This is a genomic window from Curtobacterium salicis, from assembly GCF_011759505.1.
GTDB classification, from domain to species: domain Bacteria; phylum Actinomycetota; class Actinomycetes; order Actinomycetales; family Microbacteriaceae; genus Curtobacterium; species Curtobacterium salicis.
The window spans coordinates 1-228,276 of the sequence record NZ_JAAOYO010000005.1 but is presented as its reverse complement, the minus strand read 5'-3'; the positions used below and the strand labels follow the sequence as shown (position 1 = coordinate 228,276).

The following is a 228,276-nucleotide window of genomic DNA, read 5'->3' as shown; positions in this document are numbered from 1 at the left end:
GTGTTGCCAGCGCATGGCAAGATCGGCCGGAACGCATTCGTCGGTGTTCGCACGAGAGCGACGATGCGGGACGCAGCAGCCTGGCGCCGAGGTCATCACGCTGCGGTGCTCCCGACCTGCGTTGCTGCCGGTGGTGTGATCGTTCTCGGGATCACCGCAGCGGCGACGGGGCGCACGAACGACGCGTCCGCGGTGATCCTGTGCGCTGCTGTGCTGCTTGCCGGCGGGTTGTGGAGCGCGGTCGCTGCGGGTCGAGCGGTCCGGTAGACACCCGAGGCCTCGCGCGACCGCACTGTTGCGCCAGCCTCAGCGGCCGCGCGAGTGCGCAGGAATTCGAATGTGCTCTTCTGTACCTCCAGGCTGGCGGCACCACGGAGAAGAGGAATGTCATCGGGGAGGAGCGAGCTTCTTTCGTGCGACGACCGACGCAGCCTCGCTGATCGTGGCGCCGGGGTGCTCTTCCCGGTACCGCCGAACGACTTCAGGGTCGACCGGCTTCGTCACCAAAATGGTGGTGTTCCCGATGACGCTCGTACCGAAAGCGGCGAAGCAGAGAGTCGCGAGTGCGACGATTCCTGCGTAAACAGGCCCGAAGAGCGCGAACGCGAGGATCGCTGCTGCGAGGCCGCCGAGTGTCATCAGCGCCGATGTACGCCGGTTCATGAGAAGCACTTCTGCTGCACGGCAGCGATCCCGAGCAGCTCGGCCCCGAGAGCCGCTGCTGCACCACCGAGGGCCTGGATCTTCTCCCACTTGAAGGACGCTCCCCAGAACAGCTGGACAGCCTTTGCAACGCCTCCGAGCCCGTTGATGAGCCTCTTGATCTTCAGGACCTTCGCTGCCGGGATCGCAGTAGAGGCGATCAGCCACGCGATGGCGCCAGCGCAGCCGACGATGTCCGCGCGCGTGCCTCGGATGAGGTCCGGGTGGTTCCCGGCCATCCAGCTCTGGACGGCCGCATCGCCAGCCAGGAGAACAGAATCCGGGATCTCGCTGATCAGCTCGAGCCCCTGTTCGAGGTCGGCGGACTGGAGGCCGAGGCTCTGGGCAGCTGTACGAATGTCAGCGACAGGCGCATTGGACGCGGCCTGCGCCGGCGTGACGGTCAACATCGATGCGCAGAGCGCTGTGGTGATGGCGGCGACGGTCGCCGTCTTGGTGGGCGTGATCGAAGTGAACGACTTCATCGTGATCTCCTTTGAACACCAGCCGCGTTGCTGGACGACACGATCCTTCCGCCCATCATGTGAAATATGCAACGTGACACAACATCCGGGCGTGTCGCGTCTCGCACGCCCCTCCCGCCTCCGGCTACCGCTGAATTTCCGCCCCCGCTTCAGCACCGACGCTGCCTGCCGGACGGACTGCAGCCGCGCCTCCAGACCGGATCGAGAGCCGCGTACGCGGCGGACGCAACACGAAGGGCGGCTCTCCTCGTTCCGGAGGAGAGCCGCCCTGCTGCTGACAGCGCCTAGCGCCCCGACGGGACCGCCGTACCGACGAGCTCAGCCCGCACGATGTCCGCCCCCGCAGACAGCGCGCCGAGCTTGTCCAGGGCGGCACCCCGGGCGAGGGGAGCCATCCCGCAGTTGGAGCTCGGGATGAGTTTGTCGGCATCGACGAACTCGAGCGCCCGACGAAGGACCTCTGCGACCTCCTCCGGGGTCTCCACGGTCTCGGTCGCGACGTCGATGGCGCCGAGCATGACCTTCTTCCCGCGGATGAGTTCGACGAGCTCGAGCGGGACGTGGGAGTGGATGCACTCCAGGGAGACGATGTCGATGGACGACTGCTGGAGGAGCGGGAACGACTGCTCGTACTGGCGCCACTCCGCCCCGAGCGTCTCCTTCCACTTGTTGTTCGCCTCGATGCCGTAGCCGTAACAGATGTGCACGGCCGTCTCGGCACGGAGACCCTCGGCTGCACGCTCGAGTGCGGCGACGCCCCAGTCCTGCACCTCGTCGTGGAAGACGGTGAAGGCGGGCTCGTCGAACTGGATGATGTCGACGCCGGCGTCCTGGAGCTCGCGTGCCTCCTGGTTGAGGATCGTGGCGAACTCCCACGCCAGCTTCTCGCGGCTCTTGTAGTGCTGGTCGGAGAGGGTGTCGATCATCGTCATCGGGCCGGGGAGCGCCCACTTGATCGGGCGGTCGGTCTGGGTGCGCAGGAAGCGAGCGTCGTCCACGAAGACGGGCGCCCGGCGGCTCACGGCACCGACGACGGTGGGGACGGCGGCGTCGTACCGGTCACGGATCCGGACGGTCTCCTTGCGCTCGAGGTCGACGCCGTCCAGGTGCTCGATGAACGTCGTGACGAAGTGCTGGCGGGTCTGCTCGCCGTCGCTGACGATGTCGATGCCGCGGCGCTCCTGCTCGTGGACGGCGGACCGGAGTGCGTCCTGCTTGCCCTCGGTCAGTGCCTCGCCCTGCAACTGCCAGGGGGACCAGAGCCGCTCGGGCTCGGCGAGCCAGGAGGGTTTCGGCAGGCTGCCGACGATCGAGGTGGGCAGAAGGGTGCTCATGCTCGTGGAGATCCTGTCAGTCAGTGGGTGAGAGCGGCGGGGCTGATGGCCCACTGCTCGAGGAGTGCTCGGTGCGGCTTGACGAGGTGCTCCTCGGTGTAGCGGCCCTGGGTGATCGCGAGGCGGCTCCGTTCCTCCCGGTCGTAGGAGACGGGCGGCACCGAGTAGTCCGTGTGCGCGAGGCTCGGGCGGTAGGTGCTCGGCGCGGCCGTGTTCGCGTTGTAGATCTCCGGGCGGTAGATCTTCTGGAACGTCTCCATGGTGCTGATCGTGCCGATGAGCTGCAGGTCCGAGTAGTCGTTCGCCACGTCGCCGCGGGAGTAGAACGCGAGCGGCGCCTTCCCGCCTGCGGGTAGGAAGTAGCGGACCTGCATGCCCATCCGACCGAAGTAGTCGTCGGTGAGCGAGGAGTGCTCGTGCTCGTACTCGGCGCCGAGGACGGGGTGGACGTACTCCGTCTGTCGGTAGGTCTGGCTCGTGGAGACGCTGATGCAGACCACCGGCTCGGCGTCGAACTGCGACCGGAAGGCGTCCGACTCCAGGAAGCGCTGGAAGAGCTGCCCGTGGAGCTCGCCGAAGTCGGACGGGAGGCCGGCTTCCTTGTCGAGCGACGGCAGCAGGACGGCGAAGTCGTAGTCGCGGAGGTACGAGGAGAAGTTGTTGCCGAGGATCCCCTGGTGGCGCTCGCCGGTGTGCTGGTCGACGATCGCGACGTCGAGCATCTCGAGCAGGGGGAACTCCCCGGCAGAACCCTGGTCGACGAAGTGCGCGGTGACCGAGACGATGTCGAGCTCGACGCGGTACCGATCCCCGTCCGATCCGGCTGAGCCGGACGGATTGCCCGACGCGAGCTCGTTGCACCGTCGGTCGATCATGGCGAGCGCGCTGCGGAGGTTCTGCTGGCGGTGCTCGCCGCGCGCGAGGTTGGCGAAGTTCGTCGTCAGCCGGGAGCTGTCCGCGGGGGAGTAGTCCTCGTCGAACCGCGTCCGCGTGATGCTGAAGGTCAGGTCATTCGCCATCCCCCGAGCATGACGGGAGGCGCGGGTCATCAGGTAATACCGAGACGCTATGCGGCGGTATAGCCTGCGCCTATGGCCCGCGTTCCGAACGACATCACACTGCAGCAGCTGCGGTACTTCATCGAGGTCGCGACCGAGGGCTCGATCAGCGCAGCAGCCGATCTGCTCTACGTCTCGCAGCCGACCCTGTCCGCGGCGATGAAGGACCTCGAGACGCGGATCGGGCGCGCGCTGTTCGTCCGTTCGGCCCGCGGGGTCGTGCTCACCCTCGACGGTGTCGAGTTCCTCGGCTACGCCCGGCAGGTCGTCGAGCAGGTGTCCCTCCTCGAGCAGCGGTACGTCGGCGGGCAGCCGTCACGTCGGCTGCTCGGGGTGTCCGCGCAGCACTACTCGTTCGCCGTGGAGGCCTTCGTCCGGATGGTCGAAGCAGCAGCCGCGGACGAGTACGAGTTCTCCCTCCGCGAGACACGCACGTGGGACATCATCGAGGACGTCCGCACGCTGCGCAGCGAAGTCGGCATCCTGTACCGCAACGACTTCAACCGGCAGGTCCTCGGCAAGCTGCTGCGCGACGCCGGCGTCGTGTTCACCCCGCTGTTCATCGCCCAGCCGCACATCTTCGTGGCCCGGCGGAACCCGCTCGCCTCACGGGAGCGCGCGACCCTCGCCGACCTGGCGGACCTTCCTCGGCTGACGTTCGACCAGGGCGCGAACAACTCCTTCTACCTGGCGGAGGAGATCCTGTCGACGATGTCGAGCAAGCGGGAGATCCGCGTCTCGGACCGGGCGACGATCTTCAACCTCATGATCGGCCTCGGTGGGTACACGATCTCGACCGGCCTCATCAGCGACGACCTCGACCCCGAGATCGTCGCCATCCCGCTCGACGTCGACGAACGCATCGAGATCGGGTGGATCGCCCACGCCTCGGTCCCCTTGACCGTGCAGGCGCAGGCGTACCTGGACGAGCTGCGGGCAGTGGTCATCGGCTACGGCGTCGAGCCGCTCGGGTAGGCGGGCCGCTCCTCCGCCGGGACGGGCAGGATCCGCCGTCGCCCGAGGTCGTCGAGGAGCTCCACGAGCCGGTCGGCCGAGTCGTGGCACTCCGAGAACCCCGCCTGCCGGATCTTGATCAGCGACGAGACGTTGTCCCACGTCGAGTTGAGGATCATGTCGGCGAAGCGCCAGTCGACGAGGTCGGCGTACGGGGTGTCGACCAGCCCGTGCCGGTCGACCATCCGCTGCCACAGGTCCTCCCGGGAGGGCATGACCTGCGCGAGCTCCATCGACTGGGGTTCGGCGAGGTCGAGGTCGTAGTGGTCGGCGAGGCGCTCGAACAGGTGGCTCCAGCGGACGACGTCGCCGTTCGTGACGTTGAACGCCGCTCCGGCCGCGGCGGGGGCCGTCCCCGCCCAGTCGGTGGCACGGGCCAGGAGCTCGGCGTCCGTCATCTGGTAGAAGACGCCGTCGTACGTGGTGCGGGCGCCGGGGAACCGCAGCGGCAGCCCGAGCTCCTTCGTCATGCTCACGTACGTCCCGATCGCCATGAGCAGGTTCATCGGCGTGCCCTGCGCGTACCCGATGACGGCCTCCGGGCGGAGCACGGTGAGTGCGAAGCCCCGCGATGCTGCGCGCTCGCGGAGCAGGTCCTCCTGGTCGTAGTAGAAGTTCGGCACCATGAGGCGCGGGTCGTCCTCCTTCGCGGGCGTCCGGAACCGGCCGAGGTGTGCGCCGTAGTACTTCATGCCCTGGTACAGGGTGACGTGCCGGAGCGGAGCACCGAGCCGGTCGAGGGCGTCGAGCGTGTTCTCGAGGAGGGCGACGTTCGGGGCGATCTGCTCGGCGAGGTCCGCGTGCTCCACGTACGCGGCGAACGCGAGGCGGGTCGTGTCGGCGGCCGGGCGCAACCCGTCGACGGCGGCGTCGGCGTCGGACAGGTCGACCGGCAGGTGGTCCCACCCGGACACCGGTCCCTGCGGAGTGCGACGACTGGCGCCGCGGGTCCGGACCCCTCGGCGGGCGAAGTGCTCGACGACGCTCCGGCCGACGACACCACCGGCTCCGACGACGAGGACCGCGTCGCTGTCGTCGGCGGACGTCTCGACTGCGGGGGATGCGTCGTTCACGGTGTCGGTCCTGTCGGGTCGGCGAACACGGGGTGGCACCTGGTGGCCGGTTCCGATCCTGCCCCGCGGACCCCTGACGGGTTCGGAGATCGCGGGTTCGGAGATCGCGGGCCCGAAGATCACGCGTTCGCGCGTCAACGGGCCGCGCCTCAGCGGGCCACCGTCAGCGGGCCGCGGTCTCGATCATCGCGACCACGTGCGGGGCGCTCCAGTGCAGGAGGCGGTCGGAGGGTGGGTCGTCGAGGTCCTCGCCCCAGATCGCCACGGCCGCGCCGGACATCGGAGCAGGCAGGAGCGCCCCCGAGTCGCCGTCCCACGTCCGGAGTGACCAGTGCCTCCGGAGATCGGCCACGGTGTACGTGCTGTCCGCCGGGTCGAGGTCGCTCGGCACCTCGTAGAGGTAGTACGAGTTGTAGTTGAGCAGGTCGATCCCCGCCGCGTACAGGTCGCGCGCGCTCGCCCGTCGCTGCCGGCGTTCGACACGCTCGGCCGGGTCCTCGGTGTCGCCGTCGAAGCTCCAGTACGTGACGTGGATGCGTGGGTCCAACCGCGTGACCGCAGCCCGGTCGATGCCGTCGTTCCATGCCCACACCGCACGGTCGTCGACGGCGGCAGCCATCGCGTTCAGCCATCCGACGCGTTCGTCGGCGGTGACGTCGCCTCCCCATTCGTCGCCGCCGATGTGGACCGTGCGGCTGGACGGGAAGGTCCGGGTCACCTCCGCGGTCAGCTCGGAGGCGAGCGCGAGACTCTCCGGTGCTGACGTGTCGAGCTCGTTCGGCCCCGAGCGGATGCGATCGACCCAGGCTGTGCCGTGCTTCGCCTCGAGCAGGGCGAACGCGGCCGCCATGTGACCGGGGGTGTCGATCTCGGGCACGATCGTGATCCCGCGCTCGGCCGCGTCCGCGGAGATCGTGTGGGCCTGGGCGACGCTCAGGAACGGACGACCGGTCACCCGGCTCGTGTACACGCCGTCGTGGAGATCCGCGTTCGCGACGGTCTGTCCGAGGACGTCGCTCTCGATCCCGACGTTCTGGTCATCGGTGAGGTGCAGGTGCAGGAAGCGGCCGCCGTGGTCGGCGAGGAGGTCGATGTACTCCTCGATCAGCGCCACCGGGTAGGAGGCGCGGGCGACGTCGAGCATCACACCCGTCTCGGGACGGTCGCGGGTCATCCGCTGGGTCGTGATGGTCGCGGCGGACATGCGGCAGTCCTGCGCGGAGTACACGCCGATGCAGCCGAGGACCGAGAACCTCCCGACCGGCGCACGGCGTGGTGTCCGGTGGATCGCGCTGACCCTCGTGCTCGCTCCCGCGGCGAGTGACGGCACGGTGACCTGGCCGAGCGTGTACCGCCGGCTGCCCGCGGCCAGCGAGAGCCAGGCGTGGACGGCTGGTGTCCGCACCGAGGTCGCGTTCCGCACCGCCAGGGTGGTGCGCACGGCCGGGCCGGTCGAGGTGGTGGTGCCGGTCGGGGTGACCGTCGAGACCGTCACCGAGGCCCTCGGGCTCCGGGCGACGGCGCTCGCGGAGCGGGTCGGCGGAGCGGGTTCCGCTGATCCGGGGACCGCATCGAGGCCGATCAGCGCTGCCGCCGACGTCGCGATCGCCAGGACCGCGGCGATGATCCGTCCGCCCTGTCGTCGCCCGGAGTGTCGTCGCCCGCGCGCTCCGGGCGTCGTGGGCAGGGTCCGCTGCACCGTCAACCAGCGGGGAGGACTGCTGCCTCGTCCGCCGCGACGTCCTTCTGCACCGCGAACTGGGTCCGGTGCAGTTCCTCGTACCGGCCGCCCGCGGCGATGAGTTCGTCGTGCGTCCCGCGTTCCACGATCGAGCCGTCCTCGACCACGAGGATCATGTCCGCGCTGCGGATGGTGGAGAGCCGGTGCGCGATGACCATCGCCGTCCGTCCCTCCAGCGCTTCGCTCAGCGCCGCCTGCACGGCGGCCTCCGACGTCGAGTCCAGCGCGGCCGTCGCCTCGTCGAGGATGACGACGCGCGGCTGCGCGAGCAGGAGGCGCGCGATGGTCATCCGCTGACGCTCACCGCCCGACAGGCGGTAGCCACGCTCACCGACCATGGTGTCCAGCTGGTCCGGCAGGGACCGGAGGAGCGGTTCCAGCCGCGCACGGCGGACGGCGTCCCAGACCTCGTCCTCGGTCGCCTCGGGCCGCGCCAGGCGCAGGTTCGACAGGATCGTCTCGTGGAACAGGTGACCGTCCTGCGTCACCATGCCCAGGGTGTGCCGCATGGAGGCGAAGGTCACGTCGCGGACGTCGGTGCCGGCCAGGCGGACGGCACCGCTGTCGACGTCGTACAGGCGCGAGAGGAGCTGCGCGATCGTGGACTTGCCGGCACCGGAGGTGCCGACGAGGGCGACGGTCTGCCCTGGCTCGATCCGGAAGGAGACACCGTGCAGGACCTCTTCCCCGCCCCGGGTGTCGAGCGTGGCGACCTCTTCGAGCGAGGCGAGGGACACCTTGTCCGCGGACGGGTAGGCGAAGCGGACGTCGTCGAACTCGACGGCGACCGGGCCGTCGGGGACGGTGACGGCGTCGGGCTTCTCCTGGATGAGCGGCTTCAGGTCCAGCACCTCGAACACGCGCTCGAAGCTGACGACGGCGCTCATGATCTCCACCCGGGCGTTCGCGAGGCTGGTCAACGGTGCGTAGAGGCGGGTGAGCAGCAGGGCCAGCGTCACCACGTCGCCGGTGTTCAGCTGGCCACCGAGTGCGAGGGAACCGCCGACCCCGTAGACGAGTGCGAGTGCGAGTGCGGAGACCAGGGTGAGCGCGGTGACGAAGACGAACTGCAGCAGTGCGCTCCGGACCCCGATGTCGCGGACGCGGGCGGCGCGGACGCGGAACTCCTCGGCCTCCTCGTCGGGACGGCCGAAGAGCTTGACGAGGGTGGCGCCGGGCGCCGAGAACCGCTCGGTCATCTGCGTGCTCATCGCGGAGTTGTGGTCGGCGGCCTCACGGCGGAGCGCGGCGAGGCGACTGCCCATCCGGCGCGCGGGGATGAGGAAGACCGGGAGCATGACGACCGCGAGGACCGTCACGAGCCAGGAGGTGCTGAGCATGACGGCCAGGGTGAGGACCAGCGCCACGACGTTCGTGACGACGCCGGACAGCGTGCCGCTGAAGGCCTGCTGCGCGCCGATGACGTCGTTGTTGAGACGGCTGACGAGCGCGCCCGTCCGCGTGCGGGTGAAGAAGGCGATCGGCATCTTCTGCACGTGGTTGAAGACAGCGGTGCGGAGGTCCAGGATCACGCCCTCACCGATCCGCGCCGAGTACCAGCGGGTCACCAGCGACGCGGCGGCGTCGGCGACGGCGACCAGGGCGATGACGACGGCGAGCCAGACGATCGTGGAGACCGCGCCCCGGGCGGCGATGACGTCGACGACCTGCCCGGCGAGCACCGGGGTCGCGACCGCGAGGAACGCGCCCACGACGGAGAGGACGATGAAGACCACGAGCTTGGACCGGTAGGGCACCGCGAACGTCATGATGCGCCGGACCGATTCACGGGAGATGCCGTGCTTGCCGTCCCGGGCGGTGGAGATCTTGTAGAGCGAGCTCCAGGCCACGCCTTCCATGCTCATGGGGGTTCCTTCCGCGGGTGACCGGGCCCGACTGAGATGGCGGGGTGCCCCGACTCGGGGCCTCAGCGGCGGCGGTGACCGGGAGTCAGACTACGGGCCTGCGCTCGGATCGTCGCGATCTCCGACTCGTACAGCACGTCCGCGCCGATGCCCATCGACCCGAGGTGTCCGCCGATCTCCAGGCTGATGATCCCGTGCAGCCGCGTCCACGTCAGGAGCGCGAGGGCGAGCACGTCGACACCGACGTCGGCCAGCCCGGAGCGGTCCGCCCACGCACCGACCGACGCCCGGACGGTGTCGGTCACCTCGGAGGAGCCGGCCTGCGCCGATGCCCCGCTGCCGGCCGCCACTGCGCCGAGTGCCTCGACGATCACGGCCATGCTCCGCGAGGCCGCCGGGATCGTCCGCTCCGGTGCGAGTTCCTGCCCCGACCCGATGCTCGTCTGGAACACCAGGCGGTAGGCGTTGGGGTGGTCGAGCGCCCAGGAGCGGGTGGCGCGGAGGACCACGTCGAGGTGCTCCTCCGCGGTGCCCGGTCCCCATTCGAGCGCGACGAGGGTGTCGGCCAGCTCGTCGTACGCGTCCACGACCAGGTCGGCCAGCAGTGCGTCCCGGTTCGCGAAGTACCGGTACACCGCAGCGGGGGACATCGACATCTCGCGCACGATGCCGCTCAGCGAGACGGCGTCCGGGCCGTCCGCCGCGATCTGGGCCATGGCGAGGTCCTTGATCTCCTGCACGGTCTGCCGTCGACGTTCTTCGCGCCGCGTCGGCTTCGGCGTGCTGGGCCCCGCTACTCCTGTGGTCACCTTGACACTGTAACAGCCATTCACTAGCGTGAAGGGTGTTCACAAAGCGACGGACAGTCGCAACGCATCGGGAACCTCCGAGACGTGCCCGCCCCGCACCACGAGCAGCACCGCACACGACGCACCGGAGGAACCACCATGACCGACGCAACCGCACCGTCCACCGCCACGACGACCCGGGTCGTCCTCCCCGGACTCGTGGAGCCCGCCGGTCTCCGGATCGCGACCGGGCCGACCCCCGCCCCTGGCCCTCGGCAGCTGCTCCTCCGCATGGAGGCCACCGGCATCGCCTTCGCGGAACAGGCCATGCGCCGTGGCCGGTACTACGGCCAGCCGCCGTTCCCGTTCACCCCCGGCTACGACCTGGTCGGACGTGTCATCGCGGTGGGGCCCGGTGCGGACCCGGAGATGCTCGGCGAACGGGTCGCGACGATGACCAAGACCGGGGGATGGGCGACGCACGTCGTGGTCGAGGCGCGGGACAGCGTCGTGGTGCCGGACGGGATCACGTCCGAGGATGCCGAGACCGTCGTGGTCAACGGCGTCACCGCCTGGCAGATGCTGCACCGCTCCGCGAAGGTGCGCCCGGGCCAGACGATCCTGGTCTTCGGCGCGAACGGCGGGGTCGGCGGCATCCTCATCCAGCTCGCCCAGCACCACGGCGTCACCGTCATCGGCGCAGCGTCGCCCCGGCACCACGACGCGCTCCGCGCTGCGGGCGTGATCCCGGTCGACTACGCCGACCCGGACCTCCCGGCCCTCGTCCGCCGGCACGCGCCCGCCGGAGTGGCCGCCGTCTTCGACAACATCGGCGGGGACAACGCGAAGCGGTCGTTCGCGCTCCTCGGCAGGGGCGGGGTCCTGGTGGGCTACGCCATCGTCCAGGCGGTCAGCGGCACCGGCTCGCTCCTCATGCCGTTCCTCACGGCGATCGGCCAGGCCCTGCTCTGGAGTGCGCTGCCGAACGGCAGGCGGGCGACGTTCTACGACCTCTGGTCCGGCCACTCCCTCCGCCCGGCGCGTTTCCGCCGCCGACTGGAGGCTGACCTCGGCCGGGTCTTCGGCCTCCTGTCCGACGGCACGATCTCCGCGAACATCGCCGCGCGTTTCCCCCTGGGTGACGCGGCAGCGGCGCTCGCGCTGGCAGAGTCGCGGACCCTCAACGGCAAGGTCGTCCTGCTGCCCTGACGGCGGCGGCGGCGGCGGTGCCGCGCGAGCGCGGCGGAGGGCCCCGGGACCGGACCGCGCTCCCGACGCGATCGAGCGCTGCGTCAGTGCCCGTGCAGGGCTCGGTCGAGGCGCGGGGTCGCGATGCCGGAGGCGCGAGCGGTCCGTGTGACGTCGCGGAGCACTGCCCGCGGTTCCGCGGCGTGCGGGTCACCGTGTGCGGCGAGGGTCGCCCGGGCCATCGGGACGACGACGGTGGCGAGTCCCAGGGCGGCACCCGTCACTCCCGGGAACCGGGTCGGCATCACCGCGGTGCGATGGCGAGCGAGGTCGACGCCCCGTGCCTCGATGACCGGCAACAGCTCCCGCGCCGTGCGGAAGGCCTCGCGGAGCGCGCGACGGTCGCCGACCATGTTCATCAACCCGCCGGTCGCCAGCGCCTGGGAGAACATGCCGGCATCCAGCACGAAGTGCAGGAGGAGCCACCCTCGGATGTCCCCTTCGTCGCGGAGGGTGAACCCGGCCTGACGGAAGGCGGCTCGGGCCTCCGCGCCACGTCGATCGGACGGCGTCACCGCCGCGCCGAGCGTGATCGAGCGGAGGACGGCTCCGTGGAGCGTCCCGTCCGCGCCGAAGCCGCCACCGGCGCCGGGGAACCCGAACACCACCTGCTCCACCGGGATGGGGGCGACTGCCGTGGCGAGTTCGTCCCACACGTTGCCGAGGACCACCACGGTCGCGTCGCCGATGCGCGGTGCCAGGAAGGCCGCGGCTTCCTGCAGCTGGTGGTGGCCGACGCTGAGGACGACCAGGTCGACGCCGTCATCGGGCTCGGACGTCTCGCGGAGGCGGGGGCGGTACGTGGTGCAGGTCCGTCGGCCGACCGGTCCGCGCCGTCCGTCGAGGACGTCCATCGCGAGGGGCTCGCGGTACTCGGCGGTCCTGCCCGGACGGACGTGGTGGACGACGTCGTGACCGGCCTGCTCGAACGCCTGTCCGTAGACCGACGCGATGACACCGCGACCCAACATGAGGATCCGCAACACGCACCTCCTGGTTATTCTGGAGGCTGTCTCCGGTTGCGACGATACGGAGACGATCTCCACTTGTCAACGTCCGTGATCCTCGAGGGGGCCCTGTGCGCGCCGACGCCCGCCGCAACCGGGACGCGATCATCGCTGCCGCCCGGGACGTGTTCGAGCGCGACGAGCATCTCCGGTTCGACGACTTCGCGGAACGCGCCGGCGTCGGCGTCGGCACGCTGTACCGGCACTTCCCGACGCGGGAGGCCCTGGCAGCAGCGGTCTACCAGGGCGAGGTCGAGACGCTCTGCGACCAGGCCCGGGACTCGACGCGACCGGCGGACGAGAGCCTCAGCGCCTTCGTCCACGCGTTCGTCGACCACGTCGTCGAGCACGCGGCACTCGCACGGACCCTCGCCGCCGTGGTCGATCCGGCGACGCAGGCCGACGGCGGGGGCGAACTGGAACGCACGCTCACCGACCTCATGGACCGTGCGGTCGCTGACGGGGCCGTCCGCGACGACGTCACCGCCGGAGCCGTGCTGGTCGCCCTGCACGGCATCGGGTCCGCCACCGACCGGCCCGAGTGGGCGTCCGAGGCGCGGGTGCTCGCCGACGTCGTGCTGCGCGGCCTCGCGGCGAGCTGAGGCTCCCGCAGAAGCGCTCACTGCCCGGCCTGCACTCACTGCCCGGGGATGGCCACCACTCGCTCGTGGTCCCACGGCTCCGTCCACCCGACGCGGTCGAACAGCCCGTCGAGCAGCGTCGCGGTGAAGCCCCACACGACGTACGACCCGGAGTCCGCCCGGACGGTGAACGCCGGCCCGCGCCAGGTCCGGCCCTCCCGACGGAACTCCGTGACGCCGCGGTTCGCCGGATCGAGCAGGTCGGCGACCTGGGTCCGGAAGACGGCTGCCGACTCCGCCTCGTCCACCACCCGGATCGGTGACGGCGCTCGCCACCAGCCGAGGACCGGCGTGACCAGGTGTCGTGAATGGGCGAGCGGTACCGGGGTCGCGGAGCCGAGCACGTCGACGCCCGAGACGTCCAGGCCGGTCTCCTCACGCGCCTCCCGGAGTGCGGCGGCGACCACGTCGGCGTCACCGGGGTCGACGCGTCCTCCGGGGAAGGCGACCTCGCCGGCGTGGGAGCGCAGGGTGCTGGCGCGGGCGAGCAGGAGCACGTCCAGGTCGCGTGGGACGTCGGTGGAGCGTGCCGGACGGCCGCTCGGCACGTGGTCGAGCGCGCCGAAGAGCATGAGGACCGCCGCCTGCCGTGGTGACGGTGCCGACGGCATGCCGCTCACGAGTGGTGCGGCACCCGGGGCGACGGCCGCCGCGAGCTGTTCCCGCGCGGTCACGGCGCGTGCCGGTCGGGGCGGACGGACGACGGACAGGGCAGGACCACCCCGCCAGCCTAGGCACGTCGCCCGTTGCCGACAGCGGGGTCGGTGCACGAGACTCGCGTCATGGGGAACGAGGGAACAGACCGATCCGAGGTCGTGGCCGTCAGCCGGGACCGCGACCACCGGTTCAGCAAGCCCGTGGTGGACGAGGTGACACTCGTCGAGGGGTGGGGAATCGAGGGCGATGCGCACGCCGGCACGACCGTGCAGCACCGCTCGCGCGTCGCGCGGGACCCGTCGCAGCCGAACCTGCGGCAGGTGCACCTCATCCACGCGGAGCTGTTCGACGAGCTCGATGCCACTGGGTACACGGTCGAGCCGGGTCAGCTCGGCGAGAACGTGACCACGCGCGGCGTCGACCTGCTCGGGCTGCCCACCGGGGCGCTGCTCCACCTGGGTGACGACGCGTGCGTGCGGGTGACGGGCCTCCGGAACCCGTGCCAGCAGATCAACGGGTTCGAGCCGGGGCTCCTCCGCCAGGTCCTCGGCCGCGCCGAGGACGGGACGGTCTCGCGGAAGGGCGGCGTGATGGGCGTCGTCGTGGCCGGGGGAGTCGTCCGGCCGGGCGACGGTGTGCGGGTCGAGCTGCCGGAAGGTGTCCTCGAGCCGCTCAGCCCGGTGTGACCGACGCACCGATCCGACCGAGGCGTCGTTCCGACCGGCGCATCGATCCGTCCGACGCTCCTGTGCGGTTCCTCACACTGCCGTGCGGGGACGGGAGGATCGTGACCGGCCCCGGGGGTCGGCGAGCCTAGCGTGAAGTGGCCATGACAGCTGAACACCGCAGACCCGTCGAGCCCGATGCGGCTCCCACCGTCGCGCACCACCCGGCCCACCACGTCGAGACCGCCGACAGCCCGTCGACGCCGACGACGGCCGCGCAGCCGCAACCGGCAGCGAAGTCCGACGGGGACCAGCCGGACCCGAACCGCTGGAAGGCCCTCGTCATCTGCCTGCTCGGCGGTGGCATCGTGCTGCTCGACGTGTCGATCGTCAACGTCGCGCTGCAGTCGATCTCGACCGGCCTGCCCGGCACGACGCCCGAGGCGGTCCAGTGGATCCTCTCCGGGTACGCGCTGTCCTTCGGGCTGCTGCTCGTCCCCGGCGGGCGCCTCGGGGACGCGACCGGACGCCGCCGGATGTTCGTCATCGGTGTCGGCCTGTTCACCCTCGCCAGCGCCCTCTGCGGCTTCGCCCCGAACGGCATCGTCCTGGTGATCGCCCGTCTGGTGCAGGGTCTCGCCGGCGGTCTGCTCACCCCGCAGGTCACCGCGCTCATCCAGCAGCTCTTCCGCGGCAAGGAGCGCGGCAAGGCGTTCGGCCTGTTCGGCGCCACCGTCGGCATCGCGACCGCCATCGGCCCGCTGATCGGCGGCCTGCTCATCACGGCCTTCGGCACCGAGAACGGGTGGCGGTTCGTCTTCTTCGTGAACCTGCCCGTGGGACTCGTCACGATCCTCCTGGCCTTCCGCTACCTGCCGGCGCCCTCGGGCGCGGAGCGGGGCAAGAAGCACGACTTCGACCCGGTGGGCATCGTGCTCCTGGGCGCCGCCGTCGTCGCCCTGCTGCTGCCGTTCGTGCAGTCGCAGGTGTGGAAGGGCAGCACGAAGTGGTGGCTCATCGTCGTCGCCGTCGTGTTCGCTGTCCTGTTCGTGCTGTGGGAGCGCGGGTACCAGCGGACGAAGGAGCCCGTGGTCGACCTGCGGCTGTTCCGCCGCCGGTCGTTCTCGCTCGGCGTCGGCCTGGCCACGGTCTACTTCGCCGGCTTCACCCCGCTGTTCTTCGTCCTGACCCTCGCCCTGCAGTCCGGGCTGCACTACTCGGCGCTGACCGCGGGCCTGGCGACCGTGCCGTTCGCGATCGGGTCCGGCGTGGCCTCCACCTTGGGCGGCCGCATCGTGCACCGCTTCGGCCGGCAGCTCATCGTCATCGGCACGATCCTGGTGCTCATCGGCCTGGGCGTCGTCGTCTGGGTCGTCGCGAACCACTTCGAGCAGGACCTGGGCTGGTGGCTCGTCCTGCCGTTGCTCGTCAGCGGCATCGGATCCGGCCTGACGATCTCGCCGAACCAGACCCTCACGCTGTCCGAGGTGCCCGTCGAACAGGGCGGCTCGGCCGGTGGGCTCATCCAGGTCGGCGCGCGCGTCGGCTCGGCGGTCGGGATCGCGGCGGTCGGCAGTGTCTTCTACTCGACGCTCGCCAGCTCCCGCGGTGACTACGCACAGGGGCTGCCGCTCGGGTTGGGCGTGTCCCTCGCGTTCGTCGGCGCCGCACTGCTCGCCGCGATCATCGACGTCGTCGTCGGCAAGGTGCGGCACACCGAAGCCTCGGTCTGACACCTCGCCCACCGCGAACACCCGTCCGCGCGGCCCGGCCACGGCGTTGGCTGGGACGCGGCAACCACAGGAGGACACATGAGCAAGACCTGGTTCATCACCGGAGCATCCAAGGGCTTCGGCCGCGAGTGGGCGGAAGCCGCACTCGAACGCGGTGACTCCGTCGCCGGCACCGCCCGCAACACCGACGACGTCCAGGACCTCGTCGACCGGTACCCGGACACGTTCCTCGGGCTCCGGCTCGACGTCACCGACCGGACCGCCGACTTCGCCGCCGTCCAGCGGGCAGCGGAGCACTTCGGCTCGCTCGACGTCGTCGTCAACAACGCCGGCTTCGGACACTTCGGCATGGTCGAGGAACTCACCGAGGACGAACTCCGCGCGCAGCTCGAGACGAACCTGTTCGGCGCCGTCTGGGTGACCCAGGCCGCGCTGCCGATCATGCGCGAGCAGGGCTCCGGCCACGTCATCCAGGTGTCGAGCATCGGCGGCATCAGCGCGTTCCCGACCGTCGGCGCCTACCACGCGTCGAAGTGGGCGCTCGAGGGGCTGTCGCAGTCGCTCGCGCAGGAGGTCGCCGGCTTCGGCATCCACGTCACCCTGGTCGAGCCCGGCGGGTTCTCCACCGACTGGTCCGGCCCGTCCTCGAAGCACAGCGACGAGCTGCCGGCGTACGCCGACGTCCGCGAGGCCGCGTCGAAGCGTCCCTCCGCAGCCGACCCCGGCAAGCCGGAGGCGACCCGGAGTGCGATCCTCACGGTCGTCGACGCCGACCAGCCGCCGCTGCGCGTCTTCTTCGGCAAGGCACCGCTCGGCATCGCGGAGAAGGACTACGAGTCCCGTCTCGCCACGTGGCGCGAGTGGCAGCCCGTGGCCGAAGCGGCACACGGCGCGTAGTCGTCGCCCGAGCAGACGGACGGGAGGCGCGGTGCCAGCTGGCACCGCGCCTCCCGTCTTCCCGTGCCCGGCGGTGTCAGAACCGGGTCGTGCCCCGTGACCCCCGCGGCCGCCCGTCGGGGTCGACGGCGAGCTTGGCCGCCGGCGCCGCCCACAGCCGTTGGAGGACCGACACCGGCTCCGGCTCGTGCTGACGGATCCGACCCGGCGGCCGCGCCCCGGGCCGGCCGTCCTCGTGCCAGTGGTCGAGTGCCCGGGCGTGCGCGCGCCACAGGGCGAGGAGTTCGGCGCCCGAGCCGTCGAGCCGCGGGTCGTCGGGCGTCGTCGCGAGGTGCTCCGCCCACAGCTCGTGTCGCAGGTCACGGGCGAGCGAGCCGTCGGCGGTGTCGACGACCGCGCAGGTCAGCTCGCTGTCCGTCGTCCACGAGCGGCGGTTGAAGTTGTCCGACCCGATCGTGAACCACTCGTCGTCGACGATGCAGACCTTCGCGTGGATGTAGATCGGCCGGCCGGACTCGTGCTCCAGGTCGAAGACGCCGACGCGGTCCGGGGCCGTCCGGCGGAGGGTGGTCATCGCGTCGATCTGCCCCAGGCGACTCGGGGGACCGCTCAGCACCCCGTCGGAGTTCGGGTACCGGGGCACCAGGATGATCACCCGCAGCTCGGGGTTCCGTTCCAGGGCCTCGGCGATGCCCGTCGCGACCTCGCGGGACCACAGGTACTGGTCCTCGATGCAGATCAGGGACCGCGCCGTGCGGAAGGCCTTGCCGTACGCCCGCGCGATGCTCCGCTCGCCCTCCGGCGCGAACGGGAACGGCGGGTGCTTCACCCCGTACGTGCGGAGGAGCTGGACCGCGTGCTCGCCGGCGGCCGGCGGCGGGGGCGTGCGCTCCGGCAGCGGCTCCGGGTGCCGGGGCATCCGGACCAGGCGCTGCAGCAGCATCCGGTACGGCAGGCTGCGGTCCAGCGGGTGCGGGTCGTCCCAGCGCTCGGCGAACACGGCGAGGACGTCGGCGACGACCGGACCGCGCAGCTCCATCGACGCGTCGTGCCACGCCGGGTGCTCGCCGTACCGGGAGTCCATCGAGATCGCCTGCGGATCGCCCTCGTGCCGGGCGTCGTCACGGCGGCTGTGGCACAGGTCGATGCCGCCGACGAACGCGACGTCCCGCGACGGGTCGTCGCGGTGCTGGATGACGAAGAACTTCTGGTGGTGCGAACCGAAGAACCGGACGCGCTGGTCGAGGAGGACCTCACCCCCGGCGTCGTTGATCTTCCGCCCGAGCAGCTCGTTCGCCTTCGCGCTGAGCGACGCCGAGATGCGCTCGCCGTGCGAGCGCCAGATGAGCCCGCGGACCTCCACCCCGGCGCGCGCCCGGTCCGCCAGCAGGTCGCCGATCGTCGGGCCGTCCGGCAGCAGGCGCTCGTCGGCGTCACCGCGCCAGTCGGTGAACCAGACGCGGTCGCCGGGCTGCAGTGCCGACAACTCCGCCTCGACACGTGCGAAGTACGGTGCGCCGTGCACCAGCGGGCGGACGAGGTTGCCCTCGGACCACGCCGGGCTGTCGTCGGCGCCGGCGTGCACCTCGGTCGCGGTGTTGCCGCGTTCGTCGCGGGTGAGGAACCAGTGACGCGCATCAGTGGGCACGGTCGAAGGATACGGGCCACGCCCGTCCTCGGTGCGGCCCGCCCCGCCGACGGCTGAGCAGGTCTTCACCGCCGCCGGACGGGAGGCGCGTGGCGGGGCGGCACCGCGCCTCCCGTCCGGCGGTGGCGGGGCTGCGGCCGGACCGATCGCGGTTCCCGGAGGAACTGTGCGGTCCGTCTGAGGCGTGGGCCAGGATGGCTGTGCGAGAGGAGCAACCCAGATGAAGACCATCCGGTACGACAGCAGTGTGATCCTGACGAGCGACGACGTGGCCGACGCCGTCATCGAGTACGCGGCGGCGCTCTCCGGTGGCGACCGGGCCGACACCGTGGCCGTGCCCGCCGTCGCCGAGGACGGCACGATGACCACGACGAAGATCCTCATCGGGCCGTCGAGCGAGGTCGTCGTGGAGGACGCCGAAGAGGACGAACTCGAGCTCGAGAACGACGAGTTCGTCGCCCGGCTCCGTGCCGCCGCCCGCACGTTCGGGCACGACACCGTCATCCACGCGGACACCCGGTCGGACCTGACCGAGGGCGACGACGAGAACGAGCCTGCGGCGGCTGGCTGAGCCCAGCGGGGCGGGCGCTTGCCGGGCGTGCCGGCTCGTCGAGCGCCGTCGCGCGCGGTCTCGTCCGTCAGGAGGCGGTGGCCGCCGCCCGGAGGGTCCGCTCCGCGTCGTCGAGGTAGACGGCCAGCAGAGCCGAGGCACCGTCCTGGTCGCCGGACCGCAGCGCCGCGACGATCGCCTCGTTGCGGTCGACGAACGCGCCGTGGAACGCACCCGGGTCCGCCGTGGTGAGGAAGGCGAGCCGCATCTCGGCGAGCAGGGAGTCCATCAGGCCGTGCAGCCGCGCGCTCGGGACGGCGCGGACGAGTTCGGCGTGGAAGCGGATGTCGGCGGTCCCGACCGCGCGCCAGTCGTGGCCGGCCGCGGCGGCCCGTGCTTCCGCGACCGCGGCCGAAGCGGCGGCGAGGGCGGCGGAGTCCGGCGTGGCGGCACGGACGCCGGCTTCCTCGAGGACCCGTCGGGCGGCGTAGAGGTCCGTGACGTCCTCGGCCGACAGCCGCCGCACGAAGACGCCGCGGTTGAAGACGTGCTCGACGAGGCGGTCCCGGGCGAGCAGCCGGAAGGCCTCGCGCAGGGTGTTGCGGGAGACGCCGAGCTGGTCGCTCAGACGTTCCTCGGAGAGCTGCGTCCCCGGCATGAAGCCGCCGTCCGCGATCGAGGACCGCAGACGTGCCGCGGTGGACTCTGCGCCGCTGACGGTTCGGGTCATGGCCTGATCCTCGCAGAGCCCGACAGCGCGGCTCGTGTGACCGCCGTGTTACAGATCCCGGCAGCCTCTTGAGATTGTTGAACAATGCGGGCCAGACTGTCCCGCATGTTCGTCCTCATCGGCGTCGCCGTCGTGATCATCGGCTTCGCGTTGCGCATCAACGCGCTGCTCGTCGTCACGGTCGCGGGCATCGTCACCGCAGCCATCGGCGGGATCGATCCCGTCGGCATCCTCACCGCGTTCGGCAGTGGCTTCGCGTCCAGTCGCAGCGTCACGACCTTCGCGCTCGTGCTGCCGGTCATCGGCCTCATCGAGCGCTACGGCCTGCAGGACCAGGCGAAGCGGCTCATCGCGAAGCTCGACAAGCTCACGACCGGCCGCATCCTCGCCGGGTACCTGGCGGTGCGTCAGATCACCGCCGCGGTCGGACTGACGAGCATCGGTGGCCCTGCGCAGACGGTCCGCCCGCTCGTGCACCCGATGGCCGAGGGCGCGGCCACGAAGAAGTACGGCCGGATCGACGAGCGGATGCGCGAGAAGATCAAGGGCTTCTCGGCGTCGTCGGACACGGTCGGGGTGTTCTTCGGCGAGGACGTCTTCGTCGCGGTCGGGTCGATCCTGCTCATCACGACGTTCGTCGACACCACCTACGGGCTGGCGCTCGAACCGATCGACCTGGCGCTGTGGGCGATCCCCACCGGCATCGCCGCACTGCTCGTGCACGGCACGAGGCTGCTGCTGCTCGACCGCAAGCTCGACAAGATGGCGGCCGACGTCCGCCAGACCGAGGGGGTCGCAGCATGATCACCAGCGAATGGCTCTACTGGCTCATCGGCGCGTTCTTCATCGCCGTGTCCGTCTTCATCGTCACCGACCGCACGCACGCCAAGCGCGTCGGCAACGCGGCGTTCTGGGGCATCCTCGGACTCTCCTTCTTCGCCGGCACCTTCGTCGTGTCCGGTGCGATCCCCGCCTGGGCGCTCGGCATCGCGGTCCTGGTGATGGTGGCGCTCGCCGGCCTCGGGTTCACCGGCACCACGAGCCGCACCCGCGTCGCGAGCGTCCCCGGTGCCGGCGTCGGTTCGGCGACCGGACCGGCCGAGCCGACCGCGGTGACCACCCGGCCGAGTTCGAGCACGAGCGTCCTCGCGACCACCAGCCCGGACGAGCGCGCGGGCTTCGCGCAGCGGTTCGGCAACCGGCTGTTCATCCCCGCGCTGGTGATCCCCGTCGTCGCGGTGCTCGTCGCCACCCTCGGCCCGCTCGTCCACATCGGCGGCGAACCCCTGCTCGCCGAGGGCAGCGCGACCCTCACCGGGCTCGGCATCGGCTCGGTGCTCGCCGTCGTCGTCGCCGTGCTCGTGCTCCGCCCGCCGCGGCTCGACACCCCGGTCCGCGAGGGCGCCCGCCTGCTGCAGGCGATCGGCTGGGCTGCGCTCCTGCCGCAGATGCTCTCCACCCTCGGCATCGTCTTCACCCAGGCCGGCGTCGGTTCGGCCGTGGGCACGATCATCAAGGCCGTCCTGCCCGACGGCTCGCTGTTCGCCGCCGTGGTCGTCTACTGCCTCGGCATGGCGCTGTTCACGGTGATCATGGGGAACGCCTTCGCCGCGTTCCCGATCATGACCGCGGCGATCGGCTGGCCCGTCCTGGTGCAGGGCTTCGACGGCAACCCCGCCGCGGTCTTCGCGATCGGCATGCTGGCCGGCTTCTGCGGCACGCTGGTCACCCCGATGGCCGCGAACTTCAACCTCGTGCCCGCTGCCCTGCTCGAGATGCGGGACAAGTACGGGCCGATCAAGGCGCAGATCCCGACCGCCGGGATCCTGCTCGTCGTCAACATGGGAGTGATGTACCTTGTCGCATTCTGACCCCGCCCCCGTCGGGTCGCCGTCCGTGTCGGCCTCGTCCGCGACGGACCTCGGCCGTGCCGCCTGGGCACCGGGCTTCGCGGCCGTCGCGCTCGAGAACGTCACCCGCGAGTACCCGTACGCCGCGCACCACGCCACGTCGGGCCCGGACGATCGAGCGCTGCCCGTCGAACTGCATCCCGCCTTCGCCACGTCGTACGACTGGCACTCGTCGGTGCACATGCACTGGCTCGCCGCCCGCCTGGTCGCGTTCGGGGTGCCGGCCGACCTGGAGGCACGGATCACCTCCGTCCTGCAGGCCCACCTGTCGACGGAGCACCTGGCCACCGAGGCCGCGTACCTCCGCGAGACGCCGCACTACGAGCGCCCGTACGGCTGGGCGTGGCTGATGCGTCTCGCGGCCGAGGTGTCCGCGTCCGAGGTCCCCGCGATCCGTGCACTCGCACCCGGGTTCGCGCCGGTCGTCCAGGTGCTCGAGGACCTCGTCACCCGCTGGGTCGACGGCGCCGCCCACCCGGTCCGGCACGGCGCGCACGCGAACTCGGCGTTCGGGCTGCTGCTCGTGCTCGAGGGTGCCCGGTCGCTCGGGCGGGACGACCTCGCCGCGACCGTGTCCCGCGCTGCCCGTGAGTGGTTCGGCGACGACGCCGGGTGGCCCTTCGCGTGGGAACGCAGCGGGCACGACTTCCTGTCCGCCGGGCTCGCCGAGGCCGACCTGATGCGTGCGGTGCTGCCGGCGTCCGAGTTCGGTCCCTGGGCGCGTGCGTTCTTCGCCGAGGTCTCGGCCGGCGACGCGGTCCTCACCTCGACGACCGTCCGTGACGAGAACGACCCGCAGCAGGTGCACCTCTTCGGGCTCGACCTGTCGCGGGCCGGTTCGGCGCGGCGCGTCGCGGACGCCCTGCGTGCTTCTGACCCCGAGGACACCGCACTCGCGGACTTGCTCGACGGCGCGGCCGACCGGCTGCTCGCCTCGGGTCTCGCGGCCAGTGTCGGCCAGGAGTACTACTCCACCCACTGGCTGGCGAGCTTCGCCTGGGACGCCATGGAGTCACGCGAGCACGCCTGAACCTCCCGCAAAACGCAACGTCGGCGGTTCCTCGCAGCGGTATTCCGCTGCGCAGCGCCGCCGACGTTGCGTTCCGCGGGGGCTACGCCAGGGAGATCGTGCGGCCGAAGGTCTTCGTGACGGGCGGGGCGGCGAGGACGGCGCCGAGCGCTTCCGCGGCACCCTCGGGGGTGGCGCGCCACGCGACGTAGGCGTCGTGGTCCTCGGCGGTGGTCCAGCGCTCGAGGACGACCATGCGCGTCGGGTCCTCGTCGTCGACCAGGACCTCGAGCGACTCGTTGCCCTGCCGTGCTGCGGTCTGGGCCAGGGTCTCGCGGATCGCGGCCTCGACCGTGTCTGCTGCGACGTCGTCACGGATCTGGACTTCGAGGAAGACGGTCATCGTCATGGTGTGCACCTTTCGTCATCGGACCCCGTCCACTGACGGTGCCCGGTGACACAACCACGGCCGTCGGGTCGTTGTTCCGGCTGCGTGTCCAGCGCGTTCAGCGAGCGGTGCGGAAGCGCAGCGTGTCACCCGGGCGGAGCTGTGCTGCACGGTCGACCGACTCGGGCGTGAGCACCGCGACGACCGGGTAGCCGCCGGTGACCGGGTGGTCCGCCAGGAACAGCACCGGGAACCCGGCCGGCGGCACCTGCAGCGACCCGGTCTCGACGCCCTCGCTGGGGAGCTCTCGGGAGACCGCCCGGACCAGGGGAGTGGTCGCGGTGGTGCGGACCCCGACACGGTCGCTGTCCGGGCTGACGTGGAACTCCTGGCCGGTCAGGGTCGCCCGCCAGTCCGGGGTGAACCAGTCGTCGCGGGGTCCGGGCAGCACCTCGAGCTCCACCGGTTCCCCGGGCCACGGCGGGAGCGGCGGCGGCACGGCATCGACCACCGGCCAGGAACCGGCACCGACCCCGTCGGAGGACGGCCCGATCGGCAGGACGTCCCCGACCGACAGCGGGGCGGGTCCGAGCTGCGCGAGCGAGTCCCACGACCGGCTGCCCAGCACGGGTTCGACCGCGACGCCTCCGCGCACGGCGACGTAGGCGCGGAGCCGGTCCGCGGGCAGTCCGACCCGTAGCGTGTCGCCCGGTCCGAGCAGGAGCACCTCGTACGCGGCAGCCCCACGCACCCGGCCGTCGGCCCGTTCGACCGTCACCGGGCAGGGCGCACCGGTGACGGCGGCGACCGTGTGTGCGTCGGTGCGGAGCGTGACGGAGCCGAGGAGGGCCTCGAGGACGGCCGCGTCGGGACGGTTGCCGACCATCCGGTTCGCCAGCGCGGCCGAGGCCCGGTCCGCAGCCCCGGCGGCACCGAGCCCCATGTCGCTGAGGCCCGGTCGGCCGAGGTCCTGCGTGGTCACGCCGTACCCGACCTGCGTGACGGTCAGGGTGCTCACGACAGGGCCTCGGCGTCGACGAAGCGCAGTCGGACGCCGGCCGGGGCGAGGGCCGGCGGGGTGCGGTCGAGCGACCACATCGGCACCTCGGTCCGACCGATGAGCTGCCAGCCGCCGGGCGACGTCCGCGGGTAGACGGCACTGAACTCACCGGCGAGGGCGACGGCGCCGCTCGGGACCGCGGTGCGCGAGGTGTCGCGGCGGGGCAGGTCGAGCGACGGCGCGGTGCCGGTCAGGTAGCTGAAGCCGGGGGCGAAGCCGCAGAACGCGCTCGTCCACACCTGTCCGGTGTGCCACGCGACGAGGTCGTCGCGGGACATGCCGGTCAGGGCGCCGACGGCGTCGAGGTCCGCGCCGTCGTACGTGACCGGGACGACGACGGGCGCGCGATCCGGGTGGTCGTCGGCAGGACGGGAGGGGCGGACCTCGGACAGCAGGGAGCGGACCCGTCCGGCGTCGGTCACGGCAGGGTCGAAGCGGAACAGCAGCGTGCGGGCGCCGGAGACGACCTCGGTCACGCCCGCCGGCGGATCGTCCGCCAGTCCGGCGCGGAACGCCACGACCTCGGCCAGGGAGTCGAACGTCGCCAGCACCGCGGCGGCGCCGGCCGCCCGGACCTCGAGGCTCATGACGACGAAGCCGACGACGACGACGACGACGACGACGCCGGAGCCGACGCCGGAGCCGACGCGAACGCCCTGACCGCGATGCCCTGCTCGGTCAGCAGCGTGCGGATCGCCCGGGCCATCGCGACCGCGTCGGGGGAGTCCCCGTGCACGCACACCGAGTCGGCACGGACGCTGATGTCGGTGCCGTCGACCGCGGTGGCGACGCCCTCGGTCACCATCCGGAGCACCCGGGCCGCGACCTCGTCGGGGTCGTGCAGGACGGAGCCGGGCCGACTGCGGGAGACCAGGGAGCCGTTCGGTTCGTAGGCACGGTCGGCGAACGACTCGCTCACCGCACGGAGTCCGTGTCGTCCGGCGGCGAGGAGCAGCTCCGACCCGGGCAGCGCCAGGACCGCCAGCGAGGGGTCGACGTCCGCCACCGCACGGACGACCGCCTCGGCCTGCACCGGGTCGGCGCAAGCGGTGTTGTAGAGCGCCCCGTGCGGCTTGACGTAGGTGACCCGGCTGCCGGCCACGTGCGCGGCGGCGGTCAGCGCACCGAGCTGGTGGACGACGTCGGCGTGGAGCTCGTCCGGGGTGACGTGCACCGGCCGGCGGCCGAAGCCGACGAGGTCCCGGTAGGCGACGTGTGCCCCGATCGCGACACCCCGCTCCGCTGCGGCCCGGCAGGTGTCGAGCATGATCGTCGGGTCACCGGCATGGGCACCGCAGGCGATGTTCGCGCTGGACACCAGGTCGAGCATCGCGCGGTCGTCGCCCGCGGTCCAGGCGCCGAAGCCCTCGCCGAGGTCGCTGTTCAGGTCGATCGTGGGCATGCGGACCTCCTGTCGGGATTGTTCAACAACCTAGCGCGCACCGCCGACCGTGTCACCGTCCGGCGTCCACTCCGCCGTAGGGTCGGGAGATGGACGAGCTGACGATCCGGACCACGACCGAGGACGACTGGCGGGAGGTCCGCGCCCTCCGCCTCGCGATGCTCGAGGACACGCCGATCGCGTACGGCGAGCACCGCGCGGACGCCGAGCGGTACGACGAGGCCGAGTGGCGCTCGCGGGGTCGTCGCGGCCAGACCCCGGGCAGCACCTCGCTCGTCGCGATCGACGCGCAGGGCGAATGGGTCGGGATGATGAACGGCTACGTCCCGGACGCGGCGACCGGCCCGTTGCTGGTCGGCGTCTACGTCTCGCCCATGCACCGCGGTCGGGACGCGGGAGTGGCGGACGCGCTGCTCGACGCTGTCGAACGGTGGGCCGCGAGTACGGGACGACCCTGCGGCTGCACGTGCACGAGGACAACGCCCGTGCCCTCGCCTTCTACGAGCGCCGCGGCTTCCGGCGGACCGGCCACACCGAACCGTACGAGCTCGACCCGAGGCGGGCCGAGATCGAGATGGTCGAGCAGCTCGACGGCGCGACGCCGGCCTGACCCGCCGGCCTGAGGCGCCGGCTTGACCCGCCGGGGCGCGCCGCCTGCGAGACGGGAGGCCCGTGGCCAGGCCGCCACGCGCCTCCCGTCCCGCGCGGCTCCGGCTGCGTCGGGGCTACCCGGCGACCGAGGCGGACGGCAGCGTGAGCACCTCGGCCCCGTCCTCGGTGATCGCGATGGTGTGCTCGCTGTGCGCGGTCCGGCACCCCGTCGCGCTTCGCAGCGTCCAGCCGTCCGGGTCGGTGACGAGCTCGTCGGTGTCGACCATGACCCACGGCTCGAGGGTCAGGAGCAGCCCCGGCCGGAGGGCGTACCCGCGCCCCGGGCGTCCGTCGTTCGCCACGTGCGGGTCCTGGTGCATCGTGGAGCCGATGCCGTGGCCGCCGAACTCGAGGTTGATCGGGTAGCCCGCTTCGGTGAGCACCGTGCCGATCGCGTGCGACAGGTCGCCGAGTCGCGCACCCGGCCGGGCCGCCGCGATGCCGGCGGCGAGGGCGCGCTCGGTCGTCTCGATGAGGGCGACGCTCTCGGCCGGTCGGCTCGTGCCGACGACGAAGCTGATCGCCGAGTCCGCCGCGTACCCGTGGTGCACGACGGCGAGGTCGAGGGTGAGCAGGTCGCCGTCGGCCAGGACGCGGTCGTGCGCCAGGCCGTGCAGGACGGCGTCGTTCACGGCGGTGCAGATGTGGTGGCCGAACGGCCCGCGGCCGAAGGAGGGTGCGTAGTCGACGTAGCAGGAGGTCGCCCCGGCGGCGCGGATCATCTCCGCCGCCCAGCGGTCGAGGTCGAGCAGGTTGGTGCCGACCGTCGTCCGGCCGCGGAGGGTGTGCAGGATGTCGGCGACGAGCGTGCCGGCAGCGCGCGCCCGGGGCAGCTCGGCGGGGGTGAGGATCTCGATCATGCGGACGCTTCTTCCGTCGGGATAGTTGTACCGGTATTACTATCAGACCATGGTCCGTCTCCCGCTCACGCCGCTCGACCTCCGACGCGGACTCCGTCTCGGTCGTGTGCTCCGCTCGGCTCGGGGCGATCGGTCGATGCTCGACGTGGCGCTCGCCGCCGGGTTGTCGCCCGAGACGCTGCGGAAGATCGAGACGGGTCGCATCGCCACTCCCGCGTTCTCCACCGTGGCGGCGCTCGCCGGGGTGCTCGGCCTGTCGCTCGACGCGGTGTGGACCGAGGTCAGTGCCGTGGGTGATGACGAGATCGGTGCCGGGGCCCCGGGATCCGATCCCCGACACGACCCCGCGTCTGGTATCGTTATGGTTTCAGAACCAAGGGGGCTGCCCGTCGCGTGAGGTCGGCGGACGGCTCGTGTACCGCTCAGAGCCGGTGCCACCCCCGCGTCCTTCGGTTCGCACCCCTCGTGCCCCTCGCCGCACGGCCCAGCCGTCGGAGCACGATCCGTGTCGTCCGAAGGAGCTCCCCGTGGGCACAGCCATGCCCGGAACCCGCCGCACCCTGCGCGGCAACCCGATCGCCACCCTCGTCGCCGTCTGCTTCGGCCTGTTCATGGTCGGCCTCGACGCCACCGTGGTCTCGATCGCGAACCCCGCCATCGCCGCCGACCTCGGCACCACGTTCACCCAGCTGCAGTGGATCACCAACGCCTACCTGCTGGCCCTCGCCGTCTTCCTGATCCTCGGCGGCAAGCTCGGGGACCGCTTCGGCCGGCGCCGGATGTACCTGATCGGGGTCGTCGCGTTCGCGCTGTCGTCGGTCGCCATCGGCCTGGTCGGCACCGCCACCGGCGTGATCGTGTTCCGCGCCGTGCAGGGCCTCAGCGCCGCACTGCTCATGCCGCAGACCCTGGCGCTGCTCCGTGCGACCTTCCCGAAGGAGAAGTTCGGCGTCGCCGTCGGCGTCTGGGGCGGGGCGTCCTCCGTGGCCATCGCCGCCGGACCGATCGTCGCCGGGGTGCTCGTCGCCTCGCTCGGCTGGGAGTCGGTGTTCTTCGTGAACGCGCCGATCGCCGTCATCGGCCTGGTCTTCGGCGGACTGGTGCTCCGCGAGTCCACCGCCCCGCACCGCGGACGCTTCGACGTCCCCGGCGTGGTGCTGCTCGCCCTCGGCCTGTTCGGCATCGTGCTCGCCGTCGTGCAGTCCGAGTCGTGGGGCTGGACGAGCCCGCTGACCCTCGGCGTGCTGCTCGCCGGCGTCGTGCTCCTCGTGGTGTTCGTCGTCGTCGAACTGCGCGTCACCGACCCGCTGCTGCCGATGTCGCTCTTCCGGTCGTCGTCGCTGTCCATCGGTGGGCTGGCCGTCGGCGCGAACTTCTTCGCGATGCTCGGCGTGACCTTCTTCCTGTCCCTCTACATGCTCAACCTCCGCGGGGTGACGGGGCTGCAGGCGGGGCTCATGCAGCTGCCGCTGAGCGGGGTCTCGATCATCGCGTCGCCGATCGGTGCCGCACTGGTCGCCAAACTCGGCATCCGGCGCACCCTGACCATCGGCCTGCTCATGGTCGGCGTCGCCCTGTTCCTGCTCACCGGCACGACCCAGGACTCGCCCTACATCGGCATGGCGGTCCCGTTCGTGGTCTTCGCCCTCGGCGCGGGCTTCACGATGACCGCCGGCGCGGAGGCCGTCGTCGGTGGCGCCCCGGTCCAGCTCGCCGGCGTCGCCGGCGGGTTCCAGGCGACGGCGCTCCAGCTCGGCGGTGCGCTCGGCACGTCGGTCCTGTCGGCGGTCGTCAGCGCCCGGGTGCTCTCGGGCACGACGGACCTCGGGCTCGGCACGGCCGCCCGCCAGGGGCTGGCGCAGGGGATCGTGCCGGACGGACTCGGTGCAGCAGCGTCCGCCGTCGCCCGGGATGCCTTCCTCGGCGGCATGCACGCCGCCTTCGTCGTGGCCGGTGTGGTCGCGGTCGTCGTGGCCGTCCTCGCGGCCGTCTTCGTCCGGACGCGGTCGTCGCACGGACCGTCGGAGGTGCTCGAGGAGACCGTCGAGGCGTCGGCAGGGCACGCCTGAGCGGACGCCGGTCGCGGTGGCGACCGGGTGACGGACGGGAGGCACGTGGCGGACCCGCCACGTGCCTCCCGTCCGTCGTGTCGGATGCGGCGACGGCACAGGCCGGTCCTGGCCACTCGGCGCGGTGCGCCCGGACGGGGGCTGGCGGCGCGGGCCGAGCGCGGGTGAACCTGTCCCTCCGTGCGGAACCACCGCACGCGATGGAGGAACCGTGCCGCACGACGACCAGCAGCAGACCGACCACCCGCACGGCGGGGCGGGCGCGATCGACCGACGACGGCTGCTGGCGCTCGGCCTCGGGGCCGCCGCGGCGGTCGGCACGGCCGGGGCGCTCGGGCTGCGTCCCGAGGCGGCCAGCGCGGCGACCACGCCGACCCTCCTGGCCGCCGACGAGTTCGACGGCCCCGCCGGCAGCGCGCCGAACCCGGGCATCTGGCGGTACGACCTGGGCGGTGGCGGGTGGGGCAACGGCGAGCTCGAGGTGTACACGGACTCACGGCGGAACTCGGCGCTCGACGGCAACGGCAACCTCGTGATCACCGCACGGCGCGAAGCCGACGGCTCGTACACGTCCGCGCGACTCACCTCGCAGGGGACCTACACCGCGCAGTACGGCCGCATCGAAGCGCGCATCAGGATCCCGCGCGGACAGGGCATCTGGCCGGCGTTCTGGATGCTCGGCGCGGACCTGCCGCAGGTCGGGTGGCCGGCGTGCGGCGAGATCGACGTGATGGAGAACATCGGACGCGAGCCCGGATCGGTCCACGGCACGGTGCACGGCCCCGGGTACTCCGGCGCGGAGGGGATCAGCGGCACGGCGACGCTGCCGAGCGGCGCCTTCGCCGACGACTTCCACGTGTACGGGGTCGACTGGCGGCCGGGCTCGATCAGCTGGACGGTCGACGGCGCCGTGTACCGGACCGTCACGCCCGCCGACCTGGGCGGCGACCGGTGGGTGTTCGACAAGCCGTTCTTCGTCATCTTGAACCTGGCGGTCGGCGGTGGCTGGCCCGGGTCGCCGGACTCGTCGACGCGGTTCCCACAGCAGATGACCGTCGACTGGCTGCGGGTCTGGCAGAACGCCTGAGACCACCGGCCGACGCAACGAGGACGGGCCCCCGGCGATCGCCGGGGGCCCGTCTCGTCGTGCGGTGGTGCTACTTGACCGTCGCGGAGATGGTCGCGCTGGTGCTCGTGTTGATCATCGCGGTGGGCGAGAACACGGCGTGCAGCTTGTGCGTGCCCTTCGCGAGCGGGAAGGTCGTGGTGGCCTTGCCGTTCACGATCGAGACGGTCTTGAGCTTCTTCGAGCCCTCGTAGACCTTCGCGGTGCCGTTCACGGTGACGCCGGGGACCTTCACGGTCACGGTCGTCTTGCCGTTGCTGAAGGAGATGCCCGTGGTGGACGTCGCCTTCGTGACCGTGACGGTGGTGCTGCCCGTGGTCGACGAGTCCGCGCCGGACCAGTCGGAGCCGCTGGCGAAGGACGCGGTGATCTCGTGCTTGCCCATCGCGAACTTGCTCGGCAGCGTGATGCTCGCCGTGCCCTTCGCGACCGTGGCGGTGCCGAGGACCGTGTCGCCGTCCGAGAACGTGACCGTTCCGGACTGCTCACCGATGCCGCCGCCGACCGTCGCCGTGACCGTCACCGGGGTGGCGGTCGCGTACTTCTGCGTGGCAGCGGAGGCCTCGAGGGTGGTGGTCGTCGCCGGGGTGGAGGCGTCCAGGGTGAACTGGTCCACCGCCGAGCCGATCGGCGCCGGGTCGGCCGAGGCCGTCGGCTGGAGGGTCACGCCGCAGCTGTCGACCTTGCCGTGCTGGACGGCCGAGTTGAGCGTGGTGCAGTCGCCGGCGCGGACCGTGGTGACGGCGAGGTTGTCGTCCGAGACGCCGACCTTGACGTAGGTACGGACGTGCTCCTGGTTCTCCACCGAGTTGGCGAAGTGACGCTGACCGGTCGGGTCGAGCGGGTCGGCGCCGTAGCCCTGGGTGGCGTCCGGGGTGGTGAGGTCGTAGTACTTCGAGCCCGACGCGGAGTTGGCGGTCAGGTAGATGACGCCACCGGGGCCGGCGAAGACCTCGTCAGCACCCGGCTGCTCGTCCGGGTTGGCCTTCTTGCCGTTCTTGATCGCGTAGCTGCGCGAGTACGAGTGGTCGTGACCCTGCAGGACGAGGTCGACACCCATGTCGGAGAACGCACGCGTGAAGTCGAACCGGCGCTGCTGGTTGTCCTTGTCGTTCGCGTGGTCGGCCGGCGAGTAGATCGAGTGGTGGTAGACCAGCGCGGTCCACTTCGCGTCGTCACCGTGGCGGGTGATCACGTCGCGGACGTAGTTCACGTGCGCTGCGTCCGAACCGCCGGCGTAGGCGTTCGAGTTGATGTCGATGAACAGGACGCCCTTGTACATGTACCAGTAGTCGCCACCCGAGTTGGCGGTCGTGTTGCCGCCCGGGTAGAAGTCCGGCACCTTGAGCGAGTTCGGCAGCTGGTTGTGCTGCTCGTACGACTTGCCACCGACGTCGTGGTTGCCGATGGTCGAGGCCCACGGGTAGCGCTTGAGGACGTCGCTGCTGTCGGCGAACGCACCCCACTGGTACTCGTTGTTGGCGTTCTCGACCTGGTCGCCACCGGAGACGAGGAGCTCGGCGTCCTTCTCCTTGGTCGTGGCGTACTTCAGGGTGTCGGCCCAGCCGGCACCGTCGTCGTCGACGAAGCCCGACGACCCGATCTGCGGGTCACCGAAGAACAGGAAGTCGAAGTCGCCGGTGAAGCTCTTCGTGGTGAAGGTGTAGGCCGTCGACCAGGCCGAACCGTCCGCCGCACCGACGTGGTAGGTGTACGTGGTGTCCGGCTCGAGGCCGTCGATGACCGCGTGCGCGTTGACGTAGCCGGCCTCGTTGGTGATGCCCGCGATCGCCTTGGTGCTGCTGTCGGTCGTGCTCGTGTCGGCAGCGGTGTTCGCGGCGGTGTTCGCGCCGATGGTCTTCTTCGCGTCGGTGAAGACGCCACCGGTCATGGTGTCGGTCTTCTGGATCTCGACGGACTGCGCGACGTTCTTCGGGAAGTACCAGGACGCGATGCGCTGGCTCTCGGTCGCGCCGACGCCGAGCAGGATGTGGATCGGCGTCCCGGACGAGATGTTCGTCGTCGGGGTGTTCGTGGCCGCACTCGCGGAGCCGGTGCCGACGAGGCAGGCGCCGGCGATGAGCGCCGCGCCGATGACGGCTCCGCCGAGGCGGAGGGTGGTGGTTCTGCGCCGGGAAGGGGCGCCGGACAGGAGACTCATGTGTTTCCGTTCTCAGTGAGAGGGATGGTGCAGCAGAGCGACTCTGCATCCCCCTGGTAGATCGTGAGTAAACGCTGTGTGTCCATACGGATTGCAGTCAGCAGGCACGAGTGCTCGTGACGCTCAGCGGACAGGGACGGCGGCGGGTCAGCCCTCGACGAGCCGCTGGACGAACCAGATCATCCCCATCACGAAGACCCCCGCGGTGACGATGCCCGTCACCCAGAGCGACACCCGGTGGGCCTTCCGACGGAGCAGGGACAGCGGCGGGAACACGATCACGATGATCGCCAGCTGCACGGCCTCGATGCCGACGTTGAAGATGAGGAGCGACACGAGCAACTGCCAGGAGAACGCCTCGTGGATGCCGAGCGCCCCGGCGAACCCGAGCCCGTGGATGAGCCCGAACGCGAAGACCACGGCCAGACGGGACCACCCCGACCGGTCGAGCGCGAACCGACCCTGATCGGTCAGCACGAGCTCGTCCGCCCGTGCCCGTCGTGTCGCCAGTCGCCACAGGTACCACCCGGCGACCGCGGCGATGGACAGCGCGATGAGCGGCTCGACGACGATCGACGGCGGACTGACGACCCCGAGCGCCGCCAGGATGAACGTGATCGAGTGCGCGATGGTGAACGCCGACGCCGTGTACACGACCTCGCGCAGTCGTCGGGAACCGGCGATCAGCGCGATGAGGAACAGGATGTGGTCGATCCCGCCGAGCAGGTGCTCCGCGCCGAGGGTGAAGAACTCCCAGAACCGCTGGCCGGCCGACTGCTCCGTCGAGAAGGTCGGCTGGGACGCGTCGAGCGTCGCCGTGCCCTGCTTGCCGTCGACCTCGTACGTGACGATCGTCTTCGTGTCCTTCACGAACGTCTCGCTGTCCGGGAAGAGGGTCGACTCGACCACGTGCCCGGAGGTGGTCCGTCCGGGCGTCGGGCAGGCGAAGTCGGCGACGACCTCGGCGTAGGGGACCTCGTCCTGCACGTCGACCGTCACCGAGTCGTCGAGCGTGCCGGTGCACTCCCGCCCACCGGAGGTCACCGAGAACCGGCCGAACAGGTACTTGCTGATCGAGTCGTGGTGGGCTTCCGCCGCCCGGACCATGCCGGGGTAGTCGCCGTCGTCCCACGCCGCCTGGCCCTGTCGGTAGAGCCGGTCGTCGTGCTCGCTGGTGCCCACCGACACGAGCATGAGGTCGTACTCCAGGCCCAGCCGCGCGCGCACGACCTCGGACCCCTTCCCGCTGACGTCCGCGTAGACGACGGAGCTGAAGCCGTGGGCGCTCGCCGCGGACACCCCGGTGAGCAGGCTCACGGCGACGGTGCCCACGAGCACCAGGACGGCGACCAGCCGCGCGACGAGCCGGGGGAGGAGGGACGGGGTGGAGAGGGGGAGCCCGGTGCGAGCGGGACGGGTGGTTCGGTGCTTCACCGGCCGACCATCGCGGCCGAGAGCGACGCGCAGGGAAACAACGGGTGACCAACGTCTGGACGGGCTCTGGACAGCGGCTCGCACCGGACCGTCGCGGCGTGCGGCTGTGCTTGCATGACATCTCGTGATCCGTCTGACTCGTCGCGCCTCCGCCGTCCTCGCCGCTGCTGCCCTGGTGGCCGCCGGCTCGGTCCTCGTCGCCGGGTGCTCGACGGGTGCCGACCGCACCGGCGGGACGTCCGACGCCGAGCAGGCCACGGGCCTCCGGACCGGTGCCGCCAGCAGCAGTGCTCCGACCGGCGCACCGACCCCGGTCCGCGGCACCGGCACACTCGGCACCGGCTTCGTCGACCCGAGCGAGCCGCCCGCTCCGGAGGCCACCGTGAGCCCGGCCCCCGGCTCGTGGGAGGACGTGGCGCCGCCGTCCGGGTACCGCGTGGTGCTGCTGTCACCGGGGGAGCCGAACGCGCAGACCGAGACCCTCGTCGACGCCGTCGACACCTGGGCCGAGGCCGAGGACGTCACGGTCGTCCCCGTCGTCGCGGACACCGCCGACGACCGCCTGCCGTCCGTCGCCGCGGCGATCGGCAAGCGCGCGGACCTGGTCATCAGCGTCGGTGACGCCATGGTCGACCCGATCGCAGCGGTCTCGCCGTCCGCGTTGCACCAGCAGTTCCTCGTGCTCGGCGCCGAGATCGCCGAGCCGACCTCGAACGTCACGGCAGCGGACTGGACCGGCGCGGGGTTCCGCGGTGAGGGCCTCGGCGCATCGAGCCACCACGACCCGTCCACGTTCACCGACGAGCGTGCCGGACGGGCCCTGCGCGCGGGCCTGGCCGCGCTGCTGAACGGGTACAACGGCATCGTCGTCTGGGTCGCCTGAGCCGTGCACCCGGTCCGCCGTCACGCAATGGGGATCGTCCGAGAGCCGTCCCGACGGGAGCGACGTATCCTCGACGACGGAAGCAACGTCGATTCCGGCCAAGCCTCGTGCGTCTCACCCACGCCGAGACGTCACTCGCGACCCTGAGCTCCTCGTGACTGAACACATCATCGAATTCGTCGCCCGCGACCGCACGGGCATCACCACCGTGGTGACCGCCAACGGCGTCACCGACGCGGACACCGTCATCCAGGCGATCACGGCCGGCCACTCCGGGTACGCGGTCGCCGCCTCCGGCACGCGTCCGGCACCGGTCCGCAGCCTGATGGCGCTCGGCACGCCGTACCTGTTCGCGAACTGGGACGGCTCGAAGCGCAACAACCTGCACGACCTGGCGTTCACGGCGCCGATCCGGACGATGCCGCCGGCTCCGCCCGCAGGGGTCCGACTCCGGATGGCGATCGTCGCGTCGCTCGCGTCGCTCTTCGGTCGGAGCCACCACCGCGCCTGACCGCGCTGGCGGCCGGGAGGCACGGCCCGGGCTCGCGTCAGCGGTCCCGGCCCGAGACGCCGCGGTCAGGCTGGGACGCCGCGGGCAGGCTGGGACGCCGCGGTCATGCCGCGACACCGCGGAGCGGCCGAGACGCCGCGGATCCCCGCGGCGTCTCGCGTGTTCCGCGGCGTCTCGACGACACGCGCCGGGTCATGCGGTCAGCGCGTGACCTCGTCGAAGTCGTCGACACCGGCGGCGACCGCGGCGGCGCGGCGTGCGCGCATCGAGGGTGCCGCGAGTGCCGCGACGACCGCGAGGACGGCCACTGCCGTGCAGGCCCAGAAGCCGATCGTGAAGGCGTCGTCGGTCGGCAGGCCCTGCGGCGTGCTGTGCGAGGTGATGAGGGCGGCGATCACGGCGGTGCCGACGCTCGACCCGATGGTCCGGACGACGGTGTTCGCGCTGATCGCCTCACCGGTCTGGTTCGCCGGGACGCTCTCGATGATCGCGTTCGAGCAGGCGGCCAGCGCCATGCCGATCCCGACGCCGGTGAGGAGACCGGACACGACGATCTCGGCGATCGCGGCGTGCGAGACGGCCGGGATCAGGAACGCGGCGACGATCGCGACCCCGCCGATGAGCATCGGCGGCTTCGGCCCGACCCTGCGGACCAGGATGCCGGCGATCGGGCCGGCGATGACCATCATCACGACGGTCGGCAGCAGGAACAGGCCCGCCTGGGTGACGTCCTTGCCGAAGCCGTAGCCGAGCGCGGAGGGCAGCTGCAGGATCGTCGGGACGAGGACGAACGTGCCGAACATCGCGAACCCGAAGACGAGCGCGACGACGTGGGCGGTCCAGACGCCGCGGACGGCGAAGAGCCGCACGTCGATGAGGGGCTCGGCGACACGGAGCTCGACGAACACGAAGGCCACGAGCGCGACCGCACCGACGATGAGCAGGCCGACGGTCTTCACGTCGCCCCAGCCCCAGGTCTGGCCCTCGCTGACGGCCAGCAGGATCGCGACGAGTGCGACGGCGAGGACGACGGTGCCGGCGAGGTCGAGGCGACCGGGCTTCCGCACCGGGGACTCGGGCATGCCGAACACGACACCGAGCAGGGCGATGACGACCAGGACGGCCGGCAGCCAGAACAGCCAGTGCCACGACAGGTGCTCGACGATCGGGCCGGCGGCCACGATGCCGACGCCCGCGCCGATGCCGAAGATGGCGGAGAGCAGGCCGATGGTGACGCTGACCTTCTCCTTCGGCAGCTCGTCGCGGACGATGCCGATCGACAGCGGCATCACCGCGCCGGCGGCGCCCTGCAGGGCGCGCGCGACGATGAGGACGCCGAGGTTCGGGGCGAGGGCGGCCAGGACCGCGCCGGCCAGGAGGATCGTGAGGACCACGATGAGCACCTTGCGCTTGCCGACCATGTCACCCAGGCGACCGAGGATCGGGGTGAGCACCGAGGCCGAGAGCAGGTAGGCGGTGAGGACCCAGCTGGCGTCGCTGGTCGAGGCGCCGAGGTCCTTGCCGATCGTGGAGAGCGCGGGAGCGACGAGGGACTGCAGGACCGCGAACGACAGGCCACCCAGGGACAGGTAGACGATGATCGCGGTGCTGTTCGGACGACGGCCGTGCTCGGCGGTCGGGGTGGAGCCCGTGCGGGGGCTCGCGGTGGCGGTGGCCATCGTGCTCCGTCTGGTCGGATCGGGTGTGGTTCGGGGTGGACCGACGACGCTGTCGATGTCAACATCTGCTGACTTGACGAGGGTACGCGTTCTGCTCCCGGTGTCAACACCCGCTTACATCGCGATGAGGCCCTCGGAAGCGCCCGCTACGCTCGGCCCATGAGCAAGGACGCCGCCGCCACCCGCCTGGCCCTCGTGCAGGCCGCTCGGCGTCGCTTCGCCTTCGACGGCTACCGGGCGACGACCGTGCGGGACATCGCCGCCGACGCCGGGGTGAACGTCGCGCTCATCAACCGGTACTTCGTGTCGAAGGTGGGGCTGTTCCGCGCCTGCCTCGACCGCGCGGCGCCCGAGCAGGGACCGGTGACGTCGGGCTCCGACCTGGAGCGGGCGCTCGGCGGTCTCATCCGGCACATCATCCGGTCGCCCACCGACGAGGACTCGATGCAGCTGCTCCTCCTGCTGCGGAACTCCGGGGACGAGGCCGTGGACCGGATCCGCCGCGAGACCCTCCGCGGGTACGCCGAACGGCTCGCCGGGGCCGTGCGTGCCGGCGGCCCGGACACCGTCGACGACGACCTGCTCGTCCGCGCCGAGATCGCCCTGTCCGTCGTGCTCGGCATGACCATGATGCGGACGTCGACCCGGGTGGAACCCCTGGCGTCCGCGGACGTCGAGGCGGTCGCCGTACCGCTCGAGGACGCCCTCCGCGCGCTGCTCGGCGGCGGACGGGGCTGACCGCCACCCGTCGACGACGGGAGGGCGTTGGATGGGGGACGGTCGGCCGCGTGGTCGACCAGGACCGGAGGTCTCTCATGGAAGTCGTCTTCGTCCACGGCGCACTCGTGCGAGACGGGCAGTGGTGGTGGCAGCCGACCGCGACGCTCCTGGAGGAACGGACCGGTGTCCGGAGCCGCTCGGTCGCCCTGCCGTCCTGCGGCGAGACCGGGGAGCGCGGCGGTCTCGAGGCCGACGCCGTGGCCCTCCGTGCGGTCCTCGACGAGGTCGGTGACGCCGTCCTGGTCGGGCACTCTTACGGCGGCACGGTGATCGCCGAGGCCGGGCGGCACGCGGCCGTCCGGCACCTGGTGCTCGTCTCGTCGTACCTGCCGGACGTCGGACAGGCGCAGGCGCAGATCATGGCGGACGAGCCGGACCCGGTCGCGGTGGTCGACGCGGGGGACGGTCTCGTCGCGGTCGACGGGTACGACTCCGCGCGGTTCGGCGCCCGGTTCCTGCAGGACGCCGCCGACGCCGTGCAGCGCGCGGCCTGGGAGCGGGTGACGACGCAGTCGATCGCGGCCCTCGGCACCCCGACGACCGACGCGGGCTGGCGGGGCGTCGACTCCATCTATCTCGTGTGCACGGCGGACCGGAGCACCTCGATCGGCCTGCAGCGGGAGCACGCGGGTCGCGCCTCCCGGTCCGTCGACCTGGCGACCGGACACCACCCGTTCATCACCCGACCCGACCTGGTGGTCGAGGTGCTGGCACCGCTCGTCACCTGACGTACCTCGCGCTCCGGCGCCGCGCGGACCCGTCGGCGTCGGTCGGACTAGTGGTCGGTCGGGCCGATCTCGATCGACGCCGGTCGGGTCTGCTCGGGCAGCAGGTAGCGGGCCACGCTGCCCTCGTCCTGCTCGTCGACGTCGCGCTCGGTGATGATCGCCACCGGGGTCGCGGGGGAGATGAGGAGCATCGCCGGGGTGGCCCGGCCGTCCCCGTAGTTCACCGGCAACCACATGAACGGGTTGTCCCGGAGCCCGGCGTCGATGCGTGCCTGGACGGTCTCGGTGTCCTCGTTCGCGATCGTGTACTGCGTGCCGCCGTAGGTCAGGACCGTGCGCTTCACAGGGTGTCTCCGGAGTCGGTCGGTTCGGGCACGATGCGGAGGCCCGCGGACGAGCCGGCGGTCAGGCCGAGCGCTTCCACCCAGGTGCGGTTCACGGCGGGGATGCGGCTGCCGGAGTAGCGGAACACCAGGGGCATCGAGCGGTCGAGCCAGATCGCGGTGCGGCCGTCGCCGAGCTCGACGTCGTCCTTCCACGAGAACATGAAGGACTCGCCACGGCGGAGCTTCATCCCGATCACGATCTGCAGGTGCGTCAGCAGGCGGTCGTCGAACTCTGCGGTGAACGTGGAGTCGTAGACGAGTTTGCCCATGGTGGTGTGTCCTTCCGAGCCGTTCTGTCCGGCTCCGGCAAAGCCTAAGCGTCCCCCAGGGACCGTCCGACAACCTGGCCGACATGCGCCGCATCCACTACGCGAACAGCCACATCCTGACCGGGGACCGCACCTGCAAGGCCCTGCTCCGGTACTGCCGTGCCCTGGCGGTGGCCGGGAAGTCCGACGTCGTGCAGATCCCGGTCGTCACCGAGGGCGGCGGCACGGTCTACGCGCACCTGCTCATCGGGCCGGCGAGCGAGATCTTCTCGACGCCGGTACCCGACAGCGCCGACGAGCCGGTCGACCAGGAGGTCATCGAGTACCTCGAGGCGGAGACGCTGCGTCTGCAGCCTGCTCGGCCGGCGTGGAACGAGGAGATGACGGACGTGCCGGACATCGGCGAGGACTTCTGACCGCCGGCACCACCCCGAGCGCGACGGCCACCGCCGCCGCGATGAACACCGGCGCCGCCCCGACCACCGGGAGCGCACCGCCCGCCGCGGCCGCTCCGAGCGCCTGGCCGAGGACGAGGACCACGAAGAGCACCGAGGTGCCCGCGGCCGCGCGGTCCCGGTCGAGCTCGGTCGTCCATGTGATCAGGGCGCCGGTCGCCGCCGTGTAGCCCCACCCGAACAGTGCACAGCAGAGCAGTGCGACCGCGGTCAGTGCAGCGCCGTTCACCTGTGGGGCGAGCCCGAGGCCGAGGGTGGCGACGGCGACCGCGGCCGCCGTGCGGGTCCAGGCGGTGCGGGCCGGGAGCCGACCGAGCCACCGTGCGGTCAGGGCGACCGTCGCGCCGCCGACACCGAGGGCGATCCACGCCACGACCGACAGCGTCGTCGGGGCGCCGGCGTCGACGAGCAGCGTGCGGCCGTAGGTCCAGACCGCGGCCGATCCGGCGCCGAGGAGCAGGGCCACGAGCACGGGACGACCGTGGGCGGCGAACCAGGTGCGCGGCGGGAACGCGGCGACGGGGTCGCTGTCGGAGGGTGCTGCTGCCGCGGCCCGGTCGGCGAGCAGGACGGCGGCTCCGGTCACCACCGTGACGACCGCCGCCACCGCCCACGCCGTCCGCCAGCCCGGCAGCAGCACGAGGGCGAGGATGCCCGCGGCGACGAGGCCCGGCCCCGTCCCGGAGTTGACCACCGCCTGCGCCCCGTTCACCCGTCCGGCCGGCAGGTCCCGTTGCACGAGTCGGACGAGTGCGGGGGAGGCCAGTCCCGCTCCCGCCGAGCTGATGACCGCGGCGACACCGAACACGAGCGGTCCGGTGCTCGCGGCCATCCCGCCGACACCGAGACCCGCCGTCAGTGCGGCGAGGAGGAGCGCGGTCCGTGGACGGGCCGGCGCGACCAGGAAGCCGAGGAGTGCGCCGATGACGTACACGATCGACGACCCTGAGGCGATCCAGCCCGCGGGCCCGTCGCCGAGCCCGATCGAGTCCTGGACGTCCGGCAGGAACAGTCCGTACGCCAGGCGGACCAGCCCGTAGGTGGCCGCGATGAAGGCCGTGCCACTGCCGACGAGTGCGGCGGGCGAGGCCAAGAACGAAAACGTACGTTTCACTTTTCAGAGCCTAGGGTGCAGGCATGACGATGCGCCCAGGAACGGAGCGGAAACTCCTCGACGCCGCAGAGGAGCTCTTCTTCACGCGGGGCATCGCCGCGACCCCGATCGACGCCGTCCTCGACCGGGCCGGGGTGTCCGCGGCCACGCTCTACCGCGGGTACGCCAGCAAGGAGGCCCTGGTCGCCGCCGCACTCGAGCGCCGGCACGACGGATGGCTGCGCGTGTGGGACGAAGCCGTCGCACGGGCGTCCGACGACCGCGGCCGGTTGCTGGCGGTGTTCGACGCGCTCGACGCCTTCCGGTCGACGCCGATCGGGTCGCGGTGGTGCGCGTTCCTCGGCACCGCGTCCGAGTACGCGGACGCGCCGGACGAGATCAGCGTGGTGCTGCACCACGAGACGACCACACTGCGGTCTCGGCTCCGTGCCGCCGCGGTGCCCCTCGTCGGGGCCGACGCAGCCGACGGCCTCGCCGACCGCCTGCTCCTCGTGGTCTCCGGGGCGCTGGCGATGCGCCTGCGCGGTGGTGCCGACGTCGGCGACACCGCGACGGCCCGGGCGGTGGCGGCGGCGTTGCTCGCCTGAACGGCTCAGTCGCGGACGAACTGCTCGATCGCGACGTCGCCGGTGTTGACGCGGAAGGTCTTGCCGACCGACGCGTCGTCGTGCAGGGCCGCGGCGACGAGCGCGGCGACGTCCCCGCGGGCGATGCTCGAGGACGGGTCGGCGCTCTCGACGGACCCGGTCGGCTCGTCGTCGGTCAGGGTGCTCGGCGCGACGATCGTCCAGTCGAGGGCCGAGTCGCGGAGGACGGCATCGGCGACGGTCTTCGCCTCGGCGTACGCGAAGAAGTCGTCGTCCTCGGGGACGCCGTGGCCGAGGCCCGCGTCCGACCAGGAGACGAGCACGAAGCGCCGGACCTCGGCCTCGAGGGCGGCGTGCATCGTGCGGATCGCGGCGTCACGGTCGACCGCCCAGGTGCGCTCGGCGGAACCCCCGCCGGCACCGGCGGCCCAGACGACCGCGTCGTGGCCGCGGACCAGGTCGGTGAGCCCGGCGATGTCGAGCTGCTCGATGTCGGCGACGACGGGCTCCGCTCCGGTGGCCCGGACGTCGTCCTGCTGCTCGGCCTTCCGGATGACCGACGAGACGGTGTCGCCGCGGGCCGTCAGGAGCTGCGCGGTGAGGAGGGCGACGCGGCCGTGGCCGCCGAGGATGATGACGTTGCTCATGTCGTGGACGGTACGCGCGGGTCCTGACGACGGGGTGGCCGGTGACCGGCCGGGAGGGTCGACCCGCGCGGCCGGGCACGTCGCTCGGGCAGGATGGCCGGCATGGGCGGTGACGAGGGGGCGGCGCGGACCGAGGTCGCGTCCGCTGCGTGGGGGCCCACCGCTCCGACGCACCGGCGGTACGAGCGGCGGTCCCGTGTCGGGACGGGCGAGGCGGTGTGGGGGCGTGCCTCCCGGTCGGTGCTCCGCTGGGGCGTGAAGACCCGCAGCGGGTTCTCGGTGCCGGACGACGCCGAGGTGCGGCCGGGCCAGCGGCTCGCCGTGCGCTTCCGGGTCGGCCCGGTCGTCGTGCGGGAGCCCGTCGAGGTCGTCGAGGTGGTGCGCACCGACGACCGTGTCGGCTTCGCCTACCGGACGTTGCCCGGCCACCCCGTCGACGGGGAGGAGGCGTTCGTCGTCACCCGCGACGGTGACACCGTCTGGCTGACCCTGCGGTCCCTGACCCGTCCGGCGACGACCCGAGGATGGGCGCTGGTGTTCCCGCTGCTCCGGCTCGCGCAGGTCGTCGTTCGCTGGCGGTACCGGCGCGCGCTGCGCTGACCGACGGCGCACCGCACCGAGCCGGATGCGCGCCCCGTCCGCTCGCGATGCGCGGCCCGTCCCCGTCGCGATTCGCGGATCCGCGAACGCGTTCGTGTCCCGTCCGGGACGTGTCGTAGCGTCGGAGACACCAGGACGAACTCCATCCCGCGTGCCCGACATCCCCCGCGATCTGCGGTGGCCTGGTTGCAGCGGTTGCCCTGGTCGACACGGGACCGTCCGAGGTCCCTGCAGAGGAGGCGAAGCTCATGCCCGCCACCATCACCGCCATCCCGACTCCCCTCGCCGGAGGCCCGGCCGTTCGCCGTCCGACGCGCACCGAGACCTTCTCCGAGGTCCGCGAAGCCACCCACCGCCGCATCCTGACCGCCAGCGCGCTGGTCGTCGGCCTGGCAGCCGTCACCGCGTTCACGCTCGCCGTCATCGCTGTCGTGGTCGCCTCGTGATCGCCACCGCCGCAGCGCCCTACGACACCGTCGCGCTGACCGAACCCATCGACATGACCGCGCTGATGCGCGAACAGGAGGCCCCCCGTGCGTGACTCGACCTTGATGCAGGAACTCCGCTCCGACCCCCTGGAGTGGCACCGTCGAGGCATGTCCTCGCCCGTCGAGATCGACCGCATCGTGATCAGCCGGCTCGGCATCGGCGTCAGCGCCGACCCGACCTACGCCGACTTCTTCCAGGCCGCTGCGTGATCGCCCTCGAGCAGGGCACCGTCCGCGTGACGGCCGACGCGACCGGGCTGAGTGCCGACCACCGCGTCGTCTGGGCCCGGCTCGCCCGGCTCGAGGCACTGTGCGCCGAGCGCATCGCCCGAGCCGTCACCCTCCGCACCACGACGACGACCATCTGACGTGGGCGTCGACGTCGAGCAGGAACCGTACCGCTGGGACCGTGCTCGCGTCGTCGACGCCGCCGACCGGGTCTTCACCGCCGAGGGGGCCGTCGGACTCGACCACGCCACCGTCGCGACGCTCGCCGGAGCGGACCCGGACGCGGTCCGCCAGCACTTCCCGGAGCGGATCGACGTCGTGGTCGCCGTGCTGGAACACCGGCACGAGCAGTGGAACGAGGGGCTCGCTGAGGCCGCCGTCGGTGCCGCCGACGCCCGGGACGAGATCCTCACCGTCTTCGCGCACCTCGAATCGTGCTTCCAGGACGAGTCCTGGACCGGATGCGCCTTCATCAACGGCTACGGCGAGCTCGGACGATCCGAGTCACGGGTCGCCGCCCTCGCACACGACCACCTGCGCGGCATCGAGGCGCATCTGCACGCCCTCGCCGGTCGTGCCGGTCTGCCCGCGCACGTCGCGGACGCGCTCTCCCTGCTGGTCGAGGGTGCCAAGGTCGAGTCGGCGATCCACCGCACCACGCGTCCGGCGCGTTCCGCCCGGCTCGCCGCCGCGACGCTGATGACGGCCTACGCGCCGACCGCGCACACCGACTTCATCTGACCGGACGCTCGAGCGTGGCCGTCGGCGTCTCGCCGAACTCCGTCGCGTACTGCTGGGCGAAGCGTCCGAGGTGCGCGAACCCCCACGCCGCGGCGACCTCGCGGACGATGACGGTGGTCGGCTCGGAGACGAGCAGCTCCTGCCGCACCCGGTCCAGGCGCACCTGCCGGATGTAGGCGTTCGGCGTCGTCTGCAGATCGCGCTGGAAGGCCTCCTGCAGCGCCCGCAGGCTGACGTCGAGGTGCCGGGCCAGGGAGCTCGTGGTGATCGGCATCCGGGCGTGGTCGTTGACGTACTCGACGGCCGCTCGGACGTGGACCGACAGCGCCGTCCCCTCGGGGTCCCGGCGCACCGGTCGCTGCTGTGGGTACATCTCGAGCAGCGACGCCGCCGCCAGTCGCGCCATCTCGGCGTGCAGCAGGCGGCCGGGTGTGCCGTCACGGAGGGTGTGCGAGATGAGCGACACCGTGTTGTGCCAGGTGCGGACGGACTGCTCGGACGGCGCGGTCGTGTGGTCGAAGCGCAGGCCCGCGGTCAGGTCCGCACCCTGTTCGGCGGCGACGCGTTCGACGACCTCGCGGGACAGGTGGACGAGCCGCTGCTCGTAGTCGTCCATCGAGAACGAGAACGTGCGGTCGGGCAGCAGGGGCACCGGGACGCCGGGTTCCATCTCGAGGACGCTGCCACCGGTGTCCAGGCGCGAGGACCCGGACTGCAGCCACTGGACGATGACGGCGTCGGACGGCGGCAGGTCCCCGTGGAGGTGCCCGGCGAACTGCGCCGTGTGCAGTGACATCGTGCTGTCGCCCATGGCCGCGTACCGGAACGAGAACGGCGTCGACGCCGGCCCGACGTGCAGGTCGGCGCCGTAGAGGTCCGCGATGAAGGTCGCGGCTTCCCCGAGGTCCGTCCCCGTCACGTCGAGGCGCACCGGCATCGCGTCGTCGATCGGCATCAGGCGAAGCATCCCACGGCCGCCGTCCCCGGTGGCAGCCCGGTGTCCGGGAACCGCCACGGGGGACCGGCCGACCGCGTCCAGCGGAGCATCTCAGCCTTGCTCGGATCAGCCGCGGATCGCCTCGCCCAGCTTCACCCGGCCACCCGTCCGGAGCAGCGCGTTCTCGTACACGCGGGCGCCGAGCAGCACCACGACCAGTGCGGACACCGCGACGACGACCAGCGAGAGCACGGGCTCCCACCACTCCGCCGTGCCCAGGAAGATCCGGACCGGCATGCCGATCGGGGCGCTGAACGGCACGTACGACATGATCCCGAGGATCGTCGGGTCGTCCGCGGCGAACACGATGAGGAAGTACGGGATCATCAGCAGCATCATCACCGGGGTGGTCACGCTGCCGACGTCCTCCTGACGGGACACCAGAGCCGCCGAGGCCGCGAACAGCGCCGCGATGAGGACGAACCCGACCGCGAAGAACCCGACGAACCACAGCGCGCTCGGGCCGAGGAGCGTGAAGAGGTTGTCCTGCCCCGTCACCGCCAGGGCGATCGCGGCCGCGATGGCGATGGCGACGATCTGCCCGAGCGCCATCGCGCTGTTGCCGATCACCTTGCCGGCGAGCAGCGCCCGGGCCGGGATCGCCGCCATCAGGATCTCCACGACCCGGGTGGACTTCTCCTCCACCACGCTCTGCGCGATCGACTGCCCGAACGTCACCGCAGAGGCGAAGAACACCACGCCGAAGGCGATCCCCACCAGGGACACCAGACCCGCGGGCAGCGCACCGGGGTCGAGCAGGTCCACCTCGGGCGAGACGCTGAGCGCCTGCACCATGTCGGTCGGCGCACTGTCGAGACCGACGACCCGGAAGCCGAGGTGCCCGCCGTCGGGGACGATCGCAGCGTCCACGTCGCCGTCACGCACGAGCTGCTCGGCGGCCGCCCGATCGGAGGCCCGCGTCACGTCGAGTCCGTCGGCGCTCAGCAGGCTCACACCGCTCACCACGGCGACCGGGGTCGTCGCGTTCGCCGTCGACTTCCCGACGATGCCCGCCACGACGATGCCGGCCACGACCATCACGAGCAGGATCACCGCGGAGACGACGAAGGCCTTGCTCCGCAGTCGGGCCTGGATCTCCCGCACGGTGACGAGCCGCACGGCGTCGACGGTGCTGCGCTGGACGATGCTCATCGTGCGACCTCCGCGAAGACCTCACTGAGGCGGGGGACCCGGGGACCGAAGGACGCCACCGGCCCGCGTGCGACCGCACGCTGTAGCACGCCCTGGGCGACGGACTCGTCGGCCTCGAACAGGGCGTAGCCGCCGTCGAAGGCCCGGATCGTGACGCCCGGTTCGTCGCGGAGCCAGGCGACGTCGTCCGCCACCAGGATCTCCCACGCTGCCGGGCCCGCGTTCCGTCGCAGTTCGTCCTGGGGGCCGGACGCACGGATCCGACCGCCGGCGATCACGACGACGTCGTCGCAGAGGCGCTCGACCACGTCGAGCTGGTGGCTGGAGAACAGCACCGGCACCCCGTCCGCCGCGGTCTCGCGGAGGACGCCCAGGACCGTGTCGACGGCCATCGGGTCCAGCCCGGAGAACGGTTCGTCGAGCACCAGGACCTCCGGCCGGTGGGCCAGCGCCGCGGCGACCTGCACCCGCTGCTGGTTGCCGAGGGAGAGCTTCTCCACCGGGTCCCCGGCGTGCGCTCCGAGTTCGAGGCGCTCGAGCAGCTCGGTGGTCCGCGCCGTCGCCGTCCGACGGTCGACACCGTGCAGCCGCGCCAGGTAGGTGACCTGCTCCGCGACCGGCATCTTCGGGTACAGGCCGCGTTCCTCGGGCATGTAGCCGAACCGACGACGGTCGGCGGGGCCGATCGGCACGCCGTCGATCGCGACGGTGCCGCGGTCGGCGTCGAGCACGCCGAGCATGATGCGCATGGTCGTGGTCTTGCCGGCGCCGTTGCCGCCGACGAACCCGGTCAACCGACCGCGGCCGACCGTGAAGCCGACGTCGTCGAGCACGCGGCGCTCGCCGAAGTGCTTGGTCACTCCCTCGATGCTGAGCATGGCGGGTCCCTTCCGCAGCGACGATCGCTGCGCCTCCGACGCTACGAGGGAGGTGGGGTCGCCGCCTCCGGCGCGAGACGGGGATCGCGCCGGCGTCGTGTCCGCCGCGCGGGGGAGAGCAGGCCCCTCCGCGAAACGCAACGTGGGCGGTGCCGCGCCACGGAACACCGTTGCGCGGTGCCACCCACGTTGCGTTTTGCGGGGGTCAGTCGCCGGAGCGGACCACACCGTTCTCGTACGCCCAGACGACGGCCTGGATCCGGTCGCGCACGCCGAGCTTCTGCAGGACGTTCGACACGTGGGTCTTCACGGTGGCATCGCCGACGAAGAGCAACCGGGCGATCTCGGCGTTGCTGAGGCCCCGCCCGAGCAGCCGCAGCACCTCGGTCTCACGCTCGGTCAGGCCGGCGACCGGCGCGGTACCGGGGTCGACCACGCGCTCGGTCGTCGGGACCACGGGCACAATCGCCGTCGTCGCGCGGCTGATCACCCGTCGCGTCACGTCGGGGGACAGCAGGGCGTCCCCGGCGGCGACGGTGCGCACGGCCTCGATGAGCTTCTCCGGCGAGGCGTTCTTCAGCAGGAACCCGCTGGCACCGGCGGCGAGCGCGTCGAACAGGTACTCGTCCGTGTCGAACGTGGTCAGGACGAGCACCGCCGGTGGGTCGTCCGTCGCGGTGATGCGGCGGGCGGCCTCGAGCCCGTCGACGCCGGGCATCTGCACGTCGAGGCACACGACGTCCGGCCGGTGGGCGGCGACGGCTGCCACCGCCGCGGCTCCGTCGCGGGCTTCGGCCACGACCTGCACGCCGGGTTCGGACTCCAGGATCACCCGGAAGCCCGCCCGGACCAGGTCCTGGTCGTCGGCCAGGACGACCCGGATCACGCCGTCGGCAGCCATGCCCGCACCAGGTAGCCGCCACGAGCGCGCGGGCCGATCTCGATCCGTCCGCCGACCGCGGCGACGCGTTCCCGCATGCCGACGTGGCCGAGCCCGCTGCCCGCGGTCGACCGGGAGGCCCGTGCTCCGGCCCCGGTGTCGGTCACCTCGAGCTCGAGGGCGTCCGGCAGGTACCGCAGTCGCAGGTCGGCGCGGGCGTCGGGTCCGGCGTGCTTGAGGACGTTCGTCACGGCCTCCTGCGCGATCCGGTAGGCCACCGCGGCGACGGTCGGCGGCACGGGCCGTTCGTCGCCGACGACGCTGAAGCCGGTGTCGTGCCCGGCGGTGGTCGCGGCCGTCGCCAACTCCGGCAGCCGTGCGAGGCCCTCGGTGCTCGGGGCGTCAGCCGGCAGCGTGTGGCCGTCGGAGTCGGTCTGGCGGAGGGTGCCGAGCATCCGGCGCAGCTCCTCCACCGCGGTCCGTGCGCTGTCCTCGACGACACCGAGGGACGCGGCGGCCTGCTCCGGGTCGCGGTCGATCACCCGTCGGGCAGCTCCGGCCTGCACCCCCATCAGCGACACGTGGTGCGCGACGACGTCGTGGAGTTCCCGGGCGATCCGGACGCGTTCGAGGGCGACGGCCTGCGCCGCGGACCGCTCCCGCTCGGTGGCGAGTTCGACCGTCCGTTCGTCGAGGTCGTGCTTCGCCACCGCCGCGGTCCACGCGCGGTTGCCGGAGTACCAGGCCGCGCCGAAGTACACGAGGTTGATGATGATCGACAGCAACGAGTTCGCCACGTACGGCGGGATGACCGAGTCGCCGTCGTCCGGGAGGGCACTGGGCACCGACCACCGGAACACGATCGCCAGGAACACCCACGCGAACATGCCGAGGATGAGGACCCAGCGCACCGCTTCGGCCCGGACCCGGTCGGAGCACCAGGCGCCGACCGTGTACAGGGCGATGAAGAGGGTGAAGTTGACGAACAGCCCCTCTGGCACGTGTAGGAGCTGGGTCGCGGCGAAGGCCACAGCGGCGACGACGGCGACCGACATCGGGAACCGGCGGCGGAACGCGAGCGGCCCGGCGTTCGCGACGACCATGACCGCCGACACCCACCACGGTGCCGGGTCGTCGTACAGGCCCATCGAGTCGTAGAGCACCATGGACACCGCCAGCGCGCCGGCCAGGACGAGCGCCAGGACCGCGTCCTGGTGGCGTTCGCGCCGTCCCACGGGCAGCCGCGACCACTCCTCGCCCCGCGCCGGGTCGTGCCCGGCGGTCACCCCCGTGCCCGTCATGGGGACCACGGTATCGGCTCACATCGGTCCGGCCGCCGGAGCGGTCCGTGCCTGTGGACGGCGAACCGGGGCCGGCCACCTGTGGAGGGTGACGGACGGGAGGCCGTGGTGCGGGCCTCCCGTCCGTCACCGGAGGCGGGTCAGCGGTAGGCGCGCTCGTACGGGGCCGGCTTGTACGGCAGGTCCACCCGCAACGCCTGCGCGGCACGGATCGGGAAGTTCGGGTCACGGAGCGCGCCCCGACCGACCAGGACCACGTCGGCCTGCCCGAGGGCGACGATCTGCTCGGCCTGGAACGGGTCGTCGATCATCCCGACGGCCGCGACCGGCACACCCGTGGCCTGCCGGATCGCGGTCGCGAACGGCAGCTGGTAGCCGGGCCCCACCGGGATCGGGGCGTTCTGGACGTTGCCGCCGGTCGACACCGACACCAGGTCCACGCCGTGCTCGCCGAGCCAGGCGGACAGCTGCTCGGACTCGGCGATGTCCCAGCCGCCCTCGACCCAGTCGGTCGCGGACAGCCGGACCACCAGCGGGACGTCCTCGCCGACCTCGGCCCGGACCGCGTCGACCGTCTCGAGCAGGGCGCGGGCGCGGTTCTCGAGCGAGCCGCCGTACTGGTCCGTGCGCTCGTTCGACAGCGGCGAGAGGAACTCGTGCAGCAGGTACCCGTGGGCCCCGTGCAGTTCGAGCAGGTCGAAGCCGGCGTCGACCGCGCGTCGTGCCGCGGCAGCGAAGGCCCGGACCACGTCGGCGATGCCCTCGACGGTCAGCTCGGTCGGCACGTGCAGACCGGGGAACGCGACCGGCGACGGCCCGACCGGCTGCCATCCGCCCTGCTCCGGTGCGACGTTGCCGCCACCCGCGGTGGGACCCCACTCGCGGCTGGTGGAGGCCTTGCGTCCGGCGTGGGCGAGCTGGATGCCGGCGACGGCACCCTGGCTGTGGATGAAGTCGGTGATCGGGCGGAACGCGTCCCGCTGCTCGTCGTTCCAGAGGCCGAGGTCCTGCGGGCTGATGCGGCCCTCCGGGACGACGCCGGTGGCCTCGACGACGACGGCACCGGCACCGCCACGGGCCAGGCCGCCGAGGTGCACGAGGTGCCACGGGGTGGGGACGCCGTCCTGCGCCTCGACCATGTACTGGCACATCGGCGGGATCCACACGCGGTTCCGGATCTCGAGTCCGCGGAGGGTGATGGGGTCGAAGAGTGCGTGGGTCACGCGGGTCCTTCCCGGTCGTTCGGTTCGTGGGCCTGTCCACAGTACGACTGTTCTCGTACTCTCCGTCCAGACCCGGCCGGCCCGCTCCGGCCCGGGCAGGACCGGACCGCGGCGCCTCCACGGGGCGACGCGGTCCTGTGCGCGAGGTCGGCGGAACGGCACTACGCTCGGACGCGGCCCGCGACGCGATGCTGCGCCAGGTCTGCGGGCCGTCCAGCTCTGGCGTCCAGGAGGACCGAAGTGACCGATTCCGCACCCGTCGACCCCACATCGACCGCAGGATGGAAGCAGCTCGACGGCATCGCCGCCGGCTTCTCCCCGGACCTCCGAGGGTGGTTCGACGCCGACCCCGGTCGTGCCGAGAAGTACACCTTCCAGGCCGCGGACCTGACGGTCGACCTGTCGAAGGGCCTGGTGACCGAAGAGGTCCTGCAGGCACTGCTGCAGGTCGCGAAGGACACCGGCGTCGCCGAGCGCTACCAGGCGATGATCTCCGGTGAGCGCATCAACGTGACCGAGGACCGCGCCGTGCTGCACACCGCGCTCCGCCGACCGAAGGCGACCGAGGGCCTGGTGCCCGCCGCACCCCTGACCGTCGACGGCCAGGACGTCGACGCCGACGTGCACGCCACGCTCGACAAGGTCTACGGCTTCGCCGAGCAGGTCCGCTCCGGCGCCTGGACCGGTGTCACCGGCAAGCGCATCGAGACCGTCGTCAACATCGGCATCGGCGGGTCGGACCTCGGCCCGGTCATGGTCTACGAAGCCCTCAAGCCGTACGTGCAGCAGGGGCTCGAGGTGCGGTTCGTCTCGAACATCGACCCGGCTGACATCCACGAGAAGACGGCCGGCCTCGACCCCGAGACCACGCTGTTCATCGTCGCGTCGAAGACCTTCGGCACCCTCGAGACCCTGACGAACGCACGCCTCGCGCGCCAGTGGCTCTGGGCGGGCCTCGGCCTCGCCGACGCCGGCGACGACGAGAAGAAGGACGCCGTCGCGAAGCACTTCGTCGCCGTCTCCACCGCGCTCGACAAGGTCGCCGCGTTCGGCATCGACCCGGAGAACGCCTTCGGCTTCTGGGACTGGGTGGGCGGCCGCTACTCGGTCGACTCGGCCATCGGCACCAGCGTCGTCATCGCGATCGGCCAGGAGAACTGGGAGCAGTTCCTCGCCGGGTTCCACGCCATCGACGAGCACATGCGCACCGCCCCGCTCGAGCAGAACGTCCCGGTCCTGATGGGCCTGCTCAACGTCTGGTACACGAACTTCCTCGGGGCCCAGAGCCACGCGGTCCTGCCGTACACGCAGTACCTGCACCGCTTCCCGGCCTACCTGCAGCAGCTCACGATGGAGTCGAACGGCAAGCGCGTCCGCTGGGACGGCTCGGACGTCGTCACCGACACCGGCGAGGTCTTCTGGGGCGAGCCCGGCACGAACGGCCAGCACGCGTTCTACCAGCTCATCCACCAGGGCACCCGGTTGATCCCGGCCGACTTCATCACGGTCGCGAAGCCCGCGCACGCCCTCGCCGACGAGACCGGCGACGGCAAGGCCGTGCAGCCCGGCCAGGACGTCCACTCCCTGTTCCTGGCGAACTTCTTCGCGCAGTCGAAGGCGCTCGCCTTCGGCAAGACGGCGGACGAGGTCCGTGCTGAGGGCACCACCGACGAGATGATCGTCGCGGCCCGCACCTTCACCGGCAACAAGCCGTCGACGTCGATCCTGGCGCCGGAGCTCACCCCGAGCGTCCTCGGCCAGCTGATCGCCCTCTACGAGCACATCGTGTTCACCGAGGGCACGATCTGGGGCATCGACTCGTTCGACCAGTGGGGTGTCGAGCTCGGCAAGCAGCTCGCGCTGCAGGTCGCTCCGGCGGTCGACGGTGACCAGGACGCCCTCGACGCGCAGGACTCCTCGACGAAGGCGCTCATCGCCAAGTACCTCGAGCTGCGCGGCTGATCTCCAGCACCCGACACGAGAGGCCCGTCGCTCCGGCGACGGGCCTCTCGTGCATGCAGCGGGCCGCGGTCAGTGCCGCCGGACCAGGACCACCGAGTCCTCGAGCGTCGCTGGCTCGCCGTCCGGTCCGGTGACGTGGCGGGTGCGGAGCTCGGCGACCTCGACGCTCCACCCGTCGTCGAGGGCGAGCTGCTCGACCTGCTCGGCCGGCCCGACCAGGGGTTCGGCGTGCGCGTGCTCGCCGTGCGACGCCCAGGACGGCGACCCGGCGTGGCCGACGACCGCCAGGTGCCCGCCGGGTGCCACGAACGTCGTCGCCCGGCGGAGCACCGCGCTCCGCGGGAACGACACCGACGAGTGCAGGAACGACGCCGCCACGAGGTCGAAGCGTTCGTCGGTGTCCCACGTCGCCAGGTCCGCCTGCACCCAGCTCACCCGGTCGCCGAGCCCGACGCGCTCGGCCTGGGCCCGGCCGCGGGCCAGGGCGTTCGCGGCGATGTCCACCGCGGTGACCTGCCACCCCTGTCCCGCCAACCAGAGCGCGTCCCCGCCCTCACCGCTGCCGAGGTCGAGCGCGCGCACCGGATGATCGGAGCGGACGGGGGAGAGCCGCCTGACCGTGTCGACGAGCGAGGCGTTCGGCGCCCCCGACCAGATGGGGGCGTCCCCGTAGCGATCGGTCCAGTAGGCCTCGGCATCCGTGCCGGGAGTGGGTTCTGCGGTCATCCGCGCAGCATCGCACCGGTGCTCGGGGACGGCCAGTACGATTGCCGGATCGGCAACGGCGACGACGTTCCCGGGGTCCGTCCGGCGCAGTCGCAACGGAGACCCAGCATCGATACGGAAGTATGTGCAAGTGACGATCATGACCGAGCGGCCTCAGCAGGACACCCCGAGCGCCGAGACGGAGCGACCTGGCAACGCCACCGTCCGCTTCCGGAACGCCGCGGTCCTGGCCGTCGAGACCACCGTCGCGGACCGCGTGACCACCTCCGCGGACATCGAGGAGAAGCTCCGCGGGGTGCTGCGGCGTCTGCGTCTGCCGATGGGTCTGCTCGAGCGCGTCGCCGGTGTGCGAGAGCGCCGCAACTGGGGCGAGAACCAGTCGTTCCAGGACGCCGCGATCGATGCCGGCCGTCGTGCGATGGCGGCCGCGGGCATCGAGCCCGAGGACGTCGGCCTGCTCATCAACACCTCGGTGACGCGTCCGCACCTCGAGCCCTCGGTGGCCGTGCGACTCCACCACGGTCTGGGCCTGCCGACCTCGGCGATCAACTTCGACATCGCCAACGCCTGCCTGGGCTTCGTCAACGCCATGAGCGTCGCCGCCGGCATGATCGACTCCGGCCAGATCAAGTACGCCCTGGTGGTCGACGGCGAGGACGCCGACCAGGTGCAGCTCAACACCATCGACCGCCTGAACCAGGGTGGTCGGAACCGCAAGGACTTCATGAGCGAGTTCGCCAGCCTGACGCTCGGCTCCGGCGCTGCCGCGGCCGTGCTCGGCCCGGCGGACCTGCACCCGAACGGCCACCGGATCGTCGGTGGCGTCACCCGCGCGGCGACCCAGTGGTACGACCTGTGCGTCGGCAGCGTCGACGGCATGTTCACGGACGCCAAGATGCTGCTCAAGGGCGGCATGGAGCTCGTCGTCGCCGCGTGGGACGAAGCGCGCGCCCACTTCGACTGGACCGACATGGACCGGTACGTGCTGCACCAGGTCTCCGACGTGCACACCAACGCGTTCGTCGCCGCCATCGGGGTCCCGCGCGACAAGGTCCCGACGACGTACGAGCGGTTCGGCAACGTCGGACCCGCGTCGATCCCGATCACCCTGGCGGACGAGGTCGCCCGCGGTTCCATCCGCCCCGGCGACCGCGTGTTCCTCGGCGGTGTGGGCTCGGGCATCAACACGGCGATGATGGAACTGCACTGGTGACAGCGCGGTTGCCCCGCGCCGCCGCGAGCACGGCTCCGGCGACGCTCCCGCCGCTCCTGCCCGGACTCGACCCGGCCTGGTCGCGCCTGGTCACGGTCCCCGGTCGGTCACCGGAGGGCACGGGAGGCACGGATCGCCCCGCCCGCACCTGGCACCTCCTCGACACGGCCGCGTCCCTGGACGAGCTCGGTGTCGAGCCCGTCGGCACGCTGCTCTGCGTGCACGGCAACCCGACCTGGTCCTACCTGTGGCGCTCGGTCGTCGCGCGGTCCCTCGAGGTCGCCGCGGCCGGCGGTCCGGCCTGGCGGGTCGTCGCCGTCGACCAGCTCGGCATGGGTTTCTCGGAGCGGACCGGGGAGGACCAGCGCCTGGCGGACCGCGTCGCCGACCTCGGCGCGCTGACGGACGAGCTCGGGCTCACGGGGCCCGTCGTCACGCTCGGCCACGACTGGGGCGGCGTCGTCTCCCTCGGCTGGGCCGTCGACCACCCCGACCTCGTCGTCGCCGTGACGACCTGCAACACCGCGGTGCACCAGCCCGCGGACGCCCCGATCCCGGCACCGCTCCGTCTGGCGCTCCGCCCGCAGCTGCTCGGCCGCGCCACCGTCATCACCCCGGCGTTCATCGAGACCACCCTGGCGATCGCGCACCCGAAGCTCGACCGAGCCACCGCCGACGCCTACCGGGCGCCCTACCGCGGTGCCGCCCGACGTGGCGCGGTCGGTGGGTTCGTCGCGGACATCCCGGTCGACGCCACCCACCCGAGCGCCGCCGAGCTCGACCGCATCGCGTCGGGAGTCGCGGCGCTCGACGTCCCCGCACTCCTCCTCTGGGGTCCTCGCGACCCGGTGTTCCTCGAGCGCTACCTCGACGACCTCGCCGCACGGCTGCCGCAGGCCGACGTGCACCGCTTCGAGGGCGCCGGCCACCTGCTGCCGGACGACGCCGACGTCGCCGGGACGGTCTTCGACTGGCTCGGCGACCACCTGCCGGACGGCACCGTGCCCGTGCCGGCCGCACCGGGCCTCCCGGCCGACAGCGCCGACAGTGCAGACAGCGCCGACAGCGCCGACAGTGCCGACAGCCCCAGCGCCGACGACGAGCGCGCCCACCGTCCGCTCTGGACCCACCTGACCGAGCTGCGGGACAGCGACGAGCCGGCCCTGGTCGAGATGGCCGCTCCGGGCGGGACGCGCACGATCACCTGGCGCCTGCTCGCCCGACGCATCGACGAGGTCGCCGCGGGGCTGGTCGACCTCGGCGTCCGGCCCGGCGACCGGGTGTCGCTGCTCGTGACCCCCGGCGCGGACCTCACCGCCGCGCTCTACGCCTGCGTCCGCATCGGCGCGGTCGTCGTCGTCGCGGACGCCGGCCTCGGCCTCGGCGGCCTGACCCGCGCCGTCCGTGGCGCCCGTCCGGACTGGATCGTCGGCGCCCTGCCCGGACTCGCCGCGGCACGCGCCCTCGGCTGGCCCGGACGCCGGATCGCGACCGTGGCGCTGCCCGCCCCCGCTCGTCGGGCACTGCGCGTCGAGCACACCCTAGCCGCCGTCGCCCGTCGCGGTGCCGCACGTCTGGCCGCCGGTTCCGCGCTGCCGGACGCCCCCGCCGCCGACGCCACGGCCGCGGTCCTGTTCACCTCCGGGTCGACCGGCCCGGCGAAGGGCGTCGTCTACACGCACGGACAGCTCGGTGCGGTGCGGGACGCCCTCGCCGGCCAGTACGACGTCGGTGTCGGCACCGGACTCGTGGCGGGCTTCGCCCCGTTCGCGCTCCTCGGCCCCGCTCTCGGCGCCCGGTCGGTCGCCCCCGACATGGACGTCACCGCGCCCCGGACCCTGACCGCCCGCGCGGTCGCGGACGCGGTCGTGGCGGCCGACGCCACGGTGGTGTTCCTGTCGCCGGCGGCCCTGGCGAACGTCGTCGCGACGGCGTCCGCGCTCACCGACGACGACCGACGGGCACTCGGCCGCGTGCGCCTGTTCCTGTCGGCCGGCGCCCCGGTCTCGGCGGCGCTGCTCACCGCGGCGACCGAGCTCATGCCGAACGCCGGTGCGCACACCCCCTACGGCATGACCGAGGGGCTGCTCATGACGGACGTCGACCTGGAGGGCGTCCGCGCTGCCGGGGCGTCCGGGTCCGAGGGCATCTGCGTCGGCCGACCGGCTGCGTCGGTCCGCGTGCGGATCGCCCCGCTCGACGCCGACGGTCGCGCGACCGGAGCACTCACCGAGGCGCCCGACGTCACCGGTGAGATCGTCGTCGTCGCCCCGCACGTGCGCGACCACTACGACCGGCTCTGGCGGACCGACCGGGCCTCGCGCCTGGGTGTCGACGACCCGCGCGGTCACCGCACCGGCGACGTCGGGCACCTCGACGCCGCGGGCCAGCTCTGGGTCGAGGGCCGCATGCAGCACGTCGTCACGACCCCGGGTGTCGTCGTCACCCCGGTCGGCCCCGAGCAGCGCATCGAACGGGTCGCGGGCGTCGGTCGTGCGGGCATCGCCGGCATCGGTCCCGTCGGGACGCAGCAGGTGGTCGCCGTCGTCGAGACCGTCCCCGCCGCGCGTCGCCCCGGCCTCGCGGACCCCGCACTCGCCGATGCGGTCCGTGCCGTGGCCGGTGTGCCGGTGGCTGCCGTCCTCGTGGTCCCGGTGCTGCCGACGGACATCCGGCACAACTCCAAGGTCGACCGGGCACGCCTGTCCCGCTGGGCGACGTCGGTGCTCTCCGGGGGACGGATGACCCGCCCGTGAGGGTGCTGGTCACCGGTGCGAGCGGCTTCCTCGGGCGTGCGGTCGCGGCAGCCGTCCGGGACGCCGGGCACGAGGTCCGGACGTTCCAGCGCCGGCCCTCCGGAGTCGACGGCGTCACGGACGTGCTCGGCACGATGACCGACCCGGCTGCGGTGCGTTCCGCGGTCGCCGACGTCGAGGCAGTCGTGCACCTCGCCGCCAAGGTGTCGCTGGCGGGTGACCCCGCCGACTTCGAGCGGGTCAACATCGAGGGGACGCGTGACCTGCTCGCTGCCGCGCGCGACGCCGGTGCCACCCGTTTCGTGTTCGTGTCGTCGCCGTCCGTCGCCCACACCGGAGCCTCCATCGCCGGCGACGACGCCACCCCGGCGTCCCCCGGCACCGCCCGCGGCGACTACGCCCGGACGAAGGCCGCCGCCGAACGCCTGGCCCTGGGCGCGGACGCACCCGGCTTCGCGGTCGTCGCCGTCCGCCCCCACCTGGTGTGGGGTCCGGGTGACGAACAGCTCGTGGGCCGCATCGTCGACCGGGCCCGCCGTGGACGCCTGCCGGTCCTGGACTCCGGCGCCGCGCTGATCGACACCTGCTACGTCGACAACGCCGCGACCGCGATGGTCGCCGCGCTGCACCGCGCCGAGGACGTCCACGGCCGGGCGTACGTCGTGACGAACGGCGAGCCGCGTCCGGTCGGTGAGCTCCTCGCCGGGATCTGCACGGCCTCCGGGGTCGCCGCACCGCGTCGCCACGTGCCGGCCGCGATCGCCCGCGTCGCGGGGTCGTTGGTCGAGGCCGTCTGGCGTATCCGCCCCGGCACGGACGAGCCACCGATGACCCGGTTCCTCGCCGAACAGCTCTCGACGGCGCACTGGTTCGACCAGCGGCGCACCCGGGCGGACCTGCGATGGTCACCGTCCGTGTCCGTCGACCAGGGGCTGCGCGCACTGGCGGCCGCCGCTGCCGATCCGGACGGGCACCGCCGCCGTCCGTAGCGTGGTGGACATGACCACCTCTGTGCTCGTCGCCGGTGCGACCGGCGACCTCGGTTCGCGCATCGTCCGCGAACTCCTGCTCCTCGACACGAACGTGCGCGTCCTCACCCGCGGGGGAGCGAACACCTCGGGCGAGCGGTACGCCGACCAGGACCGGGTCGAGGTCGTCGTCGCCGACTACACCGACCGCGCCGCACTGCTCCCGGCGCTCGAGGGCGTCGAGGTGGTCGTCTCGGCCGTCAGCGGCACCCGCTCGGTCATCGTCGACGCGCAGCGGGCCCTGCTCGCCGCCGCCGTCGACGCGGGCGTGCAGCGGTTCGTCCCGTCCGACTACGCGGCCGACTACCGCTCGGTCACGCCCGGCACGAACCGGAACTTCGAGCTCCGCCGCGAGTTCGCCGCCGACGTCGACGCGGCCTCGATCCGTGCGACCTCGGTGCTCAACGGCGCCTTCGCCGACATGCTCACCGGGCAGGCTCCGCTGGTGCTGTTCGACCGGCAGCGCGTGCTGTTCTGGTCCTCGGCGGACCAGGTGCTCGACTTCACGACGAAGGACGACGTGGCGTGGGTCACCGCCCGGGTGGCGCTCGACACCGACGCGCCGCGGGTCGTCGAGGTCGCGGGGGACCGGGTGACGTCGCGGGAACTGGCGGCCACCATGTCCCGGCTCACGGGGCGGACCTTCCGGCTGCAGTGGGCCGGTACGACGGGCATCCTGTCCACGATGGCGCGCACCGGTCGGCGGCTGTCCTCGACCGAGGACGAGACCTTCCCGGCGTGGCAGGGGATGCAGTACTTCGTGAGCATGTTCAGCGGCGAGGCCGAACTGCGCCACGTCCGCAACGACCGGTACGGCGCGCACGACTACACGTCGGTGCGGGACGTGCTGGCGGCCCACCTCGGCACCGACTGAGCGCCTCCGGACAGGAGGCACGGATCCAGGCCGCACCGTGCCTCCCGTCCGCCACGGGGTCCGCACGGTCGGTCGTCGGGGGTACCGTCGTCGCATGGACCGTTCCGAGATCCTCGCGGCCGCAGCAGCGGCCCACGCCGCACGCATCGCCGCCGCCGGCGGTGACGACACCGCCGCGCGCGACCGCGCCGCCGCGGCGTCCGCCGCGCCCGCCCCGGAGCGCCGACGGTCCGCGGACGCCGAACGCGCCGCCGAGTCCGGCCGGGCGGCCGACCGCACCGAGGGGGCGCTGTCCGACTGGCGCCGTATGGGGACCCGCCGCGGGGTGACCCCGGATGCGCAGGTGCGGAGCGCCTGGACGGTCACCGGCATCCCGGAGCAGGGCGACGCCCGGGCGTTCGCGAACGTGCTGCTCTCCACAGCCGGGCACGCGGGTCGGGTCGCCGACGCCGCACGGCGGAACGAACGGCTGACCGGTGCGGCGCGGGCCGCCGCACGACGGACGGTCCGCCGGTACACCGACCACGGTGCGGGCATGTCGGCGATCGGCGACGTCCTCGACGCCGGACCGGTCGAGCGCGACGACTCGGTCGAGCTGGACCTGCCGGACGACGCGAGCGGTCGCTGACGCGGATCGCCGCGTCCGGTCGGTGACGCGGATCGCCGCGACCGTCGGCCCGCCCGGGTCGGGCCGCCCGCCGCCGCCCGCCTACCGCCGGAACGGGTCCAGGTTGAGGACCGTGTCCTCGTACAGGTACTGCTGGTCGCCGTAGACCGTGACGTCGGGGTTCAACCAGACCAGGTCCTTCACGGACAGACCGAAGCGGCTGGCGACGGAACCGATGAGGTCCTCGGACGCGATCCGGTAGGCCGTCGGGGCCCCGTCGGCCGACCCGTCGCTGCTCGCCTTCCCGGTGGCGTTCGGCCGGGCGCCGCCGTCGACCGGGTGCACGTTCGTCGTCCGGGTCGGCACCGACCACCGGACGGGCTGCACGGCCAGCACCTTGCCGGGCCCGATCTCGACGGGCAGGTCCGGGCTGGCGGACTCGGCGGCCGAGTAGACCACGATCGCGCCGAGCCAGGACGGGTCCGCCCGGCCCGGGTCGAGGGCGGTCGAGGCGGGTGCCGCACCGGCGGCGGGACCGCCACCGAGCGTGGTGTCGCCGACGCCGTGCCAGGTGAGGCCGTCGCCGACCGCGGGCGGCGTCTCGAGGAACGTGGTCGCGACGGGCACCGGCAGGGTGGAGGCGAAGCTCGACCACTGCGCGGACGGTGTGCCGTCCGCTCCGACGACGACCCGGTAGTGGAACCGGACGCTGCCCTTCGGCGAGACGACGTCCGCTTCGCTGAGGACACTGCCGACCGGGATGGGCGAGACGGCGGGGTCGGCGGCGGCGGCCTCCGTGGGGACCGCCGTCGGGGTGCGGGGTGACGCGGACTCCGCGATCCGACGGGCCTCGGCGCTGGCAGTCGGGTCGGCCCCGGGCGTCCGCGGGGCCGCGGTGCCGGTGCCGTGGAGCGGTGCGGGGACCTCGTCGGGCCCGCGGAGCAGCGCGCAGCCGGCAGTCGTGGCGACCAGGACCCCGGCGAGCACGACGGCACCCACGAGTCGTCGGCCGCTGCCCGGCGCTCCGTCGCGTTGCTGCATGTTCCCCCTGGTGCTCTGCCGACCCGGAGAGCCTAGCGGCGCGGGCGTCGGCGGCGGAGTGGGAGGATCAGAGACGGTCCACTTCCGCGCGCGAGACGACTCCGGACGGCTCGTAGACCGCTCCGACGGTGACCAGGGCTTTCTTGGACCGGTCCAAGTCGGAGTACGACATCTTGTCCGATTGACAGGACAAAGTTTCTGGGTCACGATCACTGCACGCGATGACGCGGGAACACGGACGAAGGAGTCACCGAATGGTCGACATCAAACCGGCAGCACCGACTGTCGCTCTGCCCCCGATCGGCACCGGCCCCCACCGCCGCCGACTCGGACTGCTGGCGTTGGTCGCCACCTTCGGCGGCCTGCTCTTCGGCTACGACACGGGCGTGATCAACGGCGCCCTGCTGCCCATGAAGCAGGAGCTCGGCCTGACGAACTTCACCGAGGGCGTCGTCACCAGCTCGCTGCTCTTCGGTGCGGCGATCGGTGCCATGCTCGGCGGCCGCATCGCCGACGGCTGGGGGCGACGCAAGACGATCCTCGTCCTGGCGGTGACGTTCTTCGTCGGCACGTTGGCGTGCGTGTTCGCCCCGACCTTCGGCGTGATCGTCGTCGGTCGCGTGCTCCTCGGGTTGGCGGTCGGCGGAGCCTCGACGGTCGTCCCGGTGTTCCTCGCCGAACTGGCCCCGTACGAGATCCGCGGGTCCCTCTCCGGCCGCAACGAGCTCATGATCGTGATCGGCCAGCTCGCCGCCTTCCTGGTGAACGCGCTGATCGGCAACCTCTGGGGTGAGGGCCACGGCGTCTGGCGCGTCATGCTCGCCGTCTGCGCACTCCCCGCGATCGCGCTCTTCGTCGGCATGCTCCGGGTGCCGGAGTCGCCCCGGTGGCTCGCCTCGAAGGGCCGCAACGCCGAGGCGCTCGACGTCCTCCGCCAGATCCGCTCGGACGAGCGCGCCGAGGCCGAGATCGAGGACATCAAGCGCAGCAACGAGTTCGAGGCGCAGGTCCAGCAGGAGAGCGGCTGGCGCACCCTGATCGGCAACAAGTGGCTGATCCGGATCGTGCTCATCGGCGCCGGCCTCGGCGTCGCGCAGCAGCTCACCGGCATCAACTCGATCATGTACTACGGCCAGACGGTCCTCATCGAGTCCGGGTTCCAGGCCTCGGCTGCCCTGATCGCCAACATCGCCCCCGGCGTCATCGCCGTGATCGGTGGCGTCATCGCGATCATGAACATGGAGCGGATCAACCGCCGGACCACGCTGATCATCGGGTTCTCGCTGACGACCCTCTGCCACTTCCTCATCGGCATCGCGTCGGTCGCCCTGCCCGACGGCAACCCGGCCCGCCCGTGGGTGATCCTGTTCCTCGTCGTCGCGTTCGTCGGGTCGATGCAGACCTTCCTCAACATCGCCGTCTGGGTCGTCCTGTCCGAGATCTTCCCGACGCAGATCCGCGCGCTCGGCATGGGCATCTCGGTGTTCTGCCTCTGGATCGCCAACGCCTTCCTGGGGCTGTACTTCCCGACGATCGTCGCCGCGACCGGCATCACCGGCACGTTCTTCGGCTTCGGCATCGTCGGCCTGCTGGCACTGCTCTTCATCTGGAAGTTCGTGCCGGAGAGCCGCGGCCGCACCCTCGAGGAAGTGGAAGAGGGCGTCACCACCGGCAACATCTTCACCGTCGACAAGACGGGCCGCCGGACCCACTGACGCCGTCACGCCGTCGTCGCGACCCCACGACGAACGGGAGGCCCGGTACCAGCTGGTACCGGGCCTCCCGTCGTCCTCTGCGTGCGTCCTACGGGCGCAGGAGCACCTTGCCGACGCGGCCCGCGGTGTCGCTCGCGCGAGCGGCGTCACGGGCGTCCTCGAACGCGAACGTGTCGGAGACGGGGAGCGTGAGCGATCCGTCGAGCACGCGCGTGATGAGCTCGCCGAAGAGCTGCTGCTTCGTCTCGGCGGGCATGGTGCGGCTGACGACGCTGCCCCAGAAGCCCTTGACGGTCAGCTGGCCGAAGATGACCTTGCCGGACGGGATCTCGAGCGTGGGGGACGCCATGGCGCCGAACACGACGAGGGTGGCCTCGTCGCCCAGGACCGAGGCGATGTCGCCGGCGGCCTTGCCACCGACGGACTCGACGCCGGCGACGATCCGGGCGCCACCGGTGATCGCGGCGACCTGGTCCTGCCAGTCGTCCGCGTCGGTGGCGACGATGCGGTCGACGCCCTGCTCGCGCAGTTCCTCGACACCGGCGGCGCGACGCACCAGACCGATGACGTTGATGCCACGTGCGGCGCCGAGCTGGGCGACCATGCGGCCGACGGCCCCGTTGGCGGCGTTCTGGATGATCCAGTCGCCCTCGTGCAGGTCGAGCGAGTGCAGCAGGCTGATCGCGCTGAACGGCATCGAGACGAGCTGTGCGGCGGACTCGTCGGGCATCGCGTCCGGCACGGGGATGAGCCCGGCCGCGTCGGCGACGTAGTACTCGGCCCAGACGCCGAACGTGCCACCGGCGACGCGCTGGCCGACGGTGAGGCCCGTGACGCCCTCGCCCAGGGCCTCGACGACGCCGAGCGCCTCGGTGCCGGACTGGGCGGGCAGTTCCGGCTTGAAGCCGTAGGTGCCGCGGATCGTCCACAGGTCGTGGTTGTGGATCGGGGAGAGCACGGTCCGGACGAGGACCTGGCCGGCGCCCGGGGTGGGGACGGGGCGCTGCTCGACGGTCAGGACGTCGGCGGGCTCGCCGAACTCCGGGTGGACGACGGCGCGCATCGTGTTCTGGTCTGCCATGGTTCAGTCCTCCGAGACGGTGATCGTGACGTCGATGTTGCCGCGCGTCGCGTTCGAGTACGGGCACACCTGGTGGGCGGCGTCCGCGAGGGCCTGGGCCTGGTCGTGGTCCATGCCCGGGATGACGACCTCGAGCATGACGGCGAGCTGGAAGCCGCCCTGGCCGTTCGGGCCGATCTGGACGCGACCGCCGACGGAGGAGTCCGCGACCTTGACCTTCTGCGAGCGGGCGACGCCCTGCAGTGCGGAGTGGAAGCAGGCGGCGTACCCGGCGGCGAAGAGCTGCTCGGGGTTGGCGCCGGCGCCGGAGCCGCCCATCTCCTTGGGGATGGCCATGTCCAGCTCGAACGTGCCGTCGCTGGTCTGGACCTTGCCGTTGCGGCCTTCGCCGGTGGACAGGGCTTCTGCGGTGTAGAGGACGTCCATGTGGGGTTCCTTCCTTCGTGGGGTCTGTGTGGTGTGCGCACGGCACCGGGTTCCGCGCTGGGCGACAGGACTCGGGCCGCTCGGGCGAGCGGTGTCGCTCAGCCCGAAGCGAGGGGAGCGGCCGCCGCTCGGTGCATCGCCTCGGTGAGGTGCTGCAGGGTCGCGATGAGTTCGACGGCCGACTGCTCGTCGGCCAGGCCGGTGCCCGCGGCGATGCGTGCCGGGACGTGGGCGAGTTCGGAGCGCAGGGCCAGGCCGCGCTCGCCGGTCGTCACGGTCACGACGCGCTCGTCGGTGCTGCGGCGTTCGCGGCGGACCAGGTCGGCCTGCTCCATGCGCTTGAGGAGCGGGGAGAGCGTGCCGGAGTCGAGCTGCAGGTGCTCCCCGAGGCTCGAGACGCTCTGGTCGCCCTCCACCCACAGGGTCACGAGGACCAGGTACTGCGGGTAGGTGAGGCCCCAGGGCTCGAGCAGCGTGCGGTACGCCTGGGTCGTCGCCCGGGTCGCTGCGTAGAGGGAGAAGCACACCATCTCGTCGGTCACGGGCATGGCACCCACTGTTGCACGCGACCGGGTTGCGCACAACTCAGTTCGCCGGATGCCCAGGCTCCGGGACCGTGCCCGTCGCTGTGCTGCCAGCGCACAGCAGGGCGGGTGTCGCCGGAGCCGGTTAGGCTGGCCGGACCGACGATGACCAGCAACCACCCAGCCTCCGCACCGACGACGACCACAGCGATCCCGCGAGTCGGCTCCTCGGCGTCCCACGGCAAGACGATCCTCATCGGCGAACACGCCGTGGTCTACGGCGCACCCGCCCTCGTCCTGCCGGTGACCGACGTCCGTGTGACCGCCACCGCCAGCCCGCTGTCGGCCGGCGCCGAACCGACGCTGGAGTCCACCGTCCACACCGGGCCGCTCGGCAGCGCCCCCGCCGCCGTGCTGCCCACCGTCACCGCCGTCACCGCGACGCTCCGCCACCTGGCGCAGACCGGTCACCCGGACGCCGGAGCGCTGCCGCTGCACGTCCTGGTCGACAGCCAGGTCCCCACCGCGCGCGGGATGGGTTCGAGCGCCGCCGTCGCCGCAGCCGTCACCGCCGCCGTCGCCGACGTGTTCGGCGTCGCACTCGACACCGACACCCACCACGAGCTCATCCAGGAGTGCGAGCGCGTCGCCCACGGCCGCCCCTCCGGACTCGACGCCCGCGGGGTCGTCGCCACCGAACCCGTCTGGTTCGCCGCCGGTGTCATCGAGCCCGTGCAGGTCACCGGACGCTTCGTCTTCGTCGTGGCCGACACGGGCGTCCCGGGCCACACCCGCGAAGCCGTCGCCGCCGTCCGCAACCGTCACGACCGCGCCCCGGCGATGGTCGACTCCGTCGTGGAGCGCATCGGCGGACTCGCCCGGGCTGCCCGGGGGACACTCGTGGACGGCGATGCCCAGGGCCTCGGTGCCACCATGGACGCCGCGCACGAACTGCTCACCACCCTCGACGTGTCGAGCGGCGACCTCGACCGGCTCGTCGGCGCCGCACGCGGCGCGGACGCCCTCGGCGCGAAGCTCACCGGCGGTGGCCGCGGCGGATGCGTCCTGACGCTCGCCGCCGACGACGAGCACGCCGCACGCATCGCGACCGCCCTCCGCACCGCCGGGGCGACCGCCACCTGGACCACCTCGATCGGAGCCCGCGCCTGATGACCTCCACCGCCGTCGCGCACCCCAACATCGCGCTCGTGAAGTACTGGGGCAAGGCGGACGCCGACCTCGCGCTGCCCGCCACCGGCAGCGTCTCGATGGGCCTCGACGTCTTCCCCACCACGACCTCGGTCACCCTGACCGGGCAGCAGGGGCACGACGCGTTCACGCTGAACGGCCGCGTGGTGGACGACGGCGCACTGGTGCGGGTCGAGCGCTTCCTGGACCTGGTGCGCGAGCTCGCCGGATCCGACGCCCGCGCCGAGGTCGTCTCGGACAACACCGTGCCCACCGGCGCCGGGCTCGCCTCGAGCGCCTCGGGCTTCGCCGCCCTCGCGGTGGCCGCCGCCGATGCCTACGGCCTGGACCTCTCCGCGCGCGACCTGTCCCGACTCGCCCGGCGCGGCTCCGGATCGGCCACGCGGTCGATCCCCGGTGGCGTGTCGGTCTGGCACGCTGGCGACGACCAGGCCTCGTTCGCCGAGACGGTGCCCGCGCCGCCGATGGCCATGGTGGTCGTCACCATCGACGACGGCCCGAAGGAGATCGGCTCGCGCGAGGCCATGCGCCGCACCATCGCGACGTCGCCGTTCTACCCCGCCTGGGTCACCTCGACGACCGTCACCGTGGACGACATGCTCGCCGCGTGCGCCGCCGGCGACTTCACCCGCATCGGGGAGCTGACCGAGAGCAACGCGCTCCGCATGCACGCCACGATCGAGGGCGCCTTCCCCCCGATCCGCTACCTGAACAGCCGCAGCGTCGCCGTGTTCGACGCCGTCGCCGCGATGCGCGCCGACGGGCTCGAGGCGTACGCCACGGCGGACGCCGGCCCGAACGTCGTCGTGCTCTGCCGCCCGGAGGACCGCGCCCGTGTGGCGTCGGCGCTCGACGGGTACGGCGCGGTCATCGAGTCCGGCACCGGACCAGCCGCGCACCTGCTCCGCTCCGAAGGCTCGGGGGAGAACCCCGAGGCAGAGGAGAGCACCAGGTGATCGAGTTCCGCGCCCACGGCAAGCTGTTCGTGGCAGGCGAGTACGCCGTCGTCGAGCCCGGACAGCCGTCGGTGCTCATCGCCCTCGACCGGGCGATCACCGCCCGCGTGACCGAGGGCCACGGTGCCGGCAGCGTGCACTCCGAGGAGTACGGCAACCTGCCGCTGACCTGGACCCGTGCCGAGGACGGCCTGGCGCTCGACCGCGAGCACCACCCCTACGACTACGTGATGGCGACCATCGACCTCGTCGAGAAGCTCCGGGCCGAACTCGGCATCGCACCCCGCTTCCACGACCTGCGCATCGAGAGCCAGCTCGACGACGCCAGCGGCCGGAAGTTCGGCCTCGGGTCCTCCGCCGCCGTGACCGTGGCGACCGTCGGGGCCCTCGACCGCTTCTACGGCCTCGGGCTCTCACAGCGCCGACGCTTCATGGTGGCGCTGCTCGCGACGATCCGGGTCGCTCCGCGTGCGTCCGGCGGCGACCTGGCTGCCAGTACCTTCGGCGGCTGGCTCCGGTACAGCGCCCCCGACCGAGAGGTCCTGGCCGGGCTGCTCGACGAGCGCTCGGTGACGTCGATCCTCGACGACGACGACGCCTGGGCCGGCTTCGACGTGGAGCACCTGCCCGCACCGGCCGACCTGCGCCTCCTGGTCGGGTGGACCGGGTCCCCGGCGTCCACCACCAAGCTCGTCGGCGTCGTCCGCCGGCACCGCGACGGCGACTACGCGGCGTTCCTCGACGCCAGCCGGGCCTGCGTCGACGACCTGACCGCGGGCCTCCGCACCGGCGACGCCGACCGCACGCTCGCCGCGCTGCGTCGCGCCCGCGGGCTGCTCCAGGGCCTCGGCGCCTCGGTCGGCTCGCAGATCGAGACGCCGCGTCTGGCGACCCTCTGCGACGTCGTCGAGGCGGCCGGCGGAGCCGCGAAGCCCTCCGGCGCCGGAGGCGGCGACTGCGGCATCGCACTCATCCCCGAGGACAGCGACGCCGCTGGCGTCTTCCGCGCCTGGGAGGCGCACGACATCAGGCACCTCAGCGTCGCGGTGCAACCGGAGGAAGGGACCACGCGATGAGCGACCTGCAGACCCCGATCCCCACGAAGTGGGTCGGACCGATCCGCGTCAGCGGCAACGCCGTCGAGGGCGAGCACGAGGTGCCCCTCGCCACGTACGAGTCGCCGCTCTGGCCCTCCGTCGGCCGTGGCGCACGGATCTCACGGATGATCGAGGGCGGCATCGTCTCGACCGTCGTCGACGAGCGGATGACCCGCTCCGTCGTCGTCCGTGCCGCCAGCGCGGCCGCCGCCCACATCTCCGCCGGACGGATCCTGGCCCGACAGAGCGAACTCGAGACCATCGTCGTCGGGCAGAGCCGGTTCGCGAAGCTCATCGAGGTGCACCCGGAGATCGTCGGGGACCTGCTGTTCCTGCGCTTCGCGTTCACCACGGGGGACGCCTCCGGCCACAACATGGTGACCCAGGCGGCGGACACGCTGCTGCCGGCGATCCTGGCGTGGGAGCCCGAGCTCCGCTACGTGTCGATCTCCGGAAACTTCTGCTCCGACAAGAAGGCCACCGCCGTGAACGGCATCCGCGGCCGCGGGCGGAACACCATCGCCGAGATCGTGATCCCGGGCGAGATCGTCGAGAAGCGCCTGCGTTCCTCGACCGAGCGGATCGTCGAGCTCAACACCGCGAAGAACCTGGTCGGGTCGACGATCGCCGGGGCCCTGCGCTCCGCGAACGCGCACTACGCCAACATGCTGCTCGGCTTCTACCTGGCCACCGGGCAGGACGCCGCGAACATCGTCGAGGGCTCGCAGGGCATCACGCTCGCCCAGGCCCGCGGCGACGACCTGTACTTCTCGTGCTCGCTGCCGCACCTCATCGTCGGCACCGTCGGCAACGGCAAGGGGAACGACCTGCCCGTGGTCGAGGACGCACTCGTGCGCCTCGGCTGCCGGGAGGACCGCGAGCCCGGTGCCAACGCCCGCCGCCTGGCCGCGCTCTGCGCCGCCACCGTGCTGTGCGGGGAACTCTCGCTGCTCGCCGCCCAGACGAACCCGGGTGAGCTGATGGCAGCCCACGTCGCGATGGAACGCCGCGGCCACCGACCCGAAGGAGCCTCGGCATGACCGCCCAGCACCCACTCGCACTGGGCATCCACGACCTCGCCATCGCGACGGGGCACCACGTGCTCGACCTCGACGACCTCGCCGCCGCCAACGGCGTCGACCCGGCGAAGTACCACGTCGGCATCGGCCAGGACGCGTTCAGCGTGCCCGCTCCGGACGAGGACATCGTCACGATGGGCGCGACCGCCGCGAAGGAGGTCCTCGACCGCCACGGCGTGGAGGGCATCCGCACGGTGCTGTTCGCCACCGAGTCCGGGGTCGACCAGTCGAAGGCCGCCGGCGTGTACGTGCACGGGCTGCTCGGCCTGCCCCGGAACGTCCGCGTCGTCGAGCTGAAGCAGGCCTGCTACGGCGGGACCGCCGCGGTGCAGATGGCGCTCGGCATCATCGCCCGCGACCCGAGCGAACGTGTGCTCGTCATCGCCGCCGACGTCGCCCGCTACGACGTCGAGACCGCCGCCGAACCGACGCAGGGTGCCGGTGCGGTCGCGATGCTGATCGCCGCCGACCCGGACCTCATCGAACTCGAGCCGCAGTCCGGCCTGTTCACCGCGGACGTCGACGACTTCTGGCGGCCGAACGACCGCTCCACCGCGCTCGTGGACGGCCGTCTGTCGGTCACGGCGTACGTGGACGCGTTCATCGGCGCCTGGGACGACCTGGCCGATCGCGGCGGCCCCGGCATCGAGGCGATCGACCGCTTCGTCCACCACCAGCCGTTCACGAAGATGGCGATCAAGGCGCACCGGAAGCTCGCGCAGCACGTCGACGTCCCGTTCGAGGAGACCGAGCTCGCGGTCGGCTTCACCTACAACCGGCAGACCGGCAACACGTACACGGCGTCGCTCTGGATCGCCCTCGGCGCCCTCCTCGACCTGGACGACGACCTGGCCGGTGCCCGCATCGGCATGTTCAGCTACGGCTCGGGCAGCGTCGGCGAGCTGATGACCGGCATCGTCCGCCCCGACCACCAGCAGCACCGCCGCACCGGCCGGGTGCACGAGATGCTCGCCGCGCGGGTGCCGCTGTCGGTCGAGGCGTACCGCGAACTGCACGCCGCTGGCGCGGCCACGAGCGAGGACGTGGAGCGTCCGCGCGTCACGACGGCGCCGTTCCGGTTCGCCGGGGTGTCCGGCGGTGCGCGCCACTACGAGGCCACCGGCGCCTGACCGCGCGCTGTCCCGGGAGGCCCGTGCTGGCTCCCGGGGCAGCTGACCGTCCGGCGGTCCATCGCGCGGCGGCCGTGTACGCGATCCGCGGATGGGCCGCGCCCCCTGGTCGGGGGACGGATCCGGACGTAGCGTCGATGGACGAGCAGCACCGCACCAGGGAGTGGCGCTGCGAGGACCAGGGAGGCGTCATGGACGCACGACGGACACCGCAGGCCGGAGCGGCAGCATGACCCGGCACGAGACCCACCCCGGCCTGGCGCCGGCGACGACGCGCAACCACCGCGAGCAGCAGTGGCTGCCGCCCTTCCGCGACCCGGCGTGCAACGCCGTGGACGTGGTCCACACGCAGGTCGTCCGGGGGGTGCCGTTCGCCAGTGCGGGAGCGCGAGGGCGGGAGCGGGTCGCGGAGTTGACGGTCACCGGCCTGGGCTGACCTGACGGGGTGGGGCGCGCCTCCCGTCCTGCGCTCCAGCCCCGCCTCACTCCCCGGTGACCGCGCGCCGGATCTGCTCGATCGGGACCTTCGGCGACCGGTCCGCGTTGAGCAGGCCGTTCGTCTCCTGCATGGTGTCGGTGAGCTGCGTCCAGCAGGACCCTGCCAGGAAGTCACTGGCCCGGACGGCGTCGTGCAGTGCGGCGATGCGGCGGACCCAGTCGTCGCCGTCGACCGCGGTCGTGTAGCCCCAGCCCTCCTCGCGCCGGCCGCCCGACTGGTGTCGGACGCCGCCGAACTCGGTGAGCATCACGGGCTGCCCACGGTCGACCGCCCCGCCGACGAACTGCGGGTGTCCGGACGGGGCGACGCCGTCGAGCGCCCGGGTGCGGGCGGCGGCGTCCGCGTAGGTGCGGGCGAGGACGTGGCCGTCGCCCTCGTAGTCGTGGATGGTCACGATGTCGGTGTCCTGCTGTTCCCAGCCGTCGTTGCCGATCACGGGCCGCGACGGGTCGAGGGCGCGGGTGAGGTCGACGAGCGCCCGGGCGTAGGCCTGCTGCGCCGGGTCGGAGACGACGTGCTGGATGCCCCACGACTCGTTGAACGGCACCCACGTGACGATCGACGGGTGTGAGGCGTCCCGTTCGACCGCGGCCGTCCACTCGGCGGTCAGGAGCCGGACGGCGGTGGGGGAGAACTCGTACGCAGCCGGTGCTTCGCCCCACACCAGGAGCCCGAGACGGTCCGCCCAGTGCAGGAAGCGCGGGTCCTCGATCTTCTGGTGTATCCGGGCGGCGTTGAACCCGAGGGCCTTGATGAGTTCGACCTCCTGCCGGTGGGCGAGCGGGTGCGGGGCGGCCAGGTGCGACTCCGGCCAGAACGCCTGGTCGAGGACGCTGCGGACCGGGTAGGGCTGCCGGTTGAGCAGGAAGTGGCCGCCACCGACGCCGACGCTGCGCATGCCGAGGTAGCTCGACACGACGTCGAGCACCCGGCCGGCGTCGTCGACCAGGGTGAGCACGGCGTCGACCAGGCGTGGGTGTTCCGGGGACCAGGTGAGCTCGTCCTCGGCCTGGCCGTTGCGCTGCCGGGCGAGGGGCACGGTGACGTCGAGGGTGGGGCGGCTCGCGGTGGCGTCGAAGTCGGTCGTCCCGAGGTCCTCGTCGCGCTCGTCGAACCGCAGGGCGACGCGCAGGCGGGCACCGGCGGGGACGCGTCCGCGGAACCGGACGGTCAGGTCGACGGCGGTGGGTCCGGCGGGGGTCCACCGGAGCGTGCTGATCGCGGTGGTGGGCACCGCCTCCAGCCAGACCGGCTGCCAGATCCCGGTGGTCCGGCGGTACCAGATCGCGTGCGCCTCCTCGTGCCAGTCCTGCTTTCCGCGCGGCTGGGTGACGTCGAGGGGGTCGTCCTCGGCGCGGACGACGAGGACGTGTCCGGCGGGGCGGTCGGCCGCGTCGCGCAGCAGGGCGGTGACGTCGAACGAGAACGGCGTGTGGCCGCCCTCGTGCTCGCCGACGAACCGGCCGTCGATCCAGACCTGTGCACGATGGTCGACGGCGCCGAAGTGCAGCAGCAGGCGCGGCCGGTCCGACCCGTGCCCGGCCTGCTCCAGCTCCGCCGCTCCGATGGTCCGGGCGTACCAGACGACGGGATGGAAGCCGGGGTCGCCGATGCCGGAGGCGGTCGACTCCGGTGGGAACGGCACCGTGATCTCGCGGGGGTCCGGGAGGCCCGTGGTCCATCCCGATTCCGCTCCGGTGTCCGCGTCGTCGTGCCGGAACGACCATGTGCCGCTGAGGTCGCTCCAGCGCGATCGCAGCATCTGCGGTCGCGGGTACCGGCCGTCCTGTCGGCTCGCGAGGGGGACGTCCGGGGCGACGGCGGAGGCCGGGATGGCGACGGTGCTCATGAACGGCAATTTACAGCGCTGTAAAACGAGCGTCAACGGCAGCGACGGTGTCCACGCACGTTCCGGCGCAGCGGTACGGTGAGCGCGTGGGCCAGGTCACGTTGCAGGACGTCGCGGAGCACGCCGGCGTCTCGATGAAGACCGTGTCCAACGTCGTGCGCGGCTACCGGCACGTCAGCGACGCCATGCGGGTCCGCGTGCAGGAGTCGATCGACGCACTCGGCTACCGCCCCAACGTCTCCGGCCGCAGCCTGGCGACCGGCCGCACCAACATGCTGGCCTTCGCGTTCCCCGACCTCCGGCGGCCCTACTTCGCCGAACTCGCGCACGTCTTCTCGCGCGTCTGCGCCGACCGCGGCTACCAGCTCCTGCTCGAGGAGACCGCCGGGGCACCGCGGGGTGAGCTCTCCGCGGTCCGCGGCCGAGAAGCCGGGGTCGTCGACGGGGTCGTCATCCACCCGCAGGTCCTCACCCCGACCGAGATCGACGGCGCCCGCGGGGACACCGCCGTCGTGTTCCTCGGCGAGGACGTCCGACCACCCGGCGCCGACCTCGTCGCGATCGACAACGTGCTCGCCGCAGCAGAGGCCGTCGCGCACCTCGCGGCCCTCGGACGGCGACGCATCGGGTTCCTCGGACACGAGGTCGGCGAGCAGTCCCGCACCTCGGCCTTCCGAATCGAGGGGTACCGCGACGGCCTGACCGCCGCCGGACTGCCGTTCGACGCGTCCCTCTGCGTGCCGCGCGAGGTCGGCGACGCCCGCGGGGCCGAGCACGCCTTCGGACAGGCGCTCGACGCCGGGCTCTCGATCGACGGGCTGCTCTGCCGCGACGACCTGGCCGCCGTCGGGGCCCTCCGAGCGATGCGCCTGCGCGGACTCGAAGCACCCCGCGACGTCGCCGTCGTCGGGTGGGACGCGATCGGCCTGGCCGCCAGCCTGGTGCCGAGCCTGACCTCAGTCGCGCCGGACACGGTGGCGCTCGCCGAGGCCGCGCTCGACCGCCTGCAGGAGCGGATCGCCGGACGACCGGGCGACGGGCGGACCGTCGTCGTCGGGCACCGGATCCTGGTGGGGGAGAGCGCGCCCTACCCGGACGGGTCGGTCGACTGACCGCTGCCGACCGGACCGGTCGGCAGGCTCAGGGGGTGGGCGTGCCGCCCGCGGTCGCGGCGTCGCGTCGGACCCGGCGACGTGCCTCCCGGAGGCTCGCCCGCTGCAACCGCATCGACGGCCAGCCGGACGCCCGTGCGTGCGCGGCGAGGCCCTGGTCCGCGTTCACCACGACCGGGTGCCCCACGAGCGACAGCAGCGGGATGTCGTGGCGCGAGTCGGAGTACGCCCAGCAGGCCGCGGGGTCCGCGCCGGTCTCGGTCAGCAGCTTCCGCGCGGCGACGGCCTTGTGCTCGCCGTGCAGGAACGCACCCTCGAGGCGCCCGGTGTAGGCACCGTCGCGGGTCTCGAAGACACTGCCGAGCGCACCGGTCAGCCCGAGGCTGCGTGCGATGACCTCGGCCAGGAACGTCGGGGTCGCGGTGACGAGCCACACCTGGTGGCCCTTCGCCAGGTGCTCCTGCGCGAGCGCGGCGGTCTCCGGCCAGACCGTCGACTCGGTGTGGCGGAGGTAGACGTCGTCGGAGAGCTTCGCCATGTCGGCGACGGTGATGCCGGTGATCACCTCGAGCCCGCGGGTCTGTGCGGACGCCAGGTGCCGGTCGTTCTCGCCCCGGACCTTGAAGCGCGCGTGCTTCCACCCGGCGCTGACGATGTCCCGCATGGTGATCAGCCCGGCGGCGCGGAGCCCGCGCACCAGGTGGAACGCACTCGCGCCGTGGATCAGGGTGTTGTCCACGTCGAAGAACGCGAGGACCGGGGTGCCCGCCTGCTCGACCGTCATCCGCCCAGGCTAGGCGCTCCCCCTGACCCCCTCGCGAAACGCAACGTCGGCGGCGTCACGCAACGGAGTACCGCTGCGGGACGCCGCCGACGTTGCGTGTTGCGGACCGGTCAGGAGGCCCAGACGTTCGGCGCGATCTGGTGCAGCGCGTCACTGCCGGTGTCGGTGAAGCCGTCGCTGACGAGGGACGTCTGGTGTCCGTGTTCGTCGAGCATGCTGATCACGACGGAGCCCCGGCCGACGAAGGAGCCGTCGGCCGCGTTCCCGCCGCACACGGTCCAGTTCTCGGCGCTGTCCGGGCCGTCGGAAGCGATCAGACACGCCCCGCCCTCCTGGCCGACCGCCACCCAGTACGTCGTCCCGTCGACCGTGCCGACGCGCCGCTGGCTGTTCAGCACGACGGTGTCGTCACCCGCGGTCGAGTCGTCCGGCAGGGCGTCGGACGCCGCGAACGTGCGGTGCAGGACGGCGATGGAGTCGGAGACGTCCGTGTGCTTCGTGACCGCCGTGCTCGTCCGGTGTGGCGTTGCCGGAGCGTCGTCGTGCGCCGTGCAGCCGGTCAGCGTGAGCACTGCCACCACCGTCACCGCGGCGACGGTGGCCCCCGTCCGTGCCGTCGTGCCTGTCGTCGTGCGTCCCCGCATCGTTCCCCCTCGGTCCGTGCCCGCAAAGTAGCAGCGGACGGGCCCTGGTCGACACCCCCACTTCTCCCCGGGGCCGTGTCCGCCTCAGCGGCCCTCCGGGTGCACGCTCCCCAGGAGCTCGACCAGGGCACTCCGCAGCGACTCCGGCAGCCCGACGGTCTCCAGTTCGGCCATCCGGTCGGCGCGGGGTGCGTCCCGGTCGACGACCTCCCACGCGGTGAGCTTCTCCGGGTTGCCGGCCTGGGCCCCCTCGAGCAGTCGGCGTGCTGCTTCCCGCGCGTCGACGCCGACCACCGGCAGGCCGGCCAGGGTCACCACCGCGCCCTCGTCGGTGGCGGCGTCGAGGTCGATCGAGAACCGGTCGGGAGTCACCGCATCGGCCTCCTGTCCCGGCGCGGGCGCACCGAGGAACGTGACCCGCCAGCGCCGTGTGACCGGGACGCTGTCCAGGTCGCCCTCGGCCGGGTCGATGCGGAACGAGACGCTGTCGCGGTCCCAGGTCAGCGTCGTCCGGCAGACACCGCCGTCGGACGATCCGTCCGCAGGTCCCTCGCGGTCCTCCACGAGCGTGAACGACCCGGAGGCTCCGGGCGCGACGAGCACCTCGAGTGCCGCCGGGTTCACGGTCGCGTCGACCTCGTCCGGGCCCGCCAGCGGCAGGATCCCACCGGCACGGAGCAGCACCGGGATCGTGTCCAGCGTCCGGTGCAGGTCGACGAACCGGTCCCCGCCGTACGTCGTCCCGGTGAAGACGTCGGTCCAGGTCCCCGGCGGCAGCCAGGCCCGTGCGCGACCGTGCAGGGTGACCGCGTCGCGGGGGGCGACGATCGGGGCGACGACGAGTTCTGTGCCGAACGCGTACTGGTTCGGCACGCGGTAGGCCTCGTCGCGGTGCGGTTCCAGGTGGTACATCGGGCGGACCAACGCGGTCCCCAGCGCAGCGAGGTGGTTCATGGTGTGCAGGTACGGCACGAGTCGGTGCCGGAAGCGCAGTGCGTCGCCCATCGCCGCCCGGGGTCCGGCGGGGAACACCCACGGTTCCTTGCGGATGAACGGGTTGTTCGCCGAGTGCAGTCGCATGATCGGCGAGAACACCCCGAACTGCACCCACCGCGTGGCCAGCTCGTCGTCGCGGACGCCGCGGGTGTGGCCGCCGATGTCGTGGCTCCACCAGGGGTACCCGATGTTCGCCGCGGTCGCGGTGAACTCCGGCTGGAACGCCAGCGACGCCCACGACACCACCGCGTCGCCGGAGAAGCCGACGGCGTACCGGTGGCTGCCCGGTCCGGCGTAGCGGGAGAACGTCATGCCGCCGCCGCCGCCGCCGCCGCCGCCGCCGTCACCGCCGCGGGCCGAGTCGAGCAGGTGGAAGTGGTTGAGCACCCAGAGCGGGTCCACCCCCGGGACGGAGGACGTCCGGCCCTGCTGCCAGTCGATCCACCAGAAGTCGACGCCCTGGTCCTCGAGTGGTCGGTGCAGCACGCTGAAGTAGGCGCGCAGGAAGTCCGGGTCGGTCGCATCGAACGGGATCGGCTGTTCGGTGTCCGGGTCGACGCCCATCGCCTCGGCCATCGCCGGGTAGGCGTCCTCGAACGCCCGGACACCGTCGGCGGGGTGCAGGTTCAGCGTCGTGCGCATGCCGCGGCGGTGGAGTTCGGCGAGGAACGCCTCCGGGTCGGGGAACAGCGACGGCTCCCACGAGTACCCCGTCCACCCGTTGCCGAAGCGCGCCGGAACCGAGTCGACCCGGTGCCAGTCCATGTCGATCACGGCCACCGAGAACGGCAGGCGTTCCTCGTCGAACCGGTCGAGCAGGGCCAGGTAGGACTCGTCCGAGTAGGGGTGGTACCGGCTCCACCAGTTGCCGAGCGCCCAGCGCGGCATCAGGGTCGGCGGGCCGGACACGGCGTGGAACGCGCGGAGGGCCTCCGCGTAGTCGCGCCCGTAGGCGAAGACGCTGACGTCGCGGCGCCCGGCGACCCGGCTGCCGACCCACCCGTCGTCCTCGAACAGGAACGACTCGCTGTCGTCGAGCATCACGATGCCGTCGCGCGCCAGCACGCCGGACTCGAGCTCCATCCGCCCGTCCACGTCGTCGAGGGTGCGTCCGGTGCCACCCAGGTCACGTGCCTCCTGTCCGTACCGCCACCGGTTCGCGTCCGGGCCGGAGGTCTCGACGACCAGGCCGGCGGCGGACAACGGACGACCGTCGTACCGGAGCGTCGCGCGGTCGGTGGTCACCTCGACCCCGTCACCCCGGCGGGTGACCGTGTACTCGGGCACGTCCAGCCGGCGTCGGATCGCGAAGGTGGAGGCGCGGTCCTCGAACGCACCGTCCTCGCTCCACTCGATCCGGAACAGCCCGTCGCGGAGCACGGTGACCCGCCAGCGGTCGCCGGTGACGACCGCGTCGGCGGACGCGACCGGGTCGGAACCGGGGAACGGGCGGATGGTGGGCAGTGGCGACGTGGTCACGTGGTGCGGTCCTGTCTCGGCCGTCCGGCCGGGGTCGGTCTGGAGGCTCGGGTCAGCTCTTGACGGCGCCCTGCGTCACGCCGCTGATCACCCAGCGCTGCGCGAACAGGTAGACGACGATCGTGGGTGCCATCGCCATCAGGTACGAGGCGAAGGCGACGTTGTAGTTCGTGCCGAACTGGCTCTGGAAGATGTTCTGCACGACGGGCAGCGTCTGCAGTCCGGGGTCGGCGGTGATGAGCGACGGCATCATGAAGTCGTTCCAGGACGCCAGGAACGCGAAGATGCCGACGGTGGCGTTCATCGGACCGAGCAGCGGCAGGATGACCCGCCAGAAGATCTGCCACGTCGAGGCACCGTCGATCCGGGCGCTCTCCTCGAGTTCGATCGGGATGGACCGGAGGAACGCGGAGTAGAGCAACACGCTGAACGACAGTTGGAACATGGCGTGCAGGATCGCGACGCCGATCGGGTTGTCGAGCGAGATCATCGCCGTCAGCTTGATCTGCGGCAGGGCGACCACCGGGAACGGCAGGAACATCGCGGCGAGCAGGTAGACGAACGACCAGCGGAAGAACCGACGGTGCCAGTTCCGGACGATCGCGTACGAGGCGAACGAGCTGAGCAGCAGGGTCGCGACGACCGTCAGCGCGGCGACGCCGAGCGACACCGAGAACGAGACGGGGAAGCGGGTGAGCTGCCAGGCCTCGACGAAGCTCGCCGGGTTGAACGGCAGGGGCAGCGACAGGGCGTTGCCGTCGGCGGCCTGCGCGCTGGTCTTGAACGCCATCGCGACGGTGACGTAGAGCGGGACCAGGACGCTCAGCGACGCGATCGCCAGGATGATCGTGAGCGGCCAGTTGACCCGCTCGAGGCGTCGGCGGCGACGTGGTGGGTCGGCCAGGCTGCGGGCGGCGGCGGTGGCCGGGGACCGGGTGTCGAGGGCGCTCATGCGAGTCGGAGGTTCCTTCCGCGCGTCACGGCCAGCTGCAGGACCGAGATGAGGACGGTGATGATGAAGAACACGGTCGCGTTGGCCATCTGGTACGCGTAGTCGCCGCTGGTGAAGCCGGTGAAGATCGTCATCGCGACGCTGCTCGTCGCCGAGCCGGGGCCGCCGTTCGTGAGACCGACGATGACGTCGTACGCACCGAGGTAGCCCTTCACGCCGAGCACGGTGTTGATCACGATGAACCCGCTGATGAGCGGCAGCGTGATCGCGCGGAGCTGCTTCCACGTGCCGGCACCGTCGAGCGCGCTGGCCTCGTAGACGTCGGCGGGGATCGAGGTGAGCCCCGCCGTGTAGATGAGGAGCGCGCCGGGGATCGTCTGCCAGGCGGAGACGATGACGATCGCGAGCCAGGCGAGGTTCGGGTCGCCGAGGATGCTCTGCTGCAGCGGAGCGAACCCGACCGACGTCGCCAGGGCCGGCAGCGTGTTCGAGAACAGGTAGTTGAAGACGTAGGCGACGATGATGCCCGACACGACCATCGGGATGACGAACACCGACCGCAGCCCCGCGGCGAAACGGACCCGCTTGGACAGTGCGATCGCCAACGCGAGTGCGATCACCTGCGTGACGATGACCGTCACCACCGCGAACCCCAGCGTGAACCCGTAGGACCCGAGGATCGCGGGGTCGGACACGAGAGCCCGGTAGTTCTCGAGACCCAGGAAGTGCCACTGCCCGAACCCGAGGTAGTCGGTGAAGCTGTAGAAGATGCCCACGCACGCGGGGGCGACGACGAACGCCGTGAACAGCACGAGGGCGGGGACGAGGAACAGGTAGTACATGCCCTCGGTGCGGCGCAACGAGCCGACCCGGCGGTGCACGCGGGTCGCTGCCGTGACGGGACCCGGACGCGGGTCCTGGCTGCCTCGTGTCTCGGGTGTCAGGGGGGTCTGCATGGTCATGGTCGCTCCTGTGTTCCGGGCTCGGTCCGACGGGTGCTGGGCACGCCGGTCAGACCGTCGCCGAGCGTCCGGCGAGGCGTCGCCAGTCGGTGTCGAGCCGGCGCAGCATCGAGTCGAAGTCCCCGCTGCGGATCGCGGTCTGCAGGTAGTTCCCGAGCGGGATGGAGGTCGGGATGAAGGTGCCGGCGCCCTGGTAGAACGCGCCGTCGTCGACGGAGGACTGCAGGCCGGCGATGCGCTCGTCGGTCTGTGGGGTCGCGTCCTCGGTGGTCGAGAACGCCAGGTTGTCGAGGTTGTAGGCGTTGATCACGTCCGGCTGCATGAGGAACTCGACGAGCTCCTGGGCCTGTTCGACGTACGGGGTGGTGGTCGGGATCCAGAGGCCGAGGTCGATGTTGACCCGGGCCTTCCGGTCGCCCGGGTCGTTCGACACCGGCAGCGGGAAGGTCCCGACGCGCAGCTTCTCGTCCACCAGGGCGATCTGGCTGAGCGCCCACGGTCCCTGCAGGTACATCGCGGCCTTGCCCTGCCCGAACGCCAGGTTGCCGTCGGCGTAGGAGCGGGTGGCGTGGTCGGGGTTGAAGAACGACGAGATCGTCTTCGCGCGCTCCATCGGCAGGGCGAAGTCCTTCTCGAACGACACCTCGGCGTCCGGCCCGACGTCGGTGCCCAGGGCCTTCATCTTCCGGAAGAACGAGCCGGTGTCGACCAGGCTGCCGACCGAGTAGTCGAACAGGCCCTGCCAGAGCGTCCAGGTGTCGCGGTCGGTGGCGTACACCGGGGTGATGTCGGCCTTCCGCAGCGCGGTGCAGACGTCGACGAACTCGTCCCAGGTCGTCGGCACGGGCAGGCCCTTTTCGGCGAAGATCCGCTTGTTGTAGATGACCCCGGCGGCGGCGAGCGAGAAGGGCAGGACGCTCGTCCGGCCCTCGAACGTCGCGTACTGGTTGGTGAGGCCGTCGATGCTCCTCCGGACCCGTCCGGCTGCCGGCAGGTCGCTCAGGTCACGGAGGACACCCCGCTCGATGTACCGGGCGAGCTCGAGGTTGTCGTTGAAGCAGCCGACGTCGGCGGGCTCGCCGCGGACGAACTGCGGGGCGATCGCGACCGTGCTGTCGTGCACCACCCGGACGCCCTGGTTCTCCCGCTCGAAGCGACGCAGCAGGTCGTCGAAGTAGGCGATGACCTCCTGCTTCTGCTCGTAGAAGCGCAGGGTGGTCCCACCCGCAGCGGCGCCGCCGGCCGAGGGTGCGGAACACCCTGCGAGCGCCAGGGTGCCGAGACCGAGTCCACCGACCGCGCCCGCCAGGAACCCGCGGCGGGTCAGTGCCGACCGTGCCGTTGTGCTGCTCATGACCATGGTCACTCCCTCTCGCGCTCCGTCGCGCAGGCCCATCTTTACAGCGCTGTAAACGCAAAGTCAACGGCCGCGACACGCAACGTCGGCGACGTCCCGCAACGGAGTACCGCTGCGGGAGGCCGCCGAGGTTGCGTTTTGCGGAACGGACCGGGGGTCAGGCGTAGCGGCGGGCGGCCCGCAGTGCCGCGCCCGTGTACGAACCGCCGAACAGCAGCACGTGCAGCAGCAGCGGCGCCAGCTGGTGCAGCTCGACGCGCTCCTGCCACCCGGCCGCCAGGCGCGACTCGGCGTCGTACGCGGCCAGGACTGTCTCGAGCTGCGGCAGCCCGAACAGTGCGAGCAGCGCCAGGTCCGTCTCGGCGTGCCCACCGTGCGGGTTCGCGTCGATGAGCACCGCCCCCGTGGGCTCCGACCGGTCCCGCGGCCACAGCACGTTCCCCGCCCAGAGGTCGCCGTGCAGCCGGGCGGGGCCGTCTCCGACGAGCGCCGGTTGCGGGGAGCCGAGCGTGCCGTCCTCCAACCGGTCGCAGACGCGCTCGAACACGGCCGCTTCGGACCCGTCGTACCCGCCGGCGTCGACGATGCGTTGCACGTAGTCACGGATCCGGTACTCGGCGAAGAACTCGCCCCAGGTGTCGGGCGCCTCGGTCGCGGGCACGAACGGCGTCCGCGAGCGGCCCATCCGGAGTGGTCCGTTCGCGGGGAACCCGGGCGACGGCGCGCCCCAGTGCGACGCACCGGCCGCGTGGGTGTGGGCGAGCGAGCGCCCGAACCGCTCCGCCTGGGCCGCCGAGGGCGCGGCGTCGGAGACGAACTCGAGCTCGAGCACCGTCGGGCGCGGACGAGCCATGACCCGGGCGACGCGGGTGCCGCCGGCGTCCTCGGCCTCGGCGAGCCACTCCAGTCCGGCCGCCTCGGCGGCAGCTTCGTCCGGGCTGGTGAAGGTCTTGACGTAGGTCTCCGGCATCGCCCCATCCTGCCCGGTACGCGACGAGCGCGCGGAGACGGCGCACGCGGCGCACACCGCGCACACCGCGCACACTGCGCGCACCGCACAGACCGCGCAGAACGCGCCCGCGCAGACCGTGCGCGCGCTCGCACGCCAGGCACACCGCAGCGCGCGGGGACCTCAGACCGCGTCGACCAGGGCCCGCGCCAACGGGTGCCACGGCCGCGACGACGGCCCCGACAGCACCAGGGTCCGCTCGTACCGCGGCGCCACCGGCAGCATCACGAGCCCGGCGGGCAGCATCACGCGGCCGAGGGTCGGCACGATCGACACCCCTTCGCCGCGCTCGATCATGCCGAACATCGTGCTCATCTCCCGCACGCGGTGGGCGTACCGGAAGGGCTGCCCGGCGATCTCGTGCATCCGCTGGATCTGGTGTTCGCAGCCGCCGCCGCCGGCGACCAGGCCGTCGTCGTGGAGGTCGTCGAGGGTCAGTGCCTCGGCTCCCGCGAGCGGGTGGTCGCGTCGGACCACGGCGGCCATCTCGTCCCTCGCGACCACGACCCCGCCGTCCGGCACGGCGACCGGGTCGACGAGCACGGCCGCGTCGACCGTGCCGGCCTCGAGCCACTCCGGCATCTCGTCGTCGTCACCCTCGTAGACCTGCACGTCGACGTCGGGCAGCGTCACCGACCAGAGTTCCCGAAGACGCGGGAGCAGCCCCTGGCACACGGTCGGGACGGCGGCGAGGCGCACCGTGCCGCGCGCTGTGGCGGGCCGGACCACGGCCTCCAGGGCGTCGACGGAGGCGAGCACGCTGCGGGCGTGTGCCAGCAGCCGCTCGCCCAGTGGGGTCGCGACCGTCGCGGAGCCGCGGCGGACGACGTGCCCGCCGACCTCGCGCTCGAGGCCTGCGACGGCGTGCGAGACGGCGGACTGCCCGACCCCGAGGGCGACGGCCGCCGTGGTGAAGGAGCCGGCGTCGACGGTCGCGACGAAGGCGCGGAGCTGGGGGAGCGAGACGGTCATGAGTGTCCTTCATGTCGGCATGAGGTGCATGCGTTTGCCGCATGTGCGTGGTGTGCCGAGACTAGGCCACATGAACGCCCTCCTCTACGTGCTCGTCGCCCTGACCTGGGGATCGAGCTTCTTCTTCGCGAAGATCGGGCTCGACGGTCTGGCTCCGCAGCAGGTCGCCACCGTCCGCACCGTGCTCGGTGCGCTGACGCTCGTCGTGGTCCTGCTCGTCACCCGCCGCCGCTGGCCCCGCGAGACGCGGGTGTGGGGGCACCTGCTCGTCGTCGCGGTGTTCCTCAACGCCGTCCCCTCGTCGCTGATGGCCTGGGCGGAGCAGACCGTGCCGTCGGGCCTCGCGAGCATCTACAACGCGACCACGCCGATCATGACGCTGCTGGCGTTGGCCGTCCTGGTCCCCACCGAGCGGCTCAGCCGTCGCCAGGTGGGCGGGATCGTGCTCGGCATCGTCGGCGTGCTCGTCCTGGTCGGACCGTGGGACGTCCTCGGCGACCCGCAGGTCCTGGCGAGCGTCCCCGGGCAGGTCGCGCTGCTCGGCATGACCGCGTCGTACGGCATCGGCCTCGCCTGGCTCCGCCGCTTCGGCGTCGGCGGCGGGTACGACCCGACCACCGTCGCGACGGTGCAGCTCACCCTCGCGGCCGGGCTGATGCTGGTGGTCGCACCCGTCGTCGCCACCGGTCCGGTGCAGCTGGACTGGAGGATCGTGGGCGCCATGGTCGCGCTCGGCGCCGTGGGCACCGGGTTGGCCTACGCGTGGAACACCCGGCTGGTCGGCGCCTGGGGCGCGGGCCGGGCCTCCACGGTGACCTACCTGACCCCGGTCGTCGGGGTCGCCCTCGGCGTCCTCGTGCTCGGTGAGCCGCTGCGGTGGAACGAACCCGTCGGCGGGCTGGTCGTGCTCGCCGGGATCGCGTTGGCCTCCGGGTTGCTCGGGGCGCGACGGCGCCGGGGGAGCGGGGTGGCCGCGGCTCCGGTGCCGGCCGGTGAGGCGCGCGCGGAAGGCGGCCGCTGAGCGACCCGTCCGTCAGCGACCGGTCGGCAGCGACTCCCGCCGGTCGAGTTCGGCGAGCATCGCCGTCGTGCGTCGGAGGACGCGTGGCGTGCTGATGAGCGAGGCGATCAGCGCGGCGACGGACCGTGCAGGACCGCTCAGCGGCCGGGACCGCCGTCGGCTCCGTACGCTGGCCTGGTGACCCCTTCCCGCAGGCCCTCGACCGCTCGCCTGCTGTTCGCGTCGTCGCACCCCGGTCCGACCGTCACCGTCACCGTCCTCGCGGCGGTCATCGCCACCGCTGTCGGGCACCCGTTCCGGGTCGTCCTCCTGGTGGCGCTCGCCGTGGTGGCGGGACAGCTGTCGATCGGGCTCGCGAACGACTGGATCGACGCCGACCGGGACCGTGCGGTGGGCCGGGGTGACAAGCCCGTCGCCCGTGGCCTGATCGCGGTCGGCACGGTCCGGACCGCCGCGTTCGTGACCGCCGGGGTCGCCGTCGTCCTCTCGCTGTTCCTCGGACCGGTCGCCGCCGTCGCCCACGTCGTCCTCGTGGCGGCCGGGTGGGCCTACGACGCCGGGCTCAAGCGGACCGCGGCCTCGGTCGTGCCGTTCGTCGTGGCGTTCGGGTTGCTGCCGGTCGTCGCGGTCGCTGCCGGACCGGACGGTGGCTGGCCGGCGACGTGGGCGATCGCGACCGGAGCGGTCTTCGGTGTCGCGATCCACTGCACGAACGTCCTGCCCGACCTGGTCGATGACGCGGCCACCGGGGTCCGGGGCTTCCCGCACCGTCTCGGGCTGCACGCGTCCGGGATCGTGGCGTTCGGGTCGCTCGTCGTCGCTGCGGTCCTGGTGCTCGTCGGGCAACTCGGCGGTACCGACCCGGTCCGTGGTGCCGGGGCGGTGCTCGCGGTCCTCGGCGCCGTCGTGGTGGTCGTGCTCGCGGTGGTCGGCGTCCGGCTCGTGCTCACCGGTCCGCCGACGCGCACCCTGTTCCGGCTCGTCATCGCATCGTCCCTCGTGCTCGTCGTCGAGCTCGGGTTCGCGGGCGCGGCACTCGTCGCCTGAGTTCCGCTCGGGTGCGCCGTTACAGTGCACCATGACCGAAAACACGCCGACCCCCCGCTTGCTCCGGCTCGGGGTGCTGGCTGTCTCCCGGAAGGCCGACGAACGTCGCCTGCCGATCCACCCCGCCCACTTCGGGCGCATCGACCCGGACCTCCGCGCGCAGATGGTCCTGGAGCGCGGGTACGGCGACCGGTTCGGCGTCCCCGACGTTGACCTCGAGCCACTCGTCGCCGGCATGGCCACGCGTGCCGAGATCATCGCCACGTCCGACGTGGTGCTCCTGCCGAAGCCCCTGGCAGAGGACCTCGCCGACCTGCGCGACGGCCAGGTCCTCTGGGGCTGGCCGCACTGTGTGCAGGACCAGGCCCTGACCCAGCTCGCGATCGACAAGCGGCTCACGCTGATCGCCTGGGAGGCCATGAACCACTGGCGCGAGGACGGCGGCTTCAGCCTGCACGTCTTCCACAAGAACAACGAGCTCGCCGGGTACTGCTCGGTGCTGCACGGCCTGCAGCTCTGCGGCTCGACGGGGGACTACGGCCGTCGTCTCACCGCCGTCGTGATCGGGTTCGGCGCCACGGCTCGCGGCGCGGTCACGGCGTTGAACGCGCACGGGGTCCACGACGTCCGCGTCCTGACGAACCGTGACATCGCCGCGGTCGGGTCGCCGATCCCGTCGGTCGACATCCTGCAGTTCGAGCACGACGACCACGCGCCCTTCGCGAGCACGGTCCGCACACCCGAGGGTCCGGTGCCGCTGGCGCCGTACCTGGCCGAGAACGACATCGTCGTGAACTGCACGCTGCAGGACCCGAACGCGCCGCTCACCTACCTGCGGACCGAGGACCTCGACGCCTTCCGTCCCGGCAGCCTCATCGTGGACGTGTCGATCGACGAGGGCATGGGCTTCAGCTGGGCACGCTCGACGTCCTTCGCCGAACCGATGGTCACGGTGGGCGACTCGACCAACTACTACGCCGTGGACCACAGCCCGTCGCTGCTCTGGAACTCCTCGACGTGGGAGATCAGTGAGGCGTTGATGCCGTTCCTCCGCACGGTGATGTCCGGTCCGTCCGCGTGGGCCGAGTCCGACACGATCCGCCGTGCCGTCGAGATCGAGGACGGGCAGGTCCGCAACGACGCGATCCTCGCGTTCCAGGGTCGTGCGGCGGAGTACCCGCACGCCGTGACCGCCTGACCGCCTGACCGCCTCGCGCCGGAGCCGGAACCCGGGTCAGCTCCGGGTCCGCTCGGCGTGCGCCCGTGCCTTCATGCGGTTGCCGCAGGTCGCCATCGAGCACCACTTCGCCGCCCCGGGCCGGCTGTGGTCGACGAGGAACAGGTTGCACTCGTCGTTGGCACAGGGGCGCAGCCGGCCGGGGTGCGCTGCCTGCACGCTCGACCACGCGAGGACCACTTCGACCGCGAGCCGGTCGTCCGCCGGTGCCCGGAGCTCCCACACCACCCCCGCGGTCGTGACGCGCGGGGTCCGCACGGCTCCGGCCGTGACGGCGGTGAGTTCGTCGAGGGCAGCCGTCCCCGGGCTCCGGACGACGGCCTGGATCGTGTCGCGTGCCCGGCGGAGTCGGTCGAGCTCCGCCGGGGTGCCGGTCCCGCCCCAGCTCCGCGCCGACTCCTGGCCGGGTTCGCCGACGAGGGTGTCGGTGGGACGTCCGTCGAGCACCGGCGCGCTGTTGAGCACCGCGAGCAGCAGTTCCTCGTCGCGCATCGGGTTCCCCGGTCGTTCGTCCTCGGTCATCCGCCCATGCTAGCGTCCGGCTAACCAGTATGAAAGTCCGAAGGGGTTAGCCATGGTCACTGTCCACCACCGCACCGTCAGCGTCGACGGACTCGAGGTCTTCTGGCGGGAAGCCGGTCCGTCCGACGCTCCGGTCCTGTTGCTCCTGCACGGGTACCCGTCGAGCTCGCACATGTTCCGACACCTCATCCCGGCGCTCGCGGAGGACCACCGCGTGATCGCGCCCGACCACATCGGCTTCGGTCGTTCGTCGGCGCCGTCCGTCGACGAGTTCGAGTACGGGTTCGCCGCCCTCACCGAGGTGACCCGCCGGTTCCTCGAGACGATCGGCGTCGAGCGGTACACGATCATGGTGCAGGACTACGGCGCCCCGGTCGGATGGCGCCTGGCGCTCGCGGACCCCGACGCCGTCGACGGCGTCATCACGCAGAACGGCAACGCCTACGAGGAGGGCTTCGTCGCCGACTTCTGGGACCCGATCTGGGCGGACGCCGCTGAGCGGACGACCGTGACCCGTGACGCACTCCGCCCCGCGCTCGGTCGCCAGGCCGTCGAGTGGCAGCACACGCACGGCGTGCCCGACCCGAGCACGGTCGACCCGGACGCCTGGGAGCACGACCTCGCGCTCCTGTCGCGGCCCGGCCAGGACGACGTGCAGTTGGCGCTGTTCCGTGACTACGCCAGCAACCGCGAGCTGTACCCGGCGGTGCACGACTGGCTCCGCACCTCCGGGGTACCGGTCCTGGTGGTCTGGGGTCGGAACGACGAGATCTTCGCCGCGGCGGGGGCCGAGGCCTTCCGGCGTGACGCACCAGGGGCCCGCATCGAGCTCGTCGACGGCGGGCACTTCCTGCTCGAGTCGCACCTCGACCACGTCGCCACGACGATCCGGGAGTGGCTCGGCGACCGGTGAGGACCGTGCGGCGACGGGTGGACCGACGGGGCTCGCTCGCGTTCTGCGGACAGGAACACGCCCCGGGGTGCACCGCCGCCGGTCCGGTCGTATCCTCGCCGCACGGTCACGCAACGGTGCGTGACGGGACACTCGAAGAGGACCGGCCATGCCAGTTGTCGACGTGACACGAACGACCACCCCCGCGCTCGGACGGGACGGCGTACAGCTGTCCTGTCCCCGGTGTTCCCGCCCGCTTCGGGTCGCGCGGAACCAGTACTACGGCGTCGGTCTCGCCGTCCACGAGTGGCTGCACGTGTGCCCCGTGTGCCCCTGGTTCGCGTTCGCACCGTCCCCGACCGCGGCGGCGGTCGTGTCCGGTGAGCAGCGCGCCCTGCCCCGGTGGGCGGCCCTGTTCCAGCGGTACGGACGGCACCGCACCTCGCACTGAGCAGCCTGAGCAGCCTGAGCAGCCTGAGCAGCCTGAGCAGCCTGAGCTGCCCGAGCAGCGCCGGGAGCGGTTCCGGCTACGCCCACGCCATCGCGTAGAGCCGGGCGAGCGCACCGGCGGTCGGGAGGGCCAGGGCGGACCGGAGTAGCGCCTCCCGGCCGATGCCGACCGCCTCGGGGACGGCGCGGCCGAGGGCCATGTTCGCCTCGGCCTGCCGACCCGCACGACGGGCGGCGGCCTGTCGGCGACGCGCGTAGGCCGGCCACGGGCCGGTCGCACCGGTCCGGACGGCGTCGCTGAGCAGCGGTGCGAGGTCCGCGGCGTCCAACCAGCCGAGGTTCATGCCCTGCCCACCGATCGGGCTGATCTCGTGGGCCGCGTCGCCGACCAGGACGACCCGCCCCACGCCGACGCGTTCCGCGGTCCGTCGACGCACCCGGAACGCGCTGAGCATCGAGCAGGTGGACGGGTCCGGTGCGACGCCGGTCCGGTCGCGGACGACCGCCGCCAGCCGGGAGGCACGACCCGCCTCCGGTGCGTCGGCTGCGGTCACCGGCGCGGACCCGTCGACGAGCGGGTCGTCGGCGGCCAGCAGGGCGACGTAGCGGCGACGGCCGTGGGGGAGGGGGAACGACTCCACGACGCCGCCCGCTCCGACGTCGACGAGCGCGGTCGCCCGGGCGTCGGCGTCCTCGGGGTCGGCGAAGTCGCCCATCACGTAGCGGTCGGGGTAGTCCCGGCCGGTCGTGCCGATGCCGAGCAGGTCACGGACGACGCTCCGGGCACCGTCGGCACCGACCACGAACGCGGCACGGACGGAGACGGTGCGGCCGTCCCGGTCGGCGCCCGTCGCGTCGACGTGGTCGGCGTGCCGGGCCAGGTCGACCAGGGCGGTCCCGGTGCGGAAGGCGTGGGGAGCGGCGGCGTCCAGTCGCTCGCGCAACAGGGTCTCGGTGCGGTGCTGGTCCAACGTCGCCACGTACGGGTGGGTGTCCGAGGCCCGGTCGAACGACAGTGCTCCGAGGACCCGGCCTCGGCTGCGGGCGACACCGGTGCGGACGAGGACGGCCTCCTCGAGCACGGGGCCGGCCAGGCCGACCTCGGCGAAGGCGTCGAGCGACGGTGGGTGGATGCCGATCGCGCGGGAGCCGACCGGTTCGGTGGTCCGGCGCTCCCAGACCTGCACGGCCGTGCCGCGGGCGGCGAGGAGCGCGCCGAGGAACAGGCCGACCGGTCCGCCGCCGACGACGAGGACGTCCGTGGTGTCCGTGGTCACGGGGTGAGCCTACGCAGGAGGGAGCGTGCGACCTGCTGGAGTGCGGATCCCGACCGGTGGTCAGGTACCGGTCCCGGCTGCGTCACGCCCCCCGTCGCGGACACCGCTGATCCGGGTCACGCGGTGGTACTGGGACGTCCAGGCGACGACGGTGGCGATGACCACGGCGAGGAGCGCGCTGACGAGGCCGGTGCCGGCGCCGAGGCCGCCACGGCTGTGCGGGACCGCGATCCAGTCCGCGAACGAGGCGCCGACGGGGCGAGTGAGGACGTACGCCGTCCAGAACGCCGCGACCGGCCCCAGCACGACCGTCATCCGCAGGACCACGACGAGTGCCATCAGGGCGACGAAGACCAGGCCGGCGAGGGCGTAGCCGAGGTGGAAGGTGCTCGCGAGCAGGTCGCCGGCGGCCGTCCCCGTCGCGAATGTCGCGATGACGGCGGCCCAGTACCAGGAGTGCCGACGCCGGCTGGTGATCGCGTGCACGTCGAGGGTGCCCTCAGTTCGACGCCACAGGACGAACACCGCGACCAGGGCGAGCAGGAACACGGGTGCGGACACCAGGTACGGCACCCCGAAGGCGACGTGGGTGACGTCGGCGACCATGGTGCCGAACACACCGACCATCGAGACCGTCGTCCAGTACAGCCACGGGACGTACCGGGTCGCCGCGAGCTGCAGGGCGAGGACGGCCGCGAAGAGCGCCGCGGTGACGAGGACGGTCGGTGCCGGGTCGAACCGGGTGACGAGGAAGTCGGAGAGCGCTTCCCCCATGCCGGTGGTGAGCACCTTGACGACCCAGAACGAGGTTGTCGGGTCGGGCACACGGTTCGCCCGGCCGGTCGCGGAGATCGTCACGGCTGCCGCTCCCGCGTCTCCCGGGGTTCCCGGGCGCGGTGCTCGTCCGCCGCCGCCGCCCGATCGTGGCTTCGGCGGCGGAGTGCACCGATGACGATCGGGAGTACCGACACGACGATGATGACGATCATCAGGACGTCGATGTTGTGGGCAACGATCGGGATCCCGCCGAGGAGCACACCGACGGCGGTGAGGCCTGCCGCCCATGCGACGGCGCCGGTGACGTTGAACAGCAGGAACCGGCGGTAGTGCATCTGTGCGGTCCCGGCGGCGAGGGGCACGTAGGTGCGGACGACCGGTACGAAGCGGCCGAGGATGAGGGAGAGCCCGCCCCAGCGGGTGAAGAACGCTTCCGCTTCTCCGAGTCGGGCGGTGGTGAGCAGCCGTGCTTCGTCGCGGAACAGCCGTCGGCCGAAGCGTTTGCCGAGCCAGTAGCCGACCTGGTCGCCGGCGATCGCGGCGAGGGACGCGACCAGGGCGACCTGCCACGGCGTGATGCCGAGTGCGCTGCTGGTGATCGCGGCGGTCACGAGCAGTGAGTCGCCGGGCAGGAACGGGAAGAGCACGCCGGATTCGATGAAGATCAGGACGGCGACGCCGGCGAGGACGTACGGGCCGAACGCGTGGAGCACGGACGCGGCGTCGAGCAGGTGCACGGCGAGGGGGACGGTGGTGAGCACGAGAGGTCCTTCGGGGGTCGGCTGGGCGCGGCGGGGTTCAGACGGTCAGTTGCGACCGCAGCGCCGGGTCCTCGCGGCGCCGGAGGGAGAGCCAGGTGATGATCGCGGTGATCACGACGAGGAAGACGATGCTGGTGGTGATGGTGCCGACACCGAGTCCGCCGTCGTGCACCGGAGACGAGAGCAGGTCACCGGCGGACGCGCCGAGCGGACGCGTGAGGATGTAGGCGATCCAGAAGCACACGACCGGGCCTCGGCGGCCGAGGAACCACACGGCAGCCGTCAGCGCGATCGCCGCGGCGAACAGCAGCAGGGACGGGAAGTACCCGAGACCGGTCTGTTCCGCGATCAGGTCGCCGGCGGCGGTGCCGAGCGCGAAGGTGAACAGGATCGCCAGCCAGTAGAAGGCCTCCCGTCGGCGCGTGTCGATGCTGTGGATCGAGAGGGTCCCCTCCGTCCGGAACCAGACGAGGAACACCACTGCCAGCGCCCCGGCGAAGACCGTGGTGCTGAGGACCAGCGGTACGCCGAGGCCGTCGGTGAGGTTGTCGGTGATGCAGGTGCCGACGATGCTGATCAGCACCACGGTGCTCCAGTAGAGCGGAGGCCGGTAGGCGCGTGCACGGAACTGCAGCACCAGGAACACCACGAGCGCGATGGCCATGATCACCGTCGTCAGGGGCAGTCCGAGGCCGACGGTGTCGCTGAGGAGGTCCGCGGCGGTCTCACCGACGGTGGTCGCGAGGACCTTGATGATCCAGAACGACGCGGTGGGGTCCGGGACCTTGTTCGAGCGGGTCCGGGTCCGCAGCAGCGCCGCAGGCGAGTGGGACATGACGTTCTCCTCGTCGGAAGTGGGCGATCCCGCGCAACGTGGGACCGGCGATGTCACGACGGTAGGAAGAGGCCCGCAAGACTCCACCAAGAAACGGGCTCCGTGCACGATCTGCGCATTCTTGGTGGTTCCTGAGTGCTCGTCCCTGATGATCGACGCGCCGGCGCTGCTCGGGTAGGGCAGGATCGGTGCCCGTACGGCGACGTCGGAACGCGCACCCCCCACGTGTTCCGGCGTCGCTTCCGGGAAGGAGCACAGGTGTCGTCATCGTGGTGGTCTGCCATCGCCGACTCGGCCACGTCGTGGTCGTTCCGGTCCGGCGCTGAACGCGACCCGGACCGGTTGGCGTACCGGCGGTCCGTGATCGGCATCGGTCTCCGCGTCGCCGTCGTCTCGGCCGCGCTGGTGATCGCGATCGTCCTGCTGGTCGTCGGGTACGTCCTGTGGCAGCTCACGCCGGGGCAACTGCACGAGACGCCCGGTCCCACCGACGTGCACATCACCCTCGACACCGTCGACCTCAGCATCGCGGTCCTGGGCGTCGGCGGACTCGCCATCGCCCTCGCGGGCATCGCCGCGTGGGTGATCGCACGCCGTGCGGTGCTGCCGATCGCCGAAGCCGCGCGGATGCAGCGGACCTTCGTCGCTGACGCCAGCCACGAACTCCGCACACCGCTGACGGTGCTGCACGCCCGGGTGCAGCGTCTCCGGATGATGACACCGGCGGACGACGCCCGTCGCGCCGTCGTCGACGAGTTGCAGGGCGACACCCGGGTGCTGATCGACATCGTCAACGACCTCCTCGATGCCGCAGCCGGCAGCGAGGCGACCGGCGGCGTCGCCGACCTCGATGTGGCGCTGATCACCCTCGAACGCGACATGTCCGTCCTCGCCGCGGAACGACAGGTGCACCTCACGGTCGGTCGGGCCGAGCCGGGTCGGGCCGGGCCGGTGCTGGCCGTGTCGGAGACACAACTCCGGCGTTGCCTGGTGGCGCTGACGGACAACGCGATCGGTCACACGCGCCCGGACGGGAACGTGTCCGTCCGGGTGCGCGCGGACGGCCCGTCCGTCACGATCCGTGTCGGTGACGACGGGCCGGGCATCACGGGGATCGCCCCGACGCGGGTGTTCGACCGGTTCGCCCACGGCACCCCGACCGCGACTGCGGGCGCAGCGGGCACGCGGACCGGCTACGGGATCGGTCTCGCGCTGGTGCGTGACATCGCCGTCCGTGCCGGCGGCGACGTCACCGTCGAGCGCACCGGCAGCGACGGCACCGTGTTCGCCCTACGGCTCCCCGTGGTGCAGCCTGACGGACCGGGACACGAACGGGAGGACCGCTGATGGCGCTCCGCCTGCTGCTCGTCGAAGACGATCCACGGCTCGGTCCGCTGGTTGCCGACGTGCTGGGCGAGGAATGGGACGTGACGCTCTGCGCCGACGGCGAGAGCGCACTGCTCGCCGCAGCCGCGCAGTACTTCGACGTGATGGTGGTCGACCGCCGGCTGCCGGGCATCGACGGTACCGAGGTGGTCGAGACGCTCCGCCAGCGCCGCATCAGCACCCCCGTGCTGATGCTCACCGCGCTCGGGGAAGTCCGGGACCGGGTCTCGGGTCTCGACGCCGGCGCGAACGACTACCTGGTGAAACCGTTCGACTTCGACGAGCTGACCGCCCGACTCCGCGCGCTCACGCGGGACTACTCCGGTGCCGGTCCGGGGATCGAGATCGGCGGATGGTCATTCTTCCCTGACGACAGCAGCATCACCTCGCCGTACACGGGCCGGGTGATGCTGACGGAGAAGGAGACGGCGATGCTGCGTCTGCTCGCCAGCGAACCGGCCAGGGCCTTCACCCGGCAGCACCTGCTCTCCGCCGTCTTCGCACGAGGCGAGCAGCTCGGCACCGTCGACACCTACGTCCACTACATCCGCCGGAAGACCGACCGCGACCTGATCAGCACCGTCCGCGGCGTCGGGTACCGCCTCGGCACCCCCGCCTGAACGAGGGCCCGGTCACGGCAGCTGCGGCCGTGTCCGGAGCGGCGCCAACCACCGGGTGAGCAGGACCGCGGTGCACGTGCCGGCAGCCATGATCGCCGCGAGGACGACGATCTGGAACCGTCCGGCCTCGAGCGGGGACAGCCCGCCGAAGACCGCACCGACGAACGCTCCCGGCAGTGTGACCAAGCCCGTCGTCTTCGTCTGGTCGACCGTGGGCACGAGCGCGGCGCTCACCGCACGCCGGACGAGCTGCACGGTCGCCTGGCGGGGTGTCGCACCGAGGGCGAGCCAGCCCTCGACGTCGTCCCACCGGTCGTCGGCGAGCTCCACGAAGCGGCGGCCGCTGATGCTCGCGATCGTCATGGCGTTGCCGATCACGATGCCACCGACCGCGAGGGCGTCCCGCGGACTGGGCTCGATCGCACCCGTCCCGAAGACGATCAGGCCCGTGACGGTGATCCCGACCGCCATCGACGAGGCGACGGGCAACACCATCCGGCGCACCGCACCGAGGCGCCGGGACGCCGTGACGACGGCGACCGTGAACATGACGGTCAGCACCAGCGCGATGAGCCACGGCGACCGGATCACGCCGGCGAGGACGAGGCTGATGACGGCGAGCTGTGCTGCACCGCGAGCGACAGCGAGAGCCGGTGCCCAGGGAGACGCTGCTCGCGCGAGGAGCAGGACAGCCGTCGCGAGGACCACGAGTGCGACGACCCCGAACACGGTCGGGAGCATCGCCCCGGTCACCGCCGACACCGCCCGCTCATGCGTTGCACTGTACGGCCCCGACGCGTCCGGGTCGGTCCTCGACCCCCAAAGAGCCCTTTGACGGTGAGGCGGCCCGGCTGTCACGATGCCCCCGTGTCCACCATCGACGAGCTCCGTGCGACCGCGCACCCCATCCGCCTACGACTGCTGTCCCTGCTGACGGGCGTCGCGATGAGTGCCGCCGAGGCCGGGCGCGAGCTCGGGCTGTCCCAGGCGACCGCGAGCTACCACCTCCGGGTGCTCGAGCGGGCAGGGCTCGTCCGCGTGGTCGAGGTCGTCCGGCTGCGGGGCGGCGAGGCCAAGCGCTACCGGCACGAGACGTCCTCGGAGCCGTTCGACGCCCAGGAGGTCCACCCGCTCGACCCCGCCGCGGCCGAGGACCGGCTCGTGTACCTCGACGCCGTCGCCGACGAGCTCCGCCGACGCGCCCGCGAGCAGGCCGACGGTCCCGGTGTCTCGACCGACGCCGAGCTGTGGGTCGATCCGGAGACCTGGCGCCGTGTGGTGCAGCACATCGGGCAGGCATCCGCGATCCTGCACGCTGCCGCCCGTCCGCCGCGGACACCCGGCACCCGTCCGGTGTCCGTCACGGCCGCCCTCTTCCCGCTCCGCCGCTCGTGAGCACCACGGTCGACCGGTTCGGTCCGCTCCGGTCCACGCCCTTCCGGTGGCTCCTGGCCGCGCGGACGACGAGCATCCTCGGCAACGCCGTCGCGCCGATCGCGCTGGCGTTCGCGGTGCTCGACCTGACCGGGTCCGCCGCCGACCTGGGCCTCGTCGTGGCGTCCCGGTCGGTGGCGAACGTCGCGGTCCTGCTGTTCGGCGGGGTGATCGCCGACCGGCTGCCGCGGGACGTGGTCCTGGTCGGGACGTCGTGCGCGGCCGCCGTCACGCAGGGCGCCGTGGCCGCACTCGTCATCACCGGGTCGGCGAGCATCCCGTCGCTGGTGGTGCTGAGCGTCCTGAACGGAGCGGTGGCGGCCGTCAGCCTGCCCGCCGCGGGAGCGCTCGTGCCGGACACGGTGCCCGGAGCGCAGCTCCGGCCGGCGAACGCCCTGCTCCGGCTCGGCCTCAACGGCGGGAGCATCCTCGGCGCCTCGGCCGGGGCCGGACTCGTGGCCGTGGTCGGACCGGGGTGGGGACTCGCCGTCGATGCCGTGGGCTTCGCGCTCGCCGGGGTCCTCTTCGGGCGGATGCGACTACCGCGGACGGCCACGGGGGGCGGAGCATCGGAACCGACGTCGGTCGTGGCGGACCTCCGGGAGGGCTGGCGTGAGTTCGTCGGCCGACGCTGGGTCTGGATCGTCGTCCTGCAGTTCGCCGTGCTCAACGCCGCCTTCGTCGGTGCGACGGCGGTGCTCGGGCCCGTCGTCGCGGACGCGTCCTTCGGCCGTGCGGCCTGGGGTCTCGTCGTCGCCGCGCTGTCGGTCGGACTCGCGGTCGGCGCCGTGGTCGCGCTCCGCTGGCACCCCCGGCACGCTCTCGGGATCGGCGTGGCCCTGATGGTCGTCGCAGCGGTGCCCGTCCTGACCCTGGCGCTGCGGCCCTCCGTCCCGGCGCTGATCGTGTCGTTCGCCGTCGCGGGGGCCGCCATCGAGGTCTTCTCGATCGCGTGGGACCAGTCCCTGCAGACGAACGTGCCGCGCGACGTCCTGGCCCGCGTCTACTCGTACGACGCCGTCGGGTCGGTCGTCGCCTTGCCGTTCGGCGAAGCGCTCGTCGGCCCGCTCGCACACACGGTCGGCACCACGCCGACCCTGCTCGGCTGCGCGCTGCTCGTCGTGGTCGCCACCGTGGCGGCAGCGGTCACGCCGAGCGTCCGGCGGGTGACCGTCCAGGAGGCTCGTCCGGCGTGATCCCGCTCGTGCCGTGCACGCCGGCGACTGTCCGCGAACCGCACGTGCGCCGTCGTCTGCCCGCGCTCCCACCCGCACCGGAGTTCCGTACCGGGCGGATCGACCAGCAGCACGAGCACCACGCCAGGAGGCAGCCATGAGCACACCCGACGACGACACGCGGCCCGTCCGTCACGCCGGAGCGACCGACGGCACCGGACCTGACGGAGCACGCCGGGAGACCGAAGCGGCGCACGCGGTCTCGCCCGACCGCGGCAACGACCACGACACCGCCCGGAACGACACCGCCCGGAACGACACCGCGCGGAACGACACCGCGACCGCAGCAGGCGGCGCCGCCCGCGCCGATCGCGGACCGACCCAGCGCGAGAGCGTCCTGGAGCGCGAGAAGGACGAGTTCGCCGGCTTCAAGTGGGGCTCGGCGTTCTTCGGCTGGCTCACCGCGACCGGCACCGCCGTCATCCTCACGGCGGTCCTCACCGCCGTCGGTGCGGGCGTCGGCCTCGGGCAGAACGGCGGCGACGTCGACAGTGCAGCGAAGGACGTCACGAAGAACGGCGACGTCGTCGGCATCGTCGGGGCCATCGCACTCGCGGTGATCCTGTTCGTCGCCTACGTCGCCGGTGGCTACGTCGCCGGCCGGATGGCGCGCTTCTCCGGAGCCAAGCAGGGCGTCGCGGTCTGGATCTGGGCGGTCGTCATCGCCGTCGTCGTGGCGATCGTCACCGCCGTCGCCGGCAGCCAGTTCAACGTGCTCGGGAACCTCAACAGCTTCCCCCGCATCCCGGTGGACGAGGGCACCCTGACCGTGACGGGCATCATCACCGTCGTCCTGGTCGCCGTGATCAGCCTGGTCGGCGCCGTCCTCGGTGGCCTGGCCGGCATGCGGTACCACCGCAAGGTCGACCGGGTCGGCCTCGGACGCTGACGTCCGGATCGACCCACCCCACGAACCCACCCCACCTCTACCCGACAGCACGAACGAGAGGAACGACCATGATCGACACGAACACCGTCAACAGCGTCTTCGGCGCCAAGGTCATCGACCCGGACGGCCAGAAGGTCGGCACCGTCAAGCAGGTCTACGTCGACAACGAGGACGGGCACCCCCTGTTCGCCAGCGTCTCGACGGGGCTCTTCGGCACCTCCGAGTCCTTCGTCCCGCTCGAGGGCGCCGACCTCACCGGCGACGAGCTCCGCGTGGCGTACGACAAGGACCGCATCAAGGACGCCCCGCGCATCGACGCCGACGGCGACCTGAGCGACGACGAGCAGGACACGATCTTCGACCACTACGGTCTCGGCAGCGGCAGCGCCGGAACGACCGGCACCGGCACCGGCGCCGACAGCAGCACGACCACCGACACGGGTGTGGACGACGGCACGATCGGCGTCGACCCCGACCTGACCCCGACCGACCCGGCCGCCGCCGGGTCGCACCGCACCGGGGACACGTCCGGGCGTGACCTCCCCGCCACCGACGACCGCGTCGCCGGTGCCGCCGGGTACGACACCACGGCGGACGCCGCCGGCGTCGCCGACAGCGACACGGTCACCGGCCGGGACACGACGGACGCCGACCGTGGCGTGACCGACACGACCGCGAGCGCCGGCCACGACACGTCCGGCCCGGACACCGACGACGCGATGACCCGCTCCGAGCAGCGGCTCGACGTCGGTACCGAGCGCGTCCAGACCGGCCGTGCCCGCCTCCGCAAGCACATCGTCACCGAGCAGCAGAACGTCACGGTGCCGGTCCAGCACGAGGAGGTCCGCGTCGAGACCGAGCCGATCACCGACGGCAACGTCGGCGCTGCGACCGGTGGCCCCGACCTGTCCGAGGAGGAGCACGAGGTCACGCTCAGCGAGGAGCGCGTCGTCGTCGACAAGGAGACCGTGCCGGTCGAGCGCGTGCGCCTCGGCACCGAGACGGTCACCGAGCAGCAGCAGGTCTCCGAAGACGTCGCGCACGAGGAGATCGAGGTCGACCAGGACGGCGACACCCGCCGCTGAGCGAGTCGGTCCGGTCCGGACCACGACCGGACGGGAGGCCCGGTGCCAGCTGGCACCGGGCCTCCCGTCCGTCGTTCCACCGGAACGCACGACGGTCCCCGGGACGCGGACGAGACCACTAGCGTGTGCGCATGACCGAGACGGACGACACGCAGCCCGACGAGACGCCGACGGCGGAGACGACGCCCGCGCAGCACATCGACGCCATGATCGCGGCGCACCCGGACTGGCGCGGAGCGGTCCTCGCCGACGCCCGTGCCGCGGTCCTCGCCGTGGACCCGGCGATCGAGGAGACCTGGAAGTGGCGCGGCGCCCCCGTGTGGGAGCTCGACGGCATCCTCGTCGTCGGCAACGTCTTCAAGGAGGCCGTGAAGCTCGGCTTCATGTACGGCGCCGCCCTCGAGGACCCGGACGGCCTGTTCAACGACGAACTCGGCGGCAACCAGCGCCGGGCGATCAAGTACTTCGCAGGTGACGCCGTCGACGTCCCGGCGCTGCAGGCACTCGTCCGGCGGGCGATCGAGCACAACCACACCCGGCGCCAGGCCAGCCGCCGGCGCTAGCTCGTGGCGGCGCTCCGCGCGGCGCGGTCCTCGGCGACCAGGCGGCGGGCTTCCCGGGCGCGGGCCCGGAGCTTCTCCACCGGGACCTCGACCGCGTAGGCCGCACCGATCGCCACCAGCACGGCGACGGCGAAGAGCCACACGTCGCCGAGCCAGCCGATGGCGAACGTGCCGAGCAGCGCGATGACGAGCGGGTGCCAGAGGTACGCGGAGTACGAGACCCGTCGCCCGAACCACGCCACCGGGGACCAGGACAGGGCCGCGGACACCGGGGTGCGGACCGAGACGAGTCCGCCGATGAGCACGGCGGCGAAGACGCCGGTGACCGGCATGAGCAGACCGAAGGTCCAGGCGTGCTCGGTCCAGTCGTCGTCGATCCAGAACTGCACGCCGATGACGGCCGCCGCCCCGACCCAGGTGCTGAGGTGGCCGGCGAGCCCGGAGGCGAACGCCCGCACGCGATCGTCGTCGAGCAGCAGGGCGAGCAGGCACCCGGTGGCGAGCGGGACGACACCGAGCACCGGGGAGAAGTACACGTCCGGGGTGGACCCGCCGGAGGGGGTGCGGTAGCTCATCCAGGCAGCGGCCGAAGCGACGACGACCACCGCGGACAGGCCGATGACCAGGGTCCGTCGACGCCGTCCCGTCGCGAGCAGGAGCACGAGCACCGGCGGCCAGACCAGGTAGAACTGCTCCTCCATCGACAGGCTCCACGTGTGTGCGAAGACGCCCTGTGTGGTGTCCCAGAACGACCGGAAGAGGTTGCCGGTGTAGGTCAGGGCGATGAACGCGGCCTCACCCGCCGAGAACGACGCCCCTTTGTAGTCGCCGACCCAGTTCCAGAGCAGCAGCCCGGCGACGACGAGTGCCAGGAGCGCCGGGTAGAGCCGCAGCAGGCGCTTCCACCAGAACGAGCCGAGCCGCACCGTCCCGGTCTTCCGACGTTCGCGGAGGAGCAGCGTGGTGATGAGGTACCCGGAGAGCACGAAGAAGACGGTCACGCCGATCCACCCACCCTCGAACTGTGGCACGTGCAGGTGGTACAGGATCACGATGACGATCGCGATCGTGCGCAGGCCGTCCAGGGCCAGGGAGCGGTGGGCGAGCGGGGCAGGTGCGGCCGACCGGGTGGGGGCGGTGGTCCCCGCCGCCGGGGCGGTGGTCTCCGCCGCCGGGGCGGTGGTCTGGGCTGGCGCCGGGGCTGCGGTCCGGGTCATCCCGCCAGTGTGCTCCGGGAGTCCATGAACCGGCTCAGTGCTGTCCGGTCACCACCGGGCCTCGCAGCGACGAGCCCCGGTCGGCTGCGGTCAGGCGGGCTGCCGGGCCATCGTGCTCGCCAGGGCATCGAGCCGTTCGGTCGCGAGCACGGGCAGGGTCCGCGTCTCGTCGGGGGAGATCCACTGCGCGAACGCCAGGTGGAACACGGTCACGCCGGACTGCGCCACCAGGGTCGCGGCCGGTTCCGGGACACCGCGGTCGCGGAGGAGCTCGGCGAGCCGGGTGCCGAGGCCGGACAGCTTCGCGAGTTCCCGTTCACCGAGTGCGGGTTCGGCGTCGATGACCCGCTGCCGGTTGCGGGACCACTCACGGCGGTCCTCGGTGAAGTACGACCCGACGCCGGCGAGGGCCCGGGCGACGAGGTCGACCGGGGGCGTGTCGGCCGGGGCGTCCTGGATCGGGCCGACGAAGAGCTGCAGGAAGTCGTCCTGCCCGGCGAACAGGACCTCACGCTTGTCCGCGAAGTGCCGGAAGAAGGTGCGCTCGGTGACCTCGGCGGCGCGGGCGATGTCGGCGACCGTGGTGGTCTCGAAGCCACGGTCGAGGAACAGCTGCAGCGCGGTCGCCTGCAGTCGTTCCCGCGTGCCCGGTTGCCATCTCGCCATGCCCGGAGTCTACTCAGGACCAGCGACGATGACAGCGGCTGACATCGGGTGTACGGTTCCTGATGTCAGCAACTGACATCATCGAGAAGGGCACCACCATGCACGTGTTCGTCACCGGAGCATCCGGCTGGATCGGCTCCGCCACCGTCGACGAGCTCCTCGCCGCCGGCCACCGCGTCACCGGGCTCGTCCGGTCCGATGCCGCCGCCGCGTCCGTCCAGGCGAAGGGCGCCGAGGTCCTCCGCGGCGACCTCGACGACCTGGACGCCCTCCGCCGCGGAGCAGAGGCCGCCGACGGGGTCGTCCACCTCGCCAACAAACACGACTGGGCGCACCCGGAGGAGACCAACGCCGCCGAGCGTGCCGCAGTCGAGACCCTCGGCGGTGCCCTCGTCGGCAGCGACCGGCCGTTCGTCGTCGCCTCCGGCGTCGCCGGCCTCACCGTCGACCGCCCGGCCAACGAGGACGACCCGAACCCCTTCGTCGGCCCGCAGGCGATGCGCGGCGGCAGCGAGAACCGCGCCCTCGACTTCGTCGACCAGGGTGTCCGCACCGTGATCGCACGGTTCGCCCCGACCGTGCACGGACGCGGCGACCACGGGTTCATCGCCCTCGTCACCGCCGCAGCACGACGCCACGGCGTGGCCGCGATGATCGGCGAGGGGACGAACGGCTGGGCCGCGGTGCACCGCACCGACGCGGCGCGACTCGTCCGACTCGGGCTCGAGAACGCTCCCGCGGGTACCCGGATGCACGTCACCGCCGAGGACGCCGTCCCCACCCGCGACATCGCGCAGGCGATCGGGGACGCCCTCGGAGTGCCGGTCACCTCGGTCGACGCCGCCGACGCGGTCGACCACTTCGGCTTCATCGGGCGGTTCTTCGGCATGCCGATGGCTGCGACGTCGAGCGCCACGCGTGCGCTGCTGGACTGGCAGCCGACCGGCCCGACGCTGCTCGAGGACATCGCCGACGGTGCCTACACGACGCCGCGCAGCTGACGCTCCCACCAGGCACATGACGGACGGGAGGCTCCCCACCGGTCTGGTGGGGAGCCTCCCGTCCGTCATGTGGTGACGGCTGTCACCTCATGACGGTCACTCCGCCTTCTGCAGCTGCCAGGGCTCCGGCTCGCGGTCGCCGTTCGGGCGCACCGGACGGACGTCGCCGACGATCGGGATCGAGCGCTTCCGCATGAACCACACGTAGCGGACGAAGAAGTGGGTCAGCGTCGACATCCGGTTGCCGTTGCCGAGCAGGCTGGTGATGTGGACGAACACCCACGCCGCCCAGGCGACCGGGCCGACCATCGTGATGCCGCCACGGAGCTGTGCGACCGCGGCGTTCGTGCCGATCGTCGCCATCGTGCCCTTGTCGAAGTACTTGAACCGCTCGGTCGGCTTGCCGGCCAGACGACGCTTGATCTGCTGGGCGACGTGCTTGCCGCCCTGCAGGGCCGGCTGCGCGAGCTGCGCCAACGCGGCGTCCTGCGCGGCGATGTCCCCGGCGGAGAAGACCCGGTCGACGCCCTTGACGCTGAGGTCGTCGTTCACCTGGATGCGGCCGCCGTGGGTCTGCGGCAGACCCCAGTTGCCGACCTCCTTGTGTGCCGAGACGCCGGTCGCCCAGATCACCTGGGAGGCGGGGATGACCTCACCGTCGGCGAGCCGGACGCCGTCGGGCATGACCTCTTCGACACCGGCGTTGAGGCGCAGGACGACGCCGCGCTTCCGCAGGATCTTCGCCGCGTACCGACGCAGGCGCGGGGCGAACGGCTTGAGGAGCTCACCGCTGCGGTGCACGAGCGTGATCGAGATGTTCCCGCGTTCGATCTCCGGGTACGCACCCACCAGGGCCTGGTCGCGGAGCTCGGCGAGCGCGCCTGCCATCTCGACGCCGGTCGCACCACCACCGACGATGACGACGCGGATCTCGTCCGGGCCCTGCTTCGCCGCAGCCTGCTCCAGGCGGGTGAACAGCTCGTCGCGGATCCGCAATGCCTGCGAGCGGGAGTACATCGAGTACGCGTACTCGTAGGCGCCGGGCGTCCCGAAGTAGCTCGTGTTCACGCCGTTGGCCAGGATCAGGTAGTCGTAGTGCAGGTGCTCGCCGTCGGACATCTCGGCGATGCGCTCGTCGTGCCGGATGCCGGTGAGCAGCCCGTGGCGGAAGTCCGCGTTCGACTGTCGGGCACGCAGGCTGCGGAGGAAGTACGTCACGTCGCCGGCGTTGAGACCGCCGGTCGCCACCTGGTACATGAGCGGCTGGAACATGTTGTAGACGTGGCGGTCGACGAGCGTGACCCGGACCGGAGCGTCCTTGAGCTCACGCATGGCGGCGATCCCGGCGAATCCACCGCCGACGATGACGACGTGCGGGCGGGTGTCCTGCGGCATGGTGAGCTCCGGTTTCGTGCGGTCTGGGCCACCCAGAAGGGTACGCCGATCACGCAGACCTGCCGTCCACCCCCTCGGCGGTCGGGCCGGGAGGCGCGGGTTCAGCCCGCCGACGCGGCGAACGGGCCGTAGGTGCTCAGCACGTTCCCCTTGCTGGTCACGGTGTTCGTGACCAGCCGGAGGCGCGTGGGCGGGTCCGTCGGCTCGAACAGCTTCCGCCCGTGGCCGGCGATCGCCGGGTGGACCATCAACTGCAGTTCGTCGAGCACCCCGGCGAAGAGCAGGCTGCGCACCAGGGTGACGCTGCCACAGACCGCGATGTCCCCGCCGTCACGGGTCTGGAGCTCGCGCACGAAGGTCGGGACGTCACCGGTGATGCGCGTGCTGTTCTCCCACGCCAGGTCGTCACCGAGGGTCGTGGACGCGACGTACTTCTCGATCGGGTTGATCCACTGCCCGAACGGGTCCTCCGAGTGGGCGGGCCACCACTCCGACCACTCCTGGTAGCTGGTGCGGCCCAGCAGGACGGTGTCGGTCGCACCCATCCAGGCGCCCATGGCGGCTCCGAGCTCGTCGTCGAAGCTGTCGTACTGGTAGTTGTACGGGTCCTGGACGACCCCGTCGACCGAGGTGAAGAGACCCGCCGTGACCTTGCGCATGGCGTGAGCGTAACGGCGCGGCGGCGTCCGGCACCAGAGTGGGGTCCCGCCCCGGTCAGCTGCCGTCCTGCGGGGTGACGGGTGCGCCGGTCGACTGTCCACGCGGACCGTACTGGCCGGAACCCGGGCCGGTGAACGAGGACGTGCCGTGGCTCGCGACGGCATGCCCGACCGCGAAACCGACACCGCCGCCGACCAGCAGGGCGCCGAGGCCGATCGCCGCTGCGATGACCGGCCAGAACCACGGCGGGTGCGGAGTGCTCCGCCCCGCGGGCGTCGTGCCCGGGGTGGGGGCCGGCGTGCCGTACCAGGACGGCGGGGGCGGCGAGAGGGTGGAGGTCGGCGTCGCGGCCGGGGCAGCGGCCCAGGAGTCGTGGCGCTGGTCGGGGTGGTCGTCGGGTCGTCGTGCCGGAGGCGTCGTGTCGCTCATGGCAGCAGTGCACCCCGCCGACCTTGCAGGAGTAGAAGACCCGGCTGTCCCTGCGCTGCGGATCCCGGTGCTGCGGATCCGCTCCCAGGTGGCAGCCGGGCACCGGCATAGTCTCGGGTGATGCGCGCGCTGGTGGAGACGGTCCGGGTCGACGGTCACCGCGTCCGACTCCGGACGGTGGCCCCCGCGGGACGCCTGCACGACGCGTTCGCCCCCACCGTCGTCCTGGTGCACGGCATCGGCATGTCGCACCGCTCCTTCCGCCGCCTGCAGGCCGCGCTGTCCCGCAGCCACCGCACCGTCGCCGTCGACCTGCCCGGCTTCGGCGGCCTGCCGTACTCCGGCCGGCGCTTCGAGGCGCACGAGTACGCCGACCTGGTCGTCCGCGCGGTCACCGAACGCGGTGCCGGGGACCTCGTCGTCGTCGGACAGTCGATGGGCACGCAGATCGCGGTCGAGGCGGGACTCCGCCACACCGACGTCGTGTCCTCCGTCGTGCTCGTCGGACCCGTCGTCGACGACCACCGGCGCTCGCTGGTCCGCCTGGCCGTCGCGCTCGCCGTCGACTGCGCGTTCGAGGGCGTCCGGATGAACGCCGTGGTGTTCACCGACTACTTCCGGAGCGCCGCCCAGTACCTCCGCGAACTCCGGCCGATGCGCGACTACCGGATGCTCGACCGCGTCCGGGCCCTCACCGTCCCGGTGCTCGTCGTCCGCGGCGAACAGGACCCCATCGCGAAGCACGACTGGGGGCAGCGGGTCGTCGGGGCAGCCCACCGTGGCGCGCTCGTCGAACTCCCGGGCGGCCACCACGTGCAGGAGCGGCAGCCCGTGGCCGTCGCCCGGCTCATCGAGGAGTTCCGCCGGGTCCAGACCCTCGAGGCCAGCCGGGACGAGGTGCCGCGGTGACCGACGCGACCACCGGCGGCGGTGCAGGGACGCGGAGGACGGGGGCCGTGCCTCCCGTCCGGGTCGGACTCGTCCGGCGCACGCGGTGGGCGCTGCTCGACTGGCTGTACGCCGCCGTCTGGCAGGTCCGCAGCCTGGGCCCGACCACCGCCGACGACTACCGCACCGGCGACCGGCAGGCGGTCGTCGTGATCCCCGGCGTCTACGAGACCTGGCACTTCATGCGTCCGCTGATGGACGTGCTGCACGACCGCGGCCACCCGGTGCACGTGCTCACCGTCCTCCGGCACAACGTCAAGCCCGTGCCGCTCTCGGCGGAGGAGGTGATGGCCTACCTCGACGAGCACGACCTGCACGGGGTCCTCGTCCTGGCGCACAGCAAGGGCGGCCTCATCGGCAAGTACGCGATGACCCGGCTCGACCCGCACGGCCGCATCGACCGGATGGTGGCGGTGTCGACGCCGTTCGCCGGATCGAAGTACGCCGTCCTGGCACCCGTCCGGCACCTCCGGGTGTTCCGGGCAGCCGACCCGGTCCTGGCGGGCCTGGCACGCGAGCTCGACGCGAACGCGCGGATCACCTCGGTCTACGCGGTGTTCGACACGCTCATCCCGGGCGGCAGCGAACTGTCGGGAGCCGAGAACGTGCGGCTCGACCTCGGGGGCCACTTCCGGATCCTCGCCGACCGCCGGACCGCGGCCGCCGTGCTGCGCGCGGCGGACGGCGACTGACGGCAGCGCTGCCGCTGGTGGTGGCGCTCGGGCCGGCGCTACGCTCAGCCCCGTGGCCAGCCGGAGCATCTACGTCGAGACCGTGATCGACGCCGACGTCGACGCGGTGTGGGCCGCCACGCAGGACCCCCGGCAGCACGTCCGGTGGGACGTCCGGTTCTCCGAGATCGTCCCCGAGCCCGCCGGAACGGACGGGTCCGCGCGGTTCACCTACGTCCGCCGGTCGGCCGTCCATGACGTGCACGGCACCGGCATCTCGATCGGCGAGCGACGACGTGACGACGGCACCCGCACCTCGGCGCTCCGCTTCGCCACCGAGGACCGGCTGTCCCCGATCCGGACCGGCCGCGGCTACTGGCGGTACGTGCCGACCGACGACGGCCGGACCCGGTTCGTCACCGGCTACGACTACGACTCCGGGTGGGGGCCGCTCGACCTCGTCGTCCGGCCGCTCCTCGGGTGGGCGACCGCCTGGAGCTTCGACCGCCTCCGCATCTGGCTCGAGGGCGGCGCCGAGCCGGAGGCGTGGCCGCTCACCAGCGTCCTGGCGGTGTGGCGGCGGGACCGGCCACGGGCCTCCCGGACGTTCCGCGCGCCCGCCGGCGGGACCCGGCGAGCCGACCACCTGCGGGACGCCCCGGCGACCCTCACGACCCTCGCGACCCCGTCCCGACCCGGAGGGACCGCATGACCTCGGTGTTCCAGGAGGCGCTCGGCGCCGACTTCGACCGACTGCACCCGATGATGCAGCGTCGGTTCGGCGTCGGACTCGACGCGGCCGAAGCCTGCGTCGGCCACGGCACCATGCAGTCGATCCGCCGCGGACCCTGGTGGACCGTGCCGTTCCTGCAGATCGGACGGCTCCGGAACATCCTGGTGCCCGACGTCGGCGAGGACGTCCCGTTCACCATCGAGAACTACCCCTACCGCGACGTGCTCGGCCGCGAGACGGTGACCTTCGTCCGGACCTACAGCGTCCGGTCCGGCCGCACCGCACGGTTCGACGCGACGATGGTGCTCGTCGACGGCCGGGTGCTCGACTACCTCGGCTCCCACCAGCACCTGGCGGTCGACCTCGACCTGGCCGTCGACGAGCGCGGTGGGCTCGTCCTGACCTCGGACGCGCAGCGGTTCCACGAGGGGCCGCTGTCGTTCCGGTTCCCGATGCTGTTCAGCGGACGGGCGACCCTGCACGAGTGGTGGTCGGACGAGGACCAGTCGTTCCACGTCGACCTCGAGGTGCTCAACCGGCTGTTCGGGTTCCTCTTCGGCTACCGCGGGTCGTTCACCTGCGAGTGGGTGCCGGCGACGGACGCTCCCGAACGCCTGAAGCCGCGGCGGACCGAGGCGCGGACGTAGCCCTCCGCGTCAGATGTCGAGGACGCCGTCCACCGCTGCACGCCGCGACGGGAAGTGGCCGGTCGCGATGTCCTCCTCCAGGTGGACCGTGACGTACTGCCGGTCGACCGGGTACCCGGCGTCGTCGAAGACCCGGTAGCGCCTGCGGAGCCGCAGGAACGGCACCGCCGTGTGTTCGAACGACACCACCACCTCGGTGTCCGGCCACGACCCCTCGACGTCCACCTGCACCGAGCGGTAGTCGCTCCGCACCCGGGTGACGGTGTCGGTGTCGGCCGACCACATGATGCTCGGTTCGCTGAGCCCGGCGAGCTGCTCGCGGACCGCCGCGACACTGCGCTCGATCGTCTCCGGATCCGGTTCCGACGTCTGCCAGGAGGCTCCGCTCACGCCTGTCAGGTCGAGTCGCCCGACCCAGGGCGCCCGTCGGGCCTGGAGCGCGGCGTCCGCAGCCGACCACACCGCCTCGACTTCCTCGAGGTCTGCTCCGGCGCCCTCGTCCGCAACCGGTACGGAGGTGTGGTGCTCGGTGACGACGACCGACGGCAGGCCCGCTGCGACGTCGACGACGACCTCGCGCGCTTCGTACACGGTGTCCCAGCTGCGCCATGGTCCGCGATCGCCGAACGGCACCTCGACCTGCCGGGGACCGGCGGGGTGGAACCGCAGGGTCATCCGGCCGTCCTCGAACGAGACGGCGTCGACCAGGTGGTCGACCTGCACCGTGGTGCGCTCGTCGGCCGGGGTGATGCGGACGATCTCCGTCGGTGGGGTCGGCAGAGGAGTGCTGACCGGGCCGTCGTCGTCCGCGTCGTCGGCGTCGTCGTCCACCTGGTCGTCGACCTCGTCGCCGCTGCCCGGCTGGCGGCCGAAGCTGACCGTCCACTGGCTGGCAGTGCCGACGATCGTCTCGTCGTCGTCGTCGTCGTCGTCGTCTTCGTCGGTCTCGTCGGTCTCGGCAGGGTTGTCGTCGAGGTCCTCGTCCTCGTCCTCGTCCGGTTCGGTCCACGTGTCGCGGTCGGGCCAGAACGGGGCCACCGGGGCCCACTCGAGCGTCGCGGGGTCGATGCTGGACAGGTCGTCGTCGTCGTCCGTGCCGCTCGTCCCCTCGGTCCAGAACGAGGCGTCGCGCGGATCACCGACCCACAGCCCCTCGGCGTCGACCCCGATCGGTCGCCGGTCCCCGAGTCCCACGGACCGCGGCGGGTGCTCGGGTGACAGGAACACGGCCGTCCCGGACGACTGCTCCACGTCCTCTGATGCGTAGACGACCCACACCCCGGACGGGGTGGCCCAGATGTCCGTCCGCTCGACCGCGCTCGCCGGCAGGGGCGCCGTCGGCCAGGTCAGCCACCGCTGGAACTCGTCGCCCTCGACCACTGCGGCCACCGGCCTGCTGGTGTCCGGGACGATCGTCACCGGTCCGACGGCGACGGCGTCGAGCGGGTCGAGCGGGTCGAGGGGGTCGGGCAGTCCGGGCGCGTCGGTCACGTCGACGACGCTAGCGGCCGCGCCTCGGACCCGTCGCCCCCACCGTCCTCAGCGCGTCGCGACGCTCGCGCGCTCGACGATCCGGTGCGGCACGACGACGGTCCGGACCGGCGCCTCCCGATCCTCGATCCGGCGTTCGAGCAGGTCGAGCGCCGCCGCCGCGAAGTCCCGCCGGTCGAACGACACCGTCGTCAGCGCGGGCACCGCGAACGCGGCCTGGTCGACGTCGTCGAACCCGACGACGCTCACCTGCTCCGGCACCCGGACGCCCCGGCTCGCCAGGACGTGCAGCACGCCGAACGCGATCGAGTCCGTGAACGCGAACACCGCGTTGGGCAGCGGGTTCCGCTCGAGCCATCCGCCGAAGGTCCGTGCCGCTTCCGCGGTCGTCCACGCCGGCAGTGGGACGCGCAGGGACGGGTCGACGGGGACCCGTCGTTCGGTCAGGGCGTCCTCGTGGCCGATCTGGCGCAGCCGTGCGGTGGCGGTGACCGCCTCGCCCCGCTCCGCGCCGACGATCGCGATCCGCCGGTGCCCGTGGTCCAGCAGCATCGTCGTGACCTCACGGGCTGCCGCCCGGCTGTCGACGTGCACCTGGTCCACGTGCTCCGGTTCGACCTCGCCGATCACGACGGTCGGCGGCAGTCCGGCCGCGTTCGCGAGCGTGCTGGCGTCGAGCGACACCGGGTTGAGGACGAGCCCGTCGATCAGGTGCGCCCGCGCCCGCGAGACCAGGTCCCGTTCCCGCTCCGGGTCGGTCGCGGTCTGCTCGAGCTGCACGACCAGGCCACGGTCGTGCGCCAGGACGACGAACCACCGCGCCAGGTCGGCCGAGTACGCGCTCGCGAGCTCCGGCAGCGTCACCGCGATCGCGCCGGTCCGACCGTTCCGCAGCCCCCGGGCGGACAGGTTCGGCACGTACCCGAGTTCGACGACGGCCGCCTCGACGCGGGCGCGGGTCTCCGGGCGCACGACGACACCGCCGTTGACGACGTTGGAGACGGTCTTCGGGGACACCCCCGCGAGGGCGGCCACGTCCCGCACGGTGGCGCGCATGAGAGCACCGTAGCGCGCGGGCCGCAGCCGGTCGGCGGGTCGCCGTGCGTCGGACCCGGCCACGCGACGGACGGGAGGCGCGTCCCGACCGGTCTCGCGCCTCCCGTCCGACAGGCCGTGCGTCGGCACCGCGAGCCGTCAGTCCGTCGTCAACCGGGCCTCCGACGGCGCGTCCCGACCGATCGCGACCGTGGTCTCCGCGCTGCCGGCGCGGACCGCGAACTCGCCGCGGAACCCGCGGAACCGCACGCGTCCCGAGTCGTCCGTGCGGAGGGTCGTGGGCCCCGTCCACCACTCGTCCTTCACCAGGCGACGGAGGGCGTCGTAGGCCGGCTTCGGCGTGCCGTCGGCCCGGACCAGGCCGATCGGTGCGTTCAGCCAGGCGCCTCGGTCCGTGATGCCCCAGTAGGTGATCGCCTCGACCGCGGGGTGCCCGACCAGGCTGCGGTAGTGGCGTTCGAGCTCGTCGGCCTGGCGTGCCTCGCCCTCGGGCGTCGAGGGCCACGAGTCCACCCGGTGGTCGTTGAGGTCGACGATGTGCGCGGGCATCAGGTCACCGGACACGAGCGAGGTCTCGGTCAGGTGCAGCGGCAGACCGTACCGGGCGAAGCGGTCGACCATCGCCAGCATGGTGTCCTCGCCCCAGTAGCCCTGGTGCATGTGGGTCTGCAGGCCGATGGCGTCGATGCCGATCCCGGCCTCCAGCACGCCCTCGATCAGGCACTCGTAGGCATCCGACAGGTCGAAGTCGTTGAGCAGCAGCGTGACGGACGGGTTCGTCGCACGGGCCTCCTCGACGGCCATCCGGATCATCGCGAGGCGGCCGCGGGCCAGGGCGAGGGGCGTGATGCCGTTGTCGCCGTTCGCGAAGTGCGGCATGATCACGACCTCGTTGATCGCGTCCCAGGTGTCGACCAGGCTGGTGAAGTCCCGCACCTCGCGGCGGATCCGCTCGCGCTGCAGGCGCTCGACCTCGTCCGTGTCGAGCCCCAGCAGCCAGTCCGGCTGCACGGTGTGCCAGACCAGCGGGTGCCCCTTCGTCGCGACGCCGCGGTCACGGAACCAGGCGGCCGTCCGCTGCAGTCGCTCGGTGTCGGGGCGGCCGCGCTCGGGTTCGAAGCGGCCCCAGTAGAACGGCAGCGTGGCGGTGTTGAACACGTCGAGCCACAGGTCGGCGAGCTCGGGCGTGCCGACGTCGTCGGGGTCGTGGGCGTCGGGGTCGTTGGCTTCGGGCGCGTCGCCGTTCGCGAGGCCGATGAAGTCGAACCCGATGTTGCCGAAGCCGAACGCGTGGTGCCGCTGTTCCACGACGACCTCGGCACCCGCCAGGGGAGTGCCGTCCGCTCCGGTCAGCGTGACGAGGGCTTCGCCGGTCCGGTGTGCTGTGTCGTGCTGCGTCTCCATCGACGGCCTCCCGCATTTGTTGTGAGCGGGAACTTATCAGGTCGGGGTGGTGGAAGCGAGCGTGTCCCTCCGGGGGCTGTCGCCGCGCGGATGACCTGTCTCCCTCGCACACAACTCGTCACCGGAGCGCGTTCCTCGGTGCTGCCCCAGTCAGTGAACGTCTGCTGGCAGGTCAGGAGCAGCGTGCCGTCCGCGCTTGCTGAGGACTCGGGTGAGTTGTCATCGTTGTCGCCGCCAACCGTGTACCGGTGGGCGACCGGCTGTCGGGCAACTGTCGACGAACGAGTGCGCGCCCGATGGTGCCTGTGCCTGTGCCTGTGCCTGTGCCTGTACCTGTACCTGTACCTGTACCTGTGCCTGTGCCTGTACCTGGGCCCGCTGCACCCGAAGGCCACTCAGTGCGGGGAGCATCGGCACCCACAGCTTGCCTGTCGCGCGACGGGCGGCGTAGAAGAGGGCACCGTCCATGCTGAGGAACGTCACCTGGAACAGGATCAGGCCGATCGGGAGTCCTGCGATCACGAAGCCGACCACGTGGGCGAGACCGAACACCACCGACGAGACGATGAGGACCACGAACTCGGAGTGGTGTGCGCGGAGCGCGGTGACGAGGACCCCGCGGAAGTACAGCTCCTCGCCGACGCCGACGCCGAGCGCCCCGATGAGCACGACGACGATGATCCCGGCCGACACCTCGGACCACGGCACGACGCTGAACAGGATCGCCGTGGCGGTCAGCGACAGAGCCGGCGCTGCGAGCCACCACCAGCGCCGGGGTTACCCGACAGCGACGGAGTGCTCATGCCAGATGTCGGTCCGCCAGCCGGAGCGTCGAGCGAAGAACACTCCGGCGACGATCATGATGCCGACCGGGACCCAGGTGCCGGCGAGCCAGTCTGCGATCGGGTGGTGCTCTCCGTCGACGACGGCGCTGAGCAGGTTCCCGACGCCGGCGGCCATGAGGACGTAGACCACGCAGGCGACGAGGGCGATCCAGAACCGTCGCGGGACCTCGCGACGCTCGACAGGGGGTCGCTGGTCCGCGGTCGGGTAGACCACGTTGACGATTCCGGCGAAGCTGATCAGCCCGTGCCCTTTGGTCCTCGGTGATGGTCGGGCCGGAGCGTACGCTGCAGGTCTGGCGATGAACTCATGCGGACGCTCCTCGTGTACGCGTCTGGTCAGGAGACACGGACGGAGTGGGACAGCACGGTCTGATCGTGGTGCCGTGTGCGTCGTTCCGAGATGAGGAAGACGATGAGGAGAACGACCCCGACCAGGACAACGGCGATGTTGCCGAGCTGGGCGAGGGAAGTGAGGCCGCCGGTCACCGGATGAGTGCCCTGCATGAAGATGCTGGGGTCGGTACTGGCGTGCAGCAGGATCGGCGCGACGATCGTGCGCGTCACCCGCAACGCGAGGTACATGCAGAAGCCGAAGAAGAACGTGTAGACCATCTGCAGCAGCGTGGGTCCGAGTGCCTGACCCGTGAAGAGGTTGCTCCCGTGCAGCAGGGCGAACAGTGCCGCGGAGACCAGACCCACAGCAACCTCGGAGTTCCCCGAGGACCGCATGATGCGGACGACGTAGCCGCGGGTGAGGAGTTCCTCGGAGAAGCCGATCACGAGTCCGGCGAGCAGCCACGTAGCGACCCAATCGACCCCTGCGGCGGAGTAGTCGATGCTGGCGAACCGCAGCAGGTTGAACAGCAGCACGACCACGATCGCGATCCACATCCACCCTCGCCCGCGGGTCGGCTGTCGCTCGAAGGTGCTCCGCAGCCACCGGACGGTTGCCCCGAAACCGACGAGGACGAGGCCGCCGATGAGGACCGGGATGACGATGAGTACGAGCACGTAGCTCGTTGAGTCCGCGTTGCCGATGAAGGGCAGGAACGGTGCCATGAGCAGGGAGGCTGGCTCGTAGATCGCGAGGTAGCCGACGGCGAGGATGAGTGCTTTCCACCACCGCCCGTGATCCCAGAAGCGTGCCCATCCTGATCGTTCAGCAGTGGTGTTCATGGCCGTATCCCCTGGTTCCCATGGCAGACGTGGCTGTGACGAAGTCGACGGCCCGGCCGGTCGTTCCGGCGCCTTTGATCGCACTCTGTCCGCCGCCTCGAACGTAGCAGCGCCGCTGATCCATCGTCCGCGGCGCTCCGACTCATGCCGTCTCACTGACCGATCGGCTACCGCCCGGGAGAACTCGGCCAGCTCGCGCGGTGCAGGGGTGTCGATGACGGTCTGCAGGAGGCGCGGGACGTCGTCCGAGGAAGGCATGCCTCTGTCTCCCTCCGGACCATCGATCGGCTGTCGGGACTGCCGAGGTGTCCGGCGAAGACCGGGCGTCTCGAGTGGACCCGGGCGCCGGGTCGCCGGGTCCTCAGGAACCGGGTGGCGGCGGCGCCGTGCTCGCGCGGACCACGAGGGACGCCGGCAGCTGCACGTGCGCCGGCACGTCGCGGCCGCCGAGCAGTTCCAGCAGCATGCGGAGTGCCTCGGCACCGAGGTCGTGCAGCGGCTGCGCGACCGTCGTCAGCGGGGGAGTGGCGTTCGCGGCCTGGGGCACGTCGTCGAAGCCCACGACGGACAGGTCCTGCGGTACGCGGAGCCCCAGTTCGCCCGCGACCTGCAGCACCCCGATCGCCGAGCTGTCGTTCGCCGCGAAGACGGCGGTCGGCCGGTCGTGGCGCGAGAGCAGTTCGCGGGCGACCTCGGCGGTGGCGGCGGACTGGTAGTCGCCGACGCGGACCAGGTCGGGATCGAAGGGGATGCCCGCGGCCTCGAGGGACTGGCGGTACCCGATCTCACGCAGTTCGGCCGAGGCCAGGTCGGCGCGTCCGCGGATGTGCGCGATCCGCCGGTGCCCGAGGCTGATGAGGTGCTCGGTGGCTGCGCGGGCCCCGCCGACGTTGTCGGAGTCGATGGCGGCGTGGCCCTCGGGCCCGGTGTGCGGGTCGATCGACACGACGGGGATCGGGGTGCTCGCCATCAGGGTGGTCGGGGTGACGACGATCGCGCCGTCGATGAGGGTGCCGGCGAGTCGGGAGAGCGAGCGGCGCTCCCAGCCCGGCCGGGCCTCGCCGCTGACGAGCCCCGCGTACGCGAGCAGCTCGTACCCGGTGCCGTCGGCCGCGGACGAGATGCCCTTGAGCAACTCGGTGGAGAACGGCTCGAACTCGGTGACGAGGATGCCGATCACGTCGGTCCGGCTGCGGCGGAGACTGCGGGCGACCAGGGAGCTCTCGTAGCCCAGCGACTCGATCACGGCGAGCACCCGCTGCGAGGTGGCGGCGGCGACACCGTCACGGCCGTTGATGACCTTCGAGACGGTCGGGACCGAGACGCCGGCGGCCCGCGCGACATCGCTGATGGTGGTCCGACCCCGCAGGGGAGCCGGACGGGCGATGGCATCCACGTCGACACCGTACCCCGCGCCGGGGTCCGCAGCCGCGGAGCGCCACGGACCGAAATCGTTATCGAAATCGATTGACAAGCCGAACGAGCGCCAGGCATGCTCTCCGTGCGGCCTCGCGGTCGCATGTCAACGACGACTACCGAGGGACTCCACAATGACGAGGAAGAACAGGTTCGCGGCGGCCATCGCCATCGCAGCCGGCACCGCACTGCTCGCCACGGGCTGCTCGAGCGGCGGAGCCGCCGACGACGGCAACGGCAAGGTCACCATGACCTTCTGGCACAACTCCACCACCGGACCGGGCAAGGCCTACTGGGCCGACACGGTCAAGGCGTTCGAGGCGAAGAACCCGAACGTCACCATCACGATCCAGGCGATCCAGAACGAGGACCTGGACGGCAAGCTCCAGACCGCGCTCAACTCCGGCGACGGCCCCGACGTGTTCCTGCAGCGCGGTGGCGGCAAGCTCAACGCCATGATCGCCGCCGGGCAGCTGCTCGACATCAAGGACTCGATCAGCGCCGACGCGAAGAAGTCCATCAGCGCCGGCACGTTCTCGGGCTACGACGCGAAGGACGGCACCTACGCCATGCCCGTCGCCGTGCTCCCCGAGGGGATCTGGTACTCGAAGGACCTGTTCGAGAAGGCCGGCATCGACGGCACGCCCACCACCATGGACGAGCTCAACGCCGACATCAGCAAGCTCAAGGACTCCGGTGTCGACCCCGTCGCCGTCGGCGCCAAGGACGCCTGGCCCGCCGCGCACTGGTACTACAACTTCGCGCTCCGCGCCTGCAGCGAGAAGACCCTGACCGGTACCGCCGAGTCCCTGAAGTTCGACAACGCCTGCTGGACCAAGGCCGGCAAGGACCTCGAGGCCTTCAACGACACCAAGCCGTTCAACCAGGGCTTCCTCACCACCGCCGCACAGCAGGGCGCCGGCAGCTCCGCCGGCCTCCTCGCCAACCACAAGGCGGCCATGGAACTCATGGGTGCGTGGGACCCGGGCGTGATCTCCTCCCTGACCCCGGACGCCAAGCCGCTGCCGGACCTCGGATGGTTCCCGTTCCCCGCCGTCTCCGGTGGCAAGGGTGACGCGAAGTCGATGATGGGTGGTGTCGACGGCTACTCCTGCACCGCGAAGGCCCCGAAGAAGGCGTGCACCGACTTCCTCAACTTCATCGTGCAGAAGGACAACCAGGAGGGCTACTACAAGGCCTTCCAGGCGATCCCCGTCAACCAGGACGCCCAGTCCGTCGTGTCGGAGTCGTACCTGAAGACGGCCCTCGCCGCGTACAAGGACGCCCCGTTCGTGTCGCAGTACCTCGACACCCTCTACGGCCAGAACGTCGGCAACGCGCTGAACACCAGCGTCGTGGACGTCCTCGCCGGCAAGGGCAACGCCAAGGACATCGTGACCACCACCAACCAGGCTGCGGCCAAGGGCTGATCATGACCCTCGACACCTCGCTCGGCACGGACCCGGCCACCGGGTCGGACCGCGGCGCGGGGTCCACGCAGGCAGGGCGCGGTGCCTCCTCGGCACCGCGCCCCGCCGGGCGTCGGCCCGCCAAGCGGCTCGCGGACTGGCGGCAGCGGGCGGAGATCGCCGTCCTCGCCGGACCCGCCGTGATCGTCTTCGTCACCTTCGTGATCCTGCCCGTCGGCATGGCCGCGTACTACGGGTTCTTCAAGTGGCAGGGCTACGGCCCGCCCACCGACTTCGTCGGCCTGCAGAACTACGTCATCATCTTCCAGGACCAGGCCTTCCGGTCGGTCCTCATGCACAACGGCTTCATCGTCGTCCTGTCGCTGGTGCTGCAGGGTCCGATCGCGATCGTCCTCGCGCTGCTGCTCAACCAGAAGATGCACGGCCGCGGACTCATCCGTGTGCTGGTCTTCGTGCCCTACGTGATCTCCGAGGTCATCGTCGGCACCGGCTGGAGCCTGCTGCTGCAGTCGAACGGCGCCGTGAACGACATGCTGCAGTCCATCGGACTCGGCGGCCTGCGCGCGGACTGGCTGTCCAACCCGGACATCGCCATCTGGACGCTGCTCGTGATCATCTCGTGGAAGTACATCGGCTTCGCGGTGATCCTGTTCCTCGCCGGCCTGCAGAGCATCCCTGAAGAGCTCTTCGAGGCCGCCGCGATCGACGGCGCCGGCTACTGGCAGATCCAGCGGCGCATCACGCTGCCGCTGCTCGGCCCGACGATCCGCATCTGGGCATTCCTGTCGATCATCGGGTCGCTCCAGCTGTTCGACCTCGTCTACATCATCTGGGGGCAGTACATCGCCTCCACCGCAGGCACCTCGACCATGGCGACCTACATGGTGGGCAACGGCCGCAACTCCGGGAACTACGGCTTCGGCAGCGCCGTCGCCGTCGTGATGTTCATCATCTCCCTGGCCGTCGCGCTCATCTACCAACGATTCGTGCTCCGCCGGGACACCGCGGGCGCGATCACCGAAGGGAAGAAGTGATGGCCACCACGAGCATCGTCGCCCCCGGGCGTCGTGCGACGCGCGAGCGCCGGTCGAGCGCGGCCATCGGTCGCGCGAACCCGCTCACCTACGTCGTGGCGATCCTGTTCGTCGCCGCGAACCTCGCCCCGGTGCTGTACATCGTGCTGGGCGGCTTCCGGACGAACTCGCAGATCACCACGAGCCCCGCGGGCCTGCCGGCACCGTTCGAACTGGGCAACTACGGCTCGGTCCTCAGCAGCTCGATCTTCTGGCAGGAGCTCGGCAACTCGGCGATCAGCGCGATCGCGACGACCGTCGGCGTCGTCGTGCTCGGCCTGATGGTCAGCTACATCCTGGCCCGCTACCGGTTCGCCGGCCGCGGGGCGCTCTACGCCCTGTTCGCCGCCGGCCTGATGTTCCCGATCACCGTCGCGATCACCCCGCTGTACCTGCTCATCAAGGACCTCGGTCTGACGAACAGCCTGGCCGGGGTCGTCCTGCCGCAGATCGCCTTCGCCCTGCCGACGACCGTCATCATCCTGGTGCCGTTCCTCCGGGCGATCCCCGACGAGCTCGAGGAAGCGGCGTCCATCGACGGTGCCAGCCGCCTCGGGTTCTTCTTCCGGATGATCGTGCCGCTGTCCCTGCCGGGCGTCGTCACCGTCGGGATCCTGGCGTTCATCGCCAGCTGGAACAGCTACATCCTGCCGCTGTTCATCCTCAACAACGAGGGCAGCTACACGCTGCCGCTCGGTGTGCAGGCGTTCTCGTCGCAGTACTCCGTCGACACGGCGAAGGTGCTGGCGTTCACGTCGATGTCGATGATCCCCGCGCTGATCTTCTTCACGATCTTCCAGCGCCGGATCGTCGGCGGTCTCACCGGGGCGGTCAAGGGATGACGATCACCAACGACCCGCAGCAGGCGGTCGACCCCGACCGCACCGAGCACGTCCGGACCGAACTGTCGGACCCGGCCACGAGCCTCCCGGCCGTCCCCGAGGTGAGCGAGCGCGTCCGCGACCTGCTCGCCCGGATGACACTCGAGGAGAAGGCGGCGCAGATCGTCGGCTACTGGCTCGACCAGAACGGCGTCGTCGCGCCCATGCAGGGCGAGATGGCGGCGGCGCAGGACGACCGGTCCACGCTGCCCGACGTCACGCGTGACGGCATCGGGCACTACACCCGCGTCTACGGCACCCGGCCGGTGGACGCCGAGGAGCGGGCCGCGTGGCTCTGGCAGGAGCAGCGTCGCCTGAAGCGGGAGACGCGGCTCGGCATCCCCGCGCTCGTCCACGAGGAGTGCCTGACCGGACTGGCCGCTTGGAAGGCAGCGACCTTCCCGACCCCGCTCGCGTGGGGTGCCTCGTTCGACCCCGAACTCGTCGAACAGGTCGGCCGCGCGATCGGCGACTCGATGCGCGAACTCGGCATCCACCAGGGGCTCGCGCCGGTGCTCGACGTCGTGCGCGACCCCCGCTGGGGCCGCGTCGACGAGTGCATCGGTGAGGACCCGTACCTGGTCGGCACGGTCGGCACCGCCTACGTCCGCGGACTGCAGGACGCCGGCGTGCACGCCACGCTGAAGCACTTCCTCGGCTACTCGGCGTCCCGCGCCGGACGCAACCACGCGCCCGTCTCCGCCGGGCCGCGCGAGATCCGCGACGTCTTCCTGCCGCCGTTCGAGATGGCGCTGCTCGACGGTGGTGCCCGCTCGGTGATGAACTCGTACACCGAGACCGACGGTGTCCCGATGGCCGCGAACCCGGACTACCTGACGGGGGTGCTGCGCGAGCAGCTCGGCTTCGACGGCACCGTCGTCGCGGACTACTTCGCGATCGCGTTCCTCGAGGTCATGCACGCCGTCGCCGCCGACCGTGGGGAAGCGGCAGCGCTCGCCCTCGAGGCCGGCATCGACATCGAGCTGCCCACCGGGGACGCGTACCTGCAGCCCCTGCTGGAGCGGGTGCGCTCCGGCCAGCTCGACGAGGCGTACGTCGACCGTGCGGTCCTCCGGGCGCTCGCGCAGAAGGAGGCGCTCGGCCTGCTCGACCCCGAGGCCTACGAGGACGAGCCGCCGACCGGCGTCGACCTCGACTCGCCGCGACACCAGGCGCTCGCCCGGCGTCTCGCCGAGGAGTCGATCGTGCTGCTCGGCAACGACGGGGTCCTGCCGGTCCGGCAGACCCCCGGCACGGTCGCCGTCATCGGGCCGAACGCCGATCGTGCTGAGGCCCTGCAGGGCTGCTACTCGTTCGCGAACCACGTCCTGGCCGCGCACCCCGGGCTGCCGCTCGGGTTCTCGATCCCGACGGTCGCCGAGGCACTCACCGACGCGTTCGCCGGCGCGTCGGTTCGGGTCGTCGAGGGCTGCACGGTCGAGGGGGAGGACCGGACCGGCATCGCCGACGCCGTCGCCGCCGCGACGGAGGCCGAGCTCGCCGTCGTCGTCGTCGGCGACCAGGCCGGCCTGTTCGGCCGCGGCACCGTCGGCGAGGGCAACGACTCCGAGTCGCTCGACCTGCCCGGCGTGCAGCGCGAACTGGTGGAGGCCGTGGTCGCCACCGGCACGTCGGTCGTCCTGGTGCTCCTCACCGGTCGGCCGTACGCCATCAGCTGGGCACTCGACGGCGAAGGACCGCGTCCCGCTGCCGTCCTGCAGGCGTTCTTCCCCGGTGAGGGCGGTGGTCTCGCGATCGCCGACGTCGTCACCGGCCGGGTGAACCCCTCCGGACGACTGCCGGTGTCGCTGCCCCGGTCCGCCGGTGCGCAGCCGTACTCGTACCTGCACCCGGCCCTCGGCGGACCGTCGGACGTCACGGCGACCGACTCCACCCCGGTCCGGCCGTTCGGATTCGGCCTGTCGTACGCGTCCTTCGCGTACGCGGACCTGGTCGTCGACACATCGGTCCGTGCCGGGTCGGCGTTCACCGCCAGCGTCACGGTGACGAACACCGGCTCGGTCGCCGGCGCCCACGTCGTGCAGCTGTTCGGGCACGACGTCGCCGGCTCGGTCACCCGCCCGGTCGTGCAGCTGCTCGGCTACGCCCGCGTCGACCTCGACGCCGGCGCGTCCGCGCGGCTCGCCTTCACGGTCCCCAGCACCCGCCTGGCGTTCAGCGACCGTCGGATGGTCCGGATCGTCGAGCCCGGCGACGTCGAGGTCTGGGTCGGCTCGCACGCGGCGGCCTCGGCCTCCGTGGCGGACGCCGACACCGCGACCGGTGGCGTCATCGTCAACGAGCGCGCCACCGCGGCCCGGGTCCTGCCCGGCACCGCCACACCACGGGCGCTCCTGGCGGTCGAGGGACCCGTGCACGAGGTCACCACCCGCGACGCGCGACTCGTCACCTGGGAGGTCGTCGGCTGACGGGGAACCGGCCGATGACGGCCGCCGCGGGGGAGCGCGGGACCGTCGGACGGGAGGCCCGTGACCAGCTGGTCACGGGCCTCCCGTCCGTCGTGTGGTGGCGGTCGCGGCTGCGGTCGCGGCTGCGCTCGCGAGATGCGCGCGGGCTAGGGTGGCGACGATGAGCAGCGCTGCCGATCCGGCCCGCACGTCCTGGACCGGGCGCCGCGGGCCGCTGCTGACCCTCAGCCTGATCGTCGGCGTGTCGCCCTTCGCGACCGACATGTACATCCCGGGGCTCCCCGCGATCGCCCGTGACCTCGACGTCTCCACCGCCGCCGTCCAGCTCAGCCTGACCGCGTTCCTCGTCGCCTTCGCCGTCGGTCAGATCGTCGTGGGCCCCATCAGCGACGGTGTCGGGCGACGCCGGATCCTGCTCGGCGGGACCGCCCTCTTCGCGGTCGCCGGGCTCGTCTGCGCGATCGCGCCGGACATCGTGACCCTGGTCGCGGCCCGGGTCGTGCAGGGGCTCGGCGGAGCCGCCGGTGCGGTGGCCGGGCGGGCGATGGTCGGCGACGCGGCCACCGGGACGCAGCGCAGCCGGCTGTACTCCACGCTCGCGGTCGTGAACTCCGTCGGCCCGGTCGTCGCTCCGCTCGCCGGCGGCGTCGTCCTGTCGTTCTCGACGTGGCGTGGCGCGTTCGTCGTGCTCGCCGTCCTCGGAACCGTCCTCACGGTCGCGGCCGCACGCCTGCTGCCCGAGACCCTCGTCGAGCCGACACCCGGCGGCCGGTCACCCCGGGCCGTGCTCGGTCGGATGGGGGAGCTGCTGCGCATCCCGCGGTTCCGCTGGTACCTCGTCACCGGGTGCGCGGCGACCATCGGGTTCTTCTCGTACATCGCCACGTCGTCGTTCGTCTTCCAGCAGCAGTACGGCTTCGGCGAGGGGCTCTACACGCTCGTCTTCGCGTCGAACGCCTCGTGCATGATCGTGTCCACCCTGGTGTTCCGGCGGCTCGTCGGCCGTGTCGCCGAGGACCGGCTGTACACGATCGGCCTCACCGTCGGCACCGTCGGGTCGGCGCTCGTCCTGCTCGGCGCGGTCAGCGGTGCCGGCGCGGCCGTGGTCTGGCCGGCGCTGGCACTCGTCACCGCCGCGTGGGGCTGGGTGATCCCGGGATCGATCACGCTCACGCAGGCACTCGGACACCGGCACCCCGGCACAGCGTCGGCGCTCGCCGGCGGCTTGACCTTCGGGCTCGGCGGTTCGGCCACGCCGCTGGCCGGTGCACTCGGCGGGACCGCGACGGCGATGGGCGGCATGATGGCGGGGTTCATCGCGCTTGGGTTGGTCGTGCAACTCTGGGCATCGGCGCGGGACCGGCAGGCGTCCGTCGCTCGCTGACACGTCATCGTGCGGGGCGTCCCTAGGGTGGAGCGATGCCGACGTTGAACCGCATGCCCGTCCTGCTCGCCACCGGCTCGATCGCGATCCCCGTCGCCGAGGCCCTGGTCGCCCTGCCCTCCGCCGTGCTGCAGCGGATCGAGGCGTCTCCCATCGACCCGGACCTGGCGGACACTGCGGCGTTCTCGGAGGCCTACGGCTTCCCCGTGTCCGGCGGCGCGAACTGCATCGTCGTCGCGGGCAAGCGCGGTGACACGGTGACGTACGCCGCGTGCGTGGTGCTCGCGTCAACGAAGCTCGACGTCAACCGGACCGTCAAGGGGCTGCTCGGCGTTCGGAAGGTCAGCTTCGCGCCGATGGACGACGCCGTCGAGCGCACCCGGATGGAGTACGGCGGGATCACGCCCATCGGGCTGCCCGCCGACTGGGCCGTGTACGTCGACTCCCGGGTGCTCGAGGTGCCCGAGGTCGTCATCGGGGCAGGCGTCCGCGGGGCGAAGCTGTTCCTGCCGGGTGCGGTGCTCGCCGAACTGCCGCGGGTCGAGGTCGTCGAGGGGCTGGCGGTCGACCCGGCCGAGCCGGCCGAGCCGGTCGCTGCGGCTGACGCCGACGGGCCGTCGGCCTGAGCGGAGCCGGTCAGTCCTGCGGTCGGACCAGGCAGAACGGATGTCCCGCCGGGTCGAGGTAGACCCGGAAGGTGTCGGTGCCCTGGCCGGTCGCTCGTGCTCCGATCGCCAGGACCGCCTGTTCACCGACGTCGAGGTCGTCGACCCTCACATCGAGGTGGATCTGCTGCGGGACGCTCTGCCCCGGCCAGTCCGGCGCCCGGTAGTCGTCGACGCGTTGGAGGGCGAGCAGCGGACGGTGCCCGGCGAAGGGCAGGACCACCTCGGCCCAGTCCTCGTCGAAGGCGACGATCTCCCCGCCGAGGAGTTCGGCGTAGAAGCGGGCGAGGGCGCGGGTGTCCGGGCAGTCCAGGACGACGACGTCGAGTGTGCCGATCATGGCGGTCACCGTAGTCCTGGTCGGCCGGACGGGGTCAGGGGCTCGTGGCCGTCAGCGGCTGGCGGCGGTCAGCGCCTTCGTGATCCGCTGCAGCGACACGGTCTCCGCAGTGCCGAGCTCCTGCGCGAACAGGCTGAGACGGAACTCCTCGAGCATCCACCGGGCGTGCACGAGTTCCGGGTGCGAGCCGACCGACGGCGGGAATGTCCCACCGGCTTCGACGTACCGCTCGGTCGCCCCGGTGACCTCGCGCATCCACGAGGCGTCACGCCCCGGGTTCTGCAGCAGCTTCGTCACCCGTGCCTCGATGCCCTGCAGGTACACGCGGATGCGGCGGAGGCGGTCGAGTCCGGCCACCGAGACGAACCCGGCGAACACCAGTCGTTCCATCTGCTGCCGCATGTCCGACAGCGCCGGCAGCAGCGCCATGTTGGTTGCCTGCTTCATCGCCCGTTCGGCGTTCCGCTGCGCCGTCAGGACGGCGGCGACCTCGGACACGGCGGTGAACATCGTGTCGACGACCGTCGCGGACACGGTGTCCCGCACCTGGTCGAACGCGGCCCGCGTGAACACCAGCCCGTCGGGATGCGACCGGCGGATGCCGGCATCCACCACGGCGGCCAGGACGTCGTCGAAGAGCGCGTTCGTCGACGGGTACGGGCTCGCGGCCAGGGCGAGCTTCTCCTGCGCGGTGAGGTGCTGCTGGATGTACGACACCGGGGACGGCACGGCGAGCATCACGAGGCGGCGGACCCCGGCGGGCATCTGCACGGCCCGGTCGCCGGGCGTCGCGAGGAGTTGCACGCCGACGGTCGCCTTCGGGCCGGAGCCCTCCTCGACCAGGGCCGGGTAGGCGCGGATGACACCACCCGCCTGCTTCGTGTCGAGGACCTCCGGCAGGTCCTGGTCCGGCCACGCGGAGAGGCCGGACCGCTCGATGCGGCGGCCGGAGCCGGCGTCGGCGACGCGGGACGAGCCTCCCGACCGTTGGGTGGCGGCGGCGACGCTCTGCTGCGTGCGGTCCTTCAGCTTGGTCTGCAGCGCGGACAGGTCCTTGCCGGCCTCGACCCGGCGGCCGCGTTCGTCGACGACCGCGTAGGTCGGCAGCAGGTGTGACGGCACCCGAGACATGTCGAAGTCGGACTCCGCGACCGGCACGTGCACGAGCCGCTGGATCGTCTTCGCGAGCGTCGCCCGGAAGCTCTCGGTCGGCGTCGTCGGGGCGTCGGCGGGCAGCTCGGTGACGATCTTCTCGGCCCAGTCCGCTGCGGGCACGACGTTCTTGCGGATCTGCTTCGGCAGCGCCTTGATGAGTGCGGTCACCAACTCCTTGCGGAGGCCACGCACCTGCCAGTCGAAGCCCGCTTCGCGCATCCGGGGCAGGACGGCGAGCGGCACCTGCACACTGACACCGTCGTCCTCGGCACCCGGCTCGAAGCGGTAGCGGACGGCGAGACGCTGGTCGCCGCTCCGCCACTGTGTCGGGTACTCGGCGTCGTCCTCGGCGGCGGAGGCAGCCGATTCGTCGAGCAGGTCCTCGCGACGCATCGTGAGGAGGTCCGGCTGGTCACGCCGGGTCCGCCGCCACCACCCCTCGAAGTCCCGTGTGGTCGCGATCTCGGCCGGGATGCGCGCGTCGTAGAACTCGACGACCGTCTCGTCGTCGAGCAGGATGTCGCGCCGTCGCGTGCGCTCCTCGAGCTGTTCGAGTTCGCGGCGGAGCTTCCGGTTCGCCCGGTCGAACGCCTGCTGCGACTCCCACTCACCCTCGACCAGGGCGTGCCGGATGAACAGTTCGCGGGAGTGCACCGGGTCGATCCGGTTGTACTGCACGCGTCGGCGCTGGACGATCGGGACCCCGAACAGCGTGACGCGCTCGTAGGCGACGACGGCACCCTGCTTCTTCTCCCAGTGCGGTTCGCCGTAGGTGCGCTTGAGCAGGTCGCCGGCCAACGGTTCGACCCAGGCGGTGTCGATGCGGCCGACGGTTCGAGCGAACAGCCGACTCGTCTCGACGAGTTCGGCCGCCATCACCGCGTCCGGCTGCTTCTTCGCCAGGACGCTGCCGGGGAAGACCACGAACCGGGTGTTGCGCGACCCGAGGTAGTCGCGCTTCTCGCGGTCGCGGAGCCCGATCTGGCTGAGGAGACCCGCGAGCAGCGCACGGTGCACCGAGTCCGGGTCGTCCTTGCGTTCCGTGCCGACGTGGATGCCGACCTGTTTGGCCGCTCGGGAGAGCTGGCGGTACAGGTCCTGCCACTCGCGGATCCGCAGGTGGTTGAGGAACTCCGCCTTGCACATCCGGCGGAACGCACTCGACGACAGCTCGTCCTGCTTGTCCTCCAGGTAGTTCCAGAGGCCGAGCAGCGTCAGGAAGTCACTCGTCGGATCGGCGAAGCGACTGTGCAGCTGGTCCGCCTGTGCACGCTTCTCGAGCGGGCGCTCGCGGGGGTCTTGGATGCTCAGCGCCGAGACGATCGCGATGACCTCGCGCCCGACACCCTGCCGGCTGGCCTCGAGCACCATCCGGCCGAGCCGCGGGTCGATCGGCAGGCGCGTGAGCTGCTTGCCGGTCTTCGTGATCGCGCCCTCGGTGTCGACGGCACGGAGTTCGCGGAGGAGGTCCAGACCGTCCTTCACACCCCGGGAGTCCGGCGGCTGCAGGAACGGGAACGACTCGATGTCGCCGAAGCCGAGCGAGATCATCTGCAGGATGACCGCGGCGAGGTTCGTCCGCAGGATCTCCGGGTCGGTGTACTCCGGGCGACGGTCGAAGTCGTCCTCGGAGTACAGCCGGATCGCGATGCCCGCACTCGTGCGACCGGCACGGCCGGAGCGCTGGTTGGCGGACGCCTGCGAGATCGCCTCGATCGGCAGCCGCTGCACCTTCGCACGCGGGGAGTACCGCGAGATGCGGGCGGTGCCGGTGTCGACGACGTACTTGATGCCGGGGACGGTCAGTGAGGTCTCGGCCACGTTCGTCGCGAGCACGACACGTCGCCGGAGGCCCGGCGTGTTCGACCGCTGGAACACCCGGTGCTGGTCGGCCGCGGACAGCCGTCCGTACAGCGGCAGGACCTCGGTGCCCGGGTAGTGCTTGCCCTCGATGGCGTCCTGCGCGTCACGGATCTCGTTCTCGCCGGACAGGAACACCAGGACGTCGCCCGGCGCTTCCTGCGCGAGCTCGTCGAGTGCGTCGGTGATGCCCTGCAGGGTGTCGCGGTCGTCGGCGTTGCTGCCGCTGTCGCCGGTGCGGGAGTCGGACTCGTCGTCATCGGAGTCGTCGCCGGTGTCCTCGGCCACGAGCGGCCGGTACCGGATCTCCACCGGGTAGGTGCGACCGGAGACCTCGATGATCGGGGCGTCGTCGAAGTGCTTCGAGAAGGACCCCGGGTCGATCGTGGCGCTCGTGATGATGAGCTTGAGGTCGGGGCGCCGTGCGAGGAGCCGCTTCAGGTACCCCAGCAGGAAGTCGATCGTCAGGGACCGCTCGTGTGCCTCGTCGATGATGATCGTGTCGTACCGCTTCAGGTCGCGGTCGAAGTGGATCTCGTTGAGCAGGATGCCGTCGGTCATCACCTTGATGCGGGTGTCCGAACTGACCCGGTCCGTGAAGCGCACCTGGTAGCCGACGAGTCCGCCGAGCTCACCGCCGAGTTCCTCGGACACCCGCTCGGCGATCGTGCGCGCTGCGATGCGTCGGGGCTGGGTGTGGCCGATGCTCTCGCGCCCGAGCTCGAGGCAGATCTTCGGCAGCTGCGTCGTCTTGCCCGACCCGGTGGCGCCGGCGACGATGACGACCTGGTTGTCGCGGATCGCGGCGGCGATGTCGTCCCGCCGCTGCGAGACGGGCAGCTCGGGCGGGTACGTGATGACGGGGGGATTCGACATGAGCATTCCAGGATACCGTCCGGGCGCGCCGCGGTCAGCCGTGCCGGAGCGCGAGCTGGCCGGCCAGGTCGTCCGCGTTCCGCGCCGGGAGCGCACACACACGGTCGTGGCAGACGTAGGTCACGCCGTCGAGAGCGTCGCGACCCTCGAACAACGAGAAGCCCGCCGCGGCCCACTCCGCCGCCTGGGCCCGGGTGAGGACGGCGACGAGTGTTCCCGGACGCCGTGCCGTCCGGACGGCGGCGAGCATGCCCGCGACCGTGGCGTCGGCCCGCTCGTCGGCGACGACCACGACCTCTCGTGAGGGCCGCTGCAGCGCGAGCGCCAGGCCCAGGGCGTCGGCATGCCCGAGCGGTTGCTCCACGCCCGTCTGCGCACGCTCCGCGATGAGCCGCTCGGCCGCGCGGCGTGCCTCGTGGTCGCCGGTGAGGGTGGCGAGCAGCGCGGCGGCTGCGGCCAGCGCGACCGTCCCCGAGCGCAGGGCCGTCTGCGGCTGCTCACCGGTGGCGGTGCCGGCAGCGGCCAGGACCGGGTCGACGTCGAGCGCACCCGAGAGCCCGTCGTCCACCAGGGTGCGTGCGGTCGTCGCGTACCGCAGCTCACCGGTCGCGAGGGCGAGTTCGAGCAGTCCCTCGGCGAGCAACCCCAGGTCCTCCACCGTCGGCGGCGCGGCCGAGACACCCCGCGGCGTGCTCGATCGGACGACGACGTGGCCGTCCCGGAGGTGCCCGTCGATCACGGCGTCCGCGGCCGCACGCGCGAGGGCGATCATCTCGTCGTCACCCGTTCGGATGCCGGCCAGCACGAGCCCCCGGATCGCGAGACCGTTCCACCCGGTCAGCACCTGGTCGTCGAGCGGCGGCGGGTCCAGTCGCCCGCGTTCGTCGACGGGCAGCCGGTACCACTCGCCCTCGACCCGCCGACCGTCGATGGTCGACTCGCTGTCCTGCGCCGCGACGAAGGCACCGTCCGACTGCCGCAGGGTGTCCCGGAGGAAGTCCGCGATGCCCCGGGCTCGGTCACCGTCGACCACCGCCAGCAGGCCGGCGTTGTCGTACAGCATGCGCTCGTAGTGCGGGACGGACCAGTCCCGACGGGTCGCGTACCGGAACACCCCGCCGTCGGCGTCCGTCAGCTCCGACCCGGCGATGGCGTCCAGCGCGCGAGCGAGCAGCGCGCCGGCAGCCACGTCGCCGTCCGCTGCCGCGTCACCGAGGAACTCGAGCAGCGGGGCGTTCGGGAACTTCGGCGCTCCACCGAACCCGCCGTAGGTGACGTCCTCGGCACGCTCGAGGTCCGCCACGACCCCGTGGATCGCATCGACCGACGGGAGGCCCGCCCCACCCCCGTCAGGCTGCGCCGCCTGGGCAGTGGCCGCGTCCGCCGCGGCACCCTGCCGGATCGCCCCCGCGACGGCTGCCGCGTTCGCGTCGACCTCGTGACGACGGTCCCGCCACGCGTCGAGCACCGCGGCCGTGACCTGACGGAACGAGGGGTGCTCGCCGACCGGCTGCGGCGGGTAGTAGGTCCCCGCGTAGAACACCTGCGCGTCGGGCGTCATGAACACGGTCAACGGCCACCCGAGCTGTCCCGTGAAGGCGCTCGCCGCGGCCATCGCACTCGAGTCGACGTCCGGGCGCTCTTCACGGTCGACCTTCACGGCGACGAAGTCCTGCCGGAGCATCGCGCCGATCTCCGGGTCGGAGAAGCTCTCGCGCGCCATGACGTGACACCAGTGGCACGTGGCGTACCCGATCGACACCAGGACGGGCACGTCGCGCTCCCGTGCCTCGGCGAAGGCGTCCGCACCCCATTCGCGCCAGTCCACCGGGTTGTCGGCGTGCTGGCGGAGGTAGGGGCTGACGGCGGTCCCGAGCCGATTGTCGTTCATGCACCCAGCGTGCCCCGCGTGCCCTGTGTGGGCGGCCCTCCAGACCGATCTGTGGAGGAACCGCCGCTGTCCACAGCTCGGTGCGACCGAGCCGAGCGTGCCGTCAGGCCAGCCAGCCAGCCCGTCAGTCCAGCGCCAGCCACCCGGTCAGGCGGCCGAGCTCCTGCGCGATGTCCGCCGGTGTCCGTCCGTCCGTCTCGACACGGACGACGTCGTCGGCGACGGCGCGGTCGAGGTGCCGTGCGGTCTCCGCGCTGCGGCGGATCTCGTCGAAGGCAGCCGGACCGCCGGCTCGTCGGCCGAGACGGTTCCCCACCACCTGGTCCCCGGCGCGCAGCAGCACCGCGGTGACGAGGGGGTCCTCACCGATCGCGTCCGCGAGCACGGCCGACTCGAGGACGGAGACGGTGTTGGTGAAGACGAGCCGGTGGTGCTCCAACGCCCGCGCGTTCGCCCAGATGGCGGCGAGGTTCCGCGCAGCCAGATGTGCCTCCGGGTGCTCCCGGTGCGGCGGTGGCCACGCGAGGTCCAGGAAGTCGCCCTCGATGAGGACGTGTCGGACACCGGCTGTCGCGAGCATGTCGTGGAGCGCGATGGCGGTCGTCGACTTGCCGACGCCGGATCGGCCACCGATCAGCAGTACCTCTGGGCGGTTCACCGTCGAGATCGTGTGGGCCACAGCCGGGTCCGGGATCAGTCGAGCCCGAGCGACAGCAGCACCATGGCCGCGTCCTCGGGGCCGTAGTCGAACATGCGGTCCCAGAACGGGTCCGCCGCCCAGGGGACGTCGCCGTCGACCGGCGTGCGGTGCGCGGTCTCGACCAGCCAGTCGACCTCCGGGACGACCGCCTCCGCGAACCGCGGCGGCACCCACCCGAGGGAGCGTGCGGCGGTGGTGTCGAGCACGAAGGGTGCGGGTACGGACCACGGCGTGAGCCCGACGAAGGCGGGGGCGTCCTCACCGAGCAGCACCTCGTCGAAGGTGTGCCCGAGGTGTCCGGCGACGGTCCGGACGATCTCGAGCACGGTCGGCGCGGTCTCGTCGGCCACGTTGAGGATGCGCCGGTCGGGGGCGTCGGCGACCAGCCGGACCAGTGAACCGATGCCCGACGCGGCCGTGGTGTGGTCGACCCCGCGGCCCTCGTCGGCGAGCAGGATGCGCTCGCGGCCGTCGAGCACCCGGCGGACGACGAACCACTCGCGTGGACGACCGATGCCGACGCCGTGGACCTTCGAGGGGCGCAGGACCGTCACGGGTGCCCCGTGGTCGAGCAGGACCTGCTCGGCGGCCACCTTCGCGGCGCCGTACCCGTCGCGGCTCGTCGGGTCGGCGTCGCCCGGGGTGACCGTCGGCTGCAGCTCCGTGACCGCACCGCCGAACACCGGCTTGTCCAGCGAGTTCGCGTGTCGGCCCTGCTCGTCCGCGTACACGGCCTTCGACGACACGAAGACGGTCGACCCGACGTCGTCGAGGAACGGGGCGAGCTGCAGGGCGTCGTCGCGGGTCACGCCGACCGTGTCGACGAGCAGGTCCGCGCCCGGACGGAGCAGTTCGCGGAGGAACGACGTGTCGCGGCGGTCTCCCGGGCGACCGACCGCGCCACGGGCGAGGAGCTCGTCGGCGACCGGTCCGCCGCTGCGCGAGACGACCTCGACCTCCCAGTCGTCGCCACCCCGGCCGGACACGTCGAGGAGTTCGCGGACGACCTGGGAACCGATGCCGCCGGTACCGCCGAGGACGACCGCGCGTCTGCTGCTCATGCGGGCAACGCTAGCCCGCCGCGGGGAACGGACTCCGCCACCCGAGCATGAGGCGCCGCTCCGTCAGGAGGCGATCGGCTCGCGCCACCACTCGGCGAGCGACCCGTCGTACACGCGGACCTTCTGGTGCCCGAGCACGGTCAGGGCGAGGGCGTCCACGCACGAGGCGCTGCCGACACCGCAGTACGTGACGACCTCGTCCGCTGTCAGGACCGGCGCGAGGGCACGCTTGAGGTCGGGCTGCCGCAGGAGGGCGTTCGACCCGTCGAGCAGCTCGCGGACACCGATGGTCGTGCTGCCCGGGACGATCGGCGGGTGGTCGTCGCCCAGGACGGACGGGTCAGCGGCCATGACGAGTGCCGCCGGCTCGGAGCCGTCCACCGCGCGGAGGACCCGCGCGCGGTCGGCCCAGAGCGGACGTTCTTCGCCCGCCACGAACGCGTCGCCGTCGCTCGACGGCTCCGGTGTGCGCGACAGGGCGCCGATCCGGACCGGGCGTCCTTCGTCGCGCCACTTCGGGAACCCGCCATCGAGCACGGCCACGGCGTCGAAGCCGAACGACCGGAAGATCCACCAGAGGCGGGCGCTCCACTCGCCGACGCCGTCGTCGTAGACCACGATCGTGGAGGCGCGGCTCACCCCGAGTGCGCGGGCTGCGGCCTCGAAGCGGTCGACTCCGGGACGGGTGAAGGGCAGGTCCGCCCCGCGCGCCGAGAACTCGTCGATCAGGTCGGCGTAGACGGCGCCCGGGACGTGACCGCGCCGTTCGTGGGCGTCGCGCGCCGAGTGCCACGACATGTCGAAGCCGATGCCGTCCGTGTGCACCGAGGCGTCGAGGACGAGGAGGTCGTCCGCACCCAGGTGGTCGGCGAGCCACTGCGTCGACACGAGCGGCGAGGTCAGGACGGGGGCCATGGGCACACCGTAATCGACACCACTGACCGATGACAGGGGTTCAGCAACAGTCCGACACAGGCCCAGGGGTCCAGTGTCGATCGCAGCGTGATGTGGTTTGCAACAGCGCGAACGCCGGTCGGCTCCGCAGATCCTGCGGGGGCCGACCGGCGTTCAGCGGTCGTGGGTCGTGCGGTGGTGCGGTGCTACGGGGTCAGTGCGCGGCGACCGGGACGCTGCCGGTCGTGTCGGAGCCGGCGCGCGCGAGGCGGGCCAGACGGACCGACTGCCGGTTGATGAGCAACCCGCTGGCGATCGCGACGAGCACGAGCACACCGGCGGAGATGCCGAACGCCGCGTGGTAGCCGTCCAGCGTGGCCTGTGCCTGCTGCAGCTTGGTCGGTGCGGCGGTCAGACCCGAGAGGCTGTTCTTCACGACGTCCGCGAAGATCGTCGACAGCAGCGCGGTACCGATCGAGCCACCGATCTGCTGCATGGTGTTCACGGTCGCGGAGGCGACACCGGCGTCGGCGCGGGCCACACCGGTCGTCGCGGTGTTCATCGCGGACGAGAAGATCGTGCCCATGCCGAGCCCGATGACGATCAGCGCCGGCAGGACGGTGCCCGCGTAGGAGCTGTCCAGGTCGGTGCGGAGCAGCAGCAGGAGCCCGGTCGCGGCGACGAGGCCACCGGCGAAGATCAGGACCTTCGGGCCGACGCGGGGCAGCAGGCGGCCACCGATCTGCGTCGCGGAGATCATGATCGACAGCGGCATCGGCAGGAAGGCCAGGCCGGTCTGCAGTGCCGAGAAGCCGAGGGTCTGCTCGAGGTAGTAGGTCAGGAACAGGAAGATCCCGAACATGCCGATCGCCACGAGGCCGATCGCGACGAAGGAACCACCGCGGTCACGGTCGAGCACGACGCGCAGGGGCAGCAGCGGGTGCGCGACGCGGGTCTCGATGAACACGAAGGCCGCGATCAACACGACACCGACGGCGAGCATGGCGATCGTCACCGGGTCGTCCCAGCCGTTGGTCTCGGCGTTCGAGAAGCCGTAGACGACGCCGACCAGCCCGAGGGTGATCGTGACGACGCCGAGGACGTCGATGCGGGGTCGGTCGGCCTTCGGCGGCTTGACCATGAAGACGAGCGCGCCGATGACACCGAGGACGGCGAAGACGACGTTGACGTAGAGGCACCAGCGCCACGAGGTGTACTCGGTCAGGACGCCGCCGAGCAGCAGACCGATGGCCGCACCGGAGCCGGCGATCGAGCCGAAGATGCCGAACGCACGACCGCGTTCCTTCGGGTCGCGGAAGGTCGTGGTGAGCATGCCGAGCGCCGACGGGGCCAGCAGCGCGCCGAAGGCACCCTGCAGAGCGCGGGCGGCGACGAGCAGCCCGAACGAGTCGGCGAGTCCACCGAGCACCGAGGCGAGGGCGAACCCGACGAGCCCGATGATGAAGGTGTTCTTGCGGCCGAAGAGGTCACCGAGTCGGCCGCCGAGCAGCAGCAGGGAGCCGAACGCCAGCGAGTACGCCGTGACGACCCACTGTCGTTGGTCCGTCCCGAACCCGAGGTCCTGCTGCGCCGAGGGCAGCGCGATGTTCACGATGGTCGCGTCGAGCACGACCATGAGCTGCGCGAGGGCGATGACCGCCAGGGTGATCCAGCGGTGGTCCTTGCGCGGTGCGGTGGCACCGGATGCGGTGGCACCGGATGTCGCGGGCGCCGCACCGGTGGGTGCGGGCGCTGTCTGTTCTGCCGTCACGACAGACCTCCTTCGAGAAGGGGTGGAGGGTCTTCGCAGCGCGCGCCGTCGGGCGCTGTATTGAGGTGGTGGAACCGGATGCCAGGCATCCGGTTCGGTCTACTGTAGACCAAAACGGAGCGAGCGCATCCGCTTGTTCCCAGAAAGTTCAACTACGGTCGTCACGTGAGCACCACCGATCAGCACGCCGACCTCGAACGGCCTCTCCGCGCCGACGCGGCACGCAACCGCGAGCTGATCCTGCAGACCGCACGCAAGTGCTTCGCCGAGCGGGGGCTGTCGGTCACGCTCAACGACATCGCCCACGAAGCCGGCGTCGGCGTCGGCACGGTCTACCGTCGGTTCGCCGACAAGGACTCCCTGATCGAGGCGCTGCTCGCGACGAAGTTTGACGCGATGAACGCCGCCGCCGAACGTGCTGCGGCGGAGATCGACCCCCGCGAGTCGCTGCGGCTGTACCTGATGGGCGTGTTCGAGTTCCGGGCGAGGGACCGTGCCCTCGCCGACGCGATCGTGCGAGCCGGCAAGGCCAGACCGTCGATCGTGCACGAGCGCGACCGTCTCGAACGGCAGGTCACCGCGATCATCGGCCGCGCTCGGGACGCCGGCGTCGTCCGGGTCGGCTTCGACTACCGCGACCTGCCGATGCTCACCACGATGATCGGTGCCGTCGCCGACGCCACCCGCGCCCACGACCCGGACGCCTGGCGCCGCTACGCGAAGGTCGTCATCGACGGCGTCCTGCCGCCGGTCGACCCGGACGGCATGCTCGGCGCCCCCCTGGACCGCGAGACCATCGAGCGCGCACTCCACGCCCAGTCCTGACGGGCCCGAGGGCTGACCGTCACAGCCAGCTGGGCAGCCAGTAGTGGGACCGGATGAAGTCCCACGGCGCCTGGATCGCCGACCACAGCGGGTACCAGTACGCCGACGCGAGCACCACGACGACCAGGTAGACGCAGAGCCAGATCAGCGCCCGGGTCCGTCGTTGCCGAGGGTCGTCCCGCGAGCCGATCAGGTGCCCGATCACCGCCGCCAACGCCATCACGAGGAAGGGCTCGAAGGCGATCGTGTAGAACTGGAAGACCGTCCGGTTGAGGTACACCAGCCAGGGCAGGTACCCCGCGGCGATGCCCATCAGCACGATGCCGTACTCCCACCGCCGCCGGGTGACGAGCAGCACCAGCAGCACGACGGCCGCGATCACCGAGGCGTACCAGACGAACGGGTTCGCGATCCCGGTGATGGCCGCTCCGCATCGGTCGGCCGCGCAGCCGTCCTGGCCCGCGTTCGTACCGACGTAGTACATCGAGGTGGGCCGCTGCATGAGGAGCCAGAGCAGCGGGTTCGCCTGGTACGAGTGCGGCGTGTGCAGGCCGATGTTGAAGCCGTAGATCTCGGTCTGGTAGTGCCACCAGTTCTGCAGGCTGTCCGGTACCCAGGCGAGCACCCCGGTCCAGCGCTGGCCGCCCGTCCCGATCCAGTCCCGGTCCCAGCCGCCGCGCGTCAGGAACCAGCCCGCCCACGACGCCACGTAGGTGACGGCGGCGATCGGCACCGTGAGCAGGAAGGTCACGGGGGCCTGCTGCAGCGCGGCGCTGGACGACCAGAACGCCACGCCGGCCCGACGGCGGAGCAGCATGTCGCTCACCACCGAGTACACGGCGAAGAACGCCAGGAAGTACAGCCCGGTCCACTTCGTCGCGGTCGCCAGGCCGAGCGCGAAGCCCATCGCGACGAGCCACGGTCGCCACCACAGCACCGGACCCCAGAGTGTCGGGCGGCCGGCCGCAGCCTTCCGGTCGATCCACCGGTCGAGTTGTCGGGCGGACCACCGGCGGTCGAGCACGAGTGCGCCGAACCCGAGCACGACGAAGAACGTGACGATGCCGTCGAGCAAGGACACCCGCGACATCACGATCGCCTGCCCGTCGACCGCCAGGAAGCCTCCCGCCAGCGTGCCGATGAACGTCGACCGGAACAGGGAGCGTGCGATCACGGCGGTGAGGAACACGGTCGCGATGCCGAGCACCGCGACGGTGAACCGCCACCCGAAGGCGTTGTCCGGCCCGAAGAGCAGCATGCCGAGGCCGATGAGGTACTTGCCGAGCGGTGGGTGCGCGATGAACTCCGCGGCGCGCGAGTACAGGTCCGTCTGCCCGTCGGCGAAGCGGTCGTCCGTCGTCGTCGCGCCGTCGCCGGTCGGGTTCGCCGGCCACGTGCCCTCGTACCCGAGGTGCACCAGGGACCAACTGTCCTTGACGTAGTAGGTCTCGTCGAACACGAGCGTGTGCGGCCGGCCGAGGTCGACCAGCCGGAGCAGGGCTGCGAGCACGGTGACCGCGATCGGCCCACCCCAGCGCCAGGCGGCGACCCGCCAGCTGACGGACAGCACGCGGCCCCACCAGTCGTCGAGCCGCGAGCCACGCGGGACGTCCGGCACGGTCTTCTGCAGGTCGGCCAGGTCCGTGGTCACCCGCAGCATCCTACGGACGCGAGCTCGCCGCTGGCCCGCGCCGTCCCCAGGTCACGGGCCGGGCGACGACAATGGGGTCGTGATCGTCCTCGCAGCAACCCCCATCGGCAACCTCGGTGATGCCTCCCGTCGACTCGTGGAGACGCTGTCGAACGCCTCCGTGGTGGCCGCCGAGGACACCCGGACCGCGATCCACCTGATGCGCGCGCTCGGCATCGAGAACCGACCCCGGCTCATCGCGCTGCACGAGCACAACGAGCGGGAGCGTGCGGCCGAGGTCGTCGAACTCGCGCGGGAGGACGACGTCGTCGTGCTCACCGACGCGGGCATGCCCGCCATCAGCGACCCCGGTTTCCCGCTGGTCGAGGCGGCGGCCGCCGCGGGCGTCACCGTCACGGCGATCCCCGGCCCGAGCGCGGTCCTCACGGCCCTCGCGCTGTCCGGGCTGCCGACGGACCGGTTCACGTTCGAGGGCTTCCCGACCCGCAAGGGGGGAGAACGTCGACGCGTCTTCGCTGCCCTGGCGGGGGAGCAGCGGACCATGGTCTTCTTCGAGTCGCCGCACCGGATCGCCGACACGCTCGGCGACATGGCCGCCGGGTTCGGAGCCGATCGGCGCGCCGCGGTCTGCCGGGAGCTCACCAAGATGCACGAGGAGATCCGTCGGGGCACCCTCGCGGAGCTCACGGAATGGGCGGCCGACGGGGTCCGGGGTGAGATCTGCGTCGTCGTCGCGGGCTCGACCGGGTCGGGTGACGACGCCACCATCGAGGACGGGGTCCGCCTGGTCCTGGAACGTGTGGCCGCCGGTGCACGCATGAAAGAGGCCGCCGCCGCGGTCGCCGACGCGACCGGTCTGTCCAAGCGCGACCTCTACGAAGGAGCGCTCGCCGCGCGCTGACCGGACCCGACACCTGTCGGACGGGAGGCCCGTGTCGGCGCCGCCACGGGCCTCCCGTCCGGTTCTCCACAGGCCGGGTGACCGCGCGTCACGGGGTACGGACGCGCCTCTAGGATGGTCCGCATGGCCGACGGCAGCTCGTTCTCGATCACCACGCCGATCTTCTACGTCAACGACGTGCCCCACATCGGGCACGCGTACACGGAGGTCGCCGCGGACGTCCTCGCGCGCTGGCACCGCCAGCGCGGCGACGACACCTGGCTGCTCACGGGCACCGACGAGCACGGGCAGAAGATCCTGCGCACCGCCTCGGCGAACGACGTCACCCCCAAGGAGTGGGCCGACCGTCTGGTCACCGACGCGTGGAAGCCGCTCCTCGACACCGTCGACGTCGCGAACGACGACTTCATCCGGACGACCGACGAACGCCACGAGCGCGGCGTGACGGCGTTCCTGCAGAAGCTGTACGACGACGGCTACATCTACGCCGGCGAGTTCGAGGGCTTCTACTGCGTCGGCTGCGAGGAGTACAAGCAGCCGAGCGACCTGGTCCCCGGAACCGGTCCGTACGAGGGCCAGCAGGTCTGTGCGATCCACTCCATCCCGGTGGAGGTCCTGGCCGAGCGCAACTACTTCTTCCGGATGTCCGACTTCGAACAGCGCCTGCTGGACCTGTACGAGTCGAACCCGCAGTTCATCCAGCCGGAGAGCGTTCGCAACGAGATCGTCTCCTTCGTCAAGCAGGGCCTGCGCGACCTCTCCATCTCGCGGTCGAGCTTCGACTGGGGCATCCAGATCCCGTGGGACTCCGACCACGTGCTGTACGTCTGGTTCGACGCGCTGCTGAACTACATCACCGCCCTCGGGTACGGCACCGAGGACGACGAGGCCTTCCAGCGCCTCTGGCCGAGCGTGCACATCGTGGGCAAGGACATCGCCCGCTTCCACGCCGTCATCTGGCCGGCGATGCTCATGGCCGCCGGACTGCCCGTCCCGGAGCGCGTCTTCGGCCACGGCTGGCTGCTCGTCGGCGGCGAGAAGATGTCGAAGTCCAAGCTGACCGGCATCGCCCCGAGCGAGATCACCGACACGTTCGGGTCCGACGCCTTCCGCTACTACTTCCTCCGCGCGATCACCTTCGGGCAGGACGGCAACTTCAGCTGGGAGGACATCTCGGCGCGCTACCAGGCCGAGCTGGCGAACGGGTTCGGCAACCTGGCCTCCCGCATCGTCGCGATGCTGAACCGGTACTTCGACGGTGCGGTCCCCGAGCGCGGCGAGCTCACCGAGTCGGACGCAGCCGTCGACGCCCTCGCGCAGGCCGTCACCGAGCGCGCCGACGCGTCGATCGCCGCGTTCGCCCCGCACGACGCCATCAGCACCGTCTGGGAACTCGTCGACGCTCTGAACGGCTACATCACCGAGCAGGAGCCCTGGGCCCTGGCGAAGGACGTCGCCCAGCGTGAGCGTCTCGCCACCGTGCTCGTCACCGCGCTCCGGGGCCTCGGCACGGTGGCCGTGCTCGTGTCCCCGGTGATGCCGAAGGCGACCGAGAAGCTCTGGGCTTCGATCGGCGCCGGTGGGACCATCGCCGAGCAGCGCATCGACCGTGCCTGGGAGTGGCAGGGCTCCGAGACGGTGACGCCCCTCGCGGCCGGGCTCTTCCCGCGCATCGAGCAGCCGGAGCAGGGCGCCGCGTGACCGACGCGCACGTCCGCGCACGCGGTGGCGACGGCGGTGGGCAGAAGCGGGACCTGACGTACCCGCCGCTGCCGCAGGCCCTCACCGTGCCGGTGTACGACAACCACACGCACATGGAGATCGCCGACGGGGTCGGGGACGGCGGCGACGGTCCGCTCGACTACCGCGAGCACCTCGATCGCGCCTCGAGCGTCGGCGTCCGTGGGGTCGTCCAGGTCGGCACGGACCTCGCCACCTCGCAGTGGTCGGCGTCGATCGCCGCACGAGAGCCCCGGGTCCTCGCCGCGGTGGCCCTGCACCCGAACGAAGCCCCGGTCCTCGACGAACAGGGGCTGCTCGACGAGCACCTGGCCGGCATCGCCGAGCTCGCGGCCCTGCCCCGCGTCCGAGCGATCGGGGAGACCGGGCTCGACTTCTTCCGCACGGGGGACGACGGCCGGGCGGCGCAGATCCGCTCCTTCGAGGAGCACATCCGCATCGCGAAGGACCACGACCTCGCGCTGACGATCCACGACCGGGATGCCCACGACGCCGTGGTCGAGGTCCTCGAGCGCGTCGGGGCCCCCGAGCGCACGGTCTTCCACTGTTTCTCGGGCGGCCCCGAGCTCGCGCGCCTGTGTGCCGAGCGCGGGTGGTACATGTCGTTCGCCGGCACCGTGACGTTCAAGAACGCGCAGAACCTGCGTGACGCCCTGCACGTGGCACCGCGCCACCTGATCATGATCGAGACAGACGCACCGTTCCTCACCCCGACGCCGTTCCGCGGTCGGCCGAACGCTCCGTACCTGATCCCGCACACGCTCCGGTCGATGGCCGAGACGCTGGGGACCGACGCCTCGATGCTCGCCGCGCAGATCACCTCGAACACCGAACTCGTCTACGGCGCGTGGGACGCCGAGCCCGTCACGGTGGTGCAGTAGCCGTGGGCGCACTGCTCGGCCCGGCGGAGATCCGGGAACTCGCGGCGACGCTCGACGTCACCCCCACCAAGAAGCTCGGTCAGAACTTCGTCCACGACGCCAACACCGTGCGGCGCATCGTCTCGATCGCGGGCGTCACGCCCGAGTCGGCGGTCCTCGAGGTCGGACCTGGGCTCGGGTCGTTGACCCTCGGACTCACCGAGACCGGCGCTGCCGTCACCGCCGTCGAGATCGACGCCCGGCTCGCGGCCCACCTGCCGACGACCGTTTCCGCGATGCAGCCCGACGCTCGCCTGACCGTCGTCCACCAGGACGCGATGCAGGTGTCCGCCGAGGACCTGCCCGTCGCACCGACGCACCTCGTCGCGAACCTGCCCTACAACGTGTCCGTGCCGGTGCTGCTGCACCTGCTCGCGACCTTCCCCTCCCTGGTCCGGTCGCTCGTCATGGTGCAGGCCGAGGTCGGGTACCGCCTGGCCGCCGACCCGGGCAGCAAGGTCTACGGCTCACCGAGCGTCAAGGCCGCCTGGTACGGGTCGTGGCGCATCGCCGGGCAGGTCAGCCGGCAGGTGTTCTGGCCGGTGCCGAACGTCGACAGCGTCCTGGTCGGGTTCGACCGGCACGAGCCCCCGGGCGACGAGCAGCTGCGCTCACGGGTGTTCACCCTTGTCGACGCGGCGTTCCAGCAGCGCCGGAAGATGCTCCGACAGGCGCTCTCCGGTGTCCTGGGTGGCAGCGCCCGTGCGTCGGAGATCCTCGAAGCCGCCGGGATCGCGCCGACGGCCCGCGGCGAGGAACTCGGCGTCGACGACTTCGTGCGTCTCGGCCGGACCGTCCTCGCGGCAGCCGGCACGAGCGACTGACCGAGCCCGCCCGACTGAGCCCGCCCCACCGAGGCCGAGCGCGCAGACCGAGCTCGCCCGACCGAGCTCGCCCGGACGTCCGCACCTGTGATCAGTGCTCGCGTCCCGCCATCATCTCGAGGATCTGCTGGTGGTTGCCGTTGCGCTCGGCCCAGCGCAGCGGCTGGACGTTCTCCACCAGGATCTCCGGAGCCGCACCGGACTCGATCAGGCCGACGACCTCGTCGATGAACGCGTCGAGCGGCATCCCGCCGAAGTCCTGGCCGCCCATCAGGTCGGTGGCGACGGCGGGCGGCGCGAGCTCGAGCACCTCGACCGAGGAGCCGACGAGCTGCTGCCGGAGCGCCTGCGTGTACGCGTGCACGCCGGCCTTGGTCGCGCTGTAGGTCGGGGTCGCGGTCAGTGGCACGAACGCCAGACCCGACGACACCGTCATGACCGTCGCGTTCGGGCGGCCGAGCAGGTGCGGCAGGAACGCGTCGATCAGCCGGATCGTGCCGACCAGGTTCGTCTCGACGATCTCGACGGCGTCCGTGATGTGCGCCGGGTCGCGGAGGTCCTCGTTCCGCATGATGCCCGACATCGTCACCAGGGTGTCGAGCGAGGGGTGGGCGGCGAGGACGGTCTCGGCGGCCTGTCGGATCGACTCCGCGTCGGCGACGTCGACCTGCACGGTGTCGAGTCCGTGCTCGGCGGCGATGGAGTCCAGGAGGGCCTGGCGACGGCCGCCGACGACGACGGTGCTGCCGGCCTGCTGGAGGCGGAGCGCGAGGGCCAGGCCGATGCCCGAGGTCGCGCCGGGGATGAAGACGGTGCTGTTCGTGATGTCCATGTCCACCACGATGCGCGGTGCGGGTCGGGGCAACCAGAGCGCCGTCATCGGGGGACCGCCGGTCCCTGGCACCGGTTGCGTCGACACCGCAGACTGGGCACATGGACCGTGCTGCCCTCGCCGACTTCCTCCGCCGACGTCGTGAGCTGCTCCGGCCGGAGGACGTCGGGATCGGAGCTGGTGCCCGGCGGCGCACCCCGGGACTCCGGCGGGAAGAGGTGGCGGCCCTCGCCGGCATGTCCGTCGACTACTACACGCGGTTGGAACAGCAGCGCGGGCCCCAGCCGTCGGAGCAGATGGTCGCGGCGATCGCCCGTGCGCTCCGCTGCTCACTCGACGAGCGGGACCACCTGTTCCACCTGACCGGGCAGAACGCCCCCGTCCGCATGCACCGCGCCGACCACGTCGACCCCGCGATCCTCCGAGTCCTCGACCGGCTGGCGGACACCCCGGCGATCGTCGTGAACCACCTGGGGGAGACGCTCGTCGAGAACCCGATGGCGGCGGCGCTCCTCGGCGCCTCGGTCGGACTGTCCGGCAACGAGCGCTACCAGGCGTGGCGCTGGTTCGTCAGCGGCACCGAGCTGACGAAGTACGCCCCGGAGCAGCACGAGCATCTGGGACGGGTCGTCGTGGCGTCACTCCGCGCCGCCGTGGGCCTGGCCGGACCCGGAGACCGCCGGGCAACCGAACTCGTCGCGGAGCTCGAGCGGCGGAGCCCCGAGTTCGCTGAGCTGTGGGCACTGCACGAGGTGGCGAGCCGCTGGTCGGACAACAAGACGATCGTGCAGCCCGAGCTCGGCCGGATCACCGTCGACTGCCAGGTGCTGCACACGGACGACCAGGCGCAGGCGCTCCTGCTGTTCACGGCTCCTCCGGGCAGCGAGGACGCGCAGAAGCTCGAGCTCCTCGGCGTCCTCGGCCAGCAGACCTTCGGCGCCGTCAGCGAGCACTGAGGCCCCGGTACGCCGTGCAACACCACGTCACACACCTGGCAGCTGCGATGGCGCCGTGCCTAGGGTGGGGCGGTGAGCACTCCGCGCGTGTACGTCATCCACGAGAACCCCGAGTGGTTCCCGCCGCTCGCCGCCGCCTTCCAGGCCGAAGGCGTCCCGGTCGAGGAGATCCTCCTGACCGAGGGGCAGATCGACCTCGCCGCCGAGCCCGAACCCGGCGTCTACTGGAGCCGCATGTCGGCGAGCTCCCACACCCGCGGGCACGAGCACAGCAAGGAGTACACCCGCGCGGTGCTCGGCTGGCTCGAACGTGCCGACCGTCAGGTCGTCGGCGGCAGCCACGTGCTCGAACTCGAGGTCTCGAAGGTCGCCCAGCACGGGCTCCTGCAGCAGGCCGGCTTCGACGTCCCGCGCACCACGGCCGTGTTCGGCACGACGACGCTGCAGCAGGCCGCCCGGAACTTCACCGATGGCCAGGACGTCCCCTTCATCACGAAGCACAACCAGGGCGGCAAGGGCCTCGGCGTCCGTCGGTTCGACTCGCTCGCCGAGTTCGACGCCTACGTCGACAGCCCCGAGTTCGAGGCCCCCGTCGACGGCATCACCCTGCTGCAGGAGTTCCTGACGGCCCGCGAGCCCTTCATCACCCGCCTCGAGTTCGTCGGCGGCGAGTTCGTCTACGCAGTCCGCGTCGACACCAGTGCCGGCAGCTTCGAGCTCTGCCCCGCCGACGCGTGCGAGGTGCCGCAAACGATCGCCGGAGCGGTCTGCGACGTCCCGGGCACCGAGACCGCGGGTGCCCCGCCGGCCTTCAGTGTCCGCACCGAGGTCACGGCCGCCCACCCGCTCGTGCAGCAGCTCCGCACGTTCCTGGCCGACCAGCACGTCACGATCGCGGGCGTCGAGTTCATGGAGACGACCGACGGCCGCACGGTCGTCTACGACATCAACACGAACACGAACTACAACCCCGCCGTCGAGGACGCGGCGCCGGCCTCCGGCCCGCGCTCCATCGCCCGGTACCTCGGTGGCCTCCTGGACGCCACGTACGCAACTGGCACGGCCGCGACCGCACCAGCGGGCGCAGCGGCGCACGCCTGACCTGACCACCCACCGGACGGGAGGCCCGGCTCGCCACCGGCACCGAGCCTCCCGTCCGTCCCCGCTCACCACCTGAGGAACCACCACCGTGCGATTCGGATACTGGACCCCGCTCTTCGGCGGCTGGCTGCGCAACGTCGATGACGAGCAGATGCCGGTCACCTTCGACTACGTCAAGCGGCTGGCGCAGCGCGCCGAGCGGATCGGGTTCGACCTGACGCTCGTGCCGGAGCTCAACCTCAACGACATCAAGGGCGTGGCGGCTCCCAGCCTGGAGGCGTGGGCGCTCGCTGCGGCCATCGCGGCGACCACCGAGCGCCTCGAGATCATGGCGGCGATGCGGCCGGGCTACCACCTGCCGGCCGTGACGGCGAAGCAGGCGGCGACGATCGACGACATCTCCGGCGGCCGTTTCACCTTCAACGTGGTGAGCGCGTGGTGGGCGGAGGAGGCCCGTCAGTACGGCGGCATCTTCTCGGAGCACGACGACCGGTACAAGCGCACCGCCGAGTTCGTCGAGGTCATGAAGGGGCTGTGGCGCGAGACGCCGTACTCGTTCCACGGCGAGTACTACGACATCGAGAACACGCACCTCGAGCCGAAGCCGCGCGTCACCCCCCGCATCTACGCCGGTGGTGAGAGCGAGGCCGGTAAGACCGCGATCACCGGGTACGCCGATGCCTACGTCACGCACGGCGGCACGGTCGAGGAGCTCCGCGCGAAGATCGACGAGATGAAGCAGCGCCGCGTCGACGCCGGCCTGCCGCCGTTCGAGGCGTTCGGCATGGCCGCGTACGCCATCGTCCGCGAGACCGAAGCGGAAGCACAAGCCGAGCTGGCCCGCATCACCGACGTCCAGCACGGGAATGCGTACGAGTCGTACCAGGACTTCATCTCGAAGTCGCAGCTCGAGCACGTGCCCTCGCTCGAGGACTACTCGGTGTCGAACCGGGGGCTGCGGCCGCAGTTCGTCGGCACGCCGGAGCAGGTCGCCGCGCGGATCCGCGAGTACGAGGAGGCGGGCGTCGACACGCTGCTGCTGCAGTTCTCGCCGCAGCTGGAGGAGATGGAGCGCTTCGGCGAGCAGGTCATCCCGCTGGTCCGCGCGTCGGTGCCCGCAGAGGCGACCTCCTGATGGCCGCCGAGGACGACTGGGCGTTCGAGACCCGGCAGATCCGGGCGGGCTTCAAGGCCGACCCGGGCTTCGGCGGGAACGTGCCGCCCATCGCCCAGACTGCGGCGTTCGTCTACCCGTCGGGGGAGGACGCCGCCGACCGCTTCCTGCTGAACGCGCCGGGGCACACCTACTCGCGGGTGAACAACCCGTCCGCAGCCGCACTCGAGCGTCGGATCGCCGACCTCGAGGGCGGAGTGGCCGCGCTTGCACTGGCGTCCGGGCAGGCGGCGACGTCGTTGGCGGTGCTGGGCCTCGCCCGCGCCGGGGACCACATCGTCTCGAGCGCGTCGCTGTACGGCGCGACCTACACGCTCTTCGCGTCGACCCTGCGGGACCTGGGCATCGCGTTCACCTTCGTGCAGGACCCGACCGACCTGGACGAGTGGGCCGCCGCGGTCCGACCGGAGACCCGCGCGTTCTTCGGCGAGTCGATCCCGAACCCGCGCGGGGACGTCCTGGACTTCGCCGGGGTGGCCGGGGTCGCACACGACGCCGGTGTGCCGCTCATCGTCGACAACACGATCGCCACGCCGTACCTCGTCCGGCCGATCGAACACGGCGCGGACATCGTCGTGCACTCGGCGACGAAGTACCTGGCCGGACACGGCAGCGCCATCGCCGGGCTCATCGTCGACGCCGGTTCGTTCGACTGGGCCGCGTACCCGGAGAAGTACCCGCAGCTCGCGACGACCGAGCACTCGGGGTTCTCGGGCACGAACTTCGCCGAGAAGTTCGGACGGCGCGCGTTCATCCAGCGCACCCGGTCGAAGCTGTCGGCGGACCTCGGCCCCGCGATCGCCCCGTTCAACGCGTTCCTGGTGCTGCAGGGCATCCAGACCCTGTCGCTCCGCATGGACCGGCACGTGTCGAACGCGGCCGCGGTGGCGTCGTGGCTCGACGCGCACGAGCAGGTCGAGCACGTGCACTACGCCGGGCTGCCGAACTCGCCGTGGCACCACCTGCAGCAGCGGTACGTGCCGAAGGGACCGTCGAGCGTCCTGGCCTTCGACCTGGCCGGCGGGGTCGCTGCCGGGCGGCGGTTCGTCGCCGCACTGGAGCTCTTCGACCACGTCTCGAACATCGGTGACGTCCGGTCCCTGGTCGTGCACCCGGCGTCCACGACGCACGTGCAGATGACCCCGACCGAGCGCGCTGCCGCCGGTGTGGGCGAGGGGCTCATCCGGCTGTCCATCGGCCTGGAGCACATCGACGACGTCATCGCGGACCTCGGTCGCGGGTTCGCCGCGGCGGCCGACGCGACCGGAGCCCGACCCGGACGGGGATAGGTTGGGGGCATGACGTCGACGCCCGCTCCGGATCGGGTGCGGACGCGCGCGCCGGGCAAGATCAACGTCCACCTGTCCGTCGGTGCGCTGCAGGACGACGGGTACCACGACATCGCCACGGCGTACCAGGCCGTCTCCCTCTACGAGGACGTGACGGCCGAGCGCGCCGACGACTTCTCGGTCCGGTTCACCGGTCCGATCGACACCTCGTCGGTGCCCACGGACGACACGAACTTGGCGATCCGCGCTGCCCGCCTGGTGGCCCGGACGTCGGGGCACCGGGGTGGTGTGCACCTGACGATCGAGAAGCAGGTCCCGGTCGCTGGCGGCATGGGCGGCGGCTCGGCGGACGCCGCCGCGACCCTGCTCGCCGTCGACACGCTCTGGGGCACCGGCCTCGGGCGGGACGAGCTGCTGCGTCTGGCGGCCGAACTCGGCGCCGACGTGCCGTTCGCCTTCGCCGGTGGCACGGCCGTGGGGACCGGTCGCGGCGACGAGCTCAGTCCGGCGCTGGCGAAGGGCGAGTTCCACTGGGTGCTGGCGCTCAGCGAGACCGGCCTCTCGACCCCGGCGGTGTACCGCGCGCTCGACGAACACCGGGAGCGCTACCGCGCCGACATCTCACCCGCGCCCAGGACCCCGGTCGTCGAGGCCCAGGTCCTGCAGGCCCTCCGTGCCGGCGATGCCGAGCTCCTCGCCGAGAACCTGCACAACGACCTGCAGGCCCCCGCGATGCGCCTGCAGCCGGCGCTGGCGCAGACGCTCGAACTGGGGGAGCGCTCCGGTGCCCTGGCCGGCCTGGTGTCGGGCAGCGGGCCGACGGTGGCGTTCCTCGTGCCGGACCGTGACGCCGCGCTCGAGGTGCAGGTGGCGCTCAGCGCGTCCGGGTTCGTGGCACTGCGGGCGAACGGCCCGGTGCACGGCGCCCGCGTCCTGCACTGACACCACGCCACCGACGGGCCCCGACCGTCAGGAGCGGACGAACTCCGTCATGATGACCTTGCCGGTCTGCCAGTTGTGCACCGGACGGAACCCGCGCTCGGCGAGCACGGCCTTGAGTTCGGGTCGGATCGTGCGGGAGGTCCCGCCGACGTACCAGACGGTGTCGATGTCGCCCAGGCGTGCGGGGACCGTCGAGGCCAGGTCGCCGTTCCGGTTCCAGAGGACGCCCTGGTCGGATCCGTCGGTGCCGACGGCCAGGTCGGTGAGCCCGGCGAACGCCTCCGGGTAGGAGACCTTGATGATCTCGGCCGTGGCTGTGGGGTGGCGGTAGACACTGCCGAAGACGACGCCCTCGTTCGCCCGCGGACGCGCGGCACGCTCGGCGCTGATGATCGACGCCGCCTGTGCCCACGTCGACTCGGCCTTCGCCTCGGGCTGCTTCACCGACACGGCCGTCGGCACCGACACGACGACGAGGGCGGCCACTGCCGCGGCGAGCACCGCCCTCGGTCGGATCATCGTCAGGGCGAGCGCCACGAGGAGGGCGACGGCGGGCAGGCTGAGCGTCGCGTACTTCGGCGAGTACAGCCGCTCACCGAGCGCGGTCGCGACCAGGAGGACCGTGGTCGGGACGACGACGAGGGGGAGCGCCACACGGACCGCCTGTGCGCGGAGGACGGCGCGGGCGGCCGGGAGGCGGTGGCGGACCTGCATCAGGGCCGTCACGACCCCGAGGACCATGAGCGCCCAGGCGGGCGCCGCGTACAGGGCGGAAGCACCGAACCAGGCGGTGGAGAACACCTGCCCGAACGTGCTGGTGCTGATGCCCTTGATCCACCCGACCTGCTTGGCCTGCGACGAGACGACCAGGACGAACGGCGCGGCCACGACCGCTGCGGTGCCCGCAGCGGCGGCCCACCGGACGAGGACGCGACGGGTGACGAGGGGGGCGCCCGGCGTCCGACCGCCGCGGGAGACCGTGGCCTGCCGGAGGGCGTGCCGCTCCGCGAGCAGGGTCCAGACGAGTGCGACGGCGTGCGCGACGACCGCGAGCGACAGGTACACGTTGAACGCCACGGCCACGACGGCGAGCACGGCGTAGGCGATCCACCAGCCGGTCGCACGTCCGTGGCGAGTGCGACGCAGCGCGGTCATGCCGACCAGCGTCAGGGCGACCGAGAGCGTCGTGATGGTGGCGTAGGGGCGGCCCTCGGTGCCGGCCCACTGCACGCGGGGCAGGAGCAGGAAGACGATGCCGGCCGTGATGCCGAGCCGCCTGCGGCCCAGCCGTCGGCCGAGGGCGACCACGAGTGCGGCGGCGACGCCGATCGCCAGCGCGCTCGGGAGCCGCAGTGTGAAGGGGGTGTAGCCGACCAACCAGAACCAGGCGTGCATGAGCGCGTAGTAGAGCCCGTGCACGGCGTCGACCGTGTGGAGTTCCGCCCACAGCTGCGGCCAGGAACGCTGTGCGCTCGTGACGGTCGCGGCTTCGTCGTACCAGAGGGACGGGACCCACGAGAACGCGGCGGCGATGACGACACCCAGCGCACCGATGGTGAGCTCCGGGGTCCGGACAGCGGTCGTCGCGGCGGCCGAGACGGCACCACGGACACCGGCGCGCACCGGCACGTGGCGGACCGCGTGCGGGACGCCGATGCTGCCGGTACGGGGAGAACTCACGCCGGAGACGGTACCGAGCGCCGCTGGACGGGAACCCGGTGAACGGGCCTCCGGAGCGGTGAGTGTCCACAAGCCGATGGTCGGTCTTCCCCGGTTAAGGTCGTCGTCATGACGCAGCTCCGGATCCGTGACGCGGCGACGTACCTCGGGGTCAGCGACGACACCGTGCGCCGTCTCGTCGAGGGCGGGACCTTCACCCGTGCCACCGACACCGTCGGACGGGCGGTCGTCGACGGACGTGAGCTCGCCGAGTACGCCCGGTCCCGCGGTGACCAGCTCGCCGATCCCTCGGGTGTCCGGAGTTCCGCACGGAACCGCTTCGTCGGCATCGTCACCGGGCTCGTCGTCGACACCGTGATGGCCCAGGTCGAGCTGCAGTGCGGCCCGCACCGGGTGGTCTCGCTCATGAGCTCCGAGGCGGTCCGTGACCTGGGACTCGAGATCGGATCGGTCGCCGTCGCGTCGGTCAAGGCCACGATGGTGACGGTCGAGATGCCGGGTCCGGAGGAGGACGCGTGAGCACGCCCGTCAGCACGGCCCGCCGCCGCCTCGGTTCGCGGACGGCCGCGCTCGCCGGCTCCGGGCCGGACGTCCTCGAACGCCTCGGTCGCGCGCGGGTCCTGGTCGTCGGGGCCGGTGGTCTCGGCGCTCCGGTGGTCTCGTACCTCGCCGGCAGCGGACTCGGTCGCCTGACGATCGTCGACGACGACGTCGTGGACGGTTCGAACCTCGCCCGGCAGACGCTCTTCACCAGCGCGGACATCGGGGTCCCGAAAGCCGAGGTGGCCGCCGCCCGCGCACGCGCGGTCGACCCCGAGCTCGACGTCGTCGCGGTCGTCGGGCGGTTCCGGCCCGAGCACGTCGCCGGGCACGACGTCGTGGTCGACGCCGCCGACGCGGTGGACGTGACCCGCGCGGTCTCCGACGCGTGCGCCCCGCTCGGCGTCCCGTTCGTCTGGGGGACCGTGCTCTCCTACGACGGGCAGGTCTCGGTCTTCCGCGACTCCGGGCCCGACGCCGTCGACTTCCACGACCTCCACCCCGAGGTCCTGCCCGACGAGGGCTCGTGCGCCGTCGACGGCGTGCTGCCGGCCCTCTGCGGGGCGATCGGGTCGGTGATGGCCGCGCAGGTGACGGCCCTCGTCGCCGGACTCGGTGACCCGCTGTTCGGACGCCTCCTCACGGTCGACGCACGGCGGTGGCGGTGGACCGAGAGCCCGATCCGACGTGGGCCGGCGTCGCGACGACCGACGAGCCTCCCGGCCGGAACTGCCGGAACTGCCGGAACTGCCGGAGCCGCCGGAGCCGCCGGAGCTGCCGGAGCGGCCGCAGCCCCGCGCATCTCACCCGCCGCCCTCGCCGCCCGCCTGGCCGACCCCGCCGATGCCCTGACCCTCGTCGACGTCCGCACCCCGGAGGAGTGGGACACCGGCGTGATCGCCGGGTCCGTGCACGCGGACGCCGTCCTGCCGGACGGAGACGTCGTCGTCACCTGCGCACGCGGGCCGCGCGCCGACGCGTGGGCGCGCGGCGTCGACCGCGCCGTCGTGGTCCTGGACGGCGGTGTCGACGCCTGGCGGCGTGAAGGACTCCCGCTCGTCCTGCTGTAGTCCGCTCTTGCGGGTAGGATCGGTCCACTCGTCCGCACCTGCGGAACGACCCGGTGAAGTGGAAGGCACTCGATGCGATCGCGGATGCAGACGACCACCCTCGTGGCCACCGGGGCGCTGCTGGCGCTGACGCTCGCCGGCTGCGCAGGTACCCCGGCGACGAGCGGCCCCGGCGCGAGCACGACGTCGAGCGCCACTGCCTCGGGTTCGATCACGGTGTTCGCCGCGGCGTCGCTCCAGCAGACCTTCACCACCCTCGGGCACGACTTCGAGCAGGCGCACCCCGGCACCACCGTCACGTTCTCGTTCGCGGGGTCGAGCGACCTGGTCACGCAGATCCAGAACGGGGCACCCGCCGACGTCATCGCCTCGGCCGACCAGGCCACGACGGCGAAGCTCGGCCGGTCCGCGCTCGCCGCCGGGTCTCCGCGGGACTTCGCGACCAACACGCTCGAGATCGCCGTCGCCCCCGGCAACCCGCACCACATCCGGGACCTCGCGGACCTGGACGACTCCGGCGTGCAGCTCGTGACCTGCGCCGCCCCGGTGCCGTGCGGAGCCGCGACGGCCGCGGTGGAGCGCTCGAGCGGCGTCGACCTGCACCCGGTCAGCGAGGAGCAGTCCGTCACCGACGTCCTCGGCAAGGTGCGGTCCGGGCAGGCCGACGCCGGCGTCGTCTACCGCACCGACGTGCAGGGCGCGAGCGGCGACGTCGACGGGGTGCCCTTCGCGGCGGCGGACGACGCGGTCAACACCTACCCGATCAGCGTCCTGCACGACGCAGCGAACCCGCGGCTCGCCCGGGTGTTCACGGCGTACGTCCTGTCCCCGGCGGGGCAGCGGGTCCTCGCCGACGCCGGCTTCGGCAAGCCCTGACGCCGGTGTCCGTCCTGCGGCCCGGCGGCAGCCCGCGTCACCCGCGGGTCCGGCGCAGCCGTGCGTCGGTGCGCGGCCCGGTGCCGTGGTGGTTGCCCGTCCCCGCGGTGCTCGGCGGCCTGTTCGTCGTCGTCCCCGTCCTGGCGATGGTCGGCCGGGTGCGGTGGGGGTCCTTCCTCGCGCTGGTGACCTCCCCGGCGTCGTTGACCGCACTCGGGCTGAGCCTCGGGACGGCGACCGCTGCGACCGGCATCGCCTTCGTCCTCGGCTACCCCCTGGCGGTCCTGTTCGCCCGGTCGCGTTCGCGGTGGACCGGGGTGGCCCGGGCGGTGGTGCTGCTGCCGCTGGTCCTGCCGCCGGTCGTCGGCGGGCTGGCGCTGCTCGCGGCGTTCGGTCGACTCGGCGTGGTCGGCGCGTTCCTCGACGAGCACGGGCTGCGGATCGCGTTCACCACGGTGGCGGTCGTCATCGCGCAGACGTTCGTCGCGATGCCGTTCCTGGTGTCCTCGATCGAGGGGGCGCTCCGCGTCGAAGGGGACCGGTACGAGCGGGTCGCGGCCACCCTCGGCGCCGGACCGACCCGCACCTTCCTCACCGTCACGACCCCGCGGGTCCTGCCCGGCATCGGCGCCGGCCTGGTCCTGTGCTTCGCCCGCGCCCTCGGCGAGTTCGGCGCGACCCTGACCTTCGCGGGCAGCCTGCAGGGTGTGACGCGGACCCTCCCGCTCGAGGTGTACCTGCAGCGTGAGATCGACCCGGACACGGCGGTGGCCCTCGCCCTCGTGCTCGTCGTCGTCGCGGTGCTCGTGATCGGCCTCGCCTCGGTCCGGACCCGCGGAGCCGCGGCGTGACGGCCCCGCCGACGCCCCTCGGCGCCGCGGGACTCGTCGTGCACGTCGTCCGACACGACCGCGACGTCGACGTCGCCCTGACCGTGGGCCCCTCCGAGTGCGTCGCCGTGATCGGCCCGAACGGAGCCGGCAAGTCCACCGTGGTCGACGCCGTCGCGGGGCTCCTCGCCCTCGACGACGGCGAGGTGCGCTCCGCCGGTCGACTGCTCGCCGGCCCGGGCCGCAGCGTCCCCGCGCACCGGCGCCGGATCGGCCTGGTCGCGCAGCGCCCGGACCTGTTCCCGCACCAGAGCGTCCTGGCGAACGTCGCCTTCGGTCCGCGGGCTGCCGGACGCTCCGGCCGGGAGGCACGCCACACCGCCCGCCAGGCCCTGGCCGCCGTCGGTATGGCCGACCTGGCAGACCGGGCCCCCGGGACACTGTCGGGTGGTCAGGCCCAGCGCGTCGCGATCGCCCGGGCCCTGGCGACCGACCCGGCGGTGGTCCTGCTCGACGAACCGACCTCGGCACTCGACGTCGCGGCACGGCAGGAGGTCCGCGCGGCCCTCCGCACCGCCGTGGCCGGACGACCCAGCCTGCTCGTCACGCACGACCCGGTGGAGGTGATGGCCCTCGCGGACCGCGTCGTCGTGCTCGAGGACGGCCGCGTGGTGGAGACCGGGCGTCCCGCCGACGTGCTCGCGCGTCCTCGGAGTGCCTTCGCGGCGACGTTCTCCGGCCTCGTCGTCCTGCGCGGCACGGCGACGTCGGACGGACTCGTCCTGGACGGCTTCGAGTCGGACGGCCCGGGAGGCCAGCGCGACGACGGGGGCGAGCTGGTGTCGGGGCCGCACGGCGTGCCTCCCGGCCGTGCCGTGTCGGCCGCGTACCACCCGACCGCGGCCGTGGTCACCCGCGCCGAGCACGGCGACGGCGCCGGACTGCTGCGGACGGTCACCGGTCTGGAGCCGCGTGACGGACTGGTCCGGGTCCGGGCGGGGGAGCTGACGGCGGACCTGACACTCGCCGCGGTCGCGGCGCTCGGATTGACGGCGGGGACGCGCGTGCGGGTCCGGGTGGCGCCGGCGGAGCTCACCGTCTGGGAGCGGTGACGGTCTACCCGCCGGCGAAGGGCGGCATGACGTCGACGACGTCGACTCCGGCCAGCGAGGTCGACCGGTCGCGGGTCGTCACGCCGTCGACCAGGTAGGAGCAGCGCTCCTGCAGGGCGGCCCAGCGGTCGGCGTCCGTGGCGGTCACCTGGCGGAGTGCGTCGTCGAGGGAGTCGGCCGTCACGGTCGTCTCGTCGAGCCCGACGGCGGCGCGGGCGGCGGCGAAGAAGCGCAGCGTGGTCATGTCCGTCATCCTCCGATCGCGCTCATGCCCCGGGTGGGGTGCACGAAGCCGTCGCTGTCGTCGCCGTGGTCCCGCGGCTTCGCCCACATCGCCCGGCGCCACCGGTCGAGGACGACACCGTCGTCGGCGCCGGCACGCAGTGGCCCGAGCAGGTCGACCTCGTCGTCCGAGAACAGGCAGCTGCGGACGTGGCCGTCGGCGGTGAGCCGGGTGCGGGTGCAGTCGGCGCAGAACGACTCGGTGATGCTCGCGATGATGCCGACCGTGCCGAGGTCCTGTCCGGTCGCACGGGACCGCACGCGGTAGCGCTCGGCCGGGGCGCCGTTCCGCGGGGCCTCGTCCGGGGTGAGCTCGTGGTCGACGCTGAGGAGCTCGCGGATCTGGACGGCCGTGATCATCGTCGTCGCGTCCCAGGCGTGACCCGGGTCCAGCGGCATCTGCTCGATGAAGCGCAGCTCGTGCCCGCGCTCCAGGCACCAGGCCAGCAGCTCGGAGGCCAGGTGGTCGTTGACCCCGCGCATGAGGACGGCGTTGACCTTCACGCCGAGGCCGGCGTCGGCCGCGGCCGCGATGCCCTCGAGGACCCGGTCGAGGAACGGCCGACGGGTGACCTCGGCGAAGACGTCCGGGTCGACGGTGTCGAGCGAGACGTTCAGCCGGTGCAGTCCCGCGGCGCGGAGGGCCGCGGCGCGCCGTGCGAGCCCGATGGCGTTCGTGGTGAGGGAGAGTTCGAGGTCGGGGTGGGCGGCCGCACTCCGGGCGATCACGTCGACCAGGTCCTTTCGGAGCAGTGGCTCGCCGCCGGTGAAGCGGACCTTGCGGATGCCGAGCTGCTCCGCGCCGAGGCCGACCAGTCGGGCGATCTCGTCGGCGGACATCAGGGCGGCGTCGGGCGCGAACGGCAGCCCCTCGGCCGGCATGCAGTAGGTGCAGCGGAGGTTGCAGCGTTCGGTCAGGGACACGCGGAGGTCGACGGCGTACCGACCGAACCGGTCGACCAGGCCGGGGTCGCCCGCGGGGCGCGGCGGCAGGTCGGTGCGGTCCAGGGGTCCGGGCGCCGGCGCCTCGGGGTGGACCCGGGCCATCAGGTCCGACGAGGGGAGCAGCTGCCCGGTCGACGGGGGCGTGAGCCCTGTCGAGGGTGGCATCTGGCCCGTCGAGGGCAGCATCTGGGCCGGCATCGCCTCAGGATACGGTGCCCTCGCTCCGATCCGGGTGGACCCCGTCGTGCAGCGCCCGGTCCCGACCGCGCAGGCGGTCGCGCCAGCGCAGCCAGTCCTGGCGGTCGGTGCGGACGAGGGTGACGACGAGCACGACCGCGATCGCCGCGAGCAGCCACCACCGGTAGGCGACCGCCGAGGGCCAGACACCACGCAGCGCGATCGCGAGCGTCAGGGACAGCCACTCCCACCGGCCCGACAGCACCACGAAGGGGATGAGCAGCAGCGCGTACCAGGGGTAGCGCGGGGTCACGGCGAGGAAGGTCACGCCGATCATGAAGACCTGACCGGACCAGGGGTTCGCCGGGTCGGACAGCCGCCAGGCGAGCACCGCGGCGACGAGCACGACGAGTCCGACCACGAGCGTCGCGGCGTCCCCGGGTACGACCTTCGCCACCAGGGCGAACCGCGAGCCGTCCTCGTAGCCCTCTTCCGACAGGTAGCCGGGCAGGTAGCCGAGCACCTTCGGGCCGGTCGTCAGCACGTAGGGGACGTAGAGCAGTCCGAACGTGACGATGCCGACCGGGATCGCCCACCAGCTGCGCCACCGACCGAGCAGCGCCGGGTACACGATCGCCGGGATGAGCTTCGTCGCGGTCGCGGCGCCGAGCGCGATGCCGCCCCAGATCGGGCGGCCGAACGCGACGAGCACGGCGCCGGCGGTGGCCAGGGCGGCGCCGACGACGTCGACGTGCGAGTTCGTGACGGCCTCGGCGGCGACGAGCGGCGACCAGGCCCAGAGCGCGGCCCACCAGGTCGGACGGCCCGAGCGGCGGAGGACGACGAGCAGGCCGACCGTGACGCCGAGCGAGACGACGAGGCCCGCGAACTGGAACGGCAGGTACTGCGCCGTGGCGGGGACGAACGCCCGGACGAGCGCGAACCACAGCTCGGCCATCGGCGGGTAGATCGTCGGCACGTCCGGTCGGTTGATCGCCGTGCAGTGGCCGAGCCGGCCGTCGCCCAGGCCGCGGAACCGGGGCTTGATGTCGTCGCACGTGCCGTTCACCTTGTCGGGGAACAACCAGTCCGGGCGGAGGTGCTGCAGCACGTCCGACTGCGGCGTGTGTCGGTACGGCGAGATGCCCGCGTGCTGCACGATGCCGTCCCAGGCGTAGCGTGCGGAGTCGGTGCTGGTGTTCGGCGGTCCGATCAGGGCCGCGATCCCGACGACCACCGCACCACCGAGGACGATCCGCGTCACCAGGTGCGGGGGCACGAACCTGAGCGCCAGCACGGCGCCTGCGAAGACCGTCCAAGCGATGAGGGTCCACGCAACGAATGGAGAGCGATGACCCTCCCGGAGGAACCCCAGATGCGTGACACCAACCGCGATGACGACGCCGAGCGCCAGCACGCCGACGACGGCGAGCACGGTCGCGACACGCGCGCTCGGGACGAACGCTCGGAGATCCGGACGGGTCGGACGCAGTCGTTCGCTCATGGTCCGACGACAGTAGCGGGGGTGCAGCGCCTGATGCGCCACACCCGCCAGGCCATGGCCTCCCCGAACCGCACCGCCCGTGGCGCCGTGGCCACCGGTCGCCTGCTCGGTATCGCGTTCCTGGTGTGCTTCCTCACCGGGGTCTACAGCCACCTGCTGCAGGAGCCCCTCGGCTGGATGCGTTTCCCGACCCGGCCCGTGCAGCTCTACCAGTTCACGCAGGGGCTGCACATCACGGCGGGCATCGCGATCATCCCGCTGCTGCTCGCGAAGCTCAACGTCGTGATGCCCGCGCTCGTGCAGACCCCGCCGGTCCGGAGCGTCCTGCACCTGCTCGAGCGTGCGTCGATCGCGGTGTTCGTGGCATCGGCGCTCGTGCAGGTCGTCACCGGTCTGCTCAACACCTTCCAGTGGTACCCGTGGCCGTTCCCGTTCCGCCAGGTGCACAACGCGCTGGCGTACGTCCTCATCGGGTCGCTGCTCATCCACATCGGCACGAAGCTGCAGGTCATCACGCGGTACTGGCGCAAGCAGGACTCGTTCGACGCCGAGGGGCGGTTCGTCGCGGACCCGTCGGTGGGCAGCGAGTTGCCGGACCCCAACGACCCGGCCGGACAGCACGACCCGGACGACCCAGCCGGACAGGAGGCCCGCGCCGGTTCCGCCTCGACGCCCCGCGGGTTCGTCGGTCGCCTCCACCGCTGGATCGACGGGAGCCCGGCACCCGAGCGGGCCGTCGCCGCTCCGGCTGCTGCCGCCGCTCCGGCCGCCGCCGCGCCGGCCACGGACCCCGCCGCACCGCCCACGGACATCGCGGCGACCGCCGACGGCCGCCGCCAGCGTGTCGCCCGACGCGGGTTCATCGCCGGCGTCACCGCGGCCACCGCGGGCGTCGTCGCCCTGACGGTCGGGCAGTCCTCCGTCGTCGGTGAACCGTTCAACGTGTTCGGTCCCCGTCAGCGGCACCTCGGCCAGAACGGGCTGCCGGTGAACCGCACGGCCCGCGCGGCCGGCGTCCTCGCCACCGCCACCGCCGCCGACTGGGTGCTCACGGTCGCGGGGCCCTCGGTCAGCAGGACGTTCTCGCGCGCCGAGCTGATCGCCCTCGGTCAGACCGAGGCGCGCCTGCCGATCTCCTGCGTCGAGGGCTGGAGCCAGATGGCCACGTGGAAGGGGGTCCGGATGCGTGACCTCCTGGCCGCGGTCCAGGCCGACCCGCACGTGCACGTCCGGGTGACGAGCCTGGAGCGGCACGGCGGCTACCGGATCATGGACATGGGGCCCGAGTACACCGCCGACCCGACGACGCTCATCGCCCTCGAGCTCAACGGCGAGAAGCTCGACCTGGAGCACGGTTTCCCGGCCCGGATCATCGCGCCCGGCCGTCCGGGTGTGCTGCAGACGAAGTGGATCGAACGCATCGAGGTCATCGCATGAGCACCGCAGTCGCCGACAACCGGGTCCGCACGGCCCGCATCGTGCTCGTCGTCCTGGGCGTGCTCGTCCTGGCGTTCGGGGCCTGGGTCCTCGTGACCAGCGTCCGTCCGAACCGGATCGGCGGACTGGCGACCTGGCTCCTCGGTGCGGTCGTGCTGCACGACGCGATCCTGTCGCCGTTCGTCCTGGCCGTCGGCATGGGGCTCCGGCGTGCCGGACGGTCCCTCCGCACGGGGGTGCTCGTCGTCGTGCAGGCGGCCGTCGTCCTCGGCAGCGTCCTGGCCCTGGTGGTCCTGCCGGAGATCGCCGCGAAGGCCCACGGGACGAAGAACGACACCGTGCTGCCGTTCGACTACACGACGCGGCTGCTCGTGGTCGAAGGGGTCCTGGTCGCCGTGGTGGTCGTCGCCCTCGTCGTCGGGGTGGTCACGGCTCGGCGTCGGTCGGACGAAGCTGTGGTTGCAGCGACAACCTCTCCCTAGGATGAGGACATGACCGACGACGTCCCCTGGCTCTCCCGCGAGCAGCTGCGCGCGTGGATGGGGTTCCTCGCCGTCATGGAACTGCTGCCGGCAGCGCTCGACCACCAGCTGCAGCGCGACGCCGACCTGACGCTCTTCGACTACATGGTCATCGCGATGCTGTCGGAGACCGAGTGCCGGACCCTCCGGATGTCGGTGCTCGCCTCGGCCACCAACGCCTCGCTGCCGCGCCTGTCGCACGTCGTGTCCCGGCTCGAGAAGCGCGGGCTCGTCAGCCGGTGCCCGTCCACCGAGGACCGGCGGGCGACCGACGTCCGGCTCACCGACGCCGGGTTCGACCACATCGTCGCCGCGGCCCCCGACCACGTCCGCACCGCTCGACGTCTGGTCATCGACGCGCTCACGGACGAGCAGGTCGCCGAGCTCGACGGCATCTCCCGCGTGCTCCTCGGTCGGGTCGACCCCGAGGGGCGGTTCGCGGCCGTCGCGAAGATGCCGGAGGACGAGCCCACGATCTGCGAGGCCCGCCTGACCGGCACCGGCGACGACTCCTTCCCGGACGTCGTCGACGGCACCACCTACCGGCCCGCGACCGCGGACGACCTGCCCCTGCTCCGACGGGCGAGCCTCGACGCGATGAACTGGTCCGCCGGCCGCTTCACCGACGCCGACCTCGACCGGCCCGAGTTCGCGCACTACTTCCGGGCCTTCGACCCGGACCGGCCCACGGACGACCGCCCCGCCGACCGTGCCGACGAGCGCGCTGCCGACATCGGTGTGGTGGCGTCCGACGACGACGGGCCGCTCGGTGTCGCCTGGGCCGTGCACCTGCCCGCGAGCGACCCCGGCTACGGCTTCGTCGCCGAGGACGTCCCCGAACTCACCCTCGCCGTCGACGCCCGCGCCCGCGGACGGGGCGTCGGGTCGGCGCTGCTCACCCGGCTCGTGGCCGCCGGACGTGCCGCAGGGTGGCCCGGGATCAGCCTCAGTGTCGAGGACGGCAACACCGGCGCCCGGATCCTCTACGAGCGCGCGGGCTTCCGTACGGTCGGACGGAACGGCGACTCCGACACCATGCAGCTCGTCTTCTGAGCGCCGCTAGGCTCGTCGGTATGAGCCATGCCGCCGACCACCCCTCCGAGACGTACAGCTACCTCGGACCGGCCGGCACCTTCACCGAGGCGGCACTCAAGCTCGTCGAGGCCGCGGCCGGCAAGCCCTGGCGCAGCGTCAACAACGTCGGCGAGGCCCTGGACGACGTCGTCACCGGTCGCTCCGTCGGGGCCGTCATCGCCATCGAGAACAGCGTCGACGGCGGGGTCAGCGCCACGCAGGACGCCCTGGCCCGGATCCCCGGCGTGCGGATCGTGGGCGAGTACCTGGTCCCCGTCGACTTCGTCCTCGTCGCACGGCACGGCACCACGCTCGCCGACGTCCGCACCGTCAACGCGCACCCCGTCGCGTACGCGCAGACGCACCGGTGGCTCGAGACGAACGTCCGCGGGCACGGGCACATCCCCGCCTCGTCGAACGTCGCCGCGGCGGCCGAACTGCTCGCGGACCACTCCGTCGCGGACGCCGCCGTCGCCCCGCCCGGCATCACCGACCACTACGACCTGGCCGTGCTGGCGGACTCCATCGGCGAGAACGCCAGCGCCGTCACCCGGTTCGTGCTCGTGTCGAAGACCCTCGCGATCCCCGAACGCACCGGCTCGGACAAGACGAGCGTCGTGGTCGAACTGCCGAACGAGCACCCCGGCGCCCTGGTCGACATGCTCGAGCAGTTCGCCACCCGTGGCATCAACATGGGACTGCTGTCGTCCCGACCGATCGGCGACGAACTCGGTCGCTACCGGTTCGTCATCGACCTCGACGGTCACGTGCGTGACGAGCGGGTCGCGGACGCGCTGCTCGGGCTCCGACGCTTCAGCCCGCGCGTGACCTTCCTCGGGTCGTACCCCCGGGCGGACGGCGTCCGCGCCGAGGTCTCACCCCGCTACTCGGACCAGGCGTTCGTCGAGGCCCGCGACTGGTTGCGCGCGATCGTGCGCGGCGAGCCGGACGCGAGCTGAGCCTCCCGGCCCGGTCCGCCGTCCGGCACCTCCGTCACGAACGCGGCGTCCGGCGGCGGGTCGCCCGCGTCTGGTCCTCGGGACCGGCGACGCGAACGGTCAACCCACCCGGGTCGATCCGTGCGCGGAACGCGACGACCTCGCCCACCGGGTCCCCGTCGATCTCGAACTCGTCCGGCCGCTCCAGGCGCGCCGTGAACTCCTCGCCGCGCAGGTAGCGCAGCGGCCGCTCGTCGCGCGCCTTCGAGACGATGCGCTGGCCGATCTCGGTGTTGCCGAGCGCCGAGCGACGGAACGAGCGCAGGATCGCGTTCTCCCAGAACACCCGCGCCGCGATCCGGACCCAGCCGAAGAACCCGCGCGGACGCATCACGACGATGTCGAAGACGCCGTCGTCGATCTCGGCGTCGGGCAGCAGCGTCGCGCCGGCCTGCAGCATCCCGCAGTTCCCGACGATCAGCGAGTGCGCGCGCACCGAGCGGTTGGAGCCGCCGTCCAGGCGGTACCGGAACTCGAAGGCGCTCGCGTCCCGCAGTGACCGGACCAGCGAGTCGACGTACGCCAGCCAGCCGACCTTCTTCTTCAGGTCGTCGTTCGTGTTCGCGAGCATGCGGGCGTCGAGGCCCAGGCCCGCCATCACCAGGAAGCCGAACTCCTCACGCGAGCCGTCCTCTCGCTCGACCCCGACCGTGCCGAAGTCGATCGCGCGGTCCTCGCCGTGGAAGATCGTGTGCGCGCTCGCACCCAGGTCGTCGATCGGCGCCGGGATGTTGCGCGCGAGCAGGTTGCCGGTACCGCTCGGCAGCAGCGCGAGGGACGCATCGGATCCGTGCACGACCTCGGCGACCGCACGGACCGTGCCGTCGCCACCCGCTGCCGCGATCACGTCGGCACCGGCGTCGAGGGCCTCGCGGGCCATGCCGCCGCCCGGGTCCTCCTCGCTCGTGGCGTACCACTTGGTCTCCGCCCAGCCGGCCTCGCGCTGGTACCGGTTCACGGTGCGCTTCAGCGTCGGCAGGTGGACCTTGACGGGGTTGTAGATGACTGCGGCGGTGCGCTGCTCCGTGGCGGGGGCGTCCTCCGGCACAGCGGTGGCTTCCGAGGGCGTCGACATGCGGACAACGCTACCGAACAGGTGCTGCGCGGTCCGGAACGCGGCCACGCGCGGGCGGGAGGCGCGGATCGGCCGTGCCGCGGGCCTCCCGTCCGGTGGTTCACCAGGCGGCCATCTGCGGCTCGCTAAGCTGGGCCGGTGATCGACCCCCAGCTGTTGCGCGACGAACCGGACCTCATCAAGGCCTCGCAGGCGGCGCGCGGCGCCTCCGTCGACGTCGTCGACCAGGCCGTCGCCGCGGACTCCGCCCGACGCGGCGCCATCACCGCGTTCGAGGCGCTCCGTGCCGAGCAGAACGCGTTCGGCAAGACCGTCGCGAAGGCCCCGAAGGACGAGAAGGCTGCGCTCGTGCAGCAGGCACAGGCGCTCTCCGCGAAGGTGAAGGAGGCCCAGGCCACGGTCACCGCCGCCGAGGACACCTTCAACTCCGTCGTGCGCTCGATCCCCAACGTCGTCCTGCCCGACGTGCCGGCCGGGGGCGAGGACGACTTCGTCACCCTCCGCACCGTCGGCACCAAGCCGGAGTTCTCCTTCGAGCCGAAGGACCACGCCGACCTCGGCGAGTCGCTCGGCATCATCGACATCGCCCGCGGCGTCAAGGTGTCCGGCTCGCGCTTCTACTTCCTGCGCGGCATGGGTGCCCGGCTCGAGATCGCCCTGATGTCGCTCGGCCTCGACCGTGCCGTCGCGCACGGGTTCGAGCCGCTCATCACGCCGACGCTCGTGCGCCCGGAGACGATGGCCGGCACCGGCTTCCTCGGCGAGCACGCGGCCGAGGTCTACCGTCTCGAAGCCGACGACCTCTACCTCACCGGCACCAGCGAGGTCGCCCTCGCCGGGTACCACGCCGACGAGATCCTGCAGTTCCCGGACGGCGACGACCAGGCCCTCCGCTACGCCGGCTGGTCCACCTGCTACCGGCGCGAAGCCGGGTCCGCGGGGCGCGACAACCGCGGCATCCTGCGCGTGCACCAGTTCAACAAGCTCGAGATGTTCGCCTACGTCCACCCGGACCAGGCCGACGCCGAGCACCAGCGGCTGATGTCCTACCAGGAGTCCATGCTGCAGGACCTCGGGCTGCACTACCGGGTCATCGAGACCGCCGCCGGGGACCTCGGCACGAGCGCCGCGCGCAAGTACGACCTCGAAGCGTGGGTCCCGACGCAGGGCACCTTCCGCGAGCTCACCTCGACGTCGAACTGCACCACGTTCCAGGCCCGCCGCCTCGACATCCGCTACCGCACCGAGAGCGGCAAGACCGCCCCGGTCGCCACGCTCAACGGCACCCTCGCCACCACCCGCTGGCTCGTCGCGATCCTCGAGACCCACCAGCAGGAGGACGGCTCGGTCGTCATCCCCGAGGTCCTCCGCCCGTACCTCGGCGGCGTCGAGGTGATCGAGCCCCGATGAGCTCCTCACGCGGATTCGTCGACGGTTCCGAGGCGTCGGGCTCAGGCCTCGATGCGGCTTCGGGGTCGGCTTCTGCTTCGGGGGCGGCCGAGACCGCGGTGCCCGCGCGGGTCAAGCGCTGGCTCGTCGCCCTCGACATCGACGGCACCACCATGCGCGAGGACGGAGTCGTCACCGACACCGTCATCCAGGCGGTCCTGGACGCCGAGGCGGCCGGGCACGAGGTCATGCTCTCCACCGGTCGCAGCGAGGGCATGACCGTCCCGCTGCTCGACCGGCTCGGCATCCAGCCGAAGTACCTGGTCTGCGCCAACGGTGCGCTGACCCTCAAGCGCACCGAGTCCGGCGACTACGAGCGTGTGCACGTCGAGACGTTCGACCCGACCGAGGTCCTGCAGACGATCCGCGGCGCACTCGAGAACGGGGCCTACGGGGTCGAGGACGAGACCGGGCACTACCTGCTCTCCGGCGACTTCCCCGACGACACCATGACCGCGTCCGGCGACCACGTCGCGTTCGAGCGGCTGCTCGGCGTCCGGGCCACCCGCGTCGTCGTGATCTCCCCGGAGCACGGTCTCGAGGAGTTCCTGGACATCGTCGACAAGATGGGCCTGCACAAGGTCTCGTACACGGTCGGCTGGACCGCGTGGCTCGACATCGCGCCCGAAGGGGTCACCAAGGCGACCGCCATGGAGCGCATCCGCGAGTGGCTCGACATCCCGCGCTCCCGTGTCTTCGCGGCCGGCGACGGACGCAACGACATCGACATGCTGCGGTGGGCGTCCACCTCGGGCCGCGGGGTCGTCATGGGGCAGGCGCCCGACGACGTCGTCGACGCGGGCAACGAGCTGACGGGCGGCGTCATGGACGACGGGCTCGCGGCGGCGCTCGACTCGTTGCCGCGCTGACGGCTGGTTGCTGTCCCGGCTGGCGGGCACTGGCTGCGCGCGGGCCGGGAGGCTCGGTAGACTGCACGGGACGCGGCCACGTCTCGCCACGTGGTCGCGTCACGGAGGGTTGTCCGAGCGGCCGATGGAGCCTGTCTTGAAAACAGGTGGGCAGAGATGTCTCGTGGGTTCGAATCCCACACCCTCCGCTCCTGGGGGTCGGTCTCCCGCCCACGGGGGTCCTCGGAGGGCCCCGGGTGACAGCGCTCCGCCGACCTAGCGTCGAGGGCATGGACATCACCACACGCTCCGTCGCCGTCATCGGCGGCACCTCCGGCATCGGCCTCGAACTCGCACGGCGCTTCCGCGACGCCGGCAGCCGCGTCGTCATCGGCGGCCGTCGCGCCGACGTGCTCGACCAGCTCGGTGCCGAGGGCTTCGGCACCGTCTCGATCGACGTCACGGACGACGACTCCGTCACCACCGCACGCGACGCCGTGCTCGACCTGCTGCCCGACCTGGACACCGTCGTCACGATGTCGGGCATCGGCGTCCCCGAGGACCTCCGCGACCCGGCGCACTTCGCCGACGCCGCCCGCACGGTCGACGTCAACCTGCTCGGCACGATCCGGGTCGTCGACGCGTTCACCCCGCACCTGCTCCGGCAGAGTAGCGGGACGATCGTCACCGTCAGCTCGGGTATCGGCTTCCTGCCGTTCCCGCTGATGGCAACGTACGCCGCCACGAAGGCCGCGGTGCACGCCTACACCGAGGCGCTCCGGGCGCAGCTCGCCGGGACGGGGATCGACGTCGCTGAACTCGTGCCGCCGGCGGTGAACACCACGATGGGCGCCAGCAACCCGAACGCGCTGGACCTCGGCGACTTCGGTGCCGAGGTGATGGCGCTCCTGGCACAGGAGCCCACGCCGCACGAGCTCCTGGTGCAGGGTGTCCTCATGCACCGATGGGCAGAACGCGACGGAACGTACGACGACATGGTCGCCCAGCGCTCACAGGCTCTCGCGACGCTGCCCGGACGGTCGGGCGCAGCGGCATGACATCCGACGGGGACCCGACCGCGACGCCGACGAACCCGCTCGGCGCGTACCTCCAGGCACGGCGTGGACTCGTCACGCCGGAGCAGGTCGGGCTCCCCGTCGGCGGGGTCCGGCGCGTGCCGGGCCTCCGCCGTGAAGAGGTCGCGATGCTCGCCGGCGTCAGCACCGACTACTACCTGCGCCTGGAGCGAGGGCGGGACACCCACCCGTCGCCGCAGGTCCTCGATGCGCTCGCCCGGGTGCTCCGACTCGACGACGTCGAACGCGCGCACCTCCAGCACCTCGCCGAACCCGTCCGCCGTGCACGACCGCGGCGCACGGTGGAGCGGATCCCGGCCCGTCTGCACGCGCTGCTGGCCGCACTCGAGGTCCCGGCGTTCATCGAGGGCCGGGCGTTCGACGTCCTCGCGGCGAACGACCTGGCGACCGCGTTCTCGCCCCGGCTCCGGGTCGGCGAGAACCGGCTGCGCTCCCTGCTGCTCGACCCGGAGGAGCGGGTGTTCCACCGCGACTGGGAGCGTGCCGTCGCGAGCTTCGTCGGGGCGTTCCGGCACTCGGTCGCCGACGAGGTCCACGACCAGCGGGTCGTCGAACTCGTGGGGGAGCTGTCGCTGGCCAGCGGGCGCTTCCGACAGCTGTGGGCACGGCAGGACGTCCGGGCGCTGGAAGGCGGTTCGATGACCGTCGACCACCCGGTCGCGGGAGAGCTGCACCTGTACCGCGACAAGTTCCCGGTCGACGGGCTGCTCCTCGTGCTCTACTACGCCGACCCGGGCAGTGCGAGCGCCGAGCGGCTGGGCATGCTCGCGTCCCTCGCCCGCGAGACATCACCGCACCCCTGACACAGCCGTTGGACACCGGCGACGGACGGCGGGCTCAGCTCGAAAGCTCATCCTCCAGCTGGCACGGGGAGGGTCAGCGCAGGTGAAGCCCTGCAGAGCCGGGACGTGTTCTCCGGCGAGTCCGACCCAGGTCAGGTCATCCGGCTGCACGCGAGGCGAGCCAGCGATCGATCACGTCCTTCTCGACGGCCTTCAACGACTTCCGCGCGACCGTCGCGTGGTACTCGGCCACGAGAGCGGCGCGTTCGTCATCGGTCAGGCCGTCGCTGCCGACGTCGCGGCGCGACCGGCCCGGACGAGTCATCGGCAGGCGGGGGAGCATGCGTCGATGGTAGTCCCGCCCCACCGACGACCGACGAGCCTGTGGAGGACCCGGCATGCTCGCGTCCCTCGCCCGCGGCACCAGATCGGGGGCGTGAAGCCGCGCGTCGACCGCGGTACCGTTGTCGCCGGAGTGTACGGGTCGTTCTGTGCACGGCCAGCACGACGGACCACGGGGGAACCACGACCATGACCACGCCGACCTCGGTCGCCGGGCGCACACCGGACCGCCGCACCGCGATCCTCGAGGCCGCCGCCGTCGAGTTCGACCGCCAGGGCTTCGGGGCTGCGAGCATCTCCGGCATCGCCAAGGCCGCCGAGGTCAGCCAGGGCGCGATCCACTTCCACTTCCGCACGAAGCAGGCCATCGCGCTCGCCGTGATCGACGAGCAGAACGCCCGCACGTTCGAGGCGGTCACCTACGACGGCCCGTCGCCGTTGGCCGGGCTGGTCGAGGCCTCGCGGACGATCGCCGGCCTGCTGCTCGACGACCCGGTCGTCCGCGCCGGGATCCGTCTGTCGCTCGAGAACCGGGTGTTCTCCGGGGCGACGTCGTCCTTCTACGACCAGTGGATCGCGAGCGTCGTGGACGTCTTCCGCCTGGCGGTCGCCGCGGGCGAGGTCGGTCCGACGGTCACCCCGGAAGCGCTCGGCGCCACCGTCGTGCCGTGGTTCACCGGCGTGCAGCTGGTGTCCGACGTCCGCGCCGCCCGCGTCGACCTGCTCCCGGCGGTCGGGACGATGTGGCGGGTCCTCGCGCACGCCTGCGTCGTCCCGGCGCAGCGCGACCGGCTGCTGGCCGTCGTGGACCGCGCCTTCGCCTGACCGTCCGCGCCAGCGTGGTGCGGGACGCATGACGGGAGGCCCGGATCGGCCCCGGTGGGCTGGTCCGGGCCTCCCGTCCGGTCGTCGTCAGTCGGTCTTCGCGACCCGCTTCGCGCGGTCCTTGACCTGCTCCTCGCGGCGCTTGTCGCGGGCCTTCTGCGCCTTCTCGCGGCGCTTGGCCCGCTTGTTCTCGCGCTCGTGGTGCTCGACGTCCTCGGAACGCTTCTGCCGCCACGGCTCGGCGGCGAGGTCCGGGCCGTCCCAGACCTTGATGGCACCCCAGGCTGCGGCGAGGAGCGGCACCGAGATGATCGCGCCCGTGATGCCCGCGAGGACGGTGCCCGCGGTCAGGCCGACCAGGATGACGAGGCCGTGCAGGCGGAGCGTCTTGCCCATCAGGACCGGCTGGAGGAAGTTGCCCTCGAGCTGGTTGACGACGACGACGATGCCGACGACGAACAGCGCCTGCACCGGGCCGAGGGCGACGAGGGCGACGAGTGCGGCGAGGATCCCGGCCGCGGTGGCCCCGACGATCGGGATGAACGCCGTGATGAACACGATGACCGCCAGCGGCAGCGCGAGGGGGACGCCGACGATCGTGATGCTGACGCCGATGCCGATCGCGTCGACCGCGGCGACGGTCGCGGTGCCGCGGACGTAGCCGCCGAGGGTCGAGACGACGCGGTCACCGACGCGACGGGCGCGCTCGTACGAGGCGCCGGTGAAGGGACGGAGCAGGAACTCCCAGATGCGGGGCCCGTCCTTGAGGAAGAAGAACAGCACGACGATCATCAGCACCAGGCCGGTGAGGAAGTTCGCGGTCGCGGACGCCCCGGCGAGGGCACCGGAGCCGAACTTGGCGCTCGTGACGAAGTCGGTGGCGGTCTTCACCGCGTCGTCGACCTGCTTGTCGGAGATCGCGAACGGCAGGGTCTTGCTGAAGTCCTGCAGCTGCTGGAAGCCCTGCACCGCCGACTTCTGCAGGCTCGACCACTGGTTCTCGACCGCGACGACGATGAGGTAGCCGAGGAGCCCGAGGACGACGAGGACCCCGAGCAGGACGGTCAGGGTCGCGAAGACCGAGGGGAAGCCGTGCCGACGCAGCCACGAGACGACCGGGTGCATGGCCGAGGCGATGATGAGCGCCAGGAGCACCGGGATCGTCACGACGCTGAGGACCTGACCGGCGTAGACGATCCCCGCGACGATGACGATGAGGATGATCAGCTGCAGGGCGCGGGTCGACAGGCGGCCGAACGAGTCCGACCAGGCAGCGCGCACGCCGGTCACCGGCTCGGTCGGTGGCGTCGTCGGCGGGGCAGCGGCGGAGGAGCGGAAGAACGGCATGACGCCGACGGTACAGACGCACAGGTCGGTGCGCCGGGTCTCGGTGCGTTCAGTCCTCGACGAGGTCGCGGTCCCGGAACCACTTGAGCAGCCAAGCGGCGCTCGTGCGGTCGAAGGAGGGGGCGAAGTCCAGGGTGCCGGACAGGAAGGGGCTGAACCCCTCGACGGACGCCAGGTCGGAGTCGTCGAGGCCGCGGTACGCCATCGACCAGCCGTCGAACCGGCGACGTTCGATGTCCTCGCGGATCAGGGACCTGACGGTGTGGTGGCGGGGGTCACGTTCGATCGCGGCGAACCGGTCGTCGACGCTCCACGCCGGACCCTCGAGCAGCTGCATGAACCGGCCGTTCTTCACCACGAGGAGCCCCGAGACGCCGAGCGCCTCGTTCCGCAGCCGTGCACCCGCGAGCATCTCGGTGAGCTCGTCCTCGCCGAACTCGTGCGTCGCGACGCTCATGTAGACGATGGAGACCAGCACCCGTGCATCTTCGCTCGCGCGTCCGTGTCGGCACAATCGTGTCCGGAATCTGCACCCCGACGCGCGCCTAGGATCGTCCTCATGGCGACCGTCCTCCTCGTCCGGCACGGACGCACCACCGCGAACGCGACCGGACTCCTCGCAGGCCGTACGGCGGGCGTCGCGCTCGACTCCGTCGGGAAGCGACAGGCCGCCGCGACGGCCGAGCGCATCGCCGCCGTACCCCTCGCCGCGGTCGTCTCCAGCCCGCTGGAACGCTGCCGGCAGACCGCGCGGGCGATCACCGCGTTCCAACCGGGCGACCCCCGGCAGTTCGTCGAGCGCGGCATCATCGAGGCGGACTACGGCGACTGGCAGAACCGCAAGATCAGCGAGCTGGCCACCGAACCCCTGTGGCGCGTGGTGCAGTCGAACCCGAGCGCGGTCGTCTTCCCCGGCGGCGAGTCGATGCAGACGATGCAGTCCCGCGCCGTGGCGGCGATCCGCCGGATGGACGCGCAGATCGAGGCCGAGCACGGCGCGGGTGCCGTGTGGGTCGCGGTGAGCCACGGCGACATCATCAAGTCGGTGCTGGCCGACGCCCTCGGCATGCACCTGGACCTGTTCCAGCGCATCTCGGTGGGCCCGGCATCGGTGTCCATCGTCCGCTACGGCGAGGCCCGTCCCGAGGTCGTCGCGACGAACACCGAGTCGGGGGACCTGTCGTGGCTCGCCCGGGCGGCGGCGCCGAGCGGCGACGCGGTCGTGGGCGGCGGCGCGGGGCACGACGAGCCGCAGTCCGCCACTCCCTGAACGGTCGGAGCCGCACGCTCCTACAATGCGGGTATGCCCCCCATCGTCCACGGCTTCGACTGGCCGGACAGACTCGTCGTCGGCACGATCGGACGCCCGGGCGAGCGGTCGTTCTACATCCAGGCCCGTGACGGCCGCCGCGTCGTCAGCGTCGCCATCGAGAAGGAACAGTCGGCCGTGCTCGCAGACAAGATCGACGAACTCCTCGACGAGGTCGCCACGGTCGAGGACAACCGCTTCAGCGTGCCGGACGCCGCACCCACCGAGCTGCGCGACGGCGACCCGCTCGACCAGCCCGTGGAGCCCGAGTTCCGTGCCGGCGCACTGAGCCTCGGCTTCGACCCGGCCACCGCGCAGGTCGTCATCGAGGCGTACCCGATCGAGGACGACCTCGAGGTCTTCACCGAGTCGACCGGCGACGGCGACGAGGTCGAAGCGGTCGTCGAGATGCCCGAGCCGACGGAACTGCTGCAGGTCAAGATCCCGGTCGGCAGCGCCCGCGCGTTCGTCGAGCGCACGCGAGAGGTCATCGCTGCCGGACGACCGAACCCCCCTGAGCTCCCCGAGCTCGGATGACGACCGGCCCTGACGCCGCCGGCGCCGCGGTCCCCAGCGCCCCCGGAGAGCTCCGGATCACCGGACGCATCCGCGAAGCCTCGAACGCCACCTTCCTCGCACGACTCGACGGCCACGACGTCGTCTACAAGCCGATCGAGGGCGAGAAGCCGCTGTGGGACTTCCCCGACGGCACGCTCGCCGGTCGTGAGGTCTCCGCCTACCTGGTGTCCGAGGCCCTCGGCTGGGACGTGGTGCCCGAGACCTGGCTCGGTGACGGCCCCTTCGGTCCAGGCATGGTGCAGCGGTGGCAGGACATCGACCCCGAGCAGGACGCCGTCGACCTGGTCCCCGCCGAGGACGCCGCGGCCGCCGTCGCCGCCGGGACCGTCCGCGAGGTGCTCGACGCCGTGGACGAGGACGACCGGGCGGTCACCCTGGTGCACGAGGACTCGGTCGCCCTCCGGCGGATGGCCGTCTTCGACGTCGTCACGAACAACGCGGACCGCAAGGGTGGACACGTCCTGGCGATGGCGGACGGGCACCGGTACGGCGTCGACCACGGCCTGACCTTCCACGTCGAGCACAAGCTGCGGACGGTGCTCTGGGGGTGGATCGGGGAACCCCTCAGCGAGGACGAGGTCGCCGGCCTCCAGCGGCTGTCGGAGGCCCTGCGCGGACCGCTCGGCGAGGCGCTGCGCGAGCACCTCACCGACGACGAGCTGTCGGCCCTCCGCGGGCGGTGCGTCGCGCTGGCCGCGGTGGCGACGTTCCCGCCGCCGGACGGCTACGGTCCGGCCGTGCCGTGGCCGGTCTTCTGACGCATCCGATCTGACGCTTCCGGTCAGACGCACCCGTTCTGACGGACGGGAGGCGCGTACTGGGCCCGGTCCGCGCCTCCCGTCCGTCAGATGCCGCGTCACCTGAAGCGGGTGAAGGCGCTGCCCCACAGGCCGTCGTCTCCGGGGCCCCCGCCGAAGGCGGACCCGGAGCCGCGCCGGGCGCCGAGGTACGACCCGACCACCGCGACCCCGAGGTCGTCGTTCTCCGGTGCGGTGACGGTGCCCTCGACGCGGCGGGCCATGCCGTCCACGAACCGGGCGAGCCCCGGGTCGTCGCCGAGCCGGAAGAACGTCGTCTTCGCGCCCAGCCGGTGGGCGTTCTCGAGTTCGCGGACGCTCAGTGCGATCGTCACCGGGTCCGGCGGGTAGCTGAAGTACACCTGCCCGTTCGGCTCGAGGTGCGACGTCGGCTCGCCGTCGGTGACGATGAGCAGTACCGGTTGCGCGTTCGGGTGCTTCCGGAAGTGCCGGTTCGCCAGGAGCAGGGCGTGGTGCAGGTTCGTGCCCTTGTCCCACATGGCGTCGAGGCCGACGAGCTGCTCGACGTCCATCACCTCGGCTTCGCGGCCGAACGCGATGAGCTGCAGGTCGTCGCCGCGGAACCGGGTGGAGATGAGCGTGTGCAGCGCGAGCGCGGTGCGTTTCATCGGGACCCAGCGGTCCTCCATCGCCATCGAGAACGACGTGTCGACGAGCAGGGCGACGACGGCCTGGGTGCGGGCCTCGGTCTCCTGCACCTCGACGTCCTCGATCTGCAGCCGCACACCGGCGCCAGTCCGGGGTCCGTCCCCGGCGGTCCGGGTGAGGGCGTTCGTGATCGAGCGGGTGACGTCCCAGGGCTCGGTGTCGCCGAACTCCCACGGACGGGTCGACCCGGAGCGGTCCCCGGCGGCACCGGCACGGCGGAGGTCCCGCGCACCCTGCCGGCCGGACATCCGCTCGGCGACGTCCTTGAGCAGGCTCTTGCCCAGCTGCCGCATCGCCTTCGGGGTCAGCCGGAGCTGCCCGTCCGTGCCGCGCTGCATCGCACCCGAGTTCCGCAGTGCCTTCTCGAGCTGCTGCAGGGTGCGTGCGTCGACGGCCGCCTGGTCACCGAGCTGCTGTGCCAGGGCGTCGAGGTCCAGGTCGTCGAGCTCGGAACCGGGACCGACCTGGGCGAGCTGGTCGGCCAGGGCGTCGAGGTCCGCGATGTCCTGGAAGACCCCGGTGCCGTCGCCGAGCCCCAGTCCCTGCTCGCCGTCCATGCCCTCGGAGCCGCCCCAGTCCTCGCCGGGCCGGAGGGCACGGAGGTTCTCGTCGAGCTGGGACAGCGCCCCCATGAGCGCGGGAGAGCCGAACGCCTGCTCGGCCAGGGCGTCGAGTTCGTCGCGCTGCTCCTGCGTCATCGAGTTCCGCATGCGCTGGGCAGCGGCGGCCCGGGAAGCCAGGTCGTCGAGCAGCTCGTCGATGTTCTGCGGGTTCGACGGGAACTGGTCGCCGTGCTTCGCCATGAACTCGTCGAACTGTTCCTGGCTGTCCTCGCCCCGACGGTGGGCGTCGAGCAACTCGTTGAGGTCCTGCATCATCTGCGCGACCGCGGCCCGGTCGTCGTCGGACGCGTTCTCGAGCGCCTGTTTCATGCCGGCGAACCGCTGGTCGAGCATCTCGCGGCCGAGCAGGTCCTTGATCTGCTCGTACTTCTGACGGGCCGTCGGGCTCTTCCAGTCGTAGCCGTTCAGCTCGCTCACCGCGGCGGCGGGCGACGCGGGCAGGCTGTCGAGCTGCAGTTCGGCCAGCGCACGGTCGCCGTCGTCCATCGCCGTGTCGCGGGCGAGCTGCCCGCGTTCGGCCAGGACGGCTTCGTCGAGGAGCTGCTTGATCTCCTGCAGGGTGCCGTCGAGGTTGTTCTTGCTCGTCAGCTCACGGCGCTTCTCGGCGACGAGGCGGGCGAGGTCGTCGAGCCCGCGCTGCGACCGGCCGCCGCGGCGGAGGAACTCCCGCATCGCCCGCTCGGGCGAGGTGCCGGCCATCACGTCCTGCCCGATGGCGTCGAGCGCCTCGGACAGGTCCGCGGGCGGCGCCAGGGGGTCCGGGCCGCCGTCGTACTTGCCGTACCGGCTGTCGCGGCTGAGTCGACGGTTCGGGCGGCTAGCCACGGGTCACCCCGTCGGTGCCGGTGTCAGTGTCGCTGTCGGTGTCGGTGTCGGTGTGCACCGGGTCACATCCCATACGCTGCTTCGCCCCCGCCGGACTCCTTGCTGATGCGGCGCGCGAGGAAGAGGCCCTCGAGCGCGAGTTCGATCGCACCGGCACGCTCGCCGTCGGACGTCGCGTCGAGGCGCTCGCACACCTGGTCGTACAGGTCGGACTCGCCGAGCGAGGGCAGTCCGGCGAGGAAGTCCCGCGCGCTGACCTGTTCGCCGGTGGTGACCATCGTGCCGCCTTCGAGCGCGTCGACGAGCACCCCGAAGTCGAGCCCGCGGAAGCGCGAGCGCACGGTCTCGGCGGTGGCGGTGCGGAGCAGGTGCTCGAGCACCTCGTCGGCGCGGTCCTCTTCCCCGGACTCGAACTCGATCTTGCCGCCGAGCACGTCGACCGCGGTCTCGAGGTCGATCGGTCGGGCGACGGCGTCCACTTCGCCCTGGCGGGCGGCACGGTGCACGGCCGCGGCGGACACGGTCTCGGCGCCGGCGATCGAGAAGCGGGCGCTGACACCACTGCGCTGGTCGACGGCACTCGACTCGCGGAGGGCACGGGTGAAGCGGGCGAGGATCTCGATCAGGGCGTCCGGCACCTCGGCGGTCAGCTGCGCCTCTTGCCGGATGACGGCGATCTCGTCTGCGAGCTCGATCGGGTAGTGCGTGCGGATCTCGGCGCCGAAGCGGTCCTTCAACGGTGTGATGATCCGGCCGCGGTTCGTGTAGTCCTCGGGGTTCGCGCTGGCGACGACGAGGACGTCGAGCGGCAGGCGCAGGACGTAGCCACGGATCTGGACGTCGCGCTCCTCCATCACGTTGAGCATCGCGACCTGGATGCGCTCGGCCAGGTCGGGCAGCTCGTTGATCGCGACGATGCCCCGGTGGCCGCGGGGGATGAGACCGAAGTGGATGGTCTCCGGGTCGCCCAGGCTGCGGCCCTCGGCCACCTTCATCGGGTCGACGTCGCCGATCAGGTCGGCGACGGAGGTGTCCGGCGTCGCGAGCTTCTCGACGTAGCGGTCGTCGCGGTGCACCCACGAGATCGGCAGCGCGTCGCCGAGCTCCTCGGCACGTCGGATGCTCGCCGTGGTGATCGGTTCGTAGGGGTGCTCGCCGAGTTCGGAGCCGGTGATGACCGGCGTCCACTCGTCCATCAGGCCGTTCAGGGTGCGGAGCAGTCGGGTCTTGCCCTGGCCGCGCTCTCCGAGCAGGACGACGTCGTGCCCGGCGATCAGGGCACGTTCGAGCTGCGGGATGACGGTGGTCTGGAAGCCGTGCAGGCCGGGCCAGGGGTCGCGGCCCTCGCGGAGGGCGGTGAGCAGGTTGTCGCGGATCTCGGCGCGGACCGACTTCTGGACGTGCCCAGCAGCGCGGAGCTCGCCGACCGTGGAGGTTGCAGGTCGGTTCACGCGCGCCACGGTACGCCCGCCCACCGACGGCACCCCGCGAAACGCAACCTTGGCGGCTGCGCGCAACGCGATACCGCTGAGAGTCACCGCCGACGTTGCGTTTTGCGGGAGCTCTACCCGAACAGGCGGCGGGACGCGATCTCGGCGCCCTCGACGAGGGCGCCGAGCTTCGCCCACGCGACGTCGGCGGCGACGAACTCGTAGCTGGCGAACGTCGCCAAGCCGCAGTCGGTGCCGGCGACGATGCGGGTCGGGTCGCCCACGGCCTCCGCCGCCTCGACGATCCGGTTCGCGACGAGCTGCGGGTGCTCCAGGTAGTTCGTCGTCACGTCGATCACCCCGGGCACCAGGACCGCGCCGTCGGGCAGCGGCAGGTCGCGGAACGCCGGGAACTCGTGCGCATGGCGCGGGTTGCCGAACGGGATGCTGAAGGACCCGACCTCGGCGCGGTACAGGTGCGGGAGCAGCACGTCGACGGGAACGTCGTCCTGGTGCGGGCCCTGCCAGTTGCCGTAGCAGACGTGCAGTCGCGTCTGTTCCTTCGGGATGTTCCGCAGCGCGTGGTTCAGGGCGTCGACGTGCAGGTCGACCGCCGCCAGGAACTCGTCGAGCGACGCGTCGCCGAAGTGGATCACGCGTTCCATCGCCAAGTCCGGGGCGTCGAGCTGCAACACGTGGCCGCGGGCGACGATCTCCTCGTACTCGACGCGGAGCTGCTCGGCCAGGGCGAAGACGTACTCGCGGTGGTCGGCGTAGTGCGGGTTCGCGTCGTCGAGCAGCAGCGTCGTGGCGACGATCCCGGGCGTCGCCGCCGACAGGAACGTGCCGGCCGGGGTGCGTCCGGCAGCGGCGTTCCGGTCGAGCTCACGGGCGAAGCCGTCGAGGTCCTCCCGGATGCCGGCGCGTTCCTCGTCGTACTGCAGCAGCCCCTGGGCCACCGGGGTGTCCCAGACGCGGGCGAACTCGGCGCCCTCGTCGATCTGACGTGCCTGGAGCGCCGCGTACCCGGGGAACTTCACCGAGTCCAGGGTCGGCTTGCGGTGGCCCGTCCCGCCGAAGCCGGTCAGGCGCTCACGGATGTACGTCGAGAAGCCGACCCGGGGGACCTCGCCGTCGTTGACGACGTCGATCCCGGCGTCGAGCTGCGCATCGACGGTGCGCGCGAGGACCGCGGCGGTCTCCTCGCGCAGCGCCTGCTCGTCGAACGGCTTGCCCTGGTCGCGGGCGACCAGGAGCGCGGTCAGCTCCGGGAGGCGGGGGAGCGACCCCGTGTGGGTGGTGAGGATGCGGTCGGTCGAGTTCTGCAGCGGCACGTGTCCACGGTACTGACGGGAGGCGCGTGGCGGGGCCGTCACGCGCCTCCCGTCCGTCGCGCCCTGGTTCTCGGCCGGTTCTCGCGGCCCGTGAACCTGAGCGGCGGCTGAGGCGTACGTTCCGTTCGAGCGGCAGCCGAAGGCGCTCGCCGCGGGAGGAGCATGCGCATGACGAGCGCCAGCGGAACGAGAGACGGATCGGTGACGAGCCTGGTCCCCGCGAGGATGGACCGGCTGCCGTGGACACGGTTCCACTGGAGCGTCGTGGTCGGTCTGGGGGTGTCGTGGATCCTCGACGGCCTCGAGATCCAGATCGTGTCGAACGCCGGGTTCAAGGCGGACCTGGGCCTCAGCAACCAGGACGTGGCGTCCCTCGGCAGCATCTACCTGGTCGGTCAGGTCGTCGGAGCGCTCGTCTTCGGGCGGCTCTCCGACAAGTTGGGGCGTCGCAAGCTCTTCATCCTGACGCTCGCGATCTACCTGATCGGCTCCGGCGTGGCCGGTCTGGCGCAGGACTTCTGGTTCCTGGCGGTGTTCCGCTTCGTCGCCGGTCTCGGCATCGGCGGTGAGTACGCGGCGATCAACTCCGCGATCGACGAACTCATCCCGGCGAAGTACCGCGGGCACGTCGACATCGCGATCAACGGCACCTACTGGGGCGGCGCGGCCCTCGGTGCGGCGGCGAACATCTACCTGCTCGACACCGCGCACTTCTCCGAGAGCCTCGGGTGGCGCATCGGGTTCTTCCTCGGCCCGGTGCTCGGCATCGCGATCATCTTCCTGCGACGGCACATCCCGGAGAGCCCGCGGTGGCTGATGACGCACGGCAAGGAGCAGGAGGCCGAGGAGACCGTCGCCCGGATCGAGGCCGAGGTCGAGAAGGAGTCCGGCCGGAAGCTCGAGGAGGTCCCGCGGTCGAAGGCGCTGACCGTCACCCCGATGGACAACGTCGGGTTCCTGACGATCGCCCGCGTGCTGCTCAAGCAGTACCCGACCCGCACGCTGGTCGGCGCGACGATGATGATCACGCAGGCGTTCCTCTACAACGCGATCTTCTTCACCTACGCGCTGGTCCTCACGAACTTCTTCGGGCTGAAGACCGCGGAGACGTCGGTCTACTTCTTCCCGTTCGCGATCGGCAACCTGCTCGGCCCGATCATCCTGGGCCGGTTCTTCGACACCTGGGGTCGGCGGCAGATGATCTTCCTGACCTACCTGGTGTCCGGGCTCGTGCTCGCGACGTCGGCGTTCCTGTTCCGCGCGGACGCGATCAGCGCCGGTGTCCAGGTCGTGTTCTGGTGCATCTCGTTCTTCTTCGCCTCGGCCGGGGCGTCGAGCGCGTACCTGACCGTCAGCGAGATCTTCCCGCTCGAGCTGCGGTCGCAGGCGATCTCGTACTTCTTCGCGCTGGCGCAGGTCTTCGGCGCGGTCGCACCGCTCATCTACGGCGCTTTCATCGGCGACGGTTCGGACCGTGAACCGCTCTTCTGGGGGTACCTGCTCGGGTCGGCGGTGATGATCATCGGCGGGGTGGTCGCGTTGGTGTTCGGGGTGGACGCTGCCCGGAAGGGGCTCGAGGACATCACGCAGCCCCTGTCGGTGCTGACCGGCAAGGACAGCGCCGACAGCCGGCGAAACTCCTGATGCAACATGTTTAGCGGCTGCGGTCGCGTCCTGTGATCCTCGTGACCACGGCCCCGTCGAGTGGGCCGTGGTCACGGAGGATCCGATGAACGACAGCACAGTCCCGCCACGTCTCGATCGCCGCGGGTGGCACCCCGCCCTGCACAGGAGACGAGCCGCTCCGGTTGTCCACGAGCCGGGCGGGGTGCCTCGCCGCAGGAGCCGCCGTGCGGGACGGTGACGTGATGACCGGACTCCTGGGCGTCGATCGCGAACCGACCAGCGTCGCCGACACCGCCGACCCGCTCGCGGTACCGCGGAACCTGCTGCGCGACGCGGTGTTCGAACGGATGCTGCGGAAGATCCTCCGCGGGGACTACCGCCGCGGCCAGCGCCTCCGGCTCGATGCCCTGGCCGACGACATGCGCGTCTCGCGGACCCCGGTGCGCGAAGCCCTCGTCCCGCTCGAAGCCCTCCGACTCGTCATCGTGCAGCGGTACGTCGGCGTCGTGATCGCCCCGTGGACGGTCGGGCAGATGGTCGAACGCACCCGGATCGCGCAGTCCATGCTCGTCGACCCGCCGACGAGCTGTGCGCGCAGCGACGAACCCTTCGACCCCGCGGCGCTCCGTGACTGCCTGTCCGAGGCGGGGGCGTTCGTGGAGCTCGCCGTCTGGGTGCTCCGGCGATCCGGAGCCCCGGTGAGCGCGGACTGGTTGCGGTCGCAGCAGATCGTGCTCGACGTCTTCCACACGGACGACATCGCGCGGGCGAACGGCATCGACATCGCGCCGGACTGGACCCGGCGGATGCAGGTCGTGAAGGCGGCGCGGACGGCCGCGCTGGCGGACGACGTCGCGCTGTGCGCCGTGCGGCTGACCGAGTTGTCCGAGCTGTTGATCGCCCTGCCCGAGCGCTTCCGGAGTGCCGAGACGGCCTGACCCCGGACGAAGACGCACCCCGAACGACACTGCTCCCCGAACGAAGTCGCTCCCCGGGCGGGCGCTGACGATCGGGGACGTCAGGCCCAGGCCACGGGGAGCGACGTCTGGGGTGCTGTTCGTGCTGGGTGCTGTTGCTTGCTGTGTCGTAGCGACAGGGCGCGAGCCCTGGAATGTGATGCCACGTCACGATGAGACTATGCACCGGGGTACACATCAGCAACCCCCCATCGTCCCCACTTCGGGGGACCGACAGATGGGGGCGCATGCCGGGTGGTGGAACGGGCGGAGGGTCGGGCCGTGGGTCGGGCAGGAGTCGGGCCGGGAGCCGGCCCAGCGTCGGGCCGGGCGCCGGCCGAGCGTCGGGTCGAGAGTCTGGTCGACCTCCTGTATGGTTGTGGGAGTGCCGTCAGGCACCTGGAGACGTCGCATAGTCAGGCCGAGTGCACCACCCTGCTAAGGTGGAGTCCCCTTTCGGGGACCGAGGGTTCAAATCCCTCCGTCTCCGCACTCATCGAAACCCCGGACCGCTCCTGCGGGCCGGGGTTTCGTCGTTCCGGGTCCCGTCGATCCGTGGTCCCGTCGATCCGTGGTCCCGTCGTTCCGTGGCCCTGTCGTCTTCGACGCGCCTCCCGCCGCGGTTCCTGCGTGCGGATCGGGCTCCGCGCTCCCGGCCGGGACCCAGTCTCGCCGCCCGGCAACTGGTTAGCGCGTTGAACCATTTCCGGGCCTGATCGGGGAATTCCCGACCGAGTCGCGGGCGGAGGCCCTCCGTCCACCTGTACCCCGGGGGACGGATCCTGCCCCCCGATCCGGGGACTGGTGCATCCGAGATTCCGCAGAATCCGCTTGGAATCGCCTGATGTTCACTTTCGGGCCACGAGCCGGTCGCCGGCGAGGGGGCTCAGGTTCGCCGTGCGACTGCCACTGTGATGCCGCCGAACAGGAGCGCAGCGCTCCGCCGGTCGCATCGAGTCGCTGCCTGGAACTCCCGAAGGATCACGTTGTCCACAGATTCGCCCCGCCTCCTCACGGTCGTGCGGGACCCCTCGGACGTCCGGTTCCGGCTCGTCGCCCGAGCCGGCGGCGTCGCGGTCCTGACGATCATGTCGATGGTCGGTCTCTTCCTGGCCTTCCGCGCCTCCGAGGCACTCCGGGTCGCGGGCTTCAGCTTCCTCACGACCCAGGCCTGGGACCCCGACGCGCACCGCTTCGGCATCGCGGCCGTCCTCGTCGGCACGGTCCTCATCGCCGCCGTCGCGATCGCCCTGGCTCTCCCGCTCTCCCTCGGCACGGCGCTCTACATCACCGAGTACGCACCGGGCCGGGTGCGGTCGTTCTTCATCGGACTCGTCGACCTGATGGCCGCGATCCCGAGCGTGGTCTACGGGCTCTGGGGCTTCTTCTTCCTGCAGGGTCAGATCACCCCGGTGTCCCGCTGGATCTCGGAGTGGTTCGGGTGGATCCCGCTGTTCCGCGTCGACGGCATCGACCTCGACGACCCGTTGGCGTCCTCGACGGTCTACACCGCCTCGACCTTCATCGCCGGCATCGTCGTCGGGCTGATGATCACCCCGATCGTCACCTCGATCATGCGCGAGGTCTTCTCGCAGGCGCCGCTCGGGGAACGGGAGGGTGCGCTCGCCCTCGGCTCCACGCGGTGGGGGATGATCCGCTCGGTCGTCCTGCCCTTCGGCCGCGGCGGGATCATCGGCGGGACGATGCTCGGCCTCGGCCGGGCACTGGGGGAGACCATCGCGGTCTACATGATCATCTCGCCGGTGTTCGCCATCCAGCCGCACATCCTGCAGGCCGGCGCCAGCTCCGTCTCGTCGCTCATCGCCCTGCGGTACGGCGACGCGACCCCGTTCGGGATGTCGGCCCTGATGGCTGCCGGACTGACGCTCTTCCTGATGACGCTCTGCATCAACTTCGCCGCGTCCGCGGTCGTCGCCCGGTCACGATCGGGAGCGAGCAGCTAGCCATGACCGACACCACCCAGGCGCCCGACGGCGCCACGAAGGTCCTGCCCACGGTGCCGCCGCGGCCCGCCGTCCCGGCCAGCCCGATGACCGCCGGCGAACCGGCCGGGTCCGGCTCGGGGACCGTCCTGCCGCTCGCCGAGCGGTCGTCCGACCCCGACCGCGGCCCGGAGGTCCGCCGTGTGCACGGCGTCCGCATCAGCGACGTGCTCTGCCACCTCGGCGCGGGACTGGCGTCGATCGCCGTCACGGTGGTCGTCTTCACCGACCTGGCACCCGTGTCCGGGCCGATCGCGTTCGCCGCCGTCGCGTACGTGATGTACCTGGTGTTCTACGCGCTCCTGGTGGCGACGAGCGAGAGCGCCGCCGTCGTCCGTGACCGAGTGATCGCCGCCGGCGTCCACTCGCTCGCGTTCGTGGTCGTCGCGACCCTCGTCTTCGTCGTCGGCTTCAGCATCGTCCGGGCCACCAAGGCCCTGCCGCACCTCAACTTCTACACACAGGACATGGCGCTCACCGGGCCGCTCGACCCGATGACCTCCGGCGGGGTGCTGCACGCCATCGCCGGGTCGTTGATCCAGATCTCGATCGCACTGCTCATCACTGTGCCGCTCGGCATCACGACCGCGCTCTTCCTCACCGAGGTGCCCGGGCCCTTCGCCCGGTTCGTCCGCACCATCGTCGAGGCGATGACCGCGCTGCCCTCGATCGTCGCCGGCCTGTTCATCTACGCCAGCGTCATCGTCGGCCTTGGCGTCGACAAGTCCGGGTTCGCCGCGTCGCTCGCGATCAGCGTGATGATGCTCCCCATCATGATCCGGTCGGCGGACGTCGTGCTCCGACTCGTCCCGGCCACCCTCAAGGAGGCCTCGATCGGCCTGGGTGCGGGGCAGTGGCAGACCGTGTGGCGCGTCGTCCTGCCGACCTCCCGGTCCGGTCTCGTGACCGCCGTCATCCTCGCCACCGCGCGGGGGATCGGCGAGACCAGCCCGGTCCTCCTCACCGCCGGCTACGCACCCGACCTCAACATCGACCCGACGAACGGCCCGATGATCTCGCTGCCCCTGGCGATCTTCGAGTTCGTCAAGTCGCCCGAACCGAACATGATCGCCCGCGGCTTCGGTGCCGCCGCGGTCCTCATGACGCTGGTCCTCGTGCTCTTCGTCATCGCCCGGGTGATCGGCGCGCAGACCGTCACCACCCGCGAGCGCCGCAACGAGCGGTTCCGCGCGACCGGACGACTCGTCCGCCGCGGCGTCCACGCCCTCACCCCCGCCGCCCTGTCCGTCCGTCGCTTCGTCGACCACCACGTCGACCGCATCAGCCCCCGCCTGACCGACTCCTCCCCGAAGGACCCCTCGTGACCACCCGCAGAAGACGCACGCTCGGTGCGCTCCTGGCCGCCGCCGTGCTGGCCCTCACGACCCTGCCCGCCGTCGGTGCGACCGCGGCCGAGAACTACGTGCCGATCTCCGGTGCGGGGTCGTCGTGGAGCTCCGTCGCCATCCAGCAGTGGGCGGTCAACGTCCAGCAGTACGGGATGAAGGTCCGGTACGCCAGCACCGGGTCCTCCGACGGCCGCAACCAGTTCAAGGCCGGCACCGTCGACTTCGCCGTGTCGGAGATCCCCTACGGCATCAAGGACGGCGGCGTCACCGACGCTCCGCCGACCGTCGGGTACGCCTACATGCCCGTCGTCGCGGGTGGCACCTCGTTCATGTACAACCTCAGCTCCGGTGGCAAGCAGATCACCAACCTGCGGCTCTCCGGTCCGGTGCTCGCCGGGGTGTTCACCGGCAAGATCACCAGCTGGGACGACCCCGCGATCAAGGCGGACAACCCCGGCCTCGTGCTGCCGAAGCGTCCGGTCGTGCCCGTGGTCCGCTCCGACGGGTCCGGATCGACCGCGCAGTTCACCACCTGGCTGAGCAAGAAGTACCCGGCCGAGTGGGACGCCTACTGCAAGCAGGCCGGCCGCCCGCTGCCCTGCGGGATCACGTCGAACTACCCGACGATCCCCGGCAAGGGCTTCATCGCCCAGCCGAACTCGCAGGGCGTCTCCGGCTACGTCGCCCAGAAGGCGAACGTCGGCACCATCACGTACGTCGAGTACTCCTACGCGCTGAAGACCGGCTACCCGGTGGCCAAGGTGCTCAACAAGGCGGGCTACTACGTCGAGCCCACGGCGTCCAACGTGGCCGTCGGGCTGCTCGGCGCGAAGATCAACGAGGACAAGTCGTCGTCCTCGTACCTGACGCAGGTGCTCGACGGGGTCTACGACAACCCGGACGCCCGCACCTACCCGCTGTCGTCGTACTCGTACATGGTCATCCCGACGACGACTGACGCGAGCCTGACACCGGCGAAGGGCAAGACCCTCGCCGCGTTCGACTACTACTTCCTGTGCGAGGGGCAGCAGCAGGCCGAGGTCCTCGGGTACTCGCCGCTGCCGATCAACCTGGTGCAGGCCGGTCTCGACCAGGTCCGGAAGATCCCGGGCGCCGTGGCGAAGGACATCGACATCGGCAAGTGCAACAACCCGACGTTCTCGGCGGACGGCACGAACACCCTCGCGGCCAAGGCTCCGCAGCCGCCGGCCTGCGACAAGATCGGCGCCGCGCAGTGCACCGTGGGCACGGGCGGCGCGAAGAACACCGAGAACCCGACCCAGACGCAGTCCGGCTCCTCGGGCGGTGGGAAGGGCGGCGCGTCCGGCTCCGGCGGCTCCGGTGGGTCCGGTTCCGGCAGCGGCGGCGGTGCGCCGGGGACGACCGGCGGTTCGACGTCGGGCTCGGGCGGCTCCGGGTCCTCCGGCGGCAAGTCGCTGTCCGGTGGCACCAGCGGCGGTGGCACGAACGGTTCCGGTGGCACCACGACCGCGTTGGACAACGGCTCCCCGGTGCAGTGCGACGCCGACAGCGGTGTCTGCCAGAACGTCGCGGCGCTGCCCGTGTCGGTCGACGCCCTGCACGGCTGGAGCTCCCGCCAGACCCTGATGCTCGTCGCCGTCGCGGCACTGCTCGCCCTCGTGCTGCTGCCGCCGCTCATCGGCGTCCTGATCTCCCGAGGGAGGCTCCGCAAGTGAAGAACCAACACCTCGTCCGACTCGGATCGGCCGCCCTGGCCTTCGGCGTCGTGACCACCACGGTCGCCGGCTCGCTCCTCGTGATGACCGTCCCCGCATCGGCCACCGGACCGACCGACAGCTCCGCCGTCACCCAGACGTGGACGGACGCGCAGGCCGCCATCGGTGCCGGTCAGGACCCGGACGGCACGCCCGACCCGGATGCCGGCGAGTTCTCCGGCATGACGTTCTCGGTCAGCCAGACGAAGGACCTCACCGACCAGGGCATCACCGTCAGCTGGACCGGTGCGAAGGCCACGTCGCCGAGTCAGTACGCCACGGACTACATGCAGATCATGCAGTGCTGGGGAGACGAGCCCGCCGGCCCGTCGCCGCAGCAGTGCGTCTGGGGCGCGCCCTCCGCGGCGATCAGCGGCCGGACCGGTGTCGGCGCCGCCAAGCGCGACCTGGTGCGCGGGGACGACCCGGCGCAGGACCCCACCCTCACGGGAGACCAGGCCGACCCCGACCTGATGCTCGACCCGCCCGTCGAGAACCCGTTCCTCAAGGCCTACCGGATGCCGTTCCGTGCGGTCGACGGCACGCTCGCGAAGACCACCATCGACCTGTCCAAGCAGTTCGACGCGAACTCCTCGAACGAGGTCACCGCTGCCCGCACCGCCAGCGACGGCACCGGACAGGTGACGTTCGAGACCCAGTCCGGGCTCGAGGCACCGCAGCTCGGGTGCGGTCAGGACGCGGCCGCGGCCACCGGCGGCACCGTGCCCCGGTCCTGCTGGCTCGTCGTCGTCCCGCGCGGCTCGCACAACCTCGACGGCACCACGGCGGACTCGAGCGCGGACGGCCGGGTCACCGGCTCACCGCTGTCGGCGTCCGCGTGGCGGAACCGCGTGGTGTTCCCGCTCGGCTTCCAGTCCGTCGCCCGGTCCTGCCCGATCGGGAACGCCGAGCAGCGACTCGTCGGGTCCGAGACGGCCACCGAGGCGGTCACCGCCTGGCAGCCCGCGCTCTGCGGTCTCGGCACCACGTACGGGTTCTCCCAGATCGGTGACGGCGAGGCCGCGAACCAGATCGTGTCGGACGTGGACGGCGCCTCCCGGCTCGCCCTCGTCACGGCGCCGCTCAGCGCAGCCGACGCGAAGGACCGGACCATCAGCTACGCGCCGGTGGCGCAGTCCGCGATCGTGATCGCGTTCACCATCGACTACAGGCTCTACCCGGACGCGCCTGCGAAGGTCCGGGACGGCCTCCAGGCCCTCGACCTGACCCTCGACGCACGCCTCGTCGCGAAGCTGCTCACGCAGTCCTACCAGGCGGACGTGCCGGGTCGGGGTGCGAGCGAGCCGACCATCCAGGGGAACGCCGCGAGTCTGGTGACGGACCCCGAGTTCCTCGCGCTCAACCCGACGTTCGTCGGGTCGAAGAGCGACACGGCGCCCGCCGGCCTGATGGTCGCCCTCGGCAACGCCGACGCCAACGCCCGGGTGTGGGGCTGGCTGCGGTCCGACCCGGTCGCCGCCGCCTTCCTCGACGGTCGACCCGACGAGTGGGGCATGCGGATCAACCCGTCCTACCGCCCCCTGGCGCTCGGCACGGACCCCTCCGTCGACAGCTTCCCGAAGGCCGACCTGACCCTCGCGAAGGGCGGCGACCCCGACGAGACCGGGTACGGCACCCTCGACATGCGGCCGTACATGAACGACATGCACGAGGGCGCCTACCGGACGCTCAAGGCGGACCCGAACGAGAAGGACTCCTGGAACCCGTTCGGACAACCGAAGGGCTACACGTCCCTCGGCGCCCAGGTGCCGGGCAGCCGGTTCCTGCTGTCCATCACCGACGCGGCCTCGGCCGCCCGGTACAGCCTGCCCACGGCGAAGATCGTCAACGGTGCCGGTGAGGCCGTCGCACCGACCCCGGCGTCGGTCGCCGCGGGGATCGCGACGATGCAGAAGTCGACGACCCCCGGTGTCGTGGTCGCCGACCCGGCGGACCGCACCCCCGGTGCCTACCCGCTCTCGATGCTCAGCTACGCGGCCGTGAACGTCTGCGCCTCCTCGGCGGAGGAACGACGGGCGTACGCGCAGTTCATCGACTACGCGGCCGGCAAGGGACAGGTCCAGGGGGAGCGGCAGGGTGAACTCCCCGGCGGCTACGTCCCGCTCCCGCGGGCGATGGTGACCGACGCGACGACCGTCGCAGCACGGCTCGTCGACCAGGCGGCGGTCACCGCCGTCTGCCCCGAGGCAGCAGCGCCGGAGGCGGAGCCGACGGCGACGCCCACCGCGGAGGCCCCGCCGGTCTCGGCGCCGGAGGACCAGACGCCGGCGAGCCCCGACCTCACGGGCGGCACGACGACGAACCCCACGAGCTCGTTCCCGACGGCGGTCACCCCCGCCGCGGCCGAGCAGCCCTCGACGAACGACGTCGACCAGGCGGCGGCCCCCGAGTCGGGGCCCGACCACCGCACCACGGACCAGCCGTTGGCGGTGACCCGCATGGGTCTCGCCGCCGCACTCGGGGCCGGCCTGCCGGCCCTCGGCATCGGTCCGTTCCTGATCCGCCGTGGCCGGAGGCTGGCGATGCTGGCCGCCGCCCACGTGTGACCGAGTTCCACCCCATCGACTGCTGCCACCTGGGCGGCGTCGGAACCCACGAAAGGAACCACCTGCCATGAAGGTCAACACCTTCTGCAAGATCGGCGTCACGTTCGGGGCGACCGCCCTGATCGTCGGTGCCCTCTCCGTGCCGGCCGCCCAGGCGGACCCGGCGAACAACGCGTTCGGCACCCTCGTCGGACTCGGTTCGGACACCACGCAGGACGTCATGAACGGCATCGCGACGGCGGTGGGCGGCAACCAGATCGCCTCCTACGACGCGGCCAACGCCGGCCCGAGCGTCGTCACGCGCGCCGGTGGCAAGGCGATCCCGCGGGTCTCCGGTTCCGGCGCCGGCCGTGACGCCCTGCTCGTCGCGATCGGTGCGATCGCGAACAAGTCCGGTGTCGCGCTCGCCGACGGTTCCAGCACGACGATCGACTCCTCGGTCGTCGGGCAGCTCGACTTCGCCCGTTCGTCGAGCGGCCCCGCGGCCGCCGCGGCCGACGGCGTCGTCGCGTACGTCCCCTACGCCCGTGACGCCGTCGACGTCGCCTACGCCCCGGGCAGCGCGCTCGCGAAGGTCCCCTTCTTCGTCGGAGACGGCACGCAGGCCAAGAACGCCCCGACGCTCTGGAACGTGTACCGCGGCGACGTCACCTACGCGTACTTCAACGCCGACAAGTCGTACAACTCGGTCGGCTCGACCGCGACCGGCCCCGACGGCACCACGGCGGCGAAGATCAAGCCGCTCCTGCCGAAGTTCGGCTCGGGCACGCGCAGCTACTTCCTCGGCAAGCTCGGTCTCACCGACGCTTCCGGCTTCACCTCGACCAGCCCGTTCGTCTCCGACAAGGTCGGCGACCAGCCGATCGAGGAGCACAACGGCCAGGCCATCATCGACAGCACGTCCGGTTCGACGCTCGCCATCGCACCGTTCTCGGTCAGCCAGTGGGTCGCCCAGGCGAACGGCGTCGGCGCCGTCACGGACCGTCGTCACGGCGTCGTGCTCGCACCGCTGAGCATCGTCGACGGCAAGCAGACCGCCGCCACCACCGGCAGCGGGGCGTCCTACCAGACCAACCCGGCCTACGCCGGCTTCGTCCGCGACGTCTACAACATCGTGCCGTCCCGTCTGGCCGACGACCCGACCAGCGCGATCGCCAAGACCTTCATCGGCAAGGACTCGCTCGTCTGCAAGCAGGTCGCGACGATCGGTGCGTACGGCTTCCTCCCGGAGCCGGCCACCACCCCGTCGAGCACCTGCGGCTACGACCAGCTGCGCTCGATCAGCGCGTCGCCGAGCACCACGACGCTGTCCGTCCCCGCCACCGCCACGGCCGGCAAGGCCGTCTCGGCGTCGGTCTCGGTCGACTCGTTCGGCGCCGGTGGCGGCACCGTCCGCATCCTCAAGGGCGACGCGGTCGTCGGCACCGGCACCATCGCCCGCGGCATGAACAGCGGCACCGCCGCGGTCACCCTGCCCGCCGGCACCGCCTCCGTCACCGCCCAGTTCATCCCGGCACTCGCCGGAGTGGCCTCGAGCAGCTCCGCCGCCTCGACGGTGACGGTCGCCCCGGCGACCGCCGTCGCCGTGACCGCGCCGAAGCTGACGGTCGGCAAGACGGCGAAGGTGACCGTCACGGTCACCGGTGCCACCGCGGAAGGCGGCACCGTCACGCTGAAGAACGGCACGACGACCCTCGGCACCGCCAAGGTCACCGCATCCGGCACCGCCACGGTCTCGTTCGTCCCGAAGACCGCGTCGTACAAGCTCGTCGGCGTCTACGTCGCGGCCGGCTCCGGCTCGACCGCGACCAGCCCCGCCGTGACCGTGAAGGCCGCCAAGGGCACCGCGACCCTCAAGGTCAACACGATCAAGTCGGTCAAGACCACGGCCCGCGCCAAGGTCATCGTCGCGGTCACCGGGACCGGTTCCGTCCCGGCCGGCACGGTCACGGTCAAGGAGGGCAGCAAGAAGCTCTCCTCCGGCAAGCTCTCGACCAAGGACGGCCGCGTCAGCATCACCCTGCCGAAGCTCAAGGCCGGCACGCACAAGCTGACCGTCAGCTACGGCGGCAGCACCACGTGGAAGGCCACCAGCAAGGCGGCGACCCTGAAGGTCACCAAGTAACACCCCTCGCCCGGTCGGCCGTTCCCCTCGGCCGGCCGGGCCCCTCCACCCCCCCCGCACTGCCCCTCCACCCTCGACGGACGAGACGATGACCAGCACCCCCTCCCGCCCCCGACGTGGGCCCGGCCGTGAGCCGCGCCGCCGCGCGTCGCTCCTCCGCCCGGTCCTCCGACGCCCGACGCGCCGACGCCCCGCCGTCGCGCGTCCCACCAGCGGCTGGTCACCAGAACCCGTCGGCCCCGCGGCCCGTGCTCTCCCGGTGCTGGGAGAGCCGGACCGTTGGCGGTTCGGCGGATCGGCCGTCGTCGTGGTCGGGCTGCTCCTCGTCGGGTTCGCGCTCCAGTTCATCGGGGTGTCCCAGGTGTCGGAGGTCCGTGACCAGCAGCTCGCCCTGGACTCCTTCCGGTACCAGCTGGCGAACGCGACCGCACCGGTCGGTCAGACCGGCGCCGACGGACGACTGATCGAGGACGGGACGCCGGTCGCGATCCTCCGCGTCCCCGCCATCGGCCTCCGGTCCGTGGTGCTCCAGGGCACGACCTCGGACGTCACCCGGTCGGGCCCCGGCCACCGTCGTGACACCCCGCTCCCCGGCCAGTCCGGCGCGAGCGTCGTCTACGGACGGCAGACCGCGTACGGCGGGCCGTTCCGTCGCATCGCGGAGCTGCGTCGCGGCGACGTCGTCACCGCGACCACCGGGCAGGGGACCGCCCGGTACCGGGTCACCGACGTCCGCCGCACCGGCGACCCCGTCCCGGCACCGATGGCCGCCGACGGTGGCCGACTGACGCTCGTGTCCGGCGCCGGGCTGCCGTTCCTGCCCGACACCGTGGTGCGCGTCGACGCGGAGCTGCTCTCGGACGCCGCACCCACCCCGGCGCCCGCCTTCGGCTACTCGAGCCTCCAGCCGCGTGAGCTGACCATGGCCGGCGACGGCACGGTCTGGCCGTTCCTCGTGCTCGGGCTCCTCGTGCTGGCCGGGATGGTGGCGCTCTTCGCCGTCGGCATGCGGCTCTGGGGACGTCGACAGACGTTCGTGGTCGCGGTCCCCGTCGTCGTCGCCGTCGGGCTCTTCGCCGCCTCCCAGCTCACGCTCCTGCTCCCCAACCTGATGTGACCGGCGCCTCCACCCGGCCCCGAGACGACACCATGACCGAAGAAGGCACCATGACCGACACCGCCGCACTGGCCGACGAGTTCGACAGCTGGTTCGCACCCGACACGGGGGCCGCCACGACCGAGTCGATCCCCACGATCGCCCCCGCCACCCTCGACGCACGCGAGATCTCCGCCTGGTTCGGTGACCACAAGGTGCTCGACCGGGTCTCCCTCACGATGCCGGCCGGCCGGGTCACCGCGCTCATCGGGCCGTCCGGCTGCGGCAAGAGCACGTTCCTCCGCACCCTGAACCGGATGCACGAGCTGGTGCCGAGCGCGTCGCTCGCGGGCGAGGTCCTGCTCGACGACGTCGACATCTACGACGCCTCACGCCGGATCACCGAAGCCCGTCGTCAGATCGGGATGGTGTTCCAGAAGCCGAACCCGTTCCCCGCGATGAGCATCGCCGACAACGTGCTCGCGGGCCTGGCCCTCACCGGCATCAAGCTCGACAAGGGGGCGAAGACGGACCTGGTCGAGGAGACCCTGACCAAGGCCGGTCTGTGGAACGAGGTGAAGGACCGGCTCCGCCAGGCCGGCGGTGGGCTGTCCGGTGGGCAGCAGCAGCGTCTCTGCATCGCGCGGTCGCTGGCGGTCCGGCCGCGGGTGCTGCTCATGGACGAGCCCTGTTCCGCGCTGGACCCGACCTCGACCCGTCGGATCGAGCAGACGATCACCGAGCTGGCACAGGACGTCACCGTCGTGATCGTCACGCACAACATGCAGCAGGCCCAGCGGGTGTCGGACCGGTGCGCGTTCTTCCTCGCCGAGGCCGGGACGCCGGGCGCCATCGTCGAGCACGGACCGACCGAGGCGATGTTCGGGTCGCCGCAGGACGCGCGGACCGCGGACTACGTCAACGGTCGCTTCGGGTAGGCCACCGTCGTTCCCTGCTCCGTCGCCGGTCGACCCGTTACGGTCGTCGGGTGATGCGACGGATGACAGCGGCCGCGGCGACCGTGGCGGTCGCCGCCCTCGTGCTCTCCGGCTGCAGCGCGGCCGCCCCGCACGGTGACGGTCGGGGCGTCGAGGGCTACGTCGAACCCGGTGGCGGCGCGGCCGGCCGTGTCCGGACGGCGGTCGATCGGGGAGCCCGGGTCATCGGCGTCGACGGTGCCGGCCTGTCCGACGACGGGACCCACCTGCTCGCGACCTCCGGCGATGTCGGACACCTGGTCGGCGTGGCGGCGCACGCCGGCGCCCGCACGGAGGTCCTCTTCAGCAACTACTCCTCGACCATCGGGGACTTCTCGCCCGAGGGTGCGACTGCGCTGCTCTCCTCGTCCGCGAACCGGCAGCGGGTCGTCGGGGAGCTCGTCGACCTGGCTGCGCGCCTCGGCACCGACGGCGTCCAGATCGACCTCGAGTCGATGCGCAGCCGGGACCGCGCGGACCTCGTCACGTTCACCCGGGAACTCCGCGCCGCGGTGCGCGACCGGCTCGGCGACGACGCCGAGGTCTCCATCGCGATGATGGCGTCGACGGACCCGGCGGAGTACCGGGCGCGCGGCTACGACCTGTCCGGGCTCGCACCGCACCTGGACCGGACCGTGCTCATGACGTACGACCAGCACGGCCCGTGGAGCGGCCCCGGCACGGTCGGGGCGCTGCCGTGGACGCGGAAGGCCGTGCGGACGGCGATCGCGGGCGGTCTCCCCACGGACCGCATCGACGTGGGCGTCGCGGGCTACGGCTACGCGTGGGGCCCGGGTGCCGGCAGCGCACCGATCCCGGCCGCGCGGGCGGCCGTGATGGCGGGTGACCGGGCCGAGTGGTCCGACCGCACCGGTGAGTGGTCGGCGACGCTCGACGACGGACAGCAGCTGCACTGGTCCGACGACCGGTCGTACGCGGCGCGGCGGGACCTGGCGCAGGAGCTCGGGGTGCACGGCGTCGCGATGTGGTCGCTCAACCTGTCGGCGCTGCCCGAGCGCTGACGCGCCGCCGCGACCACGGGTCGCGACGGCGCGTCAGCTGGCGGTTCCGACTCAGTTCGACGGATCGGCGTTGCAGAGGACCTGGGCTCCCGGGAACGCGGCGTACGAGGTGGCGTCCGCGAGCGACTTGGCATCCAGTCGGAGCCGGAACGCACCGGACAGGTCCACCGTCACCTGTGCCGTCTTGCCGACCGTCAACCGGCGGGAGGACCGCTGGATCCCGTCAGAGCTGACGGCGAGTTCCGCCAGCGCGTTCGTGGACGACTGGTCGGTGAGGCCGAGGAGTGCCGAGAAGCTCGAGCAGTGGTACCCGAGGTTGTACTCGGCGTACGCGGAACTGTTCCCGTAGAGGCTGCCCGAGGCCAGGAGATCGGAGTACTTCTTCCCGGCGACCGACGCGGAGCCGGTGGACCAGAGCCACGACTCGTCGACCTCGTCCTGGTCGACGAGCGGGAACCACTGCAGGACCGTGATGGACTTCGTGGCGGAGGCGGGCTTCACCGTCTTGGTGCCGGCGTAGCGCAACGAGTACTTCACCGTTCCGGCGTCGACGTTGACCGGGACCGTGACGGAGAACCGGCTCGCGGCCGAGACGCGTGTCGAGATGTTCAGGGCCGCGGTCTTGCTGCCGCGCGAGAGCGAGACGGTCAGGGTGCGCTTCCGGAGACTCGTCGACGTCTTCCCCGAGATCGTCAGCTTGCCGCCCTTGATGTACTGCGTGCCGTTCGAGCTCTTCAGACCGGTGATCGTGATCGAGGAGGATGCCGGCGCGGCCTGGGCCGGGGCAGCGGTGCCGAGCAGCGTGGCGACGGCCAACGCTGCCGCGCCGATGGCGAGTGAGGTGCGGCTGGGCCGCGTCCGTCCGTGGGACATGGTCATGGGATCGTCCTTCCGTGGGCGATGTGGGATCCGCACGGCCCCCGCCGGACGGATCGCCGACGACGGTCGGCGGTCCGAGGGTACTGAGGGAACGTCGGGTCGCTGGGCAGATGCCCCCGAAGGTGGGGCACCACGCGTTCCGTCGACCCCTCGGTTCGTCCGTTCCGCGCGAGTCCTCGGGTCGTGCCGTCACCCGGTCACGACGGCGGCGGCGCCGTGGTGCCCCGGAGCACGAGCGTCGGGTCGACGAGCGACCGCACCGGGGTCAGGGCGGCCGCCGCGGCCCCGTCCACACCCGCCGCCGCGCGCCCGTCCACACCCGCCGCCGCGCGCCCGTCCACACCCGCCGCCGCACCCCCGCCCACAGCGTCGAGCCGCTCGAGCAGCCGCACCGCCGCCCGCCGACCGACCTCGTCGTTGTGCGGGTCGACCGTGGTCAGGCGGACGAGGGGCGACGACGCCAACGGGGTCTCGTCGTGCCCGATGACGGAGACGTCCTGCGGGACCCGGAGACCGGCCTCGAGCACGGCGGCCATCGCGCCCATCGCCATGACGTCGTTCGCGGCGAAGAGCGCGGTCACACCGGGGTGGTCTGCGAGGACGGCTCGCGCCGCCTGGTGACCGGCGGCCTCGTCGGTGCCCTCGTCACCGGCGACGACGGGGGTGATGCCGGACCGGGCCATCTCGGCGACGGCGGCGACGCGGCGGGCGGTGGCCGAGCCTCCCGTCCCGGTGAGGTGGGCGATCCGACGGTGTCCCAGCTCGACGAGGTGGTGGACCGCGAGTCGCCCGCCCGCGGCCTCGTCCGATGCGACGGTGTCGGTGTCCGCGGGGCGGACGGCGCGCTCGCCGGCGACGACGACGGGCAGCCCGTCCGGGACGACGAGGCCGGCGGGGGACTCCGCGGCGAGGACGACGCCGTCGACACGCAGCGAGACGAGGTCGTCGAAGGGCGAGGCGCCGAGGTGTGCGTTGGCGGCTCCGTCGGCCAGGGTGAGCCGGAGCCCGCGTGGGGCGAGGACCTGGCGGATGCCGTCGAGCATCGGGACGTACCAGGGGTTCCGGAAGTCGTCGACGACCACGCCGACGGTGCCGGTCCGGGTGCCGGCCAGGATCGCGGCGGCGCGGTTCACGCGGTAGCCGAGCGCGGCGGCGGCGGCGAGGACGGCGGCTCGGCGGGCCGGGGAGACGCCCGGGTCGCCGCGCATCACCATCGAGACCAGTGACTTCGAGACCCCGGCGCGGGCGGCGACGTCGATGATCGTCGGCGGTCGCGCGGCCACGGGTACTCCTCCGGATCGGGGATTGACAGGACATGGGTGCCTGCGCCTACAGTGTAGCCACTCGCTCTGGAACGTTCCAGAAAAGCGAGTCACCGCGTCACGAAGGAGTGCACATGAGCGAGCCCATCGGCGTCGCCGTCATCGGAGCGGGCATGGCGGGCAAGGCCCACATGGCGGCATGGCGGACCGCCCCGACCCTGTTCGACCCGGTCCTGCCGCCCGTCCGGCTCGTGTCCGTCGGCGACGTGTACGAACCGCTCGCCGAGCAGGCGGCCCGGCGGTTCGGGTACGAGCGACACGACACGGACTGGCGTGCGATCGCGGCGGCGGACGACATCGACGTCGTCAGCGTCGTGGTCGCGAACAGCCTGCACCGCGAGATCGTCGAGGGGCTGCTCGACGCCGGCAAGCACGTCCTCTGCGAGAAGCCGCTCGCCGACTCGCTCGAGGACGCCCGCGCGATGGCCGCCGCCGCCGACCGTGCGGCGGAGCGCGGCATCGTCGCCCGGATCGGCTTCACCTACCGCCGCGCGCCGGGCCTCGCCGCGATCCGCGAGCTCATCGGTGACGGCACGCTCGGTCGGGTCCTGCACCTCTCCGGTCGGTACTGGACGGACTACGGCTCCTCGCCCGAGGTGCCGTTCTCGTGGCGGTACGCCGGTGCTCCCGGCACCGGTGCGCTCGCGGACGTCGGATCGCACCTGACGTACATCGCCGAGTTCCTGGCCGGCGACGTCGCCCAGGTCAGCGGTGGGCTGTTCGCCACCGAGATCACCGAGCGGCCGGTGGCCGCCGGGCACGCCCTGCGCGGGCAGGCGGCAGCGGTGACGGGGGAGACCGCGCGCGTCGAGAACGACGACTACGCCACCTTCTCGGCCCGGTTCGGCACCGGCGTCGGATCCCTCGAGGTCTCGCGGGTCGCGGCCGGACACCCGAACGGCCTGGTGGTCGAGGTGTCCTGCGAGAACGGGGCCGTGCGCTGGGACCAGGAGCGGCCGTCCGAGATCGCCCTGGCGCTCCGCCGCGACGGCAGCCGACTCGGCGGGTTCCGGCAGGTCGTCCTCGGCCCCGACCACCCGTACGTCGCCGGCGGGATGGCGATCGACGCTCCCGGCGTCGGCTGGGGACAGAACCAGATGTTCGAGGTGCAGGCCCGCGCGTTCCTCGACGAGGTCGCCGGTGTCGCCGACCCGCTCCCGCAGAACGCCACGTTCCACGACGGCGTGCACAACATGGAGGTCCTGGCCGCGGTCGCCGCGTCGGCCGCGGACGGCGGCCGGGCGGTCGTCCTGGAGGCGCGCCCCACCGCCGACACGACGGTGACGGTCAGCGCATGAAGCTCGGGCTGTACGACGCCGTCTTCCACGACCGGTCCCTCGAGGACGCCCTCGTGGCGATCCGGGCGGCCGGGCTCACCGGCATCGAGCTGAACACCGGCGGGTTCCTGCCCCCGGTGCACGTGCCCGACATCGACGCGATCCTGACGGACGACACCGCACGGGACGCCTTCCTCGCGCGGTTCGACGGCACCGGGGTGTCCATCGCCGGGCTCAACTGCAACGGCAACCCGCTGCACCCGGACCCGTCGATCGGGTCGGCGCACGCGGAGGACGTCCGACGCAGCATCCGACTGGCCGCACGGCTCGGGCAGACCCGGGTCGTGACGATGTCCGGCCTGCCCGCGGGGGAGCCCGGCGGCACACGTCCGAACTGGGTCGTGAACGCCTGGAACTCCGCAGCCCTCGACGTGCTGGAACACCAGTGGAGCGTCGCGGTGCCGTTCTGGCAGGAGATCGACGCCCTCGCCCGGGAGCACGGTGTGCACGTCGCACTCGAACTGCACCCGCAGAACCTCGTGTTCAACCCGGCGTCGATCCGCGAGCTCGTCGACCGCGGTGGACTGACGAACGTCGGTGTCGAACTCGACGCCAGCCACCTCTTCTGGCAGCAGATGGACCCGGTGGCCGTCGTCCGCGACCTCGGACCGCTCGTGCTGCACGCGGCGGCGAAGGACGTGCGCATCAACCCGCACGCGGCGGTCAACGGCGTGCTCGACAACTCGTTCCGGCGCCTGTCCCCGGAGGAGCCGCGCACGAACCTCGGTGGGGACGAGTGGGCGAACGAGTGGCCGAAGCCGTCCGCGTGGGACTTCGTCGCGCTCGGCAAGGGGCACGACACCGCGTTCTGGACCGCGTTCCTCCGGGCCCTGCACGAGGTCGACCCGGACATGCTCGTCAACATCGAGCACGAGGACACCGAACTCGGGCGGGAGGAGGGGGTCGCCGTGGCCGCCGAGGTGCTGCTCGCCGCCGAGGCGGCACGCGGGGACGGCGCGCGGTGACGGTGAGGCGGCGGCGCGTGACGGGCCTCCCGTCCGGACGACGCGTTCGGTGACGCATCCTCCGGTTGCGCTCACTCGGCCGTTGTAGCATCGCCGGACATCGACCCAGCGGCGAGGAGACCTGCGTGCCGGAGCTGACCCACCACACAGTCCCGATCGACCGGATCCAGGACGCGGGGGCGGCCGTCATGGCGTCGGTCGCGACCGTGGTGGACGGCAAGACCGAGGCCATCCGCACCGCCCTGACCGTGATGCTCGCGGAGGGTCACCTGCTCGTCGAGGACGTCCCCGGGGTCGGCAAGACCGTGCTGGCGAAGGCCCTGGGTGCGTCCGTCGGCGGATCGGTGAGCCGCATCCAGTTCACCTCCGACATGCTCCCCTCGGACGTCACCGGGGTGAACATCTACGACCAGTCGTCCGGCACCTTCCGGTTCTCACCCGGACCGGTGTTCGCGAACGTCGTCATCGGTGACGAGATCAACCGCACCAGTCCGAAGACCCAGTCGGCACTGCTCGAGGCGATGGCGGAGTCGCAGGTCACCGTCGACGGCGTCACCCGGCCACTCGAGTCCCCGTTCATGATCGTCGCGACGCAGAACCCGGTCGACATGGAAGGGACCTACCCCCTGCCGGAGGCGCAGCGCGACCGCTTCATGGCGCGCATCGCGATGGGGTACCCGAGCCCCGGTGCCGAGCGGCGCATGCTCGCTGCCCGCGGCGGCCACGACCCGCTCGCGGACCTGCGACCGGTCGTCGACGTCGACACGCTCCGTGCGATGATCGCGTCCGTCCGCACGGTCCACATCGCCGCGGACGTCGAGGCGTACGTCGTCGAGATCGTCCGGGCCACCCGGATGCACCCCGACCTGCTCCTCGGCGCGAGCCCGCGGGCGACCCTGCACCTGGCCCAGGCCGCCCGGGCCCACGCCGCGCTGCTCGGCCGGCCGTTCGTCACCCCGGACGACGTCGCGACCCTGGCCCCGGTGGTCCTCGCACACCGGCTCGTCCCGGTGGCGCGCGGCCTCGGCGGCTCGGCGGAGGACACCGCTCGCGAGATCGTCGTCCGGATCGTCTCCGACACCGCGGTGCCGTTCACCGCGACCCCCGTCCGCTCCTGATGGCCGACCAGCGCCCCGCCGCCCGCCCGTTCGCGCTCCGCGCGGGCGCGGCTGGCTCGGCGCTGTCCCGAGTCGGCCGCCGTGCGCTCGGCATGCTCCGTCGGACGCCGTTCCCCCGACCCACGCTCCGCGGCTGGACCGTCCTGGCGGTCGGCATCGGGCTGGTCGGCGGCGGACTCGTCGCGTCGATGAGCGTCGCCGTGTCGGCGGGCCTGCTCCTCCTGGTGCTCGTCGTCTCGGGTGTGGTCACCGCGTTGGCCGTGGCGGCGCCGCTCCGTGCCTCCCGGTCGGCGCCCCGCGCGATGGTCCAGGTGGGTGAGGTGTACCGGGAGCGGATCACGCTCAGCGGGTCCGGGGTGCGGTTCGCCCCGCGGTCGACGCTGCTCGTCCGGGAACAGCTCGACGACCTCTTCGTCAGCACCAGCGAGGCCGCGTCGCTCGTCACCATCGGCCCGGGCGCCCCGCCGGCGGTGCTCGACGTCGAGGCGCTGGCCATCCACCGTGGTCGGGCGCTCCTCGGCCCGGTCACGGTCCGCGTCGAGGACCCGTTCGGGCTCCTCCGCATCGACCGTCCGGTGGTCGCGCCCGAGGAGGTCGTCGTGGTGCCCGGGTCGACACCGCTGGCCGCGCTCGACACCGGCGCCCTCGCCGGCGCGGTGTCCGCCGACGAGGGGCGTGTCGGGCAGGGCGGTTCGGCCGACGACAGCGAACTCCGCCCGTACCGGCCGGGCGACCCGATCCGCCGGGTGCACTGGGGGCAGAGCGCGAAGCGCGGTGTCCTGCACGTCCGCCAGACCACGCAGGCGCAGCCGCCGGAGGCCGTGGTCGCCCTCGACGTACGCCGCTCCTCGTACCAGCAGCTCGGCCGCGACGACCTGGCGGAGCTGTCCGACCTGGGCGGTGACCAGGCGTTCGAGCACGCCGTCGTCGTCGCCGCGAGCGTCGCCCGCGCACTGTCGGCCCGGACCTCACGGGTCGCGCTCGTCAGCGACGGTCCGGGCGGTGACGTGCGGCACAGCGGTGACGCGGGCGGACTGTCGGAGGTGCTCGTGGGTCTCGCCGACGTGCAGGTCCGCGCCGACAGCCGCGAACTCACCGAGGTCCTGCACGGGGTCCGTGGTCGCGACGTGCACGGCATGACCGCCGTCGTCACCGGACACTGCAGCCCCGAGGAAGCCGCCGAACTCGTCTCCGCGACGAACGGGTCGAGCCGCGGTGTGCTCGTCACCGTCGTCGCCCCCGACCCCGTGGTCCGCGGGATCATGGACCGTGCCGGGTGGCGCGTGCTCGTGATCCCGGTGCCCGGCACCACCGTGAGCGGACGCACCCGATGACCGCCACCAGTCCGAGCCGGCAGCGTGAACACGTCGACGTGCGCGAGGTCCTCGACCGCGACGACCGCAGTCCGGACACCCCCGACGCCTGGGTCGTCGCGCTCGCCCCGATCCCCGTGCTCATCGCCGCGCTCGCCATGCGCCCGCTCGTGCAGGGCGTCTCCTGGTGGCTGTCCGGCGTCGTCTTCGCCGCCGTGCTCGTCGCCGTCCTGCTCGCGGTCCGGACCCGGCCGCGCGGCGTGCGCTTCGTGGCACTCGTCGCGACGCTCGTGCTCGGTTCCTGTGCCGCCGCGCTCCTCAACGACACCGCGCCCCTCGGCTGGCTCGACCGGAACGGCGCCCTCGGGCAGACGCTCGCGGCGATCCGGCTGAACCCGGCACCGCTGCCGCAGACCGACTCGATCCGGCTGGTCGTCACCGTGTCGATCGCGTGGGTCGCCGGTGCCTCGCTCTTCCTGGCCGCGGTCGCGCCGACCGCCGCGCTCGCCGCCGCCCCCGCCCTGGTGATCCTCCTGGTGCCGGGGATCATCACCGGCGAGGCCCCGTCCGGCTGGCTCGTCGTCTGCACCGCCGTGGCGTTCCTCGCCCTGCTCTGGACCTCGGTGCGGCCGGTGCAACGGGTGTTCCCGGCCGCCGTCGTCGGGGCGATCGGGCTCGTCGTCGCGATCGGGTTGCCGGTCCTGGTGCCGATCAACGCCGGCTGGCTCTCCGGCGTGACGGGCGCGATCCAGTCACCGATCCAACCCGGGCGCCCGGGCACGCTGCTCGAGCTGGGGCAGGACCTGCGGCGGCCCAACGAGCTCGAGGTGTTCCGCTACCGGTCCTCCGACGGGCAGCCGAAGTACCTCAAGCTCGCGGACCTCGACGAGTTCGGCACGGGTGACTGGGTACCGACCGTCACCGACGCCTCGACCGCGGACACCGCCGACCAGCCCCGCCGGGTCGACGGCGTGAACCCGCGGCTGGCGGACCGCGGCGACGTCACGGTGCAGATCACCGGGCTGTCGAGCAACTACCTGCCGCTGCCCTCCGGTGCGATGTCGGTGGAGTCGAAGTCCACGAACCTCGACCTCACCCAGTGGCGCTGGTCCGGGGACACCAACACGGTGCGTTCCGCCGGCCCGGCGACCCGGCGCGGCGCGACCTACGAGGCGTACGGCGCCTCGGTGTCCGCCAACGCCTACCTCGACGCCGTCGCAGCCTCCGGACGCCTGTCGCAGGCGGACGGGCAGGGGTTCCTCCGTCCCTCCCAGCAGCAACTCCGGACCGACACCGACCTGCCCGACGACCTGCCGGACGTCATCCGCACCACCGCGGCGCGGGTCGACGCCGGGGCCACGAACGACTACGACCAGGCGCGGGCACTCGAGCAGTGGTTCCGCAGCGGCCTGTTCACCTACTCCGAGACCGCCCCGGTCGAGCAGGGCTACGACGGCGACAGCATGGACGTCGTCGCACGGTTCCTGCAGGAGCGGTCCGGGTACTGCGTGCACTTCGCGTCCGCGATGGCCGTGATGGCGAGGACGCTCGGCATCCCGTCCCGCATCGCCGTCGGGTACCGCGCCGGGGCGAACCGCGAGGACGGGCAGTACACGGTGTCGAACCGCCAGCTGCACTCGTGGCCGGAGCTCTACATCCGCGGGGCCGGTTGGGTGTCCTTCGAGCCCACCCCGGACTCCGACCAGGCCGCGCAGCCGAAGCCCTCGGCGACCGCGACGCCGTCGGCCGCGGCGAGTGAGACGCCGCTGCCCGCCCCCGGTGAGACCACCCCGCCGTCGGCCTCGGCGAGTGCCACCCCGACTCCGACGTCCGCGGCCGCGGGCGGGGGCAGCACCGGCGGCGGGTCCGTCCCGTGGGGCGCGCTGGTCGCGGTGCTCGCCGCGCTCGCGGTCCTCGGCGCCCCCGGCGTCCTCCGGGCGACCCGACGGCACCGCCGCCTCGGTGCGGTCGCGGCGGGTCGTCAGCCGGCCGTCACCGCCTGGCGGGAACTGCTCGACGACGTCGCCGACCACGGCTTCGCGCCCGGTTCGGCACCGCCGGGGGACGCCGCCGCGGTCGCCCGGACGGCGCGTGCCGTCCTCGGTCGCCTCGCGTCGAACGTCCCGGCATCCGTGCTGCCGCATCTGCGGTCGGTCGTCGACGCCGTCGACCAGGAGCGCTTCGCCGCTGACGGTCGAGCGGACACCGGCGCGCTCCTCCGGTCCGTCCAGGAGGCACGCGCCGCCTTGGACGCCGCCGTCTCCCGCGGCCGTGTGGTCCGGTCCCGGCTGCTCCCGCCGAGCCTGTTGCCCTCGGGACGTCCGCCCGGACGAACGGCCGCGGCAGCGGGCTGACCCGGCGGCCGCTGGGGCCGCCGGCGGTTCAGCGCGTCCGGAGCACCGCCTCCACCATCGTCGCGACCGCGTCGCCGGGGTCGGTCCCGTCGAGGGCGGGGGCGTCGAACACGATGCCGGTGTTCGTGGCGATGAGGATCGTCGCGAAGGTGTCGAGCGGCATGCCGGGGTCGACCTCGGGGTGCGCGGCGAACCAGGTGTGGACGAGTTCGCGCACCCCGTCCTGCAGCGTGCGGCGTTGCCGGACGAACTCCGGCATGAACTCCGGGTGCCGCATGGCGTAGGCGCGCAGTTCCGAGAGCAGGGCGAACTGTGCGCTCTGGTCGTGGCGGCCGAACGCTGCCCGGACGACGTCGCCGACGTCGGCGGCGCTGATGTCGATGCGGACGAGTTCCTGCAGGGACAGGAGCACGCGGTTCGTGGCGCGTTGCATGACCTGGGCGAGCAGGTCCTCCTTCGAGGAGAAGTTCGAGTACACCGCGCCCTTGCTGAAGCCGGCGGCGGCGGCGACGGCGTCGAGTCGGGCTTCGTGCACGCCCTGTTCGGCGAAGACCTGGGAGCCGGCAGCGAGCAGACGCTCCCGGACCTCGGACCGTGGTGTCCGGGGGACCGGCGTGCTGTCGTCCTCCGGTGTCCCGGGTCGCGCCGGGTCGGTTGCGTCGGTCATCGGAGGATCCTGTTCCGGGACTCTGCTGTGCGGGTGGAGCTGGTGTCGCGGCGGTGCTCGTCGGGTCGTGACCGGTGCTGCCGTCGGCAGGCCCGGGGGACCGCACCGCGTGTCTGATCCCGCGCGGAGCGGTGGCCCCTCGTGCCGGCACGGATGGTGCCTGCACACCCTGCGGCCGGACCGCCGTCTTCGGGTCACGTCGGTTCGTCGTCCCAGGGGGCACAGCCGGGTCGATACCCGGCGGTCTCGAGTGTACGACGAGGCGGACGCCGGGGACAGGTCCCCGGTTCAGTCCTCGCGGCGCTCCGCGGGATCCGGTGCGTCCGCGTCGAGGCGCAGCCCGGCGGTGTGCGTGCCGTCGAGGCGGATGCTCCCGGTGTGCACGCTGCCGGCGCCGTCGCGCTGGCCCGGGCGTCGGAGCAGCCGCATCGCGCCGGGACGGACCGGCCGCGGAGCCCGCGCCCGTCCGCGTCCGCGTCGGAGCAGCGAGGCGAGCCGGGACTGCGGCTGCCAGTTGCGGCCGTTGGGCAGGCCCCACCCCCAGCGGACGGCGCCCCAGCGGAGCAGCAGGGAGAGCACGACGGCGGCGACGATCCCGATGGTCGGGGAGCCGAGCGCGGACGCGCCGACCATCACCGCGGAGGCGGCGACGGCGACGGAGGCGTAGAGGGCGTTGCCGCCGAACACCGCCGGTACGCGTCGCAGCAGCAGGTCCCGGCCGACGCCGCCACCCACCGCGGTGATCGTGCCCATGATGATCGCCGCGGGCCACTCGAGCCCGGCGTCGAAGGTGCGCTGGACCCCGACCACCGCCCAGAACCCGATGACGGCGGCATCGAGGAACGTGAACAGCCGGTCCCACCCGCGCTCGGAGAACGACACGAAGAACGCGACGAGCGCCCCGGCCACCGCGACCGGCACGTAGAGGGGGTCGGTGAGCGCGACGGGTGGTCCGTTCTGCAGCAGGACGTCGCGGAGCATGCCCCCGCCGAGCCCGGAGACGAACCCCACGACCAGGAACCCGAACAGGTCGAAGTCCATCGACCGTGCGACCGCGCCACCGAGCAGTGCGGACGCGAAGACCCCGGCGAGGTCGAGCACGTTCGTCACGGCGGCGAGGCCGTCCACGGTCAGCAGGTTCATGAGGACCATCAAAGCGCACACGTCCCCGGCTGGCGGTTCGCGCGTCGGTTAGGTTAGCCTCACCTTCGTCATGCTCGCCACACTCGTCATCGGTCTCCGCGAAGGCCTCGAAGCCACCCTCATCGTCGGGATCATCGCCGCGTTCCTCCGACGGAACCGCGTTCCCCTCGCCCCGATGTGGACCGGGGTCGGCGTCGCCGTGCTCCTCAGCATCGCCGTGGGGCTCGGGTTGCAGGCGGTCGAGCAGGCGCTCCCGCAGGCCCAGCAGGAGGCGATGGAGGCCGTCATCGGCATCGTCGCCGTGGTCTTCGTCACCGGGATGATCGTCTGGATGCGGACCCACGCCCGCCACCTCAGCCGCGAGCTCGAGGCCAGCGCGTCCGCCGCCCTCGGCCGGGGCACCGCCTGGGCCCTGGCCGGCATGGCCTTCCTCGCCGTCCTCAAGGAGGGCTTCGAGACCTCGGTCTTCCTCCTCGCCACCTTCCAGGCGTCGCGCGACACCGGCCTCGCCGCCCTCGGCGCGGTCATCGGCATCGCGGCCGCGGTCGTCGTCGGGTACGGCATCTACACCGGCGGCGTCCGGCTCGACCTGGCGAAGTTCTTCACCGGCACCGGCGTCTTCCTGGTGTTCGTCGCCGGCGGGCTCGTCCTGACCGTGCTCCGCCGTGCGCACGAGGCCGGCTGGGTCGTCATCGGCCAGCAGCGCACCGTCGACCTCGGCTGGCTCGCCCCGAACGGTTCCGTGCAGGGCGCCCTCGTCACCGGTGTGCTCGGCATCCCGCCGGACCCGCGCGTCATCGAGGTGCTCGGCTGGGTCCTCTACGTCGTCCCCGTCCTGGCCCTGTCGCTCTGGCCGCGCCGGTGGAAGCCGTCGGCCGTCCGCGTCCCCGCCGTCCGCATCGCGGTCGCGTCCGGACTCGCGGTCGCCGCCCTCGCGCTCGCCGTCGCCGTCCCGGCCGGACACACCGAGGTCCCCACGACCGCCCGCGTCACCGGCGACGCCCGCTCCGTCACCGCACGGGTGACCGGGTCCACGGCGACCCTGCGCGTCGTCGGCAGCAGCACCGACAGCTCCGGCCGGGAGGCCCGGATCACCCTCCCCGCGTCGGCCCACCGCCGCGTCGTGGGCGCCGGCACCGCCACCGACCGCTGGCGGGTCACCGCCGACCGAGCGGCCGCCGACCAGCCCGCCACCCTGACGCTCGACGACCTCGTGCGGCTGTTCGGCCGGATCCCGGTCGGCATCTCGCCGAACAGCGCACCCGGGCCGTACCGGGCCTCCTGGGCGACCCGCGACACCGTGACGCTCCGGAGCGTCGACGGCGGGGTGGTGGACGCGAGCCGTTCGGAACGCTCGGTGCTCACGCTGACCGGTGGGGGCCTCCCGACCGCCCGGACCAGCACGCTCGACCGGACCGTCTGGGCGGTGCCGCGCGGCACCGTCGACCGGACGACCGCCGCCCTCGCGGCGGACCGGACCCACGCCGCGGAACTCGCGCTCTGGACCCGTTGGCTGCCCCTCGCACTCGGCATCGCCGCCGCCGCGCAGGTGCTGCTCGCCCTCCGGGACCGCCGACGCCTCGGCCTGCCCGACACGACCGTCCCCTCGACCACCCCCACCCGTGGCCCTCCCGCCACGGCGACCGCAAGGAGCACCGATGCCGTTCGGTAGAGCGACCACCGTCCGACCCCTGACCACGCGGGGGCGCCTCGTCACCCTCGGCGCGCTGGGCGCCGTCGCGGCACTCGCCCTCACCGGCTGCGCGGGCAACGGGGCCTTGGCGGGCGACGCCACCGAGACCTCCGGCAAGGTCGCCCGTGTCACCATCACCCTGACGAACGACGGCTCGGACAGCTGCGCCGTGAGCAGCAGGAAGGTCGCCGCCGGACCCGTGACCTTCACCGTCGAGAACCAGTCCTCGACCGCCATCACCGAGGTCGAGCTGCTGCAGGACCAGCGGATCCTCGGCGAGAAGGAGAACCTGGCACCGGGACTCGACCCCGTCTCGTTCACCGCCACGCTCACCGGCGGGAAGTACCAGGTGTACTGCCCCGGTGCGGAGCAGGAGCTCACCGACCTGACCGTCACCGGCTCCGTGAAGTCGACCGCGAACAGCAGCGCCGCGAGCCTGCTGCAGGACGGCACGAAGGGCTACGCGGACTACGTCGACGGCCAGGTCACCGACATGGTGACCGCGGTCGACGAGCTCCAGAAGGACATCGACGCCGGCGACCTGGCGGCGGCGAAGACCGACTACGCGAACGCACGCCCGTACTACGAGCACGTCGAGAGCGACGTCGACGGCTTCGTGAAGAAGGGCCACGAGGCGACGGACAACGCCGGCAACCTCGACTACCTCATCGACATGCGCGCCTCGAATGCCGACCCGGCCGTCGGCTGGAGCGGGTTCCACGCCGTCGAGCGCGACCTCTTCGCGACGGGTGCGATCACCGCCGACACCAAGCGGTACGCCGACGACCTCGCCACGAACGTGCACCTGCTCGCGAAGCTCGTACCGACGCTCGACTACAAGCCCGAGGACCTGGCCAACGGTGCCGCGGGCCTGCTCGAGGAGGTCCAGTCGAACAAGATCACCGGCGAGGAAGAGGCCTACAGCCACATCGACCTCGTCGACCTCGCCGCCAACGTCGAGGGCTCCCGCCAGGCCTTCGCGTACCTCAAGCCCGGACTGACGAAGGTCGACCCGACGCTGACGAAGCAGATCGCCGCGCAGTTCGACGCCACGAACAGGCTCATGGACGGCTTCCGGAACGCCGACGACCTCGGGGGCTTCGACACCTGGGACGCCGCCACCCGCGCCGAACACGCGAACGCGATCTCGCAGCAGGTCCAGGCACTGCAGGACCCGCTGTCCCGCCTGGCCGAGAAGGTCGCCACCGCGTGAACCGCCGGGACGAGGACGAGACCCGGGGCGTCTCGCGCCGGGGACTGCTCGGAGCCGGCCTGGCCGCCGCGGGCGCCGGCGTCGGAGCGGCGGCGGGGATCGCCGGCTCCGCGGTGGCGAGCGGCGTCGACCCGTTCGCGGCGGCGGCGAACGGTGACGAGTCCGTCGACATGTCCCGCAGCCACCCCTTCTACGCGACGGCGTCCGGTGCGCCACAGGGCGGCATCCGGACCGACCCGCAGCGGCACTGCGTGTTCATGACGTTCGACCTGACCCTCGGCACCGCGACCGAACTGCAGGTGCTCCTCGCCCGCTGGTCCGCCGCGATCGCGCAGCTGCAGGCCGGCCAGACCATCGGCAGCGTCGAACCCGCGCACGGGGACGGCGTCGGCGCGGACACCGGCGAGGCGCTCGACCTCGGGCCCGCGTCCCTCACCGTCACGGTCGGCCTCGGCCCCGGGGTGTTCGACGAGCGCTTCGGCCTGGCCGGCAAGCGCCCGGCCGACCTGGCGGAGCTGCCGTCCCTGCCGAGCGACCGGTTCGAGTCCGGCCTGACCGGCGGCGACCTGTCCCTGCAGGCGTGCGCCGACGACCCGCAGGTCGCGTACCACGCGGTCCGGGACCTGGCGCGGATGGCCCGGGGGAGCGCGACCGTGAAGTGGACCGTCCTCGGCTTCGGTCGGGCCTCGGCCGGACCGACCCAGGCCACCCCGCGGAACCTCATGGGCTTCAAGGACGGCACCCGCAACATCACCACCGACGCTGACCACGACCGCTTCGTCTGGCTCGACGACGACGCCGACTGGATGGCCGGCGGCACGTACCAGGTGGTCCGGAAGATCCGGATGAACCTGGAGATCTGGGACGCCGACGTCGTCAGCGACCAGCAGCGCGTGTTCGGGCGCACGAAGGTCTCCGGGGCGCCGCTCTCCGGCGGCCAGGAGCACACCACGCCGGACTTCCACGCGACCGCGCACGGGGCACCCGCGATCGACCCCCGCTCGCACGTCGCCCTCGCCGCACACGAGGCGAACGACGGCGTGAAGATCCTGCGCCGCGGCTACAACTACACGGACGGCCTCAACCAGTACGGGCAGCTCGACGCCGGACTGCTGTTCGTGGCGTACATGAACGACCCGGACCACTTCACCCGGCTGCAGCGGAGACTCGGCGCGTCGGACCGGCTCAACGAGTACATCGCGCACATCGGATCGGCGGTCTTCGCGGTCCCGCCGGCACCCCGCAAGGGCTCGTACATCGGCGAACAGCTCTTCCGCTGAGCCGCGAGCGTCGCGCGGGTGGGAGAAGGGTGTCCTCCGCCGTTTCCCTGGAGGCGGAGGACACCCGCGTCGCGGGGTCCGGTCGGGCGGAACCACCGTCCGGCGACCCGGCGCGGCGCATCGCGCGTGGCGACCGGTGCAGCGTACCGCGGTGACATGCGGAAACCGACCGTGCTGTCCGCGTGCGGCCACCGGATCTCGGGAGACGGGCCTCCCGGCCTCCAGGACGAGCACTCCGGGCCAGACACACGAGACGGGCCCGCCCACCGGTCGGTGGACGGGCCCGTCACGCATCGGCGAGCCGGGAGGCGCGTCAGCCCTCCGCGCGCTCGCCCACGTCGTGCGCGGCACGCTTCCGGCGGACCAGCACGAGTGCGGTCGAGCCGGCCAGGAGCAGCAGCCCGGCTGCGAGGGCCGGAGCAGCGAGCTCGGCTCCCGTGTACGCGAGTGCGCCTCCGTCCGCGGTGCCGATCGCGCCACCGGCGATCGGCACGACCCCGTTGCCGGTCCCGCTGCCGGAGCCGCCGAGGCCGCCGTCACCGACGCCCGGGCCACCGCCGCCCGGGACGGGTGACGGGGTGGGGGTGGGGGTCGGGTCGGAACCGTCGACGGGGCCACCCGGGTCGGTGCCGGGCTCCGGGACGACCGCGAGCGGGATCGTCACGGCGAGCGTGATCTGCTGCCCGTTCGGCAGCCCCACGACGAGCGGCTCGTCCGAGGTCTCGACGGCCGTGGCGGCCGGCGTCGACGCGGTCGACGGGGCTGCCGGCTCCGCGGGCAGGGCGACGCCCGGCTCGGGGACCGTGACGGTCAGCGAGGCGCGACCCTGCTCGTCGGTCTTGTCGATGACGGTGGTGTCGATCGGGCTCGTGGCGAGCACCTGGTCACCGGCCGAGACCGTCACGTCGCCGCTCTGGTCGCCGGCGTTGCTGAACACCAGCGAGGACAGGTCGACCGTCACGTCGTCACCGGGCTGGAAGCCGCCCGCGGGGACCGGCGTCGTGGTGACGCCGACGGCACGCTGGTCCGTCGGCGGCTCGACGGCGTCGTGGGCCGCGAAGTAGTCCGCCTGCGCCTGCAGGTCGACCTGACCCGAGTCGGCCTTGTTCGCGCCCGCTGCGAAGGCCGCGAAGTTGTCGCCACCGGTCGACAGGAACGAGTTGACGGTGACCTTGACCGTCTGGTCGAGCGCGATCGGCTCGCCGTCCAGGGTCATGCCGGTGATGCGCTCGCCGCGACCGGCGGACGGGTCGTACGTGTACGCGAAGCCGTTCGAGACGCCGAGCTTGAGGAACGGACGCTCGAGGCCGTCCGGCTGCCACTGCTGCTCGAGGGCGTCCTTGATCTGCTGCCCGGTGAGGTCCTCGGTGACCAGGGTGTTCGCGAACGGCTGGACGAGCGCGGCTTCCTTGTAGGAGACGCTGCCGTCCGGGTCGCCCGCGCCGCTGGAGGCGTAGACCAGGTCGGTGCGGAGCCCGCCGGGGTTCATGAAGGCGATCTGCGACCCCTGGCGTTCGGTGGCCCAGCGCTGCACCTCGGCGATGTTGTTGCCGAGGGTCGACTCGCCACCACGGTTCTCGGTGGTGCCGTCGGACTGCACGGCGCGGCGCAGGTCGCCGGTGATGGTGCCGAGCGGCTCCTTGCCCTTGACGTCCGCGATCGCCTTGGCGTCGGCGACCGTCTTCGTGACGGCGTCGACCGAGGTGGTGTCCGTCGGCTTCGCGGTCGCGGTGTTGAGCGGCAGCACCTCGGCGCTGATGCCGGAGAGCTTCCGGTCCGCGCCGACGGTCAGCCGCAGGTGGCCGTAGTTCATGCCGTACGAGCCGGTCTGGATCACCGGGCGGACCGTGCCGTCCGGGCCGGCGATCTCGTGGTCGTACATCGCGTGGGTGTGTGCCGAGACGATCGCAGCGACCTTCGAGGACACCTTCCCGGTGATCTGACCGAAGGCACCGCTGCCGACAGCGTCTGCACGCGCGCCCGTGGTGGCGCCCTCGTGGACGAGCAGGACGAGGACGTCGGCCTCACCGTTCGCGGCGTCGCCGTCGGTGAGCTCGTCGGCGTAGCGGTTCACCGAACTGACGATCGGGGCCATCGCGAGCCCCTGCACACCGCCGGGGCTGACGAGTCCAGGGATGAGCGCCTCGGTGGTCGCGCCGATGAAGCCGACCTTCACGCCGCCCTTCTCGACGATGGACCACGGGGTGAACGCCGGGTCGGTGGTGCCCTGCTCGACGATGTTCGCCGAGATGTACGGCCAGTCCGCGCGGTCCTCGATGCGTCCGGTCAGGTCGTCCTGGCCCTTGTCGAGCTCGTGGTTGCCGATCGCGCTGACGTCCAGGTGCATCTGGTTGAGGACGTCGATCGTGGGGTCGTCATGCTGCACGAAGGAGGTGAACGTCGAGGCGCCGACGTTGTCGCCCGCGCTCGTGAAGATGGTGTTCGGGTTCGCCTCGCGCTGTGCCTGCACGACGGCGGCGAGCTTCGCGGCGCCCGCGGCCTTGTCGGCCGTGGTGCCCTCGGACTCGATGCGACCGTGGAAGTCGTTGACGTCGACGATGTCGATCGTCGTGGGCCCGGGCTCCGCGGCGGACGCGGTGGTCGGCGCGCCGAGGGCGACGAGGACCCCTGCGGTGGCGAGAGCGGTGCCGGCGACGATGCCGCGCCTCCGCCTGGTGGTCTCGGGGTGGTGGGACGGGCTCATCGTGTGAGGACTCCTGGTGTGGTGGTTCTGCCCCCGGACGGGGGACGCGACCTCCTGAACCTACGAGGACACACAGGCGACACGCCAGAGCGGGGGTGCCGGCGTCACGTGTTGTTCAACCGGCCGGAACACCCCCGTCACAGCGTCGTCAGTCGCGGCCGAACGCACCCTTCGCGCGCTCGACGACCTCGGCCGCCATCGCCTTCGCGGAGTCCTTGACGACGTCGAACTCCACCGGGTCGCCCTTGAGCAGGCTCTTCGCGGTGTTCATCGCGTACTCGGCGGTGATGTGCGGCGGCAACGGGGGGACACTCCGACTGACGTACGCGTCGATGAGCGTGACGCCCTGGTGCGCGAAGGCCCGCTCGACGGCGGCGTCGACCTCGTCGTCGCTGTGCACCGCGATGCCCTGGAACCCGAGCAGCTCGGCGTACCCGGCGTAGTCCATCGTCTCGACGTCCTGCGAGCCGCGCCACATCGGGTTGCCGTCCTCGGTGCGCATCTCCCACGAGACCTGACCGAGGTCGTCGTTGTGCATGACCACGATCACCAGCTGCTTGTCCTGCCAGCGGTCCATGTACTTCTTCACGGTGATGAGCTCGTTCATGCCGAGCATCTGGAACGCGCCGTCGCCGATCGTGCACACCGCGGGACGGTCCGGGAACGCGAACTTCGCGGTGACGGCGTACGGCATCGCGGCGAGCATCGTCGCCAGGCGGCCGGACATGTCGCCGTGCATGCCGCGGCGCAGCCGGATGTGGTGGCCGTACCAGTCCGCCGTGGTGCCGGCGTCGCAGGTGACCGTGACGCCCTCGGGCAGACGCTCGTTCACGGCGCGGATGACGCGGCGCGGGTTGACTCCGTCGCTGTAGGCGACCTCGGCCTGGCGGCCCATCTCGGCCTCCCACTCACGCATCTCGTCGGCGAGCTTCTCCTGCCAGCCGAGGTCGTCCTTCTGCTCGAGCAGCGGGAGCAGGGCGTCGAGCGTCGCCCCGACGTCGCCCCACATGTTGAGCTCGTTCGGGTACCGCAGGCCGAGCTGCTCGGGCTTGATGTCGACCTGGATGCCGCGGGCCTGCCCCACCTTCGGCAGGTACTCGCCGTAGGGGTAGTTGGTGCCGAGGAGCACGATCGTGTCGCACTCCTTGATCTGGGTCAGGCTCGGACGCGACCCGAGCAGCCCGACCTGCTGGGTGTGGAACGGCACGTCGGAGGGCACGACGTCCTTGCCGCGCAGGGCGGTGATGATCCCGGCACCGGCCTTCCCGGCCGCGGCGAGCACCTGGTCCGTGGCGCCGCGGGCTCCGGCGCCCACCAGGAAGGTCACGCGCTCGCCGGCGTTGATGATGTCGGCCATCTTCCGGACGTCCTCGGCCGGCGGGGTGATCCGGGTGGAGGCCGGGACATCGCTCGAGCGGGACACCCAGTGCTCGGCGCCGGGCTCCGACCACGGCATCGCCTGCACGTCGTGGGGGAGCACGACCACGGCCGGCTGCTTCCGGAGCATCGCCGTGCGGAAGGCCGTGTCGATGACGACCCCGGCGGAGTCCGGCGTCGCGATGGTCTGCACGTAGCAGGCCACGTCCGCGAAGACCCGTTCCAGGTTCGACTCCTGCTGCGTGAACGTCCCGACGGCCGCCAGCCCCTGCTGTCCGACGATCGCGACGACCGGCTGGTTGTCCATCTGGGCGTCGTAGAGGCCGTTGAGCATGTGGAAGGCGCCGGGGCTCGACGTGGCGATGCAGACGCCGACCTCGCCCGTGAACTTCGCGTGCGCGGTCGCCATCAGCGCCGCGATCTCCTCGTGCGTCGGGCGGATGTACTCGACGCCCTCACCCGCACGGTCGGCCTTGCCGAGGGCGCCGTCGAACTCGCCGATGCCGTCACCGGGGTACCCGTAGACGCGCGTGACGCCCCATGCCTTGATGCGGTCGAGGACGAATTCGCTGACGTTCTGGCTCACGCGTCCAGGGTGCTCCGGAGCGTCTTCAGGGTTCCCAGCACCGCGGGGTCCGGACGGCGCTCACTCCACCGCGATGAGCGGCCGGAGCGTCCGGTGCGCGATCCGGAGGCCCTCCAGGACCTTCTCGTCCTCACCGCCCCAGAGCGGGTCCTCGTGCTCGACGCTCAGCGTGCCGTCGAAGCCCGCCTCGTACAGCCGGTCGACCACGTGCGGCCAGTCCACGACCCCGCGACCCGGCACCCGGAACCGCCACCAGCCCATCTCCCACGGGTCGTCGCCCTTGTCGACCTTGCCGAAGAAGCCGTACCGGTTCCGCTGCTCCGGGAAGAGTTCCAGGTCCTTCGCCTGCGCGTGCACGATGTGCTCGGCGAACGGCAGGATCGTCTCGACCGGGTCGATGCCGATCCAGGTCAGGTGCGACGGGTCCCAGTTCAGGCCGAAGCCGAGCCCGGTCACCCACTCCCAGAGCTCCGGCGAGTACGCGATGTTCCCCGGGTAGCCGTCGGGGTGCCAGCCCTCCATCACGCAGTTCTCGATGATCAGGCGCACCCCGCGCTCGCCGGCGTAGTCGAGCAGTTCGGGCAGGACCCGGTCGCCCTCGGCCATGTTCTCGCGGACGCTCTTGGTGTTGTCGCGGCCGATGAACGTGCCGACGTAGGGGACGCCGAGGCGCTGTGCGGCGTCGACCGCGTGCTTGAGGTGCGTGTGCACCTCGTCACGGCGGGCGGGGTCCTGGTGCAGGTTGTTCTCGTAGTAGGCCAGCGCGGAGATCTCGAGCCCGGTGCGGTCGAGCAGCGCCCGCGTCGCCTGGACGTCGTCGTCGGTGAGGGTCGCGACCGGCAGGTGCGCCGCCTCGAAGTCGCGGCCACCGGTGCCCGGCCAGACCGCGACCTCCAGCCGCTCGTAGCCCTGGCCGCTCGCGAAGTCGGCGATGCGGTCGAGGTCCCACCCGGGCAGACAGGCGGTCAACATGCCGAGCTTCATCGGATCTCCCTCCAGGCGAGGTCGCCGGCACTGGCGACCACGGTGTCGATGATGCGTGCCGACCGGGCGCCGTCCCGGAAGGTCGGCAGACCCTCCGGTGCGGTGCCCGTCGTGACGGCCGTGTAGGTGTCGGCGACGAAGGCCGCGAACGCGTCGACGTAGCCCTGGGGGTGCCCGGACGGCACGACCGCCAGTCGGCGCTGGTCGGGGGAGCCCTGGGACGGGTCACGGACGACGATCTGCGCTCCGATGTCGTTGCCGAACCAGGCGGACTCGGGCTGCTCCTGGTCGAAGGCCGCGGAACCGAGCATCCCGTCGACCTCGAACCAGAGCCGGTTCTTCCGGCCGGCTGACACCTGCGAGATGACGACGTTGCCGATCCGGCCACTGCCGGTGCGGAACGTCGCGACCGCGGTGTCCTCGGTCGTGACCTCGGCCCGTCGGCCGGCGTCGGCGATCGGGTCCGGGTCGGGCGTGCCGGAGAACGACGGCCCGGAGGCTGCGGGCCGCGTCGGGTGGACGATGTCGGTGACGGCGCTGACCGAGTCGAACTGCTCGCCCGTGACGAACTCGACCAGGTCGCACCAGTGCGAGCCGATGTCCGCGAACGCCCGCGACTGGCCGCCGGCGCCGGAGTCGACCCGCCACGAGGACGCGTTCTCGTCGAGCATCCAGTCCTGCAGGTAGTGACCGTGGACGGCGAGCACCCGGCCGAGCTGGCCGTCGGCGATGCGGGATCGGATCTCGCGGACCATCGGGTGGTACCGGTAGACGAAGGGGACGGTCGCGACGACCCCGGCCTCGGCGGCGGCCCGTTCGAGTTCGTCGGCCTGCTCGGCGGACACCGCCAGGGGCTTCTCGCAGACGACGTTGATGCCGGCGCGGATCACCGCGAGCGCCTGCGGGTGGTGTTGGTCGTTGGGCGTGCAGACGTGGACGACGTCCGGGCGGTCGGCGATCACCGCGTCCAGGTCGGCGTACCCGCGCTCGAGTCCCAGCTGCCCCGCGACCTGCTCCGAGCGCTCGCGGTTCCGGCCGAGGACCCCGATCACGTCGGCTCCGGCGGCCCGGGCGGCCCGGACGTGCACGGCGGCGATCATGCCCGTGCCGACCACGGCGACCCGGAGCCGTCCGCCCCGCGGGGTCGTCGCCCGTGGTGGACCGGCCAGCTGCTGTCCCACACCGGGTGCGTGGACGTTGCCCTCTGTCGTCATGGTGCTCCCTCGCGCCGTGTCGACGCTCCCGCGCGTCGACACCGCCACCACCGTAGCGCCGCGGACCGGCCCCGTTCGGGATCCGATGAGTACGGTCTGGGGCATGGCGAGCCTCCAGACCACACTGCTCATCCTCGGAGCCAGCGGCGACCTGTCCAAGCGGCTGCTGCTGCCCGGCCTCGCGACGCTCCTCGACGTCAAGGAGGACTGGGAGATCCAGCTCGTCGGCGCCGGTGTCGAGGACCTCTCGGACGCCGAGTGGAAGCAGCTGGTGCACGACGCGTTCGAGAACGCACAGGCGTCGAAGAACGAGGAGGACGAGGGCGCGACCGGCGAGACGGCGCTGTCCCCGCGCCTCCAGGCAGTGGTCGACGCGTCGTCGTACCGCAAGGCCGACGTCACGTCCCCGGACGACCTGACGACGCTGCTCGGCGACTGCCACTTCGACCCGGCGATCTACTTCGCCCTGCCGCCCGCGGTGACCGAGAAGAGCTGCGAGCAGTTGGCGAAGCTGGACCTGCCGGCACACACGCGGCTGGCCCTCGAGAAGCCGTTCGGCACTGACGCCGCGAGCGCCGAGCACCTCAACGACCTGTTGCACTCGTTCCTGCCGGAGTCGCGGATCCACCGCGTCGACCACTTCCTCGGGCGCTCCACGGTGCTCAACCTGCTCGGCCTGCGCTTCGCGAACCGCATCATCGAACCCCTGCTGTCGTCCCAGCACGTCGAGCGCGTCGACATCGTCTACGACGAGACCCTCGGACTGGAGGGACGTGCCCGGTACTACGACAAGGCCGGCGCCCTGGTCGACATGATCCAGAGCCACCTGCTGCAGGTGATGGCCGTGGTCGCCATGGAGGCACCCGCGTCGATCGACGCCGAGGACCTGCGCACCCAGAAGGAGCTCGTGCTGCGGGCGGTCCGCCCGTGGGGCGGCGACCCGCTGACCGCCGGCAAGCGTGCCCGCTACACGGCTGGCACGGTGGGGGACCGCTCGATGCCGTCGTACGTGGACGAGGACGGGGTGGACCCGTCGCTCGGTACCGAGACCCTGGCGCAGCTGAAGCTCGAGGTCGCGAACTGGCGCTGGGCCGGTGTGCCCTTCACCCTGCGCTCCGGCAAGGCGCTCGGCAAGCAGCGCCGCGAGATCCTCATCACGTTCAAGGACTCGCCGCACGTGCCCGACGGCCTGACCGGGGCGCACAAGCCGGACCGCCTGTGCATCTGGATCGCGCCGGACGAGATGCAGCTCGAGCTCAACGTCAACGGCCCGGGCGACCCGTACACGATCGACCACACGGCGCTCGAGGTGACGTTCAACCCCGGCCGGCTCAGTGCCTACGGCGAGGTGCTCGCCGGGGTCCTCGAGGGCGACGCGACCCTGTCCGTCCGTGGTGACAGCGCCGTGCAGGGGTGGAAGGTCGTCGAGCCGTTCCTCAGCCTCTGGCGCTCCGGCGAGGCCCCGCTCGACGACTACGCGGCCGGCTCTGGTGGGCCGGAGGACTGGGACAACGTCGACTCGTGACGACGCCTCGTGACGCCACATCGTCACGGCGGCTCGTAGCGGAGCAGGCGTAGCGTTCGGAGACGTGACCACGACAGACGACGTCCTGCAGACCGTTCCCGCTCCCGCCGGTTCCGACATCCGTGTCGAGACCGTCCACTACGACTCCGAGGGCGCCGACCTCGAAGGGGTCCTGGCGAAGGACGCGGCCGTCGCCGGTCCGCGCCCGGCCGTCCTCGTCGTCCACGACTGGCACGGGGTGAACGAGCACGTCGAGGCACGCGTGACGATGCTCGCGCGCCTCGGCTACGTGGCCTTCGGTGCCGACGTCTACGGCGCCGGCGTCCGCCCGGGCGACGACACCGCCGCCGAGGTGGCCGGTCGCTTCTACGGCGACAACGCCCTGTTCCGCACTCGCCTGCGCGCCGGTCTCGACCGCCTGCTCGCCGACCCGGACGTCGACGCGTCGAAGGTCGTCGTGATGGGCTACTGCTTCGGCGGATCGGGCGCGCTCGAACTCGCCCGGACCGGTGCCGACCTGGTCGGGGCGGTCTCGTTCCACGGCGGACTCATCACGCACGACCCCTCGGACGCGGACCAGATCCGCGCGAAGCTCCTGGTCCTCACCGGCGGTGCCGACCCCGTCGTCCCGGACGAGGCCGTGCACGCGTGGCAGGACGAGATGCGCGCCGTGCCGCACGTGGACTGGCAGGTCGTCACCTACGCCGACGCCATGCACGCCTTCGCCGTGCCGGGCACCGACGCACCGGACCACGGCGCGCAGTACCAGGAGCGTGCCGACCGTCGCTCGTGGCAGGCGCTGCAGGTGTTCCTGGCCGAGGTGTTCGACCAGGAGCCGACCGTCGCCTGACGATCCGGGCGACACGCCGAGCAGGGCGCTCGGGGCGGCTCGATTGGCGCTGCGCCGGGAGCTGTTGTAGAGTCTTCCACGGCTCGCAAGGGCCACTGCGCTCGTAGCTCAATGGATAGAGCATCTGACTACGGATCAGAAGGTTGGGGGTTCGAGTCCCTTCGAGCGCACAGAATGACGGAAGCCCCGGAGATCATCTCCGGGGCTTCCGTCGTTCCACGCGTGCATCCCGCGCAACCGGCCGCGTCGGTCAGCCGTCGACCGGACCGCGGACGTCCTCGGATCAGCCCCGCAGCTGCACGAGTCCGGCGACGAAGAGCACGAACGCGACGCCCGCGGCCGTCGACCGCAGGACGTCGATGCGCTCCCACCGCCGGACGACGCGCTTCCAGTCCGCCGGCGGGCGTTCCGGATCCCAGTCGTTCACGCGGATGTTGATCGGGACGGTGCCGAGGAACGACGCCAGGACGAACACCACCAGGGCCACCATGGCGGCGATCCGCCATCCGAGGCCGCCGTCGCCGCCGCTCAGCACGAGGACCGCGACGGACGCCAGGACGGCCGGCACCATCAGGATCGGGACGACGACCTTCAGGGACTTCACCAACGCGATCCGCGTGCGGAGATGGACCTGGTCGGGCAGCGTCGCCATCGCAGGTTGGACGCCCCACCGCACGATGAACTCCTCGCCGGCGAGCAAGCCCACGAGCACGAGCTGGACGACGAGCAGGACGCTCATCGGAGTCCCTCCGCTCCGTCGTGGCTGAGGGTGGCGAGACTGGACATGGTTCCTCCTGCGGTCGAGGGCACCATCGTGTCCGGAGCCGCTGACGCGGTACTGACGCGGTACTGACGCGAGGCCGAGCGGCGCGACGGCACGGACCGCGGCTTCAGCCCGGCCAGACCTCGCCCCGCCACGCGCCGCCGGCGTCCCGCTCGTACGCCAGCCGGTTGCTCGGCCCGTCCGCCGCCCCGCTCCAGAACAGCATCCGCAGCGGCGTCAGGGCGAACCCGCCCCAGGTGGGCGGCGGCGTGTACGGAGCGTCTCCGTGCTCCCGCTCGAACGCCGCCCACCGGACCCGGCGGTCCGCCTCGGGCGCGACCGCCAGGTCGGTGTCGTTGACCCAGGCGAGCACCTGCAGGTACCGGGAGCGCCTGTCGTAGGCGATCCGCGCCTCCTGGTCGGTGACCGGTGCGACGTCCCCGGTGACGGTGAGCTGTCGGGCCCTTTCCGGCCAGTGGATCGTGACGGAGGCCCGGGGCGCGGCCGCCAGTTCGGCCGCCTTCCGGCTGCGGGTGTCGGTGTGGAAGTGCAGCCGTTGCCCGTCGAACGCGGACAGCAGGACCGTCCGTGCCGACGGGTAGCCGTCGAGGCCGATCGTGGCGAGCGTCATCGTCGGCGTGACCTCCGATCCGGCGGCCGGCAGCCAGGTCGCGGCGAGCGCGAGCGGATCCGCCGTGCCCGCCGCCGCGCCCGTCACCGCGGCCCGGCGGGGTCGAAGCGGGCGATCTCGTGCAGCGAGGCCACCGCCTCGGCGAGCGAGTGCTGCCACAGTGCGGCCCCGTACGAGCGGGAGGCGCGGCTCGCGTCCCCGACGACGCCGGCCGGCCCGAAGTCGTTCGACAGCCACCCGAAGGACACCGGTCCGCCGTTGAACGCGATCTTCTCGAAGTCCGCCAGGTGGTCCGGCACCCATCGCTCGGCGAGGCTCATGTCGACCAGGTCCGGACGCAGGTGCAGGATCATCGACGTCTCGGCGGCACCACCGTGGATGCCGAGGCCGCGTTCGTCGGCGTCCTCGCCGTCCGGCCCGGGCACGCGGGCCAGGGTCGGCATGAGGAACGTCTGCAGTCCGGTCTGCTTCCGGATCTCGCGGAGGGCCACCTGCAGCAGCGCCACGTTCCCGCCGTGCCCGTTCGCGAACACCAGCGTGCCGGCACCGGTCAGGGCGACGGCGCGGCCGATCTGCACGACGGTGTCGAACATCGTGTCGGCGTCGAGCCACACGGTGCCCGGTGCCCAGCTGTGCTCGTCGGACTTCGTGAACGCCAGGGTGGGGAGCTGCCAGACGTCGAGCCCCTCGGCCGCGGCCTGCTCGACCGCGGCGCCGCCGATGTGGTCGGCGAGCAGGAAGTCGGTCAGCAGCGGCAGGTGCGGGCCGTGGTGCTCGATCGCGCCGGTGGGCTGGACGACGATCGTGTCGGCGGTGAAGCCTGCGGCGACGGCCGGGCCGGAGAGCTCGGCGAGCTTCCGGGTGCCGGTGCTCGTCCGAGCCCCCGTCGTGCCCGCGCTCACTTGCCGAACCCGGGGACGGCGGGCTGCGCGGACGCCGTGGAGCCGCCGGACTGCACCAGCGCCGGGTCGATGACGTGCCCCGGGTTGAGCAGCCCGTCCGGGTCGGTCTGCTGCTTCAACGCGAGCAGTTCCTCCACCCCGTGGTCGACGTAGTACTGGTGCGGACTGTGTACGCGGACCCCCAGGTCGCGGAGCAGCGGGTAGCCGGCGTAGACGTCCTCGGCCCCGGTGTAGGGCGCGGTGAGCATGCCGATCGGGCCGACGTGTGCCGCCTCGATGTGCAGCATGCCGCCCGGGTAGACGGCCTCGACCTCGGCGATCCGGTCGATCAGCGCCTCGCCGCCGACCTCGACGTGGAAGTACTCGGTGTCGGGGGTGTTCCGCTTCAGCCACCAGATCGGGTGGTTGTAGGACAGCATCGACACCTTCGTGGTCTGCTGCAGTCCGTCGCGGACGTCTTCGACGGTGCCGCCGGCCAGACCGATCAGGTCGCGGGCCTCGTCGAGCGTGTCCGCGTCGATGATGCCGCGGAGGCTCGCGCGGCCCGCGACGATCGCGGCGTCGGTCGGCAGGGTGGCGGCGACCTCGGCACGGTCGGCGCTGACCAGACGGGGTACCGGGTCCAGACCGCGCAGGGTGCGGACGGCCGCGAGCGCCTGCTCGAAGCTGGGGAAGGACGCGTAGACGGCCCGCCAGTCCTGCAGCGGTTCGAGCCGGACGGTCGCGCGGGCGATGACGCCGGCGGTGCCGTAGGTGTGCACGAAGGGCTGTGCGGCGTCGCCCTCGACGTGGTGCAGGCCGGGCTCGCCGGGCAGCGCGATGTCGAGTGCGGTGACGAAGCCCTGCCAGTTCGACCCGTGTGCGATCGACCCGGTGCCGCCGGACCCGCCGGACAGGAACCCGCCGATCGTCGACTGCGCGGTGGACGGGTACATCCAGAGCTGCTGGCCGTCCGCCGCTGCCGCCTGCTCGAGGGCGACCATCGTGGTGCCGGACTCGGCGGTGATCCAGCCGTCGCCGACCTCGACGACGGCGCGGGCGCGTGAGGTGTCGAGGACCAGGCCGCCGTGCAGCGGGATGCCCTGGCCGTAGTTGCCGGTGCCCTTGCCGCGGGTGGTGACGGGGACGCCGTGTCGGACAGCGGCGTGCAGGGTCGCGGCGATCTCGTCGGCGGACGCCGGGGAGGCGACGAGGTCGGCCAGTCCGAGCGGCAGCTGCTCGCTGAGGATCGGGCTCATCGTGGCCTCGTCGACCGAGGCGCGTTCGCGGGTGCGCTGGTCCGCGCTGACCCCGCGTTCGCCGAGCAGCTCGACGAGGTCGGCGCGGAGAGCCTCGAGTGCGGCGGGCGGGACGGGCGCGGTGGGCACGGCGGTGGGGGTGACGGTGGTCATGCGGGCTCCTGACGGGGTGCTGCTGACGGGCTGCTGCTGACGGGGGGAACGGCGGACGGGAGGCTCCCCACCGGCACGGCCGGCGGGTCGCTGGCGCGACCCGCCGGAACCGGCGGTGTGGGCCCAGAGGCAGTGGTGCACCGCGCCTCCCGTCCGGTGGGTGGTCGGCTCTGCCGACCGGCGCGCTCAGAATCCGAGCGAGACCTTCTTGTCGAGGAACTCGTTCGTGTACAGGTCGGAGGCCTGCAGGCCGGACTTCACGTCGCCGCCGTCTCCGGAGAAGACCGGGGTGGCCTTCTCGATGAAGTCGGTGACGCGCTTCTCGTCGAGGTCGCCGACGTAGCCGTTCTCGCCGTCGGTCGCGATGCCGAGCGTCTTCATCTGCTTCGCGGCGAACGCGCCGACCTTCGAGTCGTAGGTCCAGCCGTTGTTGTACTGCTGCACGAGCTGGGTGATCAGGTCGTTGGTGGCGCCGGGGGACTTCAGGTAGTCGACGTCCGCCTGCTGCATCACCGGGACGAGCTGCTTCAGGCAGGGCGACAGCTTCGACAGCTCACCGGTGCGGACCGACATCGTCTCGGGGTACGGGTTCCAACCGGTGCTCGAGACGAGCTTGTACGCGACCTTCTTGCCCCAGGCGGCGACCTGGTTCTGGTAGATGTACGGCTCGGCGGTGGCGAAGCCCTGCTGCGCGTCCTTGCCGCCCGCGGAGACGAACTTCGCGGGGGTGCCGTCGTAGCTGCCGTCGAGGATGCTCTTCGGCAGGATGCCCGCCGACTCGAGGTACGACATGTACGAGGCGCCGTTGAAGTACCGGACGACGCCCTTGTCCTTCTCGAGTGCCTTGCCGAGGTCCTTGATGCTGTCGACGTCCTTGTACTTCGACGGGTCGTACATGATGACGAAGGGGGACTGGTCGTTCTCGGCGAACACCGCGGTGGTGGGGAGCTTGCCGGAGAACTGGACGGCCTCGTCGGTGGAGACGTAGCCGAGGGTGATCGACTTGTCCTGGTACATCTGCGAGCTGACCTTCGAGTAGCCGATGGCCGGGCCGCCGGCACGGATCTCGAGCTTCACCCCGGTGGGCTTGCCGTTCGCGTACAGGTCCCCGGTGACGGTCTTGCCGGACGCGTCGATCGTCGGGTTCGGGCCGAGCATCTGGTACAGGTGGCCGTGCTCGCCCTCCGGGTTCCAGTCGGTCTGGACGACGACGGTCGCGGGGCATGCGCCGGACAGGTCGACGGCCGGGCCGGTGGCGGTGGACGTCGTCGCGGCCGTCGTGGTGGTGCTGCTCGCCGAGCCGCTCGCGCAGCCGGTGAGGGCGATGGCGGTGACGGTGAGGGCGGCGGTGACAGCGCCGATTCGGGTGGTGGTGCGCATGGAGGCTCCGTTCGTGGTGCGGGTCTCGTGGTGCTGGGGGCGGGTGCTGTGGGAAGGGGGGTCGAGGGCCGTCGCGGTGTGGCCGCGGCGGCGGGTACTGGCGGCGGGTGCCGGCGGCGGCGTCAGCCGAAGTCGTGCCAGCGGCCGACGGCCAACCGGCCGAGCAGGCCGAAGACCAGGAACACCACGACGCCGTAGAGCGAGGCGATGATGATGGTCGCGTAGAGCTCGGGTCCCATCAGCCGGGAGGCCGTGACCTGGATGAGGACACCGAGGCCGGGGTTGCCGCGCTGGAAGAACTGGTCGCCGACGATCGCGCCGATCACCGACAGGCCGGCCGAGGTGCGCAGCCCGACGAAGATCGACGGCAACGCGGCGGGGACCTGCAGCTTCACGAGTCGGGCGAGGCGACTGGAGCGCTGCAGGCGGAAGAGCTCGTGCTGCGCCCGGTCGGCGGACTGCAGCCCGAAGAGGGTGTTCGACACCATCGGGAACAGGGCGATCATCACGGTGACGATGACCCGGCTGGTGAACTCGTAGCCGAACAGGGCGCCGATGAGCGGCACGAGCGCCAGGATCGGCACGCACTGCAGTACCACCGCGTAGGGGTAGAGCGAGTTCTCGAGCCACTTCGCCTGTGCCATCGCCATCGCCCAGAGGACTCCGATCACGATCGCGAACGCCAGTCCGGTCAGCGAGACGACCGTGGTCCGCCCGAGCGCCGTCCACAGGTCGTGGCCGAAGGTCGAGGGTGCGCCGTTCATCCCGGTCGGGGCGACGATCGCCTTGAGCACCAGGTGCGGGTACGGCACGAGGAACGCCAGACCCCGCACGTGGTCGTAGTAAGCGGCTGCGGCGTACCAGAGCGCGACCAGCACCGCGAGGACCACGACGGGCTGCCACCAGGTGACGGACCGACGGGTGCGGGTCGAGGACCGGCGGGCGGCGGTGCGTGCGGTGCGGGCCTCGGCGACCTCCTGCAGCGTGACCATCAGCGGTGTCCTTCCCGGAGCGCGTGCGAGACCTCGCCGACCAGTTCGGCGAACTCGGGGGTGAAGCGGATGTCCGGGTCGCGGGGCATCGGGAAGGGCACGTCGAACCGGCCGACGATGCTCCCCGGTCGGCCCGACATGACGATGACCTCGGTGGACAGGTAGACGGCCTCGGACACCGAGTGGGTGATGAACAGGCCGGCGAACTGCTGCTCCACGAACAGCCGCAGCAGCTCGTCGTTGAGGCGCTCGCGGGTGATCTCGTCGAGGGCGCCGAACGGCTCGTCGAACAGGAACAGCTCCGGGTCGAGGGTCAGCGAGCGGGCGAGCGAGACGCGCATCCGCATGCCGCCGGACAGCTGTTTCGGCAGGTTCGCCTCGAAGCCGTTCAGGCCGACCAGGTCGATGGCGTGCTTCGCCTTCGCGGCCCGTTCGGCCTTCGGGACGTGCCCGAGTTCGGCGAGCAGTTCGACGTTGCCCTGCACACTGCGCCACGGCAGGAGCGTGGCGTCCTGGAAGACGTAGCCGATCCGGTCGGCGGCGACCCCGGCGGTGCCGTCGGACGCCGTCTCGAGACCGGAGGCGATCCGGAGCAGCGTCGACTTGCCGCAGCCCGATGGGCCGACGACCGAGACGAACTGGCCGCGGTCCACGGTCAGGTCGACGCCCTGCAGGGCGACGGTGCCGTTCGGGAACGTCATCTCGACGTTCCGGAAGTCGAGCAGCGTGTCCGTCGCGGTGACGGGGGCTGGTGCGGTGGTGGTCACGGCTACCTCGTGTTCTCGTGCATGGTCGTGCGCGGTCAGGGAACGGGGACGGTTGCGGGTCCGGGCACCGAGGCCCTGGCCCGTGCGGGGGCGGCGACGGTGCGGTGCACCTCGGTGCGGGCGACGAGTCGCCCGCGGGACAGGACGATGCGGTCGGCCGGGGCGTTCGCCACGGCGTCCGTGACGCTGGTCGCGGCGACGGCGAGCAGGTCGGCCCGCGCCCCGACGACGGGGCCGGCGGCCGGGAGGCCCATCACGCTCCGAGCGGTGTCGCTCACCATCGCGTACGCCTGGTCCGGCGTCAGGTGACCCGCGGTCACGAGCAGCGATGCGGTCTCGAGGGCGTCGCTCCGGCCGACCGGGTTGAACGGGTCGCGGACGTTGTCCGCGCCGGCCGCCACCCGGACGCCTGCGTCGAGGAGGGCCTGGATCGCGGTGAGGCCACGCGGGGTCGAGACCGGGTGCTGCCAGCCCTGCAGGTACAGGTTCGTGATGGGCAGCGTGATGACGCCGATGTCCGCCGCGGCGACGTCGGCCACCACCTCGGCCAGGCGGTCCGGACCCAGCGTGCCGAGGCGGACGCAGTGCCCGGCGGAGTACTGGCGGTCGCGCGGCCAGTCGCGGACCGCCCGGGCGTAGTGGTCGAGGGTGACCGGTCCGTCGAGGCTCTCGTCGGCGTGCAGGTCGACCCCGAGTCCGCGGCGGTGCGCGATGGCGAGCAGTCGGTCGACGTCGGCCAGGGGGTCCTCGGCGAGGTGCGGGGCCCCGCCGACCAGGTCGACACCGAGGTCCAGGGCCGCCTCGACGTGGGCGTCCGGGGCGAGCGGTCCGGCCAGGGCGACGAGTTCGATGTCCATCAGGTGGGCGAGTTCGTCCCGGACCTGCACGAGGGCCAGTGCGCCGCGGACGGCCTCGGCGACGGTGCCGGTCCCGCCGTGGCTGAGGACGTCGACGTGGGTGCGGACCGCGGTCGTGCCGGCGGCCAGCAGCGTGAGGGCGGCCTTCCGGGCCCGGTCGGCGATCTCGTCGACGGACATCGTCGTGGCGTACGCGGCCCAGGCCGTGATCGCGGAACCGAGGTCGCCGAGCGGCGGGTCGATCCGGTCGGCGCTCAGGGCCTTGTCGAGGTGGGCGTGCGGTTCCGCCGGGGCGGTGAGGAGCAGGCGGCCGTCGAGTTCGAGGGTGGTCGCGGACGGGGCCCGGAGGGTGCCGGCGGGGGCGACGTCGGTCACCGTGTCGCCGGTGACCGCGACGTCGACCAGACGTCCGTCGGCCAGGAGCGCGGATCGCAGGAGGGTGATCGGGCGGGGCAGTGACGAGTCCATGGGGCCCTCTCGATCGTGTGTGACAATGTTGATCGCATCAACATCCACGATGCTAGGTGGGCCGTGTTTCCCACCCGTTTCGCTCCGGTTGCCGACTGTGACGAGATGGCGTGCACGGAACGCCCGGCCCTGTCCGGACCACGATCGGAGCGCGATGCACACCGAACTCCTGCCCGAGCGGGACCTTCCCACAGCCGACCGCGTCGTCGACGAACAGGCCCGTCTCGTCGGCGAGCACATCCGGGCACTCCGCCGTTCGGCGCGGTTGACCCTCGTGCAGCTCGCCGAACGGACCGGGCTGTCGCACCCGTTCCTGAGCCAGGTCGAGCGGGGCCACTCACGGGCGAGCATGGTGTCGCTCGAGAAGATCGCATCGGCGCTCGACACCAGTCAGGTCGCCCTGCTCGCCGCCGGGGCGCCGGTCCACGACGAGCCCGACGACCGGCGCCCCGAGGTGCTCCGATCCGGCGAGGGCGCCCGCGGCCCGTTCTCCAGCGGCGAGGCCCGGCTGCTCGTGCACGCCGGCCCGCACGCCTTCGAGCCCCTCGAGTGGAAGGGTGACAACACCGAACCCGGCGAGTACTTCGAGCACCGCGAGGACGAGTTCCTCACCGTGCTCGCCGGCGACGTCCTGCTCGACCTCCGTGGCCAGGACGTCGTCCGGCTCGGGCCCGGCGACTCGGCGTACTACCGCGGTGGCACCGGCCACCGCTGGTGCAGTGCCGACGGCAGCGCGTTCCACATGATCGTCGTCAAGGAGACCCCGCGGGCCGGAGCGGCATCGTGAGCGGGCCCGGCATCACGAACGGCGCGGAGGCGCGGCACCGGATGCGGATCGCCGACCGCCAGCGGGTGGCCGAGGACGTCGTCACGCTCGACCTCGCGCCCGTCGACGGCGTCGTGCTGCCCGACTGGGAGCCCGGCGCCCACGTCGACCTCGAGATCGCCCCCGGCACCGAGCGGCAGTACTCACTCGTCACGACCACCCCCGACGGCCACTGGCGGGTGGCCGTGCTCCGCGAAGCCGCCGGTCGGGGCGGGTCCGTCGCCGTGCACGACACCCTCCGCACCGGCGACGAGGTCCTGGTCGGCGGCCCGCGCAACCACTTCGGGTTCGACCCGGACCGGCCGGCGGTCTTCGTCGCCGGCGGCATCGGCATCACTCCGATCCGCGCGATGATCGCCGCGGCCGAGCATGCCGGGACGCCGTGGGAGCTGCACTACGCCGGGCGCTCCCGCGACCGGATGGCGTTCGCCGACGAGCTCCTGGCCGCGCACCCCGATCGGGTCGTCCTCGCCGCGGCCGACCAGGCACCTCGGTTGAACGTGGTCGGGCTGCTCGCCGAACCACGCGACGCCGTCGTCTACTGCTGCGGTCCGCGCAGCCTCATGGACGCCGTCGAGACCGCCGCCGCGCACTGGCCGACCGGCAGCGTCCGGGTGGAGCGCTTCGAACCCGCCGCCGACGTGGACGCCCCGGGAGAGTCGTTCGAGGTCGAGCTCACCCTGACCGGCACGACCGTCACCGTCCCCGCCGACCGGAGCCTGCTCGAGGTCGCGGAGGACGCCGGGGCCTTCGTCCTGTCGTCCTGCCGCGAGGGCACCTGCGGCACGTGCGAGACCCCCGTCCTCGAGGGCGCGGTCGACCACCGGGACACCGTTCTCAGCCCCGCCGAGCAGGCGGACGACCGCACGATGATGGTCTGCGTCTCCCGCGCGGCGGCCGGCTGCGCCCGCCTGGTGCTCGAGCTCTGACCCGCCGTCGGCCGGATCTACGGCCGCTCGGTGTCGTCGAGCGGGCCGCCGGTCAGCGCCGACAGGCGCTCGAGCCCGGCCTGCTCGACGAGCTGCCGAGCCAACGGACGGGCACGGGCCACGGCCTCCCGGACGTCGACGCGGGTCACCTCGAAGTCGGCCAGGCTCAGCTCGCCGTCGACCCAGACGTCCTTCACCTCACGGCTGCCGGCCACGAACACGACCGCCTGGAACGGGTCGTGGACGTTCGCGAGCGTCGGGCTCTCGCCGTCGAACACGACCAGGTCGGCACGCTTGCCGGGCTCCAGCGAACCGATCTCCTGCTCCATCCGCAGTGCTCGTGCACCGCCGATCGTGCCCATCTCGAACGCCTCCCGGGCGCTCATCGCGGTCGCCTGCAGGTCGCGGATGCGGGCCAGGATCGCCGCGGTCTTCATCGCCTGCAGGAAGTCCTGCGAGTCGTTCGACGCCGGGCCGTCGACGCCGATGCCGACCGGGATCCCGAGGGCCCGCAGCTCCGCCACCGGTGCGATGCCGCTCGCCAGGATGCCGTTCGCCACCGGGTTGTGGGCGACGCCGACGCCGTTCGCCGCGTACGTCTCGCGGTCCTGGCGGTCCATCCAGACGCTGTGCGCGGCGATCACCGGCACACGGAACATGCCCGTCGCCTCGGCGTGACCGACCACGGTCCGGCCGGTGCGCTGGCGGGCGGCCGTGACCTCTTCGCGGACCTCGTGCACGTGCACGTGGATGCCGTGACCGCCGTCGACCGCGTAGTCGATGTGCTCCTGCCACGCGGCGTCCGAGTACCGGCCGATCGAGGACATCCCCACCCGGAACGTGCTGTACCGGCTGGCGTCGGCTGCCTCGCGCAGGGCGTCGAACTCCGCCAGGATCGGCGTCGGGCCGAAGCCGCGGTCGACGTCCCCGGAGCCGAACGACACCACGCCGCGGAGGCCGAGTTCGTCGAGCGCCTGGACGACACCCGGTGTCGCCGGCTCGTCCGCGATCGGGTCCGAGCAGAACATGTCGTTCGCCGTCGTCACCCCGCTCCGGAGCATCTGGATGCCCTGCAGCATGGTGCCCGCGTACGCCTTGTCCCGCGTCATCACCGGGTTGACGTGCGAGATCAGGGCGTTCAGCCACTCCCACAGCGTGTACTGCGAGCCGATGCCCGTGATGAGGCCCTCGCTGAAGTGCCCGTGCGTGTTCACGAACCCCGGGGCGACGATGTCGTGCACCCCGCCGCGGACCGTCGCGTCCGGGTTCGCTGCCGACAGCTCGGCGAACGTGCCGACCGCGGCGACCCGGTCCCCGTCCAGGAGCACCGCGCCGTCCCGGATCGCGGACGGGGTGGTGGACTCGTCGGGGGCGGCGGTGAGCACCCACCCGCCGCGGATCAACGTCTGGGTCCGGGACTCGGACGGCGTCTGGGTGAGGGTCATGGGGAGAACCTAGGGACCCCGTGTTTCGCCGGTGTCACCGCCCCGTTTCCCCCGGTCGCACGTCGTCCGTGCCGGAACGTCGGCCGTCACGCGCCCGAAACAGCACCCTGCTACAAACGCTCCCATGCTGACCGTCACCGGTGCCCTCCGCGTCCTCGTCGACCCCCGCACCGAACGCGACGGTGACGTGGTCGTCGACGACGGCAGCACCGTCGCGACCACGCTCGACGCCTCCGGCTGCGTCGTCACCGCCGGACTCGTCAACGCCCACCACCACCTGCTGCAGACCGCGTTCCGGACGCTCCCCGGCACGCGTGGCGTGCCGATGGCGGACTGGCTCCCCACCATGGCGCAGGCCTACACCGCGGCGGGGCACGACCCGGAGCTCTACGGGGTGGCGGCGGCTGTCGGAGCCGCGGAGGGCCTCCTGTCCGGCGTCACGACCATCGCCGACCACCACCTGAACTGGCCGACCGACACGAGCCCCGACGGAACCGTGGCGCTCGCCGCGGCGACCGTGGACGCGGTGCGTGGTCTCGGCGGCCGGCTCGTCTTCGTCCGGGGGAGCGCGCGGGACGACCCGTCGCAGGCGGCCGCATCGGCGGACGCGATCGTCCGGGCCCTGCTGCACGAGGACGCCGTCGGCGGCACCGACCCGGACGGTCGGCTGCAGGTCGCGGTCGGGCCGGCCGGCGTGCACTCCGACGGTGAAGTGACCTTCCGGGCGCTCGGCGAGGTCGCCGCGGAACACGGCCTCCGCCGGCGGACGCAGGCGAACGAGCAGGTCGACACCGCCATCGCGCTGGAGCGGTACGGGCGCCGGCCGCTCGACCTCCTCGAGGACTGGGGGTGGCTCGCGCCGGACGTCACCGTCGCGCACCTGTGCGACGTCACCGACGACGAGATCGCGCGACTCGCCGCCGCCGGGGTCACCGCGACCCACGCGCCGGGCTGCGATGTGCCGATGGGGTGGGGGATCGCACCCGTCGCCCGGCTCACGGCCGCGGGGGTGCCGGTCGGCCTCGGCACGAGCGGCGGTGGCAGCAACGACGCCGGACACCTGCTCGCCGACGCGCGACTCGCGATGCAGGTGTCCGCGCTCATCGGACCGCAGCTGCCGGCACGTCAGGTGCTCGGCATGGCGACCGAGGGCTCGGCGGTCGGCCTCGGTCGGCCGGAGCTCGGACACCTCGGCGCCGGTTCGGCCGGAGACCTGTGCGTGTGGGACGTGTCCGGGGTCGCGGACGCCGGGGTGGCGGACCCGGTCGCGGGACTGCTCTGGGCGTCACCCGGCCGGCGGCCGAAGCACGTCGTGGTCGGTGGGCGCGTGGTGGTGCGGGACGGGAGGCTCGTCACGGCCGACGAGGGCGAGCTGGCGGCCCGGCTGCGGGAGCGGCTGGCGCGGGGGCGCGCCCGTCGCTGAGGCGCCCGCGTCTCGGGGAGGTGCCCGTCTCGGTGAGGCGCCGCCGTCTCCGTGGGACGCCCCGATCGTGCTGAGACGCCGCCGGATTCCGCGGCGTCTCAGGAGCGTGGGGGCGCCGGGCACTGACGGGCGTGTCTCGACGTGGACCCGGCCGCCGGGGTACGGTTCGCAGAACGAGGGAGGACCGTCATGCGGATCCTGGGGAACGTGGTTCGCGGGTTGCTGTTCGCCCTCGAATCGACGGCGAAGACGATCGGCGCGATGTCTGGTGCGCACACGCACGACCTCGACAGCCAGCGGAAGCTCTACGAGCAGCGGCCCGACTACCGCCCCTGAGGAGCGGTCAGTGTGCGCGGTTCAGTGCGCGCGGTTGAGCCGGTCGGCGAGACGTCCGAGCGCCCAGTTCAGCAGGAAGCCCAGCGCGCCGAGGACCGGGAGCGCGATGACGACGACGGTCCAGACGACCTTCGCCAGCTGCGAGCGTGTCCGGTCGCGCCAGAGCACCACCAGCGATCCGACCTCGAGCAGCACGATCACGAGCAGCACGGAGATGTGCCCACCAGCGAAGTTCCCGAACATGTCCCCACCGTCCCCGGAGCACGCGGTCGCGCCCCGTTGCGGAGTGTAGCGGCATCGTCATGTCGGGTCGCGCCTCCCGGCCCGAGGGGTCAGGACGCTTCGTCGACCGACCGTTGGAGCGCACGGATGGTGACGGCGAGGCTGCCGGAGGCCAACAGGCCGGACCCGAGCGGCCCGGACGAGTCGGCGCCGAGCAGGGGGAGGCGGCGCAGTGCGCCCCGGACCTGGGCGTCGACGTGCGCGATCTGCCAGGCGAGTTCCTCCGCGTCCGATCCCGGTGCCTCCAGGCTGGCTGCACGCACCGCGTAGGCAGCGGCGCCGAGCGCATGCGCGCCCATGTGGGCGACACCCGAGGCCTGACCGGCGGCGAACGCGGCCGCTCGTGCTGCCGGATCACGCACGGCCGACGCAGCACGGCCGGTCTCGAAGCGCCGGCGGATCATCTCCGCCGCGTCGAGCTCCCCTCGGGCGAAGGCCCGCGTCCGGCCGACGCCGTCACGGGGCCGGTGGTCCTCGGGGGCGTGGCGCTCGAACAGCGGCAGGACCCGCTCGGCGCAGTCCGCAGCCCAGGCGGCGAGGATGCGGCGGTCGCTGAGGTCCAGTGTCTGCGGAGAGCCCATGCAGGCACCATCGCACGACGGGGGCCGGGGGACGTGAGAACGCCGCCTCGGGGTGTTCCCGGGGCGGCGTTCTCGTGGTGGTGCGTGCGTCTGGTGACGCGGGGGGTGTTACTTGATCTGGG

213 protein-coding genes, 3 tRNA genes and 1 pseudogene (1 of these 217 only partly in view) are annotated in these 228,276 nt (G+C 72.0%); 116 read left to right on the top strand and 101 right to left on the bottom strand.

What is annotated here, in order from left to right; genetic code table 11:
- Window positions 1–267, top strand: partial view of an SdpI family protein gene (locus tag E9228_RS17235; RefSeq protein ID WP_166781533.1) — the 3' portion only. 48 nt of this gene lie to the left of the window's left edge; 267 of the gene's 315 nt are visible here — the last part of the coding sequence; its start codon lies off the left edge, out of view; the stop codon is at window positions 265–267.
- 120 nt (window positions 268–387) lie between these two features.
- On the opposite strand, the gene E9228_RS16020 is transcribed toward E9228_RS17235, so the two are convergent.
- The 4 genes from E9228_RS16020 to E9228_RS16005 form a co-directional block, all read right to left on the bottom strand.
- On the bottom strand, window positions 388–672 hold the full coding sequence (locus E9228_RS16020) for a hypothetical protein (RefSeq protein WP_166781532.1): 285 nt from the start codon (window positions 670–672) through the stop codon (window positions 388–390).
- Window positions 660–1,187: a hypothetical protein gene (locus E9228_RS16015; RefSeq protein WP_166781531.1), complete on the bottom strand. Its 528-nt coding sequence runs from the start codon at window positions 1,185–1,187 to the stop codon at window positions 660–662. Before E9228_RS16015 ends, E9228_RS16020 begins: the two co-directional genes overlap by 13 nt.
- Window positions 1,188–1,471: 284 nt before the next feature.
- The gene (locus E9228_RS16010; RefSeq protein ID WP_166781530.1) at window positions 1,472–2,521 is read right to left on the bottom strand and encodes a methionine synthase; all 1,050 of its coding nucleotides are present in this window, start codon (window positions 2,519–2,521) and stop codon (window positions 1,472–1,474) included.
- A 20-nt stretch (window positions 2,522–2,541) separates the two neighbouring features.
- The gene (locus E9228_RS16005) at window positions 2,542–3,540 is read right to left on the bottom strand and encodes a putative oxygenase MesX (protein WP_166781529.1); all 999 of its coding nucleotides are present in this window, start codon (window positions 3,538–3,540) and stop codon (window positions 2,542–2,544) included.
- Between the two features lie 72 nt (window positions 3,541–3,612).
- On the opposite strand from E9228_RS16005, the gene E9228_RS16000 reads away from it, so the two are divergent.
- Window positions 3,613–4,554, top strand: a complete 942-nt coding sequence (locus tag E9228_RS16000) for a LysR family transcriptional regulator (protein ID WP_166781528.1) — start codon at window positions 3,613–3,615, stop codon at window positions 4,552–4,554.
- On the opposite strand, the gene E9228_RS15995 is transcribed toward E9228_RS16000, so the two are convergent.
- The 4 genes from E9228_RS15995 to E9228_RS15980 all read right to left on the bottom strand — a co-directional run bounded on the left by E9228_RS15995 (window position 4,530) and on the right by E9228_RS15980 (window position 10,081).
- The gene (locus tag E9228_RS15995; RefSeq protein WP_166781527.1) at window positions 4,530–5,666 is read right to left on the bottom strand and encodes an SDR family oxidoreductase; all 1,137 of its coding nucleotides are present in this window, start codon (window positions 5,664–5,666) and stop codon (window positions 4,530–4,532) included. The genes E9228_RS16000 and E9228_RS15995 overlap by 25 nt on opposite strands.
- 163 nt (window positions 5,667–5,829) lie before the next feature.
- A complete protein-coding gene (locus E9228_RS17680; protein WP_166781526.1) occupies window positions 5,830–7,365 on the bottom strand; it encodes a family 20 glycosylhydrolase in 1,536 nt (511 codons plus the stop codon).
- A gap of 2 nt (window positions 7,366–7,367) precedes the next feature.
- The gene (locus E9228_RS15985) at window positions 7,368–9,272 is read right to left on the bottom strand and encodes an ABC transporter ATP-binding protein (protein ID WP_166781525.1); all 1,905 of its coding nucleotides are present in this window, start codon (window positions 9,270–9,272) and stop codon (window positions 7,368–7,370) included.
- A 62-nt stretch (window positions 9,273–9,334) separates the two neighbouring features.
- Window positions 9,335–10,081 carry a WHG domain-containing protein gene (locus E9228_RS15980; protein WP_166781524.1) on the bottom strand — a complete coding sequence of 249 codons (747 nt, stop codon included), beginning with the start codon at window positions 10,079–10,081 and terminating at the stop codon, window positions 9,335–9,337.
- A gap of 138 nt (window positions 10,082–10,219) precedes the next feature.
- Here E9228_RS15980 and E9228_RS15975 point away from each other — a divergent pair, with 138 nt between their 5' ends.
- Window positions 10,220–11,269: a medium chain dehydrogenase/reductase family protein gene (locus E9228_RS15975; protein WP_166781523.1), complete on the top strand. Its 1,050-nt coding sequence runs from the start codon at window positions 10,220–10,222 to the stop codon at window positions 11,267–11,269.
- A gap of 83 nt (window positions 11,270–11,352) precedes the next feature.
- Here the strand turns inward: E9228_RS15975 and E9228_RS15970 are convergent, their stop codons facing one another.
- Window positions 11,353–12,291 carry a ketopantoate reductase family protein gene (locus E9228_RS15970; protein WP_166781522.1) on the bottom strand — a complete coding sequence of 313 codons (939 nt, stop codon included), beginning with the start codon at window positions 12,289–12,291 and terminating at the stop codon, window positions 11,353–11,355.
- Between the two features lie 95 nt (window positions 12,292–12,386).
- On the opposite strand from E9228_RS15970, the gene E9228_RS15965 reads away from it, so the two are divergent.
- Window positions 12,387–12,917, top strand: a complete 531-nt coding sequence (locus E9228_RS15965; protein ID WP_341849923.1) for a TetR/AcrR family transcriptional regulator — start codon at window positions 12,387–12,389, stop codon at window positions 12,915–12,917.
- 35 nt (window positions 12,918–12,952) lie between these two features.
- Here the strand turns inward: E9228_RS15965 and E9228_RS15960 are convergent, their stop codons facing one another.
- Complete coding sequence (locus E9228_RS15960; RefSeq protein WP_425248386.1) at window positions 12,953–13,630, bottom strand: NUDIX hydrolase; 678 nt, start codon at window positions 13,628–13,630, stop codon at window positions 12,953–12,955.
- Window positions 13,631–13,738: 108 nt separating this feature from the next.
- On the opposite strand from E9228_RS15960, the gene E9228_RS15955 reads away from it, so the two are divergent.
- The 3 genes from E9228_RS15955 (at window position 13,739) to E9228_RS15945 (ending at window position 16,908) form a co-directional block, all read left to right on the top strand.
- Window positions 13,739–14,299 (top strand): MOSC domain-containing protein, encoded by a 561-nt coding sequence (locus E9228_RS15955; RefSeq protein WP_166781521.1) that lies wholly within the window; start codon window positions 13,739–13,741, stop codon window positions 14,297–14,299.
- A gap of 143 nt (window positions 14,300–14,442) precedes the next feature.
- Window positions 14,443–16,011 (top strand): MFS transporter, encoded by a 1,569-nt coding sequence (locus tag E9228_RS15950; protein ID WP_166781520.1) that lies wholly within the window; start codon window positions 14,443–14,445, stop codon window positions 16,009–16,011.
- Between the two features lie 78 nt (window positions 16,012–16,089).
- Window positions 16,090–16,908 (top strand): SDR family oxidoreductase, encoded by an 819-nt coding sequence (locus E9228_RS15945; RefSeq protein ID WP_166781519.1) that lies wholly within the window; start codon window positions 16,090–16,092, stop codon window positions 16,906–16,908.
- Between the two features lie 76 nt (window positions 16,909–16,984).
- Here the strand turns inward: E9228_RS15945 and E9228_RS15940 are convergent, their stop codons facing one another.
- Complete coding sequence (locus E9228_RS15940; protein WP_341849922.1) at window positions 16,985–18,556, bottom strand: phospholipase D-like domain-containing protein; 1,572 nt, start codon at window positions 18,554–18,556, stop codon at window positions 16,985–16,987.
- A gap of 220 nt (window positions 18,557–18,776) precedes the next feature.
- On the opposite strand from E9228_RS15940, the gene E9228_RS15935 reads away from it, so the two are divergent.
- On the top strand, window positions 18,777–19,127 hold the full coding sequence (locus E9228_RS15935; RefSeq protein WP_166781517.1) for a hypothetical protein: 351 nt from the start codon (window positions 18,777–18,779) through the stop codon (window positions 19,125–19,127).
- Window positions 19,128–19,194: 67 nt separating this feature from the next.
- Here E9228_RS15935 and E9228_RS15930 read toward each other — a convergent pair whose 3' ends face one another.
- A complete protein-coding gene (locus E9228_RS15930; protein WP_166781516.1) occupies window positions 19,195–19,836 on the bottom strand; it encodes a GntR family transcriptional regulator in 642 nt (213 codons plus the stop codon).
- Between the two features lie 105 nt (window positions 19,837–19,941).
- Here E9228_RS15930 and E9228_RS15925 point away from each other — a divergent pair, with 105 nt between their 5' ends.
- Genes E9228_RS15925 through E9228_RS15915 form a run of 3 tightly spaced genes read left to right on the top strand, consistent with a single transcriptional unit; the run spans window position 19,942 to window position 22,776 of the window.
- Window positions 19,942–20,640, top strand: a complete 699-nt coding sequence (locus tag E9228_RS15925; RefSeq protein WP_166781515.1) for a DUF969 domain-containing protein — start codon at window positions 19,942–19,944, stop codon at window positions 20,638–20,640.
- The gene (locus E9228_RS15920) at window positions 20,637–21,707 is read left to right on the top strand and encodes a DUF979 domain-containing protein (RefSeq protein WP_166781514.1); all 1,071 of its coding nucleotides are present in this window, start codon (window positions 20,637–20,639) and stop codon (window positions 21,705–21,707) included. Before E9228_RS15925 ends, E9228_RS15920 begins: the two co-directional genes overlap by 4 nt.
- Before the next feature lie 25 nt (window positions 21,708–21,732).
- Window positions 21,733–22,776, top strand: a complete 1,044-nt coding sequence (locus tag E9228_RS15915; protein ID WP_166781513.1) for a DUF2891 family protein — start codon at window positions 21,733–21,735, stop codon at window positions 22,774–22,776.
- 82 nt (window positions 22,777–22,858) lie between these two features.
- Here the strand turns inward: E9228_RS15915 and E9228_RS15910 are convergent, their stop codons facing one another.
- The 4 genes from E9228_RS15910 to E9228_RS15895 form a co-directional block, all read right to left on the bottom strand.
- Complete coding sequence (locus E9228_RS15910; protein ID WP_166781512.1) at window positions 22,859–23,164, bottom strand: putative quinol monooxygenase; 306 nt, start codon at window positions 23,162–23,164, stop codon at window positions 22,859–22,861.
- A 97-nt stretch (window positions 23,165–23,261) separates the two neighbouring features.
- Complete coding sequence (locus E9228_RS15905) at window positions 23,262–24,161, bottom strand: 5-oxoprolinase subunit C family protein (protein ID WP_341849921.1); 900 nt, start codon at window positions 24,159–24,161, stop codon at window positions 23,262–23,264.
- On the bottom strand, window positions 24,158–24,790 hold the full coding sequence (locus E9228_RS15900; protein WP_166781511.1) for a 5-oxoprolinase subunit B family protein: 633 nt from the start codon (window positions 24,788–24,790) through the stop codon (window positions 24,158–24,160). Before E9228_RS15900 ends, E9228_RS15905 begins: the two co-directional genes overlap by 4 nt.
- Complete coding sequence (locus E9228_RS15895) at window positions 24,787–25,605, bottom strand: LamB/YcsF family protein (RefSeq protein ID WP_166781510.1); 819 nt, start codon at window positions 25,603–25,605, stop codon at window positions 24,787–24,789. The genes E9228_RS15900 and E9228_RS15895 overlap by 4 nt, the downstream gene beginning before the upstream one ends.
- Window positions 25,606–25,694: 89 nt before the next feature.
- Between E9228_RS15895 and E9228_RS17700 the strand changes: the two are divergent.
- Window positions 25,695–26,215 (top strand): annotated as a pseudogene (locus tag E9228_RS17700) (N-acetyltransferase family protein).
- A 115-nt stretch (window positions 26,216–26,330) separates the two neighbouring features.
- Here the strand turns inward: E9228_RS17700 and map are convergent.
- The gene (gene map / locus E9228_RS15885) at window positions 26,331–27,116 is read right to left on the bottom strand and encodes a type I methionyl aminopeptidase (protein WP_166781509.1); all 786 of its coding nucleotides are present in this window, start codon (window positions 27,114–27,116) and stop codon (window positions 26,331–26,333) included.
- Between the two features lie 49 nt (window positions 27,117–27,165).
- Here map and E9228_RS15880 point away from each other — a divergent pair, with 49 nt between their 5' ends.
- The 3 genes from E9228_RS15880 (at window position 27,166) to E9228_RS15870 (ending at window position 30,272) form a co-directional block, all read left to right on the top strand.
- A complete protein-coding gene (locus E9228_RS15880; protein ID WP_166781508.1) occupies window positions 27,166–27,513 on the top strand; it encodes a helix-turn-helix domain-containing protein in 348 nt (115 codons plus the stop codon).
- Between the two features lie 130 nt (window positions 27,514–27,643).
- Window positions 27,644–29,185, top strand: coding sequence for a DHA2 family efflux MFS transporter permease subunit (locus E9228_RS15875; RefSeq protein WP_208386362.1), 1,542 nt, complete (start codon window positions 27,644–27,646; stop codon window positions 29,183–29,185).
- Between the two features lie 211 nt (window positions 29,186–29,396).
- Window positions 29,397–30,272, top strand: coding sequence for a glycoside hydrolase family 16 protein (locus E9228_RS15870; RefSeq protein WP_341849919.1), 876 nt, complete (start codon window positions 29,397–29,399; stop codon window positions 30,270–30,272).
- A gap of 70 nt (window positions 30,273–30,342) precedes the next feature.
- On the opposite strand, the gene E9228_RS15865 is transcribed toward E9228_RS15870, so the two are convergent.
- The gene (locus E9228_RS15865) at window positions 30,343–32,472 is read right to left on the bottom strand and encodes an Ig-like domain repeat protein (protein WP_166781507.1); all 2,130 of its coding nucleotides are present in this window, start codon (window positions 32,470–32,472) and stop codon (window positions 30,343–30,345) included.
- 147 nt (window positions 32,473–32,619) lie between these two features.
- Window positions 32,620–33,906, bottom strand: a complete 1,287-nt coding sequence (locus E9228_RS15860; RefSeq protein ID WP_166781506.1) for a HupE/UreJ family protein — start codon at window positions 33,904–33,906, stop codon at window positions 32,620–32,622.
- Window positions 33,907–34,030: 124 nt separating this feature from the next.
- On the opposite strand from E9228_RS15860, the gene E9228_RS15855 reads away from it, so the two are divergent.
- Together E9228_RS15855 and E9228_RS15850 are read left to right on the top strand one after the other, a co-directional pair.
- A complete protein-coding gene (locus E9228_RS15855; protein WP_166781505.1) occupies window positions 34,031–34,789 on the top strand; it encodes a type 1 periplasmic-binding domain-containing protein in 759 nt (252 codons plus the stop codon).
- 154 nt (window positions 34,790–34,943) lie between these two features.
- On the top strand, window positions 34,944–35,300 hold the full coding sequence (locus tag E9228_RS15850; RefSeq protein WP_166781504.1) for a hypothetical protein: 357 nt from the start codon (window positions 34,944–34,946) through the stop codon (window positions 35,298–35,300).
- 200 nt (window positions 35,301–35,500) lie between these two features.
- Here E9228_RS15850 and E9228_RS15845 read toward each other — a convergent pair whose 3' ends face one another.
- Window positions 35,501–36,979: an MFS transporter gene (locus E9228_RS15845; protein ID WP_166781503.1), complete on the bottom strand. Its 1,479-nt coding sequence runs from the start codon at window positions 36,977–36,979 to the stop codon at window positions 35,501–35,503.
- Between the two features lie 159 nt (window positions 36,980–37,138).
- On the opposite strand from E9228_RS15845, the gene E9228_RS15840 reads away from it, so the two are divergent.
- Together E9228_RS15840 and E9228_RS15835 are read left to right on the top strand one after the other, a co-directional pair.
- Window positions 37,139–37,717 carry a TetR/AcrR family transcriptional regulator gene (locus E9228_RS15840; RefSeq protein ID WP_166781502.1) on the top strand — a complete coding sequence of 193 codons (579 nt, stop codon included), beginning with the start codon at window positions 37,139–37,141 and terminating at the stop codon, window positions 37,715–37,717.
- Window positions 37,718–37,794: 77 nt separating this feature from the next.
- Window positions 37,795–38,487 carry an alpha/beta hydrolase gene (locus E9228_RS15835; RefSeq protein WP_166781501.1) on the top strand — a complete coding sequence of 231 codons (693 nt, stop codon included), beginning with the start codon at window positions 37,795–37,797 and terminating at the stop codon, window positions 38,485–38,487.
- Window positions 38,488–38,534: 47 nt separating this feature from the next.
- On the opposite strand, the gene E9228_RS15830 is transcribed toward E9228_RS15835, so the two are convergent.
- Together E9228_RS15830 and E9228_RS15825 are read right to left on the bottom strand one after the other, a co-directional pair.
- A complete protein-coding gene (locus E9228_RS15830) occupies window positions 38,535–38,831 on the bottom strand; it encodes a hypothetical protein (protein WP_166781500.1) in 297 nt (98 codons plus the stop codon).
- A complete protein-coding gene (locus tag E9228_RS15825) occupies window positions 38,828–39,142 on the bottom strand; it encodes a DUF7882 family protein (protein WP_166781499.1) in 315 nt (104 codons plus the stop codon). The genes E9228_RS15830 and E9228_RS15825 overlap by 4 nt, the downstream gene beginning before the upstream one ends.
- Window positions 39,143–39,225: 83 nt before the next feature.
- Here E9228_RS15825 and E9228_RS15820 point away from each other — a divergent pair, with 83 nt between their 5' ends.
- Complete coding sequence (locus E9228_RS15820) at window positions 39,226–39,558, top strand: hypothetical protein (RefSeq protein ID WP_166781498.1); 333 nt, start codon at window positions 39,226–39,228, stop codon at window positions 39,556–39,558.
- Here the strand turns inward: E9228_RS15820 and E9228_RS15815 are convergent.
- Window positions 39,458–40,711, bottom strand: a complete 1,254-nt coding sequence (locus E9228_RS15815) for an MFS transporter (RefSeq protein WP_166781497.1) — start codon at window positions 40,709–40,711, stop codon at window positions 39,458–39,460. The two genes, E9228_RS15820 and E9228_RS15815, sit on opposite strands and share 101 nt — an antisense overlap.
- A gap of 23 nt (window positions 40,712–40,734) precedes the next feature.
- Between E9228_RS15815 and E9228_RS15810 the strand changes: the two genes are divergently transcribed.
- A complete protein-coding gene (locus tag E9228_RS15810; RefSeq protein ID WP_166781496.1) occupies window positions 40,735–41,298 on the top strand; it encodes a TetR/AcrR family transcriptional regulator in 564 nt (187 codons plus the stop codon).
- A gap of 5 nt (window positions 41,299–41,303) precedes the next feature.
- Here the strand turns inward: E9228_RS15810 and E9228_RS15805 are convergent, their stop codons facing one another.
- On the bottom strand, window positions 41,304–41,945 hold the full coding sequence (locus E9228_RS15805; protein WP_166781495.1) for an NAD(P)H-binding protein: 642 nt from the start codon (window positions 41,943–41,945) through the stop codon (window positions 41,304–41,306).
- A gap of 102 nt (window positions 41,946–42,047) precedes the next feature.
- Here E9228_RS15805 and E9228_RS15800 point away from each other — a divergent pair, with 102 nt between their 5' ends.
- The 5 genes from E9228_RS15800 (at window position 42,048) to E9228_RS15780 (ending at window position 44,002) form a co-directional block, all read left to right on the top strand.
- Window positions 42,048–42,545 carry a DUF1990 family protein gene (locus E9228_RS15800; protein ID WP_166781494.1) on the top strand — a complete coding sequence of 166 codons (498 nt, stop codon included), beginning with the start codon at window positions 42,048–42,050 and terminating at the stop codon, window positions 42,543–42,545.
- A gap of 248 nt (window positions 42,546–42,793) precedes the next feature.
- Window positions 42,794–42,991 carry a hypothetical protein gene (locus E9228_RS15795; RefSeq protein ID WP_166781493.1) on the top strand — a complete coding sequence of 66 codons (198 nt, stop codon included), beginning with the start codon at window positions 42,794–42,796 and terminating at the stop codon, window positions 42,989–42,991.
- An 87-nt stretch (window positions 42,992–43,078) separates the two neighbouring features.
- A complete protein-coding gene (locus E9228_RS15790) occupies window positions 43,079–43,243 on the top strand; it encodes a hypothetical protein (RefSeq protein ID WP_166781492.1) in 165 nt (54 codons plus the stop codon).
- Complete coding sequence (locus tag E9228_RS15785) at window positions 43,240–43,401, top strand: hypothetical protein (protein ID WP_166781491.1); 162 nt, start codon at window positions 43,240–43,242, stop codon at window positions 43,399–43,401. The genes E9228_RS15790 and E9228_RS15785 overlap by 4 nt, the downstream gene beginning before the upstream one ends.
- A 1-nt stretch (window position 43,402) precedes the next feature.
- Complete coding sequence (locus tag E9228_RS15780) at window positions 43,403–44,002, top strand: TetR/AcrR family transcriptional regulator (protein ID WP_166781490.1); 600 nt, start codon at window positions 43,403–43,405, stop codon at window positions 44,000–44,002.
- Here E9228_RS15780 and E9228_RS15775 read toward each other — a convergent pair.
- The 6 genes from E9228_RS15775 to E9228_RS15750 form a co-directional block, all read right to left on the bottom strand.
- Window positions 43,995–44,957 carry a helix-turn-helix domain-containing protein gene (locus E9228_RS15775; RefSeq protein WP_166781489.1) on the bottom strand — a complete coding sequence of 321 codons (963 nt, stop codon included), beginning with the start codon at window positions 44,955–44,957 and terminating at the stop codon, window positions 43,995–43,997. The genes E9228_RS15780 and E9228_RS15775 overlap by 8 nt on opposite strands.
- 108 nt (window positions 44,958–45,065) lie before the next feature.
- Window positions 45,066–46,151 carry an ABC transporter permease gene (locus E9228_RS15770; protein ID WP_166781488.1) on the bottom strand — a complete coding sequence of 362 codons (1,086 nt, stop codon included), beginning with the start codon at window positions 46,149–46,151 and terminating at the stop codon, window positions 45,066–45,068.
- Window positions 46,148–47,029 carry an ABC transporter ATP-binding protein gene (locus E9228_RS15765; RefSeq protein WP_166781487.1) on the bottom strand — a complete coding sequence of 294 codons (882 nt, stop codon included), beginning with the start codon at window positions 47,027–47,029 and terminating at the stop codon, window positions 46,148–46,150. The genes E9228_RS15770 and E9228_RS15765 overlap by 4 nt, the downstream gene beginning before the upstream one ends.
- A 205-nt stretch (window positions 47,030–47,234) precedes the next feature.
- On the bottom strand, window positions 47,235–47,930 hold the full coding sequence (locus tag E9228_RS15760) for a response regulator (RefSeq protein ID WP_166781486.1): 696 nt from the start codon (window positions 47,928–47,930) through the stop codon (window positions 47,235–47,237).
- The gene (locus E9228_RS15755; RefSeq protein WP_166781485.1) at window positions 47,912–49,210 is read right to left on the bottom strand and encodes a sensor histidine kinase; all 1,299 of its coding nucleotides are present in this window, start codon (window positions 49,208–49,210) and stop codon (window positions 47,912–47,914) included. Before E9228_RS15755 ends, E9228_RS15760 begins: the two co-directional genes overlap by 19 nt.
- Window positions 49,211–49,350: 140 nt before the next feature.
- A complete protein-coding gene (locus tag E9228_RS15750) occupies window positions 49,351–50,433 on the bottom strand; it encodes an oxidoreductase (protein WP_166781484.1) in 1,083 nt (360 codons plus the stop codon).
- Between the two features lie 240 nt (window positions 50,434–50,673).
- Here E9228_RS15750 and pgi point away from each other — a divergent pair, with 240 nt between their 5' ends.
- The gene (gene pgi / locus E9228_RS15745) at window positions 50,674–52,395 is read left to right on the top strand and encodes a glucose-6-phosphate isomerase (RefSeq protein ID WP_166781483.1); all 1,722 of its coding nucleotides are present in this window, start codon (window positions 50,674–50,676) and stop codon (window positions 52,393–52,395) included.
- Window positions 52,396–52,464: 69 nt separating this feature from the next.
- On the opposite strand, the gene E9228_RS15740 is transcribed toward pgi, so the two are convergent.
- Window positions 52,465–53,121, bottom strand: coding sequence for an SAM-dependent methyltransferase (locus E9228_RS15740; protein ID WP_166781482.1), 657 nt, complete (start codon window positions 53,119–53,121; stop codon window positions 52,465–52,467).
- 139 nt (window positions 53,122–53,260) lie between these two features.
- Here E9228_RS15740 and E9228_RS15735 point away from each other — a divergent pair, with 139 nt between their 5' ends.
- The 5 genes from E9228_RS15735 to E9228_RS15715 all read left to right on the top strand — a co-directional run bounded on the left by E9228_RS15735 (window position 53,261) and on the right by E9228_RS15715 (window position 59,620).
- Window positions 53,261–54,334, top strand: a complete 1,074-nt coding sequence (locus tag E9228_RS15735) for a 3-oxoacyl-ACP synthase III (protein WP_166781595.1) — start codon at window positions 53,261–53,263, stop codon at window positions 54,332–54,334.
- Window positions 54,331–57,090, top strand: a complete 2,760-nt coding sequence (locus E9228_RS15730; RefSeq protein ID WP_341849918.1) for an alpha/beta fold hydrolase — start codon at window positions 54,331–54,333, stop codon at window positions 57,088–57,090. Before E9228_RS15735 ends, E9228_RS15730 begins: the two co-directional genes overlap by 4 nt.
- Window positions 57,087–58,079: an NAD-dependent epimerase/dehydratase family protein gene (locus E9228_RS15725; protein ID WP_166781481.1), complete on the top strand. Its 993-nt coding sequence runs from the start codon at window positions 57,087–57,089 to the stop codon at window positions 58,077–58,079. Before E9228_RS15730 ends, E9228_RS15725 begins: the two co-directional genes overlap by 4 nt.
- 10 nt (window positions 58,080–58,089) lie before the next feature.
- Window positions 58,090–58,992 carry an NmrA family NAD(P)-binding protein gene (locus E9228_RS15720; RefSeq protein ID WP_166781480.1) on the top strand — a complete coding sequence of 301 codons (903 nt, stop codon included), beginning with the start codon at window positions 58,090–58,092 and terminating at the stop codon, window positions 58,990–58,992.
- A gap of 94 nt (window positions 58,993–59,086) precedes the next feature.
- The gene (locus E9228_RS15715) at window positions 59,087–59,620 is read left to right on the top strand and encodes a hypothetical protein (protein ID WP_166781479.1); all 534 of its coding nucleotides are present in this window, start codon (window positions 59,087–59,089) and stop codon (window positions 59,618–59,620) included.
- An 81-nt stretch (window positions 59,621–59,701) separates the two neighbouring features.
- Here the strand turns inward: E9228_RS15715 and E9228_RS15710 are convergent, their stop codons facing one another.
- Window positions 59,702–60,640, bottom strand: a complete 939-nt coding sequence (locus E9228_RS15710) for a LysM domain-containing protein (RefSeq protein WP_166781478.1) — start codon at window positions 60,638–60,640, stop codon at window positions 59,702–59,704.
- 254 nt (window positions 60,641–60,894) lie between these two features.
- On the opposite strand from E9228_RS15710, the gene E9228_RS15705 reads away from it, so the two are divergent.
- The gene (locus E9228_RS15705; RefSeq protein ID WP_166781477.1) at window positions 60,895–62,355 is read left to right on the top strand and encodes a sugar porter family MFS transporter; all 1,461 of its coding nucleotides are present in this window, start codon (window positions 60,895–60,897) and stop codon (window positions 62,353–62,355) included.
- An 88-nt stretch (window positions 62,356–62,443) separates the two neighbouring features.
- Here E9228_RS15705 and E9228_RS15700 read toward each other — a convergent pair whose 3' ends face one another.
- From E9228_RS15700 to E9228_RS15690, 3 genes are all read right to left on the bottom strand, one after another.
- The gene (locus E9228_RS15700; protein ID WP_166781593.1) at window positions 62,444–63,418 is read right to left on the bottom strand and encodes a zinc-binding dehydrogenase; all 975 of its coding nucleotides are present in this window, start codon (window positions 63,416–63,418) and stop codon (window positions 62,444–62,446) included.
- 21 nt (window positions 63,419–63,439) lie between these two features.
- Complete coding sequence (locus E9228_RS15695; RefSeq protein ID WP_111074480.1) at window positions 63,440–63,862, bottom strand: organic hydroperoxide resistance protein; 423 nt, start codon at window positions 63,860–63,862, stop codon at window positions 63,440–63,442.
- A gap of 98 nt (window positions 63,863–63,960) precedes the next feature.
- Entirely contained in the window at window positions 63,961–64,410 is a 450-nt protein-coding gene (locus tag E9228_RS15690) for a MarR family winged helix-turn-helix transcriptional regulator (protein WP_208386360.1), read from the bottom strand.
- A gap of 141 nt (window positions 64,411–64,551) precedes the next feature.
- On the opposite strand from E9228_RS15690, the gene mvk reads away from it, so the two are divergent.
- The 6 genes from mvk to E9228_RS15660 all read left to right on the top strand — a co-directional run bounded on the left by mvk (window position 64,552) and on the right by E9228_RS15660 (window position 70,293).
- Window positions 64,552–65,556, top strand: coding sequence for a mevalonate kinase (gene mvk / locus E9228_RS15685; RefSeq protein ID WP_166781476.1), 1,005 nt, complete (start codon window positions 64,552–64,554; stop codon window positions 65,554–65,556).
- The gene (gene mvaD, locus E9228_RS15680; RefSeq protein ID WP_166781475.1) at window positions 65,556–66,551 is read left to right on the top strand and encodes a diphosphomevalonate decarboxylase; all 996 of its coding nucleotides are present in this window, start codon (window positions 65,556–65,558) and stop codon (window positions 66,549–66,551) included. The genes mvk and mvaD overlap by 1 nt, the downstream gene beginning before the upstream one ends.
- Window positions 66,548–67,627 carry a phosphomevalonate kinase gene (locus tag E9228_RS15675; protein WP_166781474.1) on the top strand — a complete coding sequence of 360 codons (1,080 nt, stop codon included), beginning with the start codon at window positions 66,548–66,550 and terminating at the stop codon, window positions 67,625–67,627. The genes mvaD and E9228_RS15675 overlap by 4 nt, the downstream gene beginning before the upstream one ends.
- Window positions 67,624–68,688: a hydroxymethylglutaryl-CoA reductase gene (locus tag E9228_RS15670; RefSeq protein ID WP_166781473.1), complete on the top strand. Its 1,065-nt coding sequence runs from the start codon at window positions 67,624–67,626 to the stop codon at window positions 68,686–68,688. The genes E9228_RS15675 and E9228_RS15670 overlap by 4 nt, the downstream gene beginning before the upstream one ends.
- Window positions 68,685–69,857, top strand: coding sequence for a hydroxymethylglutaryl-CoA synthase (locus E9228_RS15665; RefSeq protein WP_166781472.1), 1,173 nt, complete (start codon window positions 68,685–68,687; stop codon window positions 69,855–69,857). Before E9228_RS15670 ends, E9228_RS15665 begins: the two co-directional genes overlap by 4 nt.
- Window positions 69,858–70,086: 229 nt before the next feature.
- Window positions 70,087–70,293, top strand: a complete 207-nt coding sequence (locus E9228_RS15660) for a hypothetical protein (protein ID WP_166781471.1) — start codon at window positions 70,087–70,089, stop codon at window positions 70,291–70,293.
- Between the two features lie 46 nt (window positions 70,294–70,339).
- Here E9228_RS15660 and E9228_RS15655 read toward each other — a convergent pair whose 3' ends face one another.
- The gene (locus tag E9228_RS15655) at window positions 70,340–72,205 is read right to left on the bottom strand and encodes a glycoside hydrolase family 2 protein (RefSeq protein ID WP_166781470.1); all 1,866 of its coding nucleotides are present in this window, start codon (window positions 72,203–72,205) and stop codon (window positions 70,340–70,342) included.
- A gap of 86 nt (window positions 72,206–72,291) precedes the next feature.
- Here E9228_RS15655 and E9228_RS15650 point away from each other — a divergent pair, with 86 nt between their 5' ends.
- Window positions 72,292–73,317: a substrate-binding domain-containing protein gene (locus tag E9228_RS15650; protein WP_166781469.1), complete on the top strand. Its 1,026-nt coding sequence runs from the start codon at window positions 72,292–72,294 to the stop codon at window positions 73,315–73,317.
- A 28-nt stretch (window positions 73,318–73,345) separates the two neighbouring features.
- Here the strand turns inward: E9228_RS15650 and E9228_RS15645 are convergent, their stop codons facing one another.
- The 8 genes from E9228_RS15645 to E9228_RS15610 all read right to left on the bottom strand — a co-directional run bounded on the left by E9228_RS15645 (window position 73,346) and on the right by E9228_RS15610 (window position 82,472).
- Entirely contained in the window at window positions 73,346–74,101 is a 756-nt protein-coding gene (locus E9228_RS15645) for an HAD family hydrolase (RefSeq protein ID WP_166781468.1), read from the bottom strand.
- Window positions 74,102–74,211: 110 nt separating this feature from the next.
- Complete coding sequence (locus tag E9228_RS15640; RefSeq protein ID WP_166781467.1) at window positions 74,212–74,688, bottom strand: hypothetical protein; 477 nt, start codon at window positions 74,686–74,688, stop codon at window positions 74,212–74,214.
- Between the two features lie 141 nt (window positions 74,689–74,829).
- The gene (locus E9228_RS15635) at window positions 74,830–77,220 is read right to left on the bottom strand and encodes a TIM-barrel domain-containing protein (RefSeq protein WP_166781466.1); all 2,391 of its coding nucleotides are present in this window, start codon (window positions 77,218–77,220) and stop codon (window positions 74,830–74,832) included.
- A 52-nt stretch (window positions 77,221–77,272) separates the two neighbouring features.
- Window positions 77,273–78,172, bottom strand: coding sequence for a carbohydrate ABC transporter permease (locus E9228_RS15630; protein WP_166781465.1), 900 nt, complete (start codon window positions 78,170–78,172; stop codon window positions 77,273–77,275).
- Complete coding sequence (locus E9228_RS15625; RefSeq protein ID WP_166781464.1) at window positions 78,169–79,134, bottom strand: carbohydrate ABC transporter permease; 966 nt, start codon at window positions 79,132–79,134, stop codon at window positions 78,169–78,171. The genes E9228_RS15630 and E9228_RS15625 overlap by 4 nt, the downstream gene beginning before the upstream one ends.
- 49 nt (window positions 79,135–79,183) lie before the next feature.
- Entirely contained in the window at window positions 79,184–80,488 is a 1,305-nt protein-coding gene (locus E9228_RS15620) for an ABC transporter substrate-binding protein (RefSeq protein WP_252728410.1), read from the bottom strand.
- A 160-nt stretch (window positions 80,489–80,648) separates the two neighbouring features.
- Window positions 80,649–81,461 (bottom strand): fructosamine kinase family protein, encoded by an 813-nt coding sequence (locus tag E9228_RS15615; protein WP_166781463.1) that lies wholly within the window; start codon window positions 81,459–81,461, stop codon window positions 80,649–80,651.
- A gap of 162 nt (window positions 81,462–81,623) precedes the next feature.
- Window positions 81,624–82,472 (bottom strand): LysR family transcriptional regulator, encoded by an 849-nt coding sequence (locus tag E9228_RS15610; RefSeq protein WP_166781462.1) that lies wholly within the window; start codon window positions 82,470–82,472, stop codon window positions 81,624–81,626.
- A 70-nt stretch (window positions 82,473–82,542) separates the two neighbouring features.
- Between E9228_RS15610 and E9228_RS15605 the strand changes: the two genes are divergently transcribed.
- The 3 genes from E9228_RS15605 to E9228_RS15595 all read left to right on the top strand — a co-directional run bounded on the left by E9228_RS15605 (window position 82,543) and on the right by E9228_RS15595 (window position 85,738).
- Window positions 82,543–83,493 (top strand): DMT family transporter, encoded by a 951-nt coding sequence (locus E9228_RS15605; protein WP_166781461.1) that lies wholly within the window; start codon window positions 82,543–82,545, stop codon window positions 83,491–83,493.
- Window positions 83,494–83,670: 177 nt separating this feature from the next.
- Window positions 83,671–84,540 carry a UbiA family prenyltransferase gene (locus E9228_RS15600; RefSeq protein ID WP_166781460.1) on the top strand — a complete coding sequence of 290 codons (870 nt, stop codon included), beginning with the start codon at window positions 83,671–83,673 and terminating at the stop codon, window positions 84,538–84,540.
- Between the two features lie 31 nt (window positions 84,541–84,571).
- Window positions 84,572–85,738 (top strand): N(5)-(carboxyethyl)ornithine synthase, encoded by a 1,167-nt coding sequence (locus tag E9228_RS15595; RefSeq protein WP_166781459.1) that lies wholly within the window; start codon window positions 84,572–84,574, stop codon window positions 85,736–85,738.
- A 36-nt stretch (window positions 85,739–85,774) separates the two neighbouring features.
- Here E9228_RS15595 and E9228_RS15590 read toward each other — a convergent pair whose 3' ends face one another.
- A complete protein-coding gene (locus tag E9228_RS15590; RefSeq protein WP_252728408.1) occupies window positions 85,775–86,299 on the bottom strand; it encodes a CGNR zinc finger domain-containing protein in 525 nt (174 codons plus the stop codon).
- A 52-nt stretch (window positions 86,300–86,351) separates the two neighbouring features.
- Between E9228_RS15590 and E9228_RS15585 the strand changes: the two genes are divergently transcribed.
- On the top strand, window positions 86,352–87,212 hold the full coding sequence (locus E9228_RS15585) for an alpha/beta fold hydrolase (RefSeq protein ID WP_166781458.1): 861 nt from the start codon (window positions 86,352–86,354) through the stop codon (window positions 87,210–87,212).
- 506 nt (window positions 87,213–87,718) lie between these two features.
- Here the strand turns inward: E9228_RS15585 and E9228_RS15580 are convergent.
- Genes E9228_RS15580 through E9228_RS15565 form a run of 4 tightly spaced genes read right to left on the bottom strand, consistent with a single transcriptional unit; the run spans window position 87,719 to window position 91,291 of the window.
- Window positions 87,719–88,918, bottom strand: a complete 1,200-nt coding sequence (locus tag E9228_RS15580) for an FAD-dependent monooxygenase (protein WP_166781457.1) — start codon at window positions 88,916–88,918, stop codon at window positions 87,719–87,721.
- A gap of 60 nt (window positions 88,919–88,978) precedes the next feature.
- Entirely contained in the window at window positions 88,979–89,776 is a 798-nt protein-coding gene (locus E9228_RS17665; protein ID WP_166781456.1) for a COG4705 family protein, read from the bottom strand.
- Window positions 89,773–90,456: a VTT domain-containing protein gene (locus E9228_RS15570; RefSeq protein ID WP_166781455.1), complete on the bottom strand. Its 684-nt coding sequence runs from the start codon at window positions 90,454–90,456 to the stop codon at window positions 89,773–89,775. The genes E9228_RS17665 and E9228_RS15570 overlap by 4 nt, the downstream gene beginning before the upstream one ends.
- A gap of 37 nt (window positions 90,457–90,493) precedes the next feature.
- Complete coding sequence (locus E9228_RS15565; protein ID WP_166781454.1) at window positions 90,494–91,291, bottom strand: COG4705 family protein; 798 nt, start codon at window positions 91,289–91,291, stop codon at window positions 90,494–90,496.
- A gap of 258 nt (window positions 91,292–91,549) precedes the next feature.
- Here E9228_RS15565 and E9228_RS15560 point away from each other — a divergent pair, with 258 nt between their 5' ends.
- Window positions 91,550–92,638: an ATP-binding protein gene (locus E9228_RS15560; RefSeq protein WP_166781453.1), complete on the top strand. Its 1,089-nt coding sequence runs from the start codon at window positions 91,550–91,552 to the stop codon at window positions 92,636–92,638.
- A complete protein-coding gene (locus tag E9228_RS15555; RefSeq protein WP_166781452.1) occupies window positions 92,638–93,297 on the top strand; it encodes a response regulator transcription factor in 660 nt (219 codons plus the stop codon). The genes E9228_RS15560 and E9228_RS15555 overlap by 1 nt, the downstream gene beginning before the upstream one ends.
- Before the next feature lie 12 nt (window positions 93,298–93,309).
- Here E9228_RS15555 and E9228_RS15550 read toward each other — a convergent pair whose 3' ends face one another.
- Window positions 93,310–94,038 (bottom strand): ABC transporter permease, encoded by a 729-nt coding sequence (locus E9228_RS15550; RefSeq protein ID WP_166781589.1) that lies wholly within the window; start codon window positions 94,036–94,038, stop codon window positions 93,310–93,312.
- Between the two features lie 126 nt (window positions 94,039–94,164).
- Here E9228_RS15550 and E9228_RS15545 point away from each other — a divergent pair, with 126 nt between their 5' ends.
- The 5 genes from E9228_RS15545 to E9228_RS15525 all read left to right on the top strand — a co-directional run bounded on the left by E9228_RS15545 (window position 94,165) and on the right by E9228_RS15525 (window position 98,503).
- Complete coding sequence (locus E9228_RS15545; protein ID WP_166781451.1) at window positions 94,165–94,692, top strand: helix-turn-helix domain-containing protein; 528 nt, start codon at window positions 94,165–94,167, stop codon at window positions 94,690–94,692.
- Window positions 94,689–95,927: an MFS transporter gene (locus tag E9228_RS15540; protein WP_166781450.1), complete on the top strand. Its 1,239-nt coding sequence runs from the start codon at window positions 94,689–94,691 to the stop codon at window positions 95,925–95,927. Before E9228_RS15545 ends, E9228_RS15540 begins: the two co-directional genes overlap by 4 nt.
- Window positions 95,928–96,063: 136 nt before the next feature.
- Entirely contained in the window at window positions 96,064–96,855 is a 792-nt protein-coding gene (locus tag E9228_RS15535) for a hypothetical protein (RefSeq protein WP_208386350.1), read from the top strand.
- Window positions 96,856–96,923: 68 nt separating this feature from the next.
- Window positions 96,924–97,940 (top strand): DUF2382 domain-containing protein, encoded by a 1,017-nt coding sequence (locus E9228_RS15530; protein ID WP_166781449.1) that lies wholly within the window; start codon window positions 96,924–96,926, stop codon window positions 97,938–97,940.
- Window positions 97,941–98,071: 131 nt separating this feature from the next.
- Window positions 98,072–98,503 carry a DUF1801 domain-containing protein gene (locus E9228_RS15525; protein ID WP_208386348.1) on the top strand — a complete coding sequence of 144 codons (432 nt, stop codon included), beginning with the start codon at window positions 98,072–98,074 and terminating at the stop codon, window positions 98,501–98,503.
- On the opposite strand, the gene E9228_RS15520 is transcribed toward E9228_RS15525, so the two are convergent.
- Window positions 98,500–99,720, bottom strand: a complete 1,221-nt coding sequence (locus E9228_RS15520; protein ID WP_208386346.1) for an acyltransferase family protein — start codon at window positions 99,718–99,720, stop codon at window positions 98,500–98,502. The two genes, E9228_RS15525 and E9228_RS15520, sit on opposite strands and share 4 nt — an antisense overlap.
- 90 nt (window positions 99,721–99,810) lie before the next feature.
- Entirely contained in the window at window positions 99,811–100,386 is a 576-nt protein-coding gene (locus tag E9228_RS15515; RefSeq protein ID WP_166781448.1) for a TetR family transcriptional regulator, read from the bottom strand.
- Between the two features lie 62 nt (window positions 100,387–100,448).
- Between E9228_RS15515 and E9228_RS15510 the strand changes: the two genes are divergently transcribed.
- Complete coding sequence (locus E9228_RS15510) at window positions 100,449–101,387, top strand: SDR family oxidoreductase (RefSeq protein ID WP_252728399.1); 939 nt, start codon at window positions 100,449–100,451, stop codon at window positions 101,385–101,387.
- Window positions 101,388–101,483: 96 nt separating this feature from the next.
- Here E9228_RS15510 and E9228_RS15505 read toward each other — a convergent pair whose 3' ends face one another.
- From E9228_RS15505 to E9228_RS15495, 3 genes are all read right to left on the bottom strand, one after another.
- A complete protein-coding gene (locus E9228_RS15505; RefSeq protein WP_166781447.1) occupies window positions 101,484–102,782 on the bottom strand; it encodes an NAD(P)/FAD-dependent oxidoreductase in 1,299 nt (432 codons plus the stop codon).
- A 101-nt stretch (window positions 102,783–102,883) separates the two neighbouring features.
- A complete protein-coding gene (locus tag E9228_RS15500) occupies window positions 102,884–103,441 on the bottom strand; it encodes a dihydrofolate reductase family protein (RefSeq protein ID WP_166781446.1) in 558 nt (185 codons plus the stop codon).
- A gap of 55 nt (window positions 103,442–103,496) precedes the next feature.
- Window positions 103,497–103,871 (bottom strand): hypothetical protein, encoded by a 375-nt coding sequence (locus E9228_RS15495; RefSeq protein ID WP_166781445.1) that lies wholly within the window; start codon window positions 103,869–103,871, stop codon window positions 103,497–103,499.
- 120 nt (window positions 103,872–103,991) lie between these two features.
- Here E9228_RS15495 and E9228_RS15490 point away from each other — a divergent pair, with 120 nt between their 5' ends.
- From E9228_RS15490 to E9228_RS15475, 4 genes are read left to right on the top strand one after another with little or no spacing between them, the layout of a single operon-like run.
- On the top strand, window positions 103,992–104,780 hold the full coding sequence (locus tag E9228_RS15490; protein WP_166781444.1) for an alpha/beta fold hydrolase: 789 nt from the start codon (window positions 103,992–103,994) through the stop codon (window positions 104,778–104,780).
- A gap of 47 nt (window positions 104,781–104,827) precedes the next feature.
- Complete coding sequence (locus tag E9228_RS15485) at window positions 104,828–105,511, top strand: esterase/lipase family protein (protein WP_341849917.1); 684 nt, start codon at window positions 104,828–104,830, stop codon at window positions 105,509–105,511.
- A 52-nt stretch (window positions 105,512–105,563) separates the two neighbouring features.
- Entirely contained in the window at window positions 105,564–106,202 is a 639-nt protein-coding gene (locus E9228_RS15480; protein ID WP_341849916.1) for an SRPBCC family protein, read from the top strand.
- Window positions 106,199–106,870 (top strand): DUF4166 domain-containing protein, encoded by a 672-nt coding sequence (locus E9228_RS15475; RefSeq protein ID WP_166781443.1) that lies wholly within the window; start codon window positions 106,199–106,201, stop codon window positions 106,868–106,870. The genes E9228_RS15480 and E9228_RS15475 overlap by 4 nt, the downstream gene beginning before the upstream one ends.
- Before the next feature lie 9 nt (window positions 106,871–106,879).
- Here E9228_RS15475 and E9228_RS15470 read toward each other — a convergent pair whose 3' ends face one another.
- The 7 genes from E9228_RS15470 to E9228_RS15440 form a co-directional block, all read right to left on the bottom strand.
- Entirely contained in the window at window positions 106,880–108,361 is a 1,482-nt protein-coding gene (locus E9228_RS15470; protein ID WP_166781442.1) for a hypothetical protein, read from the bottom strand.
- Between the two features lie 48 nt (window positions 108,362–108,409).
- Window positions 108,410–109,417 (bottom strand): LacI family DNA-binding transcriptional regulator, encoded by a 1,008-nt coding sequence (locus E9228_RS15465; protein ID WP_166781441.1) that lies wholly within the window; start codon window positions 109,415–109,417, stop codon window positions 108,410–108,412.
- A gap of 138 nt (window positions 109,418–109,555) precedes the next feature.
- A complete protein-coding gene (locus tag E9228_RS15460; RefSeq protein ID WP_166781440.1) occupies window positions 109,556–110,821 on the bottom strand; it encodes an endo-1,4-beta-xylanase in 1,266 nt (421 codons plus the stop codon).
- Window positions 110,822–111,040: 219 nt separating this feature from the next.
- Window positions 111,041–111,529, bottom strand: coding sequence for a CPBP family glutamic-type intramembrane protease (locus tag E9228_RS15455; RefSeq protein WP_166781439.1), 489 nt, complete (start codon window positions 111,527–111,529; stop codon window positions 111,041–111,043).
- Between the two features lie 69 nt (window positions 111,530–111,598).
- Window positions 111,599–111,880, bottom strand: coding sequence for a hypothetical protein (locus E9228_RS15450; protein ID WP_166781438.1), 282 nt, complete (start codon window positions 111,878–111,880; stop codon window positions 111,599–111,601).
- A gap of 122 nt (window positions 111,881–112,002) precedes the next feature.
- Window positions 112,003–112,842: a CPBP family intramembrane glutamic endopeptidase gene (locus E9228_RS15445; protein WP_166781437.1), complete on the bottom strand. Its 840-nt coding sequence runs from the start codon at window positions 112,840–112,842 to the stop codon at window positions 112,003–112,005.
- A 361-nt stretch (window positions 112,843–113,203) separates the two neighbouring features.
- A complete protein-coding gene (locus E9228_RS15440; RefSeq protein ID WP_341849915.1) occupies window positions 113,204–114,238 on the bottom strand; it encodes a LacI family DNA-binding transcriptional regulator in 1,035 nt (344 codons plus the stop codon).
- Window positions 114,239–114,392: 154 nt separating this feature from the next.
- On the opposite strand from E9228_RS15440, the gene E9228_RS15435 reads away from it, so the two are divergent.
- From E9228_RS15435 to E9228_RS15410, 6 genes are all read left to right on the top strand, one after another.
- Window positions 114,393–115,688, top strand: coding sequence for an ABC transporter substrate-binding protein (locus E9228_RS15435; protein WP_166781436.1), 1,296 nt, complete (start codon window positions 114,393–114,395; stop codon window positions 115,686–115,688).
- A gap of 2 nt (window positions 115,689–115,690) precedes the next feature.
- The gene (locus tag E9228_RS15430) at window positions 115,691–116,722 is read left to right on the top strand and encodes a carbohydrate ABC transporter permease (protein ID WP_166781435.1); all 1,032 of its coding nucleotides are present in this window, start codon (window positions 115,691–115,693) and stop codon (window positions 116,720–116,722) included.
- Window positions 116,722–117,603 (top strand): carbohydrate ABC transporter permease, encoded by an 882-nt coding sequence (locus E9228_RS15425; RefSeq protein ID WP_166781434.1) that lies wholly within the window; start codon window positions 116,722–116,724, stop codon window positions 117,601–117,603. The genes E9228_RS15430 and E9228_RS15425 overlap by 1 nt, the downstream gene beginning before the upstream one ends.
- A complete protein-coding gene (locus E9228_RS15420) occupies window positions 117,600–120,071 on the top strand; it encodes a beta-xylosidase/alpha-l-arabinosidase (protein ID WP_166781433.1) in 2,472 nt (823 codons plus the stop codon). Before E9228_RS15425 ends, E9228_RS15420 begins: the two co-directional genes overlap by 4 nt.
- Before the next feature lie 160 nt (window positions 120,072–120,231).
- Complete coding sequence (locus E9228_RS15415) at window positions 120,232–121,455, top strand: multidrug effflux MFS transporter (RefSeq protein WP_166781432.1); 1,224 nt, start codon at window positions 120,232–120,234, stop codon at window positions 121,453–121,455.
- A gap of 35 nt (window positions 121,456–121,490) precedes the next feature.
- Entirely contained in the window at window positions 121,491–122,081 is a 591-nt protein-coding gene (locus tag E9228_RS15410) for a YbaK/EbsC family protein (RefSeq protein ID WP_166781431.1), read from the top strand.
- Window positions 122,082–122,091: 10 nt separating this feature from the next.
- On the opposite strand, the gene E9228_RS15405 is transcribed toward E9228_RS15410, so the two are convergent.
- The 7 genes from E9228_RS15405 to E9228_RS15375 all read right to left on the bottom strand — a co-directional run bounded on the left by E9228_RS15405 (window position 122,092) and on the right by E9228_RS15375 (window position 132,668).
- The gene (locus tag E9228_RS15405; protein WP_208386344.1) at window positions 122,092–122,460 is read right to left on the bottom strand and encodes a VOC family protein; all 369 of its coding nucleotides are present in this window, start codon (window positions 122,458–122,460) and stop codon (window positions 122,092–122,094) included.
- 51 nt (window positions 122,461–122,511) lie between these two features.
- Window positions 122,512–126,351: an ATP-dependent RNA helicase HrpA gene (gene hrpA, locus E9228_RS15400; protein ID WP_166781429.1), complete on the bottom strand. Its 3,840-nt coding sequence runs from the start codon at window positions 126,349–126,351 to the stop codon at window positions 122,512–122,514.
- A gap of 34 nt (window positions 126,352–126,385) precedes the next feature.
- Window positions 126,386–128,242, bottom strand: a complete 1,857-nt coding sequence (locus E9228_RS15395) for a thioredoxin domain-containing protein (RefSeq protein WP_166781428.1) — start codon at window positions 128,240–128,242, stop codon at window positions 126,386–126,388.
- 124 nt (window positions 128,243–128,366) lie between these two features.
- Complete coding sequence (locus E9228_RS15390; RefSeq protein WP_166781427.1) at window positions 128,367–128,900, bottom strand: ATPase; 534 nt, start codon at window positions 128,898–128,900, stop codon at window positions 128,367–128,369.
- A gap of 35 nt (window positions 128,901–128,935) precedes the next feature.
- Window positions 128,936–130,003 carry an NAD-dependent epimerase/dehydratase family protein gene (locus E9228_RS15385; protein WP_166781426.1) on the bottom strand — a complete coding sequence of 356 codons (1,068 nt, stop codon included), beginning with the start codon at window positions 130,001–130,003 and terminating at the stop codon, window positions 128,936–128,938.
- Between the two features lie 63 nt (window positions 130,004–130,066).
- Window positions 130,067–130,918: a sulfurtransferase gene (locus E9228_RS15380; protein WP_166781425.1), complete on the bottom strand. Its 852-nt coding sequence runs from the start codon at window positions 130,916–130,918 to the stop codon at window positions 130,067–130,069.
- Window positions 130,919–131,111: 193 nt separating this feature from the next.
- Complete coding sequence (locus tag E9228_RS15375) at window positions 131,112–132,668, bottom strand: DHA2 family efflux MFS transporter permease subunit (RefSeq protein WP_166781424.1); 1,557 nt, start codon at window positions 132,666–132,668, stop codon at window positions 131,112–131,114.
- A 165-nt stretch (window positions 132,669–132,833) separates the two neighbouring features.
- Between E9228_RS15375 and E9228_RS15370 the strand changes: the two genes are divergently transcribed.
- A complete protein-coding gene (locus tag E9228_RS15370) occupies window positions 132,834–133,493 on the top strand; it encodes a TetR family transcriptional regulator (RefSeq protein ID WP_166781423.1) in 660 nt (219 codons plus the stop codon).
- A gap of 19 nt (window positions 133,494–133,512) precedes the next feature.
- On the opposite strand, the gene E9228_RS15365 is transcribed toward E9228_RS15370, so the two are convergent.
- Window positions 133,513–135,144 carry a dolichyl-phosphate-mannose--protein mannosyltransferase gene (locus tag E9228_RS15365; RefSeq protein WP_425248385.1) on the bottom strand — a complete coding sequence of 544 codons (1,632 nt, stop codon included), beginning with the start codon at window positions 135,142–135,144 and terminating at the stop codon, window positions 133,513–133,515.
- Between the two features lie 79 nt (window positions 135,145–135,223).
- Between E9228_RS15365 and rsmI the strand changes: the two genes are divergently transcribed.
- From rsmI to rsmA, 4 genes are all read left to right on the top strand, one after another.
- Complete coding sequence (gene rsmI, locus E9228_RS15360; protein ID WP_166781421.1) at window positions 135,224–136,045, top strand: 16S rRNA (cytidine(1402)-2'-O)-methyltransferase; 822 nt, start codon at window positions 135,224–135,226, stop codon at window positions 136,043–136,045.
- A gap of 123 nt (window positions 136,046–136,168) precedes the next feature.
- Window positions 136,169–137,746 carry a methionine--tRNA ligase gene (metG, locus tag E9228_RS15355; RefSeq protein ID WP_166781420.1) on the top strand — a complete coding sequence of 526 codons (1,578 nt, stop codon included), beginning with the start codon at window positions 136,169–136,171 and terminating at the stop codon, window positions 137,744–137,746.
- Complete coding sequence (locus tag E9228_RS15350; protein WP_166781419.1) at window positions 137,743–138,666, top strand: TatD family hydrolase; 924 nt, start codon at window positions 137,743–137,745, stop codon at window positions 138,664–138,666. The genes metG and E9228_RS15350 overlap by 4 nt, the downstream gene beginning before the upstream one ends.
- A gap of 2 nt (window positions 138,667–138,668) precedes the next feature.
- Window positions 138,669–139,529, top strand: coding sequence for a 16S rRNA (adenine(1518)-N(6)/adenine(1519)-N(6))-dimethyltransferase RsmA (gene rsmA, locus E9228_RS15345; RefSeq protein WP_166781418.1), 861 nt, complete (start codon window positions 138,669–138,671; stop codon window positions 139,527–139,529).
- Window positions 139,530–139,620: 91 nt separating this feature from the next.
- Here the strand turns inward: rsmA and E9228_RS15340 are convergent, their stop codons facing one another.
- Entirely contained in the window at window positions 139,621–140,361 is a 741-nt protein-coding gene (locus E9228_RS15340; protein ID WP_166781417.1) for an SDR family oxidoreductase, read from the bottom strand.
- A 101-nt stretch (window positions 140,362–140,462) separates the two neighbouring features.
- Between E9228_RS15340 and E9228_RS15335 the strand changes: the two genes are divergently transcribed.
- From E9228_RS15335 to E9228_RS15315, 5 genes are all read left to right on the top strand, one after another.
- Entirely contained in the window at window positions 140,463–141,317 is an 855-nt protein-coding gene (locus E9228_RS15335; RefSeq protein WP_166781416.1) for a helix-turn-helix transcriptional regulator, read from the top strand.
- 72 nt (window positions 141,318–141,389) lie between these two features.
- Entirely contained in the window at window positions 141,390–142,418 is a 1,029-nt protein-coding gene (locus E9228_RS15330; RefSeq protein WP_166781415.1) for an ATP-grasp domain-containing protein, read from the top strand.
- 88 nt (window positions 142,419–142,506) lie between these two features.
- A complete protein-coding gene (locus E9228_RS15325; RefSeq protein WP_166781414.1) occupies window positions 142,507–143,553 on the top strand; it encodes an LLM class flavin-dependent oxidoreductase in 1,047 nt (348 codons plus the stop codon).
- The gene (locus E9228_RS15320) at window positions 143,553–144,881 is read left to right on the top strand and encodes an O-acetylhomoserine aminocarboxypropyltransferase/cysteine synthase family protein (RefSeq protein WP_166781413.1); all 1,329 of its coding nucleotides are present in this window, start codon (window positions 143,553–143,555) and stop codon (window positions 144,879–144,881) included. The genes E9228_RS15325 and E9228_RS15320 overlap by 1 nt, the downstream gene beginning before the upstream one ends.
- A gap of 9 nt (window positions 144,882–144,890) precedes the next feature.
- Complete coding sequence (locus E9228_RS15315; protein WP_166781412.1) at window positions 144,891–145,823, top strand: 4-(cytidine 5'-diphospho)-2-C-methyl-D-erythritol kinase; 933 nt, start codon at window positions 144,891–144,893, stop codon at window positions 145,821–145,823.
- Window positions 145,824–145,850: 27 nt separating this feature from the next.
- On the opposite strand, the gene E9228_RS15310 is transcribed toward E9228_RS15315, so the two are convergent.
- Window positions 145,851–147,503, bottom strand: coding sequence for a glycosyltransferase family 39 protein (locus E9228_RS15310; protein ID WP_166781411.1), 1,653 nt, complete (start codon window positions 147,501–147,503; stop codon window positions 145,851–145,853).
- Window positions 147,504–147,611: 108 nt separating this feature from the next.
- Here E9228_RS15310 and E9228_RS15305 point away from each other — a divergent pair, with 108 nt between their 5' ends.
- The 5 genes from E9228_RS15305 (at window position 147,612) to E9228_RS15285 (ending at window position 151,931) form a co-directional block, all read left to right on the top strand.
- Window positions 147,612–148,022 (top strand): TOBE domain-containing protein, encoded by a 411-nt coding sequence (locus E9228_RS15305; RefSeq protein ID WP_166781410.1) that lies wholly within the window; start codon window positions 147,612–147,614, stop codon window positions 148,020–148,022.
- Window positions 148,019–149,113 carry a ThiF family adenylyltransferase gene (locus tag E9228_RS17450; RefSeq protein WP_166781409.1) on the top strand — a complete coding sequence of 365 codons (1,095 nt, stop codon included), beginning with the start codon at window positions 148,019–148,021 and terminating at the stop codon, window positions 149,111–149,113. The genes E9228_RS15305 and E9228_RS17450 overlap by 4 nt, the downstream gene beginning before the upstream one ends.
- Before the next feature lie 84 nt (window positions 149,114–149,197).
- Window positions 149,198–149,989, top strand: coding sequence for a molybdate ABC transporter substrate-binding protein (gene modA / locus E9228_RS15295; protein ID WP_252728397.1), 792 nt, complete (start codon window positions 149,198–149,200; stop codon window positions 149,987–149,989).
- 68 nt (window positions 149,990–150,057) lie between these two features.
- Window positions 150,058–150,840, top strand: a complete 783-nt coding sequence (locus E9228_RS15290; protein WP_166781407.1) for an ABC transporter permease — start codon at window positions 150,058–150,060, stop codon at window positions 150,838–150,840.
- Window positions 150,837–151,931 (top strand): ABC transporter ATP-binding protein, encoded by a 1,095-nt coding sequence (locus tag E9228_RS15285; protein WP_341849914.1) that lies wholly within the window; start codon window positions 150,837–150,839, stop codon window positions 151,929–151,931. Before E9228_RS15290 ends, E9228_RS15285 begins: the two co-directional genes overlap by 4 nt.
- 4 nt (window positions 151,932–151,935) lie before the next feature.
- On the opposite strand, the gene E9228_RS15280 is transcribed toward E9228_RS15285, so the two are convergent.
- The 3 genes from E9228_RS15280 to E9228_RS15270 form a co-directional block, all read right to left on the bottom strand.
- A complete protein-coding gene (locus E9228_RS15280; RefSeq protein ID WP_166781406.1) occupies window positions 151,936–152,175 on the bottom strand; it encodes a MoaD/ThiS family protein in 240 nt (79 codons plus the stop codon).
- 5 nt (window positions 152,176–152,180) lie between these two features.
- A complete protein-coding gene (moaA, locus tag E9228_RS15275) occupies window positions 152,181–153,260 on the bottom strand; it encodes a GTP 3',8-cyclase MoaA (RefSeq protein WP_166781583.1) in 1,080 nt (359 codons plus the stop codon).
- 100 nt (window positions 153,261–153,360) lie between these two features.
- Complete coding sequence (locus E9228_RS15270; protein WP_166781405.1) at window positions 153,361–154,839, bottom strand: glycosyltransferase family 87 protein; 1,479 nt, start codon at window positions 154,837–154,839, stop codon at window positions 153,361–153,363.
- Window positions 154,840–154,860: 21 nt separating this feature from the next.
- Here E9228_RS15270 and E9228_RS15265 point away from each other — a divergent pair, with 21 nt between their 5' ends.
- From E9228_RS15265 to pheA, 4 genes are read left to right on the top strand one after another with little or no spacing between them, the layout of a single operon-like run.
- Window positions 154,861–156,276, top strand: a complete 1,416-nt coding sequence (locus E9228_RS15265; RefSeq protein WP_208386342.1) for a molybdopterin-dependent oxidoreductase — start codon at window positions 154,861–154,863, stop codon at window positions 156,274–156,276.
- Window positions 156,273–156,758: a hypothetical protein gene (locus E9228_RS15260; protein WP_166781404.1), complete on the top strand. Its 486-nt coding sequence runs from the start codon at window positions 156,273–156,275 to the stop codon at window positions 156,756–156,758. Before E9228_RS15265 ends, E9228_RS15260 begins: the two co-directional genes overlap by 4 nt.
- Before the next feature lie 9 nt (window positions 156,759–156,767).
- On the top strand, window positions 156,768–157,850 hold the full coding sequence (locus tag E9228_RS17660) for a GNAT family N-acetyltransferase (RefSeq protein WP_341849913.1): 1,083 nt from the start codon (window positions 156,768–156,770) through the stop codon (window positions 157,848–157,850).
- Window positions 157,851–157,870: 20 nt separating this feature from the next.
- Complete coding sequence (gene pheA, locus E9228_RS15245) at window positions 157,871–158,830, top strand: prephenate dehydratase (RefSeq protein WP_166781403.1); 960 nt, start codon at window positions 157,871–157,873, stop codon at window positions 158,828–158,830.
- Between the two features lie 34 nt (window positions 158,831–158,864).
- On the opposite strand, the gene E9228_RS15240 is transcribed toward pheA, so the two are convergent.
- Window positions 158,865–159,944: a diacylglycerol/lipid kinase family protein gene (locus tag E9228_RS15240; protein WP_166781402.1), complete on the bottom strand. Its 1,080-nt coding sequence runs from the start codon at window positions 159,942–159,944 to the stop codon at window positions 158,865–158,867.
- A gap of 138 nt (window positions 159,945–160,082) precedes the next feature.
- Between E9228_RS15240 and serS the strand changes: the two genes are divergently transcribed.
- The 5 genes from serS to E9228_RS15215 all read left to right on the top strand — a co-directional run bounded on the left by serS (window position 160,083) and on the right by E9228_RS15215 (window position 164,141).
- Window positions 160,083–161,354: a serine--tRNA ligase gene (gene serS / locus E9228_RS15235; protein ID WP_166781401.1), complete on the top strand. Its 1,272-nt coding sequence runs from the start codon at window positions 160,083–160,085 to the stop codon at window positions 161,352–161,354.
- A gap of 98 nt (window positions 161,355–161,452) precedes the next feature.
- A complete protein-coding gene (locus E9228_RS15230) occupies window positions 161,453–162,262 on the top strand; it encodes an HAD family hydrolase (RefSeq protein ID WP_341849912.1) in 810 nt (269 codons plus the stop codon).
- A 103-nt stretch (window positions 162,263–162,365) separates the two neighbouring features.
- Window positions 162,366–162,450, top strand: a tRNA-Ser gene (locus tag E9228_RS15225).
- Between the two features lie 81 nt (window positions 162,451–162,531).
- Window positions 162,532–163,299: an SDR family oxidoreductase gene (locus E9228_RS15220; RefSeq protein ID WP_166781399.1), complete on the top strand. Its 768-nt coding sequence runs from the start codon at window positions 162,532–162,534 to the stop codon at window positions 163,297–163,299.
- Window positions 163,296–164,141 carry a helix-turn-helix transcriptional regulator gene (locus tag E9228_RS15215; protein WP_166781398.1) on the top strand — a complete coding sequence of 282 codons (846 nt, stop codon included), beginning with the start codon at window positions 163,296–163,298 and terminating at the stop codon, window positions 164,139–164,141. The genes E9228_RS15220 and E9228_RS15215 overlap by 4 nt, the downstream gene beginning before the upstream one ends.
- Before the next feature lie 136 nt (window positions 164,142–164,277).
- Here E9228_RS15215 and E9228_RS15210 read toward each other — a convergent pair whose 3' ends face one another.
- Window positions 164,278–164,463, bottom strand: coding sequence for a hypothetical protein (locus tag E9228_RS15210; RefSeq protein WP_166781397.1), 186 nt, complete (start codon window positions 164,461–164,463; stop codon window positions 164,278–164,280).
- Window positions 164,464–164,651: 188 nt separating this feature from the next.
- Between E9228_RS15210 and E9228_RS15205 the strand changes: the two genes are divergently transcribed.
- Window positions 164,652–165,287 (top strand): ScbR family autoregulator-binding transcription factor, encoded by a 636-nt coding sequence (locus tag E9228_RS15205; RefSeq protein ID WP_166781396.1) that lies wholly within the window; start codon window positions 164,652–164,654, stop codon window positions 165,285–165,287.
- 87 nt (window positions 165,288–165,374) lie between these two features.
- Here the strand turns inward: E9228_RS15205 and E9228_RS15200 are convergent, their stop codons facing one another.
- Window positions 165,375–166,634: an AI-2E family transporter gene (locus E9228_RS15200; protein ID WP_166781395.1), complete on the bottom strand. Its 1,260-nt coding sequence runs from the start codon at window positions 166,632–166,634 to the stop codon at window positions 165,375–165,377.
- A gap of 49 nt (window positions 166,635–166,683) precedes the next feature.
- Window positions 166,684–167,112 (bottom strand): BLUF domain-containing protein, encoded by a 429-nt coding sequence (locus tag E9228_RS15195; RefSeq protein ID WP_166781394.1) that lies wholly within the window; start codon window positions 167,110–167,112, stop codon window positions 166,684–166,686.
- An 81-nt stretch (window positions 167,113–167,193) separates the two neighbouring features.
- Here E9228_RS15195 and E9228_RS15190 point away from each other — a divergent pair, with 81 nt between their 5' ends.
- From E9228_RS15190 to E9228_RS15180, 3 genes are read left to right on the top strand one after another with little or no spacing between them, the layout of a single operon-like run.
- A complete protein-coding gene (locus tag E9228_RS15190) occupies window positions 167,194–167,904 on the top strand; it encodes an MSMEG_4193 family putative phosphomutase (protein WP_166781393.1) in 711 nt (236 codons plus the stop codon).
- A gap of 33 nt (window positions 167,905–167,937) precedes the next feature.
- Entirely contained in the window at window positions 167,938–168,480 is a 543-nt protein-coding gene (locus E9228_RS15185; protein WP_166781392.1) for a DUF3090 domain-containing protein, read from the top strand.
- Complete coding sequence (locus tag E9228_RS15180; protein WP_166781391.1) at window positions 168,477–169,280, top strand: SCO1664 family protein; 804 nt, start codon at window positions 168,477–168,479, stop codon at window positions 169,278–169,280. Before E9228_RS15185 ends, E9228_RS15180 begins: the two co-directional genes overlap by 4 nt.
- Before the next feature lie 98 nt (window positions 169,281–169,378).
- On the opposite strand, the gene E9228_RS15175 is transcribed toward E9228_RS15180, so the two are convergent.
- The 3 genes from E9228_RS15175 to E9228_RS15165 all read right to left on the bottom strand — a co-directional run bounded on the left by E9228_RS15175 (window position 169,379) and on the right by E9228_RS15165 (window position 174,200).
- The gene (locus E9228_RS15175) at window positions 169,379–171,436 is read right to left on the bottom strand and encodes a VWA domain-containing protein (protein WP_166781390.1); all 2,058 of its coding nucleotides are present in this window, start codon (window positions 171,434–171,436) and stop codon (window positions 169,379–169,381) included.
- A gap of 62 nt (window positions 171,437–171,498) precedes the next feature.
- Window positions 171,499–172,887: a MoxR family ATPase gene (locus E9228_RS15170; RefSeq protein WP_166781389.1), complete on the bottom strand. Its 1,389-nt coding sequence runs from the start codon at window positions 172,885–172,887 to the stop codon at window positions 171,499–171,501.
- Window positions 172,888–173,000: 113 nt separating this feature from the next.
- Window positions 173,001–174,200 carry a cobalamin-independent methionine synthase II family protein gene (locus E9228_RS15165; RefSeq protein WP_341849911.1) on the bottom strand — a complete coding sequence of 400 codons (1,200 nt, stop codon included), beginning with the start codon at window positions 174,198–174,200 and terminating at the stop codon, window positions 173,001–173,003.
- A 168-nt stretch (window positions 174,201–174,368) separates the two neighbouring features.
- On the opposite strand from E9228_RS15165, the gene E9228_RS15160 reads away from it, so the two are divergent.
- The 11 genes from E9228_RS15160 to E9228_RS15110 all read left to right on the top strand — a co-directional run bounded on the left by E9228_RS15160 (window position 174,369) and on the right by E9228_RS15110 (window position 189,657).
- A complete protein-coding gene (locus tag E9228_RS15160) occupies window positions 174,369–175,844 on the top strand; it encodes an MFS transporter (protein ID WP_166781388.1) in 1,476 nt (491 codons plus the stop codon).
- A gap of 224 nt (window positions 175,845–176,068) precedes the next feature.
- Complete coding sequence (locus E9228_RS15155; RefSeq protein ID WP_166781387.1) at window positions 176,069–176,764, top strand: GntR family transcriptional regulator; 696 nt, start codon at window positions 176,069–176,071, stop codon at window positions 176,762–176,764.
- A gap of 419 nt (window positions 176,765–177,183) precedes the next feature.
- Window positions 177,184–177,272, top strand: a tRNA-Ser gene (locus E9228_RS15150).
- A 496-nt stretch (window positions 177,273–177,768) separates the two neighbouring features.
- Window positions 177,769–178,746, top strand: a complete 978-nt coding sequence (gene pstC / locus E9228_RS15145; RefSeq protein ID WP_252728395.1) for a phosphate ABC transporter permease subunit PstC — start codon at window positions 177,769–177,771, stop codon at window positions 178,744–178,746.
- Between the two features lie 2 nt (window positions 178,747–178,748).
- On the top strand, window positions 178,749–180,110 hold the full coding sequence (gene pstA, locus E9228_RS15140) for a phosphate ABC transporter permease PstA (RefSeq protein WP_208386340.1): 1,362 nt from the start codon (window positions 178,749–178,751) through the stop codon (window positions 180,108–180,110).
- Window positions 180,107–181,831, top strand: coding sequence for a phosphate ABC transporter substrate-binding protein PstS (pstS, locus tag E9228_RS15135; protein ID WP_341849910.1), 1,725 nt, complete (start codon window positions 180,107–180,109; stop codon window positions 181,829–181,831). The genes pstA and pstS overlap by 4 nt, the downstream gene beginning before the upstream one ends.
- Window positions 181,828–184,437, top strand: a complete 2,610-nt coding sequence (locus E9228_RS15130; protein ID WP_166781385.1) for a hypothetical protein — start codon at window positions 181,828–181,830, stop codon at window positions 184,435–184,437. The genes pstS and E9228_RS15130 overlap by 4 nt, the downstream gene beginning before the upstream one ends.
- A 67-nt stretch (window positions 184,438–184,504) precedes the next feature.
- Window positions 184,505–186,562 (top strand): Ig-like domain-containing protein, encoded by a 2,058-nt coding sequence (locus E9228_RS15125; RefSeq protein WP_166781384.1) that lies wholly within the window; start codon window positions 184,505–184,507, stop codon window positions 186,560–186,562.
- An 88-nt stretch (window positions 186,563–186,650) separates the two neighbouring features.
- On the top strand, window positions 186,651–187,679 hold the full coding sequence (locus E9228_RS15120; RefSeq protein WP_166781383.1) for a sortase: 1,029 nt from the start codon (window positions 186,651–186,653) through the stop codon (window positions 187,677–187,679).
- 50 nt (window positions 187,680–187,729) lie between these two features.
- On the top strand, window positions 187,730–188,596 hold the full coding sequence (locus tag E9228_RS15115) for a phosphate ABC transporter ATP-binding protein (RefSeq protein ID WP_166781382.1): 867 nt from the start codon (window positions 187,730–187,732) through the stop codon (window positions 188,594–188,596).
- A 53-nt stretch (window positions 188,597–188,649) separates the two neighbouring features.
- Window positions 188,650–189,657 (top strand): glycosyl hydrolase family 18 protein, encoded by a 1,008-nt coding sequence (locus E9228_RS15110; RefSeq protein ID WP_166781381.1) that lies wholly within the window; start codon window positions 188,650–188,652, stop codon window positions 189,655–189,657.
- 51 nt (window positions 189,658–189,708) lie between these two features.
- Here the strand turns inward: E9228_RS15110 and E9228_RS15105 are convergent, their stop codons facing one another.
- Both E9228_RS15105 and E9228_RS15100 read right to left on the bottom strand, forming a co-directional pair.
- Window positions 189,709–190,536: an NPCBM/NEW2 domain-containing protein gene (locus tag E9228_RS15105; protein WP_166781380.1), complete on the bottom strand. Its 828-nt coding sequence runs from the start codon at window positions 190,534–190,536 to the stop codon at window positions 189,709–189,711.
- A 197-nt stretch (window positions 190,537–190,733) separates the two neighbouring features.
- Window positions 190,734–191,819 (bottom strand): substrate-binding domain-containing protein, encoded by a 1,086-nt coding sequence (locus tag E9228_RS15100; protein WP_166781379.1) that lies wholly within the window; start codon window positions 191,817–191,819, stop codon window positions 190,734–190,736.
- 113 nt (window positions 191,820–191,932) lie between these two features.
- Between E9228_RS15100 and E9228_RS15095 the strand changes: the two genes are divergently transcribed.
- From E9228_RS15095 to E9228_RS15075, 5 genes are all read left to right on the top strand, one after another.
- On the top strand, window positions 191,933–193,156 hold the full coding sequence (locus tag E9228_RS15095) for a Gfo/Idh/MocA family protein (protein WP_166781378.1): 1,224 nt from the start codon (window positions 191,933–191,935) through the stop codon (window positions 193,154–193,156).
- On the top strand, window positions 193,153–194,160 hold the full coding sequence (locus E9228_RS15090) for a sugar phosphate isomerase/epimerase family protein (protein WP_166781377.1): 1,008 nt from the start codon (window positions 193,153–193,155) through the stop codon (window positions 194,158–194,160). Before E9228_RS15095 ends, E9228_RS15090 begins: the two co-directional genes overlap by 4 nt.
- Window positions 194,161–194,348: 188 nt before the next feature.
- Window positions 194,349–195,278 (top strand): AAA family ATPase, encoded by a 930-nt coding sequence (locus E9228_RS15085; RefSeq protein ID WP_166781577.1) that lies wholly within the window; start codon window positions 194,349–194,351, stop codon window positions 195,276–195,278.
- Window positions 195,278–196,612 carry a DUF58 domain-containing protein gene (locus tag E9228_RS15080; RefSeq protein WP_166781376.1) on the top strand — a complete coding sequence of 445 codons (1,335 nt, stop codon included), beginning with the start codon at window positions 195,278–195,280 and terminating at the stop codon, window positions 196,610–196,612. The genes E9228_RS15085 and E9228_RS15080 overlap by 1 nt, the downstream gene beginning before the upstream one ends.
- Window positions 196,609–198,945 (top strand): transglutaminase TgpA family protein, encoded by a 2,337-nt coding sequence (locus E9228_RS15075; protein ID WP_166781375.1) that lies wholly within the window; start codon window positions 196,609–196,611, stop codon window positions 198,943–198,945. The genes E9228_RS15080 and E9228_RS15075 overlap by 4 nt, the downstream gene beginning before the upstream one ends.
- 28 nt (window positions 198,946–198,973) lie before the next feature.
- Here the strand turns inward: E9228_RS15075 and E9228_RS15070 are convergent, their stop codons facing one another.
- The gene (locus E9228_RS15070; protein WP_166781374.1) at window positions 198,974–199,612 is read right to left on the bottom strand and encodes a TetR/AcrR family transcriptional regulator; all 639 of its coding nucleotides are present in this window, start codon (window positions 199,610–199,612) and stop codon (window positions 198,974–198,976) included.
- 288 nt (window positions 199,613–199,900) lie between these two features.
- Window positions 199,901–200,755, bottom strand: a complete 855-nt coding sequence (locus E9228_RS15065) for a trimeric intracellular cation channel family protein (protein WP_166781373.1) — start codon at window positions 200,753–200,755, stop codon at window positions 199,901–199,903.
- Window positions 200,756–200,825: 70 nt separating this feature from the next.
- Between E9228_RS15065 and efeU the strand changes: the two genes are divergently transcribed.
- From efeU to E9228_RS15050, 3 genes are read left to right on the top strand one after another with little or no spacing between them, the layout of a single operon-like run.
- Window positions 200,826–202,427, top strand: a complete 1,602-nt coding sequence (gene efeU / locus E9228_RS15060; protein ID WP_166781372.1) for an iron uptake transporter permease EfeU — start codon at window positions 200,826–200,828, stop codon at window positions 202,425–202,427.
- A complete protein-coding gene (gene efeO, locus E9228_RS15055; protein ID WP_166781371.1) occupies window positions 202,414–203,661 on the top strand; it encodes an iron uptake system protein EfeO in 1,248 nt (415 codons plus the stop codon). Before efeU ends, efeO begins: the two co-directional genes overlap by 14 nt.
- Window positions 203,658–204,941: a Dyp-type peroxidase gene (locus E9228_RS15050; RefSeq protein WP_166781370.1), complete on the top strand. Its 1,284-nt coding sequence runs from the start codon at window positions 203,658–203,660 to the stop codon at window positions 204,939–204,941. Before efeO ends, E9228_RS15050 begins: the two co-directional genes overlap by 4 nt.
- A 313-nt stretch (window positions 204,942–205,254) precedes the next feature.
- Here the strand turns inward: E9228_RS15050 and E9228_RS15045 are convergent, their stop codons facing one another.
- From E9228_RS15045 to E9228_RS15030, 4 genes are all read right to left on the bottom strand, one after another.
- Complete coding sequence (locus E9228_RS15045; protein ID WP_166781369.1) at window positions 205,255–207,645, bottom strand: bifunctional metallophosphatase/5'-nucleotidase; 2,391 nt, start codon at window positions 207,643–207,645, stop codon at window positions 205,255–205,257.
- Window positions 207,646–207,793: 148 nt separating this feature from the next.
- Window positions 207,794–209,608, bottom strand: coding sequence for a thiamine pyrophosphate-requiring protein (locus tag E9228_RS15040; RefSeq protein ID WP_166781368.1), 1,815 nt, complete (start codon window positions 209,606–209,608; stop codon window positions 207,794–207,796).
- 60 nt (window positions 209,609–209,668) lie between these two features.
- Window positions 209,669–210,592, bottom strand: a complete 924-nt coding sequence (locus E9228_RS15035; protein WP_166781367.1) for a sugar phosphate isomerase/epimerase family protein — start codon at window positions 210,590–210,592, stop codon at window positions 209,669–209,671.
- Window positions 210,589–211,806 (bottom strand): Gfo/Idh/MocA family protein, encoded by a 1,218-nt coding sequence (locus tag E9228_RS15030; RefSeq protein ID WP_166781366.1) that lies wholly within the window; start codon window positions 211,804–211,806, stop codon window positions 210,589–210,591. The genes E9228_RS15035 and E9228_RS15030 overlap by 4 nt, the downstream gene beginning before the upstream one ends.
- A 103-nt stretch (window positions 211,807–211,909) precedes the next feature.
- On the opposite strand from E9228_RS15030, the gene E9228_RS15025 reads away from it, so the two are divergent.
- The 3 genes from E9228_RS15025 (at window position 211,910) to E9228_RS15015 (ending at window position 214,351) form a co-directional block, all read left to right on the top strand.
- A complete protein-coding gene (locus tag E9228_RS15025; protein WP_166781365.1) occupies window positions 211,910–213,331 on the top strand; it encodes a glucose-6-phosphate dehydrogenase in 1,422 nt (473 codons plus the stop codon).
- Window positions 213,332–213,395: 64 nt separating this feature from the next.
- On the top strand, window positions 213,396–214,181 hold the full coding sequence (locus tag E9228_RS15020) for a dienelactone hydrolase family protein (RefSeq protein ID WP_166781364.1): 786 nt from the start codon (window positions 213,396–213,398) through the stop codon (window positions 214,179–214,181).
- A gap of 97 nt (window positions 214,182–214,278) precedes the next feature.
- A tRNA-Arg gene (locus E9228_RS15015) sits at window positions 214,279–214,351 on the top strand.
- 113 nt (window positions 214,352–214,464) lie between these two features.
- Here the strand turns inward: E9228_RS15015 and E9228_RS15010 are convergent.
- From E9228_RS15010 to E9228_RS14975, 8 genes are all read right to left on the bottom strand, one after another.
- Complete coding sequence (locus tag E9228_RS15010; protein ID WP_166781363.1) at window positions 214,465–214,920, bottom strand: anthrone oxygenase family protein; 456 nt, start codon at window positions 214,918–214,920, stop codon at window positions 214,465–214,467.
- A 151-nt stretch (window positions 214,921–215,071) separates the two neighbouring features.
- On the bottom strand, window positions 215,072–215,662 hold the full coding sequence (locus E9228_RS15005; RefSeq protein ID WP_166781362.1) for a pyridoxamine 5'-phosphate oxidase family protein: 591 nt from the start codon (window positions 215,660–215,662) through the stop codon (window positions 215,072–215,074).
- On the bottom strand, window positions 215,659–216,477 hold the full coding sequence (locus tag E9228_RS15000) for a creatininase family protein (RefSeq protein ID WP_166781361.1): 819 nt from the start codon (window positions 216,475–216,477) through the stop codon (window positions 215,659–215,661). The genes E9228_RS15005 and E9228_RS15000 overlap by 4 nt, the downstream gene beginning before the upstream one ends.
- Entirely contained in the window at window positions 216,474–217,868 is a 1,395-nt protein-coding gene (locus tag E9228_RS14995; protein WP_166781360.1) for an FAD-binding oxidoreductase, read from the bottom strand. Before E9228_RS14995 ends, E9228_RS15000 begins: the two co-directional genes overlap by 4 nt.
- 186 nt (window positions 217,869–218,054) lie before the next feature.
- Window positions 218,055–219,248: a substrate-binding domain-containing protein gene (locus E9228_RS14990; protein ID WP_166781359.1), complete on the bottom strand. Its 1,194-nt coding sequence runs from the start codon at window positions 219,246–219,248 to the stop codon at window positions 218,055–218,057.
- A gap of 122 nt (window positions 219,249–219,370) precedes the next feature.
- The gene (locus tag E9228_RS14985) at window positions 219,371–220,240 is read right to left on the bottom strand and encodes an ABC transporter permease (RefSeq protein ID WP_166781358.1); all 870 of its coding nucleotides are present in this window, start codon (window positions 220,238–220,240) and stop codon (window positions 219,371–219,373) included.
- Window positions 220,240–221,007: an ATP-binding cassette domain-containing protein gene (locus tag E9228_RS14980; RefSeq protein ID WP_253464185.1), complete on the bottom strand. Its 768-nt coding sequence runs from the start codon at window positions 221,005–221,007 to the stop codon at window positions 220,240–220,242. The genes E9228_RS14985 and E9228_RS14980 overlap by 1 nt, the downstream gene beginning before the upstream one ends.
- Window positions 221,008–221,042: 35 nt before the next feature.
- Window positions 221,043–222,332 (bottom strand): amidohydrolase family protein, encoded by a 1,290-nt coding sequence (locus E9228_RS14975; protein ID WP_166781357.1) that lies wholly within the window; start codon window positions 222,330–222,332, stop codon window positions 221,043–221,045.
- A 154-nt stretch (window positions 222,333–222,486) separates the two neighbouring features.
- Between E9228_RS14975 and E9228_RS14970 the strand changes: the two genes are divergently transcribed.
- Together E9228_RS14970 and E9228_RS14965 are read left to right on the top strand one after the other, a co-directional pair.
- Complete coding sequence (locus tag E9228_RS14970; RefSeq protein WP_166781356.1) at window positions 222,487–223,119, top strand: helix-turn-helix domain-containing protein; 633 nt, start codon at window positions 222,487–222,489, stop codon at window positions 223,117–223,119.
- A complete protein-coding gene (locus E9228_RS14965; protein WP_341849909.1) occupies window positions 223,116–224,087 on the top strand; it encodes a PDR/VanB family oxidoreductase in 972 nt (323 codons plus the stop codon). The genes E9228_RS14970 and E9228_RS14965 overlap by 4 nt, the downstream gene beginning before the upstream one ends.
- Window positions 224,088–224,104: 17 nt before the next feature.
- On the opposite strand, the gene E9228_RS14960 is transcribed toward E9228_RS14965, so the two are convergent.
- Window positions 224,105–225,532 (bottom strand): amidohydrolase family protein, encoded by a 1,428-nt coding sequence (locus tag E9228_RS14960; RefSeq protein ID WP_166781355.1) that lies wholly within the window; start codon window positions 225,530–225,532, stop codon window positions 224,105–224,107.
- Window positions 225,533–225,656: 124 nt separating this feature from the next.
- Here E9228_RS14960 and E9228_RS14955 point away from each other — a divergent pair, with 124 nt between their 5' ends.
- Together E9228_RS14955 and E9228_RS14950 are read left to right on the top strand one after the other, a co-directional pair.
- Window positions 225,657–226,955, top strand: coding sequence for an amidohydrolase family protein (locus E9228_RS14955; protein WP_166781354.1), 1,299 nt, complete (start codon window positions 225,657–225,659; stop codon window positions 226,953–226,955).
- Window positions 226,956–227,144: 189 nt separating this feature from the next.
- Window positions 227,145–227,291: a hypothetical protein gene (locus E9228_RS14950; RefSeq protein ID WP_166781353.1), complete on the top strand. Its 147-nt coding sequence runs from the start codon at window positions 227,145–227,147 to the stop codon at window positions 227,289–227,291.
- A 21-nt stretch (window positions 227,292–227,312) separates the two neighbouring features.
- Here E9228_RS14950 and E9228_RS14945 read toward each other — a convergent pair whose 3' ends face one another.
- Window positions 227,313–227,534: a PLDc N-terminal domain-containing protein gene (locus tag E9228_RS14945; protein WP_166781352.1), complete on the bottom strand. Its 222-nt coding sequence runs from the start codon at window positions 227,532–227,534 to the stop codon at window positions 227,313–227,315.
- Between the two features lie 89 nt (window positions 227,535–227,623).
- A complete protein-coding gene (locus tag E9228_RS14940) occupies window positions 227,624–228,154 on the bottom strand; it encodes a putative immunity protein (RefSeq protein ID WP_166781351.1) in 531 nt (176 codons plus the stop codon).
- Window positions 228,155–228,276: the final 122 nt, after the last annotated feature.

Coding starts and splice junctions, on each gene's coding strand:
- E9228_RS16015 (WP_166781531.1), bottom strand. CDS start 1,187: ATGAAGTCGTTCACTTCGATCACGCCCACCAAGACGGCGACCGTCGCC.
- E9228_RS16010 (WP_166781530.1), bottom strand. CDS start 2,521: ATGAGCACCCTTCTGCCCACCTCGATCGTCGGCAGCCTGCCGAAACCC.
- E9228_RS16005 (WP_166781529.1), bottom strand. CDS start 3,540: ATGGCGAATGACCTGACCTTCAGCATCACGCGGACGCGGTTCGACGAG.
- E9228_RS16000 (WP_166781528.1), top strand. CDS start 3,613: ATGGCCCGCGTTCCGAACGACATCACACTGCAGCAGCTGCGGTACTTC.
- E9228_RS15985 (WP_166781525.1), bottom strand. CDS start 9,272: ATGAGCATGGAAGGCGTGGCCTGGAGCTCGCTCTACAAGATCTCCACC.
- E9228_RS15975 (WP_166781523.1), top strand. CDS start 10,220: ATGACCGACGCAACCGCACCGTCCACCGCCACGACGACCCGGGTCGTC.
- E9228_RS15955 (WP_166781521.1), top strand. CDS start 13,739: ATGGGGAACGAGGGAACAGACCGATCCGAGGTCGTGGCCGTCAGCCGG.
- E9228_RS15950 (WP_166781520.1), top strand. CDS start 14,443: ATGACAGCTGAACACCGCAGACCCGTCGAGCCCGATGCGGCTCCCACC.
- E9228_RS15945 (WP_166781519.1), top strand. CDS start 16,090: ATGAGCAAGACCTGGTTCATCACCGGAGCATCCAAGGGCTTCGGCCGC.
- E9228_RS15935 (WP_166781517.1), top strand. CDS start 18,777: ATGAAGACCATCCGGTACGACAGCAGTGTGATCCTGACGAGCGACGAC.
- E9228_RS15930 (WP_166781516.1), bottom strand. CDS start 19,836: ATGACCCGAACCGTCAGCGGCGCAGAGTCCACCGCGGCACGTCTGCGG.
- E9228_RS15925 (WP_166781515.1), top strand. CDS start 19,942: ATGTTCGTCCTCATCGGCGTCGCCGTCGTGATCATCGGCTTCGCGTTG.
- E9228_RS15920 (WP_166781514.1), top strand. CDS start 20,637: ATGATCACCAGCGAATGGCTCTACTGGCTCATCGGCGCGTTCTTCATC.
- E9228_RS15910 (WP_166781512.1), bottom strand. CDS start 23,164: ATGACGATGACCGTCTTCCTCGAAGTCCAGATCCGTGACGACGTCGCA.
- E9228_RS15900 (WP_166781511.1), bottom strand. CDS start 24,790: ATGAGCCTCGAGGTCCGGGCGGCCGGCGCCGCCGCGGTGCTGGCGACG.
- E9228_RS15895 (WP_166781510.1), bottom strand. CDS start 25,605: ATGCCCACGATCGACCTGAACAGCGACCTCGGCGAGGGCTTCGGCGCC.
- map (WP_166781509.1), bottom strand. CDS start 27,116: ATGATCGAGATCCTCACCCCCGCCGAGCTGCCCCGGGCGCGCGCTGCC.
- E9228_RS15880 (WP_166781508.1), top strand. CDS start 27,166: ATGGTCCGTCTCCCGCTCACGCCGCTCGACCTCCGACGCGGACTCCGT.
- E9228_RS15865 (WP_166781507.1), bottom strand. CDS start 32,472: ATGAGTCTCCTGTCCGGCGCCCCTTCCCGGCGCAGAACCACCACCCTC.
- E9228_RS15845 (WP_166781503.1), bottom strand. CDS start 36,979: ATGGCCACCGCCACCGCGAGCCCCCGCACGGGCTCCACCCCGACCGCC.
- E9228_RS15840 (WP_166781502.1), top strand. CDS start 37,139: ATGAGCAAGGACGCCGCCGCCACCCGCCTGGCCCTCGTGCAGGCCGCT.
- E9228_RS15835 (WP_166781501.1), top strand. CDS start 37,795: ATGGAAGTCGTCTTCGTCCACGGCGCACTCGTGCGAGACGGGCAGTGG.
- E9228_RS15825 (WP_166781499.1), bottom strand. CDS start 39,142: ATGGGCAAACTCGTCTACGACTCCACGTTCACCGCAGAGTTCGACGAC.
- E9228_RS15820 (WP_166781498.1), top strand. CDS start 39,226: ATGCGCCGCATCCACTACGCGAACAGCCACATCCTGACCGGGGACCGC.
- E9228_RS15810 (WP_166781496.1), top strand. CDS start 40,735: ATGACGATGCGCCCAGGAACGGAGCGGAAACTCCTCGACGCCGCAGAG.
- E9228_RS15805 (WP_166781495.1), bottom strand. CDS start 41,945: ATGAGCAACGTCATCATCCTCGGCGGCCACGGCCGCGTCGCCCTCCTC.
- E9228_RS15800 (WP_166781494.1), top strand. CDS start 42,048: ATGGGCGGTGACGAGGGGGCGGCGCGGACCGAGGTCGCGTCCGCTGCG.
- E9228_RS15795 (WP_166781493.1), top strand. CDS start 42,794: ATGCCCGCCACCATCACCGCCATCCCGACTCCCCTCGCCGGAGGCCCG.
- E9228_RS15775 (WP_166781489.1), bottom strand. CDS start 44,957: ATGCCGATCGACGACGCGATGCCGGTGCGCCTCGACGTGACGGGGACG.
- E9228_RS15770 (WP_166781488.1), bottom strand. CDS start 46,151: ATGAGCATCGTCCAGCGCAGCACCGTCGACGCCGTGCGGCTCGTCACC.
- E9228_RS15765 (WP_166781487.1), bottom strand. CDS start 47,029: ATGCTCAGCATCGAGGGAGTGACCAAGCACTTCGGCGAGCGCCGCGTG.
- E9228_RS15760 (WP_166781486.1), bottom strand. CDS start 47,930: ATGGCTGCCGACGGCGTGATCCGGGTCGTCCTGGCCGACGACCAGGAC.
- E9228_RS15755 (WP_166781485.1), bottom strand. CDS start 49,210: ATGACGGGCACGGGGGTGACCGCCGGGCACGACCCGGCGCGGGGCGAG.
- E9228_RS15740 (WP_166781482.1), bottom strand. CDS start 53,121: ATGACCGCAGAACCCACTCCCGGCACGGATGCCGAGGCCTACTGGACC.
- E9228_RS15735 (WP_166781595.1), top strand. CDS start 53,261: ATGACCGAGCGGCCTCAGCAGGACACCCCGAGCGCCGAGACGGAGCGA.
- E9228_RS15720 (WP_166781480.1), top strand. CDS start 58,090: ATGACCACCTCTGTGCTCGTCGCCGGTGCGACCGGCGACCTCGGTTCG.
- E9228_RS15715 (WP_166781479.1), top strand. CDS start 59,087: ATGGACCGTTCCGAGATCCTCGCGGCCGCAGCAGCGGCCCACGCCGCA.
- E9228_RS15710 (WP_166781478.1), bottom strand. CDS start 60,640: ATGCAGCAACGCGACGGAGCGCCGGGCAGCGGCCGACGACTCGTGGGT.
- E9228_RS15705 (WP_166781477.1), top strand. CDS start 60,895: ATGGTCGACATCAAACCGGCAGCACCGACTGTCGCTCTGCCCCCGATC.
- E9228_RS15700 (WP_166781593.1), bottom strand. CDS start 63,418: ATGCGCGCCGTCGTCCACCCGGAGTTCGGCGAGCCCGCCGACGTCCTG.
- E9228_RS15695 (WP_111074480.1), bottom strand. CDS start 63,862: ATGGACGTCCTCTACACCGCAGAAGCCCTGTCCACCGGCGAAGGCCGC.
- E9228_RS15690 (WP_208386360.1), bottom strand. CDS start 64,410: ATGCCCGTGACCGACGAGATGGTGTGCTTCTCCCTCTACGCAGCGACC.
- mvk (WP_166781476.1), top strand. CDS start 64,552: ATGACCAGCAACCACCCAGCCTCCGCACCGACGACGACCACAGCGATC.
- mvaD (WP_166781475.1), top strand. CDS start 65,556: ATGACCTCCACCGCCGTCGCGCACCCCAACATCGCGCTCGTGAAGTAC.
- E9228_RS15670 (WP_166781473.1), top strand. CDS start 67,624: ATGAGCGACCTGCAGACCCCGATCCCCACGAAGTGGGTCGGACCGATC.
- E9228_RS15665 (WP_166781472.1), top strand. CDS start 68,685: ATGACCGCCCAGCACCCACTCGCACTGGGCATCCACGACCTCGCCATC.
- E9228_RS15660 (WP_166781471.1), top strand. CDS start 70,087: ATGACCCGGCACGAGACCCACCCCGGCCTGGCGCCGGCGACGACGCGC.
- E9228_RS15655 (WP_166781470.1), bottom strand. CDS start 72,205: ATGAGCACCGTCGCCATCCCGGCCTCCGCCGTCGCCCCGGACGTCCCC.
- E9228_RS15645 (WP_166781468.1), bottom strand. CDS start 74,101: ATGACGGTCGAGCAGGCGGGCACCCCGGTCCTCGCGTTCTTCGACGTG.
- E9228_RS15630 (WP_166781465.1), bottom strand. CDS start 78,172: ATGAGCGCCCTCGACACCCGGTCCCCGGCCACCGCCGCCGCCCGCAGC.
- E9228_RS15625 (WP_166781464.1), bottom strand. CDS start 79,134: ATGACCATGCAGACCCCCCTGACACCCGAGACACGAGGCAGCCAGGAC.
- E9228_RS15620 (WP_252728410.1), bottom strand. CDS start 80,488: ATGAGCAGCACAACGGCACGGTCGGCACTGACCCGCCGCGGGTTCCTG.
- E9228_RS15615 (WP_166781463.1), bottom strand. CDS start 81,461: ATGCCGGAGACCTACGTCAAGACCTTCACCAGCCCGGACGAAGCTGCC.
- E9228_RS15610 (WP_166781462.1), bottom strand. CDS start 82,472: ATGACCGTCTCGCTCCCCCAGCTCCGCGCCTTCGTCGCGACCGTCGAC.
- E9228_RS15605 (WP_166781461.1), top strand. CDS start 82,543: ATGAACGCCCTCCTCTACGTGCTCGTCGCCCTGACCTGGGGATCGAGC.
- E9228_RS15595 (WP_166781459.1), top strand. CDS start 84,572: ATGACCGAAAACACGCCGACCCCCCGCTTGCTCCGGCTCGGGGTGCTG.
- E9228_RS15590 (WP_252728408.1), bottom strand. CDS start 86,299: ATGACCGAGGACGAACGACCGGGGAACCCGATGCGCGACGAGGAACTG.
- E9228_RS15585 (WP_166781458.1), top strand. CDS start 86,352: ATGGTCACTGTCCACCACCGCACCGTCAGCGTCGACGGACTCGAGGTC.
- E9228_RS15565 (WP_166781454.1), bottom strand. CDS start 91,291: ATGTCCCACTCGCCTGCGGCGCTGCTGCGGACCCGGACCCGCTCGAAC.
- E9228_RS15555 (WP_166781452.1), top strand. CDS start 92,638: ATGGCGCTCCGCCTGCTGCTCGTCGAAGACGATCCACGGCTCGGTCCG.
- E9228_RS15550 (WP_166781589.1), bottom strand. CDS start 94,038: ATGCTCCCGACCGTGTTCGGGGTCGTCGCACTCGTGGTCCTCGCGACG.
- E9228_RS15535 (WP_208386350.1), top strand. CDS start 96,064: ATGAGCACACCCGACGACGACACGCGGCCCGTCCGTCACGCCGGAGCG.
- E9228_RS15530 (WP_166781449.1), top strand. CDS start 96,924: ATGATCGACACGAACACCGTCAACAGCGTCTTCGGCGCCAAGGTCATC.
- E9228_RS15525 (WP_208386348.1), top strand. CDS start 98,072: ATGACCGAGACGGACGACACGCAGCCCGACGAGACGCCGACGGCGGAG.
- E9228_RS15520 (WP_208386346.1), bottom strand. CDS start 99,720: ATGACCCGGACCGCAGCCCCGGCGCCAGCCCAGACCACCGCCCCGGCG.
- E9228_RS15515 (WP_166781448.1), bottom strand. CDS start 100,386: ATGGCGAGATGGCAACCGGGCACGCGGGAACGACTGCAGGCGACCGCG.
- E9228_RS15510 (WP_252728399.1), top strand. CDS start 100,449: ATGTCAGCAACTGACATCATCGAGAAGGGCACCACCATGCACGTGTTC.
- E9228_RS15505 (WP_166781447.1), bottom strand. CDS start 102,782: ATGCCGCAGGACACCCGCCCGCACGTCGTCATCGTCGGCGGTGGATTC.
- E9228_RS15500 (WP_166781446.1), bottom strand. CDS start 103,441: ATGCGCAAGGTCACGGCGGGTCTCTTCACCTCGGTCGACGGGGTCGTC.
- E9228_RS15495 (WP_166781445.1), bottom strand. CDS start 103,871: ATGAGCGACACGACGCCTCCGGCACGACGACCCGACGACCACCCCGAC.
- E9228_RS15490 (WP_166781444.1), top strand. CDS start 103,992: ATGCGCGCGCTGGTGGAGACGGTCCGGGTCGACGGTCACCGCGTCCGA.
- E9228_RS15475 (WP_166781443.1), top strand. CDS start 106,199: ATGACCTCGGTGTTCCAGGAGGCGCTCGGCGCCGACTTCGACCGACTG.
- E9228_RS15465 (WP_166781441.1), bottom strand. CDS start 109,417: ATGCGCGCCACCGTGCGGGACGTGGCCGCCCTCGCGGGGGTGTCCCCG.
- E9228_RS15460 (WP_166781440.1), bottom strand. CDS start 110,821: ATGGAGACGCAGCACGACACAGCACACCGGACCGGCGAAGCCCTCGTC.
- E9228_RS15445 (WP_166781437.1), bottom strand. CDS start 112,842: ATGAACACCACTGCTGAACGATCAGGATGGGCACGCTTCTGGGATCAC.
- E9228_RS15435 (WP_166781436.1), top strand. CDS start 114,393: ATGACGAGGAAGAACAGGTTCGCGGCGGCCATCGCCATCGCAGCCGGC.
- E9228_RS15430 (WP_166781435.1), top strand. CDS start 115,691: ATGACCCTCGACACCTCGCTCGGCACGGACCCGGCCACCGGGTCGGAC.
- E9228_RS15425 (WP_166781434.1), top strand. CDS start 116,722: ATGGCCACCACGAGCATCGTCGCCCCCGGGCGTCGTGCGACGCGCGAG.
- E9228_RS15420 (WP_166781433.1), top strand. CDS start 117,600: ATGACGATCACCAACGACCCGCAGCAGGCGGTCGACCCCGACCGCACC.
- E9228_RS15415 (WP_166781432.1), top strand. CDS start 120,232: ATGAGCAGCGCTGCCGATCCGGCCCGCACGTCCTGGACCGGGCGCCGC.
- E9228_RS15410 (WP_166781431.1), top strand. CDS start 121,491: ATGCCGACGTTGAACCGCATGCCCGTCCTGCTCGCCACCGGCTCGATC.
- E9228_RS15405 (WP_208386344.1), bottom strand. CDS start 122,460: ATGATCGGCACACTCGACGTCGTCGTCCTGGACTGCCCGGACACCCGC.
- hrpA (WP_166781429.1), bottom strand. CDS start 126,351: ATGTCGAATCCCCCCGTCATCACGTACCCGCCCGAGCTGCCCGTCTCG.
- E9228_RS15395 (WP_166781428.1), bottom strand. CDS start 128,242: ATGAACGACAATCGGCTCGGGACCGCCGTCAGCCCCTACCTCCGCCAG.
- E9228_RS15385 (WP_166781426.1), bottom strand. CDS start 130,003: ATGAGCAGCAGACGCGCGGTCGTCCTCGGCGGTACCGGCGGCATCGGT.
- E9228_RS15380 (WP_166781425.1), bottom strand. CDS start 130,918: ATGGCCCCCGTCCTGACCTCGCCGCTCGTGTCGACGCAGTGGCTCGCC.
- metG (WP_166781420.1), top strand. CDS start 136,169: ATGGCCGACGGCAGCTCGTTCTCGATCACCACGCCGATCTTCTACGTC.
- E9228_RS15340 (WP_166781417.1), bottom strand. CDS start 140,361: ATGGACATCACGAACAGCACCGTCTTCATCCCCGGCGCGACCTCGGGC.
- E9228_RS15335 (WP_166781416.1), top strand. CDS start 140,463: ATGGACCGTGCTGCCCTCGCCGACTTCCTCCGCCGACGTCGTGAGCTG.
- E9228_RS15320 (WP_166781413.1), top strand. CDS start 143,553: ATGGCCGCCGAGGACGACTGGGCGTTCGAGACCCGGCAGATCCGGGCG.
- E9228_RS15315 (WP_166781412.1), top strand. CDS start 144,891: ATGACGTCGACGCCCGCTCCGGATCGGGTGCGGACGCGCGCGCCGGGC.
- E9228_RS15305 (WP_166781410.1), top strand. CDS start 147,612: ATGACGCAGCTCCGGATCCGTGACGCGGCGACGTACCTCGGGGTCAGC.
- modA (WP_252728397.1), top strand. CDS start 149,198: ATGCAGACGACCACCCTCGTGGCCACCGGGGCGCTGCTGGCGCTGACG.
- E9228_RS15280 (WP_166781406.1), bottom strand. CDS start 152,175: ATGACCACGCTGCGCTTCTTCGCCGCCGCCCGCGCCGCCGTCGGGCTC.
- moaA (WP_166781583.1), bottom strand. CDS start 153,260: ATGGCCCGGGTCCACCCCGAGGCGCCGGCGCCCGGACCCCTGGACCGC.
- E9228_RS15270 (WP_166781405.1), bottom strand. CDS start 154,839: ATGAGCGAACGACTGCGTCCGACCCGTCCGGATCTCCGAGCGTTCGTC.
- E9228_RS15260 (WP_166781404.1), top strand. CDS start 156,273: ATGAGCACCGCAGTCGCCGACAACCGGGTCCGCACGGCCCGCATCGTG.
- E9228_RS17660 (WP_341849913.1), top strand. CDS start 156,768: ATGACCGACGACGTCCCCTGGCTCTCCCGCGAGCAGCTGCGCGCGTGG.
- pheA (WP_166781403.1), top strand. CDS start 157,871: ATGAGCCATGCCGCCGACCACCCCTCCGAGACGTACAGCTACCTCGGA.
- E9228_RS15240 (WP_166781402.1), bottom strand. CDS start 159,944: ATGTCGACGCCCTCGGAAGCCACCGCTGTGCCGGAGGACGCCCCCGCC.
- E9228_RS15220 (WP_166781399.1), top strand. CDS start 162,532: ATGGACATCACCACACGCTCCGTCGCCGTCATCGGCGGCACCTCCGGC.
- E9228_RS15215 (WP_166781398.1), top strand. CDS start 163,296: ATGACATCCGACGGGGACCCGACCGCGACGCCGACGAACCCGCTCGGC.
- E9228_RS15210 (WP_166781397.1), bottom strand. CDS start 164,463: ATGCTCCCCCGCCTGCCGATGACTCGTCCGGGCCGGTCGCGCCGCGAC.
- E9228_RS15205 (WP_166781396.1), top strand. CDS start 164,652: ATGACCACGCCGACCTCGGTCGCCGGGCGCACACCGGACCGCCGCACC.
- E9228_RS15200 (WP_166781395.1), bottom strand. CDS start 166,634: ATGCCGTTCTTCCGCTCCTCCGCCGCTGCCCCGCCGACGACGCCACCG.
- E9228_RS15190 (WP_166781393.1), top strand. CDS start 167,194: ATGGCGACCGTCCTCCTCGTCCGGCACGGACGCACCACCGCGAACGCG.
- E9228_RS15185 (WP_166781392.1), top strand. CDS start 167,938: ATGCCCCCCATCGTCCACGGCTTCGACTGGCCGGACAGACTCGTCGTC.
- E9228_RS15180 (WP_166781391.1), top strand. CDS start 168,477: ATGACGACCGGCCCTGACGCCGCCGGCGCCGCGGTCCCCAGCGCCCCC.
- E9228_RS15160 (WP_166781388.1), top strand. CDS start 174,369: ATGACGAGCGCCAGCGGAACGAGAGACGGATCGGTGACGAGCCTGGTC.
- E9228_RS15155 (WP_166781387.1), top strand. CDS start 176,069: ATGACCGGACTCCTGGGCGTCGATCGCGAACCGACCAGCGTCGCCGAC.
- pstA (WP_208386340.1), top strand. CDS start 178,749: ATGACCGACACCACCCAGGCGCCCGACGGCGCCACGAAGGTCCTGCCC.
- E9228_RS15125 (WP_166781384.1), top strand. CDS start 184,505: ATGAAGGTCAACACCTTCTGCAAGATCGGCGTCACGTTCGGGGCGACC.
- E9228_RS15120 (WP_166781383.1), top strand. CDS start 186,651: ATGACCAGCACCCCCTCCCGCCCCCGACGTGGGCCCGGCCGTGAGCCG.
- E9228_RS15115 (WP_166781382.1), top strand. CDS start 187,730: ATGACCGACACCGCCGCACTGGCCGACGAGTTCGACAGCTGGTTCGCA.
- E9228_RS15110 (WP_166781381.1), top strand. CDS start 188,650: ATGCGACGGATGACAGCGGCCGCGGCGACCGTGGCGGTCGCCGCCCTC.
- E9228_RS15105 (WP_166781380.1), bottom strand. CDS start 190,536: ATGACCATGTCCCACGGACGGACGCGGCCCAGCCGCACCTCACTCGCC.
- E9228_RS15095 (WP_166781378.1), top strand. CDS start 191,933: ATGAGCGAGCCCATCGGCGTCGCCGTCATCGGAGCGGGCATGGCGGGC.
- E9228_RS15090 (WP_166781377.1), top strand. CDS start 193,153: ATGAAGCTCGGGCTGTACGACGCCGTCTTCCACGACCGGTCCCTCGAG.
- E9228_RS15085 (WP_166781577.1), top strand. CDS start 194,349: ATGGCGTCGGTCGCGACCGTGGTGGACGGCAAGACCGAGGCCATCCGC.
- E9228_RS15080 (WP_166781376.1), top strand. CDS start 195,278: ATGGCCGACCAGCGCCCCGCCGCCCGCCCGTTCGCGCTCCGCGCGGGC.
- E9228_RS15075 (WP_166781375.1), top strand. CDS start 196,609: ATGACCGCCACCAGTCCGAGCCGGCAGCGTGAACACGTCGACGTGCGC.
- E9228_RS15070 (WP_166781374.1), bottom strand. CDS start 199,612: ATGACCGACGCAACCGACCCGGCGCGACCCGGGACACCGGAGGACGAC.
- E9228_RS15065 (WP_166781373.1), bottom strand. CDS start 200,755: ATGAACCTGCTGACCGTGGACGGCCTCGCCGCCGTGACGAACGTGCTC.
- efeU (WP_166781372.1), top strand. CDS start 200,826: ATGCTCGCCACACTCGTCATCGGTCTCCGCGAAGGCCTCGAAGCCACC.
- efeO (WP_166781371.1), top strand. CDS start 202,414: ATGCCGTTCGGTAGAGCGACCACCGTCCGACCCCTGACCACGCGGGGG.
- E9228_RS15045 (WP_166781369.1), bottom strand. CDS start 207,645: ATGAGCCCGTCCCACCACCCCGAGACCACCAGGCGGAGGCGCGGCATC.
- E9228_RS15035 (WP_166781367.1), bottom strand. CDS start 210,592: ATGAAGCTCGGCATGTTGACCGCCTGTCTGCCCGGGTGGGACCTCGAC.
- E9228_RS15030 (WP_166781366.1), bottom strand. CDS start 211,806: ATGACGACAGAGGGCAACGTCCACGCACCCGGTGTGGGACAGCAGCTG.
- E9228_RS15025 (WP_166781365.1), top strand. CDS start 211,910: ATGGCGAGCCTCCAGACCACACTGCTCATCCTCGGAGCCAGCGGCGAC.
- E9228_RS15010 (WP_166781363.1), bottom strand. CDS start 214,920: ATGAGCGTCCTGCTCGTCGTCCAGCTCGTGCTCGTGGGCTTGCTCGCC.
- E9228_RS14995 (WP_166781360.1), bottom strand. CDS start 217,868: ATGACCACCGTCACCCCCACCGCCGTGCCCACCGCGCCCGTCCCGCCC.
- E9228_RS14990 (WP_166781359.1), bottom strand. CDS start 219,248: ATGCGCACCACCACCCGAATCGGCGCTGTCACCGCCGCCCTCACCGTC.
- E9228_RS14985 (WP_166781358.1), bottom strand. CDS start 220,240: ATGGTCACGCTGCAGGAGGTCGCCGAGGCCCGCACCGCACGCACCGCC.
- E9228_RS14975 (WP_166781357.1), bottom strand. CDS start 222,332: ATGGACTCGTCACTGCCCCGCCCGATCACCCTCCTGCGATCCGCGCTC.
- E9228_RS14970 (WP_166781356.1), top strand. CDS start 222,487: ATGCACACCGAACTCCTGCCCGAGCGGGACCTTCCCACAGCCGACCGC.
- E9228_RS14960 (WP_166781355.1), bottom strand. CDS start 225,532: ATGACCCTCACCCAGACGCCGTCCGAGTCCCGGACCCAGACGTTGATC.
- E9228_RS14955 (WP_166781354.1), top strand. CDS start 225,657: ATGCTGACCGTCACCGGTGCCCTCCGCGTCCTCGTCGACCCCCGCACC.
- E9228_RS14950 (WP_166781353.1), top strand. CDS start 227,145: ATGCGGATCCTGGGGAACGTGGTTCGCGGGTTGCTGTTCGCCCTCGAA.
- E9228_RS14945 (WP_166781352.1), bottom strand. CDS start 227,534: ATGTTCGGGAACTTCGCTGGTGGGCACATCTCCGTGCTGCTCGTGATC.
- E9228_RS14940 (WP_166781351.1), bottom strand. CDS start 228,154: ATGGGCTCTCCGCAGACACTGGACCTCAGCGACCGCCGCATCCTCGCC.